This is a genomic window from Pseudomonas asplenii, from assembly GCF_900105475.1.
Lineage (GTDB): Bacteria > Pseudomonadota > Gammaproteobacteria > Pseudomonadales > Pseudomonadaceae > Aquipseudomonas > Aquipseudomonas asplenii.
In genome coordinates this window covers 397,255-627,940 of sequence record NZ_LT629777.1, presented here as the reverse complement: position 1 = coordinate 627,940, position 230,686 = coordinate 397,255, and the positions used below count along the sequence as shown (strand labels likewise).

General features: G+C 59.9%; 201 protein-coding genes, 1 other RNA gene, 4 pseudogenes and 1 riboswitch (2 of these 207 running past the window's edge). Of the genes and pseudogenes, 128 read left to right on the top strand and 78 right to left on the bottom strand.

Annotation, left to right across the window (positions count from 1 at the left end):
* Positions 1-281: the final stretch of an AlkA N-terminal domain-containing protein gene (locus BLU37_RS02855; RefSeq protein WP_090202184.1), read on the top strand. 1,216 nt of this gene lie to the left of the window's left edge; only the last 281 of its 1,497 coding nucleotides appear in the window; its start codon lies beyond the left edge, outside the window; the stop codon is at positions 279-281.
* On the top strand, positions 278-775 hold the full coding sequence (locus tag BLU37_RS02850; protein WP_090202183.1) for a methylated-DNA--[protein]-cysteine S-methyltransferase: 498 nt from the start codon (positions 278-280) through the stop codon (positions 773-775). The genes BLU37_RS02855 and BLU37_RS02850 overlap by 4 nt, the downstream gene beginning before the upstream one ends.
* Before the next feature lie 27 nt (positions 776-802).
* Here BLU37_RS02850 and nadC read toward each other — a convergent pair whose 3' ends face one another.
* Complete coding sequence (nadC, locus tag BLU37_RS02845) at positions 803-1,651, bottom strand: carboxylating nicotinate-nucleotide diphosphorylase (protein WP_090202182.1); 849 nt, start codon at positions 1,649-1,651, stop codon at positions 803-805.
* Positions 1,652-2,018: 367 nt separating this feature from the next.
* On the opposite strand from nadC, the gene BLU37_RS02840 reads away from it, so the two are divergent.
* The 5 genes and pseudogenes from BLU37_RS02840 (at position 2,019) to BLU37_RS29805 (ending at position 8,033) form a co-directional block, all read left to right on the top strand.
* Positions 2,019-4,229, top strand: coding sequence for a DUF1631 domain-containing protein (locus tag BLU37_RS02840; protein WP_090202181.1), 2,211 nt, complete (start codon positions 2,019-2,021; stop codon positions 4,227-4,229).
* Between the two features lie 82 nt (positions 4,230-4,311).
* A complete protein-coding gene (ampD, locus tag BLU37_RS02835) occupies positions 4,312-4,875 on the top strand; it encodes a 1,6-anhydro-N-acetylmuramyl-L-alanine amidase AmpD (RefSeq protein WP_010451907.1) in 564 nt (187 codons plus the stop codon).
* Complete coding sequence (gene ampE / locus BLU37_RS02830) at positions 4,872-5,714, top strand: regulatory signaling modulator protein AmpE (protein WP_090202180.1); 843 nt, start codon at positions 4,872-4,874, stop codon at positions 5,712-5,714. The genes ampD and ampE overlap by 4 nt, the downstream gene beginning before the upstream one ends.
* A 321-nt stretch (positions 5,715-6,035) precedes the next feature.
* Positions 6,036-7,127: pseudogene (locus BLU37_RS29810) on the top strand (methyl-accepting chemotaxis protein); the annotation flags it as partial.
* Positions 7,104-8,033 (top strand): methyl-accepting chemotaxis protein, encoded by a 930-nt coding sequence (locus BLU37_RS29805; protein WP_408003669.1) that lies wholly within the window; start codon positions 7,104-7,106, stop codon positions 8,031-8,033. The pseudogene BLU37_RS29810 and the gene BLU37_RS29805, both read left to right, overlap by 24 nt.
* A 15-nt stretch (positions 8,034-8,048) precedes the next feature.
* On the opposite strand, the gene BLU37_RS02820 is transcribed toward BLU37_RS29805, so the two are convergent.
* Both BLU37_RS02820 and cra read right to left on the bottom strand, forming a co-directional pair.
* On the bottom strand, positions 8,049-8,840 hold the full coding sequence (locus BLU37_RS02820) for a TatD family hydrolase (RefSeq protein ID WP_090202178.1): 792 nt from the start codon (positions 8,838-8,840) through the stop codon (positions 8,049-8,051).
* Positions 8,841-8,842: 2 nt separating this feature from the next.
* Positions 8,843-9,838 (bottom strand): catabolite repressor/activator, encoded by a 996-nt coding sequence (cra, locus tag BLU37_RS02815; protein WP_090202177.1) that lies wholly within the window; start codon positions 9,836-9,838, stop codon positions 8,843-8,845.
* A gap of 491 nt (positions 9,839-10,329) precedes the next feature.
* Between cra and BLU37_RS02810 the strand changes: the two genes are divergently transcribed.
* The 5 genes from BLU37_RS02810 (at position 10,330) to BLU37_RS02790 (ending at position 18,542) form a co-directional block, all read left to right on the top strand.
* Complete coding sequence (locus tag BLU37_RS02810) at positions 10,330-10,698, top strand: hypothetical protein (protein ID WP_090202176.1); 369 nt, start codon at positions 10,330-10,332, stop codon at positions 10,696-10,698.
* 446 nt (positions 10,699-11,144) lie between these two features.
* Positions 11,145-14,006: a phosphoenolpyruvate--protein phosphotransferase gene (gene ptsP, locus BLU37_RS02805; protein ID WP_090202175.1), complete on the top strand. Its 2,862-nt coding sequence runs from the start codon at positions 11,145-11,147 to the stop codon at positions 14,004-14,006.
* Positions 14,006-14,947: a 1-phosphofructokinase gene (gene pfkB / locus BLU37_RS02800; RefSeq protein ID WP_090202174.1), complete on the top strand. Its 942-nt coding sequence runs from the start codon at positions 14,006-14,008 to the stop codon at positions 14,945-14,947. The genes ptsP and pfkB overlap by 1 nt, the downstream gene beginning before the upstream one ends.
* 11 nt (positions 14,948-14,958) lie before the next feature.
* Entirely contained in the window at positions 14,959-16,701 is a 1,743-nt protein-coding gene (locus BLU37_RS02795) for a PTS fructose-like transporter subunit IIB (RefSeq protein WP_090202173.1), read from the top strand.
* A gap of 299 nt (positions 16,702-17,000) precedes the next feature.
* Positions 17,001-18,542, top strand: a complete 1,542-nt coding sequence (locus BLU37_RS02790) for an alkaline phosphatase D family protein (protein ID WP_090202172.1) — start codon at positions 17,001-17,003, stop codon at positions 18,540-18,542.
* Positions 18,543-18,583: 41 nt separating this feature from the next.
* Here BLU37_RS02790 and BLU37_RS02785 read toward each other — a convergent pair whose 3' ends face one another.
* The 6 genes from BLU37_RS02785 to BLU37_RS02755 all read right to left on the bottom strand — a co-directional run bounded on the left by BLU37_RS02785 (position 18,584) and on the right by BLU37_RS02755 (position 26,278).
* Positions 18,584-21,109, bottom strand: a complete 2,526-nt coding sequence (locus BLU37_RS02785; protein WP_090202171.1) for a sulfite reductase flavoprotein subunit alpha — start codon at positions 21,107-21,109, stop codon at positions 18,584-18,586.
* Between the two features lie 244 nt (positions 21,110-21,353).
* Complete coding sequence (locus BLU37_RS02780) at positions 21,354-22,517, bottom strand: type III PLP-dependent enzyme (protein ID WP_010451929.1); 1,164 nt, start codon at positions 22,515-22,517, stop codon at positions 21,354-21,356.
* Positions 22,518-22,863: 346 nt separating this feature from the next.
* Positions 22,864-24,021, bottom strand: a complete 1,158-nt coding sequence (locus BLU37_RS02770) for an osmoprotectant ABC transporter ATP-binding protein OsmV (protein ID WP_010451931.1) — start codon at positions 24,019-24,021, stop codon at positions 22,864-22,866.
* Positions 24,018-24,671: an ABC transporter permease gene (locus tag BLU37_RS02765; RefSeq protein WP_010451933.1), complete on the bottom strand. Its 654-nt coding sequence runs from the start codon at positions 24,669-24,671 to the stop codon at positions 24,018-24,020. The genes BLU37_RS02770 and BLU37_RS02765 overlap by 4 nt, the downstream gene beginning before the upstream one ends.
* A 9-nt stretch (positions 24,672-24,680) precedes the next feature.
* A complete protein-coding gene (locus BLU37_RS02760; RefSeq protein WP_090202169.1) occupies positions 24,681-25,574 on the bottom strand; it encodes a glycine betaine ABC transporter substrate-binding protein in 894 nt (297 codons plus the stop codon).
* A 14-nt stretch (positions 25,575-25,588) separates the two neighbouring features.
* On the bottom strand, positions 25,589-26,278 hold the full coding sequence (locus BLU37_RS02755; protein WP_172833081.1) for an ABC transporter permease: 690 nt from the start codon (positions 26,276-26,278) through the stop codon (positions 25,589-25,591).
* 378 nt (positions 26,279-26,656) lie between these two features.
* Between BLU37_RS02755 and BLU37_RS02750 the strand changes: the two genes are divergently transcribed.
* Positions 26,657-28,240: a peptide chain release factor 3 gene (locus BLU37_RS02750; RefSeq protein WP_010451939.1), complete on the top strand. Its 1,584-nt coding sequence runs from the start codon at positions 26,657-26,659 to the stop codon at positions 28,238-28,240.
* A gap of 268 nt (positions 28,241-28,508) precedes the next feature.
* Positions 28,509-28,772 (top strand): hypothetical protein, encoded by a 264-nt coding sequence (locus tag BLU37_RS02745; RefSeq protein ID WP_019362282.1) that lies wholly within the window; start codon positions 28,509-28,511, stop codon positions 28,770-28,772.
* A 106-nt stretch (positions 28,773-28,878) separates the two neighbouring features.
* Here the strand turns inward: BLU37_RS02745 and BLU37_RS02740 are convergent, their stop codons facing one another.
* The 9 genes from BLU37_RS02740 to BLU37_RS02700 all read right to left on the bottom strand — a co-directional run bounded on the left by BLU37_RS02740 (position 28,879) and on the right by BLU37_RS02700 (position 40,406).
* A complete protein-coding gene (locus tag BLU37_RS02740; RefSeq protein WP_010451945.1) occupies positions 28,879-29,847 on the bottom strand; it encodes a peptide ABC transporter ATP-binding protein in 969 nt (322 codons plus the stop codon).
* A complete protein-coding gene (locus BLU37_RS02735; RefSeq protein ID WP_090202168.1) occupies positions 29,847-30,815 on the bottom strand; it encodes an ABC transporter ATP-binding protein in 969 nt (322 codons plus the stop codon). Before BLU37_RS02735 ends, BLU37_RS02740 begins: the two co-directional genes overlap by 1 nt.
* A gap of 10 nt (positions 30,816-30,825) precedes the next feature.
* A complete protein-coding gene (locus tag BLU37_RS02730; protein WP_090202167.1) occupies positions 30,826-31,734 on the bottom strand; it encodes an ABC transporter permease subunit in 909 nt (302 codons plus the stop codon).
* A 10-nt stretch (positions 31,735-31,744) separates the two neighbouring features.
* The gene (locus BLU37_RS02725) at positions 31,745-32,755 is read right to left on the bottom strand and encodes an ABC transporter permease subunit (protein WP_010451951.1); all 1,011 of its coding nucleotides are present in this window, start codon (positions 32,753-32,755) and stop codon (positions 31,745-31,747) included.
* 75 nt (positions 32,756-32,830) lie between these two features.
* Positions 32,831-34,426, bottom strand: coding sequence for an ABC transporter substrate-binding protein (locus BLU37_RS02720; protein ID WP_090202166.1), 1,596 nt, complete (start codon positions 34,424-34,426; stop codon positions 32,831-32,833).
* An 83-nt stretch (positions 34,427-34,509) separates the two neighbouring features.
* Positions 34,510-35,910, bottom strand: coding sequence for an OprD family porin (locus BLU37_RS02715; RefSeq protein ID WP_010451954.1), 1,401 nt, complete (start codon positions 35,908-35,910; stop codon positions 34,510-34,512).
* Between the two features lie 169 nt (positions 35,911-36,079).
* Positions 36,080-37,678 (bottom strand): ABC transporter substrate-binding protein, encoded by a 1,599-nt coding sequence (locus BLU37_RS02710; RefSeq protein ID WP_090202165.1) that lies wholly within the window; start codon positions 37,676-37,678, stop codon positions 36,080-36,082.
* A 298-nt stretch (positions 37,679-37,976) separates the two neighbouring features.
* Positions 37,977-39,578, bottom strand: coding sequence for an ABC transporter substrate-binding protein (locus BLU37_RS02705; RefSeq protein ID WP_090202164.1), 1,602 nt, complete (start codon positions 39,576-39,578; stop codon positions 37,977-37,979).
* Positions 39,579-39,695: 117 nt separating this feature from the next.
* Positions 39,696-40,406: an SIMPL domain-containing protein gene (locus BLU37_RS02700; protein ID WP_029534080.1), complete on the bottom strand. Its 711-nt coding sequence runs from the start codon at positions 40,404-40,406 to the stop codon at positions 39,696-39,698.
* A gap of 205 nt (positions 40,407-40,611) precedes the next feature.
* Here BLU37_RS02700 and BLU37_RS02695 point away from each other — a divergent pair, with 205 nt between their 5' ends.
* The 4 genes from BLU37_RS02695 to BLU37_RS02680 all read left to right on the top strand — a co-directional run bounded on the left by BLU37_RS02695 (position 40,612) and on the right by BLU37_RS02680 (position 45,076).
* Positions 40,612-41,871: an ATP-binding protein gene (locus BLU37_RS02695; protein WP_010452443.1), complete on the top strand. Its 1,260-nt coding sequence runs from the start codon at positions 40,612-40,614 to the stop codon at positions 41,869-41,871.
* Entirely contained in the window at positions 41,868-42,428 is a 561-nt protein-coding gene (locus BLU37_RS02690) for a response regulator transcription factor (protein ID WP_010452445.1), read from the top strand. The genes BLU37_RS02695 and BLU37_RS02690 overlap by 4 nt, the downstream gene beginning before the upstream one ends.
* Before the next feature lie 96 nt (positions 42,429-42,524).
* Positions 42,525-44,255 carry an ABC transporter ATP-binding protein/permease gene (locus BLU37_RS02685; RefSeq protein ID WP_090202163.1) on the top strand — a complete coding sequence of 577 codons (1,731 nt, stop codon included), beginning with the start codon at positions 42,525-42,527 and terminating at the stop codon, positions 44,253-44,255.
* A gap of 71 nt (positions 44,256-44,326) precedes the next feature.
* On the top strand, positions 44,327-45,076 hold the full coding sequence (locus BLU37_RS02680) for a FadR/GntR family transcriptional regulator (RefSeq protein WP_010452448.1): 750 nt from the start codon (positions 44,327-44,329) through the stop codon (positions 45,074-45,076).
* Positions 45,077-45,137: 61 nt separating this feature from the next.
* On the opposite strand, the gene BLU37_RS02675 is transcribed toward BLU37_RS02680, so the two are convergent.
* Positions 45,138-45,326 carry a hypothetical protein gene (locus tag BLU37_RS02675; RefSeq protein ID WP_090202162.1) on the bottom strand — a complete coding sequence of 63 codons (189 nt, stop codon included), beginning with the start codon at positions 45,324-45,326 and terminating at the stop codon, positions 45,138-45,140.
* 14 nt (positions 45,327-45,340) lie between these two features.
* Entirely contained in the window at positions 45,341-46,990 is a 1,650-nt protein-coding gene (locus tag BLU37_RS02670; protein ID WP_090202161.1) for a phospholipase, read from the bottom strand.
* Positions 46,991-47,215: 225 nt separating this feature from the next.
* On the opposite strand from BLU37_RS02670, the gene kdgD reads away from it, so the two are divergent.
* Positions 47,216-48,127: a 5-dehydro-4-deoxyglucarate dehydratase gene (kdgD, locus tag BLU37_RS02665; protein WP_081354379.1), complete on the top strand. Its 912-nt coding sequence runs from the start codon at positions 47,216-47,218 to the stop codon at positions 48,125-48,127.
* A gap of 42 nt (positions 48,128-48,169) precedes the next feature.
* Here kdgD and glsB read toward each other — a convergent pair whose 3' ends face one another.
* Complete coding sequence (gene glsB / locus BLU37_RS02660; RefSeq protein WP_010452508.1) at positions 48,170-49,078, bottom strand: glutaminase B; 909 nt, start codon at positions 49,076-49,078, stop codon at positions 48,170-48,172.
* Between the two features lie 145 nt (positions 49,079-49,223).
* On the opposite strand from glsB, the gene BLU37_RS02655 reads away from it, so the two are divergent.
* Positions 49,224-49,718 (top strand): hypothetical protein, encoded by a 495-nt coding sequence (locus BLU37_RS02655; protein WP_019360586.1) that lies wholly within the window; start codon positions 49,224-49,226, stop codon positions 49,716-49,718.
* A 62-nt stretch (positions 49,719-49,780) separates the two neighbouring features.
* Complete coding sequence (locus tag BLU37_RS02650) at positions 49,781-50,068, top strand: PA4642 family protein (protein WP_010452511.1); 288 nt, start codon at positions 49,781-49,783, stop codon at positions 50,066-50,068.
* 69 nt (positions 50,069-50,137) lie between these two features.
* Here BLU37_RS02650 and mqo read toward each other — a convergent pair whose 3' ends face one another.
* Together mqo and BLU37_RS02640 are read right to left on the bottom strand one after the other, a co-directional pair.
* Positions 50,138-51,646 carry a malate dehydrogenase (quinone) gene (gene mqo / locus BLU37_RS02645; RefSeq protein WP_090202160.1) on the bottom strand — a complete coding sequence of 503 codons (1,509 nt, stop codon included), beginning with the start codon at positions 51,644-51,646 and terminating at the stop codon, positions 50,138-50,140.
* Positions 51,647-52,376: 730 nt separating this feature from the next.
* Positions 52,377-52,610 (bottom strand): hypothetical protein, encoded by a 234-nt coding sequence (locus tag BLU37_RS02640; protein WP_090202159.1) that lies wholly within the window; start codon positions 52,608-52,610, stop codon positions 52,377-52,379.
* 198 nt (positions 52,611-52,808) lie between these two features.
* On the opposite strand from BLU37_RS02640, the gene BLU37_RS02635 reads away from it, so the two are divergent.
* Positions 52,809-53,393, top strand: a complete 585-nt coding sequence (locus BLU37_RS02635) for a YajG family lipoprotein (RefSeq protein WP_010452517.1) — start codon at positions 52,809-52,811, stop codon at positions 53,391-53,393.
* A gap of 61 nt (positions 53,394-53,454) precedes the next feature.
* Here BLU37_RS02635 and BLU37_RS02630 read toward each other — a convergent pair whose 3' ends face one another.
* Positions 53,455-53,661, bottom strand: coding sequence for a hypothetical protein (locus BLU37_RS02630; protein WP_017904795.1), 207 nt, complete (start codon positions 53,659-53,661; stop codon positions 53,455-53,457).
* 199 nt (positions 53,662-53,860) lie between these two features.
* Between BLU37_RS02630 and BLU37_RS02625 the strand changes: the two genes are divergently transcribed.
* Entirely contained in the window at positions 53,861-54,151 is a 291-nt protein-coding gene (locus BLU37_RS02625; RefSeq protein WP_040651806.1) for a hypothetical protein, read from the top strand.
* Between the two features lie 24 nt (positions 54,152-54,175).
* On the opposite strand, the gene BLU37_RS02620 is transcribed toward BLU37_RS02625, so the two are convergent.
* Positions 54,176-55,342 (bottom strand): 1-acyl-sn-glycerol-3-phosphate acyltransferase, encoded by a 1,167-nt coding sequence (locus BLU37_RS02620; RefSeq protein WP_010452522.1) that lies wholly within the window; start codon positions 55,340-55,342, stop codon positions 54,176-54,178.
* A gap of 143 nt (positions 55,343-55,485) precedes the next feature.
* On the opposite strand from BLU37_RS02620, the gene BLU37_RS02615 reads away from it, so the two are divergent.
* Genes BLU37_RS02615 through BLU37_RS02605 form a run of 3 tightly spaced genes read left to right on the top strand, consistent with a single transcriptional unit; the run spans position 55,486 to position 56,609 of the window.
* Positions 55,486-55,668 carry a CPXCG motif-containing cysteine-rich protein gene (locus BLU37_RS02615; RefSeq protein ID WP_010452524.1) on the top strand — a complete coding sequence of 61 codons (183 nt, stop codon included), beginning with the start codon at positions 55,486-55,488 and terminating at the stop codon, positions 55,666-55,668.
* Between the two features lie 13 nt (positions 55,669-55,681).
* Positions 55,682-55,942, top strand: coding sequence for a putative signal transducing protein (locus BLU37_RS02610; RefSeq protein ID WP_090202158.1), 261 nt, complete (start codon positions 55,682-55,684; stop codon positions 55,940-55,942).
* A 46-nt stretch (positions 55,943-55,988) separates the two neighbouring features.
* Positions 55,989-56,609 carry an SOS response-associated peptidase gene (locus BLU37_RS02605; protein ID WP_090202157.1) on the top strand — a complete coding sequence of 207 codons (621 nt, stop codon included), beginning with the start codon at positions 55,989-55,991 and terminating at the stop codon, positions 56,607-56,609.
* Between the two features lie 155 nt (positions 56,610-56,764).
* On the opposite strand, the gene BLU37_RS29800 is transcribed toward BLU37_RS02605, so the two are convergent.
* Both BLU37_RS29800 and BLU37_RS29795 read right to left on the bottom strand, forming a co-directional pair.
* On the bottom strand, positions 56,765-57,508 hold the full coding sequence (locus BLU37_RS29800; RefSeq protein ID WP_408003668.1) for a methyl-accepting chemotaxis protein: 744 nt from the start codon (positions 57,506-57,508) through the stop codon (positions 56,765-56,767).
* A 114-nt stretch (positions 57,509-57,622) separates the two neighbouring features.
* Positions 57,623-57,823, bottom strand: a pseudogene (locus BLU37_RS29795) (HAMP domain-containing protein); the annotation flags it as partial.
* A gap of 1,354 nt (positions 57,824-59,177) precedes the next feature.
* Between BLU37_RS29795 and BLU37_RS02590 the strand changes: the two are divergent.
* A complete protein-coding gene (locus BLU37_RS02590; protein ID WP_010452532.1) occupies positions 59,178-59,996 on the top strand; it encodes a M48 family metallopeptidase in 819 nt (272 codons plus the stop codon).
* Positions 59,997-60,159: 163 nt separating this feature from the next.
* Here the strand turns inward: BLU37_RS02590 and BLU37_RS02585 are convergent, their stop codons facing one another.
* The 3 genes from BLU37_RS02585 to BLU37_RS02575 all read right to left on the bottom strand — a co-directional run bounded on the left by BLU37_RS02585 (position 60,160) and on the right by BLU37_RS02575 (position 62,991).
* Positions 60,160-60,744, bottom strand: coding sequence for a TMEM165/GDT1 family protein (locus tag BLU37_RS02585; protein ID WP_010452533.1), 585 nt, complete (start codon positions 60,742-60,744; stop codon positions 60,160-60,162).
* Positions 60,745-60,831: 87 nt separating this feature from the next.
* A riboswitch (yybP-ykoY riboswitch) is annotated at positions 60,832-60,953 on the bottom strand.
* 40 nt (positions 60,954-60,993) lie between these two features.
* The gene (locus tag BLU37_RS02580) at positions 60,994-61,992 is read right to left on the bottom strand and encodes a class I SAM-dependent methyltransferase (RefSeq protein ID WP_090202154.1); all 999 of its coding nucleotides are present in this window, start codon (positions 61,990-61,992) and stop codon (positions 60,994-60,996) included.
* Positions 61,993-62,025: 33 nt separating this feature from the next.
* Positions 62,026-62,991, bottom strand: coding sequence for a 2-hydroxyacid dehydrogenase (locus BLU37_RS02575; RefSeq protein ID WP_090202153.1), 966 nt, complete (start codon positions 62,989-62,991; stop codon positions 62,026-62,028).
* Between the two features lie 92 nt (positions 62,992-63,083).
* Between BLU37_RS02575 and BLU37_RS02570 the strand changes: the two genes are divergently transcribed.
* Complete coding sequence (locus BLU37_RS02570) at positions 63,084-63,713, top strand: LysE family translocator (RefSeq protein ID WP_090202152.1); 630 nt, start codon at positions 63,084-63,086, stop codon at positions 63,711-63,713.
* On the opposite strand, the gene BLU37_RS02565 is transcribed toward BLU37_RS02570, so the two are convergent.
* A complete protein-coding gene (locus BLU37_RS02565; protein ID WP_019360577.1) occupies positions 63,697-64,470 on the bottom strand; it encodes an AraC family transcriptional regulator in 774 nt (257 codons plus the stop codon). The genes BLU37_RS02570 and BLU37_RS02565 overlap by 17 nt on opposite strands.
* 104 nt (positions 64,471-64,574) lie before the next feature.
* Here BLU37_RS02565 and BLU37_RS02560 point away from each other — a divergent pair, with 104 nt between their 5' ends.
* The 9 genes and pseudogenes from BLU37_RS02560 to trfA all read left to right on the top strand — a co-directional run bounded on the left by BLU37_RS02560 (position 64,575) and on the right by trfA (position 82,342).
* Complete coding sequence (locus BLU37_RS02560) at positions 64,575-65,759, top strand: MFS transporter (protein ID WP_090202151.1); 1,185 nt, start codon at positions 64,575-64,577, stop codon at positions 65,757-65,759.
* 144 nt (positions 65,760-65,903) lie between these two features.
* Entirely contained in the window at positions 65,904-67,586 is a 1,683-nt protein-coding gene (locus BLU37_RS02555) for a fatty acid--CoA ligase (RefSeq protein ID WP_090202150.1), read from the top strand.
* A gap of 332 nt (positions 67,587-67,918) precedes the next feature.
* Positions 67,919-69,790, top strand: coding sequence for a DUF1302 domain-containing protein (locus BLU37_RS02550; protein ID WP_090202149.1), 1,872 nt, complete (start codon positions 67,919-67,921; stop codon positions 69,788-69,790).
* A 29-nt stretch (positions 69,791-69,819) separates the two neighbouring features.
* A complete protein-coding gene (locus BLU37_RS02545) occupies positions 69,820-71,184 on the top strand; it encodes a DUF1329 domain-containing protein (RefSeq protein ID WP_090202148.1) in 1,365 nt (454 codons plus the stop codon).
* Between the two features lie 205 nt (positions 71,185-71,389).
* Entirely contained in the window at positions 71,390-74,131 is a 2,742-nt protein-coding gene (locus BLU37_RS02540; RefSeq protein WP_090202147.1) for a LuxR C-terminal-related transcriptional regulator, read from the top strand.
* 188 nt (positions 74,132-74,319) lie between these two features.
* Complete coding sequence (locus tag BLU37_RS02535; protein ID WP_090202146.1) at positions 74,320-76,014, top strand: two-component system response regulator; 1,695 nt, start codon at positions 74,320-74,322, stop codon at positions 76,012-76,014.
* A 57-nt stretch (positions 76,015-76,071) separates the two neighbouring features.
* Positions 76,072-80,397, top strand: coding sequence for a hybrid sensor histidine kinase/response regulator (locus BLU37_RS02530; protein ID WP_090202145.1), 4,326 nt, complete (start codon positions 76,072-76,074; stop codon positions 80,395-80,397).
* A gap of 119 nt (positions 80,398-80,516) precedes the next feature.
* Positions 80,517-80,582: pseudogene (locus tag BLU37_RS29400) on the top strand (MBL fold metallo-hydrolase); the annotation flags it as partial.
* An 845-nt stretch (positions 80,583-81,427) separates the two neighbouring features.
* Positions 81,428-82,342: a plasmid replication initiator TrfA gene (gene trfA / locus BLU37_RS02520; protein WP_090202144.1), complete on the top strand. Its 915-nt coding sequence runs from the start codon at positions 81,428-81,430 to the stop codon at positions 82,340-82,342.
* A 953-nt stretch (positions 82,343-83,295) separates the two neighbouring features.
* On the opposite strand, the gene BLU37_RS02515 is transcribed toward trfA, so the two are convergent.
* Both BLU37_RS02515 and BLU37_RS02505 read right to left on the bottom strand, forming a co-directional pair.
* Positions 83,296-83,949 (bottom strand): hypothetical protein, encoded by a 654-nt coding sequence (locus BLU37_RS02515; protein ID WP_090202143.1) that lies wholly within the window; start codon positions 83,947-83,949, stop codon positions 83,296-83,298.
* A gap of 606 nt (positions 83,950-84,555) precedes the next feature.
* A complete protein-coding gene (locus BLU37_RS02505; protein ID WP_090202141.1) occupies positions 84,556-85,290 on the bottom strand; it encodes a TraX family protein in 735 nt (244 codons plus the stop codon).
* 309 nt (positions 85,291-85,599) lie between these two features.
* Here BLU37_RS02505 and BLU37_RS02500 point away from each other — a divergent pair, with 309 nt between their 5' ends.
* The 7 genes from BLU37_RS02500 (at position 85,600) to BLU37_RS02475 (ending at position 90,676) form a co-directional block, all read left to right on the top strand.
* On the top strand, positions 85,600-86,286 hold the full coding sequence (locus tag BLU37_RS02500; protein ID WP_090202140.1) for an OmpA family protein: 687 nt from the start codon (positions 85,600-85,602) through the stop codon (positions 86,284-86,286).
* On the top strand, positions 86,286-86,519 hold the full coding sequence (locus tag BLU37_RS02495; RefSeq protein ID WP_090202139.1) for a hypothetical protein: 234 nt from the start codon (positions 86,286-86,288) through the stop codon (positions 86,517-86,519). The genes BLU37_RS02500 and BLU37_RS02495 overlap by 1 nt, the downstream gene beginning before the upstream one ends.
* Positions 86,520-86,571: 52 nt before the next feature.
* Positions 86,572-86,904, top strand: coding sequence for a hypothetical protein (locus BLU37_RS02490; protein WP_090202138.1), 333 nt, complete (start codon positions 86,572-86,574; stop codon positions 86,902-86,904).
* A 62-nt stretch (positions 86,905-86,966) separates the two neighbouring features.
* Positions 86,967-87,392: a hypothetical protein gene (locus BLU37_RS02485; protein ID WP_090202137.1), complete on the top strand. Its 426-nt coding sequence runs from the start codon at positions 86,967-86,969 to the stop codon at positions 87,390-87,392.
* A 235-nt stretch (positions 87,393-87,627) separates the two neighbouring features.
* Positions 87,628-87,795 (top strand): hypothetical protein, encoded by a 168-nt coding sequence (locus BLU37_RS28960; RefSeq protein WP_157696365.1) that lies wholly within the window; start codon positions 87,628-87,630, stop codon positions 87,793-87,795.
* 167 nt (positions 87,796-87,962) lie between these two features.
* Positions 87,963-88,493 carry a hypothetical protein gene (locus BLU37_RS02480; protein ID WP_090210894.1) on the top strand — a complete coding sequence of 177 codons (531 nt, stop codon included), beginning with the start codon at positions 87,963-87,965 and terminating at the stop codon, positions 88,491-88,493.
* Positions 88,493-90,676, top strand: a complete 2,184-nt coding sequence (locus BLU37_RS02475; protein ID WP_090202136.1) for a hypothetical protein — start codon at positions 88,493-88,495, stop codon at positions 90,674-90,676. The genes BLU37_RS02480 and BLU37_RS02475 overlap by 1 nt, the downstream gene beginning before the upstream one ends.
* Positions 90,677-90,719: 43 nt before the next feature.
* Here BLU37_RS02475 and BLU37_RS02470 read toward each other — a convergent pair whose 3' ends face one another.
* Positions 90,720-91,343 carry a hypothetical protein gene (locus BLU37_RS02470; RefSeq protein WP_090202135.1) on the bottom strand — a complete coding sequence of 208 codons (624 nt, stop codon included), beginning with the start codon at positions 91,341-91,343 and terminating at the stop codon, positions 90,720-90,722.
* A gap of 204 nt (positions 91,344-91,547) precedes the next feature.
* On the opposite strand from BLU37_RS02470, the gene BLU37_RS02465 reads away from it, so the two are divergent.
* Positions 91,548-92,036, top strand: coding sequence for a hypothetical protein (locus tag BLU37_RS02465; RefSeq protein ID WP_232000456.1), 489 nt, complete (start codon positions 91,548-91,550; stop codon positions 92,034-92,036).
* A 297-nt stretch (positions 92,037-92,333) separates the two neighbouring features.
* On the opposite strand, the gene BLU37_RS02460 is transcribed toward BLU37_RS02465, so the two are convergent.
* The 7 genes from BLU37_RS02460 to BLU37_RS02430 all read right to left on the bottom strand — a co-directional run bounded on the left by BLU37_RS02460 (position 92,334) and on the right by BLU37_RS02430 (position 98,669).
* The gene (locus tag BLU37_RS02460; protein ID WP_090202134.1) at positions 92,334-93,134 is read right to left on the bottom strand and encodes a hypothetical protein; all 801 of its coding nucleotides are present in this window, start codon (positions 93,132-93,134) and stop codon (positions 92,334-92,336) included.
* On the bottom strand, positions 93,131-95,680 hold the full coding sequence (locus BLU37_RS29210) for a type IV secretory system conjugative DNA transfer family protein (protein WP_172832992.1): 2,550 nt from the start codon (positions 95,678-95,680) through the stop codon (positions 93,131-93,133). The genes BLU37_RS02460 and BLU37_RS29210 overlap by 4 nt, the downstream gene beginning before the upstream one ends.
* A gap of 76 nt (positions 95,681-95,756) precedes the next feature.
* Positions 95,757-96,251, bottom strand: coding sequence for a hypothetical protein (locus BLU37_RS02450; protein WP_090202133.1), 495 nt, complete (start codon positions 96,249-96,251; stop codon positions 95,757-95,759).
* A complete protein-coding gene (locus BLU37_RS02445) occupies positions 96,251-96,586 on the bottom strand; it encodes a hypothetical protein (RefSeq protein ID WP_090202132.1) in 336 nt (111 codons plus the stop codon). The genes BLU37_RS02450 and BLU37_RS02445 overlap by 1 nt, the downstream gene beginning before the upstream one ends.
* Positions 96,587-96,622: 36 nt before the next feature.
* Positions 96,623-97,288: a hypothetical protein gene (locus tag BLU37_RS02440; RefSeq protein ID WP_090202131.1), complete on the bottom strand. Its 666-nt coding sequence runs from the start codon at positions 97,286-97,288 to the stop codon at positions 96,623-96,625.
* On the bottom strand, positions 97,281-98,117 hold the full coding sequence (locus BLU37_RS02435) for a hypothetical protein (protein WP_157696364.1): 837 nt from the start codon (positions 98,115-98,117) through the stop codon (positions 97,281-97,283). The genes BLU37_RS02440 and BLU37_RS02435 overlap by 8 nt, the downstream gene beginning before the upstream one ends.
* A gap of 18 nt (positions 98,118-98,135) precedes the next feature.
* The gene (locus BLU37_RS02430; protein ID WP_090202129.1) at positions 98,136-98,669 is read right to left on the bottom strand and encodes a hypothetical protein; all 534 of its coding nucleotides are present in this window, start codon (positions 98,667-98,669) and stop codon (positions 98,136-98,138) included.
* Positions 98,670-99,012: 343 nt separating this feature from the next.
* On the opposite strand from BLU37_RS02430, the gene BLU37_RS02425 reads away from it, so the two are divergent.
* The 6 genes from BLU37_RS02425 to BLU37_RS29785 all read left to right on the top strand — a co-directional run bounded on the left by BLU37_RS02425 (position 99,013) and on the right by BLU37_RS29785 (position 105,952).
* Positions 99,013-99,447, top strand: coding sequence for a hypothetical protein (locus tag BLU37_RS02425; protein WP_090202128.1), 435 nt, complete (start codon positions 99,013-99,015; stop codon positions 99,445-99,447).
* Entirely contained in the window at positions 99,444-104,336 is a 4,893-nt protein-coding gene (gene mobF / locus BLU37_RS02420; protein WP_090202127.1) for a MobF family relaxase, read from the top strand. The genes BLU37_RS02425 and mobF overlap by 4 nt, the downstream gene beginning before the upstream one ends.
* Entirely contained in the window at positions 104,336-104,773 is a 438-nt protein-coding gene (locus BLU37_RS02415; RefSeq protein WP_090202126.1) for a hypothetical protein, read from the top strand. The genes mobF and BLU37_RS02415 overlap by 1 nt, the downstream gene beginning before the upstream one ends.
* Positions 104,766-104,969 (top strand): hypothetical protein, encoded by a 204-nt coding sequence (locus BLU37_RS02410; protein ID WP_090202125.1) that lies wholly within the window; start codon positions 104,766-104,768, stop codon positions 104,967-104,969. The genes BLU37_RS02415 and BLU37_RS02410 overlap by 8 nt, the downstream gene beginning before the upstream one ends.
* A gap of 516 nt (positions 104,970-105,485) precedes the next feature.
* Positions 105,486-105,680 carry a DUF2158 domain-containing protein gene (locus BLU37_RS29790; protein ID WP_408003656.1) on the top strand — a complete coding sequence of 65 codons (195 nt, stop codon included), beginning with the start codon at positions 105,486-105,488 and terminating at the stop codon, positions 105,678-105,680.
* 5 nt (positions 105,681-105,685) lie between these two features.
* Positions 105,686-105,952: a DUF6953 family protein gene (locus tag BLU37_RS29785; RefSeq protein WP_090202123.1), complete on the top strand. Its 267-nt coding sequence runs from the start codon at positions 105,686-105,688 to the stop codon at positions 105,950-105,952.
* A gap of 147 nt (positions 105,953-106,099) precedes the next feature.
* Here the strand turns inward: BLU37_RS29785 and BLU37_RS02395 are convergent, their stop codons facing one another.
* The 3 genes from BLU37_RS02395 to BLU37_RS02385 form a co-directional block, all read right to left on the bottom strand.
* Entirely contained in the window at positions 106,100-109,219 is a 3,120-nt protein-coding gene (locus tag BLU37_RS02395; RefSeq protein WP_090202122.1) for a DEAD/DEAH box helicase, read from the bottom strand.
* Positions 109,209-110,021 (bottom strand): Hachiman antiphage defense system protein HamA, encoded by an 813-nt coding sequence (locus BLU37_RS02390; protein WP_090202121.1) that lies wholly within the window; start codon positions 110,019-110,021, stop codon positions 109,209-109,211. The genes BLU37_RS02395 and BLU37_RS02390 overlap by 11 nt, the downstream gene beginning before the upstream one ends.
* 205 nt (positions 110,022-110,226) lie before the next feature.
* Entirely contained in the window at positions 110,227-110,751 is a 525-nt protein-coding gene (locus BLU37_RS02385; protein WP_090202120.1) for a hypothetical protein, read from the bottom strand.
* A gap of 190 nt (positions 110,752-110,941) precedes the next feature.
* Here BLU37_RS02385 and BLU37_RS02380 point away from each other — a divergent pair, with 190 nt between their 5' ends.
* From BLU37_RS02380 to BLU37_RS02370, 3 genes are all read left to right on the top strand, one after another.
* Entirely contained in the window at positions 110,942-111,610 is a 669-nt protein-coding gene (locus tag BLU37_RS02380) for a hypothetical protein (protein ID WP_090202119.1), read from the top strand.
* Positions 111,611-111,774: 164 nt separating this feature from the next.
* Positions 111,775-112,338, top strand: coding sequence for a hypothetical protein (locus BLU37_RS02375; protein ID WP_090202118.1), 564 nt, complete (start codon positions 111,775-111,777; stop codon positions 112,336-112,338).
* A gap of 265 nt (positions 112,339-112,603) precedes the next feature.
* Complete coding sequence (locus BLU37_RS02370) at positions 112,604-112,813, top strand: hypothetical protein (protein ID WP_044391691.1); 210 nt, start codon at positions 112,604-112,606, stop codon at positions 112,811-112,813.
* Between the two features lie 116 nt (positions 112,814-112,929).
* Here the strand turns inward: BLU37_RS02370 and BLU37_RS02365 are convergent, their stop codons facing one another.
* The 3 genes from BLU37_RS02365 to BLU37_RS02355 all read right to left on the bottom strand — a co-directional run bounded on the left by BLU37_RS02365 (position 112,930) and on the right by BLU37_RS02355 (position 115,051).
* The gene (locus tag BLU37_RS02365; protein WP_090202117.1) at positions 112,930-113,454 is read right to left on the bottom strand and encodes a GNAT family N-acetyltransferase; all 525 of its coding nucleotides are present in this window, start codon (positions 113,452-113,454) and stop codon (positions 112,930-112,932) included.
* 11 nt (positions 113,455-113,465) lie between these two features.
* Positions 113,466-113,876 carry a hypothetical protein gene (locus tag BLU37_RS02360; protein ID WP_090202116.1) on the bottom strand — a complete coding sequence of 137 codons (411 nt, stop codon included), beginning with the start codon at positions 113,874-113,876 and terminating at the stop codon, positions 113,466-113,468.
* A gap of 176 nt (positions 113,877-114,052) precedes the next feature.
* Positions 114,053-115,051: a tyrosine-type recombinase/integrase gene (locus tag BLU37_RS02355; RefSeq protein WP_232000454.1), complete on the bottom strand. Its 999-nt coding sequence runs from the start codon at positions 115,049-115,051 to the stop codon at positions 114,053-114,055.
* Between the two features lie 167 nt (positions 115,052-115,218).
* Between BLU37_RS02355 and BLU37_RS02350 the strand changes: the two genes are divergently transcribed.
* Together BLU37_RS02350 and BLU37_RS02345 are read left to right on the top strand one after the other, a co-directional pair.
* Positions 115,219-115,863 (top strand): MBL fold metallo-hydrolase, encoded by a 645-nt coding sequence (locus BLU37_RS02350; protein ID WP_090202114.1) that lies wholly within the window; start codon positions 115,219-115,221, stop codon positions 115,861-115,863.
* A gap of 97 nt (positions 115,864-115,960) precedes the next feature.
* The gene (locus BLU37_RS02345) at positions 115,961-116,740 is read left to right on the top strand and encodes an OmpA family protein (protein WP_090202113.1); all 780 of its coding nucleotides are present in this window, start codon (positions 115,961-115,963) and stop codon (positions 116,738-116,740) included.
* A gap of 79 nt (positions 116,741-116,819) precedes the next feature.
* On the opposite strand, the gene BLU37_RS02340 is transcribed toward BLU37_RS02345, so the two are convergent.
* Positions 116,820-117,257, bottom strand: coding sequence for a YhcB family protein (locus BLU37_RS02340; RefSeq protein WP_010452560.1), 438 nt, complete (start codon positions 117,255-117,257; stop codon positions 116,820-116,822).
* Between the two features lie 148 nt (positions 117,258-117,405).
* Here BLU37_RS02340 and BLU37_RS02335 point away from each other — a divergent pair, with 148 nt between their 5' ends.
* From BLU37_RS02335 to zapE, 3 genes are all read left to right on the top strand, one after another.
* Entirely contained in the window at positions 117,406-118,035 is a 630-nt protein-coding gene (locus BLU37_RS02335; RefSeq protein ID WP_029530395.1) for an alpha/beta hydrolase, read from the top strand.
* Positions 118,036-118,060: 25 nt separating this feature from the next.
* Positions 118,061-119,413, top strand: coding sequence for a tryptophan--tRNA ligase (locus BLU37_RS02330; protein WP_090202112.1), 1,353 nt, complete (start codon positions 118,061-118,063; stop codon positions 119,411-119,413).
* A gap of 90 nt (positions 119,414-119,503) precedes the next feature.
* Positions 119,504-120,598, top strand: coding sequence for a cell division protein ZapE (gene zapE / locus BLU37_RS02325; protein ID WP_010452567.1), 1,095 nt, complete (start codon positions 119,504-119,506; stop codon positions 120,596-120,598).
* Positions 120,599-120,655: 57 nt separating this feature from the next.
* Here the strand turns inward: zapE and BLU37_RS02320 are convergent, their stop codons facing one another.
* Both BLU37_RS02320 and BLU37_RS02315 read right to left on the bottom strand, forming a co-directional pair.
* A complete protein-coding gene (locus tag BLU37_RS02320) occupies positions 120,656-121,552 on the bottom strand; it encodes a GlxA family transcriptional regulator (protein WP_172833080.1) in 897 nt (298 codons plus the stop codon).
* A 339-nt stretch (positions 121,553-121,891) separates the two neighbouring features.
* On the bottom strand, positions 121,892-122,932 hold the full coding sequence (locus BLU37_RS02315; RefSeq protein WP_090202110.1) for an NADP(H)-dependent aldo-keto reductase: 1,041 nt from the start codon (positions 122,930-122,932) through the stop codon (positions 121,892-121,894).
* A 245-nt stretch (positions 122,933-123,177) separates the two neighbouring features.
* Between BLU37_RS02315 and rplM the strand changes: the two genes are divergently transcribed.
* The 7 genes from rplM to BLU37_RS02280 all read left to right on the top strand — a co-directional run bounded on the left by rplM (position 123,178) and on the right by BLU37_RS02280 (position 128,068).
* The gene (rplM, locus tag BLU37_RS02310; protein WP_010452571.1) at positions 123,178-123,606 is read left to right on the top strand and encodes a 50S ribosomal protein L13; all 429 of its coding nucleotides are present in this window, start codon (positions 123,178-123,180) and stop codon (positions 123,604-123,606) included.
* 14 nt (positions 123,607-123,620) lie between these two features.
* Complete coding sequence (gene rpsI / locus BLU37_RS02305) at positions 123,621-124,013, top strand: 30S ribosomal protein S9 (RefSeq protein ID WP_010452573.1); 393 nt, start codon at positions 123,621-123,623, stop codon at positions 124,011-124,013.
* A gap of 250 nt (positions 124,014-124,263) precedes the next feature.
* Positions 124,264-124,857 carry a ubiquinol-cytochrome c reductase iron-sulfur subunit gene (gene petA, locus BLU37_RS02300; protein WP_090202109.1) on the top strand — a complete coding sequence of 198 codons (594 nt, stop codon included), beginning with the start codon at positions 124,264-124,266 and terminating at the stop codon, positions 124,855-124,857.
* The gene (locus tag BLU37_RS02295) at positions 124,857-126,068 is read left to right on the top strand and encodes a cytochrome b (RefSeq protein ID WP_010452578.1); all 1,212 of its coding nucleotides are present in this window, start codon (positions 124,857-124,859) and stop codon (positions 126,066-126,068) included. Before petA ends, BLU37_RS02295 begins: the two co-directional genes overlap by 1 nt.
* The gene (locus BLU37_RS02290; protein ID WP_010452579.1) at positions 126,068-126,850 is read left to right on the top strand and encodes a cytochrome c1; all 783 of its coding nucleotides are present in this window, start codon (positions 126,068-126,070) and stop codon (positions 126,848-126,850) included. Before BLU37_RS02295 ends, BLU37_RS02290 begins: the two co-directional genes overlap by 1 nt.
* 187 nt (positions 126,851-127,037) lie before the next feature.
* A complete protein-coding gene (locus BLU37_RS02285; protein ID WP_090202108.1) occupies positions 127,038-127,670 on the top strand; it encodes a glutathione S-transferase N-terminal domain-containing protein in 633 nt (210 codons plus the stop codon).
* Entirely contained in the window at positions 127,667-128,068 is a 402-nt protein-coding gene (locus BLU37_RS02280) for a ClpXP protease specificity-enhancing factor (protein ID WP_090202107.1), read from the top strand. The genes BLU37_RS02285 and BLU37_RS02280 overlap by 4 nt, the downstream gene beginning before the upstream one ends.
* An 89-nt stretch (positions 128,069-128,157) precedes the next feature.
* Here BLU37_RS02280 and BLU37_RS02275 read toward each other — a convergent pair whose 3' ends face one another.
* The 4 genes from BLU37_RS02275 to BLU37_RS02260 all read right to left on the bottom strand — a co-directional run bounded on the left by BLU37_RS02275 (position 128,158) and on the right by BLU37_RS02260 (position 131,653).
* The gene (locus tag BLU37_RS02275; RefSeq protein WP_090202106.1) at positions 128,158-128,736 is read right to left on the bottom strand and encodes a BON domain-containing protein; all 579 of its coding nucleotides are present in this window, start codon (positions 128,734-128,736) and stop codon (positions 128,158-128,160) included.
* Entirely contained in the window at positions 128,733-129,326 is a 594-nt protein-coding gene (locus tag BLU37_RS02270) for a phosphoheptose isomerase (RefSeq protein WP_029379630.1), read from the bottom strand. The genes BLU37_RS02275 and BLU37_RS02270 overlap by 4 nt, the downstream gene beginning before the upstream one ends.
* Positions 129,327-129,470: 144 nt before the next feature.
* On the bottom strand, positions 129,471-129,842 hold the full coding sequence (locus tag BLU37_RS02265; protein WP_010452591.1) for a YraN family protein: 372 nt from the start codon (positions 129,840-129,842) through the stop codon (positions 129,471-129,473).
* Positions 129,842-131,653 (bottom strand): penicillin-binding protein activator, encoded by a 1,812-nt coding sequence (locus tag BLU37_RS02260; protein ID WP_010452592.1) that lies wholly within the window; start codon positions 131,651-131,653, stop codon positions 129,842-129,844. The genes BLU37_RS02265 and BLU37_RS02260 overlap by 1 nt, the downstream gene beginning before the upstream one ends.
* Before the next feature lie 227 nt (positions 131,654-131,880).
* Between BLU37_RS02260 and rsmI the strand changes: the two genes are divergently transcribed.
* From rsmI to lpxC, 18 genes are all read left to right on the top strand, one after another.
* Entirely contained in the window at positions 131,881-132,723 is an 843-nt protein-coding gene (gene rsmI, locus BLU37_RS02255) for a 16S rRNA (cytidine(1402)-2'-O)-methyltransferase (protein ID WP_172832991.1), read from the top strand.
* Positions 132,724-132,856: 133 nt separating this feature from the next.
* An RNA gene (rnpB, locus tag BLU37_RS02250) (RNase P RNA component class A) lies at positions 132,857-133,210 on the top strand.
* Between the two features lie 310 nt (positions 133,211-133,520).
* A complete protein-coding gene (mraZ, locus tag BLU37_RS02245) occupies positions 133,521-133,976 on the top strand; it encodes a division/cell wall cluster transcriptional repressor MraZ (protein WP_090202105.1) in 456 nt (151 codons plus the stop codon).
* Positions 133,973-134,920, top strand: a complete 948-nt coding sequence (gene rsmH, locus BLU37_RS02240; RefSeq protein WP_408003655.1) for a 16S rRNA (cytosine(1402)-N(4))-methyltransferase RsmH — start codon at positions 133,973-133,975, stop codon at positions 134,918-134,920. Before mraZ ends, rsmH begins: the two co-directional genes overlap by 4 nt.
* Positions 134,917-135,210 (top strand): cell division protein FtsL, encoded by a 294-nt coding sequence (gene ftsL / locus BLU37_RS02235; protein WP_010452600.1) that lies wholly within the window; start codon positions 134,917-134,919, stop codon positions 135,208-135,210. The genes rsmH and ftsL overlap by 4 nt, the downstream gene beginning before the upstream one ends.
* Positions 135,210-136,946, top strand: a complete 1,737-nt coding sequence (locus BLU37_RS02230) for a peptidoglycan D,D-transpeptidase FtsI family protein (RefSeq protein ID WP_172833079.1) — start codon at positions 135,210-135,212, stop codon at positions 136,944-136,946. The genes ftsL and BLU37_RS02230 overlap by 1 nt, the downstream gene beginning before the upstream one ends.
* On the top strand, positions 136,946-138,409 hold the full coding sequence (locus tag BLU37_RS02225) for a UDP-N-acetylmuramoyl-L-alanyl-D-glutamate--2,6-diaminopimelate ligase (RefSeq protein ID WP_090202104.1): 1,464 nt from the start codon (positions 136,946-136,948) through the stop codon (positions 138,407-138,409). The genes BLU37_RS02230 and BLU37_RS02225 overlap by 1 nt, the downstream gene beginning before the upstream one ends.
* The gene (locus tag BLU37_RS02220) at positions 138,402-139,781 is read left to right on the top strand and encodes a UDP-N-acetylmuramoyl-tripeptide--D-alanyl-D-alanine ligase (protein ID WP_090202103.1); all 1,380 of its coding nucleotides are present in this window, start codon (positions 138,402-138,404) and stop codon (positions 139,779-139,781) included. Before BLU37_RS02225 ends, BLU37_RS02220 begins: the two co-directional genes overlap by 8 nt.
* Positions 139,781-140,863, top strand: a complete 1,083-nt coding sequence (gene mraY, locus BLU37_RS02215) for a phospho-N-acetylmuramoyl-pentapeptide-transferase (protein ID WP_090202102.1) — start codon at positions 139,781-139,783, stop codon at positions 140,861-140,863. The genes BLU37_RS02220 and mraY overlap by 1 nt, the downstream gene beginning before the upstream one ends.
* 5 nt (positions 140,864-140,868) lie before the next feature.
* Positions 140,869-142,215, top strand: coding sequence for a UDP-N-acetylmuramoyl-L-alanine--D-glutamate ligase (murD, locus tag BLU37_RS02210; RefSeq protein WP_090202101.1), 1,347 nt, complete (start codon positions 140,869-140,871; stop codon positions 142,213-142,215).
* Positions 142,212-143,426, top strand: coding sequence for a putative lipid II flippase FtsW (gene ftsW / locus BLU37_RS02205; protein ID WP_010452609.1), 1,215 nt, complete (start codon positions 142,212-142,214; stop codon positions 143,424-143,426). The genes murD and ftsW overlap by 4 nt, the downstream gene beginning before the upstream one ends.
* Positions 143,416-144,486, top strand: a complete 1,071-nt coding sequence (gene murG / locus BLU37_RS02200; RefSeq protein ID WP_010452611.1) for an undecaprenyldiphospho-muramoylpentapeptide beta-N-acetylglucosaminyltransferase — start codon at positions 143,416-143,418, stop codon at positions 144,484-144,486. The genes ftsW and murG overlap by 11 nt, the downstream gene beginning before the upstream one ends.
* A complete protein-coding gene (gene murC / locus BLU37_RS02195) occupies positions 144,479-145,939 on the top strand; it encodes a UDP-N-acetylmuramate--L-alanine ligase (RefSeq protein WP_010452614.1) in 1,461 nt (486 codons plus the stop codon). Before murG ends, murC begins: the two co-directional genes overlap by 8 nt.
* The gene (locus tag BLU37_RS02190) at positions 145,936-146,904 is read left to right on the top strand and encodes a D-alanine--D-alanine ligase (RefSeq protein WP_090202100.1); all 969 of its coding nucleotides are present in this window, start codon (positions 145,936-145,938) and stop codon (positions 146,902-146,904) included. The genes murC and BLU37_RS02190 overlap by 4 nt, the downstream gene beginning before the upstream one ends.
* A gap of 7 nt (positions 146,905-146,911) precedes the next feature.
* A complete protein-coding gene (locus BLU37_RS02185; RefSeq protein WP_010452617.1) occupies positions 146,912-147,781 on the top strand; it encodes a cell division protein FtsQ/DivIB in 870 nt (289 codons plus the stop codon).
* A 14-nt stretch (positions 147,782-147,795) separates the two neighbouring features.
* Complete coding sequence (ftsA, locus tag BLU37_RS02180) at positions 147,796-149,061, top strand: cell division protein FtsA (RefSeq protein WP_010452619.1); 1,266 nt, start codon at positions 147,796-147,798, stop codon at positions 149,059-149,061.
* Between the two features lie 55 nt (positions 149,062-149,116).
* Positions 149,117-150,313, top strand: a complete 1,197-nt coding sequence (gene ftsZ / locus BLU37_RS02175) for a cell division protein FtsZ (RefSeq protein WP_019363608.1) — start codon at positions 149,117-149,119, stop codon at positions 150,311-150,313.
* A gap of 112 nt (positions 150,314-150,425) precedes the next feature.
* Positions 150,426-151,337, top strand: a complete 912-nt coding sequence (gene lpxC / locus BLU37_RS02170) for a UDP-3-O-acyl-N-acetylglucosamine deacetylase (protein WP_010452622.1) — start codon at positions 150,426-150,428, stop codon at positions 151,335-151,337.
* Between the two features lie 50 nt (positions 151,338-151,387).
* Here the strand turns inward: lpxC and BLU37_RS02165 are convergent, their stop codons facing one another.
* From BLU37_RS02165 to BLU37_RS02145, 5 genes are all read right to left on the bottom strand, one after another.
* On the bottom strand, positions 151,388-152,872 hold the full coding sequence (locus BLU37_RS02165) for a sensor domain-containing diguanylate cyclase (protein ID WP_090202099.1): 1,485 nt from the start codon (positions 152,870-152,872) through the stop codon (positions 151,388-151,390).
* A 192-nt stretch (positions 152,873-153,064) separates the two neighbouring features.
* The gene (locus tag BLU37_RS02160; protein WP_090202098.1) at positions 153,065-154,429 is read right to left on the bottom strand and encodes a heavy metal sensor histidine kinase; all 1,365 of its coding nucleotides are present in this window, start codon (positions 154,427-154,429) and stop codon (positions 153,065-153,067) included.
* Complete coding sequence (locus BLU37_RS02155) at positions 154,419-155,099, bottom strand: heavy metal response regulator transcription factor (protein ID WP_010452627.1); 681 nt, start codon at positions 155,097-155,099, stop codon at positions 154,419-154,421. The genes BLU37_RS02160 and BLU37_RS02155 overlap by 11 nt, the downstream gene beginning before the upstream one ends.
* A 9-nt stretch (positions 155,100-155,108) precedes the next feature.
* Complete coding sequence (locus BLU37_RS02150) at positions 155,109-158,204, bottom strand: multidrug efflux RND transporter permease subunit (RefSeq protein WP_090202097.1); 3,096 nt, start codon at positions 158,202-158,204, stop codon at positions 155,109-155,111.
* Positions 158,201-159,364, bottom strand: coding sequence for an efflux RND transporter periplasmic adaptor subunit (locus tag BLU37_RS02145; RefSeq protein WP_090202096.1), 1,164 nt, complete (start codon positions 159,362-159,364; stop codon positions 158,201-158,203). The genes BLU37_RS02150 and BLU37_RS02145 overlap by 4 nt, the downstream gene beginning before the upstream one ends.
* A 373-nt stretch (positions 159,365-159,737) precedes the next feature.
* On the opposite strand from BLU37_RS02145, the gene BLU37_RS28955 reads away from it, so the two are divergent.
* From BLU37_RS28955 to BLU37_RS02115, 8 genes and pseudogenes are all read left to right on the top strand, one after another.
* Positions 159,738-160,061: a hypothetical protein gene (locus BLU37_RS28955; protein WP_157696363.1), complete on the top strand. Its 324-nt coding sequence runs from the start codon at positions 159,738-159,740 to the stop codon at positions 160,059-160,061.
* Positions 160,062-160,473: 412 nt separating this feature from the next.
* Positions 160,474-161,031, top strand: coding sequence for a fimbrial protein (locus tag BLU37_RS02140; protein WP_010452637.1), 558 nt, complete (start codon positions 160,474-160,476; stop codon positions 161,029-161,031).
* 58 nt (positions 161,032-161,089) lie between these two features.
* A complete protein-coding gene (locus BLU37_RS02135; protein WP_232000452.1) occupies positions 161,090-161,818 on the top strand; it encodes a fimbrial biogenesis chaperone in 729 nt (242 codons plus the stop codon).
* A gap of 221 nt (positions 161,819-162,039) precedes the next feature.
* Complete coding sequence (locus tag BLU37_RS02130) at positions 162,040-164,496, top strand: fimbria/pilus outer membrane usher protein (protein WP_090202094.1); 2,457 nt, start codon at positions 162,040-162,042, stop codon at positions 164,494-164,496.
* Positions 164,493-165,272 (top strand): fimbrial biogenesis chaperone, encoded by a 780-nt coding sequence (locus BLU37_RS02125; RefSeq protein WP_232000451.1) that lies wholly within the window; start codon positions 164,493-164,495, stop codon positions 165,270-165,272. Before BLU37_RS02130 ends, BLU37_RS02125 begins: the two co-directional genes overlap by 4 nt.
* Positions 165,265-166,248: a fimbrial protein gene (locus BLU37_RS02120; RefSeq protein ID WP_172832990.1), complete on the top strand. Its 984-nt coding sequence runs from the start codon at positions 165,265-165,267 to the stop codon at positions 166,246-166,248. The genes BLU37_RS02125 and BLU37_RS02120 overlap by 8 nt, the downstream gene beginning before the upstream one ends.
* A pseudogene (locus BLU37_RS29780) lies at positions 166,166-166,648 on the top strand (PAS domain-containing protein); the annotation flags it as partial. The gene BLU37_RS02120 and the pseudogene BLU37_RS29780, both read left to right, overlap by 83 nt.
* 255 nt (positions 166,649-166,903) lie before the next feature.
* Positions 166,904-167,956 (top strand): methyl-accepting chemotaxis protein, encoded by a 1,053-nt coding sequence (locus tag BLU37_RS02115; RefSeq protein ID WP_408003693.1) that lies wholly within the window; start codon positions 166,904-166,906, stop codon positions 167,954-167,956.
* A gap of 11 nt (positions 167,957-167,967) precedes the next feature.
* Here the strand turns inward: BLU37_RS02115 and BLU37_RS02110 are convergent, their stop codons facing one another.
* The 5 genes from BLU37_RS02110 to norR all read right to left on the bottom strand — a co-directional run bounded on the left by BLU37_RS02110 (position 167,968) and on the right by norR (position 172,237).
* Positions 167,968-168,720, bottom strand: coding sequence for a YkgJ family cysteine cluster protein (locus BLU37_RS02110; protein WP_090202091.1), 753 nt, complete (start codon positions 168,718-168,720; stop codon positions 167,968-167,970).
* A 98-nt stretch (positions 168,721-168,818) separates the two neighbouring features.
* Positions 168,819-169,142 carry a hypothetical protein gene (locus tag BLU37_RS02105; RefSeq protein ID WP_010452649.1) on the bottom strand — a complete coding sequence of 108 codons (324 nt, stop codon included), beginning with the start codon at positions 169,140-169,142 and terminating at the stop codon, positions 168,819-168,821.
* A 37-nt stretch (positions 169,143-169,179) separates the two neighbouring features.
* Positions 169,180-169,668: a GNAT family N-acetyltransferase gene (locus BLU37_RS02100; RefSeq protein ID WP_090202090.1), complete on the bottom strand. Its 489-nt coding sequence runs from the start codon at positions 169,666-169,668 to the stop codon at positions 169,180-169,182.
* Position 169,669: 1 nt separating this feature from the next.
* Positions 169,670-170,572: a chemotaxis protein gene (locus tag BLU37_RS02095; RefSeq protein ID WP_010452652.1), complete on the bottom strand. Its 903-nt coding sequence runs from the start codon at positions 170,570-170,572 to the stop codon at positions 169,670-169,672.
* A 114-nt stretch (positions 170,573-170,686) separates the two neighbouring features.
* Positions 170,687-172,237, bottom strand: coding sequence for a nitric oxide reductase transcriptional regulator NorR (norR, locus tag BLU37_RS02090; protein ID WP_090202089.1), 1,551 nt, complete (start codon positions 172,235-172,237; stop codon positions 170,687-170,689).
* 155 nt (positions 172,238-172,392) lie between these two features.
* Between norR and hmpA the strand changes: the two genes are divergently transcribed.
* Positions 172,393-173,574 carry an NO-inducible flavohemoprotein gene (gene hmpA / locus BLU37_RS02085; RefSeq protein ID WP_090202088.1) on the top strand — a complete coding sequence of 394 codons (1,182 nt, stop codon included), beginning with the start codon at positions 172,393-172,395 and terminating at the stop codon, positions 173,572-173,574.
* Positions 173,575-173,741: 167 nt separating this feature from the next.
* Here the strand turns inward: hmpA and BLU37_RS28950 are convergent, their stop codons facing one another.
* The gene (locus tag BLU37_RS28950) at positions 173,742-173,882 is read right to left on the bottom strand and encodes a hypothetical protein (protein WP_157696362.1); all 141 of its coding nucleotides are present in this window, start codon (positions 173,880-173,882) and stop codon (positions 173,742-173,744) included.
* Positions 173,883-173,894: 12 nt separating this feature from the next.
* Between BLU37_RS28950 and BLU37_RS02080 the strand changes: the two genes are divergently transcribed.
* Positions 173,895-174,404 carry a disulfide bond formation protein B gene (locus BLU37_RS02080; RefSeq protein ID WP_090202087.1) on the top strand — a complete coding sequence of 170 codons (510 nt, stop codon included), beginning with the start codon at positions 173,895-173,897 and terminating at the stop codon, positions 174,402-174,404.
* A gap of 440 nt (positions 174,405-174,844) precedes the next feature.
* Here the strand turns inward: BLU37_RS02080 and BLU37_RS29775 are convergent, their stop codons facing one another.
* The gene (locus tag BLU37_RS29775; protein ID WP_408003654.1) at positions 174,845-175,159 is read right to left on the bottom strand and encodes a hypothetical protein; all 315 of its coding nucleotides are present in this window, start codon (positions 175,157-175,159) and stop codon (positions 174,845-174,847) included.
* 27 nt (positions 175,160-175,186) lie between these two features.
* Between BLU37_RS29775 and cyoA the strand changes: the two genes are divergently transcribed.
* Genes cyoA through cyoE form a run of 5 tightly spaced genes read left to right on the top strand, consistent with a single transcriptional unit; the run spans position 175,187 to position 179,993 of the window.
* Positions 175,187-176,113, top strand: a complete 927-nt coding sequence (gene cyoA / locus BLU37_RS02070; RefSeq protein ID WP_026007513.1) for a ubiquinol oxidase subunit II — start codon at positions 175,187-175,189, stop codon at positions 176,111-176,113.
* Positions 176,114-176,116: 3 nt separating this feature from the next.
* Positions 176,117-178,135, top strand: coding sequence for a cytochrome o ubiquinol oxidase subunit I (gene cyoB / locus BLU37_RS02065; RefSeq protein ID WP_090202086.1), 2,019 nt, complete (start codon positions 176,117-176,119; stop codon positions 178,133-178,135).
* A 3-nt stretch (positions 178,136-178,138) separates the two neighbouring features.
* A complete protein-coding gene (locus BLU37_RS02060) occupies positions 178,139-178,765 on the top strand; it encodes a cytochrome o ubiquinol oxidase subunit III (protein WP_019361249.1) in 627 nt (208 codons plus the stop codon).
* Positions 178,766-179,095 carry a cytochrome o ubiquinol oxidase subunit IV gene (cyoD, locus tag BLU37_RS02055; RefSeq protein WP_010452664.1) on the top strand — a complete coding sequence of 110 codons (330 nt, stop codon included), beginning with the start codon at positions 178,766-178,768 and terminating at the stop codon, positions 179,093-179,095. It begins immediately after the preceding gene.
* 10 nt (positions 179,096-179,105) lie between these two features.
* On the top strand, positions 179,106-179,993 hold the full coding sequence (gene cyoE, locus BLU37_RS02050) for a heme o synthase (protein ID WP_090202085.1): 888 nt from the start codon (positions 179,106-179,108) through the stop codon (positions 179,991-179,993).
* A 149-nt stretch (positions 179,994-180,142) separates the two neighbouring features.
* Here the strand turns inward: cyoE and BLU37_RS02045 are convergent, their stop codons facing one another.
* Positions 180,143-181,555, bottom strand: a complete 1,413-nt coding sequence (locus tag BLU37_RS02045; protein ID WP_090210888.1) for an aminotransferase-like domain-containing protein — start codon at positions 181,553-181,555, stop codon at positions 180,143-180,145.
* Positions 181,556-181,680: 125 nt separating this feature from the next.
* On the opposite strand from BLU37_RS02045, the gene BLU37_RS02040 reads away from it, so the two are divergent.
* The 11 genes from BLU37_RS02040 (at position 181,681) to BLU37_RS01990 (ending at position 192,423) form a co-directional block, all read left to right on the top strand.
* Positions 181,681-182,781 (top strand): hypothetical protein, encoded by a 1,101-nt coding sequence (locus tag BLU37_RS02040; RefSeq protein ID WP_026007512.1) that lies wholly within the window; start codon positions 181,681-181,683, stop codon positions 182,779-182,781.
* 20 nt (positions 182,782-182,801) lie between these two features.
* The gene (locus tag BLU37_RS02035) at positions 182,802-184,097 is read left to right on the top strand and encodes an ATP-grasp domain-containing protein (protein ID WP_090202084.1); all 1,296 of its coding nucleotides are present in this window, start codon (positions 182,802-182,804) and stop codon (positions 184,095-184,097) included.
* A gap of 68 nt (positions 184,098-184,165) precedes the next feature.
* On the top strand, positions 184,166-184,657 hold the full coding sequence (locus BLU37_RS02030) for a RidA family protein (protein WP_010452674.1): 492 nt from the start codon (positions 184,166-184,168) through the stop codon (positions 184,655-184,657).
* A gap of 52 nt (positions 184,658-184,709) precedes the next feature.
* Positions 184,710-185,195 carry a cupin domain-containing protein gene (locus tag BLU37_RS02025; RefSeq protein ID WP_090202083.1) on the top strand — a complete coding sequence of 162 codons (486 nt, stop codon included), beginning with the start codon at positions 184,710-184,712 and terminating at the stop codon, positions 185,193-185,195.
* 358 nt (positions 185,196-185,553) lie between these two features.
* Positions 185,554-186,207: a glutathione transferase gene (gene yfcF, locus BLU37_RS02020; protein WP_090202082.1), complete on the top strand. Its 654-nt coding sequence runs from the start codon at positions 185,554-185,556 to the stop codon at positions 186,205-186,207.
* A 252-nt stretch (positions 186,208-186,459) separates the two neighbouring features.
* Positions 186,460-187,806, top strand: coding sequence for a KamA family radical SAM protein (locus BLU37_RS02015; protein WP_090202081.1), 1,347 nt, complete (start codon positions 186,460-186,462; stop codon positions 187,804-187,806).
* A 29-nt stretch (positions 187,807-187,835) separates the two neighbouring features.
* Positions 187,836-188,900: an Ldh family oxidoreductase gene (locus BLU37_RS02010; RefSeq protein ID WP_010452680.1), complete on the top strand. Its 1,065-nt coding sequence runs from the start codon at positions 187,836-187,838 to the stop codon at positions 188,898-188,900.
* A 5-nt stretch (positions 188,901-188,905) separates the two neighbouring features.
* Positions 188,906-189,778: a branched-chain amino acid aminotransferase gene (locus tag BLU37_RS02005; RefSeq protein WP_172833078.1), complete on the top strand. Its 873-nt coding sequence runs from the start codon at positions 188,906-188,908 to the stop codon at positions 189,776-189,778.
* A 20-nt stretch (positions 189,779-189,798) separates the two neighbouring features.
* Positions 189,799-190,548: a TauD/TfdA family dioxygenase gene (locus BLU37_RS02000; RefSeq protein WP_090202079.1), complete on the top strand. Its 750-nt coding sequence runs from the start codon at positions 189,799-189,801 to the stop codon at positions 190,546-190,548.
* Positions 190,549-190,619: 71 nt separating this feature from the next.
* Positions 190,620-191,588 carry a diiron oxygenase gene (locus BLU37_RS01995; protein WP_090202078.1) on the top strand — a complete coding sequence of 323 codons (969 nt, stop codon included), beginning with the start codon at positions 190,620-190,622 and terminating at the stop codon, positions 191,586-191,588.
* Between the two features lie 13 nt (positions 191,589-191,601).
* The gene (locus BLU37_RS01990; RefSeq protein WP_090202077.1) at positions 191,602-192,423 is read left to right on the top strand and encodes an N-acyl homoserine lactonase family protein; all 822 of its coding nucleotides are present in this window, start codon (positions 191,602-191,604) and stop codon (positions 192,421-192,423) included.
* A 48-nt stretch (positions 192,424-192,471) separates the two neighbouring features.
* On the opposite strand, the gene BLU37_RS01985 is transcribed toward BLU37_RS01990, so the two are convergent.
* Positions 192,472-193,905: an aminotransferase-like domain-containing protein gene (locus BLU37_RS01985; protein ID WP_090210887.1), complete on the bottom strand. Its 1,434-nt coding sequence runs from the start codon at positions 193,903-193,905 to the stop codon at positions 192,472-192,474.
* Between the two features lie 624 nt (positions 193,906-194,529).
* On the opposite strand from BLU37_RS01985, the gene BLU37_RS01980 reads away from it, so the two are divergent.
* Together BLU37_RS01980 and BLU37_RS01975 are read left to right on the top strand one after the other, a co-directional pair.
* Positions 194,530-194,835, top strand: a complete 306-nt coding sequence (locus BLU37_RS01980; protein ID WP_090202076.1) for a DUF4124 domain-containing protein — start codon at positions 194,530-194,532, stop codon at positions 194,833-194,835.
* 181 nt (positions 194,836-195,016) lie between these two features.
* Positions 195,017-196,642: a methyl-accepting chemotaxis protein gene (locus BLU37_RS01975; RefSeq protein WP_090202075.1), complete on the top strand. Its 1,626-nt coding sequence runs from the start codon at positions 195,017-195,019 to the stop codon at positions 196,640-196,642.
* Here BLU37_RS01975 and BLU37_RS01970 read toward each other — a convergent pair.
* A complete protein-coding gene (locus BLU37_RS01970; RefSeq protein WP_090202074.1) occupies positions 196,607-197,218 on the bottom strand; it encodes a DedA family protein in 612 nt (203 codons plus the stop codon). The two genes, BLU37_RS01975 and BLU37_RS01970, sit on opposite strands and share 36 nt — an antisense overlap.
* Before the next feature lie 121 nt (positions 197,219-197,339).
* A complete protein-coding gene (locus tag BLU37_RS01965; RefSeq protein WP_090202073.1) occupies positions 197,340-198,188 on the bottom strand; it encodes an AraC family transcriptional regulator in 849 nt (282 codons plus the stop codon).
* A 147-nt stretch (positions 198,189-198,335) separates the two neighbouring features.
* On the opposite strand from BLU37_RS01965, the gene BLU37_RS01960 reads away from it, so the two are divergent.
* Complete coding sequence (locus tag BLU37_RS01960; RefSeq protein ID WP_090202072.1) at positions 198,336-199,160, top strand: alpha/beta fold hydrolase; 825 nt, start codon at positions 198,336-198,338, stop codon at positions 199,158-199,160.
* Between the two features lie 25 nt (positions 199,161-199,185).
* On the opposite strand, the gene BLU37_RS01955 is transcribed toward BLU37_RS01960, so the two are convergent.
* Entirely contained in the window at positions 199,186-200,091 is a 906-nt protein-coding gene (locus BLU37_RS01955) for a LysR family transcriptional regulator (RefSeq protein ID WP_090202071.1), read from the bottom strand.
* Positions 200,092-200,193: 102 nt separating this feature from the next.
* Between BLU37_RS01955 and BLU37_RS01950 the strand changes: the two genes are divergently transcribed.
* Entirely contained in the window at positions 200,194-201,402 is a 1,209-nt protein-coding gene (locus BLU37_RS01950; protein WP_090202070.1) for an aspartate aminotransferase family protein, read from the top strand.
* A 287-nt stretch (positions 201,403-201,689) separates the two neighbouring features.
* Here BLU37_RS01950 and BLU37_RS01945 read toward each other — a convergent pair whose 3' ends face one another.
* On the bottom strand, positions 201,690-202,394 hold the full coding sequence (locus tag BLU37_RS01945; RefSeq protein WP_010452694.1) for a hypothetical protein: 705 nt from the start codon (positions 202,392-202,394) through the stop codon (positions 201,690-201,692).
* Between the two features lie 349 nt (positions 202,395-202,743).
* Between BLU37_RS01945 and bcsQ the strand changes: the two genes are divergently transcribed.
* From bcsQ to BLU37_RS01900, 9 genes are read left to right on the top strand one after another with little or no spacing between them, the layout of a single operon-like run.
* Positions 202,744-203,916, top strand: a complete 1,173-nt coding sequence (gene bcsQ / locus BLU37_RS01940; protein ID WP_090202069.1) for a cellulose biosynthesis protein BcsQ — start codon at positions 202,744-202,746, stop codon at positions 203,914-203,916.
* The gene (gene bcsA, locus BLU37_RS01935) at positions 203,913-206,138 is read left to right on the top strand and encodes a UDP-forming cellulose synthase catalytic subunit (protein WP_090202068.1); all 2,226 of its coding nucleotides are present in this window, start codon (positions 203,913-203,915) and stop codon (positions 206,136-206,138) included. The genes bcsQ and bcsA overlap by 4 nt, the downstream gene beginning before the upstream one ends.
* Positions 206,135-208,465 carry a cellulose biosynthesis cyclic di-GMP-binding regulatory protein BcsB gene (gene bcsB, locus BLU37_RS01930; RefSeq protein WP_090202067.1) on the top strand — a complete coding sequence of 777 codons (2,331 nt, stop codon included), beginning with the start codon at positions 206,135-206,137 and terminating at the stop codon, positions 208,463-208,465. Before bcsA ends, bcsB begins: the two co-directional genes overlap by 4 nt.
* Positions 208,462-209,685, top strand: coding sequence for a cellulose synthase complex periplasmic endoglucanase BcsZ (bcsZ, locus tag BLU37_RS01925; RefSeq protein WP_090202066.1), 1,224 nt, complete (start codon positions 208,462-208,464; stop codon positions 209,683-209,685). Before bcsB ends, bcsZ begins: the two co-directional genes overlap by 4 nt.
* Positions 209,667-213,572 carry a cellulose biosynthesis protein BcsC gene (locus BLU37_RS01920; RefSeq protein ID WP_090202065.1) on the top strand — a complete coding sequence of 1,302 codons (3,906 nt, stop codon included), beginning with the start codon at positions 209,667-209,669 and terminating at the stop codon, positions 213,570-213,572. Before bcsZ ends, BLU37_RS01920 begins: the two co-directional genes overlap by 19 nt.
* Before the next feature lie 18 nt (positions 213,573-213,590).
* The gene (locus BLU37_RS01915; protein ID WP_010452703.1) at positions 213,591-214,274 is read left to right on the top strand and encodes an SGNH/GDSL hydrolase family protein; all 684 of its coding nucleotides are present in this window, start codon (positions 213,591-213,593) and stop codon (positions 214,272-214,274) included.
* Positions 214,275-214,952 (top strand): cell division protein FtsQ, encoded by a 678-nt coding sequence (locus BLU37_RS01910; RefSeq protein WP_010452706.1) that lies wholly within the window; start codon positions 214,275-214,277, stop codon positions 214,950-214,952.
* Between the two features lie 19 nt (positions 214,953-214,971).
* A complete protein-coding gene (locus BLU37_RS01905) occupies positions 214,972-216,387 on the top strand; it encodes an MBOAT family O-acyltransferase (RefSeq protein WP_090202064.1) in 1,416 nt (471 codons plus the stop codon).
* Positions 216,387-217,532 carry an alginate O-acetyltransferase AlgX-related protein gene (locus BLU37_RS01900; protein ID WP_172832989.1) on the top strand — a complete coding sequence of 382 codons (1,146 nt, stop codon included), beginning with the start codon at positions 216,387-216,389 and terminating at the stop codon, positions 217,530-217,532. The genes BLU37_RS01905 and BLU37_RS01900 overlap by 1 nt, the downstream gene beginning before the upstream one ends.
* A 41-nt stretch (positions 217,533-217,573) precedes the next feature.
* On the opposite strand, the gene BLU37_RS01895 is transcribed toward BLU37_RS01900, so the two are convergent.
* Entirely contained in the window at positions 217,574-218,971 is a 1,398-nt protein-coding gene (locus BLU37_RS01895; RefSeq protein ID WP_090202063.1) for an amino acid permease, read from the bottom strand.
* A gap of 288 nt (positions 218,972-219,259) precedes the next feature.
* Between BLU37_RS01895 and BLU37_RS01890 the strand changes: the two genes are divergently transcribed.
* A complete protein-coding gene (locus tag BLU37_RS01890; RefSeq protein ID WP_090202062.1) occupies positions 219,260-220,045 on the top strand; it encodes a DeoR/GlpR family DNA-binding transcription regulator in 786 nt (261 codons plus the stop codon).
* 3 nt (positions 220,046-220,048) lie between these two features.
* On the opposite strand, the gene BLU37_RS01885 is transcribed toward BLU37_RS01890, so the two are convergent.
* Positions 220,049-220,909: a DUF4087 domain-containing protein gene (locus BLU37_RS01885; RefSeq protein ID WP_090202061.1), complete on the bottom strand. Its 861-nt coding sequence runs from the start codon at positions 220,907-220,909 to the stop codon at positions 220,049-220,051.
* Between the two features lie 195 nt (positions 220,910-221,104).
* Between BLU37_RS01885 and BLU37_RS01880 the strand changes: the two genes are divergently transcribed.
* The 4 genes from BLU37_RS01880 (at position 221,105) to BLU37_RS01870 (ending at position 226,691) form a co-directional block, all read left to right on the top strand.
* On the top strand, positions 221,105-221,602 hold the full coding sequence (locus tag BLU37_RS01880; RefSeq protein ID WP_090202060.1) for a sterol desaturase family protein: 498 nt from the start codon (positions 221,105-221,107) through the stop codon (positions 221,600-221,602).
* Between the two features lie 946 nt (positions 221,603-222,548).
* Entirely contained in the window at positions 222,549-223,373 is an 825-nt protein-coding gene (locus BLU37_RS01875) for an NYN domain-containing protein (protein WP_090202059.1), read from the top strand.
* Between the two features lie 85 nt (positions 223,374-223,458).
* On the top strand, positions 223,459-224,733 hold the full coding sequence (locus BLU37_RS28945) for a hypothetical protein (RefSeq protein WP_157696361.1): 1,275 nt from the start codon (positions 223,459-223,461) through the stop codon (positions 224,731-224,733).
* On the top strand, positions 224,715-226,691 hold the full coding sequence (locus BLU37_RS01870; RefSeq protein WP_090202058.1) for a phosphoribosyltransferase-like protein: 1,977 nt from the start codon (positions 224,715-224,717) through the stop codon (positions 226,689-226,691). Before BLU37_RS28945 ends, BLU37_RS01870 begins: the two co-directional genes overlap by 19 nt.
* A gap of 517 nt (positions 226,692-227,208) precedes the next feature.
* Here the strand turns inward: BLU37_RS01870 and tnpC are convergent.
* The 4 genes from tnpC to fdhF all read right to left on the bottom strand — a co-directional run.
* Positions 227,209-228,720, bottom strand: coding sequence for an IS66 family transposase (gene tnpC, locus BLU37_RS01865; RefSeq protein WP_090202057.1), 1,512 nt, complete (start codon positions 228,718-228,720; stop codon positions 227,209-227,211).
* A gap of 18 nt (positions 228,721-228,738) precedes the next feature.
* Positions 228,739-229,098: an IS66 family insertion sequence element accessory protein TnpB gene (gene tnpB / locus BLU37_RS01860; protein ID WP_004883347.1), complete on the bottom strand. Its 360-nt coding sequence runs from the start codon at positions 229,096-229,098 to the stop codon at positions 228,739-228,741.
* Positions 229,099-229,489: 391 nt separating this feature from the next.
* Positions 229,490-229,711: a formate dehydrogenase subunit delta gene (locus BLU37_RS01855; protein WP_010452719.1), complete on the bottom strand. Its 222-nt coding sequence runs from the start codon at positions 229,709-229,711 to the stop codon at positions 229,490-229,492.
* Positions 229,708-230,686 carry the final stretch of a formate dehydrogenase subunit alpha gene (gene fdhF / locus BLU37_RS01850; RefSeq protein ID WP_090202056.1) on the bottom strand. The gene runs 1,910 nt beyond the window's last position, so only the last 979 of its 2,889 coding nucleotides appear in the window; its start codon lies off the right edge, out of view — the gene reads right to left on this strand; the stop codon is at positions 229,708-229,710. Before fdhF ends, BLU37_RS01855 begins: the two co-directional genes overlap by 4 nt.

Below are 230,686 nucleotides of genomic sequence, written 5' to 3'. Positions count from 1 at the left end.
CCGAGCAGCGTCTGGAGGATTTCGTCCGCAACTGGGTCTCTTTGCCGGGTATCGGCGAGTGGACCGCCCATTACATTGCCATGCGGGTGCTCAATCACCCGGATGCGTTCCCCGCCGCAGACCTGATCCTGCGTCGGGAAGTGGTCACGCAAGGGCCACCATTGAGTACCCGGGCCCTGGAGGCCCTGGCCGAAGACTGGCGCCCATGGCGGGCGTACTCGGTCATGTACCTGTGGCGCCAGGCCGTGGCGTCGGAATTGATACGCAGGAGCCGCAAATGACAACACATCCGATCTATTACGACGTGATCCCTTCGCCCATCGGGCCGATGATGCTGGTGGCCGATGACGACGGTCTGCGCGAGCTACGTTTCGAGTTGGATTACCGGCCCCAGACGCCGCTGGCCGGTTGGTTGCACTCACCGGAAAAACTCGCGCCGGTGCGGCGGCAACTGGAGGAGTATTTCGCCGGTGAGCGCCTGGTGTTCGATCTCAAACTCAACATGCTGGGGACGGTTTTTCAGCGTGAGGTGTGGGAAGCGTTGGTGACGATTCCCTATGGTGGCGTCACCAGCTATGGGCAGATCAGCCAGCAGATCAACCGACCCAAGGCGTCACGGGCGGTGGGCGCGGCCAACGGGCGCAATCCGGTGCCGGTGATCGTGCCTTGTCACCGGGTGATCGGCAGCAATGGCACGCTCACCGGTTTTGGTGGTGGGCTGGTGGCCAAGCAGTGGTTGCTGGAGCATGAGGCGCGGCACTTTCAGTTGCACTGAAGGCCGCACCCGCAGGTGCGGTGGCGGTCAGAGGCTCAAGCGCATCGACAGGTCCACCGCCTTCACATCCTTGGTCATCGCGCCAATCGAAATGTAGTCGACGCCCGTCTCGGCGATCGGCCGCAGGGTCTGTTCATTGATGCCGCCGCTGGCCTCCAGCTTGGCCTTGCCGGCGTTCAGGCGCACGGCTTCGCGCATGTCGTCCAGGCTCAGTTCGTCGAGCATGATGATATCGGCGCCGGCCGCCAGCGCTTCCTTCAACTCGTCCAGGCTTTCCACTTCGACTTCCACCGGCTTGCCCGGAGCGATCTTGTGCGCCGCGCTGATGGCCTGGGCAATCCCGCCGCAGGCGGCGATGTGGTTTTCCTTGATCAGGAAGGCGTCGTACAGACCGATGCGATGGTTGTGACAGCCGCCGCAGGTCACCGCGTACTTCTGCGCCAGGCGCAGGCCCGGCAAGGTCTTGCGGGTATCGAGCAGTTTGACCTGGGTGTCGGCAACCTGGTCGGCGTAGTAGCGCGCATGGGTGGCGACGCCCGACAGCATCTGCAGAAAGTTCAGCGCACTGCGTTCGCCACTGAGCAGCGAGCGCGCCGGGCCTTCGAGGTGAAACAGTGCCTGGTTCGGGCTGACCCGTTCGCCATCGCCGACCTGCCAGTGCACCGCGACCCGTGGGTCGAGCTGGCGGAACACCGCATCGACCCAGGCGGTTCCGGCGATGGTTGCCTCGTCGCGGGTGATGATGGTGGCTTTGGCCAGCCGTTCGGCGGGGATCAGTTGTGCGGTGATGTCGCCGCTGCCGATGTCTTCGAGCAGCGCACGGCGTACGTTGGCTTCGATTTCGGCGGTCAGGTCGGCGAGGCGTAAATTCGGCATAACGGGCTCCACAAACAAAGTCGCCCGATTATAGGGGCCAGGCGCCCGCCAACCCAAGGCGCGTCCATCGACCTGGGCCGGCGAGCCTGCATTTTGTCGTTTGCCGTGAGCGTTTTCACGTCTTCGGCGGTCTACTCAACGACAGGGTGAAAACGAGTTGCAGAGTTCGCTGGCAAAAGTGACATCTTTTGCAAGATAATATGACTTGTAATTGGCGTCATAGCTTTGACGTCTCTGTGATTCCCCCGATTATCGACACCGACGGCCGCCTTGGCAGCCGCCGAGAGCGGTTTGCGAGCGACTACACCAACATCGCGCGCAAACCGATTGTTCACGCCGAATCAAAGAACCGCAGTGGGAGGCTTGGATGCACAATGACGGGAAGGTCGTGCCTTTGCACAAGGCCACCGAAGAACGAGCGACGCCGTCGCCGCTCGCCCGTTTGCCCGTGGTTCTGATTCAGGTCCGCGACAAGGCGGCCCTGCAACTGCGACAAGGCTTGCAGGCATTGTTCGATAATGCCGACGACACGCTGTTCGAAATGGCCGACAGGGCGCTGAACAACGTCGATCAGAATACCTTCTTCGAGGCCATGCGCGACCTGCGGCTCAAGCGCAAGCACATCGAGCGCGGCTTCCACGAGCGCTTTGCCGAGGCATTCGCCGCTCTGGACCAGTATGACGTTCATGAGGTGACACTGGCTGCGCCGATGTCCTACGACAAGCTGGCATTGGTTCCGAATGATGAGCTGGAAAAAACGGTCGCGCTGGATGCGATGGTCGCCAAGGTCCTCAGTCGCGATGGCCTGGCCCTCGGTCAACTGACCGCTCGTCTGAATGCGTTGATCACCCGGCGTCTCGACGATCAGAGCAACCCCATGGGCCCGGCGATGCTTTGCGAGTATTTCCTCGAGGCCGGGCGTGACCTCGGCGTGGAGATCAAGGTCAAGCTGATCATCCTCAAGCTGTTCGAAAAGTATGTCTTGAGCGATGCCGATCATTTGTATGCCGAAGCCAATCAGTTGCTGATTGCCACCGGCGTATTGCCCGAACTCAAGGCCGCGCCGGCCCGTCGCGCTTCCGATCGTCCGGTGGCGAGCGCACGCTCCAGCCAGGGGGAGGCGTCGGGCACATCATCACTCGATGCCAGCGTTCAGGAAGTGTTTTCGGCCCTGCAGGAACTCTTGCTGCATGTGCGTGGCAGTGTTGCCCCCAAGCTGGACGCCGCCTCGGAAGTCCAGCCTATTTCCACCCGCGACCTGCTGCGGCTGCTGTCACACCTGCAGCAATACGTGCCGGCCCAGGCGGCAGCGGACGATTTCGACCTGCGCAATCAACTGGAGCAATTGCTCACCCGCGTCAGCGTCAAGAGTGGCAAGTCGCGGGTGGTGGGCGGCGTCGACGAGGACGTGATCAACCTGATCGCGATGCTCTTCGAATTCATCCTCGACGACCGCACCCTGCCGGACCGCCTCAAGGCGCTGATCGGGCGCCTGCAGATCCCGATGTTGAAAGTGGCGGTGGTGGACAAGAGTTTTTTCAGCCGTGGCAGCCACCCGGCTCGACGCCTGCTCAACGAAATCGCCTCGGCGTCTCTGGGCTGGGGGGCTCGCGACGATTATCAGCGTGACGTCCTGTACCTGCGTATCGAGCAGATCGTGCAGCGGCTGCTGAATGATTTTGTCGACGACCCGGCGATTTTCACCGAGTTGCTGACGGATTTCCTCGCCTTCACCAGCGATGAGCGTCGCCGCAGTGAACTGCTCGAACAACGCACCCGCGATGCCGAAGAGGGCCGGGCCAAGGCCGAACTGGCACGGCAACGGGTCCAGGAAGTGTTGAACGAGCGGCTGCTGGGCAGAACCCTGCCCGAAGTCGTGGTGCGTTTGCTGCAAGAGGCCTGGAGCAAAGTGTTGCTGCTGGTCTGGCTCAAGCACAGTGAGCAGTCGGCCGAATGGCAGGCCGGCCTGCAAACCATGGACGAGTTGATCTGGAGCGCCGATCCCCAGGGCCTGGTGGATGCTCGTCCGCGTTTGCTAGAACTGGTGCCCGGCCTGCTCAAGGCGCTGCGCGACGGCCTGGCCAGCGCGGCGTTCGATCCGTTTGCCACCAGTGAATTCTTCAGTCAGTTGGAAAGCCTCCACGTCCAGGTTTTCCAGCGCCTGGCCAAACAGAGTGTCGAACCGGTGGCGAGCGATGCGCAACAACCGGCGATGGTCGAGGTGCTGGAGGAAATTGTCCTGAGTGCGGCCGATGACAGCCACCGCGAGGAGCGTGTGGTCGCATTGCCGGAGGACGATGCCGGTCTGGTGTGGGTACGACAGTTGCGGATCGGCAACTGGGTCGAGATCCGCGAAGACGAAGAGTCTGTCCTGCGCTGTAAATTGGCGGCGATCGTCGAACCCACTGGAAAGTACATTTTTGTCAACCGTACCGGCATGAAGGTACTGGAGCGTACTGCCCAGGGACTGGCCGTCGAATTTCGTCGCGGCGCGGTTCGTCTGCTGGACGACACGCAGTTGTTCGACCGTGCCCTGGCGTCGGTCATCGGCAACCTGCGGCGGCTGAAGAGCCGCTGAGGTTTTTCTGCGCGGTCGCTGCCCATAGTGGCTGATCTCACGGCATACTGGGGCTGTCGCTTTCATCCTCGAAGGAATCTGTATGCAGCTGGATCCCGCCACGGGTTGGTGCCAGGAGGTCGTTCACTGTCCTTCGCCCAACTTCAACGAGCGCCCCGAAGGGGAAGTTTCCCTGTTGGTGATCCACAACATCAGCCTGCCGCCGGGGCAATTTGCTACCGGAAAAGTACAGGAGTTTTTCCAGAATCGTCTGGATATTTCGGAACACTCCTACTTTGAAGGTATCGCTCATTTACGCGTATCTGCGCACTTTCTGATTGAACGTGACGGCCAGGTCACGCAATTTGTCTCCTGTCTGGGACGGGCCTGGCATGCGGGCGTGTCGAGTTTCGAAGGGCGCGAAACCTGCAACGATTTTTCCCTGGGCATCGAGTTGGAAGGCACCGATGATCTGCCATTCACCGAGGCGCAGTACCATTCGCTGATTACCTTGACTCGTCAGCTGATGGCGGCCTACCCGGCCATCACCCCGCAAAGGATTTGCGGTCACAGTGACATCGCTCCCGGACGCAAGACCGACCCGGGTGCGGGCTTTGATTGGCAGCGTTTTCGCGCTGCCCTGCTGGAAGAAGGAGAATCGCAATGAGTTTTCTGGTGTTGCTGCTGGCGGTCTGGATCGAGAAGTTCTCTGCCTTGCGCCAGCGTGTCCAGCGTGATGGCGCCTGGCTGGGCGAACTGGCCAGACTCGAAGCCAGCCCGCGCTGGGGTCAACATCCCTGGCTGATCCTGGGGCTTCTGGTGCTGTTGCCCGTGCTTCTGCTGGCCCTGCTGTTGATGGTGCTGCAGCCGGTGGCCTATGGCTTGCTGGCGTTGCCGGTGCACCTGCTGGTGGTAGTCTACAGCCTGGGGCGTGGTGATCTGTTGGCAGCGCTGGGGCCGTTCCGCGATGCCTGGCGGCGCGGTGATCTGCAGGCCGGCGTCCATGTGGCCCGGCGCGACATGGACCTGACCTGCGCCGACAATGGCGAAGAACTGCTGGAGAAGGTCCAGGGCTATCTGCTGTGGCAGGCCTACCAGAGTTTCTTTGCGGTGATCTTCTGGTACTTCCTGCTCGGGCCGGTGGCGGCCTTGAGTTATCGCCTGCTCGCCCTGGCGGCGGAGCACAGCCAGAACCCGGCGCTGGCCGAACGTGCCACCTTGCTGCGCCATGCCTTCGACTGGCTGCCGGTGCGGCTGTTGGCGGCGAGCCTGGCGTTGGTCGGCAATTTTGTCGCGGTCAGCCGGATCATGCTGCACGAACTGCTCAACTGGGACATCAGCGCCCGGCAACTGATCGAAAAGGTCGGGCGCGTGGCCGGTGAAGTCCCCGCCTCGGCTGAGGGCCCGGACGGCGTCTCCAGCCTGGACAGCCTCTGGGAACTGCTGCTGCGGGCAGCGGTGCTCTGGTATGCCGGGTTTGCTTTATGGACAGTGTTGATTCGCTAGTAGCCACTCAGGCCACTAGCGATTGGCGTTGCCTGTTCTGGTGTGTTCGCGGATAAATCCGCTTCCCCCAGGGCTGCGCCGGGCCCATTTTCTGTATACATCACAGAACCTGTGGGTGCTGGGTTCAGGCGCGAAAGCGCCGGCCCGTCAGCGCTGACTCCTAGGGTCGGTTAACTTTAAGTTACAAAAACTCCTTCCAAATTACGTTATACAGGCAGTCGCTACGGGTACTGGCTGTATGCCTCGCTGTGGTCGCCATTATAAAAATAACAGGAAGGGAGCGTTCTAGTGAAAAGTCTGCTATTGCCCGCCGTCACCCTGATGAATCGCCTGAGTTTTGGACGCAAGTTCAGCCTGATCAGCGTGCTGTTCTTCTTGCCGATGCTGGTGACCAGCTTCTATCTGGTTCGTGATTCCTACCGCGAGTTCTCCGCAACCGAAGTCGAGCTGCAAAGCCTGGATCTGCTCGGCAGCAGCCTGACCCTACGTCGAGATCTGGAAACCCTGAACAACCAGGTGCAGATCAATGCCGTGCTCGGTCAATCCGGCAAGGCCGGCGATCTGGAAGGGCGGATCAGCCAACTCGAACAAAACGTATTAGCCCGCCTGCAAGGCCTGATGGCGGTAACCGGCGATCCGGAACAATTGGCATTGTTCACCAGCAAGCGCGATGAATTGATCGCTGCACTCAAGGCCCAGCAAAGCGAAACCTCCCTACAAAGCAAAAGTGCACTGATCGAAAAGCTGCTGGGCAAGGCCCAGATCTTCGCCAAGATCGTCGCCAGCCAGTCAGGGCTCAGCCGCGATGGGCAAAGCGACCTGCGCCAGTTGAGCGAATTGATCACCAGTGTCACGCCGCAAGTCACCCAGACCCTTGGTGAAGGTCGTGCCATGGGCGCCTATTCCCTGGGTCAGGGATTTCTCAATTCCTCATCAAGCACCCGCTTCGACGAGTTACTGCAACAGCTCGAAAAGTTGCAGGCCGAATATGCCCTCAGGCTGCAGGATGCGCTGGGCGGCAGTCGTAATGCCCACACGGCGCTGGACTCACTGGCCAGCGCCAGTCATGCCTCGCTGAAAAAGGCCAGCGAGCTGTTCGAGGAGCAGGTCGTGATGGCCGACACCCTGGACGCGCCCTGGTCGGCGTTTTATGAGCAGATCAGTAACGTGATGGCCCAGACCTACCAGCTCAACGATGCGACCCTGGCTTACTTCGGCCAGGAACTGCAGCAGCGTCTGCAGCAGAAACGACTGCAAATGCTCCTGCTGGTGGCGGCGCTGGCGGTAGTGTTTCTCTCGATCGTCTATCTCTACGGCGGTTTCTACGTCTCGACCCGTACCACGCTGCGGCGCCTGGGCCATATGATGGACAAGGTCGCGGCGGGGGACATGACGGTCAACTTCGTGGCCCACAGCCGCGACGAGTTGGGTGAGTTGGGCGCTGTGTTCAACGGTACCGTGGCGAAGATCCACGATCTGATCGAGCGGGTTGGAGATACCGTTGGCGAAGTCGAACGCCAGGCTGGACAAGTGGAGTCAGTATCGGCTCGCAGCAATCAGGCGGTAGCCGGCCAGCGCAGTCAGATCGAGCAGGTCGCCACGGCCATGAACCAGATGTCGGCGAGTGCCCAGGAGGTGGCACGCAGCGCTGCGGTGGCGGTCAGCAGTGCTCACCGCGTCAATGACGAAACCCTCAGCGGTCGGGCCCTGGTGGAGTCGCAACAGGGCTGTATCGTCCAGTTGGCCGGTGAAATTGACCAGTCGGTGCAGGTCATCAATCAGTTGGCGATCGACAGCCAGTCCATCAGCCAGATCCTCGACGTGATCAAGAGCATTGCCGAACAGACCAATCTGCTGGCTCTGAACGCCGCCATCGAAGCTGCGCGCGCCGGCGAGCAGGGACGCGGTTTTGCCGTGGTGGCCGACGAGGTCCGCACCTTGGCCAAACGCACTCAGCAATCGACCGAAGAGATCGAGCAGATGATTGGCAAGCTGCACAGCGGTGTTGGCGCCGCAGTCAAGGCCATGGGTGTCAGCCATCAGATGGCCGATGGGACGGTCGGGCAGTCGGAAAAAGTCCAACGGGCGCTGGAAAATATCCTGGGTGCGGTGGGCATGATCGTTGACCAGAACCAGCAAATCGCCGCTGCCGTTGAACAGCAGACCGCAGTGGCCCATGACATCGACCAGAACATCGTCGAGATCAATCGGGCTGGCGAGCGGGCTGCCGAGGGTGCACACCAGACCGAAAGTGCCAGTCGGCAGCTATCGGCCCAAGTGGTCGAGTTGAAGCAACTGATCGGGGCCTTTCGGGTGTGAAGCACTGGCGAACGTTCAGGCCGGAGTCGCTGACCAGTTGAACAGCGCGCAGGCGTTGGCGCTGCTGGCGGCGGCCAGGGCCTGTGGGCTGATGCCCATCAGTTCGGCGAGGGCGGCGCAAATGGCCGGCAGGTGTTCCGGGCTGTTGCGCATGCCGGGGAACATCACCGGGGCCATGTCCGGAGAATCGGTTTCCAGCACCACGGCCTCGAGCGGCAGCTCGGCGATCACCTTGCTCAGGCGCAGCGCCTGCGGCCAGGTGCCGGCACCGCCTAGGCCGAGCTTGAAGCCCAGCTTGAGGTATTCCCGAGCTTCCTCGCGGCTGCCGGCAAAGGCATGGATGATCCCGCCCCGCGCCAGGCGAAAGCGTTTGAGTGTGGCGATAGTTGTGGCATGGCTGCGCCGCACATGCAGCAGCGCAGGCAGTTCGAAATCCGCCGCCAGCTTCAGTTGCGCCTCGAACAGCGCTTGCTGGCGTTCACGATCGAGTTGCGCGAGAAAATAGTCCAGGCCGAATTCGCCCACTGCGCACAGTTGCGGGTGACCCGCCAGGCGGGCCAGCCAGTCGCGCAGGTCGTCGACATCTTCCGGGCGATGCTCGTCCAGGTACACCGGGTGCAGGCCGAGCGCCGCATGCAGTTGCGGGTCGCTTTGTACCAGATCCCAGACCCGCTGCCAGTTGTCCCGATAGACCCCCAACACCACCATCCGCCCGACGCCGAGGGCGCGGCTGCGTTCGAGCAGTTCGCGACGGTCGGTGTCGAAGTCGGGGAAATCGAGGTGGGTATGGGTGTCGATCAGTTCCATGTTCAAGCCTCGCGGATGCGCTGCTTGAAGGTCCGGGCGATGGCCTGGACGCCGGGTTGGTAGTCCTTTTCCTCAATGGCGGCCAGGGCCAGTTGCAGGGCCTTGTCCGCGATCAGTTGATGCTGCTGGGCCATGGCGTTGACCGGCAGCGGCAGGAAATCCAGCAACTGCGTGTCGCCGAAGGTGCCCAGGCGCAGCGGTTGCGCGTTGAGCGGGTGCGCCTGCAAGGCATCGAACACGCCTTGCAGCAGCACGTAGGAGGTGGTCACCAGGGCGTCGGGCAGATGGCCCAGGCGCTGGACCAGTTGGTCCATGAGCGCCCGACCACATTCGCGGCTGAAGGCTTCGCCATGCTCGATCAGCACCTCGCCGGCGAAACCGTCCAGCGCTTCCTGAAAGCCCGCGGACCGCTGCTGACTGATGCTCAGTTCAGCCCGGGCGCCGATCAGGGCGATATGCCGGGGTGTCGGTTGCAGCACACTGCGGGTCAGTTGCAGGCTGGCCTGATGGTCATCGCTGACCACCGAACAGAAGTGTTCCGGTTGCATTTCCCGGTCGATGGCGATGATCGGCAGGCCGCGCTCCTGCAACTGCCGATAGCTGTCGTCCTCGCCCGGCAGGCAACTGGCGACGAACAGCGCATCGCAGCGGCGGGCGCGGAACAGTTGCAGCAGCTCGCGTTCGCTCTGCGGTTCATCGTCGGAGCTGGCGATCAGCAGTTGGTAGCCCCGCGCTCGCGCACCTTGTTCCAGCAGTTTGGCGATACGCGCGTAGCTGGGGTTTTCCAGATCCGGCAGGATGAAACCGAGGGTGTGCGTCTTGCGGCTGCGCAGCCCGGCAGCCTGGGGGTTGGGGGTGAAACCGTATTGCTCGACCACCGCCCGTACCCGTTCCACGGTACTGCTGCTGATGCGCTGTTGCTCGGCCTTGCCGTTGATGACGTAACTGGCAGTGGTGACGGACACACCGGCCAGTTGGGCAATATCACTGAGTTTCAAGCGGATAATTCCTTGTTGGCTGTAGCTCAAGGCTGCATGTTTATTGATCGTATCCTATTTTTGGCCGATGGCTGTGAGAAGGGGGCCTGTGTATGGGCTTCAAGGAATAGGGCTTCTGTCGCCATCGCTTTATCAGCACGGCGGATACAGGGGGCCTGGGCGGCTTGTAACGTGGAGAAATAGCTTTCAAAAAGAACTTATATTTCCTACGGGTTTTAGGCGTGGGAGAATGTTGTGTGCATCGGTGGCCGTGTCTACATTCCTGATGTCGCTGCCTATTCAGCGATACGGGTTTCGCAGCCCGGTATTTCAGTCGGGCGCACAGCGCCGCGTAATGCGGTTTTTTCATGTCTGCTTTATGGCGGGCTGTGCGCAGGAGGCTTATGCCTGCCGGTTTTTCCTGACTGACCGGTCTGCGAACCTGCGTACAGTTCGCCACCCTTGTGTCGCAGCGAGCGTGGAGATCCCCTACAACAGTCAGGAGATTTACCATGGTTAAGAAAATCACCCCCGATCCGCCTCCCGTTTCCGACCCACCTGTGAAACCTTCGCGGCCCGATGCGGCCCGCTTGCTTGATTCCCTCGCTGTCACCCTGTCCAGAACCGTCGACCCCGCCGACCCGCTCAAACCCACGCTATTTGCCATCCAGCCCGACGTCACGGCTCACGATGCGTTGAGCTACGTATCGAAGTTGCTGGAGGTGGCCGAGTTGAACGGTGACGAAATCGGCCTGCATGCCAATCCGGTAGAGCGCAGCCTGTTCTGGGGCATGTTGCACTCGGTAGAAATGGCGAGGGCGGTAGTGGATGCATTGCTTGAAGGTTCCTCCACGGTCCCGACCTCGGCCAGCAACCGCTAAAACTGGTTATCACGCTCTGTAGCAGCCGGGCTTGCCCGCGAAGCTTTTGGCGGCCTCAAGGGCCCATTCGCGGGCAAGCCCGGCGCCTACAGGGATGTAGCCGAACACAAGATTTGTCTGGTGTCGTACGCCTATTCCTGGTTCGAGGCTCCCTTGCAGGCGCGTGCCTTGCTGCGAAAAGTCCCTCAAGCCTTGCCCATCACCCCATACTCTTCCCACCGCTCATGCCACGTTGCCGACCGCCAGGGCTTCTACGTCGGACAATAATCGAGTAACGTGTCCTACATTCCTGATTAAACGTTTCAGCACGCGTATTTTCAGGCGATTGCGGCCCGTGTCACGGTTCTGCCCCACGACCGTTGCACCTTGTTCGGTCCGCGCGCCTAAGCTGATGTATTCAAAACAATACCTAGCGCCCAGCCGTGGACGCTGAATAGGAGAAAGGCATGCTCGAGCTCACCGTTGAGCAGATTTCCATGGGCCAGTCGGCTGTGGACAAATCTGCCGCCCTGCAACTGCTCGCCGATTCACTGGTGGCCGACGGCCTGGTTGCGGAGGGTTACCTGGCCGGCCTGCAGGCCCGTGAAGCGCAAGGTTCGACCTTTCTCGGCCAGGGCATTGCCATTCCCCACGGCACGCCGCAAACCCGTGACCTGGTGCACGTCACTGGCGTGCGCCTGCTGCAATTTCCCGAGGGCGTGGATTGGGGCGACGGGCAGATCGTCTACCTGGCCATCGGCATCGCGGCGAAATCCGACGAACACCTGCTCCTGTTGCAACTGCTCACCCGCGCCCTCGGTGAAACCGATCTGGGCCAGGCCCTGCGCCGTGCCAGCAGCGCCGAAGCGCTGTTGAAACTGCTGCAGGGCGCGCCGCAGGAACTGGCGCTGGACGCGCAGATGATCGGCCTCGGTGTGGTCGCCGAAGATTTTGAAGAGCTGGTCTGGCGCGGTGCCCGCCTGTTGCGCCAGGCCGATTGCGTGAGCAACGGTTTTGCTGCGGTGTTGCAGCAGGTCGAGGCGCTGCCGTTGGGCGACGGCCTGTGGTGGTTGCACAGCGAACAGACCGTCAAGCGTCCGGGACTGGCCTTCGTCACCCCGGAAAAACCGATCCGTTACCTCGGCCAGCCGTTGCACGGTCTGTTCTGTCTCGCCAGCCTCGGCGAAGCCCACCAGGCTCTGCTGGAACGCCTCTGCGCACTGCTGATCGAAGGCCGTGGCCACGAATTGGGCCGCGCCACCAGCAGCCGCGCGGTACTGGAAGTGCTCGGCGGCGAGCTGCCGGCCGATTGGCCGAGCGCGCGCATTGGCCTGGCGAATGCCCACGGCCTGCATGCCCGTCCGGCGAAGGTGCTGGCGCAATTGGCGAAAAGCTTCGAGGGGGATATCCGCGTGCGCATCGTCGACGCGCCGGGCAGCGCCGTCTCGGTGAAAAGCTTGAGCAAGCTGCTCAGCCTCGGCGCCCGTCGTGGTCAGGTGCTGGAGTTTATTGCCGAGCCGACCATCGCCGCTGACGCGCTGCCGGCGCTGTTGGCCGCTGTGGAAGAGGGGCTGGGCGAAGAGGTCGAGCCATTGCCGGAAGTCGCCGTTGTCAGCGCCCCGGTGGAAGAGCCGCCCGTGGTCCTGACGGCTCCCGCCGCAGGCAGCCAGCTCCAGGCGATCGCCGCCGCGCCAGGGATCGCCATTGGCCCGGCCCATGTCCAGGTGGCCCAGGCATTCGACTATCCGCTGCGCGGCCAGTCTGCCGCCATCGAGCGCCAGCGTCTGCAAGAGGCGTTGGGCGAAGTCCGCAAGGATATTGAAACGCTGATCCAGCGCAGCAAGGCCAAGGCGATCCGCGAGATTTTCATCACCCACCAGGAAATGCTCGACGACCCGGAACTGACCGATGAAGTCGATTCCCGGTTCAAGCTCGGCGAAAGCGCCGAGGCGGGCTGGATGGCGGTGATCGAGGCCGCGGCGCGTCAGCAGGAGTCCCTGCAGGATGCCTTGCTGGCCGAACGCGCGGCGGACCTGCGTGATATTGGCCGGCGAGTGCTGGCGCAGTTGTGCGGTGTGCAGACTCTGGCCGAGCCGGACGAGCCCTATGTGCTGGTGATGGACGAGGTCGGCCCGTCGGATGTGGCGCGCCTCGATCCGACGCGGGTCGCCGGTATTCTCACCGCCCGTGGCGGGGCCACTGCCCACAGTGCGATCGTGGCCCGGGCCCTGGGGATTCCGGCGCTGGTTGGCGCGGGGGCCGAGGTATTGTTGCTGGCATCGGGTACCACGCTGTTGCTCGATGCCTTGCGCGGTCGCCTGCATGTGTCGCCGGATGAGGCGGTCTTGCAGCGTGCGCTCCAGGAACGCGACACCCGTGAACAGCGCCTGCGTCTGGCGGCCGAACAACGTCACGAAGCGGCGCTGACCGGCGATGGTCACGCGGTGGAAGTCTTCGCCAACATCGGTGAAAGCGCCGGCGTTGCCGCTGCGGTGGAGCAGGGCGCCGAAGGCATCGGCCTGCTGCGTACCGAACTGATCTTCATGGCACACTCGCAGGCACCGGACGAAGCGACCCAGGAAGCCGAATACCGGCGTGTGCTCGACGGCCTGGGCGGGCGTCCGCTGGTGGTGCGTACCCTGGATGTCGGCGGCGACAAGCCGCTGCCCTACTGGCCGATCGCCAAGGAGGAGAATCCGTTCCTCGGCGTGCGCGGCATCCGCCTGACCCTGCAACGGCCGCAGATCATGGAAAGCCAGTTGCGCGCGCTGTTGCGGGCGGCTGACAACCGGCCACTGCGGATCATGTTCCCGATGGTTGGCAGCGTCGCCGAATGGCGCCAGGCCCGCGACATGACCGAGCGCCTGCGCCGGGAAATTCCGGTGGCCGACCTGCAACTGGGGATCATGATCGAAGTGCCATCGGCGGCGCTGCTGGCGCCGGTGCTGGCGGCCGAGGTGGATTTCTTCAGCGTCGGCACCAACGACCTGACCCAGTACACCCTGGCCATTGACCGCGGCCATCCGACGCTCTCGGCCCAGGCCGATGGCCTGCACCCGGCGGTGCTGCAACTGATCGACATCACCGTGCGAGCTGCCCATGCCCATGGCAAGTGGGTCGGCGTGTGCGGCGAGCTGGCGGCCGATACGCTGGCGGTGCCGGTGCTCGTCGGCCTCGGCGTCGATGAATTGAGTGTGGCCGCGCGGAGTATTCCCGAGGTCAAGGCGCGGGTGCGCGAACTGGCTCTGCCGGCAGCCCAGGCGTTGGCACGCTCGGCCTTGGCCGTGGGCAGCGCCGAGGAAGTGCGTGCTCTCGTGGAGGCGATGTAATGGCGCGGATTCTGACCCTGACCCTGAACCCGGCGCTGGACCTGACCGTGCAACTGGCACGGCTGGAACCCGGCGAGGTCAATCGCAGCCTGTCGATGCAGACCCACGCGGCCGGCAAGGGTGTGAACGTCGCCCAGGTGCTGGCCGACCTGGGCCATCAACTGACCGTGAGCGGTTTTCTCGGCGCGGACAATCCGCAGCCCTTCGAGACGCTGTTTGCCCTCCGTGGTTTTGTCGATGCGTTTGTTCGCGTGCCGGGAGAAACCCGCAGCAATATCAAGTTGGCCGAGCAGGATGGACGCGTCACCGATCTGAACGGGCCGGGCCCAGAGGTCGATGATCAGGCTCAGCAGGCATTACTGGATACTCTTGAGCGGATCGCCCCCGGCCATGATGCGGTGGTGGTCGCCGGCAGCTTGCCTCGGGGCGTCAGCCCGCAATGGTTGCAAACGCTGTTGTTGCGCTTGAAGCAACTGGGGCTGAAAGTCGCCCTCGACACCAGTGGTGCGGCCTTGCAGGCCGGGTTGGCGGCAGCGCCGTGGTTGGTCAAACCCAATACCGAAGAATTGTCCGAGGTCCTGCGGCGTCCGGTGGACACTGCCCAGGCACAGGCCGAGGCTGCAGCCAGTCTGCAGGCCCAGGGCATTGAGCACGTGGTGGTGTCCCAGGGCGCCGAGGGGGTCAACTGGTTTGGCGCGACCGAGGCGCTGCATGCACAGCCGCCGAAGGTCAGCGTGGCGAGCACCGTCGGTGCCGGCGATTCGTTGCTGGCGGGCATGCTCCATGGTCTGCTCTGTGGCCATCCGGCTCAGCAGACGCTGCGTACCGCCACGGCGATTGCCGCCCAGGCGGTGACCCAGATCGGTTTCGGCATCAGTGACCGGGCGCAATTGGCGCAGCTTGAACACGGCGTCAGCGTGCACGCCCTGACAGAAGAATAAGAGGGATTGTGATGAACGTAGCCATTGTTACCGCCTGCCCGAATGGCATGGTCACCAGTGTGTTGTGCGCTCGCCTGCTTGAGGCAGCGGCCTTGCGCCTGGGTTGGAGCACCAGCGTAGAAGTGCACGACCCGCGCCACCCGGAACGTCAACTGTCGGCGAGCACCCTCGCGGCGGCGGAGTGGGTGCTGCTGGTCAGCAGCGTGCCTGTGGATATGTCGCGGTTCGTCGGCAAGCGGGTCTATCAGGCCGCGCCGGCCCAGGCCCTGCAGGATGTCGACGGCGTGCTGAGTCGCGGCGCCGCAGAGGCCAAGGTGCATGTCGCCGCTGAGCCGTCGGTCGACGCAACTGCGCCCGGTCAGCGGCCGGCGCGGCTGGTGGCGGTGACTGCCTGTCCGACTGGCGTCGCCCACACCTTCATGGCGGCCGAAGCCTTGCAGCAATCGGCCAAGCGCCTCGGTTACGAGTTGCAGGTGGAAACCCAGGGCTCGGTTGGCGCGCGTAATCCGCTGAGCGCCCAGGCCATCGCCGAGGCCGACGTGGTGTTGCTGGCGGCCGATATCGAAGTCGCCACCGAGCGTTTCGCCGGCAAGAAGATCTACCGCTGCGGCACCGGCATCGCCCTCAAGCAGCCGGATGCGACGCTGAACAAGGCCCTGGCCGAGGGGCAACTGGAAAGTGCGGCGGCGGGTGCCGGCCAGGCACCGGCCAAGCAGGAAAAGACCGGCGTCTACAAACACCTGCTGACCGGTGTGTCGTTCATGTTGCCGATGGTGGTGGCGGGTGGTCTGTTGATCGCCTTGTCGTTCGTGTTCGGCATCACCGCCTTCAAGGAGCCCGGTACCCTCGCGGCGGCACTGATGCAGATCGGTGGTGAGAGTGCGTTCAAACTGATGGTGCCACTGCTGGCCGGCTACATCGCCTACTCGATTGCCGACCGTCCCGGTCTGGCGCCGGGCATGATCGGCGGGTTGCTGGCGAGCACCCTCGGTGCCGGCTTCATCGGCGGTATCGTCGCCGGTTTCCTGGCTGGCTACAGCGCCAAGGCGATCAATCGTTACGCCCGCTTGCCGGTCAGTCTGGAAGCCTTGAAGCCGATTCTGATCATTCCGTTGCTGGCGAGTCTGTTCACCGGATTGGTGATGATCTACGTGGTCGGCAAGCCGGTGGCGGGGATGCTCGAAGGTCTGACGCATTTCCTCGACAGCATGGGCACCACCAACGCGATCCTGCTCGGGGTGGTGCTGGGCGGGATGATGTGTGTCGACCTCGGCGGGCCGATCAACAAGGCGGCCTATGCGTTCTCGGTGGGGCTGTTGGCGTCGCAGAGTTATGCACCGATGGCGGCGACCATGGCGGCCGGCATGGTGCCGCCGATCGGCCTGGGGATCGCCACGCTGATTGCCCGACGCAAGTTTGCCCAGAGCGAGCGCGAGGCGGGCAAGGCAGCGTTTGTGCTGGGGTTGTGCTTCATCTCCGAAGGCGCGATCCCGTTTGCGGCGAAGGACCCGTTGCGGGTGATTCCGGCGAGCATCGCCGGTGGTGCGCTGACCGGCGCCTTGTCGATGTACTTCGGCTGCAAGCTGATGGCGCCCCATGGCGGGTTGTTCGTGCTGCTGATCCCGAATGCGATCAACCATGCCTTGCCGTACCTGCTGGCGATCATTGCCGGCAGCTTGCTGACGGCGGTGGTTTATGCGGTGCTCAAGCGCCCGGAAGCGGTCGAACTGGTCGCTCAGCCAGCGCAGGCCTGATCCACGATTTAGCCTGCTGAAGGTACGCCACTCTGTGGCGAGCAGGCTTTTGTGGCGCGCGGTTTTTTGTGGTGAGCGGGCTTGCCCGCGCTGGGGAGCAACGCTCCCCCGAAAGCCTGCACTTGCGGTTCATCAGATACGCTGTGGTGTTGGTTTTGCGGCTGCTTTACCACTGAGCGCGGCGGTGCGGCGTTCCGAAAAGCCCGCTCGCCATGATTCGCTTACTCCGCTTGTCACTGTCATACCTCTTTCATTCCCCGAAGCTAAGTTCAGCACTTGGCTTTTTCAGGGAATTCACCATGAGCGATTTCAATCTCGGACGCCGTCGTGTCATGCAGGCCGTAGGCGCCGGTATTCTCCTGCCCGGCCTGGCCCCCGCAGTGATCGCTTCGGTCAAGGATCGTCCACAATTGACTGATGGCGTGCAGTCCGGCGACTTGCAGGGCGACAAGGCAATAGTCTGGAGCCGCACCGATCGTCCGGCCCGGATGGTGGTGGAGTGGGACACTCGCAGTGTCTTCAGCAACCCGCGCCGGTTCGTCTCGGCGCTGGCCGACGCCCGTACCGACTTCACCGCCCGGGTAGAACTGACCGGCCTGCCGGTCGACCAGGCGATTTTCTACCGCGTGCGCTTCGAGGACGCCCAGACCGGTACTTCCAGCGAACCCTGGTTCGGCCACCTGCGCAGCGTGCCGCAACAACGTCGCGACATCCGCTTCGTCTGGAGCGGTGACACCGTCGGCCAGGGCTTCGGCATCAACCCGGACATCGGTGGCATGCGCATCTACGAGGCCATGCGTCTGCGCCTGCCGGACTTCTTTATCCACAGCGGCGACACGATCTACGCCGATGGCCCGATCCCGGCGCAGATCACCACGGAAAGCGGACGGATCTGGCGCAACCTCACCACCGAGGCCAAGAGCAAGGTCGCCGAGACCCTCGACGAGTTTCGCGGCAACTACCGCTACAACCTGATGGACGACAACCTGCGGCGCTTCAACGCCGAGGTCCCGCAGATCTGGCAATGGGACGATCACGAGGTGACCAACAACTGGTCGCCCAGCAAGCAGTTGGACGAGCGCTACAAGAGCAAGGATATCCACAGCCTGGTCGGCCATGCGCGCCAGGCCTGGCTGGAATACGCGCCGTTGCGCCGGCAGCAGGCCGACGGCGGTGGGCGGATCTATCGCAAGCTCAGCTATGGGCCGTTGCTTGATGTGTTCGTGCTCGACATGCGCAGCTATCGCGGGCCGAACGACGACAACCTGGGCGCGCAAAAGGCCTTTCTCGGCCGCGAGCAACTGGAATGGCTCAAGGGCCAACTCAAGGGTTCCCAGGCGCAATGGAAAGTCATCGCTGCCGACATGCCGATCGGCCTCGGTGTGCCTGATGGTGAGGTCAGCCCGGGTGTACCGCGCTGGGAAGCAATTGCCAACGGCGACCCCGGAGCGGCCCAGGGGCGTGAACTGGAGATCGCCGAACTGCTCGGCTACCTGCGGGCGCAGCAGGTGCGCAACACGGTCTGGTTGACCGCCGATGTTCACTATTGCGCGGCCCACCACTATCACCCGGACCGTGCCGCGTTCCAGGATTTTGAGCCGTTCTGGGAGTTTGTCGCCGGGCCTTTGAACGCCGGCAGTTTCGGTCCCAATGTGCTCGACAAGACTTTCGGTCCACGGGTGGTGTTCGAGAAGGCACCCGCCGTGCAGAACAGTTCACCGTTCGCCGGCTTCCAGTTTTTTGGCGAGGTGAACATCGACGGTCAGAGTGGCGAGATGAACGTGGTGTTGCGCGATCTGGAGGGTGTCGCGGTGTTCGAGCAGAAACTGCAGCCGGTCTGAAGGTTGGCCGCGCCCATGCAACTGGGCGCGTTTCTCAGGGGTTAGTAGACGTCCCGGCGATAACGTCCCTGCTCGATCAGTTGCTCGACCGCCTCGGCACCGAGCAGCTCGACCAGCGTCTGGTCGACGCCCGCAGCCATCCCTTGCAGGCTGCCGCAGATATAGATCGCTGCGCCTTCGGCGAGCCAGCGATGCAGTTCGTCGGCGGCTTCACGCAAGCGATCCTGCACGTAGATCTTGGCTTGCTGGTCGCGGGAAAACGCCAGGTCCAGGCGCGCCAGATCGCCGCTGGCCAGCCAGCCCTGCAACTCTTCTCGGCAATAGAAATCATGGGCCTGGTTGCGTTCGCCAAACAGCAGCCAGTTGCGTTGCTGACCCTCGGCGATGCGCGCCTTGAGCAGGCTGCGCAAGCCGGCCAGGCCGGTGCCGTTGCCTATCAGGATCAGTGGGCAGGGGGCGTCCGGCAGGTGGAAAGCGCTGTTGCGCCGCAGGCGCAGGCTGATCGCCGTACCCAGCGGTGCCTGCTCGGTCAGCCAGCCGGAACACAACCCGAGGCGGCCATCGGCGTGCCGTTCCTGGCGCACCAGTAGCTCCAGTTCACCGTCGCTGGCGATGGACGCAATCGAGTATTCACGTTGCGCCAGCGGTACCAGGGCATCGACCAGCGCCTGGGCATGCAGACCGACCAGGTGTCCGCGATGTTCCGGTAGCTGGCGGCTTGCCAGGGCCTGGGCGAGTGTTTCCGACAAACCGTCGACCTGGACCGGGCTGGCGGCGTCCAGGCCGAGACCGCTGAGGAACTGCTCGATAACCGCGCTGCTCTGGCGTGGCAGGATTTCCACCAGGTCGCCGGCTTGCCAGGTGCTCGCAGAGGGGGCGCTCAGGCCGAGCAGGTAGACGCCGCAACCCTGGCTGTTCGGGTTGAGCCATTCGCGTCGACGCAGGGTCCAGTTGTCGAAGCGCGGTGTCTGCCAGGCCACGACGGGCGCGCCGCCAGTGATCTGGCTGAGCTGCTGCTGCCAGTAGCGCAACGCGTACGGATCGCCGCTGTCGACCTCGACCGGGGCGAACAGCCTGTGGCCGCCCCGGGTTTCGAGCCAGTGGTGCAGGCGTCGGGCAAAGCCGCAGAATTGAGGGTATTGGCGATCACCGAGGGCCAGCACTGAATAGCTCAGCCCATCGAGTGCCAGCGCCTGGCCGAGCACCTTGCGCTCGAAGCGGCGAGCGCTGTCCGGGGCTTCGCCGTCACCGAAGGTGCTGACGACGAAGAGGGCCTGGCGTGCTTCGCGCAGTTGCTGCTCGTCGATGTCCGCCAGCGGCTGGACCCGCACCGACAAGCCGGCGGTCTGCAACTGGCCCGCCGTCTGCCAGGCCAGTTGTTCGGCAAAACCGCTCTGGCTGGCGAAGCCGACCAGCCAGGAGTGGCTGTTGTCACTGTTCTGGCCGAGTTCGTCGCGGGCCTTTTTCACGGCTTGTTGCTTACGCCGGCGGTCGAGGTACAAAAGCCAGCCGGTCACGAAGAACAACGGCATGGTCAGGCTGGAGATCGTCAACAGAACCCGGCCGGTGATACCGAAATAACTACCGGTATGCAGCGCGTAAAGACTGGTCAGCAATTGTGCCTTGAGGCTCTTGTCGGCGTAACGGAAGTGCTCGCTGGTGGCACCGGTGGCCGGATCCAGGTTGATCTGGTTGAGGGCGCGATCGTGGGGCGAGTCCTGCAGCATGTAGTACACGGTCGCCGATTGGCCGGCCACTGGCGGCAGGCGGATGTTGTAGGCGCTCAACGCCGGGCCTGCGGCCTGCTGGATACTGGCCCAGATCGCGTTGTAGTCGGCGGTGGACGCAGGCCCCGTCGGGGCCGGGCCACGTGTGCTACGCCGCTGCTGAGCCGGGGCGTCGGCGAGCAGTTTGTTCAAGCCGTTGGAGTACCACTCGTAAGACCAGGACAAGCCGGTCAGCGCCGATAGCAGGTAGAACACCAGGCACCAGGTACCGGCCACCGAGTGCAGGTCCCAGTTGAAGGCGCGGCCCTTTTTTGCCCAGTCGAACGTCAGCCAGGCGCGCCAGTCGAGGGCCTGGCGGGGCCAGCGCAGGTAGAGCCCGGACAGGCAGAAGAACACCAGCATCAGCGTGCAGGCGCCGGTGATCTGGCGACCGGTATCGCCCAGGGCGAGGAAACGATGCAGTTGCAGGGTCAGGCCGAAGAAGCCCTGGCCGAAAGCATCACCCAGATAGTCGCCGGTATACGGATTGAAATAGCGCTGCTCGCCGCGGCGTTCGCCCGGCTTGGCTGCGAAGATCACCCGTGCCGCCTCATCGCCCTGGGTTTCGACCCACAGCATCGCGACGCTCTTGCCTTCGCTGGCTTCCAGCTTGCGCACCAGTTCGGCGGGAGGCAGGGCGGGATGATCGGCCACCTCGACGTGCAGCACCGAGGGATTGAGCAGGCGCAGCAGTTCGTCCTGGAAAGACACCATGGCCCCGGTAATGCCCATGAAGGCCAGCACCAGTCCGGCCGTGATACCGAACAGCCAGTGCAGTTGAAACAGCGCTTTCTTCAACACGGTGACCCGCCTTGCTCAATCAGAGTGATTCTCCACGGTGCGTATTATGCCGTTTCTGCAAATGCGAAGGATTCATATTTGTTAGCTGTTTACAAAAATCCTCCGTCATAACCCGGGGCCTGAGCGGGGAGCGCCAGGTTTTGGGGGCCGGCGTTGTCCTTGGCGCGCCCTCCTTGAATCGCGCGCACAAAAAAAGGCCCGTGACGAGCACGGGCCTTTCCAGGGGTATCGCAGGCGCGAACAGTTACACGTAGAACGACTTCAGCGGCGGGAAGCCATTGAATTCGACGGCGCTGTAGCTGGTGGTGTAGGCACCGGTGGACAGCCAATACAGACGGTCGCCAGCGGCCAGGTTCAGTGGCAGGCCGTACTTGTAGTTCTCGTACATGATGTCGGCGCTGTCGCAGGTTGGACCGGCGATCACCACTTCTTCGACTTCACCGTTCTTCTCGGTCCAGATCGGGAACTTGATCGATTCGTCGGTGGTTTCGATCAGGCCGGAGAACTTGCCCACGTCGGTGTAGACCCAACGCTCCACGGCGGTACGCGACTTGCGCGCCACCAGCACCACTTCGCTGACCAGGATACCGGCGTTGGCGATCAACGAACGGCCCGGCTCGAGGATGATTTCCGGCAGGTCATCGCCGAAGTCTTCCTTGAGGAAACGGATGATTTCCTCGGCATAGGTTTCCAGGCTGTTGGTGCGGGTGATGTAGTTGGCCGGGAAGCCGCCACCCATGTTGATCAGCTTGAGGTGGATGCCGTCTTCTTCCTTCAGGCGTTCGAAGATCACCTTGACCTTGGCGATCGCCGCGTCCCACACACTGATGTCGCGCTGTTGCGAGCCCACGTGGAAGGACACGCCGTAAGGCACCAGGCCCAGGTCGCGGGCGAGGATCAGCAGGTCCATGGCCATGTCGGTCTGGCAGCCGAACTTGCGCGACAGCGGCCAGTCGGCCGTGGTCGAGCCTTCGGTGAGAATCCGCACGTAGACTTTCGAGCCTGGAGCGGCCTTGGCGATGTTGCGCAGGTCGGCTTCCGAGTCGGTGGCATACAGGCGCACACCTTTCTCGTAGAAGTAGCGGATGTCCTTGGATTTCTTGATGGTGTTGCCGTAGCTGATGCGGTCGGGACCGACGCCCTGGCCCATCACTTTATCCAGCTCGTAGATCGAGGCGATGTCGAAGTTGGAGCCTTTCTGGTTCAGCAGGTCGATGATCTCGACCGCCGGGTTGGCCTTGACCGCGTAGTAGACCTTGGCGAATTCGAAACCGGCACGCAGGTCATCATAGGCCTGGGAGATCATCTGGGTATCGATGACCACGAAAGGGGTTTCTTGCTTGTCGGCGAATGCTTTCATTTTCTTGAAAGTATCGCGCGCGAAATAGTCTTCGACCTGGATCGACATACGGGGGGGACTCCTAGTGGCAAACGTGAGTTATCAATGGGTGCAAATGAACGTCCTCCGTATCCCCACTTTGGTTCGCCTACTTCCCAAGGCATGTCGCCGAAAGCAAAAAGGCCATCCGGGCTTGCCGGATCTGGTTCCCTTGGCCTTGCTGTCTCGTCGTCAGTACTTGAGCCGGATGGATCGTTTCCAGCATGGACGTTCGGCGCGAACTGTAGGACTTGAGGGGCTTGAGATCAACTAAAAATGTCGCGTTTTTACACGCGCTCGTCGCGTAATCCGGATCAGCCATTTATTTAACCGACCCGGATGACAATCTGATGTTCCTCTTCAGCGACCGATGGTCTTATGCCTCGACCAGTTCAGCCGGCGAGACGATGCTGGTCTTGGCCCCCCGCGAACGCCCGGAACTGAGGTAGGCGGCGATTGATTCCTGGGTTACCTCGCCGAGGAACACCCGTTCGGCATCCATCACCGGCAGCCACGAACGGTTGAACTCGTACATCCGCGACAGCAGGATGCGCAGGTGTTCGTCGTAGGCGGCCGTGGCATTGAACTCACGCAGGAACTGCCCGCAATCGCCGCTCTGGCGATGCAGGTCGCGACGGCGCACATAGCCCAGGGCCTTGTTGTCGGTGTCGGTGACCACCACGTAGCGGCGGTCGTGCTCATCCATCAACTCCAGCGCTTCGGCCACCGGCGTGTGCGGGCTGACCGACGGCGCGTTATCCGCCGCATCCTCGGCCTTGACCAGCAGCAGACGTTTGAGGGTGCTGTCCTGGCCGACGAAGTTGCTGACGAACTCATCCGCCGGGTGCGCCAGCAGGGTGTCCGGATGGTCGATCTGGATCAGCTTGCCGCCGCGGAAGATGGCGATCTTGTCGCCCAGCTTGAGGGCTTCGTCGATGTCGTGGCTGACCATGATCACGGTCTTGTTCAGCGCCCGCTGCATCTCGAAGAATTCGTTCTGGATCATTTCCCGGTTGATCGGGTCGACCGCGCCAAACGGTTCGTCCATCAGCAGCAGCGGCGCTTCCGCTGCCAGAGCACGGATCACGCCGATGCGCTGTTGCTGGCCGCCGGACAGTTCCCGGGGGTAACGATTGAGGTACTGCCTGGGTTCGAGCTTGATCATGCTCATCAGCTCGCGGGCCCGTTCGTGGCATTTCTGCTTGTCCCAGCCGAGCAGGCGCGGGACCACGGTGATGTTTTCCTCGATGGTCATGTTCGGGAACAGGCCGATCTGCTGGATCACGTAGCCGATGTTGCGGCGCAAGGTCACTTCATCCAGTTCGGTGGTGTCCTCGCCATTGATCAGCACCTTGCCCGAGGTCGGCACGATCAGCCGGTTGATCATTTTCAGCGTGGTGCTTTTGCCGCAACCGGAGGGGCCGAGAAATACGCAGATCTCGCCCTCGTTGACGGTCAGGCTCACGGAGTCGACGGCCTTGACTGCCTTGCCGTTGCTTTGGAAGGTTTTGCTCAGGTCTTGAAGTTCGATCATTTCAGGAGTCCTTTTGGAGTCAGCGTGCGTTGCAGGCGTTGCAGTAGCAGGTCGGCGACGATGGCCAGGACACTCACCAGCACGGCACCGACCAGCAGCATCGACATGTCACTGCGGCTGATGGCGGCCAGAATGAGTACACCCAGGCCACCGGCGCCGATGGTCGCGGCAATGGTCATGACGCCGATGTTCATCACCACGGCGGTACGCACGCCGGCGAGAATCACTGGCACCGCGATCGGCAGTTCGACCATGCGCAGACGTTGGCCGAAGGTCATGCCGATGCCGCGGGCCGCTTCACGGATGCCCGGTTCGACGCCGGTCAGGGCCAGGTAGGTGTTGCGCATGATCGGCAGCAGGGAATAGAGGAACACCGCGGTGATTGCCGGCAGCGGGCCGAGGCCCTGGCCGAATTTCGAGTAGAACGGCAACAGCAGGCCGAACAGCGCGATCGATGGAATGGTCAGCAGCACGGTGGCGCTGGCCTGCAGCGGCCCGGCCAGCGCCGGGAAGCGGGTCATCAGCACGCCCAGCGGCACGCCGATGACGATGGCCAGGGTCACGGCGATACCGACCAGGGCGATATGTTGCCCGGTCAGATGCAGGACCTGTGACCAGTCCAGGTGGGAAAAGGCGTTGATGAAGTCCATGTCTTCTCCTCAGTGGATGGGGTGTTGGTGCAGGAAGTCGGCGGCCACGGCAGCCGGGCTTTCGTGACCGACGTCGACCCGGGCATTGAGCTGGCGCATGGTTTCGTCGTCGAACAGCTCGGCCAGCGGCTTGAGGTCGGCGGCCAACTGCGGGTGAGCGTCGAGGAACACTTTGCGCACCACCGGCGCTGCGGTGTAGTCCGGGAAGTAGTGCTTGTCGTCTTCCAGCAGCTTGAGCTTGAAGGCGTTCAGCCGGCCGTCGGTGGTGTAGACCAGGCCGGCGAACACCTGGCTGTTGCGCAGGGCGGTGTAAACCAGCCCGGCGTCCATCTGGCGGATGGTGCGGCGGTCGAGGTTCATGCCGTAGAGCTTGACCATGCCGTCGAGGCCGTCCGAGCGATTGGCGAACTCGGTGTCGAGAGCCACCAGGTGGTGTTCCTGCTCCTCGGCGGCGAGCACCGTGGTCAGTTGGCTGATCGTGTTGATCTGCGGATATTGCTGCGCCACTTTCTGCGGCAGGGCCAGGGCATAGGTATTACTGAACTTCGATGGGGTGAGCCAGACCAGGCCCTTTTTCGCGTCGAGTTCCTTGACCCGGGCGTAGGACTGTTCGCTGTCGAGCTTTTCCGTCACATGGTTGTAGGCCACCAGCGAGACGCCGGTGTATTCCCAGAGCATGTCCAACTGGCCACTTTCCTGGGCGCTACGGGCCAGGTTGCTGCCCAGGCCGCCGGTTATCTGGGTGTCGTAGCCCTTGCCGCGCAGGTATTGCGAGGTGATTTCGGCGAGCAGGGTCTGCTCGGTGAACACCCGGGCGCCGATACGGATCAGCGGCTTGTCGGCGGCCTGGGCGGTTGCCGCGCACAGCAGGGCACTGGCGATGAGGATGCAGAGTCTTTTCATGTCGTTTCCTTTGCTCAGGCCGGGCGCAGCCCGCGTTCCAGCCAGAGGCGGCTGGCCAGGGTCACCAGGGCGTCGAGCAGCAGGGCCAGCAGGGCGGTGCAGGCGGCACCGAGGATCAACTGCGGCTGGTTGTTCAGGGCGATGCCGGGGAAGATCAGGCTGCCCAGGCTGTTGGCACCGATCAGGAACGCCAGCGGCGCGGTGCCGACGTTGAGCGCCAGGGCGATCCGCACGCCACCGACGATGATCGGTACGGCGTTGGGCAGTTCGACTTTCCACAGCACCTGGCGAGGCGTCATGCCGATGCCGGTGGCGGCTTCCTTGAGCGAGGCCTCGACGTTCTTCAGGCCTTCGTAGGTGTTGCGCACGATCGGCAGCAGCGAAGCGAGGAACAGCGCGAAAATGGCCGGGCCGGCGCCGATGCCGAGTATCCCCAGGGCAATGGCCAGTACGGCCAGGGGCGGCACGGTATTGCCGATATTGAACACCTGCATGAAGCGCTCGGCGCGCGTGGCCATGGCCGGGCGGCTGAGCAGGATACCGGCGGGAATGCCGACGATCAGCGCGGCGAACATCGAGGCGAGCACCAGGAAGAGGTGCGCTTGCAGGTAGAACCACAGATCGGCCTGGTAGTGCTCGATCGTGCTGATGCCGATCCAGTGGATCAACAGGGCGAGGAGGGCGATCACGATCACTCCTCCCATAAGCCCTTTGCCATAGCGATTAGCCACAGAGGGACTCCTTTTTTTTCGGTCGGCGAACACTTCCCCATGGGGCACTGCCATTCCTGGCTGCCGGAAAAATGTTCGCGAAGAGCAGCTTTGTCCTGGCCGATAAGCGGCACGGGAAAAGCCATGAGCGCCGCCCTTGTCAGGCTAACTGACTGATTTTTCTACACCTGACGAAAGGTCATGACAGGGGAGTGGACGCCTGCGACCTTTAAAAGGTTCCGCAATTGGCAGCAGTTGGCCATCTCGCTGGGGTGGCGATGAGGGGTGTCGGTCGGGTGGGCGGTGGCCGCTGGGCAGCAGTCTGGTCTATAATCTGCGCCCTTTTTTGAATCACCTGTCAGGCGATTTCCCATGACCAACCAGGCCGCCGAAGTCGCGAAACGCCGCACCTTCGCCATTATTTCCCACCCGGATGCGGGTAAGACCACCATCACCGAAAAGCTCTTGCTGATGGGCAAGGCGATTGCGGTGGCCGGTACCGTGAAATCGCGTAAATCCGACCGCCATGCCACCTCCGACTGGATGGAGATGGAGAAGCAGCGGGGTATTTCCATTACCACCTCGGTCATGCAGTTCCCCTATCGCGAACATATGATCAACCTGCTCGATACCCCCGGTCACGAAGACTTCTCCGAAGACACCTACCGGACCCTGACTGCCGTGGACTCGGCGCTGATGGTGCTCGACGGCGGTAAGGGTGTAGAGCCACGGACCATTGCCCTGATGGACGTCTGCCGCCTGCGCGATACGCCGATTGTCAGCTTCATCAACAAGCTCGACCGCGATATCCGCGACCCGATCGAACTGCTCGACGAAATCGAGGCGGTCCTGAAGATCAAGGCCGCGCCGATCACCTGGCCAATTGGTTGCTACCGTGACTTCAAGGGTGTGTATCACCTGGCGGGCGACTACATCATCGTCTACACCCCGGGTCACGGCCATGAGCGCACCGAGGTGAAGATCATCGAGAAGCTCGACTCGGACGAGGCGCGCGAGCACCTGGGCGACGAGTACGATCGGTTCCTCGAACAACTGGAACTGGTGCAGGGCGCCTGCCACGAGTTCAACCAGGAGGAATTCCTCAGCGGTCACATGACCCCGGTATTCTTCGGTACCGCGCTGGGCAACTTCGGTGTCGACCATGTGCTCGATGCGGTGGTCGACTGGGCGCCGATGCCGCTGGCCCGCGTGGCCAACGAGCGTTCGGTGGCACCGGTGGAAGAGAAATTCACCGGTTTCGTGTTCAAGATCCAGGCGAACATGGACCCCAAGCACCGCGACCGTATCGCCTTCATGCGGATCTGCTCCGGCAAGTACGACAAGGGCATGAAGATGCGCCACGTGCGGACTGGCAAGGACGTGCGGATCGGCGATGCGCTGACGTTCTTCTCCTCCGAGCGTGAGCAACTGGAAGAAGCCTACGCTGGCGACATCATCGGCCTGCACAACCACGGCACCATCCAGATCGGCGACACCTTCACCGAAGGCGAGGCCCTGGGGTTCACCGGTATTCCGCACTTCGCCCCGGAACTGTTCCGCCGCGTGCGCCTGCGCGACCCGCTCAAGTCCAAGCAATTGCGCCAGGGCCTGCAGCAGTTGGCGGAAGAGGGCGCGACCCAGGTGTTCTTCCCCGAGCGCAGCAACGACATCATTCTCGGCGCCGTCGGTGTGCTGCAGTTCGATGTGGTCGCCAGCCGCCTGAAGGAGGAATACAAGGTCGAGTGCTCCTACGAGCCGATCACCGTGTGGTCCGCGCGCTGGATCGATTGCAGCGACAAGAAGAAGCTCGAGGAATTCAGCAACAAGGCCGTGGAAAACCTGGCGGTGGATGGCGGTGGTCACCTGACCTACCTGGCTCCGACCCGGGTCAACCTGGCGCTGATGGAAGAGCGCTGGCCGGACGTGAAATTCCGCGCGACGCGTGAGCATCACTGATTCGCCCCAGGCGAATGTGAAACCCTGAGAACCCCGCTGCCTGGCAGCGGGTTTTTTGTTTATGGCCTGAGCCAAAGCTGTGGGCTGCTTTGTACTGTGCGTCGTGGCTTCTCGTTCTTAAGGTTAGTCGCAATCGTTCTAAAAGACCGCGCCAAGTTTCATGTGGCCACCATGGCGAAGTTGCTTTGTCGGGGCTAGGTTCAGTCAAGGTTGGCGCCGCTTACGTGCGCCGTTGTTCGCGATTTACCTGCCGAAAGAAGGAGCAACCATGAAAATCTTTCAACGCATGGTGTTGCTGATCAAGGTGCTGGTGATGCTGTCGCTCGGAACGACAGCCGCCTGGGCCAGCGCGAATCCGCCCCAGGCCCATGGCTTTTGGGGTGTGAACAGCGCCCAGAGTAATGGCCAGATGCTCGCCAAGTCCGACTCCGAGCCGGGTGACGAAGGCCAGGGCGGCAGCAAGGGCGATGACGACTCCACCACGGACGAACCAGATACCGATGACGGTGATGAGGGTGACAGCGATACTTGAGCCATGAAAAAGCCCCTGCTGCCCGGTTGATGCGCAACCTGGCAGAAGGGGTGGGGTCTAGCGGTTTCAGCGCTCTCGCTGGTTCAGGAGAGCGCTTTTTGTTGCCTTACAGGAACTGCTCGGCGTAGTGGCAGGCGACCTGGCGGGTGTCTACCTGGCGCAGCTCCGGCAGTTCGCTGGCGCAACGCTCGGTGGCGTACGGGCAACGCTTGTGGAACGCGCAGCCGCTCGGCGGGTTGAGCGGGTTGGGCAGTTCGCCGGCGATCTTGATCTTCGGCTTCAGCGGGTCCGGGTGAATCGCTGGAGTCGCCGACAACAGCGCTTGGGTGTAAGGGTGCAGCGGACGCTCGTAGATGTCCTCCTTGGGGCCCATTTCCGCCGGGCGCCCGAGGTACATCACCAGCACCTGGTCGGCCACGTGGCGCACCACCGCCAGGTTGTGGGAGATAAACACGTAGGCCGTGTTGAACTCCTGCTGCAGGTCCATGAACAGGTTCAGCACCTGGGCCTGGATCGACACGTCGAGTGCCGAGGTCGGTTCGTCCGCTACCAGCACCTTGGGTTGCAACATCATCGCCCGGGCGAGGGCGATCCGCTGGCGCTGGCCGCCGGAGAACATGTGCGGGTAGCGCTGATAATGCTCGGGGCGCAGGCCCACCTGCTTCATCATCGCCTGCACTTTCTCGCGGCGCTCGTCAGCCGACAACTTGGTGTTGATCAACAGCGGCTCGCCGAGCTGGTCACCGATCTTCTGCCGTGGGTTGAGCGAGGCGTACGGGCTCTGGAACACCATCTGTACGTCTTTGCGCAGTTGCTTGCGCTGGGCCTTGTCGGCCCCGGCGACTTCCTGGCCGGCGATTTTCAGCGAGCCGGAGGATGGCTCCTCGATCAGGGTCAGGGCGCGGGCCAGGGTGGACTTGCCACAGCCCGACTCGCCGACCACGGCGAGGGTCTTGCCGGCTTCCAGTTCGAAGGACACACCGTTGAGGGCGCGCACGGTCGCATGACCCTTGAACAGGCCACGGGAGACTTCGTAGTGACGGGTGAGGTCGCGGGCGGTAAGAACGACGGCCATTACGCCACCTCCTGGTTCAGCGGGTAGAAACAACGCGCGAGACTATGGGCTTTGGGGTCCAGGCTCGGGCGCTGCTGGCGGCAGCTTTCCTGCACGTAGGGGCAACGTGGCGACAGCAGGCAACCCTGCGGCCGGTCGTAGCGACCGGGGACGATGCCCGGCAGGGTCGACAGGCGCTCGGCGCCCAGGCTGTGCTCCGGGATCGCCTTGAGCAGCGCTTCGCTGTAGGGGTGCGCCGGGATGTCGAACAGCTCAGGGATCTGCCCGACTTCCACGGCTTGGCCGGCGTACATCACGCAGACCCGCTGGGCGGTCTCCGCGACGACCGCGAGGTCATGGGTGATCAGCACCAGGCCCATGTCCTGTTCCTGTTGCAGGTTGATCAGCAGGTCCATGATCTGCGCCTGGATGGTCACGTCCAGGGCGGTGGTCGGTTCGTCGGCGATCAGCAGCTTGGGCTCGCCAGCAATTGCCATGGCAATCGCCACGCGCTGGCTCATGCCGCCGGACAGTTGGTGCGGGTAGGCATCCATGCGGCTCGCGGCGCCTGGGATCTCGACTTTTTCCAGCAGCTCGATGGCCCGTTTGCGCGCCTGTTTGCCAGACATTTTCAGGTGCAGGCGCAGGACTTCCTCGATCTGGAAACCCACGGTGTAGCTGGGGTTCAGCGCGGTCATGGGGTCCTGGAAGACCATCGCCAGGTCCTTGCCGACGATCTGCCGGCGCTGCCGGGCGTTGAGGCTGAGCATGTCCTTGCCGTCGAAGCGCAGGGCGTCGGCGGTGACGATGCCGGGGTGATCGATCAGGCCCATCAGCGCCATCATGGTCACGGATTTACCCGAACCCGACTCGCCGACGATGGCCAGGACTTCGCCCTTGTTCACGCTCAGGTCGAGGCCATCGACCACGGGCACGGCGTTCTTGTCGCCGAAGCGGACATTGAGATTCTTGATTTCTAGCAGTGACATGGGAATCTCCTCAGGCGGCATTCTTGAGTTTCGGGTCCAGCGCATCGCGCAGGCCGTCGCCCATCAGGTTGATTGCCAGCACGCTGAGCAAAATGGTCAGGCCGGGCAGACTCACCACCCACCAGGCGCGTTCGATGTAGTCGCGGGCCGAAGCCAGCATGGTGCCCCACTCCGGGGTTGGCGGCTGCACGCCGAGACCGAGGAAGCCGAGGGCGGCGGCATCGAGGATGGCCGAGGAGAAACTCAGGGTCGCCTGGACGATCAGCGGTGCCATGCAGTTGGGCAGCACGGTGATGAACATCAGTCGCGGCAGGCCGGCACCGGCCAGGCGCGCGGCGGTCACGTAGTCGCGGTTCAGTTCGCCCATCACTGCGGCGCGGGTCAGGCGCACGTAGGACGGCAGCGAAACGATGGCGATGGCGATCACGGTGTTGATCAGGCCAGGGCCGAGGATGGCGACGATCGCCACGGCCAGCAGCAGCGAAGGCAGGGCGAGCATGATATCCATCAGGCGCATGATGGTCGGCCCGAGGACGCGCGGGAAGAAGCCGGCCAGCAGGCCCATCAGGATACCGGGGATCAGCGACATCACCACCGAGGACAGACCGATCAGCAGCGACAGGCGCGAGCCCTGGATCAGTCGCGACAGCAGGTCGCGGCCCAACTCGTCGGTGCCCAGCAGGAACTGCGTCTGGCCGCCTTCGAGCCAGGACGGCGGAGTGAGCAGGAAGTCGCGGAACTGTTCGCTCGGGTCATGCGGCGAGACCCAGGGAGCGAAGATTGCGCAGAAGATCACCAGCGACATGAACAGCAGGCCGGCAACGGCGCCCTTGTTCTTGGCGAAAGCTTGCCAGAACTCTTTGTAGGGCGATGGGTACAGCAGGCTCTGGTCGACTGCTGAGGAGATTGGAGTACTCATGAATAGGCTCTCAGCGCTGGTGACGGATACGTGGGTTGGCAAAGCCGTAGAGAATGTCCACTACGAAGTTGACCAGGATCACGATGCAGGCAATCAACAGGATGCCGTTCTGCACCACCGGATAGTCCCGGGCACCGATGGCTTCGATCAGCCATTTGCCGATACCGGGCCAGGAGAAAATGGTTTCGGTCAGGACCGCACCGGCCAGCAGTGTGCCGACTTGCAGGCCCATCACGGTCAGGACCGGGATCAGCGCATTGCGCAGGCCGTGGACGAATACCACGCGCGCTGGCGACATGCCCTTGGCGCGGGCGGTGCGGATGTAGTCTTCACGCAGCACTTCGAGCATCGACGAGCGGGTCATCCGGGCGATGACCGCCAGCGGAATGGTGCCCAGCACGATGGACGGCAGGATCATGTGGTGCAGGGCATCCCAGAAAGCGTCCGGCTGGTCGCTGAGCAGGGTATCGATCAGCATGAAGCCGGTTTTCGGCTCGATATCGTAGAGCAGGTCGATTCGTCCGGAGACCGGGGTCCAACCCAGGCTGACGGAGAAGAACATGATCAGGATCAGGCCCCACCAGAAGATCGGCATCGAGTACCCCGCGAGGGAGATGCCCATGACGCCGTGGTCGAACAGTGATCCGCGCTTGAGCGCGGCGATCACTCCGGCCAGCAGGCCGAAGACGCCGGCGAACAGCAGGGCGGCCATGGACAGTTCCAGGGTCGCCGGGAAGAGGGCGGTGAATTCGGTCCATACGCTGGTTCGCGTGCGCAGGGACTCACCGAGATCACCATGGGCGAGCTTGCCCACGTAATCGATGTATTGCGCGTAAAGCGGCTTGTTCAGGCCGAGGCGTTCCATCGCCTGGGCATGCATTTCCGGATCGACCCGGCGCTCGCCCATCATGACTTCCACGGGGTCGCCAGGGATCATGCGAATCAACGCGAAGGTCAACAGTGTGATGCCGAAGAACGTGGGGATCAGCAACCCCAGTCGGCGGGCAATAAAACTAAACATCTTGTGGTGTACCTCATCAGCCGGTTAGGCGTACCGGTCGCGGCCCGGGGTGCGGGCCGCTGCCAGCGTATTTTTCTACTTCACCTGAGTCGTGGCGAAGTTATTGGTGGACAGCGGGTTAATGTGATAACCCTCAACATTGTTGCGCATGGCGGTAAACATCTTCGGATGCGCCTGGGCGACCCAGAGAACCTGGTCGTGCAGGATTTCCAGAGCTTTCTCGTAGAGCGCGGCGCGTTCGGCAGGTTCCGTCTTGGTACGGGCCTGGTCGATCAGCTTCTGGAATTGCGGGTTGCACCAGCGGCTGTAGTTTTCGCCGTTTTTGGCGGCTTCGCAACTCAGCAACGGGCTGAGGAAGTTGTCCGGGTCACCGTTGTCGCCACTCCAGCCAGCGGACACCAGGTCATGTTCGCCTTTTTTCGCGCGCTTGAGCATTTCGGCCCATTCCATGACCCGAATATCGATCTTGATGCCGATCTTGGCCAGGTCCGACTGGATCAGTTGAGCACCCAGTTGCGGGTTCGGGTTGGTCGGGCCGCCGCCGTTGCGGGTGTACAGGGTGAACACCGTGCCTTCAGGCACACCGGCTTCCTTGAGCAGGGCACGGGCCTTGTCCAGGTCCAGTGGCGGGTTCTTCAGCTTGTCGTTGTAGCCCAGCAGGGTCGGCGGATACGGGTTGACCGCAGCAATGGCATTGCCTTTGCCATACAGGGTGTCGACATAGGTACGCTTGTCCAGGGCCAGCTCGATGGCTCGGCGCACGCGCACGTCGCTCAGGTACTTGTGCTCGGTGTTGATGGCGGTATAGCCGGTGGCCATGGCCGCCATGCTGACCACCTGGAGCTTCGGATCGGCCTGGATGCTCGGTACGTCGTCCGGTTTCGGATAGAGCGCCACCTGGCATTCGTTGGCCTTGAGCTTCTGCAGGCGGGTGTTGTTATCCGGCGTGATGGCGAAGACCAGGACTTCGGCCGGTGGCTTGCCGCGGAAATAGTCCGGGTTGGCCTTGTAGCGTACCTGGGCGTCCTTTGAATAGCGCTGGAAGACGAACGGTCCGGTGCCGATCGGCTTGGCATTCAGGTCGTCCAGTTTGCCGGCCTTGAGCAACTGGTTGGCGTATTCGGCGGAATGGATCGAGGTGAAGGCCATGCCCAGGTCGAGCAGGAACGGTGCCTCGGGTCGGGACAGGGTGAACCGCACGGTCATGTCGTCGAGTTTCTCGACGTTCTTCAGCAGGTTCTGGAAGTCCATGCTCTCGAAGTACGGGAAGCCCACCGGGGACTGCTTGTGCCATGGATGATTCGGGTCCAGCTGGCGCTGGAAGCTCCAGAGCACGTCATCGGCATTGAGTTCGCGGGTCGGCTTGAAGTAATCGGTGGTGTGGAACTTGACGCCCTTGCGCAGGTGGAACGTGTACTGCAGGCCGTCGGCGCTGATTTCCCAGCTTTCGGCCAGAGCCGGCTGGATCTCGGCGGTGCCTGGCTTGAAGTCCACCAGACGGTTGAACAGGGTTTCGGCCGCTGCGTCGGAAGTGACGGCAGTGGTGTACAGGACCGGATCGAAACCTTCAGGGCTGGCTTCGGTGCAGACCACCAAGGGTTTGGCCGAAACGCCGATGGCTGCGGTCAACAAGCAGGCTGCGACGGCCGCTCGCAGGGGAAGCATTTTCATAGGAACCCTCCGTAATCAATGGAGCCAGAGTAGTCGTCAGGGCCGATTCGTCGAGCCGGCCCTGACAGCGTCAGTTACTGCAATCAGAGAATCTTGAATGGGACGGTGGTGACCAGACGGAACTCGTTGATGTTGCCGTCAGCCTGGTTTTCCGATGCACGGTGAGTGGTGTAGGTAGCACGGATGGCGGTGGCTTTCAGCGGGCCGCTCTGTACCGCATAGGATGCGCCGATGCCGTATTCCTGGTGTTTCTCGCCGTCCATCAGACGCAGGTCACTGCGGCGTTCGCCAGCGGTGCCGTAGGCGGTACCGGTGTAGTGGGTACCGTCGATACCCCAGCCACGGGAGCTGTAGATATTGAACTTCAGGCCCGGCACACCGTATTCGGCCATGTTGATGCCATAGGCGATCTGGAAGGATTTCTCGTTCGGGCCGTTGAAGTCCGACAGCAGGGAGTTGGCCAGGTAGATGCCGTTGGTTTCATGCAGGTAGTCGAAGTACTCGTCACCGTTCACCTGCTGGTAGGAGAAGGTCAGGCTGTGGGCCTGGTGGGTCAGGCCGAGCGACAGGGAGTAGGTGTCGTTGTCGATCTCGCCCATTTTCTTTTTGCCGGTGTCGACGGTCTTGTAGTAGTTCAAGCCGGTGGTCAGACCCAGGATCGAGCTGTCGCCCAGTTCGTGGGTGGCGCCGAAGTAGTACTGGTTCCAGAAGTCTTCGACCTTGGCCGCGTACAGGCTGGTTTTCAGGCTTTTGAACGGCTGGTAGTTCAGACCGGCGGTATTGACGTGGTCGGTTTCCTGACCATTGCCGTATTCGCTGCGGAATTTCGACAGGCTCTGCTCGGTCCGTGGCGATACGCGATCAAAGGTGGCGGCATCGAAGGACAGGTTGTTCAGTTCTTCGCTGTGCAGGCTCACGCCTTCGAAGCTGGAAGGCAGCGCACGGTTGCCGATGGTGTCGACGATCGGGGTGCTGAAGTTCTGGCGGCCGGCGGTCAGGGTGGTGTTCGAGACGCGGAATTTGACGTTGGCCAGGCCCAGTTTGCTCCACTGGCCGACGGCATCGCCGTCGCTGTGGGTCAGGGTACGGTTGGAGCCGCCGGCCATGTCCTTGCGGTCACGGTCCAGGGCGATGGCGTTGTAGGCGGCCACTTCGGTGCTGACGCCCACGGTGCCCTGGGTGAAACCCGAGGTGTAGTTGAGGATGGTGCCCTGGGTCCAGTTGATCCGACGCGGGGTTGGGGTCGGGGTCGTGCCGTCCTTTTTGTAGGAGAAGCGGTCATCACGGCGTTTCAGTTCGTTGGCGTACCAGTTACGGGTAGTCCCGCCCAGGCTTTGACCATCGATGAAGCCTTTGGCTTCACTCTGGGCATTGCTGGTATTGAGGCCGGTCGGAATGAATTCCTGGCTCTGGGATTCCGCATGGGCCGTCAGGCTGACACTACTGATTGCTAAGGCTAATAACGCTTTCTGAGAGAGTTTCAAGGTCAAGCTCCTTTCTTTCTTTTTTGAATACCGGCTTTTTTGGGTATGCCGGTTATGGGTGGTGAACTCTTTTTGTTATCGCAAACGTTTGCTTGCCACTGGTTCGCCGAATTTCGGCCGAAAAATTGCGTGGGAGCGAAATTCGCCCCCAACGCCGGGATCACGGTTTTTAGGGTTCTATACTGACGCCCGAGAAGGCGTTGCGACCAAAGGGACTGACCTTGAAGTCATGGACCTTGGTGCTCAACGGCTGGTTGACCGTCGAGTGGGCGATCGGGGTGATGGGCACCTGCTGCTTGAGCAATTGCTGGGCCTGTTTGTAGAGCACGGTGCGCTGGTCACGATCGGTGACGATCTTGGCTTGCTTGATCAGCTTGTCGTATTGCGGGTCACACCACATGGAGTAGTTGTTGCCGCCAATCGCGTCACAGCTGTAGAGGGTGCCGAGCCAGTTGTCCGGGTCGCCGTTGTCGCCGGTCCAGCCGATCAGACTGATATCGTGTTCGCCGTTCTTGGTGCGCTTGATGTACTCGCCCCATTCGTAGCTGACGATCTTCACCTTGAGGCCGATTTTTGCCCAGTCGGCCTGGAGCATCTCGGCCATCAGTTTGGCGTTGGGGTTGTACGGACGCTGGACGGGCATGGCCCACAGGGTGATTTCCGTGCCTTCCTTGACGCCGGCGGCCTTGAGCAGTTCCCTGGCCTTTTGTGGGTTGTAGGGGACGTCCTTGATGGTCTCGTCATAGGACCACTGGGTCGGCGGCATGGCGTTGACGGCCAACTGCCCCGCACCCTGGTAGACCGCATTGAGGATGCTCGGCTTGTTCACCGCCATGTCCAGCGCCTGGCGTACCTCGAGCTGGTCGAATGGCTTGTGACGGACGTTGTAGGCGATGTAGCCAAGATTGAAGCCGGGCTTCTCGATCACCTGCAGCTTGGGATCGTTCTTGAGCGCTGCGACGTCGGCTGGGCGTGGGTGCAACGTCACCTGGCATTCATTGCGCTTGAGCTTTTGCACACGCACCGAAGCGTCGGTGTTGATCGCGAAAATCAACTGGTCGAGTTTGACCTGACTCGGATCCCAATAGTGCTTGTTGGCGGCGTAGCGGATCTGCGTATCTTTCTGATAGCGCTGGAACACGTAGGGTCCGGTGCCGATGGGATGCTGGTTGATGTCGCTTGGATTGCCAGCCTTGAGCAACTGCTCGGCGTACTCGGCGGAGAGGATCGCGGCGAAGCTCATGGCGATATTCTGGATGAACGCGGCGTCGACGCTGTTGAGGGTCATGACCACGGTCAGCGGCCCGGTCTTTTCGACCTTGGCGATATTCTGGTTCAGGCTCATCCCGTTGAAGTAGGGGAACTCGGTGGGGTAGGCCTTGCGGAACGGATGCTCGGGATCGAGCATGCGGTTGAAGGTGAACAGCACGTCATCGGCATTGAAATCACGATGTGGCGTGAAGTATTTGGTGGTGTGGAACTTTACCCCTTCGCGCAAGTGGAAGGTGTAGACCAGGCCATCCGGCGAGATATCCCAGCTTTTGGCCAGCGCCGGTGCGACGGTGGTCTCGCCCCGGACGAATTCCACCAGCCGGTTGTAGATCGGCTCGGCGGCGTCGTTGTCGGTAGCGGCGGTGTACTGCGCGGTGTCGAACCCGGCCGGGCTGCCCTCGGAGCAGAACACCAGGCTGCCGGCAGCCTGGACTGAAGAAGCACCCGCCAGCAGGGCGGTGCCGATAAAAGCGGATAAAACGAAGGTGTGGCGCATGACGGTCCCACTCCATTTTTATTGTCGTTGGTGAACAATTGCCATGTGCTGCTACATGGAAACATCACCAACCCGATCAGTCGAATTCAGCCGTGCCGCTCGTGAGCATTTGTCGGTGATGTCTCGACGTTATGGCGCCAAGTCATCTTCGTAAATGCGTAGAGCCTGAGAGAGTTGTAGGAAAAAAACTGCGCTTCTGACTCGTCTTTCCTAAGTCGGACGATCAGGGAGAGGGCAATTCCTGCAATTCTGGCGGGTAGCACGCAGGCGACGTCGGTGACATCGCCTGCGCGGGACCTTATTTGCTGACGCTGACGCCGTAGAACGAGTTCAAGCCGAACGGGCTGATCTTGAAGTCCTTCACGGTAGCGCTCATGGGCTGATACACCGTCGAGTGCGCGATAGGTGTATACGGGACGTCATCCTTGAGAATGTGCTGGGCCTGCTTGTACAGCTCGGTGCGTTTGGCCTGGTCGGAGGTCGACTTGGCTTCTTTCATCAGGCTGTCGTATTTCGGCGTGCAGTACTTCGAGAAGTTGTTGCCGTTGATGGCATCGCAACCGAACAGTACGTTCAGCCAGTTGTCCGGGTCACCGTTGTCGCCGGTCCAGCCATAGATCATGACGTCATGTTCGCCGTTCTTGGCGCGCTTGATGTACTCGCCCCATTCGTAGCTGACGATATTGGCCTTGATCCCGACCTTGGCCCAGTCCTGCTGGATCATCTGTGCCGACATCCGCGCATTCGGGTTCGAGGCGCGCTGTACGGTCATCGCCCACAGGTCGATGCTGGTGCCCGGGGCGACGCCTGCTTCCTTGAGCAGCGCCTTGGCCTTGGTCGGATCGTAGGGTGCATCCTTGATCGTCGGATCGAATGACCACTGCGCCGGTGGCAGGGCGTTCTGTGCCAGTTGCCCGGCGCCCTGGTACACCGCCTTGATGATCGCCGGCTTGTCGATCGCCATGTCCAGCGCCTGGCGGACCTTGAGCTGGTCCAGCGGCTTGTGGGTCACGTTGTAGGCCAGAAAGCCCAGGTTGAAGCCGGCCTGTTGGAGCACCCGCAGGTTCGGGTCCTGTTTCATCACCTCGATGTCGGCCGGGCGCGGGTAGCCGCTGACCTGGCATTCACCGGCCTTGAGTTTCTGCAGGCGCGCGGCGGCATCCGGGGTGATGGCGAAGACCAGGTTGTCGAGCTTGACGTCCTCGGGCTTCCAGTACGCCTTGTTGGCGCTGTAGCGGATCTGCGCATCCTTCTGGTAGCGCTTGAACACGAACGGTCCGGTGCCCACCGGCTTCTGGTTGAGTTCTTCGGCCTTGCCTTCCTTGAGCAGCTTGTCGGCGTACTCGGCGGACTGGATGGAGGCGAAGCTCATGGCCAGGTTTTGCACGAAGGCGGCGTCGACATTGTTCAGGTTGAAGCGCACGGTGTGGTCATCGAGCTTTTCGACATTCCTGATCGTGCTGTCCAGGCCCATGTCGGTGAAGTACGGCGACTCGGAAGGATAGGCCTTGCGGAACGGCATGTTCTTGTCGAGCAGACGATTGAAGGTGAACAGCACGTCGTCGGCGTTGAAGTCGCGGCTCGGGGTGAAATAGTCGGTGGTATGGAACTTCACGCCCGGGCGCAGGTGAAAGGTGTAGGTCAGGCCATCCGGTGAAACCTCCCAGCTTGTGGCCAGGCCGGGTTCGACTTCGGTGCCCCCGCGCTTGAACTGGGTCAGGCGGTTGAACACGGTTTCGGCCGATGCATCGAAGTCGGTGCCGCTGGTGTACTGGCTGGGATCGAAGCCGGCCGGGCTGGCCTCCGAGCAGTAGACCAGAGTGCTGGCAGCCTGGGCCAATGGTGCGCACGCCAGCAGGCCGGCGGCCAGCAGCAGCGGTTTGAATACGGTTCTTTCCATGGAGTCCCCTGGCAGTGCAGTCATCGAGCGAAAAAAAACGGCGGTCACCGAGGTTACCGCCGTTTCGGGCTGCTTAGAAAGCACTTGTGGGGGCTTTCTCCCAGGGCGGGAAGCGGTTTATTGCAGGACTTCGATCACACCGTCGGCGCTCATCTTGACTTCGCTGGTGCCGGCCTCGATTTGCGGTGTGGGCGCCGAATCCATCTCGGCCGCCTTCATCATCATGGGGGCACGGGCGTAGGGCTGTGGATAACCGCCGCTGGTGAGGTTCAGATTGACGATCTTGTAGCTCTTGCCGCCGAGGGCTTCGGTGGCGATCTGGGCACGTGCCTTGAAAGCGTCCACGGCGTCCTTGAGGAGGGCGTCTTCGTTGGTCTTGCGGGCCGCGGTGGAAATGGCGAAGTTCATGCTGTCCATTTTCAGCGTCTGCATCAGGTCGCCGGTCAGCTTGGACAGGGCGGCGAAATCCGAGCTTTCCAAACGCAGTTCGGCACGCTCCTGCCAGCCGGTGATCCGCTGGGACTTGCTGTCGTAGATCGGGTAGCTGTTGCGGCTGCCCTGGCGCAAGGTCACGGCCTTCACTTCGCGGGCCTCGTCGAGGGCCTTGTTCATGCTGGTGGTGATCTGCGCGGCGAGCTTGGCCGGGTCGGCATTCTGTGCCTCGGTGTACAGGGTGACGATCATCAGGTCGCGAGCGACTTCCCGGTTGGCTTCGGCCCGCAGGGAAATCTGGTTGTAGTGAAGCTCATCGGCAGCCAGTGCCGGCAGGCTGGCCAGGGTGGCGGTGCTGAGGGCGAGCAGGGTGGCGCTGCGAGTCAACCGTTGCATAAAAGCTCCTTGAGATACGGACGCGATCACCGTCGGGCGGTATCGCGTTAACCTATCAGACTCTGGCTTCCCGAGTCGGGTTCACCCCATTACAACTTCTATACATATGTCAGAAGCTGTGGCGGTTTGCCGCAGTTTCGCCTGTCGGCGGCCAGGCTTGGGTATACTCGTGGCGATCCGCCTGGAGCGCTCATCAGGAGAGCTCATGCTCGCCCCCTTTCAACTGTTGTCCGCGACTCGCCAGAACCTCTGGCGCCTGACGTTCATCCGTATCCTGGTGCTGGCTGCCCAGGCCGGTTCGGTAGGCATTGCCTATGGCTTTGAACTGCTGCCGCTGCCCTGGCTGCAACTGTGGACCACGCTGATCTGTTCGGCGGTGCTCTGCGCCTTCACCCTGGTGCGTCTGCGCACCACCTGGCCGGTCACCGAACTCGAATATGCCGTGCAGTTGGCCTGCGACCTGTTTATCCACAGTGCGCTGCTGTATTTCTCGGGCGGTTCGACCAATCCCTTCGTGTCCTATTACCTGGTACCACTGACGATTGCTGCGGTGACCTTGCCCTGGCGTTATTCGGTGGTGCTCTCCGGCGTGGCGCTGGCGCTGTACACCCTGATGCTGGTGCAGTTCTATCCATTGGAGACGTTGCCGATCTCGCGGGAAAAACTGCAGATCTACGGCATGTGGCTGAGCTTTGCCCTGGCGGCTGCGGTGATCACGTTCTTTGCCGCGAAAATGGCCGAGGAATTGCGCCGCCAGGAAGAGCTGCGCGCGCTGCGCCGTGAAGAAGGTCTGCGCGACCAGCAACTGCTGGCCGTGGCGACCCAGGCTGCCGGCGCCGCCCATGAGTTGGGCACGCCACTGGCGACCATGAGTGTGCTGCTCAAGGAGATGCGCCAGGACCATCCGGACCCGCTGCTGCAGGACGACCTCAGTGTGCTGCAGGACCAGGTCAAACTGTGCAAGGAGTCGCTGCAGCAACTGGTGCGTGCCGCCGAGGCCAACCGGCGGATGGCGGTCGAGATGCAGGATGTCACCGTCTGGCTCGACGAGGCCTTGAACCGCTGGCACCTGATGCGGCCCGAAGCCAGCTATCGCTTCCAGCGTCTGGGGCAGGGCGAAGTGCCGCGTCTGGCGCCGCCGGCGGATCTGACCCAGGCCCTGCTCAATCTGTTGAACAATGCCGCCGATGCATGCCCCGAGGGCCTGGAAGTGCGGCTTGACTGGGACGAAGAGAATTTCACCATCAGTATCCGTGACCACGGTGCTGGTGTCCCGCTGGCCATCGCCGAACAGATCGGCAAACCGTTCTTTACCACCAAGGGCAAAGGTTTCGGCCTTGGCCTGTTCTTGAGCAAGGCCAGCGTGACACGCGCTGGCGGCTCGGTAAAACTCTACAGTCATGAGGAAGGTGGCACGCTCACCGAGCTGCGCCTGCCCCGTGTTGCCCAAGGAGACGAAGCATGAGTGACGAGATCCAGGTCGAAGGCGAGGAGCTGCCCCACCTGTTGCTGGTGGATGACGATGCCACCTTTACCCGCGTGATGGCGCGGGCCATGAGCCGCCGCGGTTTCCGCGTCAGCATTGCCGGTTCCGCCGAAGAGGGGCTGATTCTGGCCCAGCAGGACCTGCCGGACTACGCCGCGCTGGACCTGAAGATGGACGGCGACTCCGGCCTGGTGCTGTTGCCCAAGTTGCTGGAGCTGGACCCGGAGATGCGCGTGCTGATCCTGACCGGCTATTCCAGCATCGCCACCGCCGTTGAGGCGATCAAGCGCGGTGCCTGCAACTACCTGTGCAAACCGGCGGATGCCGACGACGTGCTGGCGGCGCTGCTTTCCGAACATGCCGACCTCGACACCCTGGTGCCGGAAAACCCGATGTCGGTCGATCGCCTGCAGTGGGAACACATCCAGCGGGTGCTGACCGAGCACGAGGGCAATATTTCCGCGACGGCCCGTGCTCTGGGCATGCATCGGCGGACCTTGCAGCGCAAATTGCAGAAACGGCCGGTGCGGCGCTGAACCGGCGCTGAACGGAGTCCGTTCTATCTGCACGCCAGTCCAGGCGAATCATTTATGATCGGTTGGTGAAATTTCTTACGCCAACCGAGCCTTAGAATGACTAAGAACGCAGAATATTCCGCGGTCAACGATGCAGTAAAAGGGCACTTTTTTCGTAGGGTCTGGCAACTGGCATCGCCTTACTGGCGCAGTGAAGAGAAGGGCAAGGCCTGGTTGCTGCTGATCAGCGTGGTGGTACTGTCGCTGTTCAGCGTCGGCATTTCGGTCTGGCTCAACAGTTGGTACAAGGATTTCTATAACGCGCTGCAGGAAAAGAACAGTGGGGCCTTCTGGCACCTGATCCTGTATTTCGGCGCGATTGCCGCCGTCGCGATACTGGGGGCGGTGTATCGGCTTTACCTGACGCAGATGCTGACCATCAGCTGGCGCCGCTGGCTGACCGAACAGCACTTCAAGCGTTGGCTCGGGCACAAGAATTACTACCAGATGGAGGCCGGCGGGCACACCGACAACCCGGACCAGCGGTTGAGCGAGGACCTCAACAGTTTCACCAGTGATACCCTGACCCTGAGCCTCGGGCTGTTTCGCACGGTGGTCAGCCTGGTGTCGTTCTCGATCATCCTCTGGGGCGTCTCGGGGAGTGTCGAAGTCTTTGGTATCAACATCCCCGGCTACATGTTCTGGTGTGCGTTCCTCTACGCAGCCATCGGCAGTTGGCTGACCCGGGTGATCGGCAGCAGCCTGATTCCGCTGAACAACCAGCAACAGCGCTTCGAAGCCGACATGCGTTTCTCCCTGGTCCGGGTTCGCGAGAATGCCGAAAGCATCGGCCTGTATGATGGCGAACCGAACGAGAACCGGCGCCTGAGCAGTCGTTTCGGCAAGGTCTGGTCCAACTACTGGGCGTTGATGCGCGTTACCAAACGCCTGACCTTCTTCACCGCCGGTTATGCCCAGATTGCGATCATCTTCCCCTTCATGGTTGCCGCGCCACGCTACTTTGCCGGCAAGATCCAGTTGGGCGAACTGATGCAGATCAACTCGGCCTTCGGCAATGTGCAGGAGAACTTCAGCTGGTTCATCGATGCCTACTCGAACATCGCGGTGTGGAAGGCTACCTGCGACCGTCTGCTGAGCTTCCGCCAGGCGATGCTCGACAACGAAGAGCGAGCTGCGGCCATCGATGTACAGAACCAGGGCGATACCTTGCAGGTGAGCAACCTGAATCTGGATCTGGCGGATGGCCGACACCTGCTGACCGGAGCGAGCATGAGCGTGGCAGCCGGTGAGCGGCTGATGCTCAGCGGGCGTTCCGGTAGCGGCAAGAGCACCTTGCTGCGAGCCATGGGCAAGCTCTGGCCACGGGGTGCCGGCAGCATCCGGCTGCCAGCCGCGCGCTCGCTGTTCCTGCCGCAGAAACCTTACCTGCCGATCGGTAGCCTACGGGAGGTGATGAGTTATCCACAGCCTGGCGATGCCTATTCGGATGAGCGTTACCTGGAGGTCCTGCAGACCTGCCGCCTGCCGCATCTGGCCGACCGCCTCGATGAGAGCAATCATTGGCAGCGCATGTTGTCACCGGGTGAGCAGCAACGACTCGCGTTTGCCCGGGCGCTGCTGTATGCCCCGCAATGGCTGTTTCTCGATGAGGCCACGGCAGCCATGGATGAAGAGGATGAGGCGGCGCTGTACCAGGCATTGATCGACCAGATCCCCGGCCTGAGTATTGTCAGCGTTGGGCATCGCAGCAGCCTGAACAAGTTCCATCCGCGGCATTTGCGTATCGAACAGGGACATTTGGTCACCCAGCAGCCCGTCGGCGCATAGCCAGACGGTGATCGTACAACCTGGTTGAGCTATGATGAAGCTCAGCCGTTCAGCCGAGATAGATGTTCGATATGGAAAACCAGAGCGCCGCGCTCCGCGCACCTCGTAAGCGCCGCAGTCTTGCCCAGGAGTTGGTCACCGTCTTGACCGAGCAGATCCGTGACGGTCAGCTCAAGCGCGGCGACAAGCTGCCCACCGAGTCGGCCATCATGGACACCCATGGGGTCAGCCGCACGGTGGTGCGCGAGGCGATTTCCCGCCTGCAGGCGGCTGGGCAAGTGGAAACCCGCCATGGGATCGGTACTTTCGTGCTCGATACGCCGAGCCCGAGTGGTTTCCGTATCGACCCAGCCACGGTGGTGACCCTGCGCGACGTTCTGGCGATCCTCGAGTTGCGGATCAGCCTTGAGGTCGAATCGGCGGGTCTGGCCGCGCAACGGCGTTCGCCCGAGCAGTTGGCGGCGATGCGTGCGGCACTGGATGCGCTGAGTGACAGCGTGGCGCATGCCAGCGATGCGGTGGCCTCGGATTTCCAGTTTCACCTGCAGATCGCCCTGTCGACCGGCAACCGCTATTTCACCGACATCATGACTCACCTGGGTACCAGCATCATTCCGCGTACCCGCCTGAATTCCGCGCGCCTGGCCCACGACGACCAGCAGCACTACATGAGTCGGCTGGGCCGCGAGCATGAGGAAATCTACGAAGCCATCGCCCGCCAGGACTCCGATGCGGCACGGGCGGCGATGCGCCTGCACCTGACCAATAGCCGCGAGCGGTTGCGCCAGGCGCACGAAGAGGCCGAGGCGCAGAAGGTCTGAGGTGTGTTGTCACTGTTCGCCGGGCCGCCGCGAACAGCGATAACTCGGTTCAACCGACCGCTTACGCCTCCAGGATCGTACGGTCCACGCGTATCGCCCACTGCGCGGCTTTTGCCGCCACGTCGAACACCACTTCCCCGGTTTCATCCGCCTTCGCCCGGGCGACTGCCACGCCATCGGCCAGCAGTTCCAGCGGCATATCCTTGAGTGACTGGCCGGACGCCAGTTCGAGCCTTGCGGTAAAGGTCATCGCTGATCTCCCTGTCATTGATGGTTGTCGATAAAGGTTATTGCCTGGTTGTCCAGGGTGCCGATCAGCTCGGGCGAGCCACCGCGGAACTGGCGGAACACATTGCGCCCGGTCGCAGCGGAGGGGGTATTGGCCGGTACGTTCAGGGTTGGCTGGAAGCGGTCGGTCAGTTCGGTGTAGGCCGTCCAGGGACCGATATAGGATTCGTCCAGCCCCTTGCTGTAACTGAAGGCGTAGCGCACGGCGTGCCCGGGTAGCCAGTTGGGTTCGCTGGCGGTGCGGCTCTGCCAGCCATCGGCCTGGATCGTCGGGGCCGTGTCGGGCGGGTTCAGATAACCGGCGGGCTTGTTCGGCTGGTAGTCCTTGAGCAGCAGATAGGTACTCCAGCCCCACCAACTGTCGCTCTGGCTGCGGTCATTGAGGTCGTTGACGTCCTTGCGCCGCAGCACGGTCTTGCCCTTGAGGGCGAATAGCGGGGCAAAGTTCAGGCGATCCTGGCTGTCTTCCACCTTCGCCAGGTCCGGCACCGAAGCCAGGGCGGCATAACTGTCCACAGGCACCACGGTACCACTGAGGCAGGTTGCGAACACCTCGTCGGCCGACTGCTGCACCGCCTGCTTGACCTGGCGTCGGTTGCTGTCGTCGAGGCTGTCGAAATAACGTTTGTCGCCATAGCAGTTCCAGCGCTCGCCGCGGGCGTTGCTGACCTTCAAGCCGTATTGGCTGTCCTCGTCGTGCATGAACCGCGAAATCAGCGAGCCGACATCGCTGGGGGTGACGCTGTCGGCCAGTTGCGTGCGGGGGACGCGCAAGTGGCCGGCGGAGAACAGGTCGGTGAGGAAGTGGTCGGCAAAGGCGTTCATCGCGTAGGCCAGCTCCAAGTCCTGGTCACGGCCGCTCTGATGGGCTACCACGGCTTGTTGCAACGCCACGGCATGCCCTGCCTTGTAGGCGAGCAGGGCCCATTCGCCGAAGTGGTCCCAGTTGCTGGCAGCCAGTTTCAGGTAGCGGCCAAGGGGGAAGAGAGGCGAGGCAACGCTGCCGCCGCCGGTGATCCTGTTCCACTCGCCTGACAGGGTATCGCCTAATTCGTCGTAGGCTTCGTGGGGTTGGCGACCATCGCGGATCGCCTGGTGGGTGGCATTGATCTCGGTCTTCATCACTTGCAGGATGTTCTGCGCTTCCTCGCGGGACGCAGGCAGCACCGCCAGGGAGTCGAATGCCGCGCGAAAGCGCGTCTGGCGCTCCTGTGGGTTGCTGCCATCGGCGATCGGCCGACCCGGGATGCCGTAGAAGTCGCCGCCGAGGGCGATGACCTGGCCGTAGGTCAGGGCCAGTCCGTTGGCGAGGTGCAGTTCCACCTGCCATGCGGGAATGGGAGGTGCGTCTGCGGCGAAGCGCAGCAATGTGCCGTCGCCGATGGCGGTGTGTTCGCCACCTTCGAAGCGAGCCTGGGGCGAACCCTTGAGCTGGGCGGCGGGTTCATTCGGCAGTTGTTCCGGGCGCTGATACCTTGAGGTGTGATGCCCTTCGGCAAGCAGTACGACGGTACTGCCATCGCCGGGCAGGGGAATGCCCTGTTCGCTGAAAAGGTTATCCAGTTCGGCAATGAGTTTGCCCTGGTGCAGCAGGTTTCGTTGCTGCGTGTGTTCAATGTCTGACATTTCTAGCTCCTTGATATGTCATCGTTTTGCTCGTGTTAACTGTATAGATGTACAGTTTTCGTGAGCATAGATGGGATATCTCCTACGTCAAGGACGGAAATGGCCTGTGAGATCTATTGATCGATAGCTGTTGACCTTTACAATTTAAGTTGTACGATAACGTACGACTTCGGCAAGTGCTGCCCTGTCGCTTTCATCACAATCTACTTCCAGGGTGTTCGAATAATGAATCCACAAGAACTGAAGTCCATCCTCTCCTCCGGACTGCTGTCTTTCCCGGTTACCGATTTCAATGCCCAGGGCGACTTCCATCGCGCTGGTTACATCAAGCGCCTGGAGTGGCTGGCACCCTACGGCGCGACGGCGCTGTTCGCCGCCGGCGGCACAGGTGAGTTCTTCTCTCTGGCGGCCAGCGAATACTCTGAAGTAGTGAAAACCGCTGTAGACACCTGCTCGGGCAGCGTACCGATTCTCGCCGGCGTCGGCGGCTCGACCCGCCAGGCCATCGAATACGCTCAGGAAGCCGAGCGCCTGGGCGCCAAAGGCCTGCTGCTGCTGCCACACTACCTGACCGAAGCCAGCCAGGACGGCGTTGCCGCCCACGTCGAGGCCGTGTGCAAATCGGTGAAGATCGGTGTGGTGGTGTACAACCGCAACGTCTGCCGCCTGAACGCCGACCTGCTGGAAAAACTCGCCGAGCGCTGCCCGAACCTGATCGGTTACAAGGACGGCCTGGGTGACATCGAACTGATGGTCTCGATCCGTCGCCGCCTGGGCGATCGTTTCAGCTACCTGGGCGGTCTGCCGACCGCTGAAGTCTACGCCGCGGCCTACAAGGCCCTGGGCGTGCCGGTGTACTCGTCGGCGGTGTTCAACTTCATCCCGAAAACCGCGATGGACTTCTACCACGCCATTGCCCGCGACGATCACGCCACCGTTGGCAAGATCATCGACGACTTCTTCCTGCCATACCTGGACATCCGTAACCGTAAGGCCGGCTATGCCGTGAGCATCGTCAAGGCCGGTGCCAGGATTGCCGGCTACGATGCCGGCCCGGTGCGTACCCCCCTGACCGACCTGACCGCGCAGGAATACGAGGCACTGGCCGCCCTGATCGACAAGCAGGGCGCCCAGTAACAACTGCCCAAGCCAGGGCCGTGCATCGCGCACGGCCCTGGATCAGAACACCGACCAGCCGATCCGCTGGCTCAGCAGTTCCAGCGCCGCCATGCCGACCAGCGAGTTGCCGGCCGCGTTGAGTTCCGGCGACCACACGCAAATAGTGAAGCGCCCTGGTACCACCGCGACAATCCCCCCACCCACGCCGCTCTTGCCGGGCAGGCCGACCCGATAGGCAAAGTTGCCGGCCTCGTCGTACAACCCGCTGGTGGCCATGATCGAGTTGACCTGCTGGGTCTGGCGCGGCGTCAGGATCTGCTCGCCACTGTGTTTGCAGAAACCGTCGTTGGCCAGGAAACAGAAAGCCCGGGCCAGGTCGATGCAGTTCATGCGCAGTGCACAATGACTGAAGTAGCTGCGCAGCACGGCTTCCACGTCGTTGTGAAAGTTGCCGAACGACTGCATCAGGTAGGCCATGGCGGCGTTGCGCGCACGATGCTGGTATTCCGACTCGGCGACCTTGCCGTCGACCATCACCTGCTGGTTGCCGGACAGCCGCCGCACGAAGTCGCGCATCGACAGGGAGGGCGCGGCAAAACGCGACTGGTTGATGTCACAGATCACCAGGGCACCGGCGTTGATGAACGGGTTGCGCGGTCGTCCGCGTTCGAACTCCAGTTGCACCAGCGAGTTGAACGGCTGGCCCGAGGGTTCATGGCCCAGGCGCTCCCAGATCGTCTCGCCGGAATGGTTGATCGCCTGGACCAGGCTGAACACCTTGGAAATACTCTGGATCGAGAAGGGCGTCTGCGCATCGCCGGCGTAATACAACTCGCCGTCGTTGCCGTACACGGCGACGCCCAGCTGATTGCCGGGTACATCGGCCAGTGCCGGGATGTAATTGGCCACTTTGCCCTGGCCGATCAGGGGGCGCACTTCATCGAGGATTTCGTTCAACAGCGCTTGCATGCTCGGGCTCGCAGTCACTTCCCGCGGGTTACGGGACTACAAGCTGCTAGACGCTGGGCGCGGGCTTTGGAGCACAGTTTTTGTGTCGAGCAAACGCCGCACGGCTCTGTGCTAGAGTGCCCTGCCAAGCGCCCTGGAGCCTGCCATGACCCTTTCGATTCGCCGTGCCGCGACGCTGTTGATGTTCGCCGGGCTGCCGCTGGCCGTCGATGCCGCGCCGAACACGCCGCTGCACGGGCAATATCTGCCGCCGGATGACCTGTCCCTGCGTAGCGAAGAACCCGAGCAGCAGCAACTGTTGCAGGTCACCGAGTACGCGGTGGTGGTCGGTAGCCAGCGCCAGTCCAACCAGCAGCCGATCCCGGTGACTTCGTCGCTGCTGGTGCGCCTCAAGGGCAAGCCGCTGAGCAAGGGGGCGACGGTCAGCCAGGTGCTGGTCAGTTTTGATGGCGAGAGCAAGAGCCTGAAAAAACCGGTGTTTGACGAAGCGAGCAAGACCCTGAACCTGTATTACCCGCTGACCCAGTATCGGGTGGTGATGGACCTGTTGCGCAACGACACGGTGTATTGCCAGTTCCTGACCTATGCCAACGGTCATATCTGGGCCGATCTGCATACCGGATCAGTTAGTACTCGTTGAGAGCGGAGCAGATGCGGGGGTAAACTGCCCGCCCCGTGTAATATCTGTGGCTGGAGCCGGTAATGCGCAAAGACAAGAAACAGGTGATTGGTGACGAGATCGGCGACGCGCAGATCAAGTTGTTCCTCGATTTCGAGCCGGCCGATGCGACTTCGCCGTCCCTGCACAAGCTGATCAAGGCCTACCGTGGCCTGCGTATCGACGACTTCGAGCGCTTCCTGGTGTTCTTCAAGGAAGCCGGCCATGACCTCGACGGCAAGGACGAGCAGGGCCGGGACTTCGTGACGCTGATCCAGGACCAGCGTCACGCGCAGGACTACATCGAGCTGATCAACAACGCTCGCGGCTGAGTTTTCCACAGCCCATGAAAAACGCCCCGGACCTCAACAGGCCGGGGCGTTTTTCATGGTGCGATCACTTCAGGCGTAGCTTTCGGTCTCGCTGCTCGGCTCCACCAGCTCCAGGCTGATGTTGTTCCGGGCATTGATCTGGCGATACAGCGCCGCATCGGTTTCCAGGGCCTTTTCCCGTGCCGGGAAGATTTCCTGGAGCTTGGCGGCCCATTCACCCTTGGCCTTGTCGGCGAAGCAGCGCTCGATCAGTTCCAGCATGATCGACACGGTCACCGAGGCGCCTGGCGAGGCGCCGAGCAAGGCGGCCAGCGATCCGTCCTTGGCCGCGACCAGTTCGGTACCGAACTGCAGGATGCCGCCTTTCTTCGGGTCCTTCTTGATGATCTGCACCCGCTGGCCGGCCACTTCCAGACGCCAGTCCTCGGCTTTTGCCTCGGGGTAGAAGCGTCGCAGCGATTGCAGGCGTTGCTCCATCGACTGCATCACTTCGCTGATCAGGTACTTGGTCAGGTCCATGTTGTCGCGGGCCACGGCCAGCATCGGGCCGATGTTGCCGGCGCGAACCGACAGCGGCAGGTCCATCAGCGAGCCGTGCTTGAGGAACTTGGTGGTGAAACCGGCATACGGTCCGAACAGCAGGGACTTCTTGCCATCGACCACGCGGGTGTCCAGGTGCGGCACGGACATCGGCGGCGAGCCGACGGCGGCCTGGCTGTAGACCTTGGCCTGGTGATGCTTGACCACTTCCGGGTTGTCGCAGCGTAACCACTGGCCACTGACCGGGAAGCCGCCGAAGCCCTTGCTTTCCTCGATGCCCGAGGCCTGCAGCAGGGGCAGGGCCGCGCCGCCGGCGCCGAGGAAGACGAACTTGGCATCGATTTCACGGCTGCTGCCGCTGTTCACGTCCTTGATGCTCACGGTCCAGCCGTTGGCGTTACGCTTGAGGCCGGTCACGCGCTTGCAGTATTTGACCTGGGTGTCCGGGGCGCTGGTCAGGTGCTTGAGCAACTGCTGGGTCAGCGCACCGAAGTTGACGTCGGTGCCTTTCATCACGCGGGTGGCGGCGATGGGTTCGTCTGCGGGACGCCCCGGCATCATCAGCGGCATCCACTCGGCCATCTTCGCCCGGTCTTCGGTGTATTCCATATCGGCGAAGGCGTGGTGCTGGTGCAGCACCTCGAAGCGCTTCTTCAGGAAAGCGATGCCTTTATCGCCCTGGACGAAGCTCAGGTGCGGTACCGGGGTGATGAACGATTTGCACGAGCCGAATGCGCCTTTCTGGGCCAGGTAGGCCCAGAACTGCTTGGACACCTCGAACTGGCTGTTGATGTGCACGGCTTTCTTGATGTCGACAGAACCGTCGGCGGCCTGTGGCGTGTAGTTCAGCTCGCACAGCCCGGCGTGGCCGGTCCCGGCGTTGTTCCACGGGTTGGAACTCTCCGCGGCACCCGAGTCCATCAGCTCGACGACTTCCAGCTTGATCGCGGGGTCGAGCTCTTTGAGCAGCACCGCGAGGGTCGCGCTCATGATGCCGGCCCCAACCAGGACCACATCGACTGCTTCGTTATGCGCCATTAACGCGTCTCCAAAATCTGCAGCACCACATTGACGGCATGGCCGCCAGGAATTGACAGGGCCACTTCAGCCCGGTGTCACTCATGGTCAGGTTTGCCATGTCCGATTTTTCGCAATTCTTTGCAACTTCAGCGGATGCTGTCGGTGGGCTTGGGATGCGTATGAACGCATTTCAAGCGACCGCCGGCAATTCGACTTATGGCCGAGGGCATCCGATCGTGCAACCAAATCCGTAGGCGGACAGGCCTCAAGCACCTGCCTGGGAATATCGGGTCCTGTGTGATTGGGTCGTTAAGGACGCTAATGGTGCATTTCCAGACGCAAAACTTTTCATTTGCTCGCCACACTCTCGTGAAGTAGTGAATACCCGTTTTTTCACGCTCTTTTGAAGACGTGAACCTCAAAAAAGGGCTGCCACGGCCTGTCACCGGGCCCGCGAAGCATGTGCCGGCCGGAAAAAGGCTGGCGTACGGGCAAACAGCTCAGTGAACGAGCGCAAGGGCAGCTCTGGCAGATTCGGTAAACCGGTGGTTTGCAGGTTCAACAGCAAGCACACCGACTTCACTCGATCTGTGTGGGCGGCTCTCTGTGGGCGGTGCGGGGGAGCCAATGCAGGTGCATCAGCGATACTGCGAGGCCCGATCAGGAGACGTCCTTATAATCGGGGGCAGATTGTAACCAAGAAATGCGCAGAAATGACCCTGTTGAATGACTTTTATTAGCCGTCCGGTCAGATGGTCAACGGCAGAGCGCGCCGTGGGTGTTGTGCACGTGGGTTGACACGGGCGTTGGCGGGCAGTGGCTGGTGCATCCAGGCCAGGTGGATCTTCTCGACTTCGATCCAGCCATCGCCGGTGGGCGGCAGCTCGCATTGCTTGAAGGCCTGGCAACGACCGTCGGCATCGAGTCGAGCGAAGCTGCGCTTGGGCTTGCGAGCGAAGAATAGCTGCCAGAGGAATTCCATTGCCGAACCACCCATCGTTTCGTGATGGAACGGATGCTGGAGCAGGGCGGTTACGCGGTCATGTAAGGTCGGTGAATTAAATGTGACAAGGGGCTCAAAGGTGGATAGCGGGGGGCGTGTCGGGCGATGTCTGGTTAGCGGCGCCCGTGCACGGCTATACTGATGGCCTGATTGTGCCTAGTCCTTGGAGAGATGAGCATGTTGCAACGCCTGTTGTTTGGTTTGATCACTGTGACCAGCCTGACCCTGGTCGGCTGTGCCAACAGTCCTCAGCAGCTTAGCCCGCAACCCACGCTCACTACCCAGCTGGCCCCGGTGGGTCATGGTCAGCAGGTCGTGGTCCGGGTCGTCGACGGTCGTCGTTCGCCGGTATTGGGTACCCGTGGTGGCCTTTATCCTGAAACCAGCTCCATTACCGTTCAGGGCGCCGATCTGATACCCAAGCTGCAGGCCCAGGCCGACGCGGCCGTACGCCTGTTGGGCTTCACGCCGACGCCGAATGCCATGAATGCGCCGACCCTGACCGTGACCCTGTCTGATCTGACCTATCAGTCGCCGAAGGACACCACCTACGTGACCGAGGCCACCATCGGCGCCAATTTCCGTTCCGACGTGACCAACGCCAACCAGCGCTACAGCGGTCAGTACGGCGCTTCGATGAATCAGCGTTTCGGCATGGCACCCAATGAGCAGACCAACACCAAGTTGGTCAGCGACGTATTGAGCGATGCGCTGACCCGGGTCTTCAAGGACCCGAGCATCGGTCGGTTGCTGAGCCAGTAACCCGACGCAGTCATGAAAAAGCCCGGCTGTCGAAGCCGGGCTTTTTATTGCCTGCCTGTTATCACGCGGCTTCGATATGAAAGTCCAGCAGGCTCACGCCGGTCGTCAGGTCGGCTTCGGGCAGGTCGGCATGTTGATGGCCGCCGAGGGCGCAATAGACCAGCCAGTGGCGGTCCTGGACGTTGAACGACATGGCGTCCACCAGGGCTTCCTGTTCATCGCTGGGGGCGATCAGGTAGAGGCGATCCTGGTTGTTGGCGTGCAGCATGACAAGCTCCGTGAAGGTTCGAGGGCGACAGGGTGGCCTGTTAAGGTGACGTTCAGGTGACAGCGCAAATTAATCCGTAAATTGTCCGAGACCGGACACAGGAAACTGTAACGCAGGGGTGTTCCCATACCAGCGTGCGCGGCAACGGCTCTTTGCCGTTTGTCCGGAGTTCGAAAGGCGCTGGTTCATCCGAGGGTTCATGATGTCGTTGCAAGTGATCTGGGGCGCATTCGCCGGCCATCCGGGCAAGTGGCTCAATCTGTTTGCACTGCTGGTGGCGTGTCCTGGCGCGTGGCTGTTGCAGCTCACGCGTCGTCGGGAGCAACGGGCGCTGGAACAGCTGGAGACACAAAGCGAAGGGCGGTCGATCGACCAGCCCCTGTTGTTGCTTGACTCACGGGTGCAGCGGGCGAACCGGTTTTTCTACCGGTTCGGTTTTGCCTGCCTGGCGGTGGCGCTGCTGATGTCCTGGATCAGCACCCGGTTTTAGGGGAACGACCGGCGGCCACTGTGGCTACAGTGGCAGGCCGGCCTTGACGCGGTACTGGTTGCGCACCGGGGTCGCGTATTGCTGCACCAGGTACGGTTGATGCTCGACCGGGCAGGCATCCAGCCGGCTCTGCCACTCGGCCTGGGCCTTGCTCAATTCCTCGGTGGCAAACAGCTCGGCGGCCTTGGGCACCTGCAGTTGCGGATCGGCTTCGCTCCATTGCGCGTAGGCCAGGTAATGCACCGGGAACAGGCGGTAGCCAGCGAGGATCTGCCGATCCATTTCCTGTGCCAGGACCTTGGTGTCCTCGAACTCCCCGTCCAGCGGTTTGGCGAAGTTCACATGCACCCGGCCCTTGTAGCCGGTGATGCCCTTGGCAATGCTGACGTCATCTTCGCCCGGCGCCTTGCTGTAGCTGCCGGTGGTCGCGCGGATGTACAGCTCGCGGGCCTTGGCCTGGTCACAAGGATCGTATTCGTAGCTGATCGACACCGGGGTGAGGTTCAGCGAGCGGATGACCTCGGCGAACGGTTCATCCTTGCGGCTCATGTGGAACATTTTCAGGATGGCCGACTCGGTACGGTCGTCACCATCCTTGGCCCGGCCCTCGGCCTGGGCGATCCAGATCGACTGGCAGTCGTTGCGGATCGAATGGTTGATGTAGGCCGACAGCAACTGGTAAGCCGCCAGCTTTTCCCGCCGTCCGCTGATCGAGCGATGGACGATGAAACTCTTGTTCAGGCGCATCAGGTCGCTGACGAACGGTTTCTGCAGCAGGTTGTCACCGATGGCGATGCGTGGCGTCGGCAGGCCGGCATGGTAGACGGCGTAGTTGACGAAGGCCGGGTCCATGACGATGTCGCGATGGTTGGCCAGGAACAGATAGGCGGTCCCGGACTTGAACTGCTCGACGCCGGTATAGGTCACGCCATCGGTGGCCCGTTCGATGGTGTTGTCGACGTAGACTTCGATCTTGTCCTGCAGGGTTGCCACGCATTGGACGCCGGCGAACTCACGCCGCAGCCGATAGGCGATCAGGGGTCTGAGCAACCAGCCGAAGGCACCGACCAGGCGCGGGAAACGGAAATGCGTGAGAATATCCAGAAAAGCCTTGTCGCCGAGCAACCGGGCCAGCACGGCTGGCACTTCGGAGTCGTCGTAAGGCCGGATGGCATCAAATTCGCCCATCATGCTCTCTTGTTGGAAACGGCTAGGGTAAGTAGAGGGTTGAGTGATAAATAATAAAGCCTGATCGTAAAAATAAGGCCAGGATCACTCATCAGCCTTATAAATAGACCGGCGATTATACGCACAAGTCACCTTCGGAGGCCGCGATGCTGGAAACTGAGTACTACTCATGTCCCTACTGTGGTGAGGAGGCCGAGGCCGTGCTGGATCTTTCCGGTGGCGACCAGACCTATATCGAGGATTGCCCGGTGTGTTGCCGGCCGATCGTGTTCACGCTGCAGACCGATGGTCAGGAGTGGATGCTCGACGTCCACACGGAAAACGAGTGACGAGGGCGCCTCGATGCAACGCATCTACGAACCGGAAAACCTGATGGAGGGCGAGCTGCTGCAAGGCATGCTCGCCAGCGAAGGCGTGCAGGCGCACCTGGTCGGGCGCGACCTGCTGGGTGGTGCGGGAGAGTTGCCGGTGTTCGGTCTGCTGGCTCTGGCGGTGGAGAATGAGCAGGCGCAGTACGCACGTGAACTGATCGCCGCGTACAATGCCGCGCTGCCGCTGCCGGGCGATGAGCCGGAGCTTGTTGCCGGGGTGCTGCTTTGCTAGTCGCCCCTGATCCCTGATCGAGTTACCGAACGAGTCGTATTGCCCCATGTGTGGACGTTTTGCCCTGTTTCGCTGGAACCCCGCCTTTGCGGCCTTGCCCGGCTTTCCCGCCGACCAGCAGGCGCAATGGAATATTTCGCCCAACGATTCGGTGCTGATCCTGCGTGCCAACGCCGGACAACGTGAGCTGGCCCGTGCCCGCTGGGGTTTGACGCCGGCCTGGCTGACCGACCTGTCGCGCACGCCGGCCCATGCCCGGGCCGAGACCCTGGCCGAGCAGCCGATGTTTCGCCAGGCGTTTCGCGAACGGCGCTGCCTGTTGCCGGCCAACGGGTTTTACGAATGGCGTGGCACGCAGCGCAAGCGCCCGTATTGGCTGACGCCCGCCGAAGGCTCCAGCCTGTTTTTCGCGGCGATCTGGGAGGCGTACCCGGTGCAGGAGCAGGTCTGGTTGAGTACCGCAGTTGTGACGCAGCCGGTGTCGAGTCAGCGGCGGCCACTGATTCTCGACGAGGCGGGGCAGGCCGCCTGGCTGGCTGAGGATACTCCGCTGCATGTGCTGCAGGGGTTGTTGGCCAGCCCGCAGAAGCCGTTGCGCGAGCGTTTGTTGGCCAACCTGGTGAATGATCCGAAGCTCAATGCGCCGGAGTGCCTGACGCCGGGTTGATGTCCTGTCGGGGCCGTTCCGGGTGTTGAAGCCAAAGTCCTGTCGGGGGAAGTCAAAGTCCTGTAGGCGTCGGTCTTGCCCGCGAAAGGGGCCTTGAGGCCGTCAAAAGCTTCGCGGGCAAGCCCGGCTCCTACAGGTGGAGTGTTTCAGAGGGGCTAGACCTTGAACTGATTGATCAGGCGTCGCTGCTGCTCGGCCAGCTTGGTCAGTTGTGCACTGGCTGTGCTCGATTCGTCGGCGCCGCCGGCCACTTCGTTCGCCACCTGGCCGATGTTGATCACGTTGCGGTTGATATCGTCGGCCACAGCGCTCTGCTCCTCGGCGGCACTGGCGATCTGGGTGTTCATGTCGTTGATCACCGACACCGCCTGGGTAATGGTCTCCAGTGCCTGGGCGGCCTTGGCCGCGTGCTGCACGCTTTCGTCGGTCTTGTGCTGGCTGTCCTCCATGACCCTGACCACTTCGCGGGTGCCTTGCTGCAACTGCTGGATCATCGACTGGATTTCTTCGGTGGCCTGCTGGGTCTTCTGGGCCAGGTTGCGTACCTCGTCGGCCACCACGGCAAAACCACGGCCCTGTTCTCCGGCGCGGGCGGCTTCGATCGCCGCGTTGAGTGCCAGCAGGTTGGTCTGCTCGGCGATGCCACGAATGGCAGTGAGGATCGCGTTGATGTTCTCGCTGTCCCTGGCCAGGGTCTGCACCACGCCCACGGCACGACCGATCTCCAGGGCCAGGTTACCGATGGAGGTGGACGTATCACGCACGATACGCATGCCGTCGCTGGCGGCCATGTCGGCATGGCTGGCGGCTTGCGCGGCCTGGGTGGCATTACGGGCCACATCCTGGGCGGTCGCGGTCATCTCCTGCACGGCGGTCGCCACCTGGTCGATCTCGGCCATTTGCTTGTGTACGCCCAGGTTGGTGCGGATCGCAATGTCGGCAGTGTGTTCGGAGGAATCACTGACGCTCTGCACCGAAGTCACCACCTGGGTGATCATCGCCTGCAACTTGATCAGGAAGGTATTGAAGCCCTTGGCAATGGAGCCGAGTTCGTCGGCGCGGTCACTGCTCAGGCGGCGGGTCAGGTCGCCTTCGCCCTGGGCGATATCGTCGAGCATGGCCACCATTTGGCGCAGCGGCCGGGCGATACCGTGGCCAACCAGCCAGATCACCAGCAAGCCCAGCGCAGCGATGACCAGACCGACCACTGCCATGCCGAACACGTCGGCCTTGCGTTGTTCGTTCAGTTCACCCTGGAGTTTGTGCAGGTCGGCCATCACCGCGTTCATCGGCAGTTGCATCATCAGGGTCCAGCGCGCATCGCTCTGGCCGATGCCGAAGGGCAGGTACAGTTCGATGATGCCCTGGGTCTTGTCGATGTTGTAGGTCACTTCACCGCGATTGAGCCGGCCCATGGCCGCGACCTTGTCGGCATCGAGAATGTCGCTGAGTTTCTCACCGAATTTGCTCGGGTCCTTGGTGTAAGCCACCAGGCGTCCATTGGTGCCGACCAGGGTCATGTTACCGGCGCCGTTGTAGAGTTTCTGGTTGGCCGCCACCAGCATGTCCTGGATGAAGTTTACCGACAGGTCGGCACCGACGATGCCCTGGAACGCACCGTTGAGCATGATCGGCTGGATGAAGGAGGCGAGCATCACGATCTTGTCGCCGACCTTGTAGGGGGCCGGGTCGATCACGCAGGTCTTGCCGGTTTCCTTGGGGCACAGGTAGTACTCGCTGGCTCTTACGCCGGTGGACAGGACTTTCTGGTCGTCCACATCCACCAGGGTCGAGAAACCCAGGCTGCCGTCGTCGTTGCGGAACCACCAGGGCAGGAAACGCCCGTCCTTGGCTGACCCGGCCTTGGCGTTATCGGCGTAGTCTGCATCATTGTGCTCCAGGGCGTTTTTTTCCCAGCCGATGTAGGCGCCAAGCACTTTGGGGTTCTGCTGGAGGTTTTCCTTGATCAGGTTGATCAGTTGTTCACGGCTGATGTTCAGCAGTGGCTTGCCGTCGGCGTCCTGGCTGCCGAGCAGTGCATTGACATGTACCAAACCCGCGCCGATCAGCAAGGGCGCTTCGAGTTCGCGCTGGATCTGGCTGACCTGGGTCCTGGCCAGCGCGTCGAGGCGTTGTTCGATCACCTGCTCGAACTGTTCCTGGGTGCGCTGCTGCACCTTCTCCTGGGTCTTGGCCCCGGACACCAGGGCATAGATCACCAGCGCTGCGACCACACTGAGGACGATGGCGCCGGCCAGGGCCGCGACGGAAAATTGAATCGACTTGAATTTCATGGAGGCTCCGGACGCGGTAGGTGACGTCTCTTCGGAAGTATCGGCAAAGCTGCGGGCGGACATGAGGGTAGGCGATGCAAATGACTGTTTTGAATTCGTCCGTGTCGTAAATGAAGCATTATTCAGGCTCGAGGTGTCTCGTCGTGCCGCTGATCGTGAATTTTTTCCTGCAAATGTTGAAGCTTGTCTGAAATTCGGGATTACAGAATTTTTGTATCTGGATTTGATACAAATCCCCGCCTAGGATAGCCGGCAGTTTTCAGGGAGAGTGTTCATGACTAAACGATTGGTTTTGTGTGCGTTGACGACGGGACTGCTGCTGGCCGGGTGCCAGGCGGTCAATACCACCAATGGTGGTGCCGTTGGGGTGCAGCGCCAACAATATATGTTCAGTATGTTGTCGAGTCAGGAAGTCGATCAGATGTACGCCCAGTCGTACCAGAAGACGCTGGGTGAGGCCAAGGGCTCGGGCGTGCTGGACAAGACCAGCGCCAATGCCAAGCGGGTCCAGGCCATTGCCGATCGGTTGATTGCGCAGGCGCCGAACTTCCGTCCGGATTCGGCCCAGTGGCAATGGGAAGTCAATCTGATCAAGAGCGATGAACTCAACGCCAACTGCGGCCCTGGCGGCAAGATCATTTTCTACAGCGGCCTGATCGACCAGCTCAAGCTGACCGACGACGAGATTGCTGCGGTGATGGGCCATGAAATTGCCCATGCCCTGCGTGAGCATGGGCGTGAGGCGATGTCCAAGGCCTACGGGATCCAGATGGCCAAGCAGGGTGCTGGCGCGTTGTTCGGCCTGGGCCAGGACAGCCTGGCGCTGGCCGATACCGTGGCGAACTACGGCATGACCTTGCCCAACAGTCGCGAGAATGAAAACGAGGCGGACCTGATCGGCCTGGAACTGGCGGCTCGCGCCGGTTACAACCCGAACGCGGCCATCACGCTGTGGAACAAGATGAGCAAGGCTTCTGAAGGCGCGCCGCCGGAGTTCATGAGCACTCACCCGGCCTCCAGCAACCGTATCGCCTCGCTGCAGGCGGCGATTCCCAAGGTCATGCCGCTGTACCAGCAGGCCCGCAAGTCCTGAGGCTCATGCCCTCGTTGTTGCAGGGGAGCTGTGGCGAGCGGGCAAGCTCGCTCGCCACATGAATCGGTAGTTTGTAGGTCACTCCACCCCTTGCCAGCTGAGTCCGCTCGCCACACAAGCCTTCGCCCCTGCTTGCCCAGCAAGCAGGGGGAGGGCATCGCCTCTAGATCCAGCCGCTGCTCTGCATCGCCTTGTACACCGCGACGATCGCCAGGATGAAGAACGCCGAGGCGGCCAGGCGACGGATCAGCGTCAGTGGCAGCTTGTCGGCGGCGAAGTTGCCGGCCAGCACCACCGGTACGTTGGCGATCAGCATGCCCAGGGTCGTGCCGATGATCACCAGCCACAGCTCCGGATATTGCGCCGCCAGCATCACCGTGGCGACCTGGGTCTTGTCGCCGATTTCGGCGAGGAAGAACGCGATCAAGGTGGTCAGGAACGGGCCGAACTTGCGGCCGGTACTGGCTTCGTCATCGTCCATCTTGTCCGGGACCAGTGTCCACAGCGCAGTGGCGGTGAAGCTCGCAGCCAGGATCCAGTGCAAGACCGAGTTGGAGAAGAAACTGCCGAACCAGGCACCTACTGCGCCAGCCGCAGCATGGTTGGCGAGGGTCGCGGCAACGATACCGGCGATGATCGGCCAGGGTTTGCGAAAACGAGCTGCCAGGATGAGCGCGAGCAATTGCGTCTTGTCGCCGATTTCGGCCAGGGCAACGATTGCGGTGGGAACGAGGAGAGAATCCAGCATCAGGTTTTCCTAAGGGGCGGGTCGACACGGCTATGACACGTACAGCCTTCCCGCCCCGGGTAAGGTGTGCGTGTCATAGGTCTTGTCAAACCCCGGGTTCGTCTGTGCGAACCGTGGGTCGCATGCGCCATGGTCTGAGGACCAAGTATGTTGACGCATGCCGGACGAGCGTGGCGCTCGTGGGAGACTACTCCCCTAGGACGGAGCGGATTCTGCCTAGGCAAAATCCATTGCGCAAGCGTTTATTTTTCAGCCGCGCCTGGCGCTGTAGATTCGAAAACCGTCTCCTTCGGCCTGGGTTACACAGCTCCCCAGGTGTTCTTCGATCAGTGGCTGGTAGCGCAGGAAGCTATTGGCAACCAGCCGAAGTTCGCCGCCTTTTTGCAGATGTTTGGCGGATTTTTTCAGCAAGTTTTCACTGGCTTGATAGTTGGTATGCACCCCGGTGTGGAACGGCGGATTGCTCAGGATCGCCCGCAGTTCCAGCGGCGCGGCATCGATACCATCGCCGGTCAGCACCTCGCCTTCCAGACCGTTGGCCGCCAGGGTCAGGCGACTGCTGGCGGCGGCGAAGGCATCGACGTCGAGCAGGATGACGCGGTTGTCCGGATAACGACGTTTCACCGCGGCGCCGAGCACACCCGCGCCGCAGCCGAAGTCGAGTAGCGGGCCGTTGGGCAGATTGTCCAGGTGTTCGAGCAGCAGCGCCGTGCCACGATCCAGCCGACCATGGCTGAACACCCCGGGCAGGCTGACGACCGTCAGTGGGCCCTCGGCCAGATCCAACTGGTAATGCCTGGCCAGGCTTTCCAGCGGTTTGGCCTGCGGAGCCTCGACCACGGTGACTTGCCACAACTGGCAATGCCGGGCACTGTCGAGCTTGCGCGGTTTGCCGAGCACCGCCAGTTGTTTGGCCGCGCCTTCGATACCGCCGCGTTTTTCGCCGACGAGGAAAACCTCGCCACCGGGCAGCCGTGCGGCGACGGCATTGAGCAGGTAGTCGGCCAGTTCGCGGGATTTGGGCAGGAACACCACGGCGGCGTCGAACGTCGCTTCGTGTGGACTCACGCCAAAGTGGCTGCGACCGGCGAAGCGGGCCTCCAGCGCAGCCTGGTCACCGGCATGCCAGCACCAGCCATGGGCGTTGGGCAAGTGTCCGAGCAGGTCGTCGGCGGGCAGACCGACCAACAGCAGGTTGCCCTGGAAATATTCGGCCTGACGAAGCAGTACTTCACTGCGCGGATCCATGGTCTGCTCCCTGAAAAAAAGTCCGCCAGTCTATCAATTGACGACCCGCAACGCTGCTCCGGCAAAAAAGCCCCGGGCATTCTCCGCGAGTTGGCCGACGATGCGTTGCCGGGCCTCGCGGCTGCCCCAGGCATTGTGCGGAGTGATGATCAGACGCGGGATATCGCCGGCCAGCAGTGGGTTGCCATTGCTCGGTGGTTCGACGCTGAGCACGTCGGTCGCCGCACCGCCGAGGTGGCCGCCGCGCAGGGCGTCGGCCAGCGCCTGCTCGTCGATCAGGCCGCCGCGCGCGGTGTTGACCACAAACGCTCCGGGTTTGAGCAGGGCCAACTCGGCGGCGCCGATGAAATTCCGGGTGTGTTCGTTCAACGGACAGTGCAGGGTCAGGGCGTCGACCTGCGGCAGCAGCTCTGCCAGGGGAAGGCGGTCTTCACGTGCCGGGCGACCGGGAATCTGTCCCAGTACCACACGCATGCCGAACGCCTCGGCCAGCTTCGCTACCGCCCCGCCCAGTTCGCCATGACCGAGCAGGCCGAGGGTCTTGCCTTGCAGCTCGACGATCGGGAAGTCCAGCAGGCAGAACTGCGTCGCCTGCTGCCAGCGGCCTTCGCCCACGGCTTTCTGGTAGTCGTTCAGGCGGGTCGCCAGGACCAGCAGCAACATCAGCGTGTGCTGGGCCACCGACGGAGTGCCGTAGCCCTGACAGTTGCAGACAGTGATCCCCTGCGCCCGAGCGGCTGCCAGGTCGACATTGTTGGTGCCGGTGGCCGAGATCAGGACCAGCTTCAGATCAGGGCAGGCGGCCAGGGTCTCGGCAGTCAGCGGGACCTTGTTGCTGATGGCCACGCTGGCCCCGGCCAGGTGTTCGAGCACGTTCTGCGCGGTGGTGCTGCTGCACAGCCGCAGTTCATCGAAGCACTCGCGCAGCGGCTCGAAGTCGAGATCACCGAGGTCCAGGGAAGGGTGATCGAGAAATACCGCGCGGCGAGGATGGCTCATCAACTGTACCTTTTGTGCTGTCGAGTGAAGGCGTAAGGTAGCCAGCCTACCAGATGACCTATTCAGATACCGAGGAGTCCACAGGCGTGTCCATGTACCTGACCGAGTTTTTGACCGTCGCGCTGATCCACCTGCTGGCGGTGGCCAGTCCGGGCCCCGACTTTGCCGTGGTGGTGCGTGAGAGCGTGACCCATGGTCGTCGCGCCGGCCTCTGGACGGCGCTGGGGGTGGGCACGGCGATCTTCCTGCATGTCGGCTATTCGCTGTTGGGGATCGGCCTGATCGTGTCGCAGTCGATCGTGTTGTTCAACGCGTTGAAATGGCTGGCGGCGGCGTACCTGCTGTACATCGGTTTCAAGGCGATCCGCGCCAGGCCGGCGGCACCGGCCGCCGAGGATTTGGCTGCGCCGGCTGGCGAGCGGACGGCGCGTGGCGCCTTTACTTCGGGTTTCGTGACCAATGGCCTGAACCCCAAGGCGACGCTGTTCTTCCTGTCCTTGTTCACCGTGGTGATCAACCCGCATACCCCCTTGTCGATCCAGGCCGGCTATGGCGTCTACCTGGCCGTGGCGACCGCACTGTGGTTCTGCCTGGTGGCGATGCTGTTCAGCCAGCAACGGGTCCGTGCCGGTTTCGCCCGAATGGGGCACTGGTTCGACCGGACCATGGGCGTGGTATTGATCGCCATCGGTGTGAAACTGGCCTTTACCGAGATGCATTGATGGCGCTGAACTGGTTCAGGTTGGCGACATATTCCCGCGGGTTCTCCCCGAGCAACCGGCGGAACATCGCACTGAACGCCCGGGCGTTGCCATAGCCGCAGACCTTGGCCACGCGTTGCACGCTGTCTCCGGCCAGCAGGCGTGGCAAGGCTTCCATCAGGCGCAACTGTTGGCGCCAGGTGTTGAAACTCATCCGTAGCTGCTGCTGGAACAACCGTGCCAGGGTTCGGGTGCTGGCACCGACCTGCAGCGCCCAGTCTTCCAGGGTGTTGGGGTGGGTCGGAGTTTGCAGCAGGGCCATGCAGATCCGTTGCAGTCGCCGGTCGCTGGGCATCGGGATGTGCAGCGGCAGGTTCTCCAGGGTGGCGAGTTCTTCCAGCATCAGTTGCTGGATCAGCGGATTACCAGCCTGTTCCGGCCCCTGTACCGCGCGGATGATCAGTTCGCGCAGCAGCGGTGTGACCGCGAGCACGCAGCAACCCTGCAGGTTGGCTGGCGAGAGTTCGGCGGCGACGAACAGGGAACGCATGCGCACTTCGCCGCTCATGAAGATCTCATGCTCCACCTGCGGTGGAATCCACACCGCCCGGGTCGGCGGTATGACCCACGCGCCCTGGCTCGTCACCAGGCGCATCACGCCACAGACCGCATACAACAATTGCGCTTCGGCATGTCGATGCAGTTCCTGGTGGGCTCCATCGGGATAGTCCCGTGGATAGGCACTGACGGGACCATGGAGGAAGTGGCTGATCAGCATGCGCGATGGGCTCGATTTGTCTTGTTTGATGACTTATATGGCACAAATGCGTTTTGTTGCCAACCTAGCATGGGACTCCCTTGAGCTTCGTGAGGCGTGTCGCAATGCATCAATCCAGAAACGTAATCCGCTACATCAACGCTGCCCATGTGATCGATCACATGTTCATGCTGATCTTCCCGGCGGCCGTGCTCGGCATGGGCGAGAGCTTTGGCCTGGACTTCGCCCAGCTGATCGGCCTGTCCCTGGGTGGTTTTATTGCCTTTGGCGCCTGTTCGCTGCCAGCTGGCTGGTTGGGTGACCGTTGGAGTCGACGCAGCATGATGCTGCTGTTCTTTTTCGGTATCGGTGCTGCGGCGATCTTCACCGGTTTCACCAGCACGGCGCCGATGCTGACGCTGGGGTTGACCCTGATCGGTATTTTTGCCGCGATCTACCACCCGGTGGGCACGGCGATGCTGGTCAGCTACGCCCAGAACCGGGGGCGGGAAATCGGTATCAACGGCATGTGGGGCAACCTCGGCGTGGCGTTTTCGGCGTTGGTCACCGGCTTGCTGGTGGCGTACCTCGGTTGGCGTGCGGCATTCATCCTGCCAGGAGCGATCTCGATCCTGCTGGGCGTGCTGTTTGCCCTGCAGGTCCGCGAGGAACCGATTCCGCTGATCGCCCATGCCCGACCCAAGGGCGAAAATGGCCGGCAGGTCTCGATGGTCATGGTCTTTGCCGTGCTGGCCCTGGTCACCGCCACCGGTGGGGTGGTATTCAACGCGACCACCATGACCTACCCGAAACTGTTTCAGGAGCGCCTGCATGAGCTGTTCGCAGCACCGCAGACCCTTGGCCTGATCGTCAGCCTGGCCTATGCCTTCGGTGCAGTCGCCCAGTTGAGCATCGGCCGGGTGATCGACCGGGTCAGTCTCAAGTGGCCCTTCGTGCTGTTGACCCTGTGCCAGGCGCCGCTGCTGTTCGGCCTGGCGCATGTCGATGGGTTGTCGGTGATGGTGCTGGGAGCGGCGCTGATGTTCGTGGTGTTCGGCCAGGTCACGGTGAACGATGCGATGGTCGCCAACTTCGTTGCCCCGCAATGGCAATCGCGGGTGTTCGCCTTGCGTTACTGCCTGTCTTTCGGCGCCAGCGCCACGGCGATACCGTTGATTGCCTATATCGAACCACGCCAGGGGTTTGTCGGGCTGTACCTGGTGCTCGCCGGATTTGCAGGCCTGACGTTCATCGCAGCGCTGGTTTTTCCACGCACGGCGGCCCATGCACCCGCCGGGCAAGTGGCCTGATCAGGGATTCGGCAGTGGATGCTAGCTTGGGGCTAGTATTCACGTCCGTCTGCAAATCATTCCTTTGGCTGATTTAGCGCGTGCGTAGCGGCTCTAGAGTGCCTATCTTTAGCCACGACCGTGCAGTCAGAGAAAGGGAACTCCATGTTGCAGACACGTGTAATCGCGCCCGCCGAAGGCGCCTATCGGTACCCCCTGTTGATCAAGCGATTGCTGATGTCCGGCAGTCGCTATGAGAAAACCCGCGAAATCGTGTATCGCGACAAGATGCGCTACAGCTATCCGACCCTGGCCGAGCGGGTTGCCCGCCTGGCCAACGTGCTGACGGCTGCCGGTGTCAAGGCGGGTGACACTGTGGCAGTGATGGACTGGGACAGCCATCGCTACCTGGAGTGCATGTTCGCCATTCCGATGCTCGGGGCGGTGATCCACACCATCAACGTGCGTCTGTCGCCGGAGCAGATTCTTTACACCATGAATCACGCCGACGACCGCTTCGTGCTGGTCAATAGCGAATTCGTCGGGTTGTACCAGACGATTGCCGGGCAACTGACCACGGTACAAAAGACCCTGCTGCTCACCGATACCGACGCGACCACGGCCGACCTGCCGGACCTGATCGGGGAGTATGAGCAACTGCTGGCCGCCGCGAGCCCGGTCTACGACTTCCAGGATTTCGACGAAAACTCCGTCGCCACCACCTTCTACACCACCGGCACCACCGGCAATCCCAAGGGCGTGTACTTCAGCCACCGGCAACTGGTACTGCACACGATGGGCGTGGCGACGGTCATGGGCAGTGTCGACAGCGTGCGACTGCTGGGTACCAACGATGTGTACATGCCGATCACTCCGATGTTCCATGTGCACGCCTGGGGCTTGCCCTACGTGGCGACCATGCTTGGGCTCAAGCAGGTTTATCCCGGACGCTACGATCCGGATTACCTGGTGGAGCTGTGGCGCAAGGAGAAGGTCACCTTCTCGCACTGTGTACCGACCATCCTGCAGATGGTGCTCAACGCCAAGGCAGCGCAGGGTACCGATTTCAAGGGCTGGAAGATGGTCATCGGTGGCAGTGCGCTGAACCGTACGCTGTACGAGATCGCCAAGAACCGTGGCATCCAGTTGACCGCTGCCTACGGCATGTCGGAAACCGGGCCGCTGATATCCTGCGCCCATCTCAGCGAAGAACTGATGGCTGGCAGCGACGACGAACGCACCACCTACCGCATCAAGGCCGGTGTGCCGGGGCCGCTGGTCGAGGCAGCGATCATCGATGATGACGGCAATTTCCTGCCGGCCGATGGTGAAAGCCAGGGCGAACTGGTGTTGCGTGCGCCATGGCTGAGCGAAGGTTATTTCAGGGAGCCGGAAAAGGGCGCCCAGCTCTGGGCCGGTGGCTGGCAGCACACGGGCGATGTTGCGACCCTGGACAGCATGGGCGTGATCGATATCCGCGACCGCATCAAGGACGTGATCAAGACGGGCGGCGAATGGGTCTCGTCCCTCGCTCTTGAGGATCTGGTCAGTCGTCATCCGGCGGTACGCGAAGTGGCAGTGGTGGGCATTGCCGATCCGCAGTGGGGCGAGCGTCCGTTTGCCCTGCTGGTGTTGCACGAGGGGCATCAGGTCGGTGCGCGGGAACTCAAGGAGCATCTCAAGCCCTTCGTCGAGGAGGGGCACCTGAGCAAGTGGGCGATTCCGAGCCAGATCGCCGTTGTTACTGAAATTCCCAAGACCAGTGTCGGCAAGCTCGACAAGAAGCGTATGCGCCTCGACATCGCCGAATGGCAACAAAGCAACAGCGCCTTCCTCTCCACCTTGTAATCTCCCCTTCGCCACGCCCGCAAGGGCGTGGCGAGCCCCACCCAGCAAGCGCTTGCCTTGCCAAATCGTTTTTTTCAGCCATTCTTGCCGAGCCGATGTCGGCGAAGCGGTCAAAGGGCTGCGCCACAGTGTTTGGTGACTGCAAATCACACTTTAGAGGGATCAAGCAGTACTACCTGCTGGCTATAGTCCGTTCAGGGATTTTCAATAACGGAGCAGGCACGCGCGATGACCGTGCCACCTCGAACGAGCAGGGAAGCAGGCTTTCCGTGTGCCGGGGCGTTCTTGAAAGTGCTTACCGCCATAAAAATAAAGCACATGGAGTAGCGTCGATGATCTCAGTAAACCAGTTCTGGCGCCGGGCGAAGCTGCCCCTGGCCGTCAGTCTCGCCTCTACGCTTGCTGGCCCCGCATTTGGTGTCAGTTTCAACATCGGTGAAATCGAGGGGAGTTTCGACTCATCGCTGTCGTTGGGGGCAAGTTGGTCGACCCAGAATCCGAACAAGAACCTGATTGGTGCCAATAACGGGGGTAAGGGCCTGTCGCAGACCTCCGATGACGGTCACTTGAACTTCAAGGCAGGGCAAACCTTCTCGAAGATCTTCAAGGGTATCCATGATCTGGAACTGAAGTACGGCGACACCGGTGTGTTCGTGCGTGGCAAGTACTGGTATGACTTCAAGTTGCAGGACGAAGATCTGGATTTCAAGAACGTCAGCAACGACAACCGCAAGGAAGGCGCCAAGTCTTCCGGCGGGCAGATTCTCGACGCCTTCGTCTACCACAACTACTCAATTGCCGATCAGCCGGGTTCCGTGCGTTTCGGCAAGCAGGTGGTGAGCTGGGGGGAAAGTACCTTCATCGGCGGCGGCATCAACTCCATCAACCCGGTCGATGTGTCGGCATTCCGCCGTCCGGGTGCCGAGATCAAGGAAGGCCTGATCCCGGTCAACATGTTCTATGTGTCCCAGACCCTGACCGACAACCTGTCGGCCGAGGCTTTCTACCAACTGGAATGGGACCAGACGGTAACGGATAACTGCGGGACATTTTTCTCGCAGCCTGATGTGATTTCGGACGGTTGCAAAGACAACCTGCGCCTGCTGGCCAAACGCTCGACGATCGCTTCGGCCAGTCCGGCTGCCCTCGCGGGGTTGACTGCACGGGGCCTGGATATCAATGAGGAAGGTACCCTGGTTCGTCGTACCGGCGACCGCGATGCGCGTGACAGTGGTCAGTTCGGTGTCGCGTTCCACTATAACTATGAGCCGCTGGATACTGAGTTCGGCGCCTATTTCATGAACTACCATAGTCGCGCGCCGATCTTCAGCGCCACGGCTGCAAACCGCGCGGCGTTTCTTACCGCCCCCGCATTCGGCACTTTGGCCCCGGTCTATGTCGCGGGTAACTCCAGTTATTTCGTCGAATATCCGGAGGATATTCGTCTATATGGTCTGAGTTTTTCGACCACGCTGCCTACAGGCACTGCCTGGAGTGGTGAGCTGAGTTACCGCCCGAACGCTCCGGTTCAATTGAATACTACCGATATCCTGTATGCGGGCGTGAAGCCTCTGGGCGGCCCGGTATTGGGCAACGCTTCGGTGCTCACTGGTGCGCCTGGTCAGGATCTGAATGGTTATCGCCGTAAGGAAATCACTCAATTCCAGACGACGTTCACCCACTTTTTCGACCAGGTCATGGGGGCTAGTCGCCTGACACTCGTGGGCGAAGTCGGTGTTACCCATGTGGGCGGTCTGGAGAGCAAGTCAGATGTGCGATATGGTCGTGACCCGGTGTTTGGTCCGGGCACTTTGCCCAACGGCGCCTGCGCCGCGCTGAATACGTCCACGGCCCAAGGCGCAGGCCTTGCCAACGCCAATGGCCTGAACACCAACTGCAACAACGACGGCTTCACCACCGCCACCTCCTGGGGCTACCGCGCCCGGGCCATCTGGGAATACCCGGATGTCTTCGCCGGGATCAACCTCAAGCCGAACGTGGCCTGGTCCCACGATGTGAAAGGTTATTCGCCAGGCCCTGGCGGCAACTTCGAGGAAGGCCGCAAGGCGGTCAGCCTGGGCCTCGATGCCGAATACCAGAACACCTACACCGCGAGCCTGGCGTACACCAACTTCTTCGGCGGTGACTACAGCACGGTGGATGACCGTGACTTCGTCGCGCTGAGCGTCGGTGTGAACTTCTAAGTACGCTGAATTTCAGGAAGAACAAGAATATGAAGATAACCAAGAATCTGTTGCAGGTCGGCGTACTCGGACTGTCTCTGCTGGCGAGCAGCGTGATGGCCGCCGTGACGGCCGATGAAGCCGCCAAGCTGGGCACCACCCTGACTCCAATGGGCGCGGAAAAAGCCGCTAACGCCGCCGGTACCATTCCGGCCTGGACACCGATGCCGAAGAATGCCGGCACAGTGGACAGCAAGGGCTTCCTGTCCAACCCGTATGCCAGTGAGAAACCGCTGTTCACCATCACCGCGCAGAACGTCGAGCAGTACAAGAACCAGTTGGCGCCCGGTCAGTACGCGATGATCAAACGCTATCCAGACACCTTCAAGATGCCGGTGTATCCGTCCCATCGCGGCGCCACCGTGCCGGACGATGTGTTCGCGGCCATCAAGGAAAACGCCACCAAGACCAACCTGGTCAGCGGCGGCAACGGCCTGGAAAATTTCAAGACGGCGGTCCCGTTCCCCATTCCGAAAAGCGGTGTCGAGGTGATCTGGAACCACATCACCCGTTATCGTGGCGGCAGTGTGACGCGCCTGGTGACTCAGGCCACGCCGCAGGCGAATGGCTCTTACAGCCTGGTGTACTTCCAGGATCAGTTCGTGTTCCGCGACAAGATGAAGGATTTCGATCCGGCCAACCCAGGCAACATCCTGTTCTACTTCAAGCAGAAAGTGACCGCACCGGCGCGCCTGGCCGGTGGGGTGCTGCTGGTCCACGAAACCCTCGATCAGGTCAAGGAGCCGCGTTCGGCGTGGGTCTATAACGCCGGTCAGCGTCGCGTACGGCGTGCGCCGCAGGTTTCCTATGACGGCCCGGGCACTGCGGCCGATGGCCTGCGTACTTCCGACAACCTCGACATGTACAACGGTGCGCCGGATCGCTACGACTGGAAGCTCGAAGGCAAGAAGGAAATGTACATCGCCTCCGACAGCTACAAGCTCGACGATCCGAAACTCAAGTACGCCGACATCATCAAGGCGGGTCATATCAACCAGGACCTGGCGCGCTATGAGCTGCGTCGGGTCTGGCATGTGGTCGCGACCTTGAAGGAAGGCCAGCGTCATATCTATGCCAAGCGTGACTTCTACATCGACGAAGACACCTGGCAGGCCGCGGTGATCGATCACTACGACGGTCGTGGTCAACTGTGGCGCGTGGCCGAGGCCCATGCTGAGAACTACTACGACAAGCAAGTGCCGTGGTACGCCCTGGAAACCCTCTACGACCTGCAGTCCGGCCGGTACCTGGCGCTGGGCATGAAGAACGAAGAGAAGCAGGCCTACGACTTCGGCTTCACCGCCAGCACCAGCGACTTCACGCCCGCTGCGCTGCGTCAGGACGGCGTTCGTTGAGTTTCCTGTAAGACAAAGACGCATCCTCTGTCAGAACGCCCCGACTGGTTCGGGGCGTTTTTTTGTCTGGCAAAACTGTGGCTAGATATTTCGAGATGAAGGCATTTCGATACATTTGTGATAAAAAAGCCTTCGGTACGCTGATATTTCTCGTTAGTCTGCATTGATGTGCCTTGCCGACAACCGCCTTTGACAAGAGCCGGCCATGACTGATCTGTTCCGTATGCAAGGGCCCGTGAGCCCGGCCATACCCGCGCTGGAAGGACGTTTCTACCGACCGCCATTGCCTGACGGCTATGTGCTGCGGCCACGTCTGTGCGAGCGTCTGGGCGCCGGCCTGGAAGGTCGACTGCTGCTGATCAGCGCCCCCGCCGGTTTCGGCAAGAGTTCGTTGGCAGTGGAGTTCTGTCAGAGCCTGCCGGGCCAGTGGCAAAGCCTGTGGCTGGGGCTCAGCCCGCGTGACAGTGATCCGGGGCGCTTCCTTGAGCGTCTGCTCGATGGTCTGCAGCAGTGCTTTGCGAACCTGGGCGGTCGTGCGCTGGGTTTGTTGAAAATGCGCCAGCGTCATCAGCCGTTCGCCTTCGAGGAGTGGCTGGACGGCCTGCTCGATGAGTTGGCGGTTCATCTTTCCAGCCACGCCCCCCTGTTGCTGGTGCTTGACGACTATCACCTGGCCCAGGGCCCGGTGTTGGACCGTTGTCTGCAGTTCTTCCTTCACCACCTGCCGCCGGGACTGCTGGTGCTGGTCACCAGCCGCCAGCGACCGGAATGGCACCTGGCGCGCCTGCGGCTGTCGCGGCAATTGCTGGAGCTGAACGAGCAGGACTTGCGACTCACGCCAGGCGAGTCCATGTCCCTGTTCGACCGGCACCGCAATTCGTTGAGCGACGAAACCTTGCAGGCCCTGATCGAGCGCAGCGAAGGCTGGGTTGCCGGGCTGCGCTTGTGGTTGCTGGCGGCGCAGGCCAATGACGAGGCCTTGCCCCAGGTCCTGCATGGCGGGGAGGGACTGATCCGCGACTATCTGCTGGAAGAGGTGCTCGATTGCCTGCCGACGCACGTCCAGGCCTTTCTCTACGACACTGCGTCTCAGGAGCGGTTTTGCCGCGAACTGTGCGATGCGATCCGTGAGATCCATGACAGCGGGCAGATTCTCGATTACCTGCAATCGCACCAGGTGTTCCTCGTACCACTGGACGAGCACGGGCACTGGTTCCGTTACCACCACCTGTTTTCCGATCTGTTGCGCAGCCGTCCTGCCGCCAACACCCTGGCCCCGCCCGCCAGCCTGCACTTGCGTGCCTGCCGCTGGTTCAGTGCCCAGGGCCTGCTCGATGAGGCGGTGGAGCAGGCCCTGCGCGCCGGTCATCTGGATGTCGCGGCCAATCTGGTGCAGAACCTTTCCGAAGAGCAACTGCTGGCCGAACAGAATATCGGCATGCTGCTGCGCTGGAAGATGGACCTGCCCGACAGCCTGCTGATCAGTTCGCCACGACTGATCGTGTTGTATGCCTGGGCGCTGGGGCTGGCCTGTCAGTTGGACGCAGCGCAGGAGTTGGCCAGCAACCTGAGCCACTTCCTGCCGGCCCCGTCGGCCAGTGCGCAGAAATCCATGCTGGCCCAATGGCTGGCCCTGAGCGGCATCATCGCCCGTGGGCGTGGCGACCGCGAGCGGACCCTGGCCTATTGCGGTGAAGCCCTGCTCAGCCTGCCGCCCAAACGCTACGGTCAACGCCTGGTGTGCCTGTCGACCCTCTCCAACCTGGCTATTGCCGAAGGTGACCTGTGGCGCGCCCGGAGTTTGAACCGCGAATCCCTGGAGTTGGCCCAGCGGGTCGGCAATCCGTTGTTCGAGGCGCTGGCCCATTACGACCGCGCGCGCGTGCTGCAGGCCCGCGGCGAGGTGCTGCGCGCACTCGATGAGGTGCGCCAGGGCTTGCAGCGCCTGCAGGGCCTGCCTGCGCAGCGGCTGTATGCGGCCCGGGCCCGGTTGACACTCTACGAAGGCTATCTGCTGAACCTGCGTCTGCAACCTGAGCAGGCCCGTCAGCGTCTGTTGGCCGGTTTGCATGAGGCGCGGGCCTGCCGCGATATCAGTGTGCTGATCGGCTATTGCGTGATCGCCAGCCAGGAGGGCAGCCAGGGCGATTTCGCCAAGGCCTTCGCCGAACTCGCCGAAGCCGAGCGCCTGATGCATATCTGGGATGTGCCACCGATCTACTACCTGGCGATGATCACCCTGGTCAAATGCGAGTTGTGGCTGGCCCAGGGGCGTATCGATCTGGCCGAAGCCTGGCTCGCCCGCCTGGGGCAGACCTACAACGGCGGCCAGCCGGCCGCCGCACCGGAGTTCCAGCCGCAGTTGCCAGCGCATATCGAACTGCAGCAGGCACAACTCGATGTACACCAGGGCGAGTCCGATGCGGCCTGTCAGCGCCTGGACCAGTTGGTAGCGCAGGGCCAGGCCAGTGGCGGGCAACTGCTCTGCATCCAGGCCTGGAATCAACGGGTCATGCTGGCCCTGGCCGAGCGGCAGGAGTCCTTGGCCCGGTCGCTGTTCGCCCGTGCCGTCGAAGCGGGCAGAGGGGGCGCCTTGCTGCCGTTCCAGGCCCTGCTCTTGAACCATCCCGACTGGATGCGTGAACAACTGCTATCGGGGCCGGATACGCTCCTGCGCCAGAGCCTGCTGGAGCGGCTTCCGGTTCAGACGGTGCGCGGGCCGGTCGAGCCTATGCCTCCGACCGAACAACTGAGCACCCGTGAGCTGGCGGTGCTGCACCTGATTGCCCAGGGCTGTTCGAACCAGGAAATCAGCGACCAGTTGTTCATCTCGCTGCATACCGTGAAAACCCATGCCAGTCATATCAACAGCAAGCTCGGTGTGGAGCGGCGGACTCAGGCCGTGGCGCGTGCGCAGGAGTTGGGGCTGCTGGGCGAAGCGCGCTGAGCGATCATTTTTTGCAGCGCAATCCCAGCTTCCGGGGTGGCTATCTACCTTGTCTGCGCTATAACCAATAAATGTGTGATTTGCCTTGCCGCGCCAGAGGTGCCGCAGGCCTTGCGCTGGCTCCGGGGGCGGGAGGCCGTCGGCGTCCTTCGATCATGAGTTAGCAAGGAATTGCCTGGGAGCAAGGAATGCGTGAAAACTCCTTCAACCCCGCTCCAGTTGTCCTGATTGTCGATGACCAGACAACCGATGCGCTGATTCTCAGTGAGTCGGTCCGGGACCTGGCGCAGGTGTATGTTGCCAGCAGCGGTGAGGAAGCCTTGCGGGTGGCCCGCCAGTTTCGTCCGGATGTGGTCCTGCTCGATATCGTCATGCCGGACATGAGTGGCTTTGAGGTCTGCAAGGCGCTGAAAGCCGACCCCAAACTGTCCGACGCCGCAGTGATTTTCGTCACCTCCCACGCCCAGGCCGACTACGAGCTGCAGGCCCTGGGCTACGGCGGCATCGACTTCATCCAGAAACCCCTCAACCTGCCCGTGGCCCGGGCCCACATCAACGCCCATCTCACTCTGCGCAACGAAGCCAAGCGCCTGGCCAATCATGACTCCCTCACCGGGCTACCCAACCGCATGCTGCTGCGGGACCGCGCGGAACAGGCGCTGAAAATGGCCCGGCGCAATCACGGGCGGCTGGCGATGCTGCTGCTGGACCTGGACAACTTCAAGGCCATCAACGACGCCATGGGGCATTCGGTCGGTGACCAGATGCTCAAATACGTCGCCACGCGCCTGTCGATGATCCTCGGCAGCATGGACACACTCAGCCGCCAGGGTGGCGATGAGTTCATCATTCTGTTGTCGGAAGTCGACAGCTTCGAGGCGGTGGGCGACTTTGCCGACCAGGTGCTGGCGAGCATCTCCAACCCGTTCTCGCTGCAAGGCAATCGCTACGACCTCAGTGCCAGCATCGGCATCGGGGTGTTCCCGGAGGACAGCGATGACCTGGAATCGCTCTATCGCCATGCCGATTCCGCGATGTACCAGGCCAAGCAGGCCGGGCGTAACCGCTACCAGTTCTTTTCTCCGGCCATCGAAAGCGGCATGCGTGCCCGGCATCTGCTGGAGCGGCACATGCGCGCAGCCATCGACGATGGCGTCTTCGAGGTGTTCTATCAGGCCAAGGTCGACGTCCGCGAACACCGGGTGGCGGGCATGGAGGCGCTGATTCGCTGGCGCGATGGCGGTGGCAATCTGGTTTCGCCCTCTGACTTCATTCCGCTGGCCGAGGAAACCGGGCTGATCATCCCCATCGGCAAATACGTGATGCTCCAGGCCTGCAAGGAAACGCGCAAACTGCACCAAGAGGGTTTCCCCATCTGCATCAGCGTGAACATCAGTGTCGTGCAGTTCCGAGAAGCGTCGTTCCTGGGGATGGTCAAGGACATCCTGCGCGATTCCGGCCTTGCCCCGCAGTGGCTGGAGCTGGAAATCACTGAAGGCGTACTGGCCCGAGATACCGACAATGCCCGTGAAACCCTGATGGCGCTCAAGGCGCTGGGCGTGCACGTAGCTATCGACGATTTCGGCACGGGCTATTCGAGCCTGGCCTACCTCAAGCGTTTCCCCATCGACGTGTTGAAGATCGACCAGAGCTTCGTGCGCGACATGCTCACCGACAAGAGCGACCTGGCGATTGTCGAGGCAATCATCAAGCTGGGCCAGGCATTGGGCCTCGAACTGGTGGCCGAGGGCGTGGAAACCCTGCAACAGGCCGAGCTGCTGTTGGAACTCGGTTGCCGTGTCATGCAGGGCTACCTGTACTGCCGACCCGTGCCGTTCGCCCAGATCCGTACGCTGCTGGCTTCATGGTCTCAGGCCCGTTGAGGAGCCGATGGGCAGGCCTTGGCTGGCATCATCGTGTTACTCAAGAGGGAGTCTGAGTTGAAACCATTTCGCCTGTATGCCGTGAGTCGGCGCGCCATCGTGCTGTTGGTCATCGGCCTGGTGGCGACGGTCGCGGGCGGCCTGGCCCTGCAGAACGTCAATGAACGACGTGCCCGGGAAGCCCTTGCCAGTGTGGCCGAGGACGCGGTAGAGGCAGTGATGGGCCGGATGCAGCAGTATCAGTACGGGCTGCGCGGCGCGCGTGGCGCGATCGTCGCAAGCGGTGAAGAAAATGTCAGTCGCGAGACTTTTCATCGCTACAGCCTGACCCGCGATGTACCGACGGAGTTTCCCGGTGCCCGTGGCTTCGGTTTCATCCGGCGGGTTCCGGCCAAGGATCTGGAGTCATTCCTGCAGCGTGTGCGCAGCGATAACGTGCCCAATTTCAACCTGCGCCAGTTCGCGCCCCATGAGGGCGATCTGTATGTCATCCAGTACCTGGAGCCTAACCGCGACCAGGCGGTGGCCCTCGGCCTGGATATCGCCTCGCAGCCGGACCGGGCCGAAGCCGCGCGGATGGCAGCGCGTACTGGCGAGGTGCGGCTCACCTCACCGATCACCCTGGTGCAGGCGGTGGGCAAGCCACAGCAGTCTTTCCTGATCCTGTTGCCGATCTACAAGGGTGGTTTGGTGCCGCAAACCGAGTCGGAGCGCGAGGCGGCGGTGATCGGCTGGAGTTATGCACCGCTGATGATCGAGAGCGTTCTGAATGGTCTGTTGCCGGAACGCGAGGCCGTCAGTCTGCGCCTGCGCGATATCACCGGGCCAGGGCCTGCGGTGGAGTTCTACCAGACGGGCCATGGCGCGCAAGAACCGGCGATCGGGGCGATGACCCAGACCCTTGACCTGGACGTCTACGGACGACGCTGGCAGATCGAGTTGCAAGCGTTGCCGTTGTTCACGCAGCGCCTGCACCAGGTCTCGCCGACGCTGGTATTTGTCCTGGGAGTCTTGGCCAGCGTGCTGCTGGTGGCGCTGGCCGCCATTGCCGGGGTCAGCGCCCAGCGGCGTCTGCAGGTGATCACCGAACAGGGCCGGTTGGCGCTGCTTGTCGAGAGTTCGGCGGACGCGATCATCGGTACGACCCTGGACGGTGTCGTGACCAACTGGAATCGGGGGGCGCGCAAGCTGCTGGGCTATACCGCTCAGGAAGCGGTTGGCCTGCCGTTGTCGAAGCTGATTGTGCCGCTTGAGCTGGCCTCAGAAGAGAGCGACATACTCAGGCACATCGCGCTCGGCGAGGCGATCGTCAACCTCGAAACCGTACGGCGCTGCAAGGACGGTCGTCTGATCAATGTCTCGGCAAATGTTTCGCCGATCTGCGACGAAAGCGGCACGGTGATCGGTTCGTCGAAGATTCTGCGCGACATTACCGCGCACAAGGCCGCCGAGGCGCAGATTCTTGAACTCAATGCCAGCCTCGAGGAACAGGTGGCCGAGCGTACCTCGCAGTTGCAGCGCCTCAACCTGCTGTTCAGCAGTGTGCTGCGTTCGGCCTCCAAGGTGTCGATCATCGCCACCGGGCTCGAGGGTGTCATCAGCCTGTTCAACGAGGGGGCCGAGCAGATGCTCGGTTATCGCGCCGAAGAACTGGTCGGCAAGGCCACTCCGGCGATCCTGCATGTCGAGCAGGAGATCATCCTGCGTGGCCGCGAGCTGAGTGAGGAATATGGGCAAGTCATCGAAGGCTTCAGGGTCTTTGCCCACAAGCCGGAGTTCGAACACTCGGAAGTGCGCGAATGGACCTATGTGCACAAGGATGGTTTCCATGTGCCGGTGAGCCTGGTGGTGACATCGCTGCGTGATGAGAGCGGTCGGTTGACCGGCTTCCTGGGGATTGCAGTCGATATCACCCAGCGCAAGGCCGCCGAGCATCAACTGGAATTGAGCCTGCAGGCGACGCGGGTGATTCGCGACCAGTTGCTGATGGCCGCCGATGTGGCGGAACTGGGGATCTGGACCTGGACCCTGGCGGACGACAAGCTGCAGTGGAACGAGCGGATGTTCGAGTTTTATAGCCAGCCCTTGAGCCTCCAGGACAATGGCCTGAGCTATGCCCACTGGTATGAGCGCGTGCATCCCGATGACGTCGAGGCCGTGGCCGCGCAACTGGCCGCAGCAGTGGCGGGGGAGGGCGTCTACGATCCGGTGTTCCGGGTGCTCGCTCCGGATGGTCGGGTCCGTATTATTCAGGCCGGAGCGCAGATCGAGCGCGACGCCGAAGGGCAGGCATTGCGTGTGACCGGCATCAATCGGGATATCACCAGCCAGCGCGAGCTGGAAGCGCATCTGCTTCAGGCCCGGGACCGCGCCGACAGCGCCAGTGCAGCCAAGTCGTTCTTCCTGGCGAACATGAGCCACGAGATCCGCACGCCGATGAACGCGGTGCTGGGGATGCTGCAACTGGTACAGCACACCGACCTCAATGCCCGCCAGCACGATTATGTGGTCAAGGCCCAGACGGCAGCCAAGTCGTTGCTGGGACTGCTCAACGACATTCTCGACTACTCCAAGATCGAAGCCGGCAAGTTGCGCCTGGACCTGCATCCCTTCGAGCTTGAGCCGCTGATGCGCGATCTGGCGGTGGTGCTGGCCGGTAATCAGGGCAGCAAGGAAGTCGAGGTGATGTTCGACCTCGACTCGCAACTGCCGGGCAGTCTGGTGGGCGACAGCCTGCGTCTGCAACAGGTGCTGATCAACCTGGCGGGTAACGCCTTGAAGTTTACCCAGCAGGGGCAGGTGGTGGTCAGTATTCGCCAGTTGCAGCATCTGGAGGGTTCGGTAAGGCTGCGGATCGAGGTGTTCGATACCGGCATCGGAATCAATGCCGAGCAGTTGCAACGGATCTTCGAGGGCTTTACCCAGGCGGAAGCCTCGACCACTCGCCGCTTTGGTGGCACCGGGCTGGGGCTGGTGATTTGCAAGCGGCTGGTGGGGCTGATGGGTGGCGAGTTGCAGGTGCACAGTGAGGTGGGTGTCGGCAGTCGGTTCTGGTTCGATATCGATCTGCAGGTGGCGCATATCGAACCGCTGCGTCTGTCCTGTCCTGGCGTGGACTCGCAGATGCGCCTGCTGGTGGCCGACGACAACTCCATGGCCTGTGAGCTGCTGTTACGTACCGTGCGTGCCCTGGGCTGGACGGCGGACACTGTGAACGGCGGCACGCAGGCGGTGGAAAGCGTGCGCAACGCGCAGATACGCGGTGAACCCTATGACGTGGTGCTGATGGACTGGCGCATGCCGGATCTGGACGGGCTCAGCGCAGCCCGACTGATCAGCCGGCAGGAGCAGAGCGTGCCACCGCCGATGGTGATCATGATCACCGCCTATGGACGCGAAGTCCTGGCGGATGTGCATCAGGAGGGCGATGCCCCCTTCGTCGGCTTCCTGACCAAGCCCGTGACGCCCTGGCAATTGGCCGATGCGGTCCAGCGTGCGTTCAGTGCCACAGAGGTGATTCCCGAAACCCGGCCGGCACCTGTCCGCGAACAGCGCCTGGCTGGCATGCGTCTGCTGGTGGTGGAAGACAACGCACTCAATCGCCAGGTCGCCGACGAACTGCTCAGGGGCGAGGGCGCTCAGGTCATCCTCGCCGAGGGTGGACTGGAGGGGGTCAGCCAGGTACTGACGGCGACGACGCCATTCGATGTGGTGCTGATGGATATCCAGATGCCGGATATCGATGGCATGGAAGCGACCCGACGCATTCGGCAGCAGCCCGGTCTGGCCCAACTGCCGATCGTGGCCATGACCGCCAATGCCTCCAGCAGCGACCGCGAGGCATGTCTGGCGGCAGGCATGAACGACCATGTGAGCAAGCCGATCGACCTCGAAGAACTGGTACTGACCCTGCGTTTCCAGGCCGGGCGAGAAGCTCCACAACCGCTGGCGAGCGACACAGCGACGGAGCCTGCGGACACGGTGCTCGAAGCGCGTCATTCGATCATGTCGCGTTTTGGCGGCAACCTCGAATTGATATGTACCGTCCTCTACGGTTTCGGGGCTGAGCTGGACAAGCAGTTGTCCTTGTTGTCCGCTCATGTGCAGGATCGTGACGGCCCGGCGGTGGCTGCGGTCCTGCATGCGATCAAGGGCAGTTCCGGGACCATGGGCGCCCAGATCCTGTCGCAACGTGCCGGTGCCCTGGAGCGTGAGTTGCTGTATGGCGACAGCGCTGCCGTTGCCCGGGTGCTCGACGACCCGCTGTGGCTGCCCGAACTCAAGGATTTGCTGGTGCGCAGTGTCGAACAGTTGCAGGAGGCGTTCGGCAACGGCTATCGAGGCGACCCAATCCGGGATGTGGCAACCGGACCGCGTTCTTGATGGGGGCTTGAACGAGTCCTTATACTTTTCACAACACGGTCCCTGGTGGTTTTCGAGCTTCGGCACGCGAATCGCCAGGGGCTTTTTATTGTTTGTCGAGCCTGTTTCTGGAGCAGCCCATGGACTCCGCAAAACCCGCGCTGATCCGCGAAACCTTCCCCGTCGGCCCTTTGCAGTGCAACTGCAAAATGAGGTCTCGCTGGAAGCCTTTCCGAACGGGCTTTTAAGGCTGAAGATCTATCAATACAAGGGTTTTAGGCGTTTTCTCGATCATCGATGATCATCCTTAATCATCCATAGTCACAGCGTGAGTGTGACAAAAGTGTGCCAGGGTGGTTGAGTTGATTACCGATGATGATTAAGCTGAAGGCAATCGTACTGGCAAGGTCCGAAAATGGCCCTGGTCTCTAGATGTTTAACAGTTGGCGCTGTGAGGCATTGATGATGAGTCGCAGGGTGCCTTGGTCCAGTGCCACGCAGGCGAAAAGCGGAAGTAGCCCGCGTGGAAGAAAGGATGCCTGAGAGCAATCGCCTGATGTCACCAGCCGCCGACTACGATGGGGTCGGATTCAAAACGGTGAGGTGCGGGGGAGAACGAGAAGAAGTTGAGGGCACAACCCTGCGTATGAATAGATCCCGCTTGATGTGCTGAGCCAGCAGCCCCAAGCGGTCAATTATCAGCGCTGCCGCGGACCCATCCAATCCTGATCCGGTTTAACCGGATTGGGGGAGGATGTCATTGTGTCTCTCGCAAAGCTTCTTACCGTTGATGACTTGGCTCAAATCTTAGGTCGCACCGCCGGCACTATCAAAAACCAGCACTCGAGAAATCCCTCTCGTTTACCACCTGTTTGCCGAATTCCTGGTGCAAAGCGACTTCTCTGGCGACAAGAAGATGTTGAGTGCTGGCTGCAACGGCACGTTGTTCAACTCGATACGATTGAGCTCGTAGACCCAATGGTTAAACGAAAACCTGGGCGTCCTCGAAAATCAGAACAATTTGTTCGAAATTCTGTTGTAGGGGCTCGATATGCTTGAGTCCCAATCGCCGGGAACGGCAGCTCAAAAAAACATTTCAAAGATCCAAATAATTCTGGACCGACGCCTTCGTGAGGCAATCGAGCGTGACAGCTTTAAAGCACAGTTGCAGAACGAACTTACGATGCCATGTGTGGAGGAAGTATGTATTCAAGAGCAATTTCCTTTTTTTCCTCCCTTAGCATCCGCAATGCCCACTCAGTGGACGAGAACTGGATTGTTTTCCAATGTGAAGAAAGGAGAACGTCGCATATTAAAAAATGAAATTCTTGAGGGTAGATCGGATTATCGAGTGCGAATGTCAGGAGAAGAACTCGATATGTATGATAATGACGTTTTTCTTCATGCGGTTCAATTGGCTCAAGGACTGTCAGTAGGTGAGCCAGTATATTTTGAGCGCGCTGCATTTTTGCGAGCTATAGGCAGGGGGAGCGATCTATCTGCAGAGAGCTATTGTCGCCTGCATGAGTCAATTGAGCGATTGGCGAGCGCTACTATATTTGTTGATGCTAATAGTGGTGGGGAGACGTTTCGATTGATTGATAAGCTTAAGTGGGGGCAGGAAAATAATTATTGGATAATGATGGATCCTATGGTCGTTTCACTCTTTGCAAATAGCTACCTCGCATTTATCGATATGGAGATCCGGTTGCGTCTTAAGAGTCCACTTTCCAAATATCTGCAGAACTATATTTCGGGGCATTCTATTGGAGTGCATAGGGTGGCTTGGGAATCGCTTCGAAAGTGGAGTGGGTCCCGTGGGCGTGCACGAGACTTCAAGACCAGGGCTTTGCCGCCAGCATTACGTGAGTTAGAAGGAGTGGGAGTCATCGAACAGTGGTGCATCAGGGATGAGGTCGTGAATTGGACAAGAATCGCACACGCGAAAAGCAAGCGACGCTCCTGATTTTTATCCACAGGCATCGGGGTATCTGCGCAGAGTGCTTCGGGGTATCTGCGCGGCCCTTCGGGGTATCTGCGCTCATCGTCGGGGTATCTGCGCGGGGCGATATCTGGAAGGCCCGGAGAACGTGGGCTCTAGACGCGTTCGAGCTGCCTAACATGCTTTTAACATGAATTTAACATCTAGCCCTGGATGCATTACGACTCAGGTAGAGGAATTCGACAGGGGAAATACCATGCGGCCTGTCAGGTTGGGGCGCTGCGTGAGCCGACTAGGCCAGCGACCCTGCCCTATGAGTTGAAGTCCGTGGCTGCGAGCTTTGAGCAAGGCAAGGGCCATTATTCAGCGTGGAGCAGGATGAACAAAAATGATCAATGGGCCTTTTGGACGCTTGTAGATCCTTGCATAATTAACTTGCGCCTTAGTCGTGTACCACAGGGTGGTCACAGGGATCCGAAAGGATCGCACCCCGTTACTGCGAAAGCAGTTCGCCCAGCGCGACGCAAGAACGACCTGCCCCGTCGAACGCATGCAGTCGACGGCTGAGAGTCCCTCCTAGAGAGGGATTCGCCGTTTCTGGCCCCCGATTTCCTGAATAGCCGTAGCCCTCAAGGCTTCAAGCTCTATGGACTCAACCTGACAGGCCGCACGCTTAGCGTACGATTTTTTCGTATTCTCTATCGACCCATAGGAGTGCTTATCGTCGGGGTATCTGCGCGCCTACGAGACGGGATGCCCAATTTTTGATCAAGCGCCAGAGGCGCTTGAGAGGCCCCGGAAGGGAAGGATGCGGATTGGAGGGCGGTGTGCGAAATTTCGCTCCAGTGGACCACTCGGTGCATTCGACCTGACCAGTGATTGCATCGGATTTGACCAACACGCGTTGTAACCATAATTGGCAGAGAACGGCCTACAGGCTGCAATGTGCCTCATTGCTGTCGGTGCCTGTTAGCGCGCTATGTTGTGGGCTTGATTAATTGGCGCGCCAGTTTGGCGATCTCGCACGCATCAAGTTTGGACAGGTGATCAATAAGCGCGATTTTTTTTCCGATCCCGTTTAAGGAGGTGCCCATAACAATGCCGGCCATGTTTTCAGCATCTATCCAAAAACGATCATGGAATTCGTCGGTAACAACGTCCTTGATCGAAACCTTTGGCGCGACTGCCTTCAGGGCCGAATGCATAGTCGACCTCTTATTAGCCGTTCTACCGTTCGTGAAGAATGTCACGGAGTTAAGCTGGTCGGAAAGTGCGGACATCATTTTTTCGAAGAGGGCAACGCAATCAGGATCATCTGAATAAAAATAGGGATCAATAATGAAAAGATCCCTTACACCTTTCAATTTTTCAACGAATTGAAGAACGACGTCCGCGATTTCATTCACATGAATACCCCCATGCATTACAGCATCGCAAGCCAGCGAAAAATTAAATAACGAGGAAAATCCATTTTCAACAATATATTCTCGAAAGTAATCGCGAGCGTTGATCGCATCGAATCTCGTTACGAGAAAATGCGAGAACTCTGGATGTTTGTGGACCTCTTTGAGAAAGTCCACAAAATCTAATCCTTCCTTGTAGCTTTTGACATAAACGATGCCGGAGTCCACAGTTCCTTCCTTATCTTGTTGGCGTCAAAGTTTCAGTTTCTTGACAAGCCTCGGAGCGGAGAGCGCACGAAGGCTCGATCGCTCCGTCGTTCGCGATGCTACTCAGATCGGGGCTTCGCCGACCCACGTCCGAAATGTTCGCTTAACGGCTCTTCGCAGTGCCTAAGCACCTCCCCGGTCTCGGGATCTACGACGCGCTCGTAGTAAGTGTCAGCATCTCGATCAATATCTCGCACCTTTTCAACAAATTTTTCCTGGGAAACGCTCCATTGGCTTCCCGTCTGAAGGTGTCGTCGGATTTTCCGCTTGCCCGTTACGTTCACATTTTTGGATTGAACGTCTAAAAAGTCTGTCACCGTCGGGTTAGCCTCGTCGACGAACACTAGGTGGATATGCTTCGCAAAGCTCCCGCATCGACTACACGGAGCTTTTTCCTCGCCGACGCGGATGGGGATGCACGGCTCACCGCAATCTCCACATGTCCAGGTCTCGCCTTGACTCACGGCAAATCTCTCCTTAGAAGCCCGGCCCTGCCTTGCCGGGCGATGTCGTAATATTTGGAAATGTACAGCATTTACTCTTCTTGCCGTAGATTGTAAGGGCGCATCAAGTCCAGGCTGTCGACAGTGATTTGAGTATCATCAGGTGGATTGGATAGAGGGGGTATAGCCAACTACCGACTGGTCGTAGCGGCCGCACACGGACCTGTAGGAGTAACAGGCCGAGCGGCGGTGCAATAGCAGCAACAGCAATCACAGTTTGATCGCTGAGCTGCTGATCAGATAGCAGCAGTATTTGTAGGCCGCCGTTTGCTAAAACGGCTAGGAGTGCGGCCATTGACCAGCTCGCAATCTTGGACTCAAGCCCCTGCGCCTTGAGCGCAAACATTAAGGCAACAGGCAGCAGCACCCCTGTCACGCCATATCCAAGCACCGGTCTGTAAGCTATCGCGAGCGCAAAGGCGAGTAACCCGCCTGCAATTAGCCTTGGCGATCTATGATGTGCAGCTTGGGCTATACACAAGCCGAGTGCGAGAGTGAAAAAAATGTTTAAATTTCCATTGTCGAAAAATCTCGAATAAGGCCATTGGCTCAGCATTGCGAACAGAATTATCCCACCCAGGTACTTCCACCTGCCTGGATAACCGACCTGCTGCCGGACAACGTTTGCCGCAATCGCCAGGCAGAATAAAGGGTATGCAAACCGACCGATAATCCGCATCCAGTACAGATTTTCCTGAATTTCATTTGGTAGCACAAACCAGGTGTGATCGATGATCATTGTAAATAGTGCGACCCACTTAATTAGATCTATCGAGCTGTTTCTTTCGAAATTTTTCATCGTTGGTCTGTAGTGGCTATTAGTTGTTAATTATATATTGCTTCTGCTCTCGTGATATATATTTATCATGAAAATACTGTTGGTTTGTTACTTGTGTGTACGGTAGCGCTGGTAGATAATTATGTCTAGGATGTAACTAGCAGCTCTGGCTGCATACCGAACTACCCCCGAGCAGCGATAGGGGTAGGGAGGCAAAAACTAAAATAGCCCGGTCGGGTGCTCGCTGTTATTCGTATATATCCGGTTGACTCTATCAACTGGCTCGGACGCTCTTTCTCCATTCTACGACTAACAATTAGAGGCCTCGACATGCAAAAAGTTATTACCTCCGTGCTGGTTACCAGCATTCTCCTCTCTCTCACTGGCTGCGCTGGTACTGGGTTGCAGGATCAGGATGGATCCCGCAACCAGACCCTGACCTGGGGCTCCATCGGCACTATCGCAGGAGCAGCCGCAGGTGCGCTGATCAATAAAGACAACCGCGGCAAGGGCGCACTCATCGGCGCGGGTGTCGGTGGCCTGGCCGGCGCTGGTTACGGCGTCTATGCCGACCGCCAAGAAGCGGAACTGCGTAAAGCCACTGCTGGTACTGGCATCGACGTACAGCGCCACGGCGATGACATCAAGCTGGTGATGCCTGGTGCGATCACGTTCGCTAATGGCTCGACCGAACTGTCTCCTGCTGCCCAATTTAACCTGGACAAGCTGTCTGGTTCCTTCAAGCAGTACGGAGAAAACAACATTGAGGTGACTGGCCACACCGATAGCATTGGTAGCAACTCCAACAACATTGAGCTGAGCCAGAAGCGCGCTATCAGCGTCGGCAAACACCTAATCGCCCAAGGCATCGATAAAACTCGCATCCAGATCTACGGTGCTGGCCCGTCCCAGCCGGTCGCAAGCAACGGCACGGAGGAGGGCAGGGCACGAAACCGCCGGGTCGAGATCCGCCTGAAGGCACCGATCCAGCCCGTGGCCATGGATAAGGCTCAGTAATGAGCCTGCGCCTGGCTTCACCGCCAAGCCTGGATGTCGCCCTGCTCCTGATGCAGGGCGAGCACCTGGAAGCGGTCGCACTGTTGGTTGAGTCCGGTGCTGTTGACCTGATGGAGCTTGAGGAACTGAAGATCAAAATTGGCGTATATGCCGAGATTGGTTCCAGCACGAGGATCCGGCTTGCTCCAGGTACACGCGAAAAACTGCATCACGGCTCTGTTGAGGTTAAATAGATGATCCAGGCCTGGCGCGAAGCGCAGCAGGACCTGGTGCGGGAGATAAACGATGAACACACTTAGTATTTTCTGGCCCGGATTCACGACCGCTCGCCGGATCGCTCGCAGTCCAGTGCGCTTTCTGGTCGCCGGCCTGGAGGCCTGTGTCGACTTTGGTCGTGATGTTTCGATCCCTGGTTTCCGCTGGCTCGCCGCTCTCGTGATGTTTGCTCTGGTGTTCGGTTGCGGCGCTGCAGCGATGACCTGGCCGTTTGCGATCGCCGGCCTGACGTACGCCGCTCACACCGGTCAAACGACATCTGGATCTGCTGTCCTGGGCATGCTGTACGTGACTGCAGCCGCTTACTTGGCCTTGCTCACTCCTCAGCTGATCAAGCAATGAGCCCGCTGATACACAAATCATGCGATCCGGTTGAAAATTGCGAAGTAAAGAGGACTGAAATCATGAAAATCAAAATCGCCATACTAGTGCTGGCTCTGGTCGCCCTGGTTGGGTGTGGCGAACAGAAGTTGAATCAGGTCATGCCGAAAGCTGCGACTACTGACGCAGTTTACAGTGCGAAAGCCTCGCAATATCTGGAGGATGCACTCGGCACACCCAAGGCAAAAAAAATCGAACTGACCTTCTGGAATGAGAAAAGCAATCCAGACACCGGCTATTTATCCTTGGTCGTCGATGGCGTCGAAAAAGTCCGTCCCATTGACAACTACGGTGGCGTCAATCGCCGAACAGCAAGCACTGATGGATTTAAGTTTGTCTTTGAGAATGGCACTTGGCGGGCATATGTAGCTGAGAAGGATATTGAGACCCATGGTGAGCATCCCCAGGAGTTCTATAACGAGATGACCGGAATACTTCGCCGGTACTGATCAAACTTCGCAAATTACCCCCTCAATGAGGGGGTTTTTTGTGGGTGGGATATAAATAATCAAGCCATAGTTTATAGCTATTAGTTTGAGGGTTGTGGGCGCTAAATTCTTCTTCGTGTTTGATTATTATATGCTGACGGAATTGCAAAAATATTTGCCTGATTAGAAATATGCAATTGGAAGGTTTTGGTGCCGGCTCTTAAAATTTAGCATTAGAAATTCGAAAGGAAAGAGTATGAGCATTACAGCGGATAAACTTAACCGCGCTTTGGCTGCTCTCCGTGAGATCCAAGTCAAGGCGGGCGAATTACCTGAAATCTGTGAGCACGACGCTCACGTAATAGCGGCCCTGGCTGGGACTGTAGAAATAATCTTAGGTGAGGAGATTAAAAATGCTGCTTAAAGAGGCCTCAGTGATAATTCCGCGGGCGATTGGGATTGGCTTAATTATCTACTTTGGCCTTGTTGTTCCAGGGCGTGAAGCGACACCAATACCTCACCCAAATACATTCGCTGACATACAGGTTCCGCCGGTTCCAGTTCCACCAGTTTATACCAGAGAGGCTGATCATGAGTAAGCTCAAAACAGTCGCAGGTTATTTGACCGGCTACAGCCAGACGAAGAATGCTGCACGCGAGCTGAAATATTCAGTTAGCTTGCCGATCTACTTTATTAAAGGGGGTTACCGCTGGTTCAAGGCTATTCGTGACCAGGCGAAAACTGATCGTGAACTGGCGGAAACTGATGACCGCCTGCTCTGGGATAAAATGTGCACAGATTGCACAATTACTAATGATTCATTGCGGCGTGCCTATAAGTCACTTTTATTCGTGAACGCGATTCTTGTTCTCGGCATAGCTGGGGTGCTCGGCAATTTGGTTGCAAGTTGGGACCGAGGTAGTCTGGTGATTTTTGCAAATTTGGCCTTTCTGAACATGGTGTGCATGATGCTTTTCCAAAATGCATATCGCGTGAACATGGCCTATTCGCAAAGCGCTCCACCAGTAATTAAATTTATGAGGGATGTTATCCGTAATCCGAGTTTGCTGGTCGGTAAAAAATTGCCGGCTGATTACCAAGTACGGATGAGGGCTAAGTGATGAACAGTTTTTCACAGCTGGTTTTGTCCTGGATGTTTGGGCGTTGGATATTTCACCCGTCAGAAGTTACTGATTTCGTTGCCCAAGACGTAACACCACTGACAATTTTTGCGTCCGCATTCGCAACACTTGGCCTCGCGATGTTCGGCGCTCTTGCGGCCTGGGCCATGTTTCTAGGTATTTTTCGACTCAAAAACAACGGTAATTTTTTCGGTGCAAAAGATGGAAACGAGGCGTTTTTCTACCCGCTGCGGGTCATCGTCGCCTTGTCTTTAATTGCACCAGTTATCCCTGTCTCTAGTGCTGGCGGAATTCCGATCACTTTGACGCCGGGACACGCACTTGTCGCAGGTATCTCCAAGTCTGCGGCAGAATTTGGCGACACTATGCAGCACAATGCTTTTGAGCTTATGCATCGCCATAACCTGTTTAGCGATCCGAAATTTCGAGTTGAAGTTGACGCGAAAGTCGCTTTGGACATGTTAAACAGCTGGAAAATCTCAGCGGTTCAACTCGCCGGTCTAAAGATTTTTCGAGATCCTAACGATCAGATGATCTCGCTTTCGAGTCGCGACCTTGCGGAAGAGGCTCTGAAAATCAGATGGAATCAGGTTTACGGCAGTAAATATCCCGCTGCAGGCTCGACTGAAACGGCTGCTGCAGACGTGTATATCGCAAACGCTGGCCGATCTTTGCAGATACCGTTAATCCCGCCGAGTGACGAATTGGCCCGAGCTGCCAGCATGGGTGTCCAGGGACTGATCGAACCGGACGCTGTTACTGGCACGGTCGAAAGGGAGATGGAAACCGAGGGGTGGTTTTGCCAAGCCGGCTGGTTGTCTTCAATGACTTGCAGCGATGAGTACGCACAGGTCAAGAAAAACAACGCTGCCTCTATTGAGGCCGGTATAGCCTCAGCTCAGCGTCAAATCTGGATCGGTCTGGTTGAGCATGCCGTCCAGCAGGCAATTTCGGCCCGAGACGGGGCTGTGGGGGCAGGGGACGCGAAGAAGTTTTTTGAAGACAGCATCACATGGGCTAGTCAGTCCGCGGACTGGTACAAAAAAGTGGTTGAGCAAACCATCGCCACCACAATTGCTACCGACCAGGCTGCTCGCAGTGAGGAGTATTTTAATGAAGTAAAAAATTGGGGTTGGATGCTTGGTGGCACTTTCGTGCTGCGCGCAGCGAGTGACTTCTCTCGTGCCGCGAGCTACTCGGAAGGAGCTACAGCTCAGATGATGCCAAAGTCGGCATTGTCTACGCTGACGCCAGGTGACGACTTATCAAAGCTGGTCGAGAATGAAGCCCTGGCTCAACTTCAACCTGGTAATACTGGTTCTGAAAAGTCGCTGCTGGCTAGAGTTTTTTCGCTCGACATCCTCAAGTCCACGACCGGGCCCTCGAATCAGAATATCCACAACATCGCGGCCTGGGGACGCTCACTCGTTGGCACTGGCATTGGCTTTTTTGCGGGTGGGACGATAGCCCAATATATTCCAGGTTTGAGCTCAATCACCGATGGGACGCTGCCAAAAGCAATCGGCGGAGTAATGATTATCTCCGGCGGGTTGCTCGGTTACGTGATGCCTCTGCTTTTCGCGATCTATGGACTGATGGGGGCAATTAGCTGGCTCGTCGCAGTTGCGACGACGTTTTTCGGAGTGACGCTCTGGTCGGCTGGTATGGCCGCACCGAAAGGCGAAGAGCACACCTCCCAGCTGTCGGCGAAAGGGTATAACGCCTTCATTTTCATCTTCCTCTATCCTGCTTTGGCCGTGGGGGGGCTGGCAGCAGCGATCGTGATCAGCGCAGTCGGTCTGGCGATGGTCCAGGCGATGGCCATGGGACTCTGGGGCATGTTTGATCCAGGCGTGGCTGAAGTCGGGCGCCCATTGGAAAGCCTAGGCGGGATCCTGATTGGTGGCTTGCTGATGGTCATAGTCATCATCTTGCTGTCATGGAACGTGGTCGTCACCAGTGCTCAACTAATCACAAGTTTCCCCCGCAGTGTCCTCAACATGATAAGCCTTTCTGAGCCAGGCCTGAATCCGTACGAGAACAGCATGCAAGGAATCATGGGTGGGCTTTCGATGAGTACCCGCCAGATTCTGACGGGCTCTATCAGTCGAATGATCAATCCACCAGGAAGACAGCCGCCTCCTCAAGGTGGCGGCGAATAATGAAGTTATTATTGCTGTAGTTTGATTTGCTTATATCTGTAACTTACCGTTGTGGCCGCCAGTAAGCCCTTTCTTCGCCTATTTCACCATGAATTACGCCAAAGCGCCGAGCTAGCTCGGCCTTTGTATCGTCGGCAAAATGGTAGTAGTGGTTACTCATCATAGCGACGAAGCTTCCGAAAGAAGGATGTTCCTTCCAATATTCACCATGAATGGCGTATTCAAGTGAACGGTCGAACTGCCCCTTCATTGCTGCAAGAGCTCCTTCAACACGATCTTCGATAGTTTTTCCACTATATGCAGCGGAGTAACCATCGCTCTTCATTTGTTCTCGCTCTCTGTGCAAGTCTGGTTTGTAGCCGAGGGCAGTGACTGCCGCTTCGTACTGATCATGATGCTCTTGATGGAGGGATACATCTTCGTGGAGGTCTGGAGCGAACGTAAAGCCGCAGTAGGCGCAGCTTCCTATGCTGTCGCATATTTTGACATGAGACATAATCGTAGCCCCACGCAACTGTACGAGTTCGTGATAATTCCGCAGCTTGAAAAAATCCTTTGCAGCCTCATTCAGTCTTTGATTGTAAGTCAGGTGAGGTAGCATGGCCTTTGATTGCTTGGCCATCTTTTTTGCGGTGGCGATGTCTGCCAAAGAAATAGAAATGCTCATCGGTGAATCTCCTTCCAGTGAGGATTTCCAGGACCCGATCAGAGAAATCAGCTGGTTGAGATGCACAAGCATTTCAGGAGTGAAGTTCAGGTAGTTGCACTAGGCTATGCCAATTCGGGTCGGCAAGCACCTACCGGGTGCTCCAGCGTAAGATCACCTAGCTTGTAGTCATTGTCAACCTTGTGAAACTCTAAGGTCGTTACCATGATCCCCCCTCACTTATCTGATCTCGTAGTAGATCACATAGTTAACACCGTGCCCGTTTTGCAGATCGGCCGTGATCGAATGGTCTACTACCCGGGCTCTGCTTTCGCCGGCTTGGCCTGCAACGCCTACCCGCAATCCTGGAGAGCCAAGGCATCGAAAGAACCCAGTGGTTCACTTTGGTTCGCGATCCACCTTGATGCGATCGGAATTTACTGGGAAGTTGACTATGTTGCATGGGCGAAAGGCTGCGCTTTCGTCTCTACCCCCGAGCATCGATTCTATTGGGCGCACGGCAAACCCGGGCTGGCTGAGAGGGTGCTGCGCCCCTTGTATCTGGACTGGATGCTTCAAGGTGCTCTTGCGGCTGAGTACGGGCCTGATTATTTACCAGGGTTAGCCGGCGACCCAGTGCTCCTGGACGAGTACAGCGAGTACCAGGAGCAAATGGTCCAGCTACTGAGCAGATTCGCAATCGAGGCGCGATAGGTTGAGCAAGCATTGACGACAACCGCGAATATCCTTAGATTGAATCCAGTAGCCGAGGGAAACGAGGGCGAAAGCCTCCACCCGCGGACATATGAAAGTGCTTAACGAAGAAACCACCTCACGGTGGTTTTTTCGTTTCTGGCGCCGAATTTACCAGCAATCCTTCAAAGCCTCCCCCTGGTGCGCAAGGACATGTCCCGCCCGGCGCTCACCGTCTTCCCTTCTGGGCTCGGCCCGCGCAGCGGGCATAAAGATCCCGGCCGAGGCTGGGATCCTTTAAGGCGCGAGCCGACAAGACTACCAGTCCAGGACCTGGACCTTGCTAGGCACGCCCGTGGGCGCCGCGCGAGGCTTTGCCGCCGGCGCGGGTGCTGAAGTTTCCAGCGGCATGAGCGGCTCGGGTGCTGCCGGCGCGGCCGGCATAGAGCGAGAAGCTGCCGGCTTCGCTTGGGACGCGGGATCTTTCAGCTCCCGCGTCTCAGTTTTTGAGCCTGTGGCCGTTGTGCCTTGCGCAATCAGCAGTAGCTCGCGGTTGATTTTGTCCAGGTAGTTCATGCCTTCCTGGATCTTTGCGTTTTCGGTTTGATAATGCTCATCCAGTTTCGGACTGGTTCCATTCGCAACCCAGCTGTCGCGATCGAGTTCGATGAAGACCTCGAATGCAGCTGGATCAATGCCCTGAAGGGGCTTGATTGGTGCTGGATAGCGCTGAAGCAGATAATCCACGTCAGGATCTGTTTCTCGATTGGCTAGTAGCGGCCCGAAGCGTTCCAGTAAGGCATCACGCTTAGAACTGATCCGAGATTGCAATGCCGTCAGACGTTGTTGTAGGCCCACCACCTGGATGGCCGCAATGCGCTTTTCCTCGGCCCCCCGTGCAGCCTTTGCCTTCTCGGCAGCAGCGATACGAGCAGACTCTTCCCGAACACCTTGGGTGAAGTGCCCCGCGCCGGCGGCAACTGCGATGCAGAGCGCCGCGACACCGATCGCTTTCATTAACCGGCCAGACTTGAGTTGTAGCGGCTCGCCGACGATAACCGAACCGACCTGGAGCAGGTCGCCATGCTGGGAGAGGAGATGTGCGGAAGAGTTTTTCATGCTGCTACCTCCTCAGCGGGCTGTTCAATTTGCTGCTCGGTTGGGAATGTGAACATCGGATTGAGACGGATCTGGGCGCGGCGGACGGTGCCGCAACGATTCACCGCAGCCAGGGCCGTGAATTTTTTCATCGTCAGCGACCGGATCTCCTCCGGCGACACGAGCGGGATCTCGCCAATTTTTACGCTGCCAGCCGGCCGCTCCCTACGAATTGCGGCAGGCAGCTGCTGCCATGCCTGTTCAGCGCCCAGCTTCTTCGCTAACTCAGAGACAGTGCTAATCGCTTGGCCGACATGACTATACGAACGCCCCACGTTGATCATCTCGTCTGATGTCTGCGCTTTGGCAGCCAAGGTTCCAGTGGAGTAACCGCCCGCATTTGCGCCGTAAAGGTTTGCCGTGGCCACCGGATCAGTTGTGTTCGCAGCGACCTCAGAAAACACCACGCGAGGTGCAGCCCCCAGGCGCTGGGAAACGTAGTCGAGGGTCATCTCAGAGCCGACTTGCATGCTCACCACAGAACGATATTGATCTAGGAGCATGATCGTGGCCTGCTCGTCCTGCAGTGCAACCTGCAGACCATCGAGGCCCTGAGTCGAGTACAACGCGCACAGACCGAGCGAGCGGGCTTTAGGCAGGATCGCCAGCTCTTCATGCGAAACCAGATCCTGTGCCTCGTCGACTACCAGGAGCACAGGCTCCTGACCTTCGGTTTTCCAGTTGTCGCCACGGCGCTTGATCGCGCTATAGAAGCGACGCTTAGCCAGCGCCGAAATGGCAACGCCACTCTGGGTATCAGGTAGAGCCAGCCCAATCATTGCGCCGTAGAGGCAGTCCTCGATCTCGACACCTTCAACACAGTCAGCCCACGCACCAAGCTCTTGATCATTGATGAGAGTACCGAGCCAGGTTTCCAAATTGAGTTCGATGGACGAACGGGTTTCGGTGGCTTTCTGCAGGTGGCGCACCATGAACGAGTTATAAGCACGATGCAGGTGTCCAGGGAGAAGATGCATGCAATCGCCTTCGATCAGTTCTTTTGCTCGATCACGGCTACTTGGCTCGAATGCGAGTTTGTAGATTGAGCTGAGATTCCATGGCCACTCGACCGGCTCCAAGGCATTCATGAGGGCCAGAACTTTCGCCGTGCTGCGCAGCAACTCACGGGCGAATTGCTCCCACTCGCTGCCCGAAACGTCGCCCGCATTACCTTTATCGGAGCTGAATAGCTGGAAAAGAGTATCGGCGACTTCATCCGGCTGGAGATTCTGGATGGCGTTGAAGTTCGACGATTCTGGGCTGATAACCCGGTAACCGGGCAGGCCGGCGAGCTCTTTCGGAAGTTGACCCTTGCCGTCCAGTACCAGCAGGCCACCTGCTTTTGCCTCTTGCCATTGCCAGACCACTGGCCGAATCACCGCTGCCGTTTTACCGGTCCCGGTTTGGCCCAGTACAAGCATGTGCGTCGAAAGGTCCCCCACAGACAGGCCGAAAGGCATGCCCGCTTGGGCGGGGCTATACGGATCACGTCGTTCAGCAAATAGATCAGTTGCAGTGCCCAGGTTGATGAACGAAGACTTTTCGCTCATTGATCGTTCGATCTGTTCATTCAATGCGCGATCGAAGTCCGCGAATTTGCTCTTACCTTCCTGCTCAATGAGTTTGGGATAGGCAGAGACCGCCAGGGCCTCGCGGGCCGCCGCAGCTCTGGTCTTAGCGATCGAGGACAGATCGAAGATCGCCAGGAACGACCAAGCTGCAGCGCCGCCGGCGGCGACCGGCGCGATGAACCAGCTCAGGGAATCGGAAGCCACGAATAGACCGGCCAGCAGAATGGCGATTCCGGCGACAGCCATTGGCATCGACTCATCAACCAGGGCTTTGCGCAAGTAGGACACCGATAGGTCATCGGGCACGATCTGGCCATCAACAGGATTGCCGTCGCGATCGTACGTCCATGATCGATACGAGCCCACCAGATCGGCAGGCGTCCGAGGCGGAGTTACGCGCAGCAACACGCGAGCGCCGAACTCTTTCACGTCCTGAATTTCATCCTCAGTCAGCAGCGGGCCGGCAGGTACCATCAGGCGCCAAGCCGCAGGCGTCAGACCGAGCGAGCAACGGAAAATGTACCCCCCCGCCACAGCGATGCAGAGACCGGCAGCGATCGAACCCCATTGCCAGGCGAGGCTGGAACCGTTGTGACCCAAGAGGTAGGCCGTAGCGGATACCAGGAAGAGCGCACCGACGCTCAGCGCGAAATTCCGGGCGCGTAGGCGCTTCTGGAGTCGAGCGCCCGCGTGGAATGCAGCGCGGCCATAGAAGGCGCGGCGCGTAAGGGACGCACGATCCGATGGGAGGGCCTCGATCACATCGTCATGCAGAATCTGACCGACCGGCCAGCCGCGAGTATCCGCGCTCAGTTGCGGACCAAGCGCTTCGCGAATCGCCAGCGTGCGGCGATCGCGCCAGGCGCGTTTTGCTGCTTCTGGATCTGTAACCCAGAGAAGCAGATTTTCCATGTAATTACGGAATTGCGTTACCATACAATTTCTTCCTTTCGTGGGTTTTTCCTGCCGCGAAACCGGCTCACCTGAGTTGCCGCTCAGGTGAGCCACCCTTTTAATTCGCTTGCTTGGTTGCGTTCGCCGCCGCAGCAATTTGAGCGCTCTCGATTACCAGCGCCCGCGCCCCATCAGCAATTTTTGCTCGGGTGTCCGCATTGCGGACCCGTTGCTCAAAATGACGTAATTGCGGCATCCGGCCAGTTGTTTCTGTCTGAATCAGGTCCGATTTCATCGCGTCTAGAAAACTGTTCAGGCTCGGATAAAGCTTGAGGCTGCTGACGTCAGGTGGAGTACCAGTTGCCAAGGCCAGACGAAGAGCGCGATTCTCAGTTTCGAGTAGTGCGATTCTGAAATCAGCGGCGATTAGCCCAACGTGCATTGCCGCTTGTCCAGACTGCTTCAGGTCATACACACCGAGCATGTCTTGGTCACGAGACTTAAAATGAGGCTCGCTCAATCCAGGCAGGCAATCTTCAAGAGGGCAAGCGCCCACCTGGCCAGTAAACACTGCGACCAGTGCCGATGCTGCAATGAGGGTTCTGTTATCCATCACATTGATCTCCCGGCGTGTTCGCTCTGTTTTTCCTGGTTGACCTGCTGATCAGTCAGCTTTTTTTGCTCCTCCTGGACCACCTCCTGGGCATCTTCTCGCTGCTCAGCGTGGGATGCTGGAGCGTCGTCCCGCTGCTGATGTTGCTTATGTAACTCCTCCATGCGCGGATCCTTGGCCAGTGTGTCCAGCTCATCAAGGTCGCGCCCCTCAAGGCGCTTGAACTCTTCGCGCTCCTCGCGTCGGGCACGGATAAACGCCTCCGCGTCACTGCCAAGCAAACTCACCTTCTTTTTTCGGGCACGAAAATCCCCGTCATCGCTATGGTTGGTCATGCGATTTTCTCCGTCAGTAGTGGTTGCGCGTTAGCGCTATTGGTGGTGGTTTTGGGTAGATTGCTTGAGGTACTGCTCAGCCGCCGGCACAAGCGTGGTCAGAGATACAACGACACCGATAACCAGGCCGATGCATAGGTCGAGCAATCGGGCCTTGCCGGCGCGATTGCTCGCGGCGGCAAAGTCGGCCGAGATCAAGCGAAGTGCGTTGTCTTTGTCCTGCTCGAAGTACTTCATTCGCTGGACCAGCACGGCGTTCTTTTCTCTCTCTGCTTCGAATTTGCCTTTCAGCTGATTCCGCTCGGCAAACAGATTTGCCGAGCTCTCACCTACATTGGCCATGGCAAGGTTGATCTTCATGCTCAACTCATCGATCGCGATCTGAGCCGCTTCGTCTTCCACATGGCGTTTGGCGTCAACGATCGAGTCAGCCAGTACCTGCGCGATCGACTCACGCAAGGCCGCCCTGAACTGAATGTCATCTGCCGACCGCAGCAGGCGGTCAGGCAAGGCCCCCAGTTGTTCGCTCAACAGGGAGGCGCTGGCAAGATGGCCAGCAACACCGTCCAGCCTATCGATGAGTTTCACAGACTCTTCCAGGATGCCTGGATAATCGCGATTGCCGCGCAGGAGAACGTGGAGTCGCGTCACTTCATCAACGAGCTCATCAATCGAGCGGATTGCGCCGCCAATGTCACTCATGGCGGCCACCCAGCGAATGGAGCAGGTACGGCGCGATCAGCTGCTGTGAGGTAAACGATTTGCCGACCCCGCCCTTGGTCGAAACGACCATCATGCGCAGGCGATCGCGTTGACCGAGGATCTGATCGAGGCGCTTGAACACCACATTGATCATTTCACGCACGGTTTTCGAGCCGGTCACGGCACGCATCAGGCGGGTATTGAGCTTGGCGCGGTCGAGGTCACCAGCCTGTTCGGCCTCGATGATGATGCTGCGTAGGCGATCAGCGATCGCTTCGCGCTCTTCGGAAATCTCCCACTGAGTCAGACCGATGCGCCGACTACGGCCATAGCGTTCGATTCGAGGCATGACAAGGAGCTCGGTGCCGGTCTGCTCAGCCAAATCGAACACTTCGGCAAACGCTTCGCGCAGCGCGAGATCCGTGGTGTCCTGGGTGCGACTGGTGATGTCGTTGAGAAGGATGGCAATCGGGGTTTGCTTATCGAATTCGCGGATCAGCTTGATGGTTTTGAAGGCGTTATCAACATCCTGGCCTTCGTCGCGTACGGGAATCAGAGTCAGGTCGAAGTGACGCAGTAGCATCTGCTCACCGATGGCCATGATGGTCTTGCTCGCTGTCTCATTGCCACCGATGTCCAAAACGAAGCTGTCCAACCCGCTGCCGTAGATAAGGTGTTCAATCGACGCGCCAGGGTCACTACCAACTGGGAGTTGCAGCGGGCGGATCCGCGACGCAGTGAGCCACGATGAATCGAGGTTAAGGTCGTCCATCTCCACCAAGTGTGCAACGGCTGCTACTTTTGCCATTTTCTCTTCCTTCTTGCTCATGGGTTTTCCCGTTGATTTTTAGAGAAACTTTCGAGGGGTTGCCGCCCGCTCTAAGTCAAGGTTTCCTGCGGTTGAACCGCGCTCTTCGTTAGCGTTCGGTACTTCTGCTGGTCGCTTATCGAAGGCTTCAGGGGTGTTCTTGCTGATGACTTCAGGGTGTAACTCACGCCCAAAATCAGGATCAGCTCCGGTCGTTCGTACGTTCGCCAGAAACTCTCGGTACTCGCGAGCCAAGAATTTCTGGATGAACTTGCGCAGGCTGTTGTAGCTAACAACGATCCCAGCCCTTTCCAGCATTTCCTGTTGTTGAGTGATCGGTGTTCCTAAGCGCGTTGCTTCGCGGAGGATTTCGATCCTCGGCAGCAAAGCTTTCGTGACACTTCCCCTTACGTTCTTCTGGCCACTGCCAGATTCAGCGGCGGCCTTCATACGCTCCAGCTCGGCTTTCAATGCCGCCGTTTTGCGATCGGCCTCTTCCTGCTGCATCCGCATCCACTCCAGCTGGTCCTGCTCATCACGGGCGCGTTCGGCGTCTGTGCGTCGGTCAAACATGGCATTCACCTATGGTCGCTGCGTTTGTTTAAAACTGCTTGCTAACTCTACCAAAGGTTCGGCTTCTAGTTGGCGGTTTGTTGCAAACAAGCTGCAAAGGTAGGCCGCTTGAGGCTCATATTAGTTGTAAACTAATGCGAGTCAAGCAAAACTTGCTTAAAGTGATGCGAGATGCTTGTATATATACAGCTTTCGTTAACACATCTGCACCCTTCGGGTGCTTCGCGTCGGCCCGGATCCCGCGCAGTTCGCGGACTCCAAGCCGTAAAGCCAACAAAGCAAAAGCAAGGTACGCCGGCTAAAGCCGTCTACCTGAGAAGCGTTCTCAGAAGGGAAAAGGAAAATGGCGCGGAAAAAGGCTGGGGCAAAGACCTCGACCCAGTACCTGAATGAAGTTGCAGCGGTGCGCTTGGAGCGCCTTTCGGCACGCTTGGGCGTTGCTCAAGGCCGCGTACTCGATGCCCTCATGTCCCAGCGTACAGACGAAGAGATCGCGGGCTTCCTAGAGGCGCAGCGCTTCTGTGCCGAGCCGTCTCGTCCGGTACCTGTTCTGCTCGATGGCCCGGTTGTGGCTTCGATTGCAGGCGCAATTACCCAATCCGTTTCTTCCCTTCTGGGCTCTGCTCTTCCTGATCTGCTGTTGCAGGTTCTCGCCAGCCAGGCCGAGCGTCGGCCTGAACTGCTCGCTGACACCATCGAGCCGATGCTCAATCGGCTCGTGCCGATGGTTATGGATCGCCTCATTGCCGAGCAGACAGGCATGGAGATTGAGCGATGAGTCACTACGGGATGAGCAACCAGAAGACCACGGCCGGTAATTTTGCGGCCAAGGCTTCCTACTTCGAAAAGAAGCTGAAGGAGCTCCAGGCCTTACGTGAGAAGCGCATTGATCTCGGCGCAGAGCGTGGCGTGACAGATGAGGTCATGGCTGCCGAACTGGCGAAAGTCGACGCCGAGATCGCCGCTATCGTCAGTCAGGTGGAGGGCGACCAGGGCACAGGACGAGAGGACTACTACCACAAGTCCGGCAACGACACTTTGGCATCGGGTATTGCAGGACCGTTGGCCAACAAGCTGGGCCTCGGTGAGCATCCCCAGGACGGTGATTACCTAGCTCTTTTCCGTGGAATCAACCCACGCACCGGAGAGGCGTTCCTTGATGAGAAGCGCCAAAAGGCCATCGACAAGGCTATTCAGGAAGCTGAATCGAAGAAGGCAAACCCGTCCTCGAAAAAGCAGCTAAACGCCGGCGACCTGGAGCGACTGGAGAAGGACGGGAAAGAAAAATCGGCAAAGGATCCTGTTCTCGGCTTCAGCTCGTGTGTGAGCCTGCAGAAGTCCATCAGCATCTACTGGGCACAGGCCGACGACCAAACCCGTCGCGTGATCCAGGAATGCATGATGGGGGCTGTGAACGATGCGATCGAGCGCGAGCACCGTACTGGCCGGATTCGCGGACGTGAAGGCGCTCAGGGCGCAGAATCTGTAACCGGCGAGTGCGTCACTCTGACATATGCCCATTGCACAGCACGTCGCGCCCCCGGCCAGGATTTCCCTGATCCTCAGCTTCACGTACACCTGGAACGGCCGAATTTCGTTCGCACCGTCGACGGCAAGTTCCTGACCCTCGATGCGGGATGGCTGTACAAGAGCCAGAAGGAGTTTGGTGCAGTCGTCGACGTGGCCTTTTATCAGCGTCTCCAGGCACGCCTCCCTGAGTTGGCTTCTGCGATGGTCGTTGATTGGAGCGGGCATGGCCTGCGTCTCAACGATGCTTCAGTTTCGAAGGAACTCGTCGCCGAGTTTTCCAAGCGCAGCGAGCAGATCCAGGCAGAGAAGAAGACTATGGCCACCGCTGGCCAAGCTGCAGCTCAGGCTATCGCCGTCCGAAGCCGCGATGCGAAGGACATCGAGCTAGGCGACAGCCTGGATGGTCATTGGCGCGAAGCGATTCCCACTGTCGAGCTGAAGGCATCAACCACCAAAGATCTCCAGGCACCGAGTCTCGCTGAGCTGCAGCGTATGGTGTTCCGCGGATCCACCGTGATCGATGAATTCGCGATCGATTCCGCGGCCGCGCACCTGACCATTGGCAAAGGTGGCCTTGAAGAAATCGAAGCAACCAAGTCGGAGATTTACAAACAACTCGGCCTCATCGAAATTCCCCAGCAGCCGGACGAAAACGGCCGCATGCCGTCGAAGCGTTACACGACGAAGGAGCTCTTCACCCTTGAAGCCGACTGCGTAAAGGCGGTGCATGCTGGTCTCGATGATCCGAGTTGGAATGTTGGCCGTGCCTTTGTTGACCAGGTGATTGACGACTATGAGAAGGAAAAACAGGCGACCCAGAAGCCAGGCGAAAAGCCTTTTCGGCTCACTCAGGAGCAGCGCCAAGCTGCCTACGATCTGACTGGACTAGGTCAGTACACATTCTTTAAGGGGGCCGCTGGCGTTGGTAAGTCTTCCACTCTGGCGCCGACCTTCCGCGTATACGCCGAAGTTTTCAAGGCGCAGGGGCGCCGTGTAATTGGCGTTGCGCCTGCAAACAAGCAGGCAACGGAGCTGGCTAAGTCGACCGGTATTCAGGCCCAGACTGTCCATTCACTACTGATCAAGCACCAGAACGCGCTTGCCGCGCAGCAGGTTGGGCAGCGTTTCAAACAGCAGGATCTCATCGGACGCGGCGATATCGTCGTGTGCGACGAAGCCGGCATGCTGGACACCTACCAGATGCATAACCTGGTGGTGGCTTGTCACCAGGCAGGCGCCCGCCTGATCTGCGTTGGTGATAGAAACCAGCATGACGCAGTGGAGACCGCCGCATTGTTCGGCCTTCTGCACGACGTTGTTGGGGATCGCTGCGCCAAGATCGAAACGATCGCCCGCCAAGTCGACCAGTTCAGGCCTACTGCTCAGGCCCTTTATGAAGGCAAGGTGAGCGATGCGGTCCGCCACATGCAGCGCGATGATCAGCTCAAGGTTTTCGCTGACGGCGTGAACGAAGCTGACGAGTTGGTTGGCGATGTTTTCGCTGACATGAAAGCTGGTCTGCCAGGGAAGGATAGCGTTGTCCGTGAGTTGGACTGGTCCCAGATTCTTGTCCTCACTGATACGAACGAACAGGTACGGGCGCTCAACGACAAAATTCGTGATGCCCGATTCGCTCGTGGTGAATTGAGTGCTGTAGGCAGCGTAAGCATCGAAACCGAGGTACTGCCCGGCGAGCGATTCACGATTCAGGTTGCGATTGGTGACCGCCTGCTTTTACGCAAAACGGCCAAGGACTCTCAGAATGAACCGATCTACAACGGGGACCTTGGCACCGTGCTGGGTATCGAGCGAGTCACCCGCGAAGTCGACGGTGAGCGGATCGAGGACATTCTGTTCACGATCACCCGGGACGATGGGAGGACGGTCAAGATCAATGCCAGTGAATACGAGTCGCTGCAGCACGGCTATACGATGACCGGCCATAAAGCGCAGGGCATGACTGTTATGCAGTCTTACTACCTGCCGTCATCCTACGCTTCTCTGCAGGCTTGGTATGTCGCCTATACCCGCGGAGTCCACGGGTGCAAAACGTACCTGAGTGAAGCCAACTGGCTCCCATTCAAGAAGTCGACGGCGGAATTCGTCTATAAAGAGAACGCTCTCGACCTGATGCCTCAGGCTCGCGAAGCTATTCGCGCATCCGTGCACACCGGCCAGCCGTTCAGGCTGACCCCTCAGAAACTTTCCGTCCTCGATCGTCTCCAGGGGGCCTCTCCACTTTTCCAGTTCCCCGGCCAGGCGAAGGAACAGCCCCAAGAACAACCCCGCCAGTCCGTCACCGTCCTGCCGCCCATAGAGGTTGAGATCGAGCACGCCAAGGCCTTCGGCGCTGAAATCGTCGACTTTCGCATCGACGAACAAACCTGGCCGGCTGATGCCCGCCGCGTTGCCGTTGTAGCTGCAGAAAACCCCGCTCCAGGTGCAGAAGTTGCGCGATGGACAAACCCCGGCTCATCCGTTCCCCCAGAGCAGCGCCGCGACCTTTGCGAAACGCTTCAGGGAATGAAGACCGCCTTATTCACCACGAAGCTGAAACTGATCAAGCCTGAGCCTCAGGAGGCCCGCTATGTCCGAATTGATCCTGTCCGACCTGCCACCCTTGCCGGCCTCGGCCGATACCCCCGCGTTGATGGACGACCTGTCGCCGCCGCCGATGGAGTTTCCCGACCCGAATCCCGAGCCGGCGCCGCAGGCCAGCGAGTCGCCGGCAGCCTCGGCCAATTTGACCGCGCCGCCGGCGCCGGTGACGCAGCAAACGAAGAAGCCTTCTCCCGTCCGCTCGGCAACTTTAAACGCCCTGCAGGGCGAGCTCCCTCAGACTGTCTGCGTACGTTGTCCACATGCGATCTGGCAGCAGGTCCCGGAAGGGGACGTGAGGGTGTATTGCCCGATAACACACTCGCTGATCGACAGCCTCTTGGTCGAGTGCGACGGCAGGTTCCTGGTACTGCTTTAGCACGCTCGATGAAATACGACAAAGCATCAGACGCCCGCGAAGTCGCCGCGATGAAACGCGACGTTGACTTGGCCGACTACGCTGCTCACCTGGGCATGGAGTACGACAAGAAGGCCTCGTACAAAGGACATGCTGTTTTCCGCCACGCCTCAGGGAAATACGACATTTACCAAGCTGCTGATGACAATTGGGTCTGGCATGACCGCCATTCGGGCAAGAGCGGTGACATCTTCAAGCTCTATCAGGAAGCCAGTGGCGGCACCTTCATCCAGGCCAAGGACGATATTCGTGCGTTTCAGGGGGGCGTTCTGCCTTCGCTGGGTAAATCAGCGGAAGAGCAGGCCCGTATTGATCGGGCACGCGAAGAGTCGCGACAGAGGAAGGAACGCGAGCGCCTAGAGACAATCGCAACCAGCACGGAAAACCACTACCGCACTTTCGGTTTCATGTCTCGCCGTGATAGCTATCTGAGCCAAGAGCGAGGTATCTCGTCCGAAGTGTTGGCCGAAACGCGCTGGCGTACGAGCCGGCATGGCTCCGCTGTGTTTCCTCACATTGATGCTAATGCCAAGTTCTGCGGGTATGAGTACCGCGGCGCTCAGGTTATCAATGGCGAACGACGTGAGTTCAAGGGTTTTACGACAGAAACTGAAAAAGGTGTCTACCTCGCCAACCCGAAATGCGCGAACCCCACCGAAATCCGCTTCAGCGAGGGCGGTGTCGACACCCTGAGCACCTACCAGTTGGCTAGCCCAGAAGAGCGGCAGCGAATCCTGTTCATCGGCACAACTGGCGAACCTGGTCCAAACACTGAGGCGGCAATCATCGCCCTGGCCGAGCGCTATAAAATTCAGCGCTTTTCGCTTGCTTATGATCGTGACCAAGGCGGCGATAGCCTTACGGTGAAGCGTCATGCTCGACTCGTCAGCCAGTTCGCTGATGCGCAGATCGAGGATGTTCGCGAGCGTATTGGTCTGCAGCTTGGCGAAGATCCCAACGAAGCCCTGAAGCGTATCGAAGCGATGAGCGCCCAGCGAGAAGTGCAGAATTCTGAAACCATTGCTCCGGCAGAACCGACAACAAGGCCGGCTGCCCAGCCAGAAACCCAACCTTCGTATGACGAAGGTGAAGCAACTTATAGCCACAGGAGATCGATCTAATGTCTAGGGATCATGAAAAATTCCTTAATCAGATCCAAGCTCTTGGCAAGCAGATGCTTGCTTTAGAGATCTCCAATCTCGCGGTCCAACTTGAACAGCTTCGCGCTTCGCTTACCAACGAAAACGCAGGTCCTTTCGTACTCATGTTAGCTATCGCTCAGCAGGTGTTGCCGATCAAAGAGGCGTACGTCGTTCCCCATCCGCTATCCGATGAGAAATGCTGGGAGGGAAGTGGTGGTTGGCACCTGGCGCTATTTTCGGAAAACGCCCCTGATGAGATCGGCTTACTCAATCTTCGTAATCGCCTTTTCGACGACGGCCCTCGCTCGGTAGCCAGTCGATTCGAAGTATTCAGCTACATCAAACATGCTGGGTATCTAGGACAGGCGATGGCCGTCGGCATCCAGATCCCTCTTTTGGAGTTACATCATGACTAAACGCTTGAGCTTCAGCCTAGACCTGAACGCAAATGACCTTGATGCTCTACAAGCCGTATTGGCAAACCCTAGAGCAGTCGCGGTGGCGGTTGCTCCAAATGACCCTTGGGAGCATGCGCGCATTGTCGATGTGTTGATCGAAATGGCAGATTGTGTGGCTGCTGCTATAGCGGATGTAGATGGCGAATGTCGGTAAGCAGAATGACGTAGTAAATTTAGGGTGCCGGTGCTGATATTGGGGCGAACCTATGCACGGTGCATAGGTCACCAGTAGTACCTCGCATGACGACTCTCCTCGTCAACTTGAAATACGCCGCCAGGGAGTCTGCACACCACGGACTCAAAACACTCGTTTGCGTTCTGTCCGAGAACACCATCCTCGCATGACGCATCTTCATGTACGGTAAATCACGCATTTGTGAGCTTCCGTGAACGTGATGGCAGCATCAATGCATGCGTTGGCGTTTTTGCGAAATTGCACTCCACTTGACCAGGCGTTTGCTATGGCTCCGCTCGCTCAGCCGGTAGTCTGTGATCGGCTGATGAGAGTAATGGACCAGATAAACAGCAATACGGGCGGTGCACAGTGCGCTCGGCCAGTGTGCCGGCAGCGCTTGAGTGGGGGTAGGACGAGACACTAGCCTGCTGAAAGCCCCTTGAAATAGCTTTTTCTGCCACCATTTCGCTACCTTGGGAAATAAACCCAGCCACCATGGAGAAGCAGCTCATGCAAATAGAGGACGCGGTAACAGGTGCACAGGTGCGATTAATCGTTGGTGGTCCTGACATGGTCGTCTCTTACGTAGATGGCAAGTGGATTAACTGTCAATGGTTCGCGGGCAAGAAGCTGGACAGTGGACGCTTTCGCGCTGAAACCTTGGAGTTAATCAAACCGAAAGCGGAGTAGCATTGATGACTCCAGATTCCGTTGCGCTTTGGATGCTAGACAAGATTCGAAATGAGTCATGTATCTATCAGGACGACGTCGTTGACTTTTTGGTTAAGAACAATCAGGAAGTCCTCTTGGTAGAGAATGCTGACGGGAATCAGGTTCTGGGAAGGAATGTGCTGACCTCATTTCGAAAACTCACAGATTCGACTGTTGTGTGGGTCAAGCCTGATCGCTACTGGCGATTCCGCGTAGATGAAGACGAACCAGGAAGAGATGCCCGAGGGTAGTGCCGCCCATAATCAAGTCTGGAGTAGTTTTCTATTTCGGTCGAAATACCCAGCCGTTCATACGGCTGGTTTCCTATATTTTGCCGCATCGATGTGAAAATAATGCAGTGAGAGCAAGGTTTGCAATATTATAACTACGACAAGCAGTTAAATAAATTTTGGCAATGAAAACGCAGTAGGTAGTCTCGATAAAGTTTCTTTTAGCAGTTGCTTATTATTCTTGAATATTTTGTAGTCAATAATGTTTTTGTTTTCTCGAACGCTTTCAAATTGCAGGCTGATGAACTTGCACACCTCTCTATCCGGGAATCCTTGTCCGTGTATCCAAATTTTGAATTCGTCTGATAGGCCGAGTTTCAGCTGATTCTGAAGTGATCTGGCATGGTTAAGCAATGTTTCATTCAAGGCCTTGCCTTCGACAATATCGCCGATAGCTCCAATTATTAACATTCCATCGTAAGAGAGAGCGGAGCAGAAATCTACAATGTGCTCTTGAGTAATCGAGTAATAAGTGCTTTTTGCCTTGACGGAAAAATTGTTTAGTTTGGCATAAGTTAAAATTTCTGCGTAACTGGTTTCATTGCACCATTGAGTGGCAATGTTTACCGCTTGCTCCTGTGGATAAATGTTAGAGGTGATTTTCTTTCTGGCAAATATCGTGATTAAGGGCCAGCATACTTCGAGTAGATCCTGAGGAGAATCACAAAATTCAAGCTCGAATATTTGAGATGCTATCCAGTGTTCGATATAAATAAGCTCATCAAGTCCAAGTAGGGTCCTTCCATAATAGGAGAATTTTTCTACAGGTATCACGCTTAACCTTGTGTGGATGGCAGTAAATACTGCCACTAACTGATCTTTAGCGTCGTCGTTTGCAAGATGGTAGGCAAGAGTTTCGTAAGCTAGGTCTAGAAAGTATTCTGTTGATAGTAAGGAACTGTCATCCTTCAAAATTGACATGAAATAGCTTTCAATAGAATGAAGGATTTGCTCCTTTTTATCCAAATCTTGCATCAGTTCAGTAAAGCTTTCCTCAGGGATTCCGCTTTCCTCGCACCATTCACGCCACAATTCTCTTTCCCTAAACGGGTTAGAGATAAAATTTAGAACGTCATTTTCACCTTTTATCAGAGGGAATGGCTGAACTATTTCCATCAAGCTACTCAGGCACTCTTCGGCGTTACTAAAGTTTAACAGTTTGAGAGTTCTCGCCCATTTTTCACGTCCTCTCCAGTGAAAACGGTTGTCGTAAATTTTGGGGTCAGTGAAAATTATTCCACCTTCAGTGTGATAGCCTGATCGTCCAGCGCGACCAATCAGGTTTTGGAATTCCCTAGTGGAAATCCTTTTACCACCCTGCATCAAGTTTGAGATTAGCAGGTATTTAATTGGAAGATTTACACCCTGAGCGAGAGTCGAGGTGCATATGACGAGATGTCCAGCACCCTTATCCATGGCCCATTCAACCGCGATTCTGAGACCATTTGGAATGGCTGAACTGTGAGGCAAGACTCCTAGGGGAATAGCTTCAGAAAAAATGTGCTGATCGGAAAAGTGTAGATGTGATAGAAACGCAATTTTCTGAAGCTCATTGGTGTCTGAGACTGAGCTTGGCGTTGGAAGTGACAATCCTCGTTTGTACACATCTACAATGGTTGAACACAGACTTATGACTGTTCTCTTGTCCCCGCAAAATATAGCTGTTGGTCCCTGCTGGCACAATCGAAGTCCCAAGTAGCAGGAAATTGATTGCACTTCGGTCTTTGTTGGAAAAAACCGAGCTTTGCTTTCTCTCCCTCGCAGCTCAAGGCTTGACTGTTGGATGATCTTGGGGACATATAAGCCGCTGTCGCGTTTATTGTCTTGCCCGAGGTAACTCAGTTGACCCATATCGTGAAACCAGCTGAGAAAGGCTACGCTTTTGATAGATGGCAGCCAATTACTACCCTGGATGCTTAGGCTGGACTCTCCATTCAGCCAGTCGCCAATTGTTTCTGCATTTGACATAACCGCTGAAATCAACACCTTTTGCGCCTGCTCAGGTATTGTTTTCTTCAGCGAAGCAATCAAAAGCTCATAGGTTACTCCCCTTTTTCCGCTATCAAATTGATGGCCTTCGTCAAATATCAGCAAGTCAATTTTTTTGGCCAGAGAAGGTTCATGCCTAAGTAAGTAAACTAATTTTTCTGGAGTTGAAACAATTACAGTATGATCATATTTGCCTTTGAAATCTTCACCAAGCAAAAATTTTAGAAATTCCTGCTCATCCTCATCCACACTTGTAACATCTCTAAGCTCGTTGATGTTGACGGAGTCGTGCTCAAAAGATGCCATGAAGCCCTGAGTTATTTCCCGGCACAATGCACGGAAGGGGGCGACAATCACAGCTAGTTTTGCACGACCTGAGAGAAATCCGCTCCGAATGATAAGCTCGGTAGACTTGGTCTTACCCGCACTGGTGGGCATTTGCATAACTGCTGACTCACCCTTCAGCACGCCCAGTCTTCCCACCAAGCGCTGGGCAGGCCAGAACTCCTTCATAAACTTGTCGTTTGCAAGAGCTGGGTGCCAACGACTCTGTTCCAAGCCGGTGTATTTGGGTAGGCAGACCAATGACGAATTATTGATTTTTCTTTTAATTAGAGCATTGATAGTGTCGGCCAGCAGCACCTCACGATCTGAGCCGCTCGCATAGACGGTACTTCTGAACTCATGTAACTCGTCTTCTACGTCTGATAGATCCGCCTCCATATTCATAAAAGCGCGATAAGCCATTGCTGTTTTGCGAATCTGGTCGTTATAGCTCCCTGATGAAGCGAGAGAAAAGTTTTCATTCAGCTCGGATTTTAGTAGCCACACTAACAAGCTTTCGAGTCTACTGGCTGTCAGCTCTGAGGGAGTTTTTGAAACCGCTCTGGCTAGGACCAATGAACTGCCTGGCATGTCGGCAAGATAATAAGAGGCCGAGCTCAAAATTTTTAGATATTCATCTATTTCGCTTGTTAGGCGAGACAGACTCAAAGATTCAAAAAATTGTCCAGCTAGCACTAATTGTTGCTTCAGTACTTGTTTGTGTTCTTCGCGCTCATCTGAGGGGCGGGATTCAAGTGCAGCCAACTCTCCGAGCACTCCAATCGTGAACACTAGCAATCGCTTAGGGTCCTGAGGAAGCTCAACGTGATATTCCTCTTCGATTCCAAACTCATACTGTTTTGCTTTCGCGCGTGTAATATCAAGGATTTCACGACCTTTGTTTTCAAGCCTCATCTGCGGCTCTCCGATAAAGCTCGTGAATCAGTGACATCAGTTCAACCCCACTCACCACGAGTAGTTCCAGGCTGTCGGCACTAGGGTGATTGCCTGCATGTGAGGTACATACCACGCTCTCGTGTAGCGATGACTCTGTGTAAACCGCAGCCGCGCCATACTTGCGTTTGCAAGGATAGTCAGGTTCGCGCTGGAAACGCTCTATCAAGTCGACTCCATCGAAATCTTGTCGATCATATAACCTCTGACGCATCGCGTTCAAAGACTCTGCAATCCGGATTTCATCTTTAATAGAGTCATCAATTGCATTCTGAAGGACGTTGATTTTTGTCTTTTCAGTTGCTTTTGCCTTTACTTCAAATATCAATAATTCATCTTTTTCACTGATTACATTCGGATTTTTTTTGAAAGCTATTACGTCTGATCCCTTGCTGGATTCATTCGCGATGATCTTTCGATCATAGCGCGTTCGAGGGACTGCGTAGTTTCTAATATATTGAAGGTAATCAGCTATTAGAATCTCTGCGAAATCCCCGGCCCGAATGCTTGGGCCTGGCGCAATCGATTCGCTAGGGAATTTTTCCGTGATCAGATATTCTGAATTAGTCTTTGTGGGGTTTTTTAAGTAGCGCAGTTCTTGGTCGCTACAGTAGTGATTTCTAAAATGTCTCGCCCAGCCGGACATTATGGAAGTATCTAATGCATTGTGGTTGAATCGATAAACCGGGATTGAGCGCCCACACGCTGAGGTATACGTGCCCTTGGGTTCAAGCCAGGAGAGATGGGCTGCCAGCGATGTCATTTCACGTCCTATGTGTGCGCCAGCATGAAGGCATTTCTCAACGACGCATGGGGTCATATTGCCATAACCCTTTCACCTGTACAGTGCTTGCTATCGCTCCTTCGACCGGCAAGCAATCAGTCGACACGAGTGATCCCTGTCCCTAATCATGTCCTTGGTTGCACGTGAGACAACACAGGCCGCTTGTGGCTTAGGACTCGTTCTGTTAGCGATCTGGGTTGCACTTGCCAATGTTAATCACCAGATCATCGGGATGCAGGGCATCCGCTCCGTCACCTGAAGACAGAAGCGATTCGTACTGTTTTGGGTCTTCCCGCTTCAGTTGTTGCCAGTAGCCTTGGTCTACATACCCACCGTGATAAACGATCTCAAATCTGCGTGAATCCTTGTCAAAGCTGGCATCCGCCGTCACATGCCGACACACCGTGACGTTGATAGCATTCTCGACGCATGTCGCTATCGGCATCTCTCCGTCGAAAAAGGCCCAGTTTGGTTTCGGGTCGCGATTTAAAAAACTACGGTATTTGTTGTTTTTTAGATCGTCTTCACTCAAGCGACGAAGCACATATTCATGACCCGGCTTGAACGTTGTGGGTACCCATGTGGTTGTCTGGCTGTCGAAATGCAGTCCAACAGACTGCTCGACGGCACAGACATACGTACTTGGCTCAGCAGAAACACCCTGTGCTATCACCAGTAAAAGTGATGCCAACAGCCAACGAATAATCATCCGGTCACCGTGAATAAGTGGAGCCCTCAGAGTACGGGGAAAATCGTACCGTAGGCATCTACGTCAGAAGGTATGCCCTTGTGTCGCCGGTGCTGTGTTTGGCTTCTCGCGCCTTCCAGTCCACTGTTGCAGGGGGCTAGGACTACCAGCGACCTGATAGCATAGTGCCTTATCTGTAGAAACACACAGCATGTACGGACTGGATTTGAATAAGGGCAATTGGATGCGCAAAGCGATAAAAGCAAACCTCGAAGCATGGGTCGAGAAACTGGAATCACAACAAAACATCGACGGGGATTATCTTGATCACGATTTTTTCCTGGACTACAAACTGCTGGGCGTAGCGACCTTTCTTAAGCAGATCGCCTTTGAAGGGGACGACATGGAGCTACTGGCCATTGCTTCAAAAGCAGAAATGCTGGTCACGAGGAAAATTCAAGCTGACGAGGAGGCAGAGGAGGAAGAGGATCTGCTGCGGCAGCAGCAGTACGAAGCGGACGAACGAATCAGGACAGCTTGTTATCACTACTTCTACACTGAACCTGCTTTCGCCGTGGACATGTCTAAATACGAGGCGCTGATCGACGCGTCTGCTAAAAACTTCTCTGACCCCTACAAGCTGTCGAGCCTGCGCCGCTATGTCGAGCAGAGCCAAGTGCTAGCAAAGGTGTACGACAAAGTGAAAGCTCGCCTGCGTCGCGGCTGCGACGGGCAAGCGACGCCGACATTTGAAGACGTTGCGCGAGCATTCGACGCAGAGCTCCCGGTAATCTATCGCCGCGCCGATGCTCATGTCGAGCGGACGATCGCTCAATACGCGGCGTCACCTGCGTCACCTGCGTCAGCAAGCCTGAGCTGACGTCACCTCTCCTGGGATAAATGCATCGCTTCATGTCGACGTCGGTTTTGTTCGCTCAAAATGACACGTAGTTGGAATGCATTTTGTCTACTGGCCAGATATGTTTTCTCGACGCGCCGAACATCAAGGTAGGCGTAACCAATCAATTTAAAGGATTTCGCTACATGCAAATGGTGTTTGGATTCGCTGCCCTGTGTGCCTTCGCGATGGTTGCTGGTTGTGCAGGTGAAAAATCTGTCCCGAGAGATTCGGCAGTTGTCACTGTTTCCGCGTACGGTCCGGATCTGTTCGGTCAGCACGCGCATGGTGTCGGAGGGCGCTTGGATGTCCGAGAGTCTTCCGGAGGGGCAACCAAACTCAGTTATCCACCTATGGATGTACGTGCTTGCAACCAATCCAACACAACCTGTTCACTGGGTATTGGGGTGATCGATGGCACCGCTGAGATCATTTCGTCGAGCGCAACCGGCGCTACAGTGGCAATCAATCTGAACTACCAGGTGGGCCGCAACTACTCGTTCAATGCTAACGGTCAGCAACTCAAGCTGGCGGTGCCGACTGATGTGCAGGCACTGCAGGCCAACCAGGCGATCTCGAAAAAGATCGAGGTGGCCTATGGGGAGGTCGTGCATCTGCCGCTTCCATTCGGTGTGGATGTTGCTGTATGCGCCCAAAAGCACAATGCAGGCGAAATCATGCCTGATCGGAGCGTATGCCAAGGGTATTGATGGCACACCGCGATGCGATGAGCTCAGACACAAATCGCGGCTGGTCGGGATCGGCCGCTGGATGTGCCTAGAGGAAGCCGATTCAGCATTCGCACCCGCCGATTGCTGTCCAACTAATTGGGAAGCTTGCGAAGATCATGGCTCAGGGTATTGATACCAATCTTCACGGACGCTAGCCTGAGCGAGCTCGAATCGGCACACACGAAGGGCTGGATGGTTAATACATCGATCTGTGCCGACCCCCCACACACAAAAGGATATTGTTATGGCAACTACCATGTACTTTGAAGAAACGATCAAGGATCAAGGTAACAGAACCTCAATGGACGTAGAAATCGGTCGATCTTCTTTCTACCCAGAAGACAGCATCTACATTAATGTCGATGGAAAATTGGTAATAATGGATCGAGCAACTGCCAAACGATTTGTTGAAGCGGTCGTATCAGTCGGTTTTTATCATGGATTTACTGAATAACCAGTGGTTAGTCTCCCTGTCTTTCTCTCGGTCACGATGCTTGAATCGCCCAGGGTTCTAGATGCGCATAAACGGGGTTTTGGGAGTAACGGAACATAAGCCCAACTGCTGCCCCGTCAGGATGGCTGCTGTGCAGCCTCAAGAGCTTTGAAGCCCTGGATGATGGTGCCTGTCGAGAGTGCCAAGCGTAGAGGGCTTGTGTTGGTCTCTACAAAGTCTAGGTCGCGATAGTAGCTTGCTGCCTTTTCGTCCTTGGCATCGACGAGGATGAAAGCCACGCCAGAATGCTTGGAGATCGCGTACACACGTCGGAAGAAATCGACCATTAGTCGCTTGCCGACGCCCTTGCCTTGCTGACCTTTGTCAACAGCCAAACGGCTGAGCAGCACTGCCGGCATTGGGTAGCGGGGCATCTTTTTCATCTGCTCTTCGCTGAGGTCGGACTCCACGACGGAGGCGTTGGCCAGCGTGTAGTAGCCTATCAGCTGGCCATCCTCAACAAGCATGAACGTCCTGGAGACGTTACGCTTTTCGTCTTGGGTGGCCTGTTGGGCGATATAGGTATTAAGGGCTGGGTGAAGACCGCAATCAAAAGTTTTGCGGTCTATCGACTTGTCGTACGGGACAGTGCTGAATTCCATTTCCTAAAGCCTTAGCGCAGTGCGAGCAAGGCCTGGAGTTTGGCGTTTGGCGGAGGGGGGTTGTCGAGCATCTCACGAGCGACAGCCGAATTCATAACGGTGAGGCCTTCCAGATCCACCAAGTCAACGATCACGGCTTCTTGTTGGCTGCGCACAATACCATCCATCAGGGCCTGCATCTGTTGCTGCAGCTCCTTGATCTCCTTCTGCATCGCTGCCATGGACGGCTTTTCAACATGCTTGACCTTTGTCCAGCCTCGAAAGCGTCGGAAAGCCTTCACTCGTGCTGCATGAGTAGTCTTGACCTCTTCGTGCTTCGAGGGGTCACCAGAAAATGCGAGCGTCACAAAGCGACCACTGCCAGCTTCCTGAAACAGGGGTTGGCCTTTTGCGGTTGGTTGGGACTTCGATTTATCGGTCATGTGAACACCTCATTTGTGCCAAGACTACCACATAAAGCTTGACATCGCTTTGCCGGAGGATCTTACGAGGCTGAGGTTGCGGGCTATTCAAGCTTTTTGCGGGGCAGGCAGAGGGGGGCTTAAGTGCACTTTCTGTTCCGTTGCTCCCCCAATCCCTTGCTATCGCGAAAACGGGGTTAAGCCAGTTTTTTTGCGAGATCCTCTGTTTTTGGGTGGTAGTAACGCATCAGCATTCGGGTGTCCTGGTGTCCGGTGATCTTGGTTAGTTCGTGCAGCGGGAAAATGTCAGCTAGGCGTGATGTCGCCTCGTGGCGTAGATCGTGGAAGCGAAGGTTAACCAAGAACGGGTCTTCGGCAATTCGCTTGTCGATCTTATCCTTGGGTAACTTCTTCTGTTTCATGTGGCGCTCCAATAATCCATGGTACGCCTGGCGAGCGTCCTCGATAGCGTCAGCGAATGCCTTGGTGATGGTGTCAGGTCTGCTCTTGAAGTAGGTATCCTCTCTATCGCGTTCGGGCAGGCTTTTAAGTACCTCTACTGCTTTGCTAGACAGCGGCACTCCTCGCGCAGATCCGTTTTTGGTCATCGGGAGTAGAGCGACCCGTTTCTCCAAATTTACATTGGTGCGCAGAAGGCTGCAGATTTCCCCCCGGCGCATGGCTGTCTCCACTGCGAAAGTTACAATCTGGGGCAGCTCGGTTGATCGAGAGTAGCGTCGAATCATCTCTAGCTCGTCGAGGTGTTCTTTTACGAGCTTTCCAGCTTCGAGCGTCCAGACGTCTGCGCTAAGGATACGGCGATCGCGCGCGTCGTCGACGCTCGGTTGGCGTATCAGTTCGACGGGATTGCTTAGTGATTCCATGCGCCATTCTTTGCGGGCAATGGTAAAGACGTGAGAGATCAAAGCTAGCTCTCGGCGCACAGTTGCCGGAGCTAAGCCCTCAGCGAGCCGACTATCACGGTAGCTGGCCAGATCGGCGCCACGAATGCTGGCCAGCGATCTCATGGCTAGCGGATGTCGCTGCATGGCCTGAATCCTAGAAAGTTCCGAGGCACTGCTCCTCTTCTTGCTTGTTACTTCGCTAGCATACGTCTCCAGAGCCGTAGAGAATGAGGTGGATTCGGCCTCATTTCGGCTGACGAACGCGCCCGCGTCCATCTCGCGCTCGATCATGGTCGCCCATGTCTTTGCTTCAGCCTGGGTATTGAATGTCTTGGTTTGCAGGGGCCATCCTTTTCGTCTGACCTGAACCTGCCACTGAGACGGGCCACGCTTTCGAAGTGTCGCCATTTTTATTCTCGGTGTGACAAAATTGTGCCAATAATTATATAGGAACACCTATGGAAGCCGCAAAATATAACCTTATCCGCGAAACCTTCCCTGTAGGCCCTTTGCAGTGCAACTGCACGATCATTGGCGATCCGCTGACGAAAAAAGCCATCGTCGTCGATCCGGGCGGCAATCATGAGTTGATCCTGGCCCGGCTCGACGCCCTGGGCCTGAAGGTGGTCAGCATCATCCATACCCATGCGCATCTGGATCACTTCCTGGCCTCCGGCCAATTGAAGGAGAAAACCGGCGCGACCCTGCATCTGCACAAGGACGACCAGTTCCTTTGGGACAACCTGGAGATGCAGTGCAATATGTTCGGCGTGCCCTACACGCCGGTGCCGTCGCCGGACAAATGGCTGGCCGATGACGAGGAACTGGCCTGTGGGTGTGGCGTGGCCCTGCATACGCCGGGACATACCCCAGGCTCCATGAGCTTCTGGTTTTCCGAGGCTAGACTGTTGATTGCCGGAGATACGCTGTTTCGCCGGGGTATCGGCCGTACCGACCTGTGGGGCGGTGATCAGGCGACTATCGTGCGCTCGATCAAGCAACGGCTGTATACGCTGGATGAAGAGGCAACAGTGGTCACCGGCCACGGTCCTGACACCCGACTGGGCGATGAGATACGTGAAAATCCATTCGTTCGCGGTTGAAATGTTTCATGGAATTTTTACCGTTCGTCGTGTTCAAACGCCAGCACAGGTCTATTGCCAACGGCCTCTGCACCTTTATTGAGTAGGAGCTAGATCCATGTTCACCTCGCGCCGTTTGATTATCGTCGCTACTGCCGTTGCCATGTTGTCCGGCTGTGCTTCGCAAAACCCTTATGACAACCAGGGACAGATGGAGCAAGGCGGCTCCTCGGGTATGAGCAGAACCGCCAAGTATGGCGGCCTTGGCGCCCTGGCCGGTGCCGTCGCCGGTGCCGCCATCGACCACAACAATCGTGGCAAGGGCGCGCTGATCGGTGCCCTGGTCGCGGGTGCCGGTGCTGCCGGTTATGGTTACTACGCCGACCAGCAGGAAAAGAAACTGCGTGAAAGCATGGCCAACACCGGTGTTCAGGTGCAGCGCCAGGGTGATCAGATCAAGCTGATCATGCCGGGCAATATCACGTTTGCCACCAACTCCGATGCGATTGCCAGCAGCTTCTATCAGCCGCTGAACAACCTGGCCAATTCCCTCAAGGAGTTCAACCAGAACCAGATCGAGATCGTCGGCTACACCGATAGCACCGGTAGCCGTCAGCTGAACATGGACCTGTCGCAACGCCGTGCCCAAAGCGTGGCCAATTACCTGACCTCGCAAGGTGTCAACGGAGCCAACCTGTCGGCCCGTGGTGCCGGTCCCGACAATCCGATCGCCAGCAACGCCGACGTCAATGGCCGGGCGCAGAATCGTCGGGTGGAAGTCAACCTGCGCGCCATTCCTGGTCAGCAGTACGGTCAGCCACAGGGCCAGTATCAGCAGCAAGGTCAGTATCAGCAACAGGGCCAGCAGTACGGTCAGCCGGTCCAGCAATACCCTTGAATGCCTGACTGAACCCCAGGCATGAAAAAGCCCGCCCGATCACAGATCGGGCGGGCTTTTTTGTAGGACTGAAGTCGGCTTATTTCTTCAGGCCGTAATGCTCGTCGAGCATGCCAGGCGAGTTCGGCGCCTTGGGCGCGTAGTCACGCGGCGGCTCCTGGTTTTCCCGTGGTGGGGTCAGGCGTTCCCGTGGCGACTGCGGGGCTTCGGAATGCAGGGCGGCCAGCAGGCGTTGGCGAGTCAGCTCGTCCAGGGCCAGGCGATTGGCGCCCTCGGCGAGGTGGTCTTGCACTTCCTGGTAGCTCTGGGTGAGTTTCTTGACCAGAGCGGCGGTGCTGTTGAAGTGGGTGACCACTTCATTCTGATAACTGTCGAAACGTTCCTGGATATCGTCCAACTGACGCTGTGTGCTGCTGGGAGCGGCACTCGGGACCAGACGGGCGACCAGGAAACCGATGGCGACACCGGCAACCAGGGCAAGAGTCGGCAACAACCAAACTAAGAGCGAGTGTTCCACGAGTCCTTCCTCTATAAACGGCTTTGCTTTACGTTAACGGCTCGGACCTGCGCTGTATACCGCGATCTTCGGGTCGCAAGCTGTCAGGCACAGACTTTTAGCTAGACGAGTCGACCCTCAGAGAGGTCACGGAGTTCATTCCTTGCTTATGCGTGAAACCGCTTTTTTCATCGACGGCCCGGTCGGTCAACTGGAAGCCTTGTACCTCGAAAACCCCGAACCGCGTGGGCTGGCGCTGATCTGTCACCCCAATCCGGTACAAGGCGGAACCATGCTCAACAAGGTCGTCTCGACCCTGCAGCGCACGGCTCGCGATGCCGGATTGATCACCCTGCGTTTCAACTATCGGGGTGTCGGTGCCAGCGCCGGCAGCCATGACATGGGCAGTGGCGAAGTCGATGATGCCGAGGCCGCCGCACAGTGGTTGCTGGCAAAACACCCGAACCTGCCGCTGACACTGTTCGGTTTTTCCTTCGGCGGTTTCGTTGCAGCGACCCTCGGGGGGCGTCTGGAGGCCCGTGGTCAGTCGCTCAAGCATCTGTTCATGGTGGCGGCGGCGGTGATGCGCCTGCGTGCCGAGGACCGTCTGCCTGAAGGCTGCCCCCTGACCCTGATCCAGCCGGAAGCCGACGAAGTGATCGACCCGCAAGTGGTCTATGACTGGTCCGCTGCCCTCCAACGCCCCCATGAGCTGCTGAAAGTGGCAGAATGCGGACACTTTTTTCATGGCAAGCTGACCGATCTGAAGGATCTGCTCCTGCCGCGCCTCTCGAACTGATAGCAGTCTGACTAAGCGATTACCCATGACGACTCGTACGCGTATCCTCACCGGCATTACCACCACCGGCACGCCGCACCTGGGCAACTATGCCGGCGCCATCCGCCCGGCGATCCTGGCCAGCCGCGACAGCAATGCCGACTCCTTCTATTTCCTGGCCGACTACCACGCGCTGATCAAGTGCGATGATCCGCTGCGCATCCAGCGTTCGCGCCTGGAAATCGCCGCGACCTGGCTGGCCGGTGGCCTGGATGTGGACCGCGTGACGTTCTATCGCCAGTCGGACATCCCGGAAATCCCCGAACTGACCTGGCTGCTGACCTGCGTCGCGGCCAAGGGCCTGCTGAACCGCGCCCATGCCTACAAGGCCTCGGTGGACAAGAACGTCGAGGGCGGTGAAGACCCGGATGCCGGGATCACCATGGGCCTGTACAGCTACCCGGTGCTGATGGCTGCGGACATCCTGATGTTCAACGCCCACAAGGTGCCGGTCGGTCGCGACCAGATCCAGCATGTGGAAATGGCCCGCGATATCGGCCAGCGCTTCAACCACCTGTTTGGCCAGGGCAAGGAGTTCTTCGCCATGCCCGAGGCTCTGATCGAGGAAAGCGTGGCGACCCTGCCGGGCCTGGATGGCCGGAAAATGTCCAAGAGCTATGACAACACCATTCCGTTGTTCACCAGCGCCAAGGACATGAAAGACGCCATTTCGCGGATCGTCACTGACTCCCGTGCGCCAGGCGAAGCCAAGGATCCGGACAATTCTCACCTGTTCACCCTGTACCAGGCGTTTGCCACGTCCGAACAGGCGGCCGGTTTCCGCGACGAGCTGCTGGGTGGCCTGGGCTGGGGCGAGGCGAAGAACCGGCTGTTCCAGTTGCTCGACGGCGAGCTGGGCGAGAAACGCGAGCGTTATCACGAGCTGATTGCCCGTCCGGCAGACCTGGAAGACATCCTCCAGACTGGCGCGCAGAAAGCCCGCAAGGTGGCGACGCCGTTCCTCGCACAATTGCGCGAAGCGGTCGGCCTGCGTTCGTTCGTCAACCAGGTGCAGGTGGCTGAGACGGGCAAGAAGAAAGCCGCCAAGGCCGCGCGTTTTGTCAGCTTCCGTGAAGATGACAGCTTCCGTTTCCGCCTGTTGGCGGCCGACGGCGAGCAGCTGTTGCTGTCGCGCAACTTTGCCGACGGCAAGGCCGCGGGTGCGGTGACCAAGCAACTGCAGTCGGGCCAGGCCCTGGATATCCGTCCCGAGGCCCGCGCTTTCAGCGTCTGGCTGGACGGTGCGTGTGTCGCTGACAGTCCCGAGTTTGCCGACGACGCGGCCCGTGACGCAGCCATCGAGGCCCTGCGGGTAGCCCTGACGCCTGTTCAGGACTGACTAACGGTCGGCCCGATCAAGGGCTGATTGCCATTCCTACGGGCCGTCGCTACAGTGACGGCCCGTTTTTGTTACCTCGCTAACGAAATTATGACGCCCCTAGAACGATATCAAGCTGATCTGAAACGCCCCGAGTTCTTTCACGACGCGGCCCAGGAAACGGCTGTGCGTCACTTGCAGCGCCTGTACGACGACCTGATCGCAGCCTCGCAGAACAAGCCGGGCTTGCTCGGCAAGCTGTTCGGCAAGAAAGACCAGACGCCGGTCAAGGGCCTGTACTTCTGGGGTGGTGTGGGCCGTGGCAAGACCTATCTGGTCGATACCTTCTTCGAAGCCCTGCCGTTCAAGGAAAAGACCCGTACGCACTTCCACCGCTTCATGAAGCGGGTGCACGAGGAAATGAAGACCCTGGGCGGCGAGAAGAACCCGCTGACCCTCATCGCCAAGCGTTTCGCTGCCGAGACCCGGGTGATCTGCTTCGATGAGTTCTTCGTTTCCGACATCACCGATGCGATGATTCTCGGCACTCTGATGGAAGAGCTGTTCAAGAACGGCGTGACCCTGGTCGCGACCTCGAACATCGTGCCGGACGGCCTCTACAAGGACGGCCTGCAACGTGCGCGTTTCCTGCCGGCGATCGCGCTGATCAAGCAGAACACCGAGATCGTCAACGTCGACAGCGGCGTCGATTATCGCCTGCGTCACCTGGAGCAGGCCGAACTGTTCCACTTCCCGCTCAACGAAGCGGCTCATGAGAGCCTGCGCAAGAGTTTCCGCGCGCTGACGCCGGAATGCACCCAGGCGGTGGAAAACGATGTACTGATCATCGAGAACCGGCAGATTCGTGCCCTGCGCACTTGCGACGACGTGGCCTGGTTTGACTTCCGCGAACTGTGTGATGGTCCACGCAGCCAGAACGACTACATCGAACTGGGCAAGATCTTCCACGCGGTGCTGCTCAGCGGCGTCGAGCAGATGAGCGTCACCACCGACGACATCGCCCGACGTTTCATCAACATGGTCGACGAGTTCTACGACCGCAACGTCAAGCTGATCATCTCGGCGGAAGTCGAGCTCAAGGATCTCTACACCGGCGGTCGCCTGAACTTCGAATTCCAGCGGACCCTCAGCCGTCTGCTGGAGATGCAATCCCACGAGTTCCTGTCGCGGGCGCACAAGCCTTAGCAACGCCTGCGGGGTGCCATTCGGCGCCCCTTCAGCCTTCCCGAAGTCCGCTGCGGCTCAGGCCGCCTGCTGGAACTGTTGCCGATACTGGTTCGGTGACAGTTCGGTGTGTTGGCGGAACAACCGCGCAAAGAAGCTGGCATCGTCGTAGCCGACCTCGTAGCTGATGGTCTTGATGCTTTTGCGGGTACCGGACAACAAGCCCTTGGCCGTCTCGATGCGCAGGCGTTGCAGGTAATGCAGCGGCTTGTCACCGGTGGCGGTCTGGAAGCGGCGCATGAAGTTGCGGATGCTCATGCCGTGCTCGCGAGCGACATCCTCGAAGCGGAACTTGTCGGCGAAATGTTCTTCGAGCCACTGCTGGATCTGCAGGATGATCACGTCCTGGTGCAGCTTCTGGCCGCCGAAGCCGATGCGGCCCGGCGCGTAGCTGCGCTGCACCTCATAGAGAATGTCGCGGGCTACGGCCTGGGCGATGTTGGCGCCGCAGAAACGCTCGATCAGGTAGATGTAGAGGTCGCAGGCCGAGGTGGTGCCGCTGGCGCAGTACAGGTTGTCGGCGTCGGTCAGGTGTTTGCCCTGGTTCAGTTGGACAGCGGGAAAGCGTTCGCTGAAGGCGTTGAAGAAACGCCAGTAGGTCGTGGCTTCCTTGCCGTCGAGCAGGCCGGCTTCGGCCAGCCAGAACACCCCGGTTGCCTCGCCGCAGAGCACCGCGCCACGGGCATGCTGCTCGCGCAGCCAGGGCAGGACCTGCGGGTAACGTTGGCAGAGGTTGTCGAAGTCGTCCCAGAACGCCGGGAGGATGATCACATCGGTGTTCGCGAGGGCGCCGTCCACCGGCATGATCACGTCGCTGAAACTGCGCACGGGATTGCCGTCGGGGCTGACCAGGCGTGTCTCGAAGGCCGGGGTCAGGCCCTGGCCGAGTTGCTTGCCGTAACGCAGGCTGGCCAGGTGGAAAAAATCCTTGGCTTGCATGAGGGTCGAGGCGAAGACCCGATCGATAGCCAGGATGCTGACGCGCCGCAAGGGCGTCGAGGAAGTGTTAGCCATAATCATTTATTCTTATAAGGTAAAGTGGTCAACAGACGGCTGGATCGTCTTATTTTTTGTCGTAGGTGTCCAGTGCTTCGCGTTAAAACGCGGGCATGGGCTCTGAGGGGCGTGGCAGGGGCAGGGGCGGGGAGCCATCATGGTGGGCGCGTCGTGACGGGCAGCGTTCACGACGGTTCGAAGAAGTGGCGAGCGGGCACGCCCACTCGCCAGACAGCGTGGGCCGATTTGAGTGTGCGTTTACGGCGCCGGGTTCGGATGATCCTTGTGGATCGCCTCGATTCCCGCCAGCACGTCATCCGAGAGCTTCAGTTCGGCGCTGGCAATGTTGCTCTCCAGTTGTGCCAGGGTCGTGGCGCCAATGATGTTGCTGGTGACGAACGGTTGTTGAGTGACGAAGGCCAGGGCCATCTGTGCCGGGTCCAGGCCGTGTTCGCGGGCCAGGGCAACGTAGCGGCTGCAAGCGGCTTCCGACTGTGGGTTGAAGTACCGGCTGAAGCGGCTGTAGAGGCTCAGGCGGGCTTTGTCCGGCCGTGCGCCACCTTCATACTTGCCCGATAGAAAACCGAAGGCCATCGGCGAGTAGGCCAGCAGCCCGCACTGCTCGCGCAGGGCGATTTCTGCCAGGCCGACTTCGAAGCTGCGGTTGAGCAGGTTGTAGGGGTTCTGGATCGATACCGCCCGCGGCCAGCCGCGACGTTCTGCTTCGAGCAGGAACTTCATGGTGCCCCACGGCGTTTCGTTGGACAGGCCGATGTGGCGGATCTTGCCGGCCTTGACCTGTTCGTCCAGGGCTTCGAGGATGTCCTCGATCGGCGTGAACGCCTCGTCGGCCTTGTGCTTGTAGCCCAGTTGCCCGAAGAAGTTGGTGCTGCGCTCCGGCCAGTGCAGTTGGTACAGGTCGATCCAGTCGGTCTGCAGGCGTTTGAGGCTGGCGTCCAGGGCCTCGACGATGTGGCGACGGTTGTGCTTGAGGTTGCCGTCGCGAATGTAGCTGATGCCGTTGCCCGGACCGGCAATCTTGCTCGCCAGGACCCACTGGTCGCGGTCGCCGCGCTGCTTGAACCAGTTGCCGATGATGCGTTCGGTGCTGGCGTAGGTTTCGGCCTTGGGCGGCACCGGATACATCTCGGCGGTGTCCATGAAATTGATGCCGGCGGCCTTGGCGTGTTCGATCTGGGCAAAGGCCTCGGACTCGGTGTTCTGCTCGCCCCAGGTCATGGTGCCCAGGCATATTGCGCTCACGTTCAGATCGGTCCGGCCTAGCTGACGGTATTCCATTGGCTGCTCCTGTGGGAAAACACTCATAAAAGCAGGTTGAATTTTTTTTCGCAATCTGCATAATTGCGCACCTCTTTATGCAGTGGAAGTGATGCGCCGCCGCCAAAGAATCTTGCCGTTGAACGGACGCGCCGACCCGAGCCCCCGAAAGCGTCTGTATCCGGCTGCCTTTGACCTTGTCAAAGTACGCACTATTCAGTAAGATCCGCCGTCTTATTTACAGACGGCCCCTGAGGCTATAAAGAATGAAAACTTTTACTGCTAAACCGGAAACAGTTAAGCGCGACTGGTTTGTCGTCGACGCTGCTGGTCAGACCCTGGGTCGTCTGGCCACCGAAATCGCGAGCCGTCTGCGTGGCAAGCACAAAGCCGAGTACACCCCGCACGTCGATACCGGTGACTACATCGTTGTCATCAACGCCGAGCAGGTTCGTGTGACCGGTGCTAAAAGCACTGACAAGATGTACTACTCCCACTCCGGTTTCCCGGGCGGCATCAAGTCGATCAACTTCGAAAAGCTGATCGCAAAAGCCCCTGAGCGTGTGATCGAGACCGCGGTAAAAGGCATGCTGCCTAAGAACCCGCTGGGTCGCGACATGTACCGTAAGCTGAAAGTCTATGCGGGCGCTGTACACCCTCATACTGCTCAGCAGCCCCAAGAACTGAAGATTTAACGGAATAGTTCATTATGTCGGCGACTCAAAATTACGGCACTGGCCGTCGCAAGACCGCAACCGCACGCGTTTTCCTGCGTCCTGGTACCGGTAATATCTCCATCAACAACCGCTCCCTGGACGTGTTCTTCGGTCGCGAAACTGCCCGCATGGTAGTTCGTCAGCCGCTGGAACTGACCGAGACCGTCGAGAAATTCGACATCTACGTCACCGTCGTTGGTGGTGGTGTGAGTGGTCAAGCTGGTGCAATCCGCCACGGTATCACTCGTGCTCTGATGGATTACGACGAAACTCTGCGCAGCGCCCTGCGTAAAGCTGGTTACGTAACCCGCGACGCTCGTGAAGTCGAGCGTAAGAAAGTTGGTCTGCGTAAAGCGCGTAAGCGTCCGCAGTACTCGAAGCGTTAATTCGCTCCCAGCTTCAAAAAGAAGCCCGGTTCCCTTGTGGAACCGGGCTTTTTTTATGGGCGAATATTTGCTGTGACAACTTGCCACATCCGTAGACCCCCTATACTACAAGGCCTGGGGCAATGTGGGTCCGGTAATTACCTTGTCAGAGGTGGGGCTTTTCATTACCATTCGGCAAAATTTTTATAACGATAGATTTTTACTTAGACGCCTGATTTAACAGGCCACAAAGCTGATGGGAGAGGACTGAATGAGCAATGACGGCGTGAATGCAGGCCGGCGTCGCTTTCTCGTAGCAGCCACATCCGTGGTAGGAGCTGCAGGAGCGGTGGGGGCTGCGGTCCCGTTCGTGGGGTCATGGTTTCCCAGTGCCAAGGCGAAAGCCGCCGGTGCACCGGTGAAAGTGAATATCGCCAAGATCGACCCAGGGCAGCAGATGATTGCCGAGTGGCGGGGTCAACCGGTGTTCATTGTTCGCCGGACCGAGGAGATTCTGGGGAACTTGAAGAAGATCGAGGGGCAGCTCTCCGATCCATCCTCCAAGAACTCGGTACAACCCACCTACGTCAATCCGCAGACGCGGTCGATCAAGCCAGAGGTCCTTCTGCTGATCGGTATCTGCACCCACCTGGGTTGCTCGCCAACCTTCCGTCCTGAAGTGGCGCCTGCCGATCTCGGCAAGGACTGGGTCGGCGGTTATTTCTGCCCCTGCCACGGTTCCCACTACGATCTGGCCGGTCGCGTCTACAAGGCTCAGCCCGCGCCCCTGAACCTGCCGGTTCCGCCACATTCCTATGAGTCCGACACGGTCATTGTCGTTGGCGTCGATCAGGAGAAAGCGTGATGAGCAAGTTCATGGATTGGGTTGATGCACGCTTCCCCGCCACCAAGATGTGGGAAGACCATCTCAGCAAGTACTACGCACCGAAGAACTTCAACTTCTTCTATTTCTTCGGCTCCCTGGCGCTGCTCGTACTGGTCAACCAGCTCGTCACCGGTGTCTGGCTGACAATGAGCTACACCCCGTCGGCAGAAGAGGCGTTCGCCTCCGTCGAATACATCATGCGGGATGTCGAATACGGCGCGATCCTGCGTCTGTTGCACTCCACCGGCGCTTCGGCGTTCTTCATCGTGGTCTACCTGCACATGTTCCGTGGCCTGCTCTACGGTTCGTACCAGAAACCGCGTGAGCTGGTCTGGCTGTTCGGCATGCTGATCTATCTGGCGCTGATGGCTGAGGCCTTCATGGGTTATCTGCTGCCTTGGGGTCAGATGTCCTACTGGGGCGCGCAGGTGATCATCTCGCTGTTCGGTGCGATTCCGGTTATCGGTGACGACCTGACCCAGTGGATTCGCGGTGACTACCTGATTTCCGGAATCACCCTGAACCGCTTCTTCGCCCTGCACGTGGTTGCCCTGCCGATCGTCATTCTCGGCCTGGTGGTTCTGCATATCCTGGCGTTGCACGAAGTGGGTTCGAACAACCCCGATGGTGTCGACATCAAGAAGAAAAAGGACGAAAACGGCATACCGCTGGATGGCATTCCGTTCCATCCTTACTACACCGTGAAAGATATCGTCGGCGTAGTGGTGTTCCTGTTCGTGTTCTGCTCCGTGGTGTTCTTCTTCCCGGAAATGGGCGGTTATTTCCTCGAAAAACCGAACTTCGAAGTGGCCAACGCCTTCAAGACGCCTGAGCACATTGCCCCGGTCTGGTACTTCACACCGTTCTACGCGATCTTGCGGGCGGTGCCGGACAAGCTCATGGGGGTTGTCGCCATGGGTGCCTCGATTGCCCTGCTGTTCGTGCTGCCGTGGCTGGATCGCAGCCCCGTCAAGTCGATGCGCTACAAGGGCTGGCTGAGCCGGATCTGGCTGGTGATCTTCTGTGTTTCCTTCCTGATCCTTGGCTGGCTGGGCGTGATGGCGCCGACTCCGGGTCGTACGTTGCTGTCGCAGGTATGCACCGTGCTGTATTTCGCCTACTTCATTCTGATGCCGTTCTATACCCGGCTCGAGAAGACCAAACCGGTTCCGGAAAGGGTGACTGGCTGATGAAAAAACTATTTGCTGTTTTGTTGCTTGCGGCTCTGCCGGTACTGTCCTTCGCTGCCGAGCATGGTGGCCCCGAGCTTGAGAGCGTCGACATCGACGTTTCCGACAAGGCCGCCATGCAAGATGGTGCGCGGACTTTCGCCAACTACTGCATGGGTTGCCACAGTGCCAAGTTCCAACGGTACGAGCGGGTCGCCGACGACCTGGGCATTCCTCATGACCTGATGCTCAAGAACCTGGTGTTCACCGGCGCCAAGATCGGCGACCACATGAGCATCGGCATGCAGCCGGCGGATGCCAAGGCCTGGTTCGGTGCAGCTCCGCCTGATCTGACTCTGGTGGCGCGAGTGCGTGGCACCGATTGGCTCTACGGTTACCTGCGGTCCTTCTATGAAGATCCTGCGCGTCCATGGGGCGTGAACAACAAGGTCTTCCCGAACGTCGGCATGCCGAACGTGCTGGTGGGCCTGCAAGGCCGCCAGGTGGTGGGTTGCAAGCAGGTTCAGGTCGTCGAGGATGGCAAGAAGCAATATGATCCTCTGACCGGCACGCCATTGACTCATGAAGCGTGTGATCAACTGACCATCGTGCCCAAGAGCGGGACGCTGACTCAGGAGCAGTTCGATGAGAAGGTCAAGAACCTGGTGACCTTCCTGGCCTACTCGGCCAACCCGGTGAAGCTGCAGCATCAGCGCATCGGTACTTACGTTCTGCTGTACCTGGCCTTCCTCTTCGTATTCGCTTATCTGCTCAAGCGCGAATACTGGAAGGATGTGCACTGATAACGTTGTAATATAGCTGTCAGTCAATCGTGCGCGCCCAAGGGTGCCTCTGAAGACGTAGCAGGCTGGTGTGACAAGGCGAAACCGAAGGGCTTTGCCGGCTGTCAGTCCAGTGGCTACGGGAGGCTTTCCTTGGGCGCGCTCGTTTTTGCGTTTCGATAATTTTAAACAAGCGAGGAGGACCGCCATGGGCGTGACCAATCGGTTGGCCTGTTACTCCGACCCCGCCGACCACTATTCCCACCGTGTGCGTATTGTGTTGGCGGAAAAGGGTGTCAGTGCCGAGATCATCAGTGTCGAAGCTGGACGCCAGCCCGCCAAGCTGACCGAAGTGAACCCTTACGGCAGCCTGCCAACCCTGGTCGATCGCGACCTGGCGTTGTGGGAGTCGACTGTGGTGATGGAATACCTGGATGAGCGCTATCCGCATCCGCCGCTGCTACCGGTTTATCCGGTGGCGCGGGCCAACAGTCGTTTGCTGATGCATCGCATCCAGCGCGATTGGTGCGGGCTGGTCGACCTGATCCTGGATTCGCGAACCAAGGAACCGGCGCGTGTGCAGGCCCGTAAAGAGTTGCGCGAGAGCCTGACCGGGGTTTCGCCGTTGTTCGCCGACAAGCCATTCTTCCTCAGTGAGGAGCAAAGTCTGGTCGATTGCTGTCTATTACCGATACTCTGGCGTCTGCCGATGCTGGGTATTGAATTGCCGCGGCCAGCCAAGCCGCTGCTCGATTATATGGAGCGCCAGTTTGCGCGTGAGGCTTTCCAGACGAGCCTGTCTGGTGTCGAACGCGATATGCGCCAAGGAGCTGTTCAATGAACTCCAGCCGTCCTTATTTGATTCGTGCCTTGTACGAATGGATAGTGGATAACGATTGCACGCCGCACGTCCTGGTCAATTCCGAAGCACCTGCAGTGCAGGTGCCGCAAGGTTTTGCCAGCGACGGGCAGATCGTCCTGAATATTTCGCCAAGTGCCGTGCGTCACTTGCACATGGACAACGAAGCCGTCAGTTTCGAAGGGCGCTTTGGTGGTGTGGCTCATACGCTGTATGTGCCCATTGGTGCCATTCTCGGGATCTATGCCCGGGAAAACGGCCAGGGCATGGTGTTCGACCTCGAGTCTCCACTGGAGGACGAGGAAGAAGTCGAGTCGGATGATGATGGTCCGGAGCCGCCGCGCCCCAGCGGTCGTCCGAGCCTGAAGGTTGTGAAGTAACAGCCATTCAGGTGCCCACGAAAAAGCCCCTGTCACCGAAAGATGACAGGGGCTTTTTCGTGGGGGCAGTCCGCTTGGTGGGAAAGCCCTCAGTCGATGTACTCGAACAGCTTGACGATTTTCTGCACGCCGCCGACACCTTGCACCAGGTTGGTCGCGCGCGTGGCTTCCTGCTGGGTGACCAGGCCCATCAGGTAGACGATACCGTTCTCGGTGATCACCTTGATGCGTGAGCCGGGGATGGTGTTGTCGGTCAGCATCTGAGCCTTGATCTTGCTGGTCAGCCAGGTGTCGTTGCTGCGGGCCGCGAGCGAGGAGGGCTGCAGGATCTGCAGTTCGTTGTTCACTTTCTTCACGCGCTGGACGCTGGACGCGGCCTGCTCGGCCTTGGCCTTGAGGTCTTCACGCGGCGTCTGCCCAGCGAGTAGCACGATGCCGTTGTAGCTGCTCACCACGATATGCGAGGCAGCGTCCAGGTCCGGATCGGCCTTGGCGACGTTGACTGCAACCTTGGTTTCGATCACGGAGTCATCGATCTTGCTGCCCAGGGTGCGCGTTCCCTGGTCGTCATTGATCGGACCATCACGGGTTGCGGTCAGCACCGAGCTGCAGCCGCTGAGGCTCAGGCACAGAGTCAAAGCCAGCAGGCTAAGGCGGTTAATGGTCATTCTTCACTCCCGAACAGTTGGCTGTCGATCAGATCGCACAGGCAGTGGATCGCCAGCAAGTGGACTTCCTGGATACGTGCGGTGACGTTGCTGGGGACGCGAATTTCCACATCCTCGGGCAGCAGCAGTGAAGCCATACCGCCACCATCACGTCCCGTCAAAGCTACGACAACCATTTCGCGATCATGTGCGGCCTGGATTGCCTGAATAATGTTGGCCGAGTTGCCACTGGTGGAAATCGCCAGCAGAACATCGCCGGGTTGGCCGAGGGCGCGGATCTGTTTGGAGAAGATTTCATTGTAGCTGTAGTCGTTGGCTATCGAGGTGATGGTCGAGCTGTCGGTGGTCAGTGCAATGGCCGGCAGGCTCGGTCGTTCGCGTTCGAAGCGGTTGAGCAGTTCAGAGGAAAAATGCTGGGCGTCGCCCGCCGAGCCACCATTGCCGCAGGAGAGCATCTTGCCTTCGTTGAGCAGGGCATTGACCATGATCTGGCTGGCTTGCTCGATGTGAGGTGCAAGAACGTCCATCGCCTGTTGCTTGGTGTCGATACTGGCCTGGAAAAGCTGGCGAATTCGGGATTGCATGTCCATCAGTGTAGGTGACCTTAAATGGGGCGGTTGCCTGGCTCGAACGCTGTCCGGGTTTCCCTCGGAGCTGTCCGGCGCAAGGAATGTGCAGCCCGCAAAGCAAAGAGCAAAATCGGTGAATGAAAGTAACCGGTTCGACAGTCTGGGTCAGCTGTCGAAGGCATTCCGTAGCCAGTTCAGCCGGGGTGCTGCATCCAGTGCGCCCTCTATGGCGATCACGTCGAAACGGCAGGGGCTATTGGCCCAGCGTGACTCGCGTTGCAGAAAATACTGCGCCGCGAATATTAACTTCTTGCGCTTGCGGGCATCGATGCTGCCCGCGGCGCCACCCCATTGGGTGTTTTTTCTATAACGAACTTCGACGAATACTACTGTATCGCCGTCGAGCATGACCAGATCAAGCTCGCCGCGTTTACATGACCAGTTCTGCGCCAGCAGGCGCAGCCCCTGTTGTTCGAGATGCCGGAGCGCGAGGCTCTCGGCATCCTTGCCGCTCTCCAGGTGTGAGCCTTGCGGCATCAGCGTGGGGTATTCGGCAGGCGCTGGACCTGGCCGTTGACGAATTGTGCCCATGGCAGCTGGCGTTCTACCCGTTGGCCCTGGTCCATGCTCAGGCTGCCGGAGAGGCCGTCGATACGGCTGTCTGGCAGTGCCTTGAGCTGGCCCAGGCGCGGAGCCAGGCGATAGGCGTCGACACCCATGGCATACAGGCGGCCGAGGCTGCCGGCGGCCTGTGGCCATTGGGCGGTGACCTGTTGGCGCAGGGGGTCGTTGGCGTCCAGCAGCCATGGCGTTTCGCAGAAGCGAATGCCGTTCATGTCGTTGTACTGGTTGATGTCGCCGGTTGCGCTGAACAGGTGGGAGGTGCCGTATACCGGGACGTCACCGGCGTACTGGAAGTTCAGGGTCGGTTTGATCTGCTGGGCCTGCTGCGGGGTGGCGGCGAGGAAGATGAACTCGATGTCCTGGCGGCGCGAAGGTTGCGCGGCAACTTGGCCACCGACGGTGCTCTGCAGGCTCTTGGCGCGACCTTCGCTCTGGCGCAGTTGGAACAGGTCGGCAATCTGCTGGGCCAAGGCTACCGGCTGGTCGACACGCTCGACACCGATCACGGTGCCGCCGTTGGCTTCCCAGTCCTGGCGGAAGGCTTTCAGTACGCGGTCGCCCCATTCACCCTTCGGTACCATGGCTGCGGCGCGGTGCAGGCCGTCGGCGCGGGCACGACGCGAGACTTCGCGGGCTTCGTCTTCGGCGGCAAGACCGAACTGGAACAGCTGTGGTGGGTTTTGTGCGCTTTCGCTGTAGTTCAGTGCCAGCGTGGTGATCGGCAGTTGCGCGCGAGCGCTCAACTGCTTGACCAGCGGTTTCTCCAGCGGGCCGATGACCAGTTGCACGCCGGCCGCCTGGGCCTTGCGATAGAAATCGTCGAGAGAGGTCAGGCGCGAGCTGTCGTAGAACTCAATCGCTGGTGGCTTCTGGCCGGCCTGTTGTGCCTGGTATTGGGCGGCCATGAACCCTTCGCGCAGCGCCTTGCCGACCGAGGCCAATTGGCCGTCGTTAGGCAGCAGCAGGGCGATCTTGTTCAGCGGCTGGCTGGCCAGTTCCTTGAGTTTCACCAGAGCCTGTGGCAACTGCACGGCGGCAGGGTGCTTGGGGTTCTGTGCGCGCCAGGTATCGATCGCGGCCTGTTGTTGCTCCAGCGTGCCGGAAGTCTTCACCGTCAGAGCCAGGCTGAGCCAGCCGCTGAGGTCGTCGTTGCCGGTCGGTTGCAACTGGTCGGTCGGCAGGGCGGCTATCAGTGCCCAGATCGCCTCGTGGTTGGCACGAGCGGCGTCGCCACTGAGCAGCGGTGCGATGAAAATGCGCTCGCGCGCGGCAGCCAGGGTCTGGCCGTCGGCTTCGAGGGCGCGGGCGCGGACGGTCTGGGTGCGGATCTGCTGGTCTACTGGCAGTTCACCCAGGTGTTCCAGGCTCGGATGGCTCAGGGCGGCGAGCGCGGCCTTGGGCTGGTTGCGGCTCATCGCCAGTTCGGCGGCCAGTGTGCTGGCGAATACCTGTTGGGCCGGCTTGAGCTGGTCCAGTTGCACCTGGGCAAGAATCTGCGAGGCGCGACCGTTGTCTTTCTGGCGATAGGCCAGGTCGGCGGCGCTCAGGCGCAGCAGGGCGGCCTGGTCCGGTGTTTTGCTGGAAGAGGCCTGTTCGAGCAGTTGCTCGATGCTGGCATCCGGGGTCCGTGGAAGTTCGCCAAGGCTGGAGGAGGGCGAGCTGGCGCAAGCCGCCAGCAAGGCAGCGAGGCAGAGGGCAGAGAACAGCCGCAGGCAAGCGATCATGTAAGTGTTCCTGATACTCGATCAAATTAGCGTGGAATTGTACCCAAGCACTGGCCGGGGCGCGATGTTGCTGGCGTGAAACCGTTAATTTAGGTCGTACAAAGCGTGTCAGCGGGCTCTACCGGGCCCTTGTGGAGCGTATCGGCAGGGCTTCTACGCGCTACAATGGGTTTTTCGTTCTTCTTGAGGTGTGCGCTTTGACTGCTCCAGGTGCTTTGAATTCCGCGATGGGCTCGCTTTATGTGGTGGCGACGCCCATCGGCAACCTGGATGACATCAGTGCGCGGGCGATGAAGGTGTTGCGCGACGTGGCGTTGATCGCGGCAGAGGATACCCGGCATTCGTTGCGGCTTTTGCAGCACTTCGGTATCACCACGCCACTGGCGGCCTGCCATGAGCATAACGAGCGTGACGAAGGCAGTCGGTTTATCGCCAAACTGCTGGCGGGCGAGGATGTCGCCCTCATCTCTGATGCTGGCACACCGCTGATTTCCGATCCTGGTTATCACTTGGTGCGCCAGGCGCGAGCCGCGGGTATCAAGGTGGTGCCGGTTCCGGGGGCCTGTGCGCTGATCGCGGCGCTGTCGGCGGCCGGCCTGCCTTCCGATCGGTTCATTTTCGAAGGGTTCCTGCCGGCCAAGGCCGTGGGGCGTCGTTCGCGCCTTGAGCTGTTGCGTGAGGAGCCGCGGACACTGATCTTCTATGAAGCGCCCCATCGAATCCTCGAGTGCCTGCAGGATATGGAGGCGGTGTTCGGCGGTGAGCGCCCGGCATTGCTGGCCCGTGAGCTGACCAAGACCTTCGAGACGCTCAAGGGTTTGCCGCTGGCCGAACTGCGCAACTTCGTCGAAACCGACAGCAACCAGCAGCGTGGCGAGTGCGTCGTGCTGGTCGCTGGCTGGACTGCTCCGCAAAGCGACGAGGCGGTGGGCGCCGAGGCCATGCGTGTGCTCGATCTGCTGCTCAAGGAAATGCCGCTCAAGCGCGCAGCGGCTCTCGCTGCTGAAATCACTGGGGTGCGCAAGAACCTGCTGTACCAGGCGGCCTTGGATAAGCAGAAAAGCGACTGACATTTTTTGAGTGAGACCGTTCTGTGATGGATGTCGGATTGCTCTTTGGCGGTCTGTGTTGTCCCGGTATCTCGGGTCGCGGGCGGCTTTAAAGCTTGTCCTTGAGGCCATGTGTCGGTAACCTTTGCGGTGGAGAGTCGATTGGACAGTCGCTGCCCTCTATGAAAATTAGAGGGGGGAGGAAAGTCCGGGCTCCATAGGGCGGAGTGCCAGGTAATGCCTGGGAGGCGTGAGCCTACGGAAAGTGCCACAGAAAATAACCGCCTAAGCACTTCGGTGCCGGTAAGGGTGAAAAGGTGCGGTAAGAGCGCACCGCACGTCTGGCAACAGTTCGTGGCTAGGTAAACCCCACTCGGAGCAAGACCAAATAGGGTTCCAAGGCGTGGCCCGCGCTGGAACCGGGTAGGTTGCTAAAGATGTCCAGTGATGGCCATCGTAGAGGAATGACTGTCCTCGACAGAACCCGGCTTACAGATCGACTCTCCACCTCCTTCCTTCTCTGCTCGCAATCGCTGGCAGAAGCACATTTGTAATACCGAAAAAATCTTACTCTTAACAAAACACTTTAACTTCTGGCCTCAACCTTCTGAGGCTTCTTGAGTTTGTCTGGAAAAAGCCTCTGCCAATTCTCGCAAATTCTCCTTTTATGCTCCTAAATCTCCGTTCTGTAAGGGTTTTCCTTAAGACCGTGCCTTGACGGTGTGGTGGCCGCATTCCTATAGTGTGCGCAAGTGGAGGAAAGTGGCATGAAGTGGGTTTCAGGGACATAAAACGCTAATATTTGGAGAAACGCATCTGTGTTTCGTGGAGCAAACGCTATCAGTCTCGATGCCAAGGGTCGTCTCGCTATGCCGAGCCGGTACCGTGACGAGCTCGATTCGCGTAGTTCCGGCCAACTGATTGTCACCATCGATGCCGTTGACCCTTGCCTGTGTGTGTATCCGCTCGACGAGTGGGAGCTGATTGAAACCAAGTTGCGTGCGTTGCCGTCGCTGCGGGAAGAGAACCGTCGTCTGCAACGTTTGCTGATTGGTAATGCCGTCGATCTCGAACTCGATGGCAGCGGCCGTTTCCTGGTGCCGCCGCGCCTGCGCGAGTACGCGAAGCTGGACAAGCGCGCGATGCTGGTGGGCCAACTGAACAAGTTTCAACTGTGGGACGAGGACGCCTGGAATGCTGTTGCTGCAGCGGACCTGGTGGCCATTAAACAACCGGGCGCGATGCCTGATGAACTGCGTGATCTGATCCTGTGACTATTGATAGCGGCTTTAACCACATCACCGTACTGCTTGACGAAGCCGTCGAGGCTCTCGCCGTACGTCCTGATGGCTGCTATCTGGATGGCACCTTCGGTCGCGGCGGGCATAGCCGCCTGATTCTCAGCAAGCTCGGGCCAGAGGGGCGACTTCTCGGCTTCGACAAGGATCCACAGGCGATTGCCACCGGGCAAGCGCTAGCGGCCGAAGACGGCCGCTTTGTCATTGTGCAGCGCAGCTTTGCCGAGCTGGCGGCGGAGGTCGCCGAGCGGCAGATGGCCGGCAAGGTCAATGGCATCCTGCTTGACCTGGGCGTGTCTTCGCCGCAGTTGGATGATCCGGAACGTGGCTTCAGCTTCATGAATGACGGGCCGCTGGACATGCGCATGGACCCTTCGCGGGGTATCAGTGCCGCCGAGTTCATCGCCTCCGCGCCGGCTGAGGAAATCGCCCGCGTCTTCAAGGAATATGGCGAGGAGCGGTTCTCCGGACGCATGGCCCGTGCCGTGGTCGAGCGCCGTGAAATCAAGCCTTTCGAGCGCACGGCCGACCTGGCCGAAGTGCTGAAGGTCGCCAACCCGGCCTGGGAAAAGGGCAAGAACCCGGCAACCCGGGCCTTCCAGGGGCTGCGTATCCACGTCAACAATGAGCTGGGCGATCTCGAGGCTGGCCTCGATGCCGCGCTGGACGCTCTGGAAGTCGGCGGTCGGCTGGTGGTGATCAGCTTCCATTCGCTGGAAGACCGCATTGTCAAACTGTTCATGCGGCGCCTGGTCAAGGGCGAGGCAGACAACCTGCCGCGTAACCTGCCGGTGCGTCATCAGGCGTTCGAGCCGCGCATCAAGGTGCACGGCAAGGCCCGTTTCGCTTCAGAGGCCGAACTCAAGGCCAACCCGCGTGCACGCAGCGCAGTCATGCGCATCGCGGAGAAGTTGCGGTGAGCAAGCTCTACGCCAAGCCACTTCCTGGCGGGAGCTTTTTCATGTTCCTGCTGTTTATCGCCGTGCTGGTCTCAGCCATCGGCGTGTCCTATAGCGCGTATTGGAATCGCCAGTTGCTCAACTCGCTTTACAACGAACTGAGCGTACGCGACAAAGCCCAGGCCGAATGGGGTCGACTGATCCTTGAGCAGAGTACCTGGACTGCCCATAGCCGTATCGAGACGCTGGCCACCGAACAACTGAAGATGCGCATCCCAAGCCCATCCGAAGTCCGGATGGTGGCGCCATGATGAAGCTTGAGGGCGCACTCTATCCATGGCGTTTTCGTGTGGTGCTCGGCGCACTGGCGATCATGGTCGGCTATATCTGCTGGAAAATCGTCGACCTTCAGGTCTTCGACCGGGCTTTCCTGATTGGCCAGGGCGATGCACGCAGCATGCGTCACATCCCCATTCCAGCACACCGCGGGCTGATCACCGACCGCAATGGCGAGCCTCTGGCCGTCAGTACGCCGGTCACCACGCTGTGGGCCAACGCCAAGGAAATGCAACTGGCCAAGGACCGCTGGCCGGCCCTGGCCCAGGCTCTCGGGCAGGATCCCAAGCAGTTGGCCGAGCGCCTGGAACAACAGGCCAACAAGGAATTCATCTATCTGGTCCGTGGCCTGACTCCGGAGCAGGGGCAGGCTGTACTCGATCTCAAGGTGCCCGGTGTCTACGGCATCGAGGAATTCCGGCGATTCTATCCGGCCGGTGAAGTGGCGGCCCATATGGTCGGCTTTACGGATATCGATGATCACGGTCGTGAAGGTGTGGAACTGGCCTACGACGAATGGCTGGCCGGGGTGCCCGGCAAGCGACAAGTGATCAAGGACCGGCGCGGCCGACTGATCAAGGATGTCCAGGTCACCAAGAACGCCAAGGCCGGCAAGCCCTTGGCGTTGTCGATTGACCTGCGCCTGCAATATCTGGCCAACCGCGAGTTGCGCAACGCCCTGGTGGAAAACGGCGCCAAGGCCGGCAGCCTGGTGATCATGGACGTCAAGACCGGCGAGATCCTCGCGATGGTCAACCAGCCGACCTACAACCCCAACAACCGTCGCAACCTGCAGCCGGCGATGATGCGCAACCGCGCGATGATCGACGTGTTCGAGCCGGGTTCGACCATGAAGCCGCTCTCCATGAGTGCCGCCCTGGAAACCGGGCGCTGGAAACCCAGCGATACGGTCGAGGTATATCCCGGCACCCTGCAGTTGGGCAAGTACACCATCCGCGACGTCTCCAAGACCGAAGGCCCGGTGCTCGACCTGACCGGTATCCTGATCAACTCCAGTAACGTGGGGATGAGCAAGGTCGCCTTCGACATCGGTGGCGAGGCGATTTTCCGTGTCATGCAGAAGGTCGGCCTGGGTCAGGACACCGGCCTCGGTTTCCCCGGCGAGCGCGTCGGCAACCTGCCGAACTACCGTGAATGGCGCAAGGCCGAGACCGCGACCCTGTCCTACGGCTACGGCCTGTCGGTGACCGCTATCCAGTTGGTGCACGCGTTCTCGGCACTGGCCAACAACGGCAAGATCGTGCCGCTGACCCTGATCAAGACCGACAAGATGCCCGAGGGTACCCAGGTCATCCCGGAAAAGGTCGCCAAGACCATGCAGGGCATGTTGCAGCAGGTGATCGAGGCGCCGCGGGGTGTCTGGCGTGCCAAGGTCCCGGCCTATCATGTCGCCGGAAAGTCCGGTACTGCACGTAAGACTTCGGTCGGTACCAAGGGGTATGCCGAAAACGCCTATCGTTCATTGTTCGCCGGTTTCGGCCCGATGAGCGATCCGCGTTACGCCATCGTGGTGGTGATCGACGAGCCGAGCAAGGCCGGTTACTTCGGTGGCCTGGTTTCGGCGCCGGTTTTCAGCAAGGTGATGTCCGGCACGCTGCGGCTGATGAACGTAAGCCCGGACGACCTGTCGAGTATTCCGCAACAGCAAGCCGTTGCCGCCCCTGAACCTGTAAAAGGAGGGCGTGGTTAATGTCCTTGAGTCTGAACAAGATATTCCCCCACGCAGGCCGCGAACTGCTGATTCGCGAGCTGGCGCTCGACAGCCGCAAGGTGCGTGCCGGTGATCTGTTCCTGGCGGTACCGGGTGGCAAGGTCGATGGCCGTGAGCACATCGCCGATGCGCTGCAGCGCGGGGCGGCGGCGGTCGCCTATGAGGCTGATGGCGCTACCGTACTGCCGATCACTGATGTGCCGCTGATTCCGGTCAAGGGGCTGACGGCACAGTTGTCGGAAATCGCCGGGCGATTCTATGGCGAACCGAGCCGGCAGTTGAACCTGGTGGGGGTCACCGGCACCAATGGCAAGACCAGTGTCAGTCAGTTGGTAGCCCAGGCCCTCGACCTGCTCGGCCAGCATTGCGGCATTCTCGGGACGCTGGGCAGTGGTTTTCATGGCGCGCTCAACAGCGGCATGCTCACCACGCCCGACCCGATTGCCGTGCAGGCGACCCTGGCGGACCTGAAAAACGCCGGTGCCAAGGCGGTGGCGATGGAGGTTTCCTCCCATGGCCTGGATCAGGGTCGGGTCAGCGCGTTGGCGTTCGACGTGGCTGTGCTGACCAACCTCTCACGCGACCACCTCGATTATCACGGCACCATGCAAGCCTATGGTGCGGCGAAGGCCAAGCTGTTCGACTGGGCCAACCTGCGTTGCCGGGTGATCAACCTCGACGACGACTTCGGCCGGCAACTGGCCGCTCGCGAGGCTGAATCGCGGCTGATTACCTACAGCCTGCAGGACAGCGCCGCGTATCTGTATTGCCGAGACGCCCAGTTCAGCGATGAAGGCGTACGCGCCACTCTGGTGACTCCGCATGGTGAACACCATCTGCGCAGCACGCTGCTCGGCCGGTTCAACCTGAGTAATGTACTGGCAGCAGTCGGCGCCTTGCTGGGGCTGGATTACGCGCTGGATGAAATTCTCCGGGTCTTGCCGCAGTTGGAAGGCCCAGCCGGCCGGATGCAGCGCCTGGGCGGTGGTACGCGACCGCTGGTGGTGGTCGATTACGCCCACACCCCGGATGCTTTGGAACAAGTGCTGATGGCCTTGCGCCCGCACGCCAAGGGACAACTGCATTGCCTGTTCGGCTGTGGCGGCGACCGCGATCGCGGCAAGCGTCCGCTGATGGCAGAGCTGGCCGAGCGCCTGGCTGACAGTGTGCTGGTGACCGACGACAACCCGCGTACCGAAGATCCTCAGCAGATTTTCGATGACATCCGCCCCGGTTTCAGCACCCCCGATGCCGTGCGTTTCGTGTCCGGCCGTGGCGTGGCGATTGCCGAACTGATCGCTGCTGCCCGTGTCGACGACGTGCTCGTCCTGGCCGGCAAGGGCCATGAGGATTACCAGGAAATCAATGGCGAGCGCCATGCTTTCTCCGACTTGGTCGAGGCTACAAAGGCTCTGGATGCCTGGGAGGCCGCCAATGCTTGAAGCAATGAAGTTGAGCGCGGTTGCCAATGCCCTGTCCGGTCGCCTGAGTGCGGCCGATGCCAGTTTTTCCGGGGTGAGCATCGACAGTCGGTCGATTCAGCCGGGCCAGTTGTTCGTCGCCCTGACGGGGCCGCGTTTCGATGGTCATGATTATCTGGACGACGTGGCGGCCAAAGGTGCCGTTGCCGCATTGGTTGAACGCGAAGTTCCCGAGAGCCCGCTGCCGCAACTGGTGGTGCGCGATACCCGTCTGGCCCTGGGCCAATTGGGCGCATTGAATCGCGCCCTTTTCAATCAGCCGGTGGCGGCGATTACCGGCTCCAGCGGCAAGACCACGGTCAAGGAGATGCTGGCGAGCATCCTGCGTACCCGTGGCCTGGTCCTGGCGACCCGGGGCAACCTGAACAACGATCTGGGCGCGCCGCTGACCTTGCTCGAGCTGGCACCGGAGCACAGTGCGGCGGTTATCGAGCTGGGGGCTTCGCGTATTGGCGAGATCGCCTATACCGTCGCCATGACCAGGCCCCATGTGGCGATACTGAATAACGCCGGAACCGCCCATGTCGGCGAGTTCGGTGGCCCGGAGAAAATTGTCGAGGCCAAGGGCGAGATCATCGAAGGGCTGCAGGCCGATGGCACCGCAGTGCTCAATCTGGACGACAAGGCCTTCCCGATCTGGAAAGCCCGGGCCGGCATGCGCAAGGTGCTGACCTTTGCTCGGGACAACGACAACGCCAACTTCCACGCCAGCGCGATTTCCCGTGATCCGCGCGGCTGTCCGCGCTTCGAACTGCACAGCCCGGAAGGGTCGGTGCCGGTTCAATTGAACCTGCTGGGTGCTCACAACGTCGCCAATGCCCTGGCCGCCGCTGCGGCGGCTCATGCGCTGGGCGTGTCGCTGCCGGGCATCGCTGCCGGGCTGGAAGCGGTCCAGCCGGTCAAGGGCCGGACAGTCGCGCAACTGGCAACCAACGGTATTCGCGTGATCGACGACACCTACAATGCGAACCCCACCTCAATATGTGCCGCTGTTGATATACTCGCCGACTTTTCCGGTCGCACCGTTCTGGTGCTCGGAGATATCGGCGAGCTGGGCGAGTGGGCGGAGCAGGGTCATCGTGAAGTAGGGGCTTACGCCTCAGGCAAGGTTTCCGCGCTGTATGCGGTGGGACCGATGATGGTCCACGCCGTCGACGCATTTGGTCAGCACGCTCGTCATTTCGCCAGCCAGGCTGATCTGATCGAGGCGCTTGGCGCCGAGCAAGACACCAACACCACCATTTTGATCAAGGGTTCGCGTAGCGCGGCGATGGAAAACATCGTGGCGGCTTTGTGCGGGCCTGCGCCGCATGTTAAGGGAGAGACGCATTAATGCTGCTGCTGCTAGCGGAGTATCTGCAACAGTTCTACAAAGGCTTCGCGGTCTTCCAGTACCTGACCCTGCGCGGGATTCTTGGGGTGCTGACCGCGTTGTCTCTGTCGCTGTTCCTGGGGCCGTGGATGATTCGCACCCTTCAAACACGGCAGATTGGCCAGCCGATTCGCGACGATGGTCCAAAGAATCAACTCTCCAAGTCAGGCACTCCTACCATGGGCGGGGTATTGATCCTGTCCTCTATTGGCATCAGCACCCTGCTGTGGGCAGACCTGCATAACCGCTATGTCTGGGTGGTCCTGCTGGTCACCCTGCTGTTTGGTGCCATTGGCTGGGTCGACGACTATCGCAAGGTGATCGAGAAGAACTCTCGTGGCCTGCCGAGCCGCTGGAAGTATTTCTGGCAGTCGGTGTTCGGTTTGGGCGCGGCGGTTTTCCTGTTCATGACCGCACAGACGCCGGTGGAAACCACCCTGATCGTGCCGATGCTCAAGGATGTCAGCATTCCCCTGGGCGTGGGCTTCGTGATCCTGACCTACTTCGTGATCGTCGGTTCGAGCAACGCGGTCAACCTGACCGATGGTCTCGACGGCCTGGCGATCATGCCGACGGTCATGGTCGGCGGCGCGCTGGGGATTTTCTGCTACCTGTCGGGTAACGTGAAATTTGCCGAATACCTGCTGATCCCCTACGTACCGGGCGCGGGTGAGTTGATCGTGTTCTGCGGCGCGCTGATCGGTGCTGGCCTGGGCTTCCTCTGGTTCAACACCTATCCGGCCCAGGTCTTCATGGGCGACGTCGGTGCCCTGGCACTGGGCGCGGCCCTGGGCACCATCGCAGTGATCGTTCGTCAGGAAATCGTCCTGTTCATCATGGGCGGCGTATTCGTCATGGAGACCCTCTCGGTGGTCATCCAGGTCGCCTCTTTCAAGATGACCGGGCGCCGTGTGTTCCGCATGGCACCGATTCACCACCACTTTGAACTCAAGGGCTGGCCCGAGCCGCGTGTGATCGTCCGTTTCTGGATCATCACCGTGATTCTGGTGCTGATCGGCCTTGCCACCCTGAAGCTGAGGTAGAACCTGTGTCGCTGATCGCTTCTGACCACTTCCGCATCGTTGTCGGCCTCGGCAAGAGCGGCATGTCCCTGGTTCGCTTCCTGGCGAACCGGGGCGTTGCCTTTGCGGTGGCCGATACGCGGGAGAATCCACCGGAGCTGGCCACGCTGCGTCGTGACTATCCGCAGGTGGAAGTGCGTTGTGGCGAGCTGGATGTCGACTTCCTCTGCCGTGCCGATGAACTGTATGTGAGCCCCGGGCTGGCCCTGGCGACTCCGGCGTTGCAGGCCGCTGCCGCCCGTGGCGTGAAATTGTCCGGTGACATCGAGCTGTTCGCGCGCAACGCGAAGGCGCCGATCGTTGCCATTACCGGCTCCAATGCCAAGAGCACCGTCACCACCCTGGTGGGCGAGATGGCGGCTGCCGCCGGTAAGCGCGTGGCGGTCGGTGGCAACCTGGGTACCCCGGCGCTGGATCTGCTCGGCGACGATATCGATCTGTATGTGCTCGAACTGTCGAGCTTCCAACTGGAAACCACCGAGCAGTTGAATGCTGAGGTGGCGACCGTGCTCAACATCAGCGAAGACCACATGGATCGCTACAGCGGTCTGCCTGCCTATCACCTGGCCAAGCATCGGATTTTCCGTGGGGCGAAACAGGTGGTGGTCAACCGCCAGGACGCCTTGTCCCGACCACTGATGAGCGAAGGCCTGCCTTGCTGGACCTTCGGTCTGGGCAAGCCGGACTTCAAGACCTTCGGTGTACGTGAGGAAAACGGCGAGAAATACCTGGGCTTCGAGTTCCAGAACCTGATGCCGGTACACGAGCTGAAGATCCGTGGTGCCCACAACCAATCCAACGCCCTGGCCGCGTTGGCGCTCGGCCACGCCGTAGGGTTGCCGTTCGACGCGATGTTGTCGAGCCTGCGCACCTTTGCTGGCCTCGAACATCGTTGCCAGTGGGTGCGCGAACGTCACGGTGTGAACTACTACAACGACTCCAAGGCCACCAACGTCGGTGCTGCGCTGGCGGCCATCGAGGGCCTGGGCGCCGATATCGGTGGCAAGCTGGTGCTGATCGCCGGTGGCGACGGCAAGGGTGCAGACTTTTCCGCCCTGCGTGCGCCGGTGGCGGCCAACTGCCGTGCCGTGGTCCTGCTGGGGCGTGATGCCGAGTTGCTGGCCCAGGCGTTGGGCGACGAGGTGCCGTTGATTCGTGTGCAGACCCTGGACGAGGCGGTACAGCGTAGCGCCGAGCTGGCGCACAGCGGTGATGCGGTGCTGCTGTCACCGGCCTGCGCAAGCCTCGACATGTTCAAGAACTTCGAAGAGCGTGGGCGCCTGTTCGCCCAGGCCGTGGAGGACTTGGCATGATTTTCAACATTATCAAACCGTATCCGTCGCCAATCATTACCGGTCGGGGTGTCGATGTCGATTTCCCGATGCTCGCCGGCTGCCTCGCATTGCTGGGTCTTGGCCTGGTGATGATTACCTCGGCTTCCTCCGAAGTGGCGGCCGTGCAGTCGGGCAACGCGCTGTATCACATGATCCGCCACCTGATTTACCTGGTGATCGGCCTGGGCGCCTGCATCGCTACGATGATGGTGCCGATCGCCACCTGGCAGCGCATGGGTTTCATGATGCTGGTGTGTGCCTTTGGTCTGCTGGTGATGGTGTTGCTGCCCGGTATCGGCCGTGAGGTGAACGGCTCGATGCGCTGGATCGGTTTCAGCTTCTTCAACGTGCAGCCCTCGGAAATCGCCAAGGTGTTCGTGGTGATCTACCTCGCCGGTTATCTGGTGCGACGCCAGAAGGAAGTGCGCGAGAGCTGGATGGGCTTTTTCAAACCGTTCATTGTGCTGCTGCCGATGGCTGGCCTGTTGCTGATGGAGCCGGACTTCGGCGCCACCGTGGTGATGATGGGCGCGGCGGCGGCGATGCTGTTTCTCGGCGGCGTTGGTCTGTTGCGCTTCGGCCTGATGGTGTTGCTGGCGGTGGTCGCGGTGGTGGTGCTGATCAAGGCACAACCTTACCGGATGGCGCGTCTGACCACCTTTACCGACCCTTGGGCCGACCAGTTCGGCTCCGGCTACCAGTTGACCCAGGCGCTGATCGCCTTCGGTCGCGGTGAATGGCTGGGCGTTGGCCTGGGCAATAGCGTGCAGAAGCAGTTCTACCTGCCGGAAGCCCATACCGACTTCGTGTTCTCCGTACTGGCTGAAGAGCTGGGTGCGGTCGGTTCGCTGTGCACGGTCGCGCTGTTCGTGTTCGTCAGCGTGCGGGCCATGTACATCGGCCTGTGGGCCGAGAAGGCCAAGCAGTTCTTTGCCGCCTACATGGCCTACGGCCTGGCTTTCCTGTGGATTGGTCAGTTCCTGATCAATATCGGCGTGAACGTCGGCCTGCTGCCGACCAAGGGTCTGACCTTGCCGTTCCTCAGCTATGGCGGCAGCTCCCTGGTGATCTGCTGTGCCTGTCTCGGCCTGCTATTGCGGATCGAGTGGGAGAGCCGAACCCATTTGGGCAGCGAAGAGATGGAATTCGATGAAAGCGACTTTGCGGAGGACACTCCCCATGGGCGCTAACGTATTGATCATGGCTGGCGGCACCGGCGGCCACGTGTTCCCGGCGCTGGCCTGCGCCCGCGAGTTCCAGGCGCGGGGTTTCACCGTGCACTGGTTGGGTACGCCGCGCGGTATCGAGAACGAGCTGGTGCCTAATGCCGGCTTGCCGTTGCACCTGATCAACGTCGCGGGTCTGCGCGGCAAGAGTAAACTGTCGCTGCTCAAGGCGCCGTTCGTGCTGCTGCGGGCGGTCTGGCAGGCGCGCAAGCTGATGAGCCAGTTGAAACCGGTCTGCGTGCTGGGCTTCGGTGGTTATGTCACCGGTCCCGGCGGTGTTGCGGCGCGCCTGTGCGGTGTACCGGTCATCGTGCACGAACAGAACGCCGTGGCGGGTACCGCGAACCGTCTGCTGGCGCCTCTGGCTGCCCGGGTCTGCGAGGCGTTCCCGAACACCTTCGGCGCCTCGAGCAAGCGCCGCACCACCGGCAACCCGGTGCGCTCCGAGCTGTTTCTGGAGACCCCGCGCCAGGCGCTGGCAGGGCGCCCGGCCCGCCTGCTGATCCTGGGGGGCAGCCTCGGTGCCGAACCGCTGAACAAACTGCTGCCCGAAGCACTGGCCCAGGTGCCGGTCGAATTCCGTCCGGAAGTCTTCCATCAGGCCGGTCGCAACCATGACCAGGTGACCTCCGAGCGCTACCAGGCTGCGGGTGTCGAGGCGCAGGTGGCGCCGTTTATCAAGGACATGGCCCAAGCCTATGGCTGGGCCGACCTGGTGGTCTGTCGCGCAGGCGCGTTGACCGTCAGTGAGCTGGCTGCGGCTGGTCTGCCCTCGTTGCTGGTGCCTTTGCCCCATGCGATCGACGATCACCAGACCCGCAATGCCGAATATTTGGCCGGGGAGGGCGCTGCCTTCCTGCTGCCGCAAAGAACGACTGGCGCCGCCGACCTGGCGGCACGCCTGACAGAGGTTTTGATGCAACCGGAACGACTGAACACCATGGCGAGCACCGCACGCCGCCTGGCCAAACCCGATGCCACCCGCACCGTCGTCGAGATCTGCTTGGAGGTGGCCCATGGTTGAAAGTCAGAAAGCCATTCCTCAGCCGGAAATGCGCCGTATCCGTCGCATTCACTTCGTCGGAATCGGCGGCGTGGGCATGTGCGGGATTGCCGAAGTGCTGCTGAATCTGGGTTACCAGGTGTCCGGCTCCGACCTGAAAACCTCGCCGGTCACCGACCGGCTCGAGTCGTTCGGCGCGCAGATCTTCATCGGTCACCGTTCCGAAAACGCCGCCAGCGCCGATGTGCTGGTGGTATCGAGCGCCGTGAACAAATCCAACCCGGAAGTCGCGACCGCCCTCGAACGTCGTATTCCGGTGGTACCACGGGCCGAGATGCTCGCCGAGCTGATGCGCTATCGCCACGGCATCGCGGTCGCCGGTACCCACGGCAAGACCACCACCACCAGCCTGATCGCTTCGGTGTTCGCCGCTGGCGGTCTCGATCCGACCTTCGTCATCGGTGGCCGACTGAACGCCGCGGGCACCAATGCCCAGCTCGGCACCAGTCGCTACCTGATCGCCGAAGCCGATGAAAGCGACGCCAGCTTCCTGCACCTGCAGCCGATGGTGGCCGTGGTCACCAACATCGACGCCGACCACATGGACACCTACGAGGGCGACTTCAGCAAGCTGAAGAAAACCTTCGTCGAATTCCTCCACAACCTGCCGTTCTATGGCTTGGCCGTGGTCTGCCTGGACGATCCGGTGGTGCGTGAAATCCTTCCGCAGATCGCCCGTCCGACCGTGACCTATGGGGTTCACGAAGACGCCGATGTGCGCGCGATCAACATCCGCCAGGCCGGCATGCAGACCCATTTCACCGTACTGCGCCGCGACCGCGAGCCGCTGGACGTGTCGGTGAACATGCCGGGCAACCACAACGTGCTGAACTCCCTGGCGACCATCGCCATCGCCACCGACGAGGGCATCAGCGATGAAGCCATCGTCCAGGGCCTGTCGGGCTTCCAGGGCGTCGGTCGACGCTTCCAGGTCTACGGCGAATTGCCGGTGGACGGCGGCAGCGTGATGCTGGTCGACGACTACGGCCACCACCCGACCGAAGTCGCGGCGGTGATCAAGGCCGTGCGTGGCGGCTGGCCGGAGCGTCGTCTGGTGATGGTCTATCAGCCGCACCGCTATACCCGCACCCGCGATCTGTACGACGACTTCGTCCAGGTCCTGGCCGATGCCAACGTCCTGTTGTTGATGGAAGTCTATCCGGCGGGTGAAGAAGCCATTCCGGGGGCGGACAGCCGCCAGTTGTGCCGCAGCATTCGTCAGCGTGGTCAGCTCGACCCGATCTACATCGAGCGTGGCGTCGACCTGGCGCCGCTGGTCAAGCCGCTGCTGCAGCCGGGCGACATCCTGTTGTGCCAGGGCGCCGGTGATATCGGCGGTCTCGCGCCGCAATTGCTCAAGAGTTCGTTGTTCGCAGGTGCGGTTGCCGCAGCCGGCGCGGAGAAGTCGAAATGACCGCCGCCTACGCCAACCTGTTCTCGACCCTCGAGCCGAAGGACTTCGGCCGTGTTGCCGTGCTGTTCGGTGGCAAGAGCGCCGAGCGCGCCGTGTCGCTGAAATCCGGCAATGCGGTGCTTGAGGCGCTGCTGGGCGCTGGCGTCGATGCCTTCGGTATCGACGTGGGTGAGGACCTGCTGCAGCGTCTGCTGAGTGAAAAGATCGACCGTGCCTTCATCATTCTGCACGGCCGTGGCGGTGAAGACGGCAGCATGCAGGGCCTGCTGGAGTGCCTGGAGATTCCCTACACCGGTAGCGGCATCCTCGCCTCGGCCCTGGCCATGGACAAATTGCGTACCAAACAGGTCTGGCACAGCCTGGGCATTCCGACTCCACGCCATGCGGTGCTGGGCAGCGAAGCCGACTGTATTTCAGCCGGTGCGGAACTGGGTTTCCCTTTGATCGTCAAACCTGCCCATGAAGGCTCCAGTATCGGGATGGCCAAGGTGACCGGCGTCGACGATTTGATCGCCGCCTGGAGAGCTGCTGCCACCTACGATTCGCAAGTGTTGGTCGAACAATGGATTCAAGGTCCGGAGTACACCATTGCCACACTGCGTGGCCAGATTTTGCCGCCGATCGCCCTCGGCACCCCGCATTCGTTCTATGACTACGACGCCAAGTACCTGGCTTCCGATACCCAGTATCGGATCCCGTGCGGCCTCGACGACACCAAGGAAAAGGAACTGATGGACCTCACGGCGAAAGCCTGCGAGGCGCTCGGTATCGCCGGTTGGGCGCGTGCCGATGTGATGCAGGACGCCGAAGGGCAGTTCTGGTTCCTGGAAGTCAACACCGCCCCGGGCATGACTGACCACAGTCTGGTTCCGATGGCGGCACGTGCGGCCGGCCTCGATTTCCAGCAGTTGGTGCTGGCGATCCTGGCGGAAAGTGTCGCCAGCCACCCAGGGCCGAGAGGTTAACGATCCCATGCACGGCGCGCAGTTTCGTCATCAGTCACCGGGTCCCGGCCGTAACAAGCCGGTGCCGCGGGGTGCCAGCCGAATGGTGGCCAAGGAGCCGGTGTCTGCGCGCCTGCCAAAAGCCAATTTCGGCTTTTTCAAGCGCCTGATGTGGCCGGTGTTGCTGGTGGCCCTGGGCTTTGGCACCTATGAAGGCGCCCAGCGTCTGTTGCCCTATGCGGATCGGCCGATCAGCAAGATCAACGTCCAGGGGGACCTGAGCTATATCAGCCAGCAGGCGGTACAGCAGCGGATCGCACCGTATGTCGCGGCGAGCTTCTTCACCATCGACCTGGCAAGCATGCGCGCCGAGCTGGAAACCATGCCGTGGATCGCCCATGCCGAAGTCCGCCGGGTGTGGCCGGACCAGGTGGTGATTCGCCTGGAAGAGCAGTTGCCGGTGGCCCGCTGGGGCGACGAGGCACTGTTGAACAACCAGGGCCAGGCGTTCGCGCCACGGGAACTGGCGAACTACGAGCACCTACCGCAGCTGTTCGGCCCGCAGCGGGCTCAGCAGCAGGTGATGCAGCAGTACCAGGTGCTGAGTCAGATGTTGCGCCCACTGGGCTTCTCCATCGCCCGGCTGGAACTGCGCGAGCGCGGCAGCTGGTTCCTGACCACTGGTGCGGGCAGCTCGGGGCCGGGTATTCAGTTGTTGCTGGGCCGCGACCATCTGGTCGAGAAGATGCGCCGTTTCATTGCCATTTATGAAAAAACGCTGAAAGAACAGATTACGAACATTGCCAGCATCGATCTGCGCTATTCCAACGGCCTGGCCGTCGGATGGCGGGAACCTGTGGCACCCGCGACGGACAAACCCGCCGTTGCGAAGAATTAAGAAGAGGCAGGACCATGGCAAACGTGCAAAGCGGCAAAATGATCGTCGGACTGGATATCGGCACCTCCAAGGTGGTGGCGCTGGTGGGCGAGGTCGCGGCCGATGGCACAGTGGAAATCGTCGGCATCGGTACGCACCCTTCGCGCGGCTTGAAGAAGGGCGTGGTGGTGAATATCGAATCCACCGTGCAGTCGATCCAGCGCGCGGTGGAAGAGGCGCAACTGATGGCCGGTTGCCGGATCCACTCGGCGTTCGTCGGCGTCGCGGGCAATCACATCCGCAGCCTGAACTCCCACGGTATCGTCGCCATCCGTGATCGCGAAGTCAGCTCGGCGGACCTGGAGCGCGTGCTCGATGCCGCCCAGGCCGTGGCGATCCCGGCTGACCAGCGGGTACTGCACACCCTGCCGCAGGACTACGTGATCGACAATCAGGAAGGTGTGCGTGAACCCCTGGGCATGTCCGGCGTACGTCTGGAGGCCAAGGTCCACGTGGTCACCTGCGCAGTGAATGCCGCGCAGAACATCGAGAAGTGCGTGCGTCGTTGCGGCCTGGAAATCGACGACATCATCCTCGAACAACTGGCTTCGGCCTATTCGGTGCTGACCGACGACGAGAAAGAGCTGGGCGTGTGCCTGGTGGACATCGGTGGTGGCACCACCGACATCGCGATCTTCACCGAAGGTGCGATTCGTCATACCGCGGTGATCCCGATTGCCGGTGACCAGGTGACCAACGACATCGCCATGGCGTTGCGCACCCCGACCCAGTATGCCGAAGAGATCAAGATCCGCTACGCCTGTGCCCTGGCCAAGCTGGCCGGTGCCGGCGAAACCATCAAGGTTCCGAGCGTTGGCGATCGTCCACCCCGCGAGCTGTCCCGTCAGGCCCTGGCCGAAGTGGTCGAGCCGCGTTACGACGAACTGTTCACGCTGATCCAGGCCGAACTGCGTCGCAGCGGTTATGAAGACCTGATTCCGGCCGGCATCGTGCTGACCGGCGGTACCTCGAAGATGGAAGGCGCGGTCGAGCTGGCCGAGGAAATTTTCCACATGCCGGTGCGTCTGGGTGTGCCGCATACCGTCAAGGGGCTCTCGGACGTGGTCCGCAACCCGATCTATTCAACTGGGGTAGGGCTGTTGCTGTACGGACTGCAAAAGCAGTCGGACGGCATTTCCCTGTCCGGCTACAACGGCGGCAACAGAAACGACTATCGCGATGAAGAACAGAAAGCACCTGTGCTGGAGCGCCTCAAGCGCTGGGTACAGGGCAACTTTTAAAGTTTCAAAGCAGTAGAAGTAGGCGAAAAAACTAGAGAATGAAAGGAGAGGGAACATGTTTGAACTCGTAGACAACGTCCCACAAAGTCCGGTAATCAAGGTTATCGGCGTCGGCGGTGGCGGTGGCAACGCCGTTAACCATATGGTCAAGAGCAACATTGAAGGCGTCGAGTTCATCTGCGCCAACACCGATGCCCAGGCGCTGAAGAACATTGGCGCACGGACCATCCTGCAACTGGGCACCGGCGTGACCAAGGGCCTTGGCGCTGGCGCCAACCCGGAAGTCGGTCGTCAGGCCGCTCTGGAAGACCGCGAGCGTATCGCTGAAGTGCTGCAAGGCACCAACATGGTCTTCATCACCACCGGCATGGGTGGCGGTACCGGTACCGGTGCAGCCCCGATCATCGCCGAAGTGGCCAAGGAAATGGGCATCCTCACCGTTGCGGTGGTGACCCGTCCGTTCCCGTTCGAAGGCCGCAAGCGCATGCAGATCGCCGATGAGGGCATCCGCGCGCTGAGCGAAAGCGTCGACTCGTTGATCACCATTCCCAACGAGAAGCTGCTGACCATCCTGGGCAAGGACGCCAGCCTGCTGTCGGCGTTCGCCAAGGCTGACGATGTACTGGCCGGTGCCGTTCGCGGTATCTCCGACATCATCAAGCGTCCAGGCATGATCAACGTCGACTTCGCCGACGTACGCACCGTGATGAGCGAAATGGGCATGGCGATGATGGGCACTGGCTGCGCCAGCGGTCCGAACCGTGCGCGTGAAGCCACCGAGGCGGCGATCCGCAACCCGTTGCTGGAAGATGTGAACCTGCAAGGTGCACGCGGCATCCTGGTGAATATCACCGCCGGTCCTGACCTGTCCCTGGGTGAGTACTCCGACGTCGGTAGCATCATCGAAGCCTTTGCTTCCGAGCACGCCATGGTCAAGGTCGGTACCGTTATCGATCCGGACATGCGCGACGAGCTGCACGTGACCGTGGTCGCCACCGGTCTGGGTGCCCGCATCGAGAAACCTGTGAAGGTCATCGACAACACCCTGCAGACTGCCAGTCAGCCGGCCGCCACTCAGGCACCTGCTGCCGCACGTCAGGAACTGCCGTCGGTGAACTACCGCGACCTGGATCGTCCGACCGTCATGCGCAACCAGGCCCAGGCCGGGGCTGCGACTGCCGCGAAGATGAATCCGCAGGACGATCTGGACTATCTGGATATCCCGGCCTTCCTGCGTCGCCAGGCCGATTGATGGAATGTATCAGGAGTATTAGGGTGATTGGTGTTCAGCAAAGGTCTGGTCTGCTATTATCGCCAGCCTTTGTTGATACCTGTTCGCAATTTGCGCTGAAGCGGCCAAAGCCATGATTAAACAACGCACCCTGAAAAATATTATCCGTGCTACAGGTGTCGGCCTGCACTCGGGCGAGAAGGTCTACCTGACCCTCAAACCAGCCCCCGTGGATACCGGCATCGTGTTTTGTCGTGCCGACCTCGACCCTGTGGTGCAGATTCCTGCGCGCGCGGAAAACGTTGGTGAAACCACCATGTCGACCACCCTGGTCAACGGTGACACCAAAGTGGACACGGTGGAGCATTTGCTCTCGGCCATGGCCGGTCTGGGCATCGATAACGCCTACGTCGAGCTCTCCGCGTCCGAAGTCCCGATCATGGACGGCAGCGCTGGACCCTTCGTATTCCTGATTCAATCTGCCGGCCTGGAAGAACAGGACGCAGCCAAGAAGTTCATCCGCATCCTGCGTGAAGTCACAGTGGAAGACGGCGACAAGCGCGCCACTTTCGTGCCTTTCGACGGGTTCAAGGTGAGTTTCGAGATCGACTTCGATCACCCTGTATTCCGTGACCGCACCCAGAGTGCCAGCGTGGATTTCTCCAGCACGTCGTTCGTGAAGGAAGTCAGCCGCGCCCGCACCTTTGGTTTCATGAGTGATATCGAGTACCTGCGCAAGCACAACCTCGCACTCGGCGGTAGCGTGGAAAACGCCATCGTGGTGGACTCGGACGGTGTATTGAACGAAGACGGCCTTCGTTATGAAGACGAATTCGTCAAACACAAGATCCTCGACGCCATCGGTGACCTCTACCTGCTGGGCAATAGCCTGATTGGTGAGTTCAAGGGCTTCAAGTCCGGTCACGCGTTGAACAACCAGCTTCTGCGTAAGCTCATCGAGCAGAAAGATGCCTGGGAAGTGGTGACCTTCGAAGACGCCAGCACGGCGCCGATCTCGTACATGCGTCCTGTTGCGGCCGTGTAACGACTTTCTCCTTTTGTTGTTCTTCAAAGGCTGCCTTCGGGCGGCCTTTTTTATCTCTGTAGTTCGATATCCCGAGCATGCACCAATTGGTCACGACCATTGCGCTTGGCCTGATACAGGGCCTGGTCGGCATCTTCCAGCAGTTGCTCGATCCTCGCGCCGAGGGCAATCGCCTCGCGGGAAACCCATTGGGTGCTGACGCCGATACTGACGGTGATGGGGCACGCATCGGCTAACAAGGGCGGCATCTGGCGGATGGCACTGCTGATCTTTTCGGCCAAGCAGCAGGCTCCCGTTTCGTCGGTTTGTGGCAGGATCACCGCGAACTCTTCGCCGCCGTAACGTGCTACCAGGTCTCCCGGACGACGGATACTGTCACCGATCACCCGAGCGATCTGGCGCAAGGCTTCGTCACCCATCGGATGTCCATGACGGTCGTTGAACGCCTTGAAATGGTCGGCGTCGATCATCAGCAACGATAGGGGCTGGCCCGAACGCTGTGCCCGGTTCCACTCCAGTAGTAACGTCTGATCCAGTGCCCTGCGGTTGGCGATGCCGGTGAGCGCGTCGGTGGTTGCCAGCTCGGCCAGCTCCTGTTCGGCCCGTTGGCGTCGTTGCAGCTCCCGCGCCAACAGCCAGCTCAGCCATAGCAGGCCGACACACAGCCCGCCGGTGGCACTGCCGACCAGCCAGGTGGTGCGCCACCAGGAGGAATAGACTTCCTCCCCCGACAGGGCCACCACCACGATCAGCGGCAAGTCACCCACCCGGGAAAAGGTGTAGAGGCGCTGCTTGCCGTCGATGCCGGAGATAGCGCTGAAACTGCCGTTGCCCTCGCTGACGATGCGTTGGAAATTGGGGCGCTGGCTGAAGTCCTTGCCGACCATGTCGGCATTCATCAGCGGTTCCTGGGCGAGCAGGATACCGTCGCTGCTGAGCAGATTGACCGTACTGCTGGCCCCGACATTGAGGGTCCTGAACAGCTCGTTGAAATAGCTGAGACGGATGGCGGCCCGAGCGACGCCAAGAAACTCGCCCTCGGGCGACGAGACTCGGCGGCTGAAGCTGATGCGCCAGTCCACCCATTTCTCCCGAGCGAGAAACGGCTGGCTGATCATCATCACGTCACTGGGGTTTTCGATGTGGGCCTTGAAATACGCTCTATCGGCGTAATTACCGGTCCGAGGGGTGACCGAAGAGGAGTCGGCAATCACCTCGCCATCTTTGTCGAGTAACAGGATATCGCCCTTGTTCGGAGCTGCCGTGGCACTGTCGAACAGGGCCAGATGACGAATCTGTGGCGAGACGTGCTTGAGGTCCTCACGCCGCGAGGCGGTGATGAGGTCCAATAATGACTTGTCGTAGAGTTCGGCATTGCGCAGGACGTCGGCATCGATCAATTGCACGATGTTCGTGGCGGCGCGTATGGCGACGAGTTCTGCACTGCCTCGCTCGCGGATCAGCAGATAGATGACGATGCCGAGGATCGCACTGACACTCAGGCCGCTGCCGAGTATCAGCAGCAGGCGAGGCATCGCCGAGCTGTTCGAAGGATGATTGATGGTAAACCTCAAGCGGTTCGGGGTTATTGGCCCCTCTATAAAGCCCCAGCGGCAAAAAGGCCAGCATCAGGATGCTGACCTTTACGCATGCTAGAAGATATTCATCGGGTAGTCGACGATGCCCCGCTAATCGTGGTGTCGCTCAGGGCGCATGACGGTTGATCATCACGCGGGCAGATGGATACCGAAGGTATTGACGCCGGCACCACTGCGCACGAATACATCACCGCCATGCATCAGCGCGATCGCCTTGACGATCGCCAGCCCCAGGCCGTGGTTGGCGCCGCTGTTGCTGCGTGACGCGTCGACCCGGTAGAAACGTTCGAACAGGCGCGACAGGTGTTCGCTGGCGATGGTCTCGCCAGGGTTGGAGACCGCGATCGTCACCTGGTCGCCCTCCTGGTCGATGTGTACCGTGATTACCTGGCCGGGCGCGGTGTGCTGTACCGCATTGCTCAACAGATTGATCAATGCCCGGCGCAGATGGGCAATCTCGATCCGCACCTGCGCATCGCCACTGACGTCGACCCGGACCTGGGCGTCTTCGAGAATGAAGTCGAGGTAGTCCAGGGTCGTTGCGACCTCGGCGGCCAGCGAGGTGCTGATCAGTTTGGTGGCCTTGCTGCCCTGGTCGGCGCTGGCCAGGAACAGCATGTCATTGATGATCGAGCGCAGACGTTCCAGTTCCTCCAGGTTCGATTGCAGCACTTCGAAATAATGCTCGGCAGAGCGGCCGCGTGTCAGCGCCACCTGGGTCTGGCCGATCAGGTTGGTCAGCGGCGAGCGCAGTTCGTGGGCGACATCGGCGTTGAACGATTCCAGTCGTGAATAGGCCTGCTCAACGCGCTCCAGGGTCGAGTTGAAGGAGTTGACGAACTGGCTCAGCTCCGGCGGCAATGGCGACAGTTGCAGGCGGCCGGTCAGGCGCGGTGGCGCCAGTTTGCGCGCTTCCTGCGATAGCCTGATCAGCGGCTTGAGGCCGATCCGCGCTACCCAGTAGCCCAGGGCCGAGGCCAGCAGTACGCCGACGATCGCCAGGCTGACCAGGGCGATCAGCAACTGGTGCTGGGTCTTGCGGAAGGTCTCGGTGTCGATGCCGATCAGAAACTGCAGAGGCGGGCGCTGGTCCTTGGCCGGCATCGTGTTGAGCAACACCTTGAACGGGTAGGCGTGCCCCGGCAGGAGCAGGTCGCGCATGCCCTTGGCACCGGCAGCGAAGGCACGGATCTGCGCGTCGGGTGCACCATATTCATAGTTCGGATCGCCGCTGACCACCCAGAAGCGGATACGCTTGTCTTCCTCGCCCAACTGTTTGAGCTTGGCGCTGAACTTGGTCCAGTGGTCCGGGGTGCCGAAACGGTTGATCGAGGACTCGAGCACACTGTAGCGCGCATCCAGTTCAGCCTCGGGGAGCAGGCCCAGACCTTTTTCCACCTGCAGGTACAAGGCGCCGCCGATCAGCAGGAACACCGCCAGCGCGACCAGACTGAACAGCCCGCTCAGGCGCAGGGCAATCGAGTTAGTCGACACCACGGTTCTCCAGCACATAGCCCATGCCACGGATGGTGTGCAGCAGTTTCTGTTCGAATGGCCCGTCGAGCTTGGCCCGCAGGCGTTTGATCGCTACCTCGACGACGTTGGCATCGCTGTCGAAATTGATGTCCCAGACCATCTCGGCAATCGCTGTCTTCGACAGGATTTCGCCCTGGCGGCGAGCCAGTACGCTGAGCAGCGAGAACTCCTTGGCGGTCAGATCCAGGCGCTGCCCGGCGCGACTGGCCTTGCGGCTGATCAGGTCGACCCACAGGTCGGCGACGCTGATCTGTACCGGCTCATGGCCGCCGCCGCTACGCCGGGTGAGTGCCTGCAGGCGGGCCACCAGTTCGAGAAAGGAAAACGGTTTGCCCAGGTAATCATCGGCGCCATCGCGCAGGCCGCGGATGCGATCCTCGACCCGCTCGCGGGCGGTGAGCATGATCACCGGCGTCTGCTTGCGCGCCCGCAGGGCCTTGAGCACGCCGAAGCCATCGAGCTCCGGCAGCATCACATCGAGGATGATCACCGCGTAATCGCTCTCCAGCGCCAGATGCAGGCCGCCGACGCCATCCCGAGCCAGATCGACGGTATAACCCTGCTCGGTCAGACCCCGATGCAGGTAATCGGCGGTTTTTTCTTCGTCTTCGATAATCAGGACACGCATGACCCCGCCTCAATGAGTGATCGCCGGCACGCTGGCCGGTTTGGGCCGATGGAAAAGCCGTTCGAGCCACAAGTATATGATGGGTGTGGTGAACAGCGTCAGCGCCTGACTCACCAGCAGGCCACCGACCACGGCAATGCCCAGCGGCTGGCGCAGCTCGGCGCCTGGGCCGTGGCCGAGCATCAGCGGCAGCGCACCGAGCAGGGCCGCCAGGGTGGTCATGATGATGGGCCGGAAGCGGGTGATACAGGCCTTGTAGATGGCGTCCTCGGGTGTCAGCCCGCCCCGCTGGGCTTCCAGGGCGAAGTCGATCATCAGGATGCCGTTCTTCTTCACGATGCCGATCAGCAATACCAGGCCGATCAACGCCATGATCGAGAAATCCTGGCCCAGCAGCCAGAGCATGATCAAGGCACCTAGGCCGGCCGAGGGCAGGGTGGAAATGATCGTCAGCGGATGGACGAAGCTCTCGTAGAGCACGCCGAGAATGATGTACACCGCCACCAAGGCCGCGAGGATCAGCCACGGCTGGCTGGCCAGGGAACTCTGGAAGGCCTGCGCGGCGCCCTGGAAGTTGCCGCTGATGGCGGCCGGCATGCCGATCTCCTTCTTCGCCTGGTCGAGCATCAGCACCGCATCGCCCAGGGCGACTCCGGGGCTGAGGTTGAACGACAGGTTGGCGGCCGGAAACATGCCATCGTGGGCGATCGACAGCGGACCGCTGGTGGGAACGTCGAAGCGCGCCAGGGCCGACAGCGGGACCATCTCGTTAGTCAGCGGCGAGCGCAGGTAGAAGTAGTGCAGGCTCTCGGCCTTGCCGCGCTGGGCGGCATCCAGTTCGAGGATCACGTTGTACTGGTTGGTCTCGGTCTGGTACTCGTTGACCTGCCGCTGGCCGAAGGCATCATAGAGGGCTTCGTCGACATCGCTGGCGGTCAGGCCGAAGCGCGCAGCGGCACTGCGGTCGATGGTGATGTGGGTGATGCTGCCGCCCAGTTGCAGGTCGTTGGACAGGTCGCGGAACGCCGGGTTGCTCCGCAGTTTGTCGGTCAGGCGCTGGGTCCAGGTATTCAGCAGGTCGCCATCGTTGCTCTTGATCACGTATTGATACTGGGCCCGGCTCGGCCCGGAACTGAGGTTGATGTCCTGGCCGGCACGCAGGTAGAGCACGATGCCGGGGATCTGCATCAGCTTGGGCCGGATGCGGTCGATGAAGGCGCTGGCGGAAACATCGCGCTGGTCCCGGGGCTTGAGGGCGATCCAGAAGCGGCCGTTGGCGATGGTCTGGTTGCTCCCCGAGACCCCCACCGAGTGGGAGAAGGCCTGAACCGCAGGATCGGCAGCGACGATTTCGGCCAGGGCCTTGTGCTTGGCGACCATGGTGTCAAACGACACGTCGGCGGCGGCCTCGGTGGTGCCCAGCACGAAACCGGTGTCCTGGACCGGGAAAAAGCCCTTGGGAATGAACACGTAGCCGGCGATGGCCAGGCCCAGGGTCAGGCAGAACGCGCCGAACATCAGCTTCTGGTGGGCCAGGGCGCGGCGCAGGCCACGTTCGTAGACGGCCAACAGACGCTCGCCGAACGTCGCCTTGGTGTGTTCGTGATGCACCGGGGCGCGCATGAACAGCGAGGCCAGGGTCGGCGCCAGGGTCAGTGAGACCACCACCGAAATCAGGATGGTCGAGGTGGCGGTCAGGGCGAATTCCTTGAACAGCCGACCGACCACGCCACCCATGAACAGCAGCGGGATGAACGCGGCGATCAGCGAGAAACTGATCGATACCACGGTGAAGCCGATCTCTCCTGCGCCCTTGATGGCCGCCTCGCGCATGCCGTCGCCGGCCTCCAGGTGACGGTGGATGTTTTCCACCACGACGATCGCGTCGTCGACCACGAAGCCGACGGCAATGACGATCGCCACCAGGGTCAGGTTGTTGAGGCTGAAGCCCATCACGTACATCAACGCGAAGCTGGCCACCAGGGAAACGCCGAGTACCGCCGAGACGATCAGGGTGGCCGACAGTTGACGCAGGAACAGCGCCATCACCGCCACCACCAGCAGTACGGCGATCAGCAGGGTCATTTCCACTTCATGCAGCGAGGCGCGAATGGTCTGGGTCCGGTCGACCAGTTCCTTGACCTCCACCGAGGCTGGCAGCATGGCTTCCAGGCCGGGCAGGGCGGCCTTGATCCGGTCCACGGTCTCGACGATGTTGGCGCTCGGCTGTCGGGAAATCACCAGGTTCACTGCCGGCACATCGCCGGACCAGGCTTGCACATAGGCGTCTTCGGAACCGCGGATCACCCGGGCGACGTCCTTGAGCTGCACCGGCGCACCGTTTTTGTAGGAGACGATCAGTTCGCCGTATTCCTCCGGCTGGAACAACTGGTCGTTGGTCGACAGCGTCGAGATACTCGATTTGCCGTACAGCGCGCCCTTGGCCAGGTTGAGGCTGGTCTGCTGGATTGCCAGGCGGATGTCCGCCAGGGTCAGGCCGATGGCCGCCAGTCGGTCCGCCGAGGCCTGTACGCGAATGGCCGGCCGCTGCTGGCCGGTGATGTTGATCTGGCCGACGCCGTCGATCTGGCTGAGCTGACGGGCCAGCAGGGTTTCGGCGTAGTCGCTCAGTTCGGTGCCGGGCATCTGCGCGGAACTGACGCTGAGGATCAGCACCGGGCTGTCCGCCGGGTTGACCTTGCGCCAGGTCGGCAGGGTCGGCATGTCCTTGGGCAGTTTGCCCGAAGCGGTGTTGATCGCCGCCTGGACTTCCTGGGCGGCGGTGTCGATGCTTTTGCTCAGGGTGAACTGCAAGGTCAGGGTGGTGGTGCCCAGGGCGCTGCTGGAGGTCATCTGGGTCACGCCGGGAATGGCGCTGAACTGCACCTCCAGTGGCGTCGCCACCGAGGAGGCCATGGTCTGCGGGCTGGCACCAGGCAATTGCGCGGAAACCTGGATGGTCGGGAATTCGGCTTCCGGCAATGGCGCCAGCGGCAGGCGTGGAAAGGCGATGAGCCCGAGCAGGACCAGGGCGAAGGTGAGCAGGATGGTCGCTACCGGGTGATTGATGCACCAGGCCGAGACGCCACGACTGTCCTTGATCATGGTTTGGGCTCCACGGCCACGGCCTGTTCAGCCGGCTTGGGCGAGCCGAGGATTTCGACGATGGAACCGGGCTTGAGTCGCGACTGGCCATCGCTGACCAGCAGGTCGCCGGCTTGTACACCCTCGATGATGTTCTGCTCGCTGTCCTGGTAGGGCACCCGTACCGGCACCACTTCCACACCCTTGTCCTTGACCCGGTAGACGAAGTAACCGTCCAGGCCACGCTGCACCACGGTCGCAGGTACGACCAGGGCGCCGTGGTCGAGGTCGGTCTGGATCCGGATGTTGACCAGTTGGCCCGGCCACAGCTTCTGATTCGGGTTGCGGAACTCGGCCTTGGCCTTGATGGTGCCGGTGGTCGCCGAGACCTGGTTGTCGATCAGCGTCAGATGGCCGGCGCCGAGCAGGCTGTTGCGGTGGTCGTCGTCGCCCAGAGTGGCATCGACCAGCGCCGGACTGGCGGCGCCGAGCAGCCCTTGCAGGGTCGGCAGCATCTGCTGGGGCAGCGAGAACTCGACGGCGATCGGATCGATCTGGGTGACAGAGAACAGGCCCTGGGTATCGCTCATGCGCAGGAAGTTGCCTTCGTCGACGGTACGGATACCCACCCGGCCAGTGACCGGCGAATGGATCTGGGTATAGGACAGTTGCACCTGCGCTGCGGTAATCGCCGCCTGGTTGCCCTGGGCAGTAGCCTTGAGCTGGTTGACCAGTGCTTGCTGCTGGTCGTAGGTCTGTTTCGAGATGCCGTTATCGGCGCTCAGCAGTTTGTAGCGCTTGAGATCGACCTCCGCCACCTGCAACTGCGCCTGGCTCTGTGCCAGTTGTGCCTTGGCCTGGGACAGGCTGGCCTGGATCGAACGATCGTCGAGGGTGGCCAGCAGATCGCCCTCTTTGACCAGTTGCCCTTCCTTGACCAGCAGGCGGGTCAGGATGCCATCGATCTGCGGGCGAATCACCACGCTGTGCAACGACAGGACCGTACCGATGCCACTGGCATAACGGGGGACGTCCCGTTGCGTGACGGGGACGACCTTGACCGGGATCGGCACATTGCCGGCGTGGCGGGGCGCGGTAGGGCGGCTCAGGGCCCAGGAGGCACCGGCGGCGACCAGGACGATCGCCACAAGGCCCAACACGGTTTTCTTTTGAATGTGCATGGTGTCAAAACGCCGGAACCAGTGGTGGAAGGACAATGCTGGCAGAACAATATCGTCTTTATAACCCCATCACCCGGTCAGTACGGTGACCGCTACCTGACACGGCTGTCAGCTACGGCCGGATGCCGGCCGGACAGGCAAATGTCTGAAGTGTCGTTAAAGAAAGAAAACGTGCAGGCGATAAACCGGAAGAACTTACGAGCTTTTTAGCTGCTTGTTTTTAAAGACATGTTTCTGCAAAGCAGGGCGAATGAGGCGCGTGTATGTTTAATTGAATATAAGAAGTCCTACGGATATTCCTCGTTTTTTCAGTGGAGTGCTCTCGTGTAGGCTTTAATTGATAGGGGGTTCACCCTGTTTGGGAGTGGCTGATATGAAATACACACTATCGGTATTCGGTGTCCTGTTGTTGATGGGCGTTTGCTCCAATGTGGTAGCAGCCAATGCGGGGCAGATTCGTTTCAGTGGTCAGATTTTGGAGGCAGCGTGTGAAGTGTCCTCGACCTCGTCGAACAGTCATGGCGTTTCTGAACGAATCAACGTCGCACCCGGCGTCATGGTGCTGGTCGATACTGCGCATAATGCCTGCAGTAATGGCATATTGCCCTTTAATGCACGCTTCCAGCCCTTGCCCAGCAAGGCTTCCAGCGTCAAGGCGACATCCTCCCAAGGTGTCGTGGTTATCACGTATCTGTAAAGTTGTACGTGTATCAGAACATCAGCGAATGCCTGGTCGTATACAGGCAAGCGCTGTTCTGTGAAATATCCGGCATCAAGTTGACTCTGTCTCGCTCAGGTCAGGGTCAGCTGATCTAACTTTTTGATCGATATAATTAAAATATCATCGAAGAGTGTCTGGTCTTGTTCAGGGGGCAGGGACTGGTAATGGATTTCATAGAGAGGACGGCTTTAATTTTAAACACGCTCCTGATCGTTTTTCCGTGCCCATTGAATGACATTTTCTTCTGACGGAGACAGATGTCTTGCCAGCGGGTTGAATCGGCACCCGGAATAAGGCCAGGTCTGATAGTTCAATTCACGATCCGCGACTATATTGGCCGCCACCCAATTGATGGGTGCAAACGATTAACTCGAAGGATTGTGTTCGCATGAAAAAGATTTCCGTGATGTTGGTTCTATTGGGTTCAGCCCTGGGCGTGACGAGTTCCGTCCACGCGGCCAACGGTGGGACGCTGAACTTCACCGGTGCACTGACCAACACCAGTTGCGATGTGTCGTCCGGGGGCGGCTCGGCCGACAATATCCCGGTCGACCTTGGACGGGTTTCCTTTGCCGATATCGGCAACCGTACCGAGGCGCGACTGGGCACGGCCAAGGACATCGATCTGTTGGTGACGTGTCTGCAACCGGCCGCTGAAAGCACCGTGAGCATGTCATTCCGTCCAGCCCAGGCCGACCAGGGCGACCCCTACCTGCTGCCGACCGCTGGCGCCGCCAAAGGTGTCGGGATCGGTCTGGTCCGTCGCGATAGCGATAACTTCCTGAACATCCAGGACCCTGCCGATACCATCGACGGCATCCTCCAGCCCAGCGGTACCGGCTCCAGCGGTACCTTGTCCCTGCGTGCGGTCTTCGTCAAGAACGGTGTCTCCACCGTACCTGGCGCGGCGACTGGCACCGTGCCTTTTGTCCTGACCTACAACTGAGTGAGTGTCCCGAACGGAGCTGCAAGGCTCCGTTTCTTCCGAACAGATGGATCGCAACATGCGCAAGTTGATGAGAGCGCTGATCGGCATGACGCTGGTCACGTGGGCGGCGGGTCAGGCCCAGGCCGGAATCGTGCTCAACAGCACCCGGCTGGTGTATCCGGCGCAAGACAAGGAAGCGGTGCTCAGCGTATCGAACCGCAACAGATCCACCATCCTGCTGCAGTCCTGGCTGGAGGCCGAGGACCCGTCTGCCGCAGACCTGCCGTTCGCCGTCGTGCCGACCCTGGTGCCGTTGCCCGCCGGCGGACGGCAAACGGTGCGGATCATTCATTCCGGCAGCGAGATGCCGACCGATCGGGAGTCGTTGTTCTGGCTGAATGTCCAGGAAATCCCACAGGTCAGCGAACAGGAGAATGTGCTGCAGATCGGTATTCGCCAGCGAATCAAGCTGTTCTATCGACCTCGTCAGTTGCAGGCCGATCCCGAGCTGGCCCCGCAGCAATTGCGTTGGCGCCTGAAACCCGCAGGCGTGCTGGTGGCGAGCAATCCCGCGCCGTTCTACGTCAGCCTGGTGGATATCGAGTTGTTCGACGGCGCGACCCGGCTGCTGCATCGCAAGAACTCGATGCTGGCTCCCGGTCAGGCGCAGGAGTTCATCCTGCCCGCGTCGGTCACCGGGCAGCCGCTCCGGTTGAGCTTCAAGAGCATCAACGATCATGGTGCTGTCGTGCCTTATCGGCTTTCCGACTGGAAAACCGGCCAGGCTCTGAGGGCCGAGGATTAGCTGCTCCGTCGCGCATCCCATTCATTCTCACGTTCGTCGCACCCTCGCAAGAGCCTGTGCGCGTAGGCGTTCGCCTTTAACAAATATCTCAAGACATTGAGTGAAGGTTGCAAATGGATTGGCTTTACCGAAGAACAAAGGAAGTTCTGCTGCCATCGTGTTGCGGGAAAATACAGACCACCGCCTCTTTCCTGTTGCCGGGCAGGAGCCGCCAGACCGGTTTGCCGCTGTCCCTCGGGCTGTGCCTGCTGATTCCGGAACTGGCATTTTCCGAGCCGGTGGGGGAGCGCGTCAGGTTCAACACCGCCTTTATCCATGGCGGCGAGCAGCCAGCGGATATCCATGCCTTTCTGGAGGGCAACAGCGTGCTGCCGGGCACCTATCGGGTCGACATCTACCTGAACCGGGCCCTCAGTGCGCGGCGGGATGTGCGCTTCAGTCGTGACAGCGCGAGCGGGCGCGTGGAACCGTGCCTGACCCTGGACCTGCTGCGGGACCTGGGGCTGGATACCGACCGTCTCGCCAGCCTGGCCGGAGCACCGTCGGATATCGCCGGTGAGCAGTGCTTCGATCTTGGCAAGCTGGAGAGTGCCAGCGTCGACTATCAACCCAACACCCTGGCACTCAACCTCGGCGTGCCGCAGGTCGCGCTGCGGCGCGAGGCCCGTGGCTATCTGTCGCCGGAATTGTGGGACCAGGGTATCAACAGCGGTTTCGTCAGCTATGCCTTCAACGGCAATCGCCGCGAGTTCGACCGGCAGAAAATCAGCAGTTATTACCTGGGCCTGCGCAATGGGCTGAACCTCGGGCCCTGGCGCCTGCGCAACGAGTCGTCGTTGGTGCAGGGCGACTCGCAGGCCACGCGCTTCACCAGCAACCAGACCTATGCTCAGCGTGACCTGACCGCCTGGAAAGGCCAACTGACCCTCGGCGAGACCTACACCGATGCACGGGTGTTCGACAGCGTGCGCTTTCGTGGCGTCCAGGTGGCGTCGGACGACGGCATGTTGCCCGACAGTGAGCGAGTCTATGCGCCGACCATTCGCGGTGTGGCGGAAAGCAACGCCACCGTCGAGATTCGCCAGGGCGGTTATCTGCTGTACAGCTCGAACGTGCCGCCCGGGCCGTTCGAGATCAATGACTTTTACCCCAGCGGTTCCAACGGCGATCTGCAGGTGATGGTGATCGAGGCGGACGGCCGGCAGCGCAGCTTCGTCCAGGCGTTTGCCTCGTTGCCATTGATGCTGCCCAAGGGAAGCTTCAGCTACAGCATCGAGGCCGGCCAGTACGACAGCAACGACAGCCGGCAGGCGAATCCCGGGTTCGCCAGCACCACGCTGATCTACGGCCTGAGCGAGCGGATCACCGGGTTCGGCGGGGTGCAGTTGGCTGACGCGTTCGAGGCCAGCAACCTCGGAGCCGGGGTCAATACCGGGTTGGGCGCGGTTTCGGCTGACCTGACCCATTCGGTCAGCCATCAGGCCGGCACCGATCTGGGCGGCCAGAGCCTGCGACTGCGCTATGCCAATACCCTGAATGCGACCCGAACCACCTTCGCCCTGGCCGGTTATCGTTATTCCAGCGAGCAGTACCGCAGCTTCGAACAGCATGTGGATGGGCGTGACCACCTGGCGCGCAATCCGATCGGTCGGGCCCGTGATCGCTTCGACATCACCCTCAGTCAGCCGCTGGAGGCCGGGACGTTCAGCTTCACCGCGCTGGAGCAGCGGTTCTGGAACCTGCCGGGCAAGTCGCGGCAGTTCAATGCCACCTATGGCGGTTACTGGCGCGATCTCAGCTACAGTCTGTCCCTGGATCGCAGCCGTTCGACCGACCTCGACGGTCGGATTGCCACCGACCACCAACTGACCCTGACGCTGTCGCTACCGCTGGGTCGCCCTGAAAGCTCGACCCGCGCCTCGCTGACCGCGGTCCGCGACAACCAGGGCGACGCCAGCGTGATGGCCGGCCTGAGCGGACGTGTACTGGACCGTAATGCCTTCTACTCGGTACTGGCCGGTCATGATGGCAGTGGTGGTCGAACCGGTTCGGCCAGTGTCAATGCGACGACCTCGGTCGGCCGGTTCGAGGCCGGCTACAGCCATGGTCAGGACTTCAACAGTTGGAATCTGGGGGCACGGGGCTCGCTGGTCGCCCATGCGGGTGGGGTGAACCTGGGGCAGTCTTTGGGTGACACCTTCACATTGGCCGAAGTGCCGGGTGTGGCGGGCGCGCGTTTCAACAGCTTCGCGGGGGTTGAAACGGGACGCAACGGTTTTGCCGTGGTGCCGTATGTCCAGCCTTATCGTGCCAACTGGGTCAGCCTGGATACCCGTCGCCTGGGCGCCGATATCGAGGTGGAAAATGCTATCGCCCAGGTGGTGCCACGGCGTGGCTCCTCGACCCACGCCGTGTTCCAGGCCAGCACTGGGCGTCGGGTGCAGTTCGAGCTGCGCCTGACCGATGGCAGTGCCCTGCCGTTCGGGGCCAGTGTCCAGGATGCGCAGGGCAAGGCGTTGGCAGTGGTCGACCCGACCAGCCGGGCACTGGTGCTCAGCGATCGGCAAGAGGGAACGCTGCAGGTTAGGTGGTCCGGGCGCAGTTGCCAGTTCCCGTTCCGTCTGCCGCCCCGCGACCCGCAACTGACCTATGACCGGGTCCAGGTGGTCTGCCAGTGAACGGTCGGCAGTTGTGGCTCCTGATGCTGGGCCTGGTCACGATGGCTCCGGTGCTGGCGAGTGTCTCCCTGAGTGGCACGCGGCTGGTGTTCGACGGGCGTTTTCCTGACGTGAGCATCGAAGCCCGCAATCGCGGGCGCCAGGAGGTGCTGCTGCAAGCCTGGCTGGAAGGTCACGAGGAGGCCCGCTCGGACCCCTTGCCGTTCGTGCTGACCCCGCCGATCTCGCGGTTGGTGCCCGAGGGGCGGCAAGCCTTGCGGCTGATGTATGCAGGGCGTGGCATGCCGACGAGCCGCGAGTCGCTGTTGCATCTTTATGTGATGGAAATTCCCCGTGCCCCATCCGGCGAAGGCCGTTTGAGCATTGCCATTCGCCAGCGGATCAACGTGCTGTTCCGACCGCCTGGGCTGGCCGGTGATCCGGCGCTGACCCCGCAACACCTGCGCTGGGTGCTGGAACGCGATGCCAGCGGGGTGCTGCGGCTCAAGGTGGAAAACCCGACGCCGTTTCACGCGGCGCTGCTGAGTCTGGAACTGGCCGACGAGCAGGGTCGCCATCTTCTGGGCGATGACCTGCTGGTACCGCCGGGTGGCCGCCGTGAATTGCTGTTGACCTCGCGCGCCCTGGGCGCCCGTCAGGCCTGGCTGCGGTTCAACGCCCTGACCGATTACGGCGGCCAACGAACCTACCGGGCCCGATTCGATTTCGGTGCTCCTTTCAGTGCGTCGCTGGTTGGCGACGCTTCTCTTTCACAGAGTGGATCTGCCCATGATTAAGCTGTCTCCCATGACCTGGCGACGTTGCCTGTTGCTGCTCGGATTGTTCAGCCCCGCCAGTTGCTTTGCCCTCACCTGTACCCTGCAAGGCAGCGGGGCGCTGGTGGCCAGTGCCGACCTCGGCAGCAGTGTGGCGATTCCTGCGTCGGCGCCCAATGGCACATTGGTCTGGCGTTCTGAACCGCTCAACCTGGCCGTCGAGTGCGTCACGGATAGTCAGTCGACAGCGGCCCAGGACATCTATATCCATCTCAACCCGGCGCGCCAGGTGGTCGGCCAGGGTATTCGCCTGGGGCTGACTCACGAAGGTGTCGACTATCGTCAGAGCAGTGGTCGCATAGCCACCGGCCGCAGCCTGCCGGCCTGTGTCGGTGCGCAGGGCTGTGCGCCGTTGCGCTTCAATCTGGGGTTTTCCCTGTTCATCGAAAAGTTCGGCCCGACACCGCCCTCGGGTGTGGCCAGTCAGTTGCAGGATTACCGGTTGTTCCAGCTCGACGGCAGCAGTGGGCCAGGCAACGAGGGCCATTCGCTCAACTACGTGATCAATAACCTGGCTGGTTTGCGCTTCGTTGCCTGTGATGCGCAATTGCAAGTCATCCCCGAGACCATCGACTTTGGGCCGATCGCCATCCAGCACGTGGTGGTGGGGCAAGTGGTCGAACGGCGGCCGTTCGCCTTGCACACCAGCCGTACCTGCGACAGTGCCTTCAGTCTCGATGCCCGTCTGAAACCGGTGTCGGGAACCCTGGCCGGGGATTTGCTGATACCTAAAGGCAATGACGGTGTCGGTATCCGTATCGTCAGGGCCGGCGGCGGTGCGCCGATTCCGTACAACCGTTCGTTTCATCTGGCCGAACTGCTGGGCGGCACCCAGGCCGCCACCGCGCGGTTCGATGCCGAACTGCTGTGGAACAGCGACCGGCCCAAGGCCGGTCCATTCGCCGCCGAGGTTGTCGTCGATCTGTTCTACAAATGATGGCCTGCGGGCGCGCTGGCCTTATCGCCTGAAGCTGATCTGGATCAGTGTTTTGGATTTTGGTCCGCTTAGAGTCGACGCCCTGCTGACCCTACCTCATCATCCGAGCGCGTCCCTCATGAAGATCAATCTCCCGGTTACCGGCCGAAACGTCGAGGTCGCTCGCGACGCCAATATCCTTTCGACCACCGATCTGAAAGGCTGCATTACCTACGCCAATCCGGATTTCATCCGGATCAGTGGCTACAGCCAGGAAGAGTTGCTGGGCTCGGCGCATAACCTGCTACGCCATCCCGACATGCCGCCCGAAGCGTTCGCCCATCTGTGGCAGAGCCTCAAGGCTGGCCGCCCGTGGATGGGCATGGTGAAGAACCGCTGCAAGAACGGCGATCATTACTGGGTCAGCGCCTACGCCACGCCAGTGAGCAAGAGCGGCCAGACCGTCGAATACCAGTCGGTGCGGACCCAACCCACGGCCGCGCAGGTCGAGGCTGCCGAACGTGGCTACGAACAATTGCGCAGTGGCCGCCGCTCATGGCGCCAACGCCTGCCAAGGCTCGGCTTGTCGCACCGGCTGGCGCTGCAGTCCAGTCTGGCATTCGCCGCAGCCCTGGCGTTGGGGCAATGGTTTTCACCGCAACCGCTGTTGTTCGAACTGGGTTTGTGGGTTGTGGGCAGCGCCTTGTGTTGCGCGACCATTCATGGCGTCTTGCGCCCGCTCGGCCGCTTGACCGAGCGCGCGCGCGATCTGGCCGACAATCCGTTGAGCCAGGCGATCTACACCGGCCGTAGTGATGAGTTCGGCCAGATCGAGTTCGCCCTGCGTATGCTCGAGGCCCAGGTCGGTTCGGTGGTCGGGCGCATCGGTGATGCTTCGCAGCGTCTGTCCGGGCACGCGCAGGAGTTGGTTCGGCATATCGAGAGCAGTCACAGCAGCACCCTGGAGCAGCAGGCGGAAACCGATCAGGTCGCGGCAGCCATTCACGAGATGGCTGCCAGCGTTGCCGAAGTCGCCAGCAATGCCCAGCAGGCTTCGGTGGCGGCCGACCTGGCCGGCAGCGAGACACGTGACGGTCATCATCTGGTGGGCGAGAGTCGCAGTTCGGTGCTGCGCCTGGCCGAAGAGCTGGCTCGGGCGACCGAGGTGATTCATCACCTGGAAAACCACAGCAGCGAAATTTCCAGTGTGCTTGAGGTGATTCGCGGTATTGCCGAACAGACCAACCTGCTGGCGCTGAATGCGGCCATCGAGGCGGCGCGGGCGGGCGAGCAGGGGCGTGGTTTCGCGGTGGTGGCCGATGAGGTGCGTGGGCTGGCTCAGCGGACCCAGCAATCGACCAGCGAGATCCAGCGGATGATCAGCAACCTGCAGGACGGTGCACGGGAGGCGGTGCTGGTCATGCGGCAAAGCAGCCAGCATGCCGAAGACAGCGTGCAGCAGGTACAGCAGGCCGCCGAGGCCCTGAGCGGCATCAACGAACGGGTCAGCCGGATCACCGAGATGAGCCTGCAGATTGCCGCGGCAGTGGAAGAGCAGAGTGCGGTCAGCGAAGACATCAATCGCAACATCATGAGTATCCGCAACGCCTGCGAAGTGACCGTCAGCGCCGGGCAGCAGAGCCATCTCAATTCCGGCGACGTCGCCGGGCTGGCGGATGACCTGCGCTCGCTGGCGCAGGAGTTCTGGGGGCGTGGCAGCCGGGTGTAGTTGCCGGGTCGTCAGGCCGCGCGCAGGGGAATGAACGTATAGGTCAGCGGCGTATCGCTGACCACCCGCGCTCCCGCTGCGCGCAGTTGCTCGGCAATGTCGTGGCCGGAGACGTGAAACGCCCATTCGTTCTCGGCAGGCCAGTGCGACTGTTGTTCCACACGCTCAATGGCCTGGGCGAACGCATTCATCTGTGGCAGGTAGGCGGTGAAACCATCGCCCTTGAGTGCCGTGGTGTGAATACCCAGGTGGGCGCAGATGGCTTGCTTGGCCCGAATGTCGTCACGGTCGGCCTGGCGCGAATCCTCGATCAGCCGCGCCAACCCGGCATCCACCAACTGGCCGCTCCTGATCAGCAGCGGTTGCTCGGTCAGCCATGATTCCGGCGGGCACTCCTTGGCCGTTGGCCGGAGCGGAATGTGCGGATTGATTTCCATCGGATAGATGCGGCACACCAGTGGTCGCCGTTCGTAGATCCGGCAGAGCAAGCGTTCGTCAAGATTCCGGCAGGGGCCGACATTGTAGGCGGCGAAGGTGATCGCCACGCGCGCTTCGGTACTGCCGCAGGGTACTCCCCAGGATCGGCGTTGCGCGTGTTCGCGCTGCTGCGGCGTTATGCCGGTGCCATCCGGCAGGAAGGCTTCCACCAGCACAATGACTTGGCCGCCGTCGTCGGCCCACTGCCGGGCTTCGGCCAGGGTCAGCGGGACATGGTGATCGGTGCAGCATTTGCCGCAGCCTACGCAGGAGAAATGGGTGTTCATGGACTGACCGACAACAGGGCTGTGACTGGCGTAGTGACACAAACCCGACAGGCCGTCACCACATGGACTCTGAACGAAGCAAGTTGTGCGCCAGTCGCTCAGTGGCTGCGTGCCGGCATCACCGAGTCCCATTCGGTCACGGCAGCGGTCTTGCTCTTCTTGTTGTACAGGCAGAGTTCGGTGCCCGGCTGGTTTTTCATGTGGGCCTGAGGGTATTGGCCGCGAAGCAGTACCGCGGTGTAGCCGACCTTGTCGTCGAACTGCGCCGGATTGCCCAGCGCTTTCACGTTCTTGAGGCTGCTGGCCTTGGTGCAACTGGCGAGCACCGCCTTATTGTAGGCCGCCCACTCATTGGGACCGGATGCATGGGCCTGGCTGGCCAGTGTGGTGAGGCTGATGAAGATCAGGGTGGAGGCTTTCATGGCAGGTCTCCTGAAGGTGCATCCGGCAAAAACGCGATTATGCCTGAGCCGGGCTGACTTCATAGCGCTGGATGAAGCGCATGCCGGCGGCATCGTACAGGCATCGGGCCGGCAGGTTGTCTTCCATGACCTTGAGATCGACGAACGCTTCACCCCGCGAGGCGAAGACCTGGAAGGTATGGCGCAGCAGCGCCTGGCCCAGACCCTCGCCACGGCGGCGAGGGTGGATCACCAGGTCCTTGATGTAGGCGCTGGTCCAGCACTGGGCGACGCCGACCAGGCCCTGTTCGTCCATGGCGAGCAGGCACAGGCTTGGATCGAATTCGGCATCGCAGGTGAAACGCTCGCGCCAGTTCGAGAAGTCCTCGATCTCCAGGTCGTCGTCATGGGCCTGTATCAACAGGGCGTGTACCGCCTCCATCTGTTCCGGGTGCAATGCCTCCAGGCGAATGTCCGCCGGCCACTGCGGTACCTCGAGCAAACCGTCGAGGTCCTTGCGCAGCAGCAAGCAGTGGCACTGGGACATTTCAGAGGCCCTGTTCGGCTACGGTCCTGGCGGCCAGGATCAGGCACTTGGTCAGTTCCGGCGAGGAGAACTTGGTCAATACCCCGTTGGCTCCGGCCTGGCTGGCCTTCTCGGCGTTCATTGCACTGTCCAGGGAGGTGTGCAGCAGAATGTAGATGTCCTTGAAGTCCGGGGTTTCACGTATGGTGCGGGTGAGCGCATAACCGTCCATTTCCGACATCTCGATGTCCGAGACCACGATATTGATCTGTTCTGCGGTGCCTTGCAGGTCGAGCAGGCAGCCGATGGCATCCTTGGCGCTGCGGGCGGTGTGGCAGGTCAGACCGAGGTTGCGCAGGGTGTGGACCGATTGCTGCAGTGCCACCTGGCTGTCGTCGACCACCAGAATCCGCGCATTGCCGAGCAGGTCGGCTTCTTCCATGCTCAGCTCGGTCGGTGCGACTTCGATCTGTGCCGGGGCGATGACATGGATGACCTTTTCGATGTCCAGTACCTGCACCAGAGTGCCATCGACCTGAGTCACCCCGGTGATAAAGGCCTTGGGACCACCGGAGCCGAAGGGCGGCGGGCGAATGTCGGTGGTCAGGCAGTGGACGATCTTGCTCACGGCCTGGACATGCAGACCCTGCTTGGAGCGGCTGACATCGGTGACGATCAGGCAGCCGCCGTCGGGGTCCGCCAGTGGGCGCTCGCCGAGTGCCCGGCTCAGGTCGATCACCGACAGCGAGGCGCCGCGCAGAGTGGCGATTCCTCGGACATGCGGGTGCGATTCCGGTAGCTTGGTCAGCGGCGGACAGGAGATGATTTCGCTGACCTTAAGCAGGTTGATCGCCATCAGCTTGCCGCTGCGCAAGGTAAAAAGCAGAAGCGACAGTGAATCTGCGCGAGCTTTGTTCGAGGACATAAAAACCTTCTATACAAAGAGCTGCGTTGGGGCGAATCAGCCCCGAACGGGTATCTATCAAGAGTTATCGACCTGAGCGCGAAGGGCTTTAGGTGAATCTTGCCATTGGCCGTCTCACTTGAGCCCGAGCCGCCTGGCCAGGCGGCCCAGATTCGCCCGGTCCAGGCCCAAATCCCGCGCCGCTGCGGCCCAGTTCTGCTGATGACGCTCCAGGCAGTCAGCGATCAACTGCCGTTGATACTGCTCCGTGGCTTGGCGTAAGTCGAGCCCGGTCTGCCGGTTCGGCGGGCTGTCCGCCTGGACTTCAGGCGTCTGGGCGGCGGTTGTCGGCAGGTCGAGGTCGGCGGCGCTCAGGCTGAGAATTTTCGGTCGCTCCCGGCAATTGCCCAGAGCCTTGAGGGCGCTGCGCCCGATCAGGTGCTCCAGTTCCCGCACGTTACCCGGCCAATTGTAGGCCAGCAGCGCCGTTTGGGCATCCGGGCTCAGGCGCAAGCTGCCCAGGCCCAGGCGCGAGCGGTTCTGCTCAAGGAAGAACCCACTGAGCAGCAACACGTCGCGACCGCGCTCGCGCAGGGCCGGTACTTGCAATGGATAGACGCTCAGGCGGTGGTAGAAGTCTGCCCGGTAGCGGCCGTTGCGCACTTCCTCGGCCAAGTTGCGGTTGGTCGCGGCAATCAGGCGTACATCCACCTGGTGCTCGCGGTCCGAGCCCAGCCGCTGCAGTTGGCCGCTTTGCAGCACCCGCAACAGTTTGGCCTGGACGCTCAGCGACAACTCGCCGACCTCATCGAGGAACAGTGTGCCGCCATTGGCCAGCTCGAACTTGCCGCGCCGGTCGCCCACCGCACCAGTGAAGGCGCCGCGCACGTGGCCGAACAGCTCGCTTTCCACCAGGGTATCCGGCAACGCCGCGCAGTTGAGGCTGATGATGGGCCTCTCCGAACGGGGCGAGACGGCATGGATCGCCTGCGCCACCAGTTCCTTGCCGACCCCGGTTTCGCCAGTTATCAGCACCGTCAGGTCGCTGCCGCCGACCAGGTTGATCTCTTCCTCCAGGCGTTTGTGGGCCTTGCTCTGCCCGATCATCTCGCGTTGTTGCGGGCCATGGGCCTGGCGATAGAGTTCGGCGCGCTGGTGTTCGTCCTCGGCGCGCAAGGCCAGGCGCTCGATGCGTTCGGCGGCGTTCACCGTCGCTGCCGCGAGGCTGGCGAACGCCTGCAGGACATCCAGTTCGATCTGTTCGAAGCGTTCCGGATCGAGGGCGTCGAGGGTCAGCAGGCCCCAGGGGCGCTCGTCGATGAACAGGGGGCAGCCCATGCAGTCATGCACTTCCAGGTGTTCGTTCAGTCCGTCGACCAGGCCGTCGTAAGGGTCAGGCAGTTCGCTGTCACTGTCGAAGCGTATCGGGCCGGGAGCGCCGAGCAGGATCCGGAAACGCGGGTGCTCGCTGACCTTGAAGCGCCGGCCAAGGGTGTCGGGACTCAAACCATCGACGGCAAGCGGCACCAACCAGTCGCCATCCAGGCGTAGCAGCGCGGCGGCGTCGCAAGGCAAGAGCGCGCGCATGGCGTTGAGCAGGCGCCGATAGCGTTCGCTTTCGGGCAGTTCCCGTGAGAGATCCGCTACCAGGGGCAGTAGGGCGGTCAGCAAGGGCTTTGCAGTCATATTGACTCCATTTATGTCGAAATGACTATAAGGCAGCCCGTGTCATTATGACTAATATTATTTTAAGTTATTGATTTTAAATAGTTTATATCTTGGCATGGAGTGTGATTGATACAGGTCAATTCAGATAAAACAGTCCTATCAGGAGTTGACCCATGCTGAGCGCTCAAGACCGTGCCATCGTCAAATCGACCGTGCCTTTGCTGGAAAGCGGTGGTGAGGCGCTGACCACCCATTTTTACCGGATGATGCTGTCGGAATACCCGCAGGTGCGCCCTCTGTTCAACCAGGCCCACCAGGCCAGCGGCGACCAGCCAAGGGCTCTGGCCAATGGTGTGCTGATGTATGCCCGCCATATTGACCAGCTCGATCAATTGGGCGACCTGGTGGCGAAAATCATCAACAAGCATGTCGCCCTGCAGATTCTTCCCGAGCACTATCCGATTGTCGGCGCTTGCCTGTTGCGGGCCATCCGCGAAGTGCTCGGCGAGGAAATCGCCACGCCGCAAGTGATTGCAGCCTGGGGCGCGGCCTACAACCAATTGGCCGATATCCTGATCGGTGCCGAAGCCGCCATCTATGAAGAAAAGGCCGTGGCACCGGGGGGCTGGCGCGGCAGCCGGCTGTTCAAGCTGGTGGCGAAGGTCGAAGAAAGCGCGGAAATCACTTCCTTTTATTTCGAGCCGGTCGATGGTCAGGCCATTCTGGCCTTCGAGCCAGGGCAGTACATCGGCATGAGGTTGGTTATCGACGGTGAGGAGTTGCGCCGCAACTATTCCCTGTCGGCGCTGGCGAAGGCCGGGCAGTACCGGATCAGCGTCAAACGCGAGGCGGGCGGTCGGGTGTCGAACTACCTGCACGATCAGTTGACGCTGGGGGCGACCCTGGAGCTGTTTCCGCCTGCGGGCGACTTCACCCTGGCGGTCAGTGACAGGCCGCTGGTATTGATCAGTGGCGGGGTGGGGATTACCCCGACCCTGCCGATGCTGGAAGCGGCACTGGCCACCGAGCGGCCGGTGCACTTCATCCATTGCGCGCGCAACGGTGCGGTGCATGCCTTTCGTGACTGGGTCGACGGCCTGGCCGAGCGTCATCCGCAACTCAAGCGTTTCTACTGCTACGCCGAGGATGACGGGGTCAGCCCGGCTGCCGACAAGGTCGGCTTGTTGACCCAGGAGCAACTGGCCCAGTGGTTGCCGGAGCAGCGTGACCTGGATGCCTATTTCCTGGGACCCAAGGGTTTCATGGGGGCGGTCAAGCGTCATTTGAAGGCCCTGGGCGTGCCGGAAAAGCAGAGCCATCATGAGTTCTTCGGCCCGGCGTCGGCACTGGAATAAGCCCTTGGCTCGAGTCCCCCTGGTGTCAGGGGGACTTGTACAAAAAACTGCCTCCTGTGCGCCTACCCTCTGCAAAAAACCTCCATGGTTAATCCGCCTTTAATCGACTTGGCGTTAATTCGCCGGAGTTGATGCGCGCATCTGCCTTTATCGCCTGCTTGATACGCTCAAAGGTCATCGCCTGCGTGTAGACTGGCGAGCCAGGGATCGACCCCGCCCGAGCGGCGCCAGGCGCGTTGTTCGACGGCAAACTCGGCCTGAAACAGTTGCTGCAGCACTGCCTTGCGGCCGATTCCATAACAAGTCATAAGGGAAACGGGATGAATGACGAAATGATGCGGTTGGGACGAGAACGGCGTTTTCTCGTTCTGCTCGGGGTGATCTGCCTGGCCTTGATCGGCGGCGCGCTGTACATGCAGGTGGTGCTGGGTGAGGCGCCTTGCCCGCTGTGCATCCTGCAGCGCTATGCATTGCTGTTCATCGCGATCTTCGCTTTCATCGGCGCGGCGATGCCGACCCGGCGCAGCCTTTCGGTGCTGGAGGGGCTGGTCTGGCTGAGCGCAATCGGCGGTCTGGCCGTGGCCGGTCGGCATGTCTATATCCAGGCTTTTCCCCAGGTCAGTTGTGGCATCGATGTGCTGCAGCCGATCGTTGACGGGTTGCCGCTGGCCAAGCTGTTCCCGCTGGGCTTTCAGGTCGACGGTTTCTGCGAAACCCCTTACCCGCCGGTGCTGGGCCTGTCCCTGGCGCAATGGGCGCTGGTGGCCTTCGTGCTGACCGTGGTGCTGGTGCCGCTGGGTATCTACCGCAACCGTAAAAACGCTCGCTGAGCAGCCTCTTGTGGCGCCCCGGTTCCGTTGCTCGGAACCGGGGCGTTTTTGCATTCGCACCCCGGTAAAAAAGACCGTGATGGAGGGCAATCCAAGGCCTGGAAAAAGTGCGACATATTGTCACGTCGCAGTGGGCGCACTGAGCGTTTTCGGCTCGACGAGGTCTGTCCAATCGACAACAATTCTCGGGAAAGTTCCCGGGGGCGCTTTTTCTCCATACCCCCGCCAGAAGCCCCTTCGAAGCTCTCCAATACTTGCCGTGGCGCCCGTTTTACAGGGGTTAGGCCGGTTTCGTAGGGGCTTCGGGAACGCTTGTACAGCCGGGCGGGTTGGCCGGTAGAAGCCTGTATCAGTGCTTTTTGTTGAGAATGAAAAGCGATACGATTCTATATCGTTGCAAAAACGGTGAATGATTGTTGCACCTCTGGATAAAAAATATTTCAGGATGAGACATGGTTTATAAAACCCGACATATCTACAATCGCCCGCACTGAGTGTCCTGCGTGGCTCAAATTTCGAGCACACACAGGGGCCAAAAGGTGCCATGCGATCCCGGGTGCAGGCGACCTTTCACGTATCCGCACCAAATGGAATTGGTCTGTAACAAGGCCTTTGACCGACGAAATCGAATAAGACTCACTGCCAGCTCCGATGTGCCGATCAGCGATTAGCGCGAAGAGCCGGCCCTTATTCAATTGAAGAAAAATGCCAACCCTTGGCAGGGTGAAGTGTTGGCGATCAAAACCCAACTGCATTGCGCAAGCTGCTTTAGAGGTCGTGAGATGAGTAAAACTAGGTACCCCAGATTGCTAGGCTTATTGCCGCTGCTCGGCACGTTGTTGCTGGGAGGGTGCAACATGACCTTGCTTGACCCCAAAGGTCAGGTAGGCCTGGATGAACGTAACCTGATCATCACCGCCACGCTGCTGATGTTGTTGGTCGTGGTGCCGGTGATCTTCATGACCCTGGCCTTTGCATGGAAATACCGTGCATCGAACAAGGACGCCACCTACGCGCCAAAATGGAACCACTCGACCAAGATCGAAATCGTGGTCTGGGCTGTTCCGGCCATCATCATCCTGTTCCTGGGCATCGTGACCTACAAGTCGACCCACGCCCTGGACCCGTATCGTCCGCTGGAATCGAACGTCAAGCCGATCAACGTCGAAGTGGTCTCGCTGGACTGGAAATGGCTGTTCATCTACCCGGACCAGGGTATCGCCACCGTCAACAAGCTGGTGTTCCCGGCCAACACCCCGGTCAATTTCAAGATCACCTCCGACTCCGTGATGAACTCGTTCTTCATCCCGGGCCTGGGTGGCCAGATCTACGCGATGGCCGGCATGCAGACCAAGCTGCACCTGATCTCCAACGAGAATCATGAGTACGAGGGGATTTCCGCCAACTACAGCGGCGCCGGCTTCACCGGTATGAAATTCAAAGCGATCGCAACCAGCCAGGCGGATTTCGATGCCTGGGTAGCTGAGGTCAAGCAGTCACCTAAACAGCTTGAACAAGCCGAATACGCAGAACTTTCCAAGCCGAGCCAGGACAACCCGGTCGCGCTGTATTCTTCCGTCACGCCGAACCTGTTCCAGATCATCGTCGACAAGTACGAAGGCATGAAACCAGGCAAGCCGGTCGAGCACGAGAAGAAAGAAGTGGCCGCAACGGAAGGTTCGCATTCAGCTGCCGGGGCAGAGGAGTAAACGATGTTTGGTAAATTAAGCTGGGACGCGGTCCCGTTCCACGAACCGATCGTCATGGTGACTATCGCCATGATCGCCTTCGGTGGTCTGGCGGTCTTCGCGGGCATCACCTACTTCAAGAAGTGGACCTACCTGTGGTCCGAGTGGCTGACTTCGGTCGACCACAAGAAAATCGGCGTGATGTACATCGTCGTTGCCATGGTCATGCTGCTGCGCGGCTTCGCCGACGCGATCATGATGCGTTCCCAGTTGGCCATGGCCACCGAGGGTTCCCCTGGCTACCTGCCTCCTCATCACTATGACCAGATCTTCACCGCTCACGGTGTGATCATGATCATCTTCATGGCGATGCCTTTCTTCACCGGCCTGATGAACATCGTCGTGCCGCTGCAGATCGGTGCGCGTGACGTTGCCTACCCGTTCCTGAACTCCCTGAGCTTCTGGCTGCTGGTATCCGGCGTGGTGCTGATCAACCTGTCCCTGGGCGTCGGCGAATTCGCCAAGACCGGCTGGGTTGCCTATCCGCCGCTGTCGGGGCTGCAATACAGTCCGGGCGTGGGGGTGGACTACTACATCTGGGCGCTACAGCTATCGGGTCTGGGTACGACGCTGACCGGGGTCAACTTCCTGGCCACCGTGCTGAAAATGCGTACCCCAGGCATGAAAATGATGGACATGCCGATCTTCACCTGGACCTGCACCTGGGCCAACGTGCTGATCGTCGCTTCGTTCCCGATCCTGACCGCTACCCTGGCACTGCTGACGCTTGACCGTTATCTGGATTTCCACGTGTTCACCAACGAACTCGGCGGCAACCCGATGATGTACGTCAACCTGTTCTGGGCTTGGGGCCACCCCGAGGTATACATCCTGATCCTGCCGGCTTTCGGTGTGTTCTCGGAAGTCATCTCGACGTTCTCCGGCAAGAAACTGTTCGGCCACCACTCGATGATCTACGCCAGCGGCGCGATCTCGGTACTGGGCTTCATGGTTTGGTTGCACCACTTCTTCACCATGGGTTCGGGTGCCAACGTCAACGCCTTCTTCGGCCTGGCGACCATGCTGATCTCGATCCCGACGGGGGTGAAGCTATTCAACTGGCTGTTCACCATCTACCGTGGCCGTCTGCGTTTCACCAGCCAGGTTCTGTGGACCCTGGGCTTCATGGTGACCTTCGCCATCGGTGGTATGACCGGCGTTCTGCTGGCTGTTCCAGGTGCTGACTTCGTTCTGCACAACAGCCTGTTCGTGATCGCGCACTTCCACAACGTCATCATCGGCGGTGCGGTATTCGGTTACATCGCCGGCTTCAGCTTCTGGTTCCCGAAAGCGTTCGGCTTCAAGCTGCACGAAGGCTGGGGCAAGGCTGCATTCTGGTTCTGGATCTCGGGCTTCTTCGTCGCGTTCATGCCGCTCTATGCACTGGGCTTCATGGGCATGACCCGTCGTCTGAACGCCACCACCAACCCTGAGTGGGTACCGTACCTGTACGTTGCCTTCGTGGGCGCCGTCATGATCGCATTTGGTATCGCCTGCCAATTGATCCAGATCTACGTCAGCGTGCGTGATCGCAAGCAGAACCTGGACGTGACCGGCGACCCATGGAATGGCCACACTCTGGAATGGTCGACTTCGTCGCCACCGCCGTTCTACAACTTCGCCGAACTGCCGAAGGCCGACGAGGTCGACGCGTTCACCGAAGCCAAGGAAAACGGTACTGCCTACAGCGTGCCCAAGCGTTACCAGCCGATCCACATGCCGAACAACACCGCGACCGGTCTGGTCATGGGTGCTCTGCTGACCGTCTTCGGTTTCGCGATGATCTGGCACATCTGGTGGATGGCGATCGCCAGCCTTGCAGGTACCGTGATCTATTTCATCATCCATGCCGCCCGTGACGATCAGGGCTACATGGTGCCGGTCGAGACCATCGAACGCATCGAAGCCGAACAGCAGAAAGTGCTGATTGCGGCCAAGGCGATTCCGGCCTCCCGTGTTGAAACCTCGTTGGAAAAGGCTTAAACCATGTCGAACGCAGTGACTCATGCTGGACACGCCCATGGTCATGACCATGGGCACGATGACCATCACCACGACTCGGGCGAGATGACCGTATTCGGTTTCTGGCTCTACCTGATGACCGACTGCATCCTGTTTGCGTCGATCTTCGCAGCGTACGCGGTACTGGTTAACAACGTAGCGGGTGGCCCGTCGGGCCACGACATCTTCGAACTGCCATACGTGTTGGGCGAAACCGCCTGCCTGTTGCTCAGCTCGATCACCTACGGCTTCGCCATGCTGGCGTTGTTCAAGGGCAAGAAAAGTCAGGTACTGGGCTGGTTGGCGATCACCTTCCTGTTCGGCCTGGGCTTCATCGGCATGGAAATCAACGAATTCCACAAGCTGATCGAAGAAGGCTACGGTCCTAACCGCAGCGGCTTCCTGTCCGGCTTCTTCACCCTGGTCGGGACCCACGGTCTGCACGTCACCAGCGGCCTGATCTGGATGGCCGTGATGATGTACCAGGTCTGGAAAAAAGGCCTGACGCCGACCAACACCACCCGCCTGAGCTGCCTGAGCCTGTTCTGGCACTTCCTGGACGTCGTGTGGATCTGCGTATTCACCGTTGTTTACCTGATGGGGACCCTGTAAATGGCTAATGCACACCATTCCAGTGATGCCAACCATGGCAGCGTGAAGTCCTACATGATCGGCTTTGTCCTGTCGATCATTCTGACTGCCATCCCGTTCGGCCTGGTGATGTACCCGTCGCTGCCTAAAGCCGCGACCCTGTGGATCGTGCTGATCTTCGCAGTCATCCAGGTGCTGGTGCATCTGGTGTACTTCCTGCACCTGGATCGCTCCGCCGCGCAACGTAACAACGTGATCGCGTTTATCTTCGCGGCGCTGGTGATCGTCCTGCTGGTAGGTCTGTCGCTGTGGATCATGTTCACCATCCACGCCGTCATGATGGCGAAGTGAGGTAAACCCGATGTCGCTCAAGCACTTTATCCAAATCACCAAACCGGGGATCATTTTCGGTAACGTGCTTTCTGTGGCGGGTGGTTTCTTCCTGGCCTCCAAGGGGCATGTCGATCTGGCCATCTTCCTGGCGGCCATGATCGGCACTTCGCTGGTGGTCGCGTCCGGTTGCGTGTTCAACAACTGCATCGACCGTGACATCGACCTGAAGATGGAACGCACCAAGAACCGCGTGCTGGTCCAGGGACTGATCTCCCTGAAACTGGCACTGGTCTATGCAACCTTGCTCGGCGTGGCCGGCGTGGCCTTGCTGTACCGCGTCGCCAACCCGTTGGCGGCGCTGTTCGCGGTGATCGGTTTCATCATCTACGTCGGCCTCTACAGCCTGTACTTCAAGCGCAAGTCGGTTCACGGCACGCTGATCGGCAGTCTGTCGGGGGCGATGCCACCGGTGATCGGCTATGTGGCGGTGAGCAACAGCTTCGACATGGCAGCGTTGACGCTGCTGGTGATGTTCAGCTTGTGGCAGATGCCGCATTCCTACGCTATCGCGATCTTCCGTTTCAACGATTACCTGGCTGCATCGATCCCGGTGTTGCCAGTCAAGCGTGGAATCATGGTAGCCAAGAAGCACATCCTGCTCTACATCCTGGCTTTCGTCGCCGCGACGCTGATGCTGACCTTCAGCGGCTATGCCGGCATGAGCTACCTCGCCGTCGCCGCGGCCATGGGCATGTACTGGTTGTACATGGCCTGGACCGGTTACAAGGCAGTGGATGACACAGTCTGGGCACGCAAGCTGTTCGTGTTCTCGATCTTCACCATTACCGCCTTGAGCGTGATGATGTCCCTGGATTTCAAAGTGCCGACCGAGTTGTTGCTGACTTATGCGCACTGAGTAACCCGCATCACTGAAAAGCCCCGCCTTCCCAGGAAGTGCGGGGTTTTTTTATGGGGTTGTCCAACCGCTTGCCGGCGAATAGGCCGTGAGTCCCGCCACAAAGCGTCCAGGTACCTGCCTTGTCGAGAAGCCTTGTGCCAGGTGACTCATTCGTCGAGCAATCGCAGGAAGCGTTCCCGGACACGTTCATCATCGCTGTGGGCAACGTTGAACCGCAGGAAACTCGTCGCGTCGTCCGTCACGCTGAGCAAGGTGCCCGGCGCCAGTACGATGTCATTTTCCAGGCCCTTGCGAGCCAGCACCTCGGCGTCCATGCCGGCCGGCAGGCGGGTCCAGAGAAAGAGCCCCTCTCCTGGACAGGAGGAGACCGCGCAACCGGCTTCGCCCAGCCACTGCGCGACCCGCGCATTCGACTCGTACAGGCGGTCGACCAGTCGCCGGGCATGTCGGGTGTAGCTGCCATCGCTGAGCATCCGGTAGGTCATCTGTTCGGCCAGCTCCGAGGTCACGCCGCCGCTCATCATCTTCAGCGCGATCATCCGCGCCGCCAACTGTGGCGCCAGCACGGCGTAACTGACCCGACTGTTGGCGCTCAGCGTCTTGGTGAAGCCCGACACATAGCTGATGTTTTCCAAGCCACCGGCGGCGGCCAGTCGAGGTGTGCGCTTGTGCTGGATATCGCAGTACAGGTCGTCCTCGACGATATGAAAGTCATAGCGGTGGCTCAACTCCAGCAGGCGATAGACCTGGGCCGGGGAAAAGGAGTGTCCGGTCGGGTTGTGCAGCGTGGTGTTGGTCAGATACAGCACCGGACGATGTTGTTCGAGCAACTGTTCCAGGCAGGTGAAGTCCAGCCCCTCGCAACTGCGGGCGATGCTGATCGCCTTGGCGCCATGCAGCGACAGGTTCGAACGCAGGTTGAAATAGCAGGGATCATCCAGCAGCACCGTATCGCCCGGCTTGATCAACAGGCGCATCAGCATGTCGATGGCCTGCACCGTGTTGGCGGTGGTCACGATCTGCTCGACCGGAACTTCAATACCGAAGCTCGCCAGTTTGACCCGCAGGGCCTGGCGCAACGGTAGATAACCGGCGGGTAGGCCTGCTTCACCCATGCGCAGGGTGGTTGCGCGCAGGGCGCCGCGGGCGGCCTTGAGCAATTCTTCGGCAGGCAGCCAGGAGGAGGGCAGGAAGCCGCAGCCGGGGCGCAGGGCCCCGTTGTCCAGCAGCAGGGCGCGCCGCACCACGCTGAGGGTGTCCTGCGGCAGCAGGTCACGGCCAACGCCGGCATGGGCGGCCGCGCTGAGGCGCGTGACATAGTGTCCCGAGCCTTGCCGGGAGGCGATCAGGCCCTTGGCCCGCAGGCGGTCCAGAGCTTCGACGACGGTCGATTTGCCGACGCTCATCAACTCGGAGAGTTCGCGTATTGGCGGTAGCTTGGCTCCGTGTTGCAGGGATCCCTGGCTGATAGCCGAAGTGAAGTGTTCAACGATCTGCTGGACCAGTGGCGGGCCGGACTCGAACTCGATAGCAGCGATTACGGCTCTTTGCGCCTGCATTTTACTGGTCATCCGAGCAATAAAGTTCGGATGATTCTAGTCCAACTTGCTCTGATCAAGAAGACCTTCGCTCACTAGTATCGACTCCATCATCCAGTGTGTCGTTCTGATTGAAGAGGTTTTCCATGAGTCTTGAAACAACAGCCGAGATGACCAAGCCGGCCGTTAACGTCCGCTTGTTCATTATTCGGATCATTACTGCGGTGTCGCTGTTCGCAGTATTGGGCAAGGCCAACGTCTGGCTCGACACCGCCACCAACAGTATCCTGGCGTTGGGCTATCGCGCACTCCTGCTATTGTTGCCATTGACCCTGCTGCTGCTGGGGCGTCGCTCCCTCGGCGTCACCCTGCTGTGCGCTGCGGGGGGATTGGTACTGCTGGCTCTGACCAAGGACCAGGGGATTGTCATGTTCGGTGCGGCCCTGTTCGCCTACGGGATCGCCATCGCCGGTTATCTGATCAAGAGCGAGGCAGCCCAGACCAAGGAGGGGGCGGCGTATAACCGTGTGGCCATGAACATGGGCAGCCTGATCGCCGGCCTGATCCTGTTGTCGCCACAATTGACTCCCACCCTGTTCTTTCTCGGCGCTGCCGGTTTTGTCCTGATGTGCCTGCCGGTCGCCATTGGCGCGAGCATCCAGCTGCCGGTCATTTCCACTCCGACGAAGAGCCAGGGTGGTACCGGCTGGCTGGGCAAACTGCCCTGGGTGATCGCCGGGATCATCATGGGTATCAAGCTGTTCGGCGTGTTTTCCATCCTGCCCCAGGCGATCCTGCGGGAAACCGGCGAATTGCCCTCCTGGTATGGCCTGATGCTGATCCTCAACAGTGCTGTTGTGGTGTTTCTGCAGGTGCCGGTGATGCGGGTCATCGAGGCGACCGGCCGGTTCAAGGTATTCACCGTGATCGGCATCATCTTCGCCGGCTTCCTCGTGCTTTCCTCGCCTGCGCTTTTCCATGTGCAGACCCTGCTCGGCGCATTCATCTGGGTCACCCTGCTGTCCATCGCCGAGTGTGCGTTCAGCTATCTGGACTACTTTTCCGTGAAGCAGAACAGCATGTTCGCCAAGGAGGTGTCCCTGGGTGTCGGTGCCGGTGTGACCGTGCTGTTGATGCGGGTACTGCCGGATCCCTACAACGCCTACGTTCTGGGGTTGATCGGTGCCCTCGGGATCCTGGCCTGGTACGGCCTCAATCGCAAACTCAACGCACCGTTGAATGACTGAGTCCGCAGGGGAGATCTGACATGAGTACAAAACCCTGTGTGATCGTGGTCGGTTACAACGGCAATCGCGTGCATGACATCGCCAAGCTGCGCCAGCTGTGCCAGTCGCTTTATCAGGCCAAGCTGATCCTGCTGGTGGAGAAGGTCCAGTTGGAAGACTACGAAGTGGCGGACTACGTCTGGACCACCTCGCTTGCCGCCGAACACCTGGATTGCGCCCTGGAGGCGGTGTGCGGCTGCCTGGACCTCGAACAGTGGAACCTGATCGGTGTCCTGCCGTTTTCCGACCGTGGAGTCCTGCTCGGTGCCGGTCTGGCCACGCGCCATGGCTTGCCGGGGATTACCCCCGATGAGGCCCGTGCTGGTCTGGACAAGGAAATCTTCCGCCGCCTGGAAGCGGCTTCGCCCAGCTCACCGGCGACTTATCAGCCGGTGTTTTCCTGCCGGGTCGAGCAACTGGATGAATTGCGTCAGCGCGTTCAGGCACTGGGCGGCAAGGCCTTCATCAAGCCCGCCTGCGAGGGCGCCAGCCGGGGTTGCCGGGTCATTCACTCGCTGGCCGAATGCGCCGAGGCCTGGGCCGCGCTGGAGCAGTATCGCTCGGGTGGCATCATTGTCGAAGAGCTGGTGGAGGAGGCCCGGGAATACAGTTGGGACTGCGTAGCGGGATGTTCCTGGATCACCGAGAAAACCACCACTGAAGGTGCCTATCGTGCCGAGATCCAGCAGGTGGTCCCGGCGCCGCTGAGTGGTGATGCCCTGACGGCCATCGCCTCCGCGGGCGAGCATATGCGCCAGCTGGTTTCGCCGCACAATGGGGCTTATCACAACGAGGTGTTTTTCAAGCGTAACGGCCTGACCTCGGCCGTGGAAACCAACATGCGCCCAGGTGGCATGCACATCTGGGACCTCGCCTGCAAAGCCTTTGCCGCCTACAACCCCTGGGAAAGCTGGGTGCGCTGGGCGGTAGAAGGGCGGATGGAGGCGCAGCAGCCGGTAGCGCAAGGCTACTGTGGTATACGGCTGCTGAGTGCTCCGGCCAATGGTGAGCTTCAACATCTGCCGGACATCCGGGGGTTGGCTGCCGAACTGGGTATCGAGGTGATAGAGGCGTTGTACAGCAAGGGCGTGGGTGAGCGCGTTTGTGCTCTGGTGACGGACAACACCTCGTTCATTGGCCACGTCATTCTCTTCAACAGCGACTATTCCATGCTCAACGAGCAACTGCTGAGGCTGGTCAAGGCCATCGAGTCGCAGATCATTGTCGCGCCGCTGGAAGTCGAACCCTCAGCCCGGCGTGAAGAGGCCCTGTCGTGAACCCCGGTGGCTCATGGCTTGAGTCTTCAATCCCGGAGCTTGCCCAGTCTCATAAGGAAGTGATGTCGATGTCGTGTGATGAACGTTTTATCGCTGTAGCCCAGGAACTGGCTTATGACATCTATGGCGAAAATACCGCTGGAGGGCATTACTCGCCAGTACTGCGGCTGCATGACCAGGTGTTCGTCAGCGGCCTTGTACCGATGATGAGCGGCAAGGTGATCCTTCCCGGCCGGGTCGGCGCCAACCTGACTCTGCAAGAGGCGCAGAAAGCTGCCGGTATCAGCGCCATGCGCGGGCTGGCGTTGATTCTGCAAACCATTGGCTCGCTGGATCGCATAAAGTCCCTTGCGCGGGTGACGGTCTACGTCAAGTCGACAGAGGATTTTCCCGAACTCAGTGAGGTCGCCAACGGTGCTTCGGATGTGTTCCATCGAGTATTGGGAGATGCCGGCCGGCATACCCGGACGACGGTTGGGGTGTATCAGTTGCCGAAGAATGCCGCCATTGAAGTCGATATCATTGCCGCGGTTAACGAAGGGGCGTTGCGCCAGCTATAAAATCAATGTCTGCGCGGTGGGAACGTTTCGCCGCAAAAAAATGGAATGACACATGGACACCTTCAAAGGCAGCTTTTTCACCTACCAGGATTTTCGCGACAGTCTGCAGGGCGAGTCACCTCGACCGCAGGTATGGAAGGGGTCGGACCTGGCCAGCCTGCAACGCGATATGCAACCTGGTGATACCGACATCGTCGCGCTGTCGAGCGAGTCGAGCATTGGCGGTTGCGAAATCCTGCCGGGTACCGTGATCTCGATGCAATGGCTGAACCCCGGCTCCACTCTGAACCAGCATGCCCATACCTGGTGGCACCTGTTCATCATCCAGTCGGGCCAGGGGCAACTGACCCTGGGTGATGCCCAGCCCGTGCCGGTCAGTGCAGGTGACGTGATCGTCGTGCCCGCCTGGAACTCCCACGGGTTCGTCAATGGCTCCGTGGACGAGGCACTGGTCATGCTCAACATCAGCAACATGCCGCAGGTGGCGGCGCTGTCAAATTTTGCTGATCAGAACGGCCGGATCAGCAAGGCCCGATAACGCGGCACAATCCCCCCTCATTGTTCTCCCCGACAGGGAGCCAGCGTCCGCTGGCTCCCTGTCTGCATTCATGCCTGCTATTTCCCTCCGCGCCCCGCTCTTTCTCTCCCGAAGATCGCTGCAAGCATTCCCTCATTCAGCCGTCATCTGTATCGATACAAACTGATATTTTCTGTATCTATCGAAGGTTCATGCAGTTATTTACGATCCATCTCGTAGGCAGTATCTCTGAGTTAATTCGAGTGATGGCAACCGGGTGTACACCTGTACGTTGCCTGGTTGTCTGCCTGCCGGACAGTTTTTAATCGAGCAATTCGGTTAAGGCTTTCATATATCTGAAGAAGGAAGGGAACATCCTGTGCTTGAGCAAAAACTAACTCTTCATGTTGGCGCCGATTTTGTCAGCGCTTTTGCGATGTCGGCTTTTGTTGCGTTGAAAGAAAAAGAACTTCCGTTTGATATCGTCACTGTCGATCTCAAGAAGCGCGATAACTACCTGCCGGCCTATCGTGACCTGTCGCTGACCTGCAAGGTGCCGACCCTGGTGCACAACGGTTTCGCCCTGACCGAGTCGTCGGCCATCGCCGAGTACCTCGACGAGGCATTTGCCGATGCAGGCCATAAATCGGTTCTGCCCCGTGGTCTGCAAGAGCGTGCCCGGGCCCGTCAACTGCAGGCCTGTTTGCGCAGCGATCTATTGGTGATCCGGCAGGAGCGGCCGGCCGACCTGATCTATTTCGGCAAGCGCGATCAACCCCTGTCCGATGCGGCCAAGGCGGCTGTAGAGCGTCTGTATCGGGTGGCGGGTACCTTTCTGGGTGACAGCGATGGCCATCTGTTCGGTGATTGGAGTATTGCCGATACGGACTTGGCGATCATGCTCAACCGCCTGCTGGCCAATGGTGACGAGATGCCCGAGCCATTGGCGGCCTATGTCCGTCGGCAGTGGAGCCGCGCCAGTGTCCAGGCCTGGGTCGGGCAGGAGCGCGTGACGCCGTTGCCTGCAAGCTGAAAGCGCCCTGGTCGATCCGTTGGGGACAAGGATCGATTGATCTTGATGAGTGGCGTGAAGATCCCAATAGGCACGAAGTTGCTGGCAGTGGTCGATGACCTCTAATTAATAAAAACAAGTTGCCGCGTTTATATGACGCTCAGGGCAATGGGATTTTTTTTGTCTGTGATCGCCGGGTAACTATCCGGCAAATCTGTCTGGTTCAAAGTCATAAATAGCCGAACTCATAACAGAATCTTCAGGAGCGCTGTCATGCAGGGAATGTCCGAACCGCAAAAGTATAAACCTTATAATTCACGAACTATCCGCGATACGGTGTATTGGCAAAGGCTGACTCCGCAGTTGCAGGAAGCAATGACAGTCGTATCCAAGGTCATGCCGTTTCGCACCAACGATTACGTGCTCAGTACCCTGATCGACTGGAACAATATTCCGGACGATCCGATTTTCCGCATGACCTTTCCCCACCGCGACATGCTTCATCCCCATGAGTACGAGGCTCTGAAGGCCCTGATCGATGGGGATGACAGCGCGGCGGTCAAGCGTCAGGTGGAACAGGTCTGGCAACGGATGAACCCGCATCCGGCCGGACAACTGACTCATAACACCGTGACCCTGGACGGCAAGCCCTTGTCGGGTATCCAGCACAAGTATCGGGAAACTGTGCTGTTCTTTCCCGGTGCCGGTCAGACCTGTCATGCCTACTGCACCTTCTGTTTCCGCTGGGCGCAGTTCATCGGTGAGGATGAGCTCAAGTTCAACGCCCGCGAATCCCAGGAACTGGCGGCTTACCTGCGGGTGCATACCGAGGTCACGGACGTGCTGATCACTGGTGGTGATCCGCTGATCATGAACACCCGCTCCCTGGCCGAGTACATCGAGCCGCTGCTGGCGCCGGACATGGCGCATATCAAGAGTATCCGCCTGGGTACCAAGTCGGTCGCCTACTGGCCACAACGCTTTGTCACGGACAAGGATGCCGACGCCCTGATCGATCTGTTCAGGCGGGTGGTGGCCAGTGGCAAGAATCTGTCGGTGATGGGGCACTACAACCATCCGGTAGAGATCAGGCAGGACATGGCCCGCCAGGCCATCCAGCGGATCCGCTCGTCCGGCGCGACCCTGCGGATCCAGGCGCCGCTGATTCGCCACATCAACGAAGATCCGGCCGACTGGGCGGCGCTGTGGACCGAAGGGGTACGGCTGGGCGCTATTCCCTACTACTTCTTCGTCGAGCGCGATACCGGTCCCAGCCACTACTTCGCGATGCCGTTGTACCGCGCCTTCGAGATCTACCAGTCGGCTTATCGTACGGTTTCCGGGTTGGCGCGCACCGTGCGCGGACCGTCGATGAGTACGTTCTACGGCAAGGTGGTGATCAACGGGATCGAGACCGTGGCCGGTGAGAAAGTCTTCGTCCTGCAATTTCTCCAGGCCCGCGATCCACAGTGGGTATTGCGAACCTTCTACGCCAAGTTCGATCCGCAGGCGACCTGGTTCGATGAATTGGTCCCGGCCTTCGGCGAAGAGCTCTTCTTCTTCCAGAACGAGAGTACCGCGCCGCCGAAACTGATTCCCGCCGTGCTGGAAGCCGTTTGATCTCAAACCCATTCGATGGAATGAACACCATGATTTATCTGAATCCGCACACTGCTCGCCAGGTCTGTGCCCAGGCGGTCAAACGCCGCGGCGTGTCGACGGAGCACGCCAAATGGTTCGCCAATGCCCTTGTGGACACTTCGCTGATGGGGGTCGATACCCATGGCCTGCGCCTGCTCCCCCTGTACCTGCGGGAGCTGGATGAAGGCCGTAGCCATGCGATTCCGAACATCCATGTGCAACGACGCAACGGTAACGTGATGGTCCTCGACGCCGACCAGGCACTGGGCACCGTGGCTGGCATGTACGCGGCCAAGCTCGCTGTTCAGGAGGCTCGCAGCAGCGGCATCGCCGCAGTCGGCGTCGGCAACTCCAACCACTTCGGCGCAGCGTCGGTCTACGGACTGGAGATCGCCAACAGCGGCATGATCGGTATCGTCACCACCAGCGCTGCCGCGCGTATGGCGCCGTTCAAGGGCAAGCAGCCGATGTTCGGTACCAACCCGATCTGTTTCACCGCGCCGGCGGACGAACAACCGTTCGTGCTCGACATGGCAACCAGTCAGATCTCCTACTCCCAGGTCAAGCATTACCGCAAGCTCGGTCTGTCGCTGCCGCTGGGATGGGCGCTGGACAAGGATGGCAACGATACCGCCGAGCCGGATGAGGTGGTTTCGCTGTCCCCTCTGGGTGGCTACAAGGGACAGGGGCTGGCGATGATGGTGCAGGTGCTCAGTTGCCTGCTGACCGGCATGCCGCTGGATCACCAACTGGATCATCTGGACACCGGCTCTTTCAGCAAGGGGCGTCAGATCGGTCATTTCATGATCGCCCTGGATATCTCTGCCTTCACCGACCTGCGCAGTTTCCAGAGCAGCCTTGCCGGCTTGATGGAAACCATCCGTTCGACTCCGGCCCAGGCCGGCGAGCGTATCAATGTGGCCGGCGATCCCCAGGCACAGACCCGGCGTAATCGCCTGATTGCCGGAATCCCGGCCTCCGAGGAAGAGGCGAGCGTATTGATGGCCGAGGCACGGCTGTGTGGGCTGGAAGTGACCAGCGTCCTGATGAACACCGCGGAGGTGACGGTATGAGTGGCTTGGCAGCGATTCCTTTCGACCAGCGTGACGGCTACATCTGGCTCGACGGCGAGTTCGTCGAGTGGAAGGCAGCGAAGATCCACGTGCTTACCCATGGGCTGCACTACGCCAGTACGGTCTACGAGGGCGAGCGTGTCTACGGCGGCAAGATCTTCCAGCTGCGAGCGCATTCCGAGCGCCTGTATCGCTCCGCGCAACTGATGGATTTCACCATCCCCTACGACCTGCAGACGCTGGAGGATGCCAGCCATGCCTTGCTCGAACGCAACGGCGTGACTGACGGCTACCTGCGCCCCGTGGCTTGGCGCGGCAGTGAAATGATCTCGACTTCGGCCCGTTTCAACAGTGTCCACCTGGCGATTGCCTGCTGGCAGTGGCCGAGCTACTTCGACCCGGCAGCGCGGATGGCTGGAATCAAACTCAAGACGGCGGTCTGGCGGCGTCCACCACCGAGCAGCAGCCCGTTCGACGCCAAGGCCTCGGGGCACTACATGATCGCGACCCTGAGCAAGCACGACGCCGAGAACAACGGTTACCACGATGCGCTGATGCTCGATTGGCGTGGTCATGTGGCCGAGGCGACCAGCGCGAATATCTTCTTCGTCAGGGGCCGGCAACTGCATACACCGGTGCCGGATTGCTTCCTCAATGGCATCACGCGCCAGACGGTGATCCGCCTGGCGCGTGAGCTGGACTACGAAGTGATCGAACGCACGCTACTGCCGCAGGAGCTGGGTGACTTCGAGGAGTGTTTCCTGACCGGAACCGCCGCCGAGATCACCCCGGTGCGCAGCATTGATGAGCATCAGTATCAGCCCGGGCAGGCCTGTCGTGATCTGATCGCCGCCTACTCCGCTGCCGTCATCGCCTGATCAGAAAAAGGACTTTCGTCATGTTGGAAGAAATTGTTGCAAACGTGGCTCCGCGACGCGCCCTGAATCCTCATCACCGCGAACTCGCCGAGCAGGGCTGGACCCTGTTGCAGCCCGAGGAACTCAGTGCCGATCTGTACCAGACGCTGGCGCCATTCGGCCGGGTAATCCCGCAGTTCAACGGTCTGTATACCTTCGAGGTGACTCTGAAGCCGGGCTTCGACGACCTGCCGTATTCCCAGAGCATGAATGGCATCGGTCCGCACACCGAAGCACCGGTCTACGATCCGCCGCCGCACTATCTGGTACTGCACTGTCACCACCAGGCGACCTGCGGTGGCGGATACACGCAACTGGCTGATGGGTTGGAGTTTCTCAAGACTCTGCCCGTCGATCTCAAGGACTGGATCAAACACCACCCGGTGGCCTTCAACGCCACGGCCAAGCCCGGCGAGACGACCCGGCGCGTCCTCGAAGAGTACATTTTCAAAGCGAATACCGAGGGCGACATCTTTCGTTTCAGCTACAACCAGTTCCACTACGGCGACGTGAATCCGTCCCGCGAGGACCTGAGCGCTCCCGAGGCACGTAACAGCGGCACGCCCCTGGGTCGAATCGCTGCATTGGGCGAGCAGTTCTTCCTGGAGCACTCGACGCCTTTGCTGATTCCCGATGGTTGTGTGCTGATCTGGGACAACTGGCGCCTGATGCATGCCCGTAGCCAGTACAGCGATCCCAAGCGGCACCTGACCCGCTACTGGCTCGCCTGAGCCGTACAGGCCCCGCAACTTCCCTTTGCTTGCGCGCACGGCTGCCGTGCGCGCTCTACAGGTATTACGTCATGCAACAAGCGATTGTCATTGCCAAAGTCGACCACAAGCTGGTCGTGCAACTCAACAAGGCCTGGACCAAGCGGGCAACAGTCTGCGCCGGCGACAAGTTTGCGCTGATCGATGTATTCGATCCGAGCAAGCCGGACTATCCGATAGCCATGGTCCCGTTCTACCACCATCCCAAATTTCAGGCGCTGAGCGAGGAACTGAAAAGCGCCGTGCTGACCTGGGGCTGGATTGGCTACAACCTGCGTACCGTCACGGCCGAGGAATGTGTGGTCAACCCGGCCTTGAGCGTCATCGCCAACCAGTATCTGGGCAAGGATGACTGGCACTTTCGCGAAGCCATGCAGCAGACGCTGATCGACGAGCATTATCACACCCTGATGCACCTGCGGGCGATCCAGCGCAGCAAGGCCGATCGCAATCTGGAACTGGACCTGGACCTGCCACCGTCGGTGACCTACCTGCGCCTGCAGGCACTCTGTGCCCAACTGCCCCATGCCTGGCAGCGGGATCTGGCCGCTATCACCTTTGCGGTGGTCGCCGAGATCAGCGTCAATGCCTACCTGGACATGCTCGCCGATGACCAGAGCATACAGCCGCAGAACCGGCGGGTCGCCGAACTGCACAACCGTGACGAGTACGCCCACAGCAAGGTGCTCGCCGAAGTGGCAAAGGTAATGTACGAGCACATGGACGCCGAGAAGCGCCGTTTCTTCGTACAGACATTGCCCGAGGCGCTGAACGCTTTCGTGGCCCAGGACTATTCGATGTGGGAGGCGATCCTGACGCAGCTCGGGGTGGCCGATGTCGACGTCATCATCGGCGACACCCGCGAAGCCAGCCGAGGCAGCGCGATCATGCGCGACTACAGTGGCTTGTATCGACTGGCCGAGGACCTGGGTATCACGGCGGACATGAATTTCGATTTCAGTTCGACCGTCAAGGCGGCGTCTGCCGCACAACCGGCCTGAGGAGAGTCCCTGTATGTCGAATCCATCGCTGTCGCCGATCTATGAGGTCTTTGCCATCCGTGTCGGGGCCAACTCCCAGCGTACCGCCAGGGAGAACTTTCTCTACGATGCCTGCTGTGGCGATCCCAATGCGCCGATGCCGCTTGACTATTACTTCTGGGTGATTCGCAACGACCGGCACGTCGTGGTCGTGGACACCTGCTTCCAACCGGCCACGGCGGATCGCCGCAACCGCGAGATGTACCGATTGCCAGAGGAGTCGCTGCAACGGTTGGGGATCGATCCGGCCGAGGTCGAGACCTTGATCCTGACGCACCTGCACTGGGACCATGCCGGCAACCTGGGGTTGTTTCCCAAGGCCACCATCCACTTGCAGGAGGAAGAGCTGCGTTTCTGCACCGGGCCGAAGATGACCCATCGGGCGATCAGCAAGACCTACGAGGTGGACGATGTGATGTCGGCGATTCCGCCATTGTTCGAGGGACGCCTGCGCCTGCACCAGGGAACCTCGGAGATCGTCCCGGGTGTGACGATCCATGCGGTGGGCGGGCATACGCCGGGCAGCCAGGTGGTCCGGGTGCCGACTCAGCGTGGCTGGGTCGTGCTGGCCTCGGATTCGGCGCACCTGTGGGCCAATATCCGTCTGCGCAGCCCGTTCCCGATTCTCGATGACATGGCCCAGACCCTGGAAGCCTTCGCCACCATCGATGCCCTGGTGGATGGTGAGGATCACGTCATTCCTGGGCATGATCCGCAGGTGGCCCAGCGCTTCCCGCGCTGGCATGGCGACCCGCACATCATCTGCCTGCATGAGCATCCGCTGGACCGGGTGTAACGTGATGGGGAGGCCTCCTGGCGATAAGGAGGCTTCCCCAGCACCGGCTCAGCCCTGTCGCGCAATCAACCGTCCGAGGATCTGCACCGCATTCTCGATACGGGGCGAGTAGGGTGTTCCACAACCGATGCGGATGAAATGATCGAAGCTGCGGGAGTTGGAAAAGATCATCCCCGGCGAGATATAGATACCTTGCTGCAACGCCTGGTGAAACAGCTCCAGCGACGAATGTCCCGCGGGCAGTTCCACCCAGAGCAAGGTCCCGCCACTGGGATTGGTAATGCGCGTGCCTTGCGGAAAGTGCTGCATGATCGCGTTGCTCATCTGCTTTCTCTGCTCCGTCAGTTGCCCGCGCAGCCTTCTCAGGTAGCGCTCGTAGGACGGTGTCTTCATGAAGGCGTCGACCGCCAGTTGCGGCAGCATTTCGCAGTTGCGCGATTGCGTGTGCTTGAGCATCTCGATCCGCTCATGCCATTTCCCCGCGGCAATCCAGCCAAGTCGCAGGCCGGGGGCGAGCGTTTTGTTCAGGGACGCGCAGTAGATCAGGTTGCCGTGGCGGTCCCAGCTTTTCAGGGCCGACAACGGCTGTTCGGTATCGGCCAGGTCCGAGTAGGTGTCATCTTCGATCAGTACCGTGTCGTAATCCGCGCACAGTTGTACCAGCAGCGCCTTGTGTGCATCGGGCATCACGCTGCCCAGTGGGTTGTGCAGGTTGGGAATGACGATCAGCGCCTTGATCCGTTCCGGCCCCTGCAGCAGTTGTTCGAGGGCGAACAGGTTGATGCCGGTCTTGGTCGTCGTCGGTACTTCGAGTACGCGCAGATTCAGACTTTCGAGAATCTGCAGGAGGCCATAGAAGGTCGGTGATTCCACCGCCACGATGTCTCCCGGTTGAGTCACCGCGCGCAAGGCCAGATTGATGGCCTCGGTGGCACCGTTGGTGATGACGATCTTGTCGGCGGTGATGCTGATTTTCGAACCCAGCGCCCGCCGGGCCAGCAAGTCGCGCAGTGGGCGTGCGCCACTGGCCGGGGAGGGGCTGCCGAGCAGATACGGATCCTGGCGCAAGGCCTTGATCATGTGGTCCTGGAGTGTTTTCAATGGATAGATCTGCGCGCCGCAGTAGGCGCTGGCGAGATTGACCTGGATCGAGGCCTGCTGGCTGGCCTTGACCACCGCAGAAACCTGCTCGTGGATACCGACGTAATGACTGGTATCCAGTGGCAGCAGCGCTTCGTTGGCGGTCGAAATTGCCAGGGGCTTGGCCGGTTGGCGAATGAAGTTGCCGGAGCGTGGGCGGGCTTCCAGCACGCCGTAGTCTTCCAGTTGACGACAGACCTGGACGGCGGTGGAAAGGCTGATGGCATGTTTTTCCATCATCAGGCGAATGGATGGAAAGCGTTCACCGGTCTTGAGTGTTCCGTTCTGGATGGCGTTGAGGTAGTGGTTGGCGAGTTGGCGATAGAGGGGAGGCGAGTTCATATTGACCATCGAAGTCGCATCACGGAAGTCGTGACTGTAAAGCGCATTACTTATTGCCGGCGGACCCGTGATGCTTTCAGGGTGGGAGGGAGGTTCTTGGTACATGACCATCGGGCATCCCCTATCCATGGCGCGGCCCTCCTGATCAGGCAGGGAGTCTCTGCTGGCTTGCAGGGTGTTGTGGTCTCCGGGGACTTTGCAAGTTCGATAGCCATCAGATGCGATGGTTTTTCTGCGCGGCGCCGATCATTCGAAGAGGGGAAGCGGAGTTGGCTGATTGGCCATGGACTGAAGTGAATGCGATCGAGGTATGGCGAAAGGCTTACAAATGGACACCGAGATCTCCTCTTTCCGGCCTGTGGGCGGGGGGTTAATCTTTACTCACTGCTGCTACGCAAGGATGTGTACAGCGTCATGGAAGACAGACCCAGGCCAGGATGGCCGACGACAGGAGTCGTGATGGTCAGCAAAGAACCCGCTTCGGCGGGTTTTTTGTGGCCGGTGGAAAAGTGATGTTTCACTTAATCTCCCGGTCTTTTGGTCTTAAGATCCGGCCAGCCGTGCGTTGCTGCCCAGCAACTGCACCGAATGTAGGTATGACCGTCGCCGCCAAGGATGCTTAAGATGGGCAAATTCTGGTTTTTCATGATCCTGGCCGTGACCTCGGCTACCGCTATCGCGGGCGATGCCTACAAATGTGTAGGAAATGACGGCAAAGTCAGTTTTGCTTCCCAGCCTTGCGCCCCGGGCCAGGGTGTATCGACCTGGCTGGCTCATACCCAGCACACAGAGCTGCACAGTCTGGTTCCACAGGATGCCAGTGCAGATACGATCAACAAGCGAGCCACGCGCATTTTGCGCACGAGCTATCGCGCCGCCATCCATTACAAGGTCTCGATCGTACCGGCTGCTGGGCAAAAGACGCCCTAGAGCGACCGGATTTCTTGCGCCAGTCACAACAGACTTCCAGTCGGTGTGCAGGGGGCTGGCAGCTGGCCCTATTTTCCGATGTACATTTCAAGTTGTCATATGACTTGCCGATAAGCTGTGAATCGTCGGCGGCCACGCCCACGTCATTTCACTTCGGATCATCCAGGAAAAGGCTGCCGTCATGTTTCTTCGTCGATTGAATATTGCGCCTCGCGCCGCACTCGGGTTCGCTTTGATTGCGTTGCTGGTGGCTCTGCTTGGCCTGTTTGCCCTCGAAAAGATGGCGAGTATCCGGGACAGTGAAGTGGCGGTTGAAACCCAATGGCTGCCGAGTATTCGCGGTGGCGACGAGATTCGCGAGATCATGCTGCGCATCCGTACGATCTCCCTGCGCATGGCCCTGGACCCGGACCCGAAGAATATCGCCACGTACCGTTCCCAGATGGATACCCGCGACAAGGAACTGAGCGCGAAGATCGTTGCATACGACAAGCTGGTGACCACGCCTGAAACGCGCGTCTTGTATGACCAGTTCAAGTCGACCTTCGCCACTTACCGCACAGGTATCGCTCAATCGTTCACGCTGGCGGAGCAGGGGCGACGCGACGAATTGATCAAACTGCTGCTGGTGGACATGAAAACCGTGGTCGACGGTTCCGGCAAGCAGCTCACCGACCTGGCGGACCTCTTCAGCAAGCGGGTCGAGGCCGAGAGCCTGAAGGCCGAGGCGCACTACAGCAGTTCCCGGACCGTCGTCATTCTGTTTATCGCCCTGGCCGCCCTGGCGACCGTGGGCCTGGCAATGTTGCTCACCCGCAGTATCGTCAAGCCGCTGGGTGAGGCACTGGGCGCCGCGCAGAACGTTGCTCGTGGTGACCTGACCCGCGATATCGAGGCGCAAGGCACTGACGAGGTGAGTCAACTGCTCGAAGCGCTGGCGACCATGCAGCAGACTTTGCGCAACACCTTGCAGGGCATCACCGGTTCGTCGGCGCAACTGGCGACCGCAGCGGACGAGTTGAATGCGGTGACGCTCAACAGCACCCGGGACCTGCAACAGCAGAACGATGAAATCGAGCAGGCGGCCACCGCCGTCAATGAAATGACCGCTGCGGTGGAAGAGGTGGCGCGCAATGCCGTGTCCACGTCCGAGGCCACTCGCGAGTCCAGTGAGTCGGCTCAGTTGGGTCAGGAGCGCGTCAGTGAAACGGCCGAGGCGATCAATGCCCTGGCCGGCGAGGTGGAGCAGACCGGCGAACTGGTGCAGTCACTCGCCACCCAGTCTCAGGATATCGGCAAGGTGCTCGATGTGATTCGGGCGATTGCCGAGCAGACCAACCTGCTGGCCCTCAACGCCGCCATCGAAGCGGCCCGTGCCGGCGAGAGTGGGCGCGGTTTCGCGGTGGTGGCTGACGAGGTGCGGGCGCTGGCCCATCGTACTCAACAATCGACCCAAGAGATCGAGCAGATGGTGCATGGCATGCGCAGCAGCTCGACCCAGGCCCTGGATTCGATGCAGGCCAGTTCCCGGCGTGCCGCCAGTACCCTGGTTCTGGCCGAGCGCGCGGGCGATGCCTTGAAGACCATCACGGCCTCGGTGCATCAGATTCATGAGCGTAATCTGGTCATTGCCAGTGCTGCCGAGGAGCAGGCCCAGGTGGCCCGTGAGGTCGACCGCAACCTGGTGAACATTCGCGACCTGTCGCTGCGCTCTGCGGCCGGCGCGAATCAGACCAGCGCTTCCAGCCACGAGCTGGCGCAACTGGCCAACTCACTGCGCGGGATGGTCGGGCAGTTCCGCCTCTGACCGGCGCGCCTTGCGCCGGGCCCGTTGATGGCGGATCAGGGCGATACCGGCCATCAACAGCACCACGCCAACCGCGATGGGCAGACGATAGGGTTTGAGGTTGCCGAACATCTCTTCGAGAAACTCGCCAGCCCAATAACCGCCCGAGGCGAACAGGGTGGCCCAGACCAGTGCCCCGAACAGGTTGATCACACTGAAGCGCAGCGGCGACAGGCCGCTGGCGCCGATTACCAGCGGGCCGACCAGGCGCATGCCGTAGAGAAAACGCACGGAAAACACCGACGCCAAGGGGTAGCGCACGATCAGGCCGGTGACCCGGTCGATCGTCGCCTGTTGGCGGTGCAGGCGTGGCAGCAGGCGGGTACCGAAGAAGCGGCCGGCCCAGAACAGCAACTGGTCGCCGAGCATACCCCCAAGGCTTGCCCAGAAAATCACCGTCCAGAGGTTCAGGACCTGCTGGTGCGCCGCCATGCCGCCCAGAATCAGGATGCTTTCGCCCTCCAGCAGGCAGCCGATGAAGATGGCCCAGTAACCGTAGGTGGCGAGCAGAGAGTTGAAGTCGATGTGTTCAAACATAACGGTGGGTCGATCCGTGTCGCGGTCCGTGGGTGGGCTTGCCTGTGCGTCGAATGGCTAACGGGCAAGCGCCTTGTAGGGTCTGATCGGTCTCTCTGGCGAAAGTGCCCTGGCAAGCGTTTCAGAGCGACTGGACGGGGTTTCTCGGTTCGCTCGACTGGCGTCCCAGCCACTCCCGTGGGCTTTCGCCGATCTTGCGCCGAAAGGCCCGCGCCAGTGCCGACGGGCTTTCGTAACCGACCTCATCGGCGATCAGGGCGATCGGCCGGCCTTCGCGCAGGCGCTTCTGGGCCAGGCTGACCCGCCAACTGAGCACATAGTCTGCCGGGGTCTGACCGACCACCTTGTGAAAGTGCGCGGCAAAACTGGCTCGCGACATGTTGGCCTGCTGTGCCAGGTCGGCCACGGTCCAGGGCCGTTCGGGGTGATTGTGCATCAGGGTCATGGCCCGAGCCAGGCGCAGGTCTGCCAGGCCCGCCATCATCCCGGTGGTCATGCTGTGGTAGGCCATCATGTGGCGCAAAAACTGGATCACCATCAACTCAAACAGGCGGTTCATCACCGCTTCGCGACCACAGTGTTCGGCGAAGGCTTCGCCGAACAGCCAGTCCAGCGTGCCTTCGATCATCGGTACGGCCTTGAGCGGCATGACCAGGGTGTCGGACAGGGCCACCGACAACGGGTTGTCGATCCCCCCATCGAACCGCAACGAGGCGCAGACCAGCTCGGCAGCATCGGCTGCGCCAGCGACCAGGCGATGGGGCAGGGGACGGGGAATGAGGATCAGGCTCGGTTCTTCGACAGACACTGTCCAGCCATCGGCTTCCAGTTGCAGCCGGCCACTCTTGAGCAGGTGGACATGCCCAGAAGGCTTGTGACTGTCGAGCTCGATTTGCCCCAACAGTCGGCCGCTGTGGAAGGTGTTGGCGGCGATACCGAAGTGGGTCAGCAGGGTCGACAGGCGATCCATGGGTGGGTTCTCGCTAGATGGTTTAGACGATCTGCCGCATATAATCGACAAAAAGGCGCCATTCGTAAACGTGTTTTCGCCATCATGGCTCCACGTTCAAGCCGCCGCTTCCGGCGGGTCTGTCACTTCAAACGAAAGGAATTAACGATGAAAACGTCCCGTCTTTCTGCTGTATCGAAACTGTTCGCTGCCGTAGCGATTGCCGCCGGTGCGCTGTCTCTGGGGTGGAGCGGCTCGGCTGCAGCCGCCACGGAACCGGCCAGGAAGGCCACCGTGGTTCTGGTTCATGGTGCTTTCGCCGAGTCTGCCAGTTGGAACGGGGTAATTGCCCGTCTGCAGGCCAAGGGGTATCCGGTGATCGCGGTCGCCAATCCGCTGCACAGTGTGAAAGGCGATTCGGATTATGTGGCCGATATCGTCGAGCATACGCAAGGTCCGGTGATCCTCGTGGGGCATTCCTACGGCGGCGCGGTGATTTCCAACGCCGTCCATGGGCAATCCAACGTCAAGGCACTGGTCTATGTCGCTGCCTTTGCCCCGGAAAAAGGCGAGACCGCCATTGAACTCTCCGGTCGTTTCCCGGGCGGTAGCCTTGGTCCGACCCTGGCACCGCCTGTGAAACTGAAAGATGGCAGCGTCGACCTGTACATCCAGCAGGACAAGTTCCCGGCGCAGTTCGCTGCCGATGTTCCGGCCAAGGAAGCCGCGCTGATGGCTGCAACTCAACGGCCGATCGCCGAGGCCGCGCTCAAGGAAGCTTCCGGCGAGCCGGCCTGGAAGACCCTGCCGTCCTGGTTCATCTACGGTTCGGCGGACAAGAACATTCCCGAGGCGGCGCTGAAGTTCATGGCCGACCGCGCCGGCTCGCGCGAGACCGTGGACATCAAGGGCGCGTCGCATGTGGTGATGGTGTCCCATCCGGACAAGGTGGCGGCGCTCATCGAAGATGCGGCCAAGGCCACTGCCCAGTAAGGTGCTTGAGGGTATGGGTGAAGCCTCAGGGCTTTGCCCATTTCTCCAGGACAAATTCGACGAAGCTGCGCAGCTTGGGCAACCGATAGCGGTCCTGGGCGTAAAGCAGGTTCATCGGCCGTGAAGGCAGTTTGTAGTCGCCCAGCAAGGGCAGCAGTCGTCCCTCGCGCAGATCGTCGCGCAACAGGGCATCGGGCAACATCACGATGCCCATGCCGGCGAGCGCCGCCTGGTACAGCGCCGATGAACTGTTGATGGTCATCGGGCCGCTGACCGGCACCAGAATCTCTCCCTCCGGGCCGCTCAGGCTCCATTGTTTTTCCACCGTCCGCCAGTCATCGCCCGCCGGATAGGCAAAAGCCAGGCAGTCGTGGTGTTCCAGGTCCTGAGGAATCAGCGGGGTGCCCCGGCGCTTGAGGTAGGCAGGCGAGGCGCAGACGGTCAGGGCGTAGTTCTCCAGCGGCCGCGCGATCAGCGCCGATGGCTCGGGAGTGCCCAGGCGGATTGCCACATCGAAGCCGCTGTCGATCAAGTCCTCGCGCTGGTTGCTGAGCATCACGTCGAGCCGGATTCGTGGATAGCGCAGGACGAACTCGCTCAGTGCCGGCGTCAGGCGCTCGGAGCCGAAGGTCAGCGGAGCGGTGATCCGCAGGGTACCGCTCGGTTCGCCCTGGACCTGCTCGGCCAGGCGTTCGGAGTCGGCCACCAGGCCCAGCACTTCAAGACAGCGCTGGTAGTAGGTCGTGCCAAATTCGGTCAGGCGCTGACGGCGGGTCGTGCGATTGAGCAGGCTGACGCCGAGGCGCTGCTCCAACGAGCGCAGATGGTTGCCGACCATGGTGGTGGAAATTCCGCAGTCCAGGGCGGCAGCGGTCATGCTGCCGCTTTCCACCACCTTCACGTATACCTGCATGGCCTGGAACAGGTCCATTATCAATCTCTACTTTAAAATGAATGAAGTTCAAGGGAGTTTATCCAGCTCAGGTGGCTAACGATACTGCTCGCACTACCTCACTGCCTGGAGCCTGCTGTCATGACCGCCGCCTGCCTGATGACCACCTATCAACCGCTCGACCTGGGGTTTGTCAAAGGCCTGGGCACCCGCCTGTGGGATCAGGACGGTCGCGAGTATCTGGATGCCGTGGCCGGGGTGGCGGTGACCAATGTCGGTCACTCCCATCCGCGCCTGGTCGAGGCGATCAGCGAGCAGGCTGGCCTGCTGTTGCACACCTCGAACCTCTACACCATCGACTGGCAACAGCGGTTGGCGCAGCGGTTGTCCGGCTTGTCCGGGATGGACCGGGTGTTCTTCAACAATTCGGGGGCCGAGGCCAATGAAACGGCGCTGAAGCTGGCGCGTCTGCATGCCTGGCACAAGGGTATCGAGCAGCCGTTGGTGGTGGTCATGGAAAACGCTTTCCACGGTCGTACCCTGGGCACACTGTCGGCCAGTGACGGTCCGGCGGTGCGTCTGGGCTACAACGCGTTGCCGGGGGACTTCATCAGGGTCCCGTTCGGCGACCTGCCACTGCTGCACAGTCTGGCGCGCAGCCATGGCGAGCGGATTTGCGCGGTGCTGATGGAGCCGATCCAGGGCGAGGGAGGGGTGCAACCGCCACCGCCGGGTTATCTGAAAGCCGTGCGCGACCTGTGCAAGCGGCGCGCCTGGTTGCTGATGCTCGATGAGATCCAGACCGGGGTGGGGCGTACGGGACAATGGTTTGCTTTCCAGCACGAAGGCATCGTCCCGGACGTGATGACCCTGGCCAAGGGGCTGGGCAACGGCATTCCGATTGGCGCTTGCCTGGCGCGGGGCAAGGCGGCGCAACTGTTCACGCCGGGCAGCCATGGCAGCACGTTCGGCGGTAATCCGCTGGCCTGCCGGGTGGGCTGCACCGTGCTCGATATCATTGAGGAACAGGCACTGGTCGCCAATGCCCGGCACCAGGGCGAACGCCTGCTCGCGCGTTTGCAGGATGAACTGGGCTCGCATCCGCAGGTGATGGCGATCCGTGGTCGGGGCCTGATGATCGGTATCGAACTCAGGCAGCCGGTCCGCGACCTGGCGCTGATCGCCGCCCGCGAACAGGGTGTGCTGATCAACATCACCCGCGGCAAGACCATTCGCCTGCTGCCACCGTTGACGATCGATGCTACGGAGGTGGAGATGATCGTCGCGGGCATCTGTGGTGCGCTGGCGACTGCCGGCGCCGAGTCTGTGGCAAACGCTGCGGCGGTATAGCCAAAGGCTTACACGCCGCACTGGCGATCACGTCTTTGCCCATCCCTGTCGTTGCCCTAATCTACACCCATCACTGCTGCATACGGATGTGCGCAGGATCAAGGATGATCGACCTGGCTAGGACGGCTACCGACAGGATGTTGGGCAGGTCAAAAAAAAACCCGCTTCGGCGGGTTTTTTTGTGTCTGCGCAAAAAGCCACGTGGTGCAGGAGCATTGCCGGCTTGGGTCGGTTGGCTTTCTGGCCGCGGTCCCGCGCCGGCAAGCGCGTCTTTCTGCGAGCCGTTCTTACTGTTGAGCCACGCTGTAACCGGCAAACGCCGTCTGCTGCTGAATCGCGGTGACGATATTCTTGCGTGTCGCCGGCTGTTCATTGCCCTCGTTATCCACAAAGGTTTCGCTCAGCAGTTCGGCCAGATCGCCGTGGCCGGCAAAGGCGAAGCCGAGGAACTCGAACGCCTCGCGGTCGGCGTTGGCCTTGGTGCGTGGCGTGCGCAGCGGGAAGTTGACGCTGGTGCCGTCCTTGCTGATGACGAACACTTCGGCTTCCTTCTTCGCTCGCGCAGTCTTGCCCTTGCCGGCGTTCGGATTGGTCACCGCCTGGTGGGTCTGGTTCAGCACCTTGAGCGCCAGGCCATAGACCAATTCCTGAAACGCCGGATCGTCCTTGTAGCTGGACAGGATCCGGCTGATCGGGAATTTCGTGCTCAGGTCTTCCAGCGCGGCGATTTCTGCAGCTTCGGTATCCTTGAGCTGCTTGAGTTGGCCCATGAGTGTGTAGGCCTGGTCGTCGTCGAAACGGTCGTGTGCCTGGCGGATCGCTACGCGCAACTGGCGGATTTCCTCGCTTTCTCTGGAGGTGTGGAACGCGTCGAGCACCATTTCGCTGATGTTCTTGGCCTGGGCCACATGCTGGGAAAGGTTGATCGCGTTTTCGTATGCGTGCTTGGCGGACAAGTTGGTTACGGCTTCATCGGTATGAGAGTCAGGCATCGAAATTTCGCTATTTCATTTAACAGGGGGTAAGGCTCAAAATGCCGCAGCATTTTTGGGCGGTTAATCTATTGGACCGGCGCGCTGTTGTCACGGCTCAACCGGCGAGCGGCCAGCTCAGAAGCGGGTGGGCGGGTTTTGCCAAATGTTTCAAAGTTGTTCGCCAAAATTTTGGCTTTTCGATTATTCGGGCTGAACAAAATCAATTAGACAACAAAATAATGACACCATCATATTGCTACTACCGGTAGGGGAAGCCGTCGGGAATAATGGACGTTGTAGGACCAGGGTTGGTGCTTGTCCCTTTGGACGCTTGTTTCGAATTTCTATTGTACAAAGGGACACCTGCATGCATCTTTCTGACGATATCGCGAATCTCTTCAAGAGATTCGGAGGTAGTGCGCAAGACTATCTTGAAGTCGAGCCGTCCTATGACTACGCCGAAGAGGCAGCGACTCAACTGATCGAGACGTTGAATGCTCTGCAGCCGGTGGCCCCGGTCGAACCCTTGTCCCAAGCCGCTGTTTCGGCACCCATCGACATCCCGGATGTGCCGTCGCCGGCCGTCTCAGCGCCCCCTGTTTCTGTTGCGCCTGTGCCAGCGGCCGTCAACGCAACGGCGGTTGCCCCGCTGGCAACGGCGGTTGGCGTGACATCCCTGAGCCGGCTGCTGGCGGAAATCGAGCAGCAACGCGAAGTCAGTGCCGTCAATGCTCCTGCGCAGGCCGGTGAGCGCACGGTGCTCAAAGCCAAGGTCATCGCCATGGTCTCGGCCAAGGGGGGCGTCGGCAAGAGCACCTTGGCCGCTGCCCTGGCCAGCACGCTCAAGCGTGACGGTGGCCGGACCCTGGCACTTGATTTCGATCCACAGAATGCCTTGTGTCTGCATCTGGGGGGCAACGACCAATGGCCGGGCATCGCCCAGGATCATTCCCAGCAGGATTGGCGACGTCTGTTGCGTGACGGTTTTTCGGCCAGCCACTGCCTGGCCTATGGCGTGGTGAGCGAGGACGAGCGTGTCGATTTCGAAAGCGCTCTGCGTGCCGATCCGACCTGGCTGGCTCGGCACCTGGCCGGTCTGGAACTGGGCGAGCGCGACACCGTGATCATCGATACACCCTGCGGGGCGACGGCTTACCTGGCCCAGGCGCTGGCCATCGCCGACGTTGCGGTGGTGGTGACGCTCGCCGATGGCGCGTCCTATTCCAGCCTGGAACAGATTGACCGCCTGCTGACGCCTTATCGGCAGGGGGAGAGGCCGTTGTCGTGCAAATATGTCATCAACCAGTTGGATACTTCGCGCCAGTTCAGCCTCGATGTCTGCGAAGTATTGAAAAGAAAAATCGGCAACTCGTTGCTGGGTGTGGTCCGTCAGGATCACTTCCTCGGCGAAGCGTTGGCCTATGAGCGTAATCCGCTGGCGCATACCCCGAGTACTCGAGGCTGCCAGGACATTCTCGACGTGGCAGGCGCGCTGTGCGAACTGCTCATGCAAGGTACGCAAGAGTCTCATCTGTCATGACCATCGATCCCAATTTCACGTCCCAAGACCCGGGGCGCTCCGAGTTGCGCCTCAATTCCTGGCTGGCACACATCAAACAGTGGCCGAGCGTATTGCGCCGCACACTGGTTCTGGCGGGTGCGATCATCGCCTGCCTGTTGCTGGTCTGCATCGTCAGCGCGCCGCTGGATCTTTACACCCAGTGCCTGTTCGCGGCGCTGTGCTTCGGTTCCGCCTTGCTGATCAAGCGCGTACCTGGTCGTTTTCCGATCCTGGCGCTGATCGTGCTGTCACTGGTGGCATCCCTGCGTTATCTGTATTGGCGTCTGACCGATACCCTGGGCTTCGAAGGCTGGCTGGACATGCTGTTCGGCTATGGCCTGGTCCTGGCGGAAATCTATGCACTGGTCGTACTGGTCTTCGGTTACGTGCAGACTGCCTGGCCGCTGCGTCGTCGTCCGGTGCTGCTGAGCGGCGACCCGAATGACTGGCCGACGGTGGATGTGTTCATCCCCACCTACAACGAAGCCCTGAACATCGTGAAGCTGAGCATCTTCGCCGCCCAGGCGATGGACTGGCCGAAAGACAAGCTGCGCGTGCACGTGCTCGACGATGGTCGCCGCGATGAGTTCCGCCTGTTCTGCAACCGCATCGGGGTCAACTACATCACCCGCGACAACAACTTCCACGCCAAGGCCGGTAACCTCAACGAAGCACTCAAGGTGACCGATGGCGAATACATCGCCATGTTCGACGCCGACCACGTGCCGACCCGTTCCTTCCTGCAGATCGGCATGGGCTGGTTCCTCAAGGATTCGAAGCTGGCGATGCTGCAGACGCCGCACTTCTTCTTTTCCCCGGACCCGTTCGAGAAAAACCTCAATACCTTCCGCGCCGTACCCAACGAAGGCGAACTGTTCTATGGTCTGGTGCAGGACGGTAACGACCTGTGGAACGCCACGTTCTTCTGTGGTTCCTGCGCGATCCTGCGTCGCAAGCCGCTGGAAGAGATCGGTGGGGTGGCGGTCGAGACCGTGACCGAAGACGCCCACACCGCGCTCAAGCTCAACCGTGCCGGCTACAACACTGCCTACCTGGCGATTCCCCAGGCGGCGGGTCTTGCGACCGAAAGCCTGTCGCGCCACATCAGCCAGCGTATCCGCTGGGCACGGGGCATGGCGCAGATCTTTCGCGTCGACAATCCCTTGATGGGCAAAGGCCTGAATCTGGGGCAGCGTGTTTGCTACGCCAACGCCATGCTGCACTTCTTCTATGGTCTGCCCCGGCTGGTGTTCCTCACCGCGCCGCTGGCCTACCTGATTTTCGGTGCGCAGATCTTCCACGCCTCGGCGTTGATGATCACCGCCTATGCCTTGCCGCACCTGTTCCACTCCAACCTGACCAACTCCTGCATCCAGGGGCGCTTTCGGCATTCGTTCTGGAACGAGGTCTACGAGACGGTACTGGCCTGGTACATCATGCCGCCGGTGCTGATGGCGCTGGTCAACCCCAAGTTCGGTGGCTTCAACGTCACCGACAAGGGCGGCATCATCGACAAGGAATATTTCGACTGGAAGCTGGCCCGGCCCTACATCGTGCTGCTGGCGCTGAACCTGATCGGCCTGCTGTTCGGCATCCATCAGTTGATCTGGGGCGAGGCCGATACCGAGATCACCGTGCTGATCAACTGTGTCTGGACGCTCTACAACCTGATCATCACCAGCGCTGCGGTCGCGGTGGCTTCTGAAACCCGCCAGGTCCGTTCCGAACCGCGGGTTCGCGCCGAGCTGCCGGTCAGGATCGAGCTGTCCGATGGCACCGAGGTCTACGGCATGACCCAGGATTTCTCCCAGCGCGGCCTCGGCCTCAAGTTGCCGGAGGGCACCACGGTGGCTGCCGGTGAACGTGTGCGCGTGTCGCTGTTCCGCAATTCGCACACCAGTCAGTTCGACACGACCGTGGTGTTCAGCAAGGGCCAGTACCTGGGCGCGCTGTTCGACCCGCTAAGCCTGCGTCAGCAGAGCGAGCTGGTACGCATGACCTTCTCCCGCGCCGACACCTGGGCTACCAGTTGGGGCAGCGGCAAGCTCGATACCCCCCTGTCGGCCCTGCGCGAAGTCAGTGCCATCGGCGTGATCGGCATGGGCGCCTTGTTCAAGGCCATCGTCCTGCAGACCCGCGACCGTCTGGCTGCCAAATCCGCTCATTCGAAACCGCTCGACCCCCTTATGGACAAGTCATGATCATGAAATCCTCGGACCGCCGCGCCGCTCGCTGCCCACGTCACCCTTTCATGCGCCTGGCTTCGTCGGTGCTGTGTCTGGGCGCAATGATTCACATGGCTTACGCCGACACCGCTGTGGGCAACAACGCCGCGCTCAGCCCCGCTGTGGGCAATGTCGTCGTGACCAATGCCGTGGCCCAACCGGCCGGCAGCTACACCCGTGAGCTGACCCTCAAGCAACTGGGGCGCCTGGACACCATGAACCTGCAAGGTGTCGAAGCCTCGGATGCAGTGAACTTCGATATCCGTGCCGATGAAGTGGTCAACGGTGCGCAACTGGTCTTGAGCTACAGCTACTCGCCGGCGCTGCTCGCTGATCTGTCGCAGATCAACGTACTGGTCAACGACGAGGTCGCCGCCAGCCTGGCGCTGCCCAAGGAAGGCGCTGGTCAGCCTCAGCAGCAGGTGGTGAACATCCCGCCGCACCTGATCACCGAGTTCAACCGCCTGCGCCTGCAATTCATCGGGCACTACACCATGCAGTGCGAAGACCCGCAGCACAGCAGCCTGTGGGCCAAGATCAACGTCGGTTCCGAGCTCAAGCTCAGCATTTCGCCGATCGAACTCAAGAACGACCTGTCGATTCTGCCGCTGCCGTTCTTCGACCGTCGCGATTCGCGCCAACTCGAGCTGCCGTTCGTGTTTGCCCGGCAACCGGATAACGCCACGCTTGAAGCTGCAGGCGCCCTGTCGTCGTGGATGGGCGCACTGGCCGCTTATCGTGGCGCCAACTTCACCAGCGTCCAGGGCCAGATTCCCCAGCAGGGCAACGCCATTGTCCTGGTCGAAAGCAAGGAGGCCGTGCAACTGGGCAGCCTGCAGATCCCGGAACTCAAGGGCGCGACGGTCTCCTTGCAGACCAACCCGAACGATCCGCATGGCAAGTTGCTGATCGTCGCCGGTCGTGACGCTGCCGAACTCAAGCTGGCCGCCAGCGCCGTAGCGCTCGGCAGCAAGGCGCTGGTGGGCAACAGCGTGGTCATCGATCATCTCGATCCGCTGAGCCCACGCCGCCCCTACGATGCGCCGAACTGGCTGCCGTCGGACCGCCCCGTGCGCCTGGGTGAGTTGATCGACACCAAGCAGCTCAGCGTGTCCGGCTACAACCCCGGCAGCATCAGCATTCCCATGCGCCTGCCGCCCGACCTGTTCAACTGGCGCGAAGCAGGTGTGCCGCTGGACCTGAAGTACCGCTACACGCCGCAACAGGAATCGGCGAATTCCTCGTTGCTGGTGAGCCTGAACAACACCTTCATGAAGTCGATGCCATTGCCTTCGCTCAAGAGCCTCGACGGTGGCGAAAACCTGCTGGCGATGCTCAAGAAGGATGAAAGCCTGCCGCGCGAAGCCCAGGTGCTGTTGCCGCTGGGTGTCGCCTCGTCGCGCTCGCAGTTGCAACTGCGCTTCATGTTCGACTACATCAAGCAGGGCGAATGCCGCGACATCATCATCGACAACATGCGCGGTCTCATCGACCCGGATTCGAGCCTCGACCTGCGCGGCTTCAACCATTACGTCGCCTTGCCCAACCTGGGGATCTTCAACGACAGCGGCTTCCCGTTCACCCGCCTGGCCGACCTCTCGCAGAGCGCCGTGGTCTTGCCTGATGGCAGTGGCCCGCAGGAATGGGGCGCGTACCTGACCGTGCTGGGTCGGTTCGGCGAGTCCACCGGCTACCCGGCGACGGGCGTGACCGTGGTGCAGCCCAAGGACGTGCAGGCGGTCAGCGACAAGGATCTGCTGGTGTTCGCTTCGGGCGACAACCAGCCATTGCTGCAACAGTGGGCCAACCGCCTGCCGGCGGCTGTCGAAGGGACGGGCCACCGTTTCAATCTGTCCGACCTGACCTTGCGCGTGCGTGACTGGATCAGCCCCGATCCACAGGCCAACCAGCGCAAGCCGCGCCTGCAAGTGACCTACAGCGGTGCCAACAGCAGCACTTATCTGGCCGGCTTCGAGTCGCCACTCAAGGCCGAGCGCAGTGTGGTGGTGATTGCCAGCGGCAAGCCCGAAGGCCTGGCCGATGCCACGGCCGCGCTGATCGGTGGCGATCAGTACAAGGACACCATCCAGGGCAGCCTGGCCGTGGTGCAGGACAAGCGCATCACTTCGCTGGTGGCGGATGAACAGTATTACGTCGGCGACCTGAGCCTGTTCAAGCGCGTGCAGTGGATGCTCTCGCAGAACCTGATATGGATGCTGCTGGTGACGGTCTGCGGACTGGCGCTGGTGAGCCTGCTGCTGTTCCTGTTCCTGCGCTCGCGGGCTCGGAAGCGTCTGTCATGAGTGTGCGCAATTTGAGCGGTGTAAAAGGCCTGGGGCGCTTGCTCGGGCGTGGCCTGCTGCCCCTGGCATTGCTGCTGCCGATGGCGGCGCAAGCCGCCGAGGGCTGCAGCGTGCAGAACTGGCCCCTGTGGAAGAACTATGCCGAGCGCTTCGTGCAGAAGGACGGACGCATGCTGGGTTCGAGCATGGACCCCAACCAGAGCAGTTCCGAGGGCCAGTCCTACGGTATGTTCTTCGCACTGGTCGCCAACGACCCGGTGACCTTCGATGCCCTGTGGCGTTGGACCCGGGACAATATGGCCGGTGCCGATATCGCGCAGAACCTGCCCGGCTGGTTGTGGGGGCCGACACCGGCCGGTACCTGGGGGATCATCGACAAGAACTCTGCCAGCGATTCCGATCTGTGGTTCGCCTACGCCTTGCTCGAAGCCGATCGCCTGTGGAAAAAACCGGCTTACCGGGCCGATGCGCAGCGGATTCTGGACAACGTGCAAAAGACCCTGATCCGCGACATCCCCGGGCTCGGCAAGATGCTCCTGCCAGGACCTGTGGGTTATGAACACCCGGATCAGCTGTGGCGTTTCAACGCCAGCTACACACCGATCCCGCTGTTGCGGCGCTTCAACAAGGAGCTTCCCGCCGGCCCCTGGAACGCAGTGGCCGAAAGCACCGCGAAGATGATCGCCGACAAGAACATGAACCGTTTCGGCTTTGTCCCGGACTGGGTGGGGTATCGCGGGACGGACCTCAACAAGGGCATGTTCGTGGTCGACAAGTTCACCAATGCGCTGGGCAGCTACGATGCGATCCGTACCTACCTCTGGGCCGGCCTGACGTCGCCGGCCGATCCGCTGGCCAAGCCGATGCTCGACCATCTCGATGGCATGGCACAGTCCACCGCGTCCACTGGCGTGCCGCCGGAGAAGGTCCAGGTACTGACCGGCGCCACCGAGGGTATCGGGCCCTACGGTTTCTCGGCATCGCTGGTGCCGTACCTGCGGGCCAAGGGGCTGCCATTGCTGGCGGACCAACAGCAACGCCTGGTTGACCAGGCGATTGCGCACTTCACCGATCCGGCCGACCCGGCCTATCAACAGCATCAGTATTATCACGTGATGCTGAGCCTGTTTTCCCTGGGCTGGAGTGAACACCGCTATCAGTTCAACAAGGACGGCACTGTGAACGTATCCTGGGAGGCCGCATGCGCCAGCAAACCCTAGCCCTGGCGGTCTGTGCCGCCCTGGCTTCCAGTGTCGGCTTCGCCGCCGAAACCGGCAGCCCGCAATCGTTGCTGATCCAGCAGGGTTATTACTGGCAGGCCAAGGAAAAACCCGATCGCGCGGCCGAGGCCTGGAGTCGTCTGCTGAGCCTGGACGCCAATCAACCGGATGCGCTGTACGGCCTGGGCCTGATCGAGGTACAGCGCCAGCGCATCGCCAACGCGCAGAATTACCTGGCTCGCTTGCAGGCGATCCAGCCGCTGCCGCGTCAGGCACTGCAGCTTGAGCAGGACATCGCCCTGAGCCCGCCGGAAAAGAAACAACTGCTGGAAAAAGCCCGCGAGTTGAGCGATGCCGGCGAGCGCGACCAGGCCGTTGCGGTCTATCGACAACTGTTCGATGGCCACCAGCCGCAGGGCCTGATCGCCCGCGAGTATTACAACACCCTGGGTTTCTCCACCGGCGGCTGGCCGGAGGCCCGTGTCGGTCTGGAGCGCCTGCACCGCGAACGTCCGGACGATGCGATCCTCGACCTGTGGTTGGCACTGCACCTGGCACGTAACCCCGAGAGTCGCCCGGAAGGTATCCGTGCCCTGGCGCGGCTCTCGCATAACCCGGACATCGGCGGCAACGCCGACGAGACCTGGCGCTTCGCCCTGGTCTGGCTCGGGCCGCCGTCGCGGGACCAGGTCTCGCTGTTCGAGCAGTACCTGCAGGCGCACCCGGATGACAGCGAGATCCGCGCATTGATGAACAAGGGCATCGCCCAGGGCCGCACAGGTTCCGGTTGGCAGCGCGATCCGCATGTCGCCCGCGGCCTCAAGGCGCTCGATGCGGGCGACCTGGCGACCGCCGAGCAGGAATTGCAGGCACGCCTCAAGGACAAGCCCGACGACTACGATGCCCTGGGTGGCATGGGCATCCTGCGCCAACAGCAGAAACGCCTCGGTGAAGCGGAAAACTATCTGGTGCAGGCGACCCGCACCGGTGCCGGTGCGCAATGGAAAAGCGCCCTTGAAGACGTGCGTTACTGGATTCTTCTCGACCGTGCCAATGACGCCCAGCGCAGCGGCCGCCAGGCCCAGGCGCGGGAACTGATCGAGCAAGCCATCGCCAAGAACCCGGTGGAGCCCGCTGGCCCGACCGCACTGGCGGGTTGGTACGCCCAGGCCGGACAGTTGGATACCGCCGAAGCCGGTTATCGCCAGGTGCTGGCGAGAAATGCCAACTACCCGGATGCCTTGAGTGGACTGATCGGCGTGCTGTCGCGGGCTGGCAAGTCCGACGAAGCCTTGCAACTGATCGATCGGCTGTCATCGGCGGAACAGGCTCGCCTGGCGCCGAGCGTGCATATTCGGGCATTGCGCGCGACTCAGGTGGCCAAGCTCGCCGAGCGTCGTGGTGATCTGACCGGTGCGCAGAAAGCCTACAAGGAAGCTCTGGCCGACGATCCGAAAAATCCCTGGATCCGTTTCGCCCTGGCCCGGGTCTACCTGCGCCAAGGTCAGGCCCAGGTCGCTCGTGATCTGATCGACGAGTTGCTCAAGCAGCAACCCGACCAGCCCGATGCGCTCTACACCAGCACCTTGCTCTCGGCCGAACTGGGCGAGTGGACCAAGGCCCTGCGCACGCTGTCGCGGATTCCGGCGGCCAAGCGCAGTACCGACATGAACGAGATGGAGCTGGACATCCGCCTGCACGTGCAGACCGAACTGGCGGTGGACGTTGCCCGTCGCGGTCAGCGCCAGGACGCCTGGGGCCTGCTGTCGCGCTGCGAACCGCTGACCCGTGGCAAGCCCGAGCGCGTGGCGGTGCTGGCCAGCGCCTATGCCGAAGCCGGTAACCCGGACCAGGCCGTCAGCCTCATGCGTGACCTGCTGGACAAGTCCGAATCGACCCCGGATCTGCAATTGTTGTACGCGGGCGTGTTGCTCAAGGCCGACCGGGATGCCGAGGCCAGCGAGATCCTGCGTCAGTTGCAGGGCAAGCCGATGGGCGAGACCGCCAGCAAACGGTATGAGGACCTGGTGTTTCTCTACCGGGTCAAGCAGGCCGATGAGCTGCGTGAGAAGAATGACCTGGTCGCCGCCTACGACATGTTGTCGCCAGCGCTGCAGCAGCGTCCGAATGACAGCCTGGCGATTTCCTCGCTGGCACGCATGTACGCTGCCAGTGGCAACGTCGACAAGGCGCGCAACCTTTATGAACCGCTGATCAAGGCCGACCCCGGCAATGCCAAGCTGCAACTGGGCCTGGCTGATATCGCCATGCAGGGCCGCGACTACTCGTTGGCCGAGCATTCCGTGGAAAAGGCCCTGGAACTCGAGCCTGGCGTGCCGCTGACGTTGACCGCTTCGGCGCGAATCTATCGCGAAATGGGCAAGACTGGCGAAGCCGCCCGTTTGCTGCGCAAGGCCATCGAGATCGAGAACGGCCAGCGGGTCGACACCTATGTTGCCAACGTTGCGAGTGGCAGCGCCGTGTCGTCCAACCCCTTCGTCGGGTTGGCCGGACAGCGTCGCCAGGGTACGGCACTGGCCCAGGCGTCGTTGATTCCGCCGCCGGTCGACGCTTCATCCACTGGCCTGAGCGCGGGTGACATGGAACTGATTCCGGCTCCGGTCGCGCAGAAGGCTCAGGCCACTGCGCCCGCCCCGGTCGCCAGCCGCAGCGCCAATCCGTTTGGCGAGGAGGCCTATGCACGCGACACCGCACCCGGAGCGGGCTTGAGCCCGGCGCAGGCGGCGCTCAACGATATTCTCCAGGACCGCACGGGTTATGTGGTTCAGGGGCTCACTGTGCGCAACAACAACAGCGAGAAGGGCCTGGGCAAGCTGACGGACATCGAGACACCGTTCGAAGCCAGTTTCCCTGTCGGCTCGAACCTGGCGAGCATCGCCTTGCAGGTCACTCCGGTCTTCCTGTACTCGGGCAGCCCCGGTGCCAATGGTTCGTCACGCTTCGGCACCAGTGGCACCGCTCTCGTCGGTAGCCAGAAGGACAGCGGGGTCGGTTTGGCCGTGGCCTATCGTGACAAGGACAACGGGCTCAAGGCTGATGTCGGCATGAGTCCGATCGGCTTTACCTACAGCACGCCGATCGGTGGTGTCAGCCTCAACCGGCCATTCTCCGCCAACCCGAACTTCAGCTATGGCGTCAGTGCTTCGCGCCGTATGGTCACCGATAGCGTGACCTCGTTCGCTGGCTCCCGTGATCCGCGTACCGGCGAGAAGTGGGGCGGTGTTACCGCCAATGGCGTGCGGGGCGAGTTGGGCTACGACAACCAGAAGTTCGGTGCCTACGGCTACAGCTCGGCGCATCTGCTGGAGGGCCACAATGTCGACGACAACAACCGCTTCGAACTGGGCAGTGGTGTCTACTGGTACCTGCGCAACACGCCGGGCAGTATCCTCACCGTGGGTCTGAGCGGCTCCGCCTTGCACTACTCCGAGAATCAGGATTTCTACACCTATGGCCATGGCGGCTACTTCAGTCCGCAGACCTTCTTCGCCCTGGGCGTGCCGGTCAGTTGGTCGCAGCGCACCGAGCGCTTCACCTACCGGATCAAGTCCTCGATCGGTGTCCAGCATATCGGTCAGGACAGCGCCGAGATCCTCCCCGGCCACAGCGAGTATCAGGCCAATGCCACGGCAGCCGGCCTGAGCCGCTATGACGGCGATAACAAGACCGGCATCGGCTACAGCTTGAGCGCTGCCGGCGAATACAAGTTCGGTTCAAACTTCTTTCTCGGCGGTACGCTTGGCGTGGACAATGCCAGTGATTACCGTCAGGTCGCCGGTGGTCTGTACCTGCGTTATACCTTTGAGGACATGACCGGTCCGATGGACCTGCCTGTCAGTCCCTTTGGTTCCCCCTATTCGAATTGATTCAACGAGGAATGTTTGATGGCTTCTTCCGTGCTCGCTGGTTTGACCTTGCTCGTGATTGGCGAAAGCCACATGAGTTTTCCCGACTCGCTGATGAACCCGCTGTATGACAACCTGACCCAGCAGGGTGCCCAGGTGCATGCGATCGGTGCCTGTGGCGCCAACCCGGCCGACTGGGTCACACCGAAACTCAAGCTCGACTGCGGCGCTACCCGCGAGCCCGGCGAAAAGATCAAGGTCATGAGCCGTGGCACCATGGACACCCAGCCGATCAAGGACGTGATCGCCAAGGACAAGCCGGACCTGGTGGTGTTGATCATGGGTGACACCATGGCCTCCTACAAAACCACGCCGTTTCCCAAGGTCTGGGCCTACCAGAGCGTGACCGCGCTGACCAAGCAGATCGCCGACAGCGGCGCCAAGTGCGTCTGGGTCGGGCCGGCGTGGGGCAAGGCCAACGGCAGCAACACCAACGAGAACACCTACGGCAAGAACCAGGTGCGTACGCAACTGGTCGCCGGCACCCTGGCGAACATGGTCGCGCCATGCACCTACATCGACTCGACCAAGTTCTCCAAACCGGGCGAGTGGATCACCTCCGACGGCCAACACTTCACCATTGCCGGCTACAAGTCGTGGGCGGCGGCGATCGGCAAATCCATCGGTGAACTGCCGGCGAGCGCCGTGAAGGGAGCGAAATAAGTGAAACGGACTTTTGGTCTTGTCGGCGGCCTCCTCGGGGCTGCCCTGATCGCGCCGGCGTTCGGTGCGCAGATCGCCCTGTATCCCACCGGTCCTTCCCAGGACTCGGCCTATCTGCGCTTCGTCAACGTGTCCGCCAGCCCCCTGGAGCTGACGCCCGACGGGGCCAAGACCAGTCTGAAGCTTGAAGGCGACAAGACCGTCAGCGACTTCATCCCGGTACCCGGTGGCCAGTCGATCAAGGGCACCTTGAGCCGTGACGGTCACAAGGTCGCGCTGGACGCGAAGGTCGCTGCTGGCGACTTCGCCACGGTGTTTGCCCTGGACGATGGCAAGCAGGGTATTCGCCAACTGGTGGTCAACGAAGCTTTCGACATTCCCAATCAGCTCAAGGCCTCGCTGGCGCTGTTCGATGCCGACTCCGGTTGCGCCGAGGCCCGGGTCAACCTGGCCGGGCGCGATGTCGACCTGTTCCAGAAAGCCCCGGCCGGCAATCCGCGACGCCAGGAACTCAACCCGCGTGGCTCGCTGGCGGTCCAACTGGTCTGTGCCGGCAAGCCGGTCGGTGCGTCTGTCGAACTCGGAGCGTTGGAGGCCAACAAGCGCTACAGTCTGTTGATACTGCCTTCATCGACGGGGCCGCGCCTTATTACCGCCACGGACAGCGTGTCCAACTGAATCGGAAGCACCCGTCGCCATGGTTTTCGCCTCGCTCGAGTTCCTGACGCTGTTCCTGCCTGCGTTCCTGCTGGTCTATGCCTTGGCAAGACCGGCATGGCGCAACGTCATCCTGCTGATCGGCAGTTGGCTGTTCTATGGCTGGCTCAGCCCGTTGTTCCTGTTCCTGCACATGGTCCTGACGGTGCTGGCCTGGGTTGGCGGCCTGCTGGTCGACCGCTCGCGGGAGGACGGCCGTGGGCGTATCCGGCTGCTGGTGGCGTTGATCGTGATCAACACTGCCGTGCTCTGCTGGTACAAGTACGCCAATATCCTTGTCGGTACCTGGAACGAGCTGATCATCGGATACGGCGCGATGCCGATTGCCTGGCAGAAGGTGGCGTTGCCGGCGGGGCTGTCCTTCATCGTGCTGCAGGCGATTTCCTACCTGGTCGATGTGCATCGGCACGTGGTCCCGGTGGAGCGTAGTTTCATCAACTACGCGACCTACATCTCCATGTTCGGTCACTCCATTGCCGGCCCGATCATTCGTTATGACTGGGTTCGTCGCGAGCTCAACCAGCGTTACTTCAACTGGCTGAATTTCTCCCTGGGTGCACGCCGTTTCATGATCGGCATGTGCATGAAGGTGCTGGTGGCGGACACGCTGTCGCCGTTGGTCGACGTGGCTTTCCATCTGGAAAACCCATCGTTCGTCGATGCCTGGATCGGCTGCCTGGCGTACTCGCTGCAACTGTTCTTCGACTTCGCCGGCTACAGCGCCATGGCCATCGGCCTGGGCCTGATGCTGGGCTTTCACTTCCCGGAGAACTTCAATCGTCCGTATCTGGCTTACAGCATCCAGGACTTCTGGCGGCGCTGGCATCTGTCGTTGTCCAGCTGGTTGCGCGATTACCTGTACATCTCGCTGGGTGGCAATCGCAAGGGCTCCTGGAAAACCTATCGCAACCTGTTCCTGACCATGGCCATCGCCGGTCTGTGGCATGGTGGTGATAGCTGGAACTACCTGCTGTGGGGTTCGGCCCATGGTGTGGCGTTGTGCGTCGACCGTGCCTGGTCGCGCTCCAGTCTGCCGGGCCTGCCGCGCTGGGCCTCGCACACGGCGACGCTGCTGTTCGTGTGCCTGGCGTGGACGCTGTTCCGCTCTCCGGATTTCGCCACGGCGTTGAGCATGTATGGCGGCCAGTTCGGTCAGCACGGTTTGGCCCTGGGCGATGCGCTGGCGGTGACCCTGCGGCCGGTACACGGCCTGGCGGCCTTGCTTGGGGTGGTGTGCATCCTCGCGCCGCTGTTGCAAACGCGTTGTGAAAGACGATTCGCCGGCAGTGCGTGGTTCGCGCTGACTGCGGCCCTTTGGCCCGTGCTCGGGTTCATGCTGTCGTTCGCTCTGATCGCCAGCCGTGAAGCCGTGCCCTTTCTGTACTTTCAGTTCTGATGACCAAACCAACGCAATCCCCGTCGACCGCCCCCACGCCCCCCACGGAGCTGGCGCTACGCGTCAGCCCGTTGGCAGGGGTGATCTTCATGCTGTTCCTGGCGCTGGGCCTGGTGTCCTGTGTCTGGCTGATGTTCAAGGGCAAGATCGAGTTCCTGCCCAAGACCGTCACCCAGGACATGTTGCTGCACGGCGACATTACCCATCGGTTTGCCAAAACCCTGTCCGATGCCCCGGTACCGAAACAGGCTGCCGATCTGGAACGGGGCGGCAGCTGGCTGGCCTTCGGCGATCTCGGTCCGCGGGTACGTGAAGGTTGTCCGGACTGGCTGTTCCTCACCGATGAGCTGCGGCTGAACCGCAATGCCGCGCTCAATGCCCGGGCCAAGGTTCAGGCGGTGAGTGAGTTGCAGCAGGCATTGGGCAAGCGGGGCATCCAGTTGGTGGTGGCAGTGGTGCCGGACAAGAGCCGGATCGTCGCCAGCCAACTGTGCAAGCTGAGCCGCCCGGCGGTGTTGGCACCCCGAATTGATGAATGGCTGGGCTTGTTGCAGGGCGCTGGGGTGACTGCGCTGAACCTGACACCGACCTTGCAGGCAGTTGGCGAGGCGGCCTATCTGCGAACCGATACGCATTGGAGCGAAGCCGGGGCGAAGGCTGCGGCGGGGCAGGTTGCCCGGATGATCGAAGGGCTGAAGTTCGAGCCGACGCCACGCAAGCATTTTGACCTGGTGGGCGAGCCGAGTGCCGTGCGTCCGGGAGACCTGGTGCGCCTGGCGGGTATCGATTGGTTGCCGACGAAGTTGCAGCCACGGGTTGAGAACGTGGCGGCAACGCAGATCAAGGAGCAGGTGCAGGAAGCGGGTGGTGACAATCTCGACGACCTGTTCGGCGACGACAACCTGCCCAATACGGCGTTGATCGGCACCTCGTTTTCGCGCAACTCGAACTTCGTCGGTTTCCTCGAAGCGGCACTGGGCGCACCGGTAGGCAATTTCGCCAAGGACGGCGGCGAGTTCTCCGGCGCGGCCAAGGCCTACCTCGACAGCCCGGCGTTCAAGCAGACGCCGCCGAAGCTGATCGTCTGGGAGATTCCCGAGCGCGATTTGCAGACGCCGTACGACGGGGCTGTGCGTTTGCCTTGAACAAGGGGACCTGGTGGTCCCCTTGTGCTTCATGCCGGTGATCAGGCCGTGCGGGGCGAGCCCTTCGCCAGGCGCAGGCGGTACAGTCCATAGATGAACAGCACCCATACCGGCATCACGTAGACCGAGACGGCGATGCCCGGGATCATCAGCATCACGACGAGGATCATCGCGACGAACGCCAGGCACAGGTAGTTGCTGAACGGTGTCCAGAACGCCTTGAAGCCCGGCACCACGCCTTGCTGCTCCATGGCCTTGCGGAATTTCAGGTGGGTCAGGCTGATCACGATCCAGTTGATGATCAACGAGGCGACCACCAGTGCCATCAACAGCTCCAGTGCCTCATGGGGCGCGACGTAGTTGACCACCACGCAGAGCAGGGTGACCAGCGCCGAGACACCGATGGCCCGCACGGGGACGCCCTGCTTGTTCAGTTTCATCAGCGACTTCGGCGCATCACCTTGTTCGGCCAGGCCGAACAACATGCGGCTGTTGCAGTACACGCCGCTGTTGTACACCGACAGCGCGGCGGTCAGCACCACCACGTTGAGGATCTGGGCGGCGGTGTCGCTGCCGATCAGGGCGAAGATCTGCACGAACGGGCTGCCGCTGTAGGCGTCGCCGGAAGCACCCAGGGTGACCAGCAACTGGTCCCACGGATACAGCGACAACAGCACGGTCAGTGCGCCGACGTAGAAGATCAGGATGCGCAAGACCACCTGGTTGATCGCCTTGGGGATCACCTTGCGCGGCTCGCTGGCCTCGGCGGCGGTGATGCCGACCAGCTCCAGGCCACCGAACGAGAACATGATGAAACACAGCGCCATCAGCAGGCCGCTGACGCCGTTGGGGAAGAAGCCGCCATGGCTCCACAGGTTGCTGATCGTGGCCTGCGGGCCGCCGACACCGCTGACCAGCAGGTAGACGCCAAGGGCGATCATGCCGACGATGGCCACCACCTTGATGATCGCGAACCAGAACTCGGCCTCACCGAAGGTCTTCACGTTGGTCAGGTTGATCAGGTTGACCAGTACGAAAAATACCGCTGCGCTGACCCAGGACGGTACCTCAGGCCACCAGAATTGCACGTACTTGCCCACTGCAGTGAGTTCGGCCATGCCGACCAGTACGTAGAGCACCCAGTAGTTCCAGCCGCAGAGAAAGCCCGCATAGCCGCCCCAATACTTGTGGGCGAAGTGGCTGAAGGAGCCGGCCACCGGTTCCTCGACGATCATCTCACCCAATTGGCGCATGATCAGGAAGGCGATGAAACCGCAGATCGCGTACCCGAGGATCATTGCCGGTCCGGCGGACTTGAGCACCCCGGCGGAACCGAGGAACAGCCCGGTACCAATCGCCCCACCGAGGGAAATCAGCTGGATATGGCGGTTTTTCAAGCCGCGCTTGAGCAAACCCGGTGTCAGGTTGTCACCCGTCATTGCTTCACCTTCTGTAGTTTTTCTTCTCAGCGGGGCCCTGACTGGATCAGATCTGCAACCGGTACTGAGTGCTCGACATAAGCGGCGTGGATATTAAATCCCGAAGGGGGGAGGCTCAAGTATTACGCGGGCTCGCGGGCAAATTAGGCGTTGAATCGGAGCTTTCTGACAGCTTGATGGCTTGGGGTGGAAGGCTCAGGCGCATTATCGCGGGTTTGCCTGATTGTGGGAGTGGCTGTTATACAGTGCGCTTGAAGTCGGCATAAACATGCATAGTCAGGCGAAAACATGCAAAACCTTCATTCTTCCTCCGAACTGCCCCATGTCCGGCGGCAGAAGATCCTGCTGTTGCTGGAGCGCGACGGCAAGGTCATGGCCTCGGAGTTGAGCCAGCATTTTTCGGTGTCCGAAGACACCATCCGCCGTGACCTGGCCGAGCTGTCCCAGGCCGGTTTGCTGCAACGGGTTCATGGCGGCGCCTTGCCGCGGCCCAAGGACACCGGCAAGGACTACTTCACCCGCATCGCCGAGACCGACGAGGTAAAACGGCACCTGGCCCAATTGGCGGTGCAGCGGATCGAGGACGGGCAGATCGTCCTGTTCGACTCGGGCAGTACCACCCTGCAGATCGCCCAGTCACTGCCGGTGGGCCTGTCCATCACCGCCGTTACCTGTTCGCCGATGATTGCCATGAGCCTGGCCGAGCACCAGGGCGTCACGGTGATTCTCGCGGGCGGCACGTTGAACCCGGCCACCATGGCGGTGGAGGGGCATGAGGCGGTACGACTGATCCGGGGGATCAAGGCGGACCTGTTGTTCACGGGCGTCTGTGCGATTCATCCACAAGTCGGCATCAGTTGCTCGCGTTACGACGAGTTGGCCGTCAAGCAGGCGCTGCTCGACAGCGCCTCCCAGGTGGTGGCCGTGACCACTGCGGACAAGCTCGGTGCGGTGGAGCCGTTCGTGGTGGCGCCTTGTGCGCGGTTGCAGACGATGTTCACCGAGCAACACCTGACGGACGATATCGAGGCGTATCGGCTTTTGGGAATCGAGGTGGTGCAGGCGCGGGTGTGACGGCTACTTCTCGTCAAACCGCACCGAGCGAATGATTGCGTCGAGGGTGTCGAAGTCCTGATAGTAACCGACGGTGTCGAACAGGAGTTGGGTCTTGGCGTTGTAGACAATCGCCATCAGACAGGTGCCGCCGGCTGCGTGAAAACCGGTTTCGGCATCGCTGACACCACAGGTCTGGGTGGTTTGCATGCCTTTCCAGCCGGGGCCTTCGATCAGGTCGACGGGGCTGGGCGAGTCCATGCCTGCGCTGCGCATCCAGACGCCATCTTCCAGGGAGAAGATCATGCTGCCGGCCGCCTGCTGCAGGGTGCCATGCTGGACGCACAGGTTGAGGGTGTACTCTTCGTTGGTGCGGGTTTTCGGTTGATTGAGGTTCAGGCAATTCTGGACCTTGCTGACCTTCCAGCCTTTTGGATAGCTGAAGCTGAAGCCTGTGGCCTGGTAGGACGTCATCGCGCCTTTCGGGGCAGGCGGCGGGGCGAGTGGGTGTTCCGGTTCCCGCAGCTTTGTATCGTTGCGACAGGCCGCCAGTGGACGGGCGGTGGCCTTGGTCAGGTTGTTCAACTGGTGGGTATCGGGATCGGCGCTGGCGGTCATGCAGCCACAACCGTAGCCGTAATGGCCGTTGGTGCGGACCCACTGCGCACCGCTGAACTGTGGCCAGTCGCCTTCGGCCTGGTAGCCGCCCTGGCTGGCGATTTCCCAGGTGCCGTTACGGTCGGTGAGGGTGGCATTGGCCGGTGTCGGGTTTTCGAACCAGCCGCAGCGCCGTTCCACCTTGGCGGCGGCATGGGCCGGCAGGGCCAGGCAAGCCAGCATGAGGGCCAGCAGGCAGTGCTGGTTGCGCGGGGAAAGACGGAGCATGAAACATCCTTGTCGTTGATCATTTCGGGACGGCGCGGCACAGGCCTGTCCGCCGCAGGTTACGTCGATAATAGCGAAAGTCGGGTGGGCGTAGCGACGCCTGTCAGGGCAGGGCTCGATTTTCGTGCCCGGCAAGGTATGCTGGGGGTACTTTTCCCCTGACATCCCGACGTTCCTGCGAGCCGACAGCGTTCCATGATGACCCACCTTGCCCTGTTCCTTTGCACCTTCGTCGCGATGGAGGGTGTCGGCTACCTGGCGCACAAGTACGTCATGCACGGCTGGGGCTGGTTCCTGCACCGTTCGCACCATGAGGAGCACCTGGGGGCATTCGAGACCAACGATATCTACCTGCTGGTGCTGGCGGCGGTGGCGATCACATTGATCGTACTCGGTAACAGTGGGCACGATCCCTTGCAGTGGGTCGGTGCTGGCGTGGCGGCTTTCGGGATCATCTATGTAATCGTGCATGACGGCATGGTGCATCGCTACTGGCCGTTCCGGCCACGGCCACGCAATCGTTACCTGAAGCGGCTGTATCAGGCGCACTTGCTGCATCATGCGGTGAAAGGGCGCAGGAACAGTGTGTCGTTTGGCTTTCTGTATGCGCCGCCGTTGCGCACGTTGAAGCGGCAGTTGCGCGAGTCGCGCCATGGTGTTGCGCGCCGGGAAGAGGCGGGCGAGCAGGCCTGAGTCGGGACGAAAAAAAACCGCCTTAGTAGGGCGGTTATTTTCGCAAATCCAGTATGGAACTGATTTGCTGATCTCATAGAGACCTTCACGTGGACGGTTCAATGTTACTGAGACTCTTTGTGTTGTGCAATGCTCATCCACCGGGAGATCTGGATGGAACAAAAACTGGCTCAGCCTGAAATGTCTTGATTGAACTTCGTCGAAAAAACAGCCTGATGGAAACATCTGACGACTGGCGTTCGGATACGATGTCGGCGCTCTCACGTTAAAGGAGTGCTACGAGGCAGCCAGGCCTGCGCGCGCATTTTCGGCCCCCCTGACACGGCTTAGTAACCCGTGCCGGATTCGCTCAGGGGGCCATCAGCCTGGCCGCCTCATGGAGTCCTTCACGTGGACTTGAAGGCGTACGTGTTCCGGTAAGTACGCTGGAGGTTTGGCCCACCTTGGGGGCCGAAGTATGTCAAAGATCCTGCGACGTACCTGGAGCCTCGTAGTCAACGCATTTCGGGCTTATCGCCTGTATGAGTTTCTACGGGATCATTTCGATAATCAGCGGTAAGGGTTGTTGAGGTGGCCTGCCCCGACTTCGGTCGGGGCGGGTTTGAATTCATGCAAAACTCGCGGAACTCTCCTACAAATACTTTGTAATACTCAAACCTTTAGGCGTTGGGCTTGCCTGCGAAACCGCCGGCCCAGAGGGCGCGGGTCTCAAGTGAACGCCCAGGAATTCCCTCCGTTCTCATCCTCCTTTAGTCGTAAACCCTGGTCCGGCCAGTGGACGCGGTAATGCCAAAATAGTAGCGTCGTCCTCAAAGCCCCCGCTACTGGCGCTCCAACGCGCCAATGCCCCAGGCCTTCATGTTCGTTAAGGAAGACGTAGTGAACTGCCTGTCGGGTACTGATCTCCTTCAGCCCGCCCCTGGCAGTCACTTTTCAAGGATGAATAATGGCTGCCAAATCCCCCCACAACCACCAGCAGAAGCACCTGGCCGTGCTGATCGATGCCGACAACGCCCAGGCGACGATTGTCGAAGGCCTGTTCGAGGAAATCGCCAAATACGGCATCGCCAGCGTGAAGCGTATGTACGGCGACTGGACCTCGCCGCAACTGGGCAGTTGGAAAAAGCTGATGCTGGATCACTCCATCCAGCCGATCCAGCAATTTGCCTACACCAAGGGCAAGAACGCCACGGACAGTTCGCTGATCATCGATGCGATGGACCTGCTCTATACGCGCGGCTTCGATGGGTTCTGCCTGGTTTCCAGTGACAGTGACTTCACTCGGTTGGCCGCGCGCTTGCGTGAGGAAGGGATGACGGTCTATGGCTTTGGCGAAGAGAAAACGCCCAAGCCGTTTGTGAAGGCTTGCGACAAGTTTATCTATACCGAGATTTTGCGGGCTGAAGCGGTGGTGGAGCAGGGCGGGCAGGGGGATAAGCCTTCTGCTGTGGCTCATCCTGTTTCTGAGGTTGAGAAACCATCACCCCCTCCAACTTCGGCGAAGCAGCCGAAGGTGCCGGTAGGGTTTATCGCGAAGATTCTTGATGACATTGCCGATGAGGACGGATGGGCGAATCTCGGAGCTCTGGGCAATAACATCAACCAGTTACGTTCCGACTTCGACTCTCGACTGTATGGGCATACCAAACTCAGTGGTTTGATTCGCAGCCAAAGCAAATCGTTTGAGTTGGAAAGCCGAGGATGTGTGTCAGGTAGTGCTATTTTGTACGTTCGCAATAAGAAAGTTGGTAATGATTGCCCATCTCACTAAGTTATAGGCTGCTATATTTTTTTGCTGGTTTATTATATTTATATTTTATGTGCGGTTTGGCCGGTAGCGTCTGCGAGGTTTTATAATGAATTCGTTACAAGAAAATATTGGTGGGGAACTTCATTACGTTTCAAGTTTTGAAGAAGAAATTGAAAGGTTAGGTGGAGGAGTCTTAACAGATAGCGCATTCTCAGATGCTCGCGATGCCCTATGCTCTGCGATTTGCAATATTTGCCATCTGAATGGTCATTACTCAGGCGAAAATATTGAGCGTGTATTAGGTAAAATTGAAACGGCGTCGGAGGGACACCGTACTGCGGTTTTATTGCTAATTAGAGCTCTGTCAGTAGAGGGGTTGCTTCAGTTGGAGGAACCTCATAGCCAAATTCCAAGAAAAATAATAAATCTTGTAGAAACGCATACTCCCGAGATAAAAAAACAATGCAGGCTTGAGAAGCAGCAAACATTTGAGAAAATACATCTTATAAAAGCATTTCACGGTCGTGCTTGTGATAACTTAAAGATTCTTTCGGGGTTGCCTAATGAGTTGGGTAGTATTGGTAATCAGCGAGATTTGATTTTAAAGGCATTAAGACAAGGGCAGTTTCAGAGCTATCTCCAACCATTCAATTATTCAATTATTAAGCCAAGGCTGGAGTCTATATGCGAAAAAATATCTTTGCTGAACTCTTGTGTAGGTGCGGGTTATAAGGAGATATTTGATGATTTGTGCCTCTTGGTGTCGAATACACAGGATGCTGTGAGAATCTATACTTCTTTTTTGTCGAGGGAGTTTGTAAAGCCATTTTTAGCGTCGGTTTCAATCGCCTTAGATAATATAAAGGACACATCATCAAGTCAGTTTAAATCGGTTATTGAACCGCTAAGGAGCCCACCTAAAGCGGCAGCTAAGCGCTATCCTTTGCATCAGGAAGATAAAAGTTTAATTATTTCTATTCCTATGATTAATAAGGGGCCGAGTACTGCGATTGATGTAAGAGTTGAGGTGGATTGCGGGGCGGATAATCAAAGCTTAATTTTTGATAATGAGCAGCTGCATTTGGGGGATGTTCCTGTTGGGGAGTTTTCAATCTCCGTTAGAGCTTGCGTGATTTCTTCATCGAAGTTAATAAAGATGATAATTCAAATTAACTGGAGAGAAGTATTTGATGAGTCTGATGGAACTATTTTTGATGTCCATGTTGAAGGTCAGGATCCAGATGTTGATTGGTCTTCTTTGGAACGGCTTGAGCCATATAGTTTAGAGGTTGCGGAAGGAGAGATGTTTGTCGGTCGTACGGTAAAGGTTAGTGCTATTGGCAAAAAACTGCTAAAAAACCAATGGCTTCAACTTATATAGCGGGGCAAAAAAGAATCGGAAAAACTTCGCTGGCAAGAGCGGTTTTGAGTTATTTGGAACAACAGAGCTCTGATTTTAGAACACTGTATCTTGAATATGGTGAGTATTGTTCGACGTCACCTGAGAAAACCCTTAAGTCATTAGGTGAGAATATTTACGCGTTTTTGCATGATTCGTTACCCGCTGTCGATAGCTTTGATCCGGATTTTACTGAATCCATTTCAGCTCTTAATCAGTCTGCTCGTTTGCTTGAAAAAAAGCATCCGCAACTCCGCTTTATAATTGTTTTAGATGAGTTTGATGAGATACATCCTGAAATGTATCGGATAGGGCCGTTGGCTGAAACTTTTTTTGCTAACCTAAGGACTTTAGCAGCGAAAAATAATTTGGCATTCATTCTGGTTGGAGGAGAGCGGATGCCATTTATTATTGGTGCTCAGGGGGACCAACTTAATAAGTTTTCGCGTGAGCCACTAGATTTTTTTTCAAGGGTAAGCGAATGGAATGAATATGTTGAATTGGTAACAAAACCTGTTCAGGGGAAATTGAATTGGGATGATGCGGCCATAAATTTGCTGTTTACGCTTACTAATGGGCATCCCTATTATACAAAATTATTGTGTTCAAAGATTGTATCTGACGCGGCGGTTGAGAGGGATACGGAAATTATAATTTCAGATGTTGAGCATGGGCTGAATATTTTGCTGTCTGAGCTGGATACCAATTCTTTTGCTCATATATGGAAGGATGGAATTAATGCGGAGAGAGAGCAGGCTGAAGTTACTGAGCTGAAACGCCTTAGAGCTTTGGTTTCTATAGGGAGGGCTTTAAGGTCAAAGAAGCCAAGTATTTCAGGGGTAAAGGATAATATAGATAGGGTAAGACTTCAAGAACATGAGGTTCAGCCTCTGATTGACGATTTTTTACGAAGAGACATACTTAGGGAGAGACATGGAGAACTGTATTTTACAGTTCCAATTTTTCAACGATGGTTGATGGATTTTGGGGTTTCTAAACTTATCACAAGTACCTATGCTGATGAGCTTGAAGCTGGGATTAAAGAAGCGGAGGATCAGGCCTTCGTTAAGTCTGGGGAGATTCAAGATCTTACTGATACATGGCCTCTATATAAATCACAAAAAATCGGTAGCGAACATGTGAGAGCTTGGCTTGATCAGGTTGGTGATTTTCAAGATCAAAGATTGCTTTTTAAGATTTTGCAAAATGTCCGTTTTTTTTCTTCTGCGGAAATAGAAGAAAAGTTTAAAGATGCCCATGATCGCTTCGTTAGGCCAATAATAGGTGCAGCCACAATGACGAGGCGGACTGATAAACGGAATGATGTTTGGATTACATATGTTGATGGGGTGGGTAAGAGCGGAGCGCAATGCGCTAGGGACTACGCAAAAATAAATTCTATCTCAACAGCCCGGATAATTGAGCCTGCAAATATTTTCAAAAGACTTTCTGGAGAGGGAATTTCCCAATATGATGCGCCAAAAGCAGTTATAATAATAGATGACGTTGTTGGGACGGGGAAAACGTTGTCTGATGGTCTATCCGATTTTACAAGTACTTGCGGCGAGCTTCTTGAAAGATTAAATGTTCCTGTTTTAGTTGTAATGTTGATATCTACTGAGGAGGGAGAGCGGAAAATTGATAGGGATAATAATTTTGATAATGTAAAATACCATGTCTGTGAGTACCTTTCTCACGATTCCTGTGCTTTTCCTAATAAAGATAATGGACTGTGGAGTAGCGATGAAGAGAAGTTTAGGGCGAAGGCGCTTTGTTCAAGAATAGGGTCGCGACTTTATAAGTCTCCTTTGGGGTACAAAGATCAGGGGTTGTTATTGGTTTTGCCGTATACTTGCCCAAATAATTCACTACCAATTTTATTTAAGTCTAGCGTTGATAACCCTCCTTGGAATGCTTTGTTTCTTAGGCCTGTTACTTAGGTGTTGGTGGTTTTTTAATGTTTTTATTTGAGGATTGATTTTTTCTGAAAGCTTGTTTTAAATAATTATTTAATTATGGCGGGTGGCGTTTTTTTTGATTTCAGAGTTTTGGTTTTAATTTTTAGTTGAATTTGTCTAGAGGGTACATAGGCGGGGTTTCAAGGAGATAAGTTTTATCATCTGCTTTGAAATATCTTGGTTTGAACCTTGCTTTGAAAGCTTTCCGGGCTCAGCTATTATTTTTCTGTCGCTGCCAATCCAGCGACCGGGCCTGGAAACCTGTGAAACAAAAGATAGGCGCATAGGCGCCACCATCGATTAGACTGCTGGCGCTTTTTTGAGTCCGCACGTCCGTGTCATGGCGGCTGTGCGCGGGAGGCCTTCGGGCCTGCCGGGTGCCTATCTTCCCGGTTTCCAGCCTGCGTACAGCTGCCACCCTTCGCCTGGAAACGAGTGGTACAGCTCCTTCATTGTAAGCGCTCCATAAACCCCACTTGGCTAAAGATAGGTAAAGCGCTTAGCTGTGAAGTCGAGGTTCGCAGTTCCACGGCAGCAAGGCTTCGTAATCCTCAACCGAAGTCGCCGTTGGCAGGCGTTCCAGTGCGTGGCGCAGCCACGCATAAGGCTCTTGGCCGTTGGCTTTGGCAGTCTCGACCAAGCTGTAAAGTTGAGCACTGGCCGTCGCGCCCTTGGGCGTGTCGCTAAACAGCCAGTTCTTTCTTCCGATCACGAAGGGGCGGATCGCGCGTTCTGCCGCGTTGTTGTCCATCGGCAAATACCCTTCCTCGACGTATCGCTCCAGCTTGCTCCAGTTACTTGCGAGGTAACTGATGGCTTTGCCCAAGGCATTCTGAGCGGTGACCTGGGGCTGCGTCTTTTCGATCCAGCTTTTCAACTGAGCCAGTATCGGCAGGCTATGTTCGTGACGGCCGATTTTACGATCAGCGTCGCTACTGGCCTTCAAGTCGCGTTCGATCCCATACAGCTTGTTGATCAGATTCAGCGCGATATCCGCACGTCCCGTTTTACCTTTGGGCTGCACTTTCTGTGCTTCAACAAACTTGCGTCGCGCATGCGCCCAGCAGCCTAGACGCTCAACTCCGTCCTGCGCGCCCAAGGCATTGTAACCGGCGTAGTCATCGGTCATCACGTAACCGCGATAACCTTCGAGCAGGCGCGTTGGCACCTCCTGCGCACGGCTGGTGGAGTAGTCAAAAAGGATGACCGGCCTATCCGGTGGGCCGCCGGTTTGCACCCACATCCAGGATTGGCTGCTCGGTTCTCGATCTGGTTCTTTCAGCACTTGCACGCGCGTTTCGTCGCAGTGGATGACGCGGCTTTCCAGTAGCCGGTCGCGCATCAAATTCAGCAGCGGCTGAAAGTGTTCGCCGCACTGGATCACCCAGCGAGCCAAAGTCTGGCGCGGGATATCAATACCGTAGCGACCCAACACTTTTTCAAATCGATGAAGCGGTAAACCGTCAACGTATTTGGTAGTCAGCAACATCGCCAAAACGCTGGGGCTGGCCATGCTTTTTTCAATCAGTTGAGCAGGCTTGTCCGCAGTGACTGGGGCGGCTTCGCATTCACGGCAACCGTAGATCTTGCGCACATGCTTGATCACGCGGATCTGCATTGGCACGATCTCAAGCTGCTCGCTGATTTCCTCACCAATGCTGTGTTTACGGCAACCGCAGGCGCAGGTCAGTTCGTGCTCGGGCAGTTCGTGGATGACTTCGATGCGCGGCAGATCGGCAGGCAGCGGCTTGCGCTTGCCACGGCGCTTGGCGGGGGCGACAACCTCTTCTTCAGCGTTTTCGTCGATAGCTTCGACGACGCTTTCGGCTTCGTTGAAGAGCGCCAACTGCGGTGTGGCCGGATCGGCTGTTTGCTCGGACTTGCGTCCGAACAAGCGCTGGCGCAGCAATGCGTTCTCTTCTTCTAGAAAACCGACCCGCGACTGCATCTTCGCAAGCATTTGCTTGAGCAGTTGGAGATCGTCGGGAAGGTTGTCGGGCATGGATTTCATGCCCTGGATTATACCGAATCAGGCCACGAATCGCGGCGTCAAAACCTGATGGGGACGGTTACGCCAGAGGTCAAAACCGTCGAGCAGCCAGTTCAGTTCCTGGACGGTGAGGACAATCGCCTCGTCGGTGGCATCGGGCGATGTTTTGAATCGCTCTGATTCCAGGCGTTTGAGCCAAAGGCAGAAGCCGTTGCGCTCCCAGTACAAGATTTTCACTCGGTTGCGCGGCTTGTTGAGGAAAACGAAAAGTACCGGGTCGAACACGGCAACCTTGATATCCAGTTCGACCAGCGCAGCCAGTCCGTCGATGGATTTTCGAAAGTCTACAGGTTTGGGGTAGAGGTACACTTTTTCGACTTTGGCGTCGGGTCGCATCATGGCGCACGGGCTCCTGAGAGTATCGGGAGCCCAGCATCCCGCGTTAGCTTAGTGCTTTGAATGTGGGGTTTATGGAGCGCTTACATCCGACTCGGTCATGTCCAGGACCGAGTCGGCGCACGCCGGTCAGAAGTCGCCTGTCACTGCCGTGATGGTGGGCGTTTCGCTTGCATTGCAAACAAGCTTGCCCCGCGCTGATGGAGGGGGCTTCGAGGGTGTATTTCAAGATTTGAAAGGCGCTGGAAGGCACTTCAGATGGGCTGGGAACTCCGCCCGGAGCTCGGCGCCCACAGGATTGTGGGATTCTTCGGAGTTTTGCACAGACAGCTCCAAGAACGTCCCTTGGCCTGCTTTCACAGGCCAGGGGATCATTCCAGGCGGTCTTGTAAACCTAAGCCTCCCACCCCGCGCCACTGACCGCTGCCTGCGCCAGCGGATGCAGGTCCGCGCCCTGGTGTTCCGTCTGCCAGGCCAGCAGTTCCTTGCGCATGCCCGGGGTCCAGAACATCTGCAGGTGATTGCGCACGCCGAGCATGGCCAGTTGCTCGTCCGGTTCGCTGGAGAAGTACTGGGCGATCTGGTTGGCCATCTTGATCAGGTTGTCGGTGCTCATCGGCGTACCTCCGCTTTTGCTCCGGTGCTGCGTGCCTGGCGGCGTTCGTCGAGCAGGCGCTGTTGTTCGTCACTGAACGCCTGGTAGCGTTTTTGCCACTCCGAGGGGTGGTAGACGCGGCTGACTTCCACGGCGGTGACCTTGTACTCCGGACAGTTGGTGGCCCAGTCGGAGTTGTCGGTGGTAATGACGTTGGCCCCCGACTCCGGGAAGTGGAAGGTGGTGTACACCACGCCCGGTGCGACCCGCTCGGTGACCCGCGCGCGCAGTACGGTCTGGCCCGCGCGGCTGCCGATACCGACCCAGTCGCCTTCGTTGATGCCCCGGCTCTCGGCATCGGTCGGGTGGATTTCCAGGCGGTCTTCGTCATGCCAGGCGACGTTGTCGGTGCGTCGGGTCTGTGCGCCGACGTTGTACTGGCTGAGGATGCGGCCGGTGGTCAGCAGCAGCGGATAACGGTTGTTGACCTTTTCCTCGGTGGGCACGTAGCCGGTGAGCATGAAACGGCCCTTGCCGCGTACGAACTCGTCGATGTGCATGGTCGGCGTGCCGTCCGGCGCCGCCGCGTTGCAGGGCCATTGCAGGCTGCCGTGACGTTCCAGGGCGGCGTAGCTGACGTGGGTGAAGGTCGGCGTCAGGCTGGCGATTTCATCCATGATTTGCGAAGGGTGCTGGTAGTTCATCGGGTAGCCGAGGGCGTTGGCCAGGGCCACGGTGCCTTCCCAGTCGGCCTTGCCACCCAGCGGTTCCATGACCTTGCGCACCCGCGAGATACGTCGCTCGGCGTTGGTGAAGGTGCCGTCCTTTTCCAGGAACGAGCTGCCCGGCAGGAACACGTGGGCGAACTTGGCGGTTTCGTTGAGGAAGATGTCCTGCACCACCACGCACTCCATGGCCGACAGCGCCGCGGTGACGTGTTGGGTATTCGGGTCGCTCTGGGCGATATCCTCGCCCTGGCAGTACAGGCCCTTGAAG

Bases quoted from the DNA above. Each gene is read 5' to 3' on its own strand.
- BLU37_RS02810 (WP_090202176.1), top strand. From the start codon at position 10,330: ATGGTTAAGAAAATCACCCCCGATCCGCCTCCCGTTTCCGACCCACCT.
- BLU37_RS29800 (WP_408003668.1), bottom strand. From the start codon at position 57,508: ATGGCCGAGATCGACCAGGTGGCGACCGCCGTGCAGGAGATGACCGCG.
- tnpC (WP_090202057.1), bottom strand. From the start codon at position 228,720: ATGAAATCCATGCCCGACAACCTTCCCGACGATCTCCAACTGCTCAAG.
- BLU37_RS02850 (WP_090202183.1), top strand. From the start codon at position 278: ATGACAACACATCCGATCTATTACGACGTGATCCCTTCGCCCATCGGG.
- BLU37_RS02275 (WP_090202106.1), bottom strand. From the start codon at position 128,736: ATGACCATTAACCGCCTTAGCCTGCTGGCTTTGACTCTGTGCCTGAGC.
- BLU37_RS02030 (WP_010452674.1), top strand. From the start codon at position 184,166: ATGTCGTGTGATGAACGTTTTATCGCTGTAGCCCAGGAACTGGCTTAT.
- BLU37_RS02465 (WP_232000456.1), top strand. From the start codon at position 91,548: ATGATCCCCCCTCACTTATCTGATCTCGTAGTAGATCACATAGTTAAC.
- BLU37_RS01970 (WP_090202074.1), bottom strand. From the start codon at position 197,218: ATGTTTGAACACATCGACTTCAACTCTCTGCTCGCCACCTACGGTTAC.
- BLU37_RS28950 (WP_157696362.1), bottom strand. From the start codon at position 173,882: ATGACTTGTTATGGAATCGGCCGCAAGGCAGTGCTGCAGCAACTGTTT.
- BLU37_RS01950 (WP_090202070.1), top strand. From the start codon at position 200,194: ATGACCGCCGCCTGCCTGATGACCACCTATCAACCGCTCGACCTGGGG.
- BLU37_RS29775 (WP_408003654.1), bottom strand. From the start codon at position 175,159: ATGCAGTTGGGTTTTGATCGCCAACACTTCACCCTGCCAAGGGTTGGC.
- BLU37_RS02265 (WP_010452591.1), bottom strand. From the start codon at position 129,842: ATGCCGCAAGGCTCACACCTGGAGAGCGGCAAGGATGCCGAGAGCCTC.
- BLU37_RS29790 (WP_408003656.1), top strand. From the start codon at position 105,486: ATGGAGAAGCAGCTCATGCAAATAGAGGACGCGGTAACAGGTGCACAG.
- trfA (WP_090202144.1), top strand. From the start codon at position 81,428: ATGCTTGAGTCCCAATCGCCGGGAACGGCAGCTCAAAAAAACATTTCA.
- nadC (WP_090202182.1), bottom strand. From the start codon at position 1,651: ATGCCGAATTTACGCCTCGCCGACCTGACCGCCGAAATCGAAGCCAAC.
- BLU37_RS02135 (WP_232000452.1), top strand. From the start codon at position 161,090: ATGCGCAAGTTGATGAGAGCGCTGATCGGCATGACGCTGGTCACGTGG.
- ftsA (WP_010452619.1), top strand. From the start codon at position 147,796: ATGGCAAACGTGCAAAGCGGCAAAATGATCGTCGGACTGGATATCGGC.
- BLU37_RS01870 (WP_090202058.1), top strand. From the start codon at position 224,715: ATGGCTTCAACTTATATAGCGGGGCAAAAAAGAATCGGAAAAACTTCG.
- BLU37_RS02350 (WP_090202114.1), top strand. From the start codon at position 115,219: ATGGAAGCCGCAAAATATAACCTTATCCGCGAAACCTTCCCTGTAGGC.
- BLU37_RS29785 (WP_090202123.1), top strand. From the start codon at position 105,686: ATGACTCCAGATTCCGTTGCGCTTTGGATGCTAGACAAGATTCGAAAT.
- BLU37_RS02475 (WP_090202136.1), top strand. From the start codon at position 88,493: ATGAACAGTTTTTCACAGCTGGTTTTGTCCTGGATGTTTGGGCGTTGG.
- BLU37_RS02560 (WP_090202151.1), top strand. From the start codon at position 64,575: ATGCATCAATCCAGAAACGTAATCCGCTACATCAACGCTGCCCATGTG.
- BLU37_RS02765 (WP_010451933.1), bottom strand. From the start codon at position 24,671: ATGGACTTCATCAACGCCTTTTCCCACCTGGACTGGTCACAGGTCCTG.
- BLU37_RS02360 (WP_090202116.1), bottom strand. From the start codon at position 113,876: ATGACCGATAAATCGAAGTCCCAACCAACCGCAAAAGGCCAACCCCTG.
- BLU37_RS02755 (WP_172833081.1), bottom strand. From the start codon at position 26,278: ATGGGAGGAGTGATCGTGATCGCCCTCCTCGCCCTGTTGATCCACTGG.
- BLU37_RS02190 (WP_090202100.1), top strand. From the start codon at position 145,936: ATGACCGCCGCCTACGCCAACCTGTTCTCGACCCTCGAGCCGAAGGAC.
- BLU37_RS02750 (WP_010451939.1), top strand. From the start codon at position 26,657: ATGACCAACCAGGCCGCCGAAGTCGCGAAACGCCGCACCTTCGCCATT.
- BLU37_RS02630 (WP_017904795.1), bottom strand. From the start codon at position 53,661: ATGCTGCACGCCAACAACCAGGATCGCCTCTACCTGATCGCCCCCAGC.
- BLU37_RS02095 (WP_010452652.1), bottom strand. From the start codon at position 170,572: ATGTCCTCGAACAAAGCTCGCGCAGATTCACTGTCGCTTCTGCTTTTT.
- BLU37_RS02780 (WP_010451929.1), bottom strand. From the start codon at position 22,517: ATGTCGATCCAGGTCGAAGACTATTTCGCGCGCGATACTTTCAAGAAA.
- BLU37_RS02840 (WP_090202181.1), top strand. From the start codon at position 2,019: ATGCACAATGACGGGAAGGTCGTGCCTTTGCACAAGGCCACCGAAGAA.
- BLU37_RS02290 (WP_010452579.1), top strand. From the start codon at position 126,068: ATGAAAAAACTATTTGCTGTTTTGTTGCTTGCGGCTCTGCCGGTACTG.
- BLU37_RS02820 (WP_090202178.1), bottom strand. From the start codon at position 8,840: ATGGAACTGATCGACACCCATACCCACCTCGATTTCCCCGACTTCGAC.
- BLU37_RS02110 (WP_090202091.1), bottom strand. From the start codon at position 168,720: ATGAACACCCATTTCTCCTGCGTAGGCTGCGGCAAATGCTGCACCGAT.
- petA (WP_090202109.1), top strand. From the start codon at position 124,264: ATGAGCAATGACGGCGTGAATGCAGGCCGGCGTCGCTTTCTCGTAGCA.
- BLU37_RS01855 (WP_010452719.1), bottom strand. From the start codon at position 229,711: ATGAGCACCGACAACCTGATCAAGATGGCCAACCAGATCGCCCAGTAC.
- ftsW (WP_010452609.1), top strand. From the start codon at position 142,212: ATGATTTTCAACATTATCAAACCGTATCCGTCGCCAATCATTACCGGT.
- lpxC (WP_010452622.1), top strand. From the start codon at position 150,426: ATGATTAAACAACGCACCCTGAAAAATATTATCCGTGCTACAGGTGTC.
- BLU37_RS02695 (WP_010452443.1), top strand. From the start codon at position 40,612: ATGCTCGCCCCCTTTCAACTGTTGTCCGCGACTCGCCAGAACCTCTGG.
- BLU37_RS02105 (WP_010452649.1), bottom strand. From the start codon at position 169,142: ATGAAAGCCTCCACCCTGATCTTCATCAGCCTCACCACACTGGCCAGC.
- BLU37_RS02335 (WP_029530395.1), top strand. From the start codon at position 117,406: ATGCGTGAAACCGCTTTTTTCATCGACGGCCCGGTCGGTCAACTGGAA.
- cyoE (WP_090202085.1), top strand. From the start codon at position 179,106: ATGTCGCTCAAGCACTTTATCCAAATCACCAAACCGGGGATCATTTTC.
- mraY (WP_090202102.1), top strand. From the start codon at position 139,781: ATGCTGCTGCTGCTAGCGGAGTATCTGCAACAGTTCTACAAAGGCTTC.
- BLU37_RS02760 (WP_090202169.1), bottom strand. From the start codon at position 25,574: ATGAAAAGACTCTGCATCCTCATCGCCAGTGCCCTGCTGTGCGCGGCA.
- cyoA (WP_026007513.1), top strand. From the start codon at position 175,187: ATGAGTAAAACTAGGTACCCCAGATTGCTAGGCTTATTGCCGCTGCTC.
- BLU37_RS02395 (WP_090202122.1), bottom strand. From the start codon at position 109,219: ATGAGGCTTGAAAACAAAGGTCGTGAAATCCTTGATATTACACGCGCG.
- BLU37_RS02165 (WP_090202099.1), bottom strand. From the start codon at position 152,872: ATGCCTCGCCTGCTGCTGATACTCGGCAGCGGCCTGAGTGTCAGTGCG.
- BLU37_RS02770 (WP_010451931.1), bottom strand. From the start codon at position 24,021: ATGATCGAACTTCAAGACCTGAGCAAAACCTTCCAAAGCAACGGCAAG.
- BLU37_RS02145 (WP_090202096.1), bottom strand. From the start codon at position 159,364: ATGCACATTCAAAAGAAAACCGTGTTGGGCCTTGTGGCGATCGTCCTG.
- BLU37_RS01920 (WP_090202065.1), top strand. From the start codon at position 209,667: ATGCGCCAGCAAACCCTAGCCCTGGCGGTCTGTGCCGCCCTGGCTTCC.
- BLU37_RS02415 (WP_090202126.1), top strand. From the start codon at position 104,336: ATGTCTAGGGATCATGAAAAATTCCTTAATCAGATCCAAGCTCTTGGC.
- mobF (WP_090202127.1), top strand. From the start codon at position 99,444: ATGAGTCACTACGGGATGAGCAACCAGAAGACCACGGCCGGTAATTTT.
- BLU37_RS01980 (WP_090202076.1), top strand. From the start codon at position 194,530: ATGGGCAAATTCTGGTTTTTCATGATCCTGGCCGTGACCTCGGCTACC.
- BLU37_RS02435 (WP_157696364.1), bottom strand. From the start codon at position 98,117: ATGAGCAAGAAGGAAGAGAAAATGGCAAAAGTAGCAGCCGTTGCACAC.
- BLU37_RS02035 (WP_090202084.1), top strand. From the start codon at position 182,802: ATGAGTACAAAACCCTGTGTGATCGTGGTCGGTTACAACGGCAATCGC.
- ampD (WP_010451907.1), top strand. From the start codon at position 4,312: ATGCAGCTGGATCCCGCCACGGGTTGGTGCCAGGAGGTCGTTCACTGT.
- BLU37_RS02270 (WP_029379630.1), bottom strand. From the start codon at position 129,326: ATGGACATGCAATCCCGAATTCGCCAGCTTTTCCAGGCCAGTATCGAC.
- BLU37_RS02625 (WP_040651806.1), top strand. From the start codon at position 53,861: ATGATGTCGTTGCAAGTGATCTGGGGCGCATTCGCCGGCCATCCGGGC.
- BLU37_RS02425 (WP_090202128.1), top strand. From the start codon at position 99,013: ATGGCGCGGAAAAAGGCTGGGGCAAAGACCTCGACCCAGTACCTGAAT.
- BLU37_RS02605 (WP_090202157.1), top strand. From the start codon at position 55,989: ATGTGTGGACGTTTTGCCCTGTTTCGCTGGAACCCCGCCTTTGCGGCC.
- BLU37_RS01880 (WP_090202060.1), top strand. From the start codon at position 221,105: ATGATGACCCACCTTGCCCTGTTCCTTTGCACCTTCGTCGCGATGGAG.
- BLU37_RS02670 (WP_090202161.1), bottom strand. From the start codon at position 46,990: ATGTCAGACATTGAACACACGCAGCAACGAAACCTGCTGCACCAGGGC.
- BLU37_RS02540 (WP_090202147.1), top strand. From the start codon at position 71,390: ATGACTGATCTGTTCCGTATGCAAGGGCCCGTGAGCCCGGCCATACCC.
- BLU37_RS02565 (WP_019360577.1), bottom strand. From the start codon at position 64,470: ATGCTGATCAGCCACTTCCTCCATGGTCCCGTCAGTGCCTATCCACGG.
- rpsI (WP_010452573.1), top strand. From the start codon at position 123,621: ATGTCGGCGACTCAAAATTACGGCACTGGCCGTCGCAAGACCGCAACC.
- bcsB (WP_090202067.1), top strand. From the start codon at position 206,135: ATGATCATGAAATCCTCGGACCGCCGCGCCGCTCGCTGCCCACGTCAC.
- BLU37_RS02370 (WP_044391691.1), top strand. From the start codon at position 112,604: ATGGCAACTACCATGTACTTTGAAGAAACGATCAAGGATCAAGGTAAC.
- BLU37_RS28955 (WP_157696363.1), top strand. From the start codon at position 159,738: ATGAAATACACACTATCGGTATTCGGTGTCCTGTTGTTGATGGGCGTT.
- BLU37_RS02795 (WP_090202173.1), top strand. From the start codon at position 14,959: ATGAACGTAGCCATTGTTACCGCCTGCCCGAATGGCATGGTCACCAGT.
- glsB (WP_010452508.1), bottom strand. From the start codon at position 49,078: ATGCAAGCGCTGTTGAACGAAATCCTCGATGAAGTGCGCCCCCTGATC.
- BLU37_RS02140 (WP_010452637.1), top strand. From the start codon at position 160,474: ATGAAAAAGATTTCCGTGATGTTGGTTCTATTGGGTTCAGCCCTGGGC.
- BLU37_RS02500 (WP_090202140.1), top strand. From the start codon at position 85,600: ATGCAAAAAGTTATTACCTCCGTGCTGGTTACCAGCATTCTCCTCTCT.
- BLU37_RS02675 (WP_090202162.1), bottom strand. From the start codon at position 45,326: ATGACCTTTACCGCAAGGCTCGAACTGGCGTCCGGCCAGTCACTCAAG.
- BLU37_RS29805 (WP_408003669.1), top strand. From the start codon at position 7,104: ATGACGGTCAACTTCGTGGCCCACAGCCGCGACGAGTTGGGTGAGTTG.
- BLU37_RS02710 (WP_090202165.1), bottom strand. From the start codon at position 37,678: ATGCGCCACACCTTCGTTTTATCCGCTTTTATCGGCACCGCCCTGCTG.
- BLU37_RS01960 (WP_090202072.1), top strand. From the start codon at position 198,336: ATGAAAACGTCCCGTCTTTCTGCTGTATCGAAACTGTTCGCTGCCGTA.
- BLU37_RS01945 (WP_010452694.1), bottom strand. From the start codon at position 202,394: ATGCCTGACTCTCATACCGATGAAGCCGTAACCAACTTGTCCGCCAAG.
- BLU37_RS02640 (WP_090202159.1), bottom strand. From the start codon at position 52,610: ATGGAATTCCTCTGGCAGCTATTCTTCGCTCGCAAGCCCAAGCGCAGC.
- BLU37_RS01990 (WP_090202077.1), top strand. From the start codon at position 191,602: ATGTCGAATCCATCGCTGTCGCCGATCTATGAGGTCTTTGCCATCCGT.
- BLU37_RS01905 (WP_090202064.1), top strand. From the start codon at position 214,972: ATGGTTTTCGCCTCGCTCGAGTTCCTGACGCTGTTCCTGCCTGCGTTC.
- BLU37_RS02010 (WP_010452680.1), top strand. From the start codon at position 187,836: ATGATTTATCTGAATCCGCACACTGCTCGCCAGGTCTGTGCCCAGGCG.
- BLU37_RS01885 (WP_090202061.1), bottom strand. From the start codon at position 220,909: ATGCTCCGTCTTTCCCCGCGCAACCAGCACTGCCTGCTGGCCCTCATG.
- BLU37_RS02445 (WP_090202132.1), bottom strand. From the start codon at position 96,586: ATGACCAACCATAGCGATGACGGGGATTTTCGTGCCCGAAAAAAGAAG.
- BLU37_RS02295 (WP_010452578.1), top strand. From the start codon at position 124,857: ATGAGCAAGTTCATGGATTGGGTTGATGCACGCTTCCCCGCCACCAAG.
- BLU37_RS02185 (WP_010452617.1), top strand. From the start codon at position 146,912: ATGCACGGCGCGCAGTTTCGTCATCAGTCACCGGGTCCCGGCCGTAAC.
- BLU37_RS01985 (WP_090210887.1), bottom strand. From the start codon at position 193,905: ATGAACTCGCCTCCCCTCTATCGCCAACTCGCCAACCACTACCTCAAC.
- BLU37_RS02440 (WP_090202131.1), bottom strand. From the start codon at position 97,288: ATGAGTGACATTGGCGGCGCAATCCGCTCGATTGATGAGCTCGTTGAT.
- zapE (WP_010452567.1), top strand. From the start codon at position 119,504: ATGACGCCCCTAGAACGATATCAAGCTGATCTGAAACGCCCCGAGTTC.
- BLU37_RS02280 (WP_090202107.1), top strand. From the start codon at position 127,667: ATGAACTCCAGCCGTCCTTATTTGATTCGTGCCTTGTACGAATGGATA.
- BLU37_RS02490 (WP_090202138.1), top strand. From the start codon at position 86,572: ATGAACACACTTAGTATTTTCTGGCCCGGATTCACGACCGCTCGCCGG.
- BLU37_RS02460 (WP_090202134.1), bottom strand. From the start codon at position 93,134: ATGAAAAACTCTTCCGCACATCTCCTCTCCCAGCATGGCGACCTGCTC.
- cyoB (WP_090202086.1), top strand. From the start codon at position 176,117: ATGTTTGGTAAATTAAGCTGGGACGCGGTCCCGTTCCACGAACCGATC.
- BLU37_RS01900 (WP_172832989.1), top strand. From the start codon at position 216,387: ATGACCAAACCAACGCAATCCCCGTCGACCGCCCCCACGCCCCCCACG.
- murC (WP_010452614.1), top strand. From the start codon at position 144,479: ATGGTTGAAAGTCAGAAAGCCATTCCTCAGCCGGAAATGCGCCGTATC.
- BLU37_RS02480 (WP_090210894.1), top strand. From the start codon at position 87,963: ATGAGTAAGCTCAAAACAGTCGCAGGTTATTTGACCGGCTACAGCCAG.
- BLU37_RS02100 (WP_090202090.1), bottom strand. From the start codon at position 169,668: ATGTCCCAGTGCCACTGCTTGCTGCTGCGCAAGGACCTCGACGGTTTG.
- BLU37_RS02655 (WP_019360586.1), top strand. From the start codon at position 49,224: ATGACCCTTTCGATTCGCCGTGCCGCGACGCTGTTGATGTTCGCCGGG.
- BLU37_RS02685 (WP_090202163.1), top strand. From the start codon at position 42,525: ATGACTAAGAACGCAGAATATTCCGCGGTCAACGATGCAGTAAAAGGG.
- BLU37_RS02615 (WP_010452524.1), top strand. From the start codon at position 55,486: ATGCTGGAAACTGAGTACTACTCATGTCCCTACTGTGGTGAGGAGGCC.
- BLU37_RS02365 (WP_090202117.1), bottom strand. From the start codon at position 113,454: ATGGAATTCAGCACTGTCCCGTACGACAAGTCGATAGACCGCAAAACT.
- BLU37_RS02535 (WP_090202146.1), top strand. From the start codon at position 74,320: ATGCGTGAAAACTCCTTCAACCCCGCTCCAGTTGTCCTGATTGTCGAT.
- BLU37_RS02585 (WP_010452533.1), bottom strand. From the start codon at position 60,744: ATGCTGGATTCTCTCCTCGTTCCCACCGCAATCGTTGCCCTGGCCGAA.
- BLU37_RS02150 (WP_090202097.1), bottom strand. From the start codon at position 158,204: ATGATCAAGGACAGTCGTGGCGTCTCGGCCTGGTGCATCAATCACCCG.
- BLU37_RS02450 (WP_090202133.1), bottom strand. From the start codon at position 96,251: ATGGATAACAGAACCCTCATTGCAGCATCGGCACTGGTCGCAGTGTTT.
- ampE (WP_090202180.1), top strand. From the start codon at position 4,872: ATGAGTTTTCTGGTGTTGCTGCTGGCGGTCTGGATCGAGAAGTTCTCT.
- BLU37_RS01890 (WP_090202062.1), top strand. From the start codon at position 219,260: ATGCAAAACCTTCATTCTTCCTCCGAACTGCCCCATGTCCGGCGGCAG.
- BLU37_RS02315 (WP_090202110.1), bottom strand. From the start codon at position 122,932: ATGGAATACCGTCAGCTAGGCCGGACCGATCTGAACGTGAGCGCAATA.
- BLU37_RS02355 (WP_232000454.1), bottom strand. From the start codon at position 115,051: ATGATCGAGCGCGAGATGGACGCGGGCGCGTTCGTCAGCCGAAATGAG.
- BLU37_RS02620 (WP_010452522.1), bottom strand. From the start codon at position 55,342: ATGATGGGCGAATTTGATGCCATCCGGCCTTACGACGACTCCGAAGTG.
- BLU37_RS02015 (WP_090202081.1), top strand. From the start codon at position 186,460: ATGCAGGGAATGTCCGAACCGCAAAAGTATAAACCTTATAATTCACGA.
- BLU37_RS02060 (WP_019361249.1), top strand. From the start codon at position 178,139: ATGTCGAACGCAGTGACTCATGCTGGACACGCCCATGGTCATGACCAT.
- BLU37_RS02580 (WP_090202154.1), bottom strand. From the start codon at position 61,992: ATGGATCCGCGCAGTGAAGTACTGCTTCGTCAGGCCGAATATTTCCAG.
- BLU37_RS02260 (WP_010452592.1), bottom strand. From the start codon at position 131,653: ATGATCGCTTGCCTGCGGCTGTTCTCTGCCCTCTGCCTCGCTGCCTTG.
- BLU37_RS28945 (WP_157696361.1), top strand. From the start codon at position 223,459: ATGAATTCGTTACAAGAAAATATTGGTGGGGAACTTCATTACGTTTCA.
- BLU37_RS01975 (WP_090202075.1), top strand. From the start codon at position 195,017: ATGTTTCTTCGTCGATTGAATATTGCGCCTCGCGCCGCACTCGGGTTC.
- BLU37_RS02635 (WP_010452517.1), top strand. From the start codon at position 52,809: ATGTTGCAACGCCTGTTGTTTGGTTTGATCACTGTGACCAGCCTGACC.
- BLU37_RS02120 (WP_172832990.1), top strand. From the start codon at position 165,265: ATGATTAAGCTGTCTCCCATGACCTGGCGACGTTGCCTGTTGCTGCTC.
- BLU37_RS02610 (WP_090202158.1), top strand. From the start codon at position 55,682: ATGCAACGCATCTACGAACCGGAAAACCTGATGGAGGGCGAGCTGCTG.
- BLU37_RS02470 (WP_090202135.1), bottom strand. From the start codon at position 91,343: ATGAGCATTTCTATTTCTTTGGCAGACATCGCCACCGCAAAAAAGATG.
- BLU37_RS29210 (WP_172832992.1), bottom strand. From the start codon at position 95,680: ATGGTAACGCAATTCCGTAATTACATGGAAAATCTGCTTCTCTGGGTT.
- BLU37_RS01875 (WP_090202059.1), top strand. From the start codon at position 222,549: ATGGCTGCCAAATCCCCCCACAACCACCAGCAGAAGCACCTGGCCGTG.
- BLU37_RS02155 (WP_010452627.1), bottom strand. From the start codon at position 155,099: ATGCGTGTCCTGATTATCGAAGACGAAGAAAAAACCGCCGATTACCTG.
- mqo (WP_090202160.1), bottom strand. From the start codon at position 51,646: ATGGCGCATAACGAAGCAGTCGATGTGGTCCTGGTTGGGGCCGGCATC.
- BLU37_RS02725 (WP_010451951.1), bottom strand. From the start codon at position 32,755: ATGTTTAGTTTTATTGCCCGCCGACTGGGGTTGCTGATCCCCACGTTC.
- BLU37_RS02285 (WP_090202108.1), top strand. From the start codon at position 127,038: ATGGGCGTGACCAATCGGTTGGCCTGTTACTCCGACCCCGCCGACCAC.
- BLU37_RS02570 (WP_090202152.1), top strand. From the start codon at position 63,084: ATGTACCTGACCGAGTTTTTGACCGTCGCGCTGATCCACCTGCTGGCG.
- kdgD (WP_081354379.1), top strand. From the start codon at position 47,216: ATGAATCCACAAGAACTGAAGTCCATCCTCTCCTCCGGACTGCTGTCT.
- BLU37_RS02735 (WP_090202168.1), bottom strand. From the start codon at position 30,815: ATGTCACTGCTAGAAATCAAGAATCTCAATGTCCGCTTCGGCGACAAG.
- BLU37_RS02730 (WP_090202167.1), bottom strand. From the start codon at position 31,734: ATGAGTACTCCAATCTCCTCAGCAGTCGACCAGAGCCTGCTGTACCCA.
- cyoD (WP_010452664.1), top strand. From the start codon at position 178,766: ATGGCTAATGCACACCATTCCAGTGATGCCAACCATGGCAGCGTGAAG.
- BLU37_RS02000 (WP_090202079.1), top strand. From the start codon at position 189,799: ATGTTGGAAGAAATTGTTGCAAACGTGGCTCCGCGACGCGCCCTGAAT.
- BLU37_RS02590 (WP_010452532.1), top strand. From the start codon at position 59,178: ATGACTAAACGATTGGTTTTGTGTGCGTTGACGACGGGACTGCTGCTG.
- BLU37_RS02230 (WP_172833079.1), top strand. From the start codon at position 135,210: ATGAAGCTTGAGGGCGCACTCTATCCATGGCGTTTTCGTGTGGTGCTC.
- norR (WP_090202089.1), bottom strand. From the start codon at position 172,237: ATGACTGCAAAGCCCTTGCTGACCGCCCTACTGCCCCTGGTAGCGGAT.
- BLU37_RS02720 (WP_090202166.1), bottom strand. From the start codon at position 34,426: ATGAAAATGCTTCCCCTGCGAGCGGCCGTCGCAGCCTGCTTGTTGACC.
- BLU37_RS28960 (WP_157696365.1), top strand. From the start codon at position 87,628: ATGAGCATTACAGCGGATAAACTTAACCGCGCTTTGGCTGCTCTCCGT.
- BLU37_RS02045 (WP_090210888.1), bottom strand. From the start codon at position 181,555: ATGCAGGCGCAAAGAGCCGTAATCGCTGCTATCGAGTTCGAGTCCGGC.
- BLU37_RS02505 (WP_090202141.1), bottom strand. From the start codon at position 85,290: ATGAAAAATTTCGAAAGAAACAGCTCGATAGATCTAATTAAGTGGGTC.
- BLU37_RS02575 (WP_090202153.1), bottom strand. From the start codon at position 62,991: ATGAGCCATCCTCGCCGCGCGGTATTTCTCGATCACCCTTCCCTGGAC.
- BLU37_RS02790 (WP_090202172.1), top strand. From the start codon at position 17,001: ATGAGCGATTTCAATCTCGGACGCCGTCGTGTCATGCAGGCCGTAGGC.
- bcsQ (WP_090202069.1), top strand. From the start codon at position 202,744: ATGCATCTTTCTGACGATATCGCGAATCTCTTCAAGAGATTCGGAGGT.
- BLU37_RS01895 (WP_090202063.1), bottom strand. From the start codon at position 218,971: ATGACGGGTGACAACCTGACACCGGGTTTGCTCAAGCGCGGCTTGAAA.
- BLU37_RS02745 (WP_019362282.1), top strand. From the start codon at position 28,509: ATGAAAATCTTTCAACGCATGGTGTTGCTGATCAAGGTGCTGGTGATG.
- pfkB (WP_090202174.1), top strand. From the start codon at position 14,006: ATGGCGCGGATTCTGACCCTGACCCTGAACCCGGCGCTGGACCTGACC.
- murG (WP_010452611.1), top strand. From the start codon at position 143,416: ATGGGCGCTAACGTATTGATCATGGCTGGCGGCACCGGCGGCCACGTG.
- BLU37_RS02485 (WP_090202137.1), top strand. From the start codon at position 86,967: ATGAAAATCAAAATCGCCATACTAGTGCTGGCTCTGGTCGCCCTGGTT.
- tnpB (WP_004883347.1), bottom strand. From the start codon at position 229,098: ATGATGCGACCCGACGCCAAAGTCGAAAAAGTGTACCTCTACCCCAAA.
- ftsZ (WP_019363608.1), top strand. From the start codon at position 149,117: ATGTTTGAACTCGTAGACAACGTCCCACAAAGTCCGGTAATCAAGGTT.
- BLU37_RS02375 (WP_090202118.1), top strand. From the start codon at position 111,775: ATGCAAATGGTGTTTGGATTCGCTGCCCTGTGTGCCTTCGCGATGGTT.
- BLU37_RS02430 (WP_090202129.1), bottom strand. From the start codon at position 98,669: ATGTTTGACCGACGCACAGACGCCGAACGCGCCCGTGATGAGCAGGAC.
- BLU37_RS02705 (WP_090202164.1), bottom strand. From the start codon at position 39,578: ATGGAAAGAACCGTATTCAAACCGCTGCTGCTGGCCGCCGGCCTGCTG.
- BLU37_RS02690 (WP_010452445.1), top strand. From the start codon at position 41,868: ATGAGTGACGAGATCCAGGTCGAAGGCGAGGAGCTGCCCCACCTGTTG.
- ptsP (WP_090202175.1), top strand. From the start codon at position 11,145: ATGCTCGAGCTCACCGTTGAGCAGATTTCCATGGGCCAGTCGGCTGTG.
- BLU37_RS02390 (WP_090202121.1), bottom strand. From the start codon at position 110,021: ATGACATCGCTGGCAGCCCATCTCTCCTGGCTTGAACCCAAGGGCACG.
- BLU37_RS02025 (WP_090202083.1), top strand. From the start codon at position 184,710: ATGGACACCTTCAAAGGCAGCTTTTTCACCTACCAGGATTTTCGCGAC.
- BLU37_RS02345 (WP_090202113.1), top strand. From the start codon at position 115,961: ATGTTCACCTCGCGCCGTTTGATTATCGTCGCTACTGCCGTTGCCATG.
- BLU37_RS02385 (WP_090202120.1), bottom strand. From the start codon at position 110,751: ATGATTATTCGTTGGCTGTTGGCATCACTTTTACTGGTGATAGCACAG.
- bcsA (WP_090202068.1), top strand. From the start codon at position 203,913: ATGACCATCGATCCCAATTTCACGTCCCAAGACCCGGGGCGCTCCGAG.
- hmpA (WP_090202088.1), top strand. From the start codon at position 172,393: ATGCTGAGCGCTCAAGACCGTGCCATCGTCAAATCGACCGTGCCTTTG.
- BLU37_RS02555 (WP_090202150.1), top strand. From the start codon at position 65,904: ATGTTGCAGACACGTGTAATCGCGCCCGCCGAAGGCGCCTATCGGTAC.
- BLU37_RS02225 (WP_090202104.1), top strand. From the start codon at position 136,946: ATGTCCTTGAGTCTGAACAAGATATTCCCCCACGCAGGCCGCGAACTG.
- BLU37_RS01965 (WP_090202073.1), bottom strand. From the start codon at position 198,188: ATGGATCGCCTGTCGACCCTGCTGACCCACTTCGGTATCGCCGCCAAC.
- BLU37_RS02650 (WP_010452511.1), top strand. From the start codon at position 49,781: ATGCGCAAAGACAAGAAACAGGTGATTGGTGACGAGATCGGCGACGCG.
- BLU37_RS02080 (WP_090202087.1), top strand. From the start codon at position 173,895: ATGAATGACGAAATGATGCGGTTGGGACGAGAACGGCGTTTTCTCGTT.
- BLU37_RS02380 (WP_090202119.1), top strand. From the start codon at position 110,942: ATGTACGGACTGGATTTGAATAAGGGCAATTGGATGCGCAAAGCGATA.
- BLU37_RS02040 (WP_026007512.1), top strand. From the start codon at position 181,681: ATGAGTCTTGAAACAACAGCCGAGATGACCAAGCCGGCCGTTAACGTC.
- BLU37_RS02700 (WP_029534080.1), bottom strand. From the start codon at position 40,406: ATGCAACGGTTGACTCGCAGCGCCACCCTGCTCGCCCTCAGCACCGCC.
- bcsZ (WP_090202066.1), top strand. From the start codon at position 208,462: ATGAGTGTGCGCAATTTGAGCGGTGTAAAAGGCCTGGGGCGCTTGCTC.
- BLU37_RS02740 (WP_010451945.1), bottom strand. From the start codon at position 29,847: ATGGCCGTCGTTCTTACCGCCCGCGACCTCACCCGTCACTACGAAGTC.
- BLU37_RS01955 (WP_090202071.1), bottom strand. From the start codon at position 200,091: ATGGACCTGTTCCAGGCCATGCAGGTATACGTGAAGGTGGTGGAAAGC.
- BLU37_RS02220 (WP_090202103.1), top strand. From the start codon at position 138,402: ATGCTTGAAGCAATGAAGTTGAGCGCGGTTGCCAATGCCCTGTCCGGT.
- BLU37_RS02550 (WP_090202149.1), top strand. From the start codon at position 67,919: ATGATCTCAGTAAACCAGTTCTGGCGCCGGGCGAAGCTGCCCCTGGCC.
- BLU37_RS01915 (WP_010452703.1), top strand. From the start codon at position 213,591: ATGGCTTCTTCCGTGCTCGCTGGTTTGACCTTGCTCGTGATTGGCGAA.
- rsmI (WP_172832991.1), top strand. From the start codon at position 131,881: ATGGGCTCGCTTTATGTGGTGGCGACGCCCATCGGCAACCTGGATGAC.
- BLU37_RS02495 (WP_090202139.1), top strand. From the start codon at position 86,286: ATGAGCCTGCGCCTGGCTTCACCGCCAAGCCTGGATGTCGCCCTGCTC.
- BLU37_RS01995 (WP_090202078.1), top strand. From the start codon at position 190,620: ATGCAACAAGCGATTGTCATTGCCAAAGTCGACCACAAGCTGGTCGTG.
- BLU37_RS02680 (WP_010452448.1), top strand. From the start codon at position 44,327: ATGGAAAACCAGAGCGCCGCGCTCCGCGCACCTCGTAAGCGCCGCAGT.
- rplM (WP_010452571.1), top strand. From the start codon at position 123,178: ATGAAAACTTTTACTGCTAAACCGGAAACAGTTAAGCGCGACTGGTTT.
- BLU37_RS02545 (WP_090202148.1), top strand. From the start codon at position 69,820: ATGAAGATAACCAAGAATCTGTTGCAGGTCGGCGTACTCGGACTGTCT.
- BLU37_RS02410 (WP_090202125.1), top strand. From the start codon at position 104,766: ATGACTAAACGCTTGAGCTTCAGCCTAGACCTGAACGCAAATGACCTT.
- BLU37_RS02330 (WP_090202112.1), top strand. From the start codon at position 118,061: ATGACGACTCGTACGCGTATCCTCACCGGCATTACCACCACCGGCACG.